This is a genomic window from Burkholderia sp. MS389 (assembly GCF_016899425.1).
GTDB classification, from domain to species: Bacteria; Pseudomonadota; Gammaproteobacteria; order Burkholderiales; family Burkholderiaceae; genus Burkholderia; species Burkholderia sola.
Map to the genome: position 1 here is coordinate 57672 of NZ_CP045994.1, position 230686 is coordinate 288357.

At 66.5% G+C, this 230686-nt stretch carries 199 protein-coding genes, 2 tRNA genes, 3 rRNA genes, 2 pseudogenes and 3 riboswitches (1 of these 209 running past the window's edge); of the genes and pseudogenes, 118 read left to right on the forward strand and 88 right to left on the reverse strand.

What is annotated here, in order from left to right:
• Positions 1-136: 136 nt before the first annotated feature.
• The 5 genes from tssI (at position 137) to GJG85_RS00275 (ending at position 6626) form a co-directional block, all read left to right on the forward strand.
• Complete coding sequence (gene tssI, locus GJG85_RS00255; RefSeq protein ID WP_204383514.1) at positions 137-2917, forward strand: type VI secretion system tip protein TssI/VgrG; 2781 nt, start codon at positions 137-139, stop codon at positions 2915-2917.
• 68 nt (positions 2918-2985) lie between these two features.
• The gene (locus tag GJG85_RS00260; protein WP_239468918.1) at positions 2986-4824 is read left to right on the forward strand and encodes a hypothetical protein; all 1839 of its coding nucleotides are present in this window, start codon (positions 2986-2988) and stop codon (positions 4822-4824) included.
• Positions 4825-4826: 2 nt separating this feature from the next.
• Positions 4827-5909 carry a T6SS immunity protein Tli4 family protein gene (locus GJG85_RS00265; protein WP_239468919.1) on the forward strand — a complete coding sequence of 361 codons (1083 nt, stop codon included), beginning with the start codon at positions 4827-4829 and terminating at the stop codon, positions 5907-5909.
• Positions 5906-6193 carry a PAAR domain-containing protein gene (locus GJG85_RS00270; protein ID WP_060312325.1) on the forward strand — a complete coding sequence of 96 codons (288 nt, stop codon included), beginning with the start codon at positions 5906-5908 and terminating at the stop codon, positions 6191-6193. The genes GJG85_RS00265 and GJG85_RS00270 overlap by 4 nt, the downstream gene beginning before the upstream one ends.
• Positions 6194-6380: 187 nt before the next feature.
• Positions 6381-6626: a SymE family type I addiction module toxin gene (locus tag GJG85_RS00275; RefSeq protein WP_081083226.1), complete on the forward strand. Its 246-nt coding sequence runs from the start codon at positions 6381-6383 to the stop codon at positions 6624-6626.
• Positions 6627-6874: 248 nt separating this feature from the next.
• Here GJG85_RS00275 and rrf read toward each other — a convergent pair.
• From rrf to GJG85_RS00300, 5 genes are all read right to left on the reverse strand, one after another.
• A 5S ribosomal RNA gene (rrf, locus tag GJG85_RS00280) occupies positions 6875-6987 on the reverse strand.
• A gap of 128 nt (positions 6988-7115) precedes the next feature.
• A 23S ribosomal RNA gene (locus GJG85_RS00285) occupies positions 7116-9997 on the reverse strand.
• A gap of 407 nt (positions 9998-10404) precedes the next feature.
• Positions 10405-11937, reverse strand: a 16S ribosomal RNA gene (locus GJG85_RS00290).
• Together the 16S, 23S and 5S rRNA genes form the textbook arrangement of a ribosomal RNA operon.
• A gap of 573 nt (positions 11938-12510) precedes the next feature.
• Positions 12511-13041 carry a cytochrome b gene (locus GJG85_RS00295; protein ID WP_172843425.1) on the reverse strand — a complete coding sequence of 177 codons (531 nt, stop codon included), beginning with the start codon at positions 13039-13041 and terminating at the stop codon, positions 12511-12513.
• Positions 13041-14126, reverse strand: a complete 1086-nt coding sequence (locus GJG85_RS00300; protein WP_089488065.1) for a catalase family peroxidase — start codon at positions 14124-14126, stop codon at positions 13041-13043. The genes GJG85_RS00295 and GJG85_RS00300 overlap by 1 nt, the downstream gene beginning before the upstream one ends.
• Before the next feature lie 158 nt (positions 14127-14284).
• On the opposite strand from GJG85_RS00300, the gene GJG85_RS00305 reads away from it, so the two are divergent.
• Both GJG85_RS00305 and GJG85_RS00310 read left to right on the forward strand, forming a co-directional pair.
• Positions 14285-14806 carry a sigma-70 family RNA polymerase sigma factor gene (locus GJG85_RS00305; RefSeq protein WP_204383515.1) on the forward strand — a complete coding sequence of 174 codons (522 nt, stop codon included), beginning with the start codon at positions 14285-14287 and terminating at the stop codon, positions 14804-14806.
• Positions 14803-15561 carry an anti-sigma factor gene (locus GJG85_RS00310; RefSeq protein ID WP_204383516.1) on the forward strand — a complete coding sequence of 253 codons (759 nt, stop codon included), beginning with the start codon at positions 14803-14805 and terminating at the stop codon, positions 15559-15561. The genes GJG85_RS00305 and GJG85_RS00310 overlap by 4 nt, the downstream gene beginning before the upstream one ends.
• Before the next feature lie 489 nt (positions 15562-16050).
• Here the strand turns inward: GJG85_RS00310 and GJG85_RS00315 are convergent, their stop codons facing one another.
• The 3 genes from GJG85_RS00315 to GJG85_RS00325 all read right to left on the reverse strand — a co-directional run bounded on the left by GJG85_RS00315 (position 16051) and on the right by GJG85_RS00325 (position 17114).
• Positions 16051-16368: a hypothetical protein gene (locus tag GJG85_RS00315; RefSeq protein ID WP_124631947.1), complete on the reverse strand. Its 318-nt coding sequence runs from the start codon at positions 16366-16368 to the stop codon at positions 16051-16053.
• A gap of 133 nt (positions 16369-16501) precedes the next feature.
• Complete coding sequence (locus GJG85_RS00320; protein ID WP_089488066.1) at positions 16502-16822, reverse strand: hypothetical protein; 321 nt, start codon at positions 16820-16822, stop codon at positions 16502-16504.
• 31 nt (positions 16823-16853) lie between these two features.
• Positions 16854-17114 (reverse strand): hypothetical protein, encoded by a 261-nt coding sequence (locus GJG85_RS00325; protein WP_124631948.1) that lies wholly within the window; start codon positions 17112-17114, stop codon positions 16854-16856.
• Positions 17115-17704: 590 nt separating this feature from the next.
• Between GJG85_RS00325 and GJG85_RS00330 the strand changes: the two genes are divergently transcribed.
• A tRNA-Val gene (locus tag GJG85_RS00330) sits at positions 17705-17781 on the forward strand.
• Between the two features lie 320 nt (positions 17782-18101).
• Entirely contained in the window at positions 18102-18617 is a 516-nt protein-coding gene (locus GJG85_RS00335; RefSeq protein ID WP_050015720.1) for a DUF2628 domain-containing protein, read from the forward strand.
• A 90-nt stretch (positions 18618-18707) separates the two neighbouring features.
• Here the strand turns inward: GJG85_RS00335 and GJG85_RS00340 are convergent, their stop codons facing one another.
• On the reverse strand, positions 18708-19589 hold the full coding sequence (locus GJG85_RS00340; protein ID WP_176016552.1) for a sigma-70 family RNA polymerase sigma factor: 882 nt from the start codon (positions 19587-19589) through the stop codon (positions 18708-18710).
• Positions 19589-20065 carry a carboxymuconolactone decarboxylase family protein gene (locus GJG85_RS00345; RefSeq protein WP_204383517.1) on the reverse strand — a complete coding sequence of 159 codons (477 nt, stop codon included), beginning with the start codon at positions 20063-20065 and terminating at the stop codon, positions 19589-19591. Before GJG85_RS00345 ends, GJG85_RS00340 begins: the two co-directional genes overlap by 1 nt.
• A gap of 579 nt (positions 20066-20644) precedes the next feature.
• On the opposite strand from GJG85_RS00345, the gene egtB reads away from it, so the two are divergent.
• From egtB to GJG85_RS00370, 5 genes are all read left to right on the forward strand, one after another.
• Positions 20645-21871, forward strand: a complete 1227-nt coding sequence (gene egtB, locus GJG85_RS00350; RefSeq protein ID WP_050015725.1) for an ergothioneine biosynthesis protein EgtB — start codon at positions 20645-20647, stop codon at positions 21869-21871.
• The gene (gene egtD, locus GJG85_RS00355; protein ID WP_204383518.1) at positions 21855-22868 is read left to right on the forward strand and encodes an L-histidine N(alpha)-methyltransferase; all 1014 of its coding nucleotides are present in this window, start codon (positions 21855-21857) and stop codon (positions 22866-22868) included. Before egtB ends, egtD begins: the two co-directional genes overlap by 17 nt.
• A 292-nt stretch (positions 22869-23160) precedes the next feature.
• Complete coding sequence (locus GJG85_RS00360) at positions 23161-23466, forward strand: hypothetical protein (protein ID WP_124631950.1); 306 nt, start codon at positions 23161-23163, stop codon at positions 23464-23466.
• 37 nt (positions 23467-23503) lie between these two features.
• On the forward strand, positions 23504-23758 hold the full coding sequence (locus tag GJG85_RS00365; RefSeq protein ID WP_050015730.1) for a hypothetical protein: 255 nt from the start codon (positions 23504-23506) through the stop codon (positions 23756-23758).
• A 233-nt stretch (positions 23759-23991) separates the two neighbouring features.
• The gene (locus GJG85_RS00370; protein ID WP_089488001.1) at positions 23992-24369 is read left to right on the forward strand and encodes a hypothetical protein; all 378 of its coding nucleotides are present in this window, start codon (positions 23992-23994) and stop codon (positions 24367-24369) included.
• A gap of 240 nt (positions 24370-24609) precedes the next feature.
• Here GJG85_RS00370 and GJG85_RS00375 read toward each other — a convergent pair whose 3' ends face one another.
• The 17 genes from GJG85_RS00375 to GJG85_RS00455 all read right to left on the reverse strand — a co-directional run bounded on the left by GJG85_RS00375 (position 24610) and on the right by GJG85_RS00455 (position 42544).
• Positions 24610-27642, reverse strand: a complete 3033-nt coding sequence (locus GJG85_RS00375) for a DEAD/DEAH box helicase family protein (protein WP_204383519.1) — start codon at positions 27640-27642, stop codon at positions 24610-24612.
• Positions 27642-29660: a site-specific DNA-methyltransferase gene (locus tag GJG85_RS00380; protein ID WP_089488003.1), complete on the reverse strand. Its 2019-nt coding sequence runs from the start codon at positions 29658-29660 to the stop codon at positions 27642-27644. Before GJG85_RS00380 ends, GJG85_RS00375 begins: the two co-directional genes overlap by 1 nt.
• Before the next feature lie 358 nt (positions 29661-30018).
• A complete protein-coding gene (locus tag GJG85_RS00385; protein WP_089488004.1) occupies positions 30019-31149 on the reverse strand; it encodes a porin in 1131 nt (376 codons plus the stop codon).
• 282 nt (positions 31150-31431) lie between these two features.
• Positions 31432-32109, reverse strand: coding sequence for a response regulator (locus GJG85_RS00390; RefSeq protein WP_089488005.1), 678 nt, complete (start codon positions 32107-32109; stop codon positions 31432-31434).
• 13 nt (positions 32110-32122) lie between these two features.
• Positions 32123-33490: a sensor histidine kinase gene (locus GJG85_RS00395; RefSeq protein WP_089488068.1), complete on the reverse strand. Its 1368-nt coding sequence runs from the start codon at positions 33488-33490 to the stop codon at positions 32123-32125.
• Positions 33491-33578: 88 nt separating this feature from the next.
• A complete protein-coding gene (locus GJG85_RS00400) occupies positions 33579-34427 on the reverse strand; it encodes an ABC transporter permease (RefSeq protein ID WP_179233118.1) in 849 nt (282 codons plus the stop codon).
• Positions 34428-34485: 58 nt separating this feature from the next.
• On the reverse strand, positions 34486-35283 hold the full coding sequence (locus GJG85_RS00405) for an ABC transporter ATP-binding protein (RefSeq protein WP_089488007.1): 798 nt from the start codon (positions 35281-35283) through the stop codon (positions 34486-34488).
• A gap of 119 nt (positions 35284-35402) precedes the next feature.
• Positions 35403-36407: an ABC transporter substrate-binding protein gene (locus GJG85_RS00410; RefSeq protein ID WP_089488008.1), complete on the reverse strand. Its 1005-nt coding sequence runs from the start codon at positions 36405-36407 to the stop codon at positions 35403-35405.
• A gap of 187 nt (positions 36408-36594) precedes the next feature.
• Positions 36595-37377 (reverse strand): flagellar biosynthetic protein FliR, encoded by a 783-nt coding sequence (fliR, locus tag GJG85_RS00415; protein WP_089488009.1) that lies wholly within the window; start codon positions 37375-37377, stop codon positions 36595-36597.
• Between the two features lie 23 nt (positions 37378-37400).
• Positions 37401-37673, reverse strand: coding sequence for a flagellar biosynthesis protein FliQ (gene fliQ, locus GJG85_RS00420; RefSeq protein WP_006401718.1), 273 nt, complete (start codon positions 37671-37673; stop codon positions 37401-37403).
• Positions 37674-37689: 16 nt separating this feature from the next.
• A complete protein-coding gene (gene fliP, locus GJG85_RS00425; RefSeq protein WP_089488010.1) occupies positions 37690-38451 on the reverse strand; it encodes a flagellar type III secretion system pore protein FliP in 762 nt (253 codons plus the stop codon).
• Positions 38452-38487: 36 nt separating this feature from the next.
• Entirely contained in the window at positions 38488-39063 is a 576-nt protein-coding gene (gene fliO / locus GJG85_RS00430) for a flagellar biosynthetic protein FliO (protein WP_089488011.1), read from the reverse strand.
• Entirely contained in the window at positions 39060-39563 is a 504-nt protein-coding gene (gene fliN, locus GJG85_RS00435; RefSeq protein ID WP_050015742.1) for a flagellar motor switch protein FliN, read from the reverse strand. The genes fliO and fliN overlap by 4 nt, the downstream gene beginning before the upstream one ends.
• The gene (gene fliM / locus GJG85_RS00440) at positions 39556-40554 is read right to left on the reverse strand and encodes a flagellar motor switch protein FliM (RefSeq protein WP_050015744.1); all 999 of its coding nucleotides are present in this window, start codon (positions 40552-40554) and stop codon (positions 39556-39558) included. The genes fliN and fliM overlap by 8 nt, the downstream gene beginning before the upstream one ends.
• Positions 40555-40576: 22 nt before the next feature.
• Complete coding sequence (fliL, locus tag GJG85_RS00445) at positions 40577-41077, reverse strand: flagellar basal body-associated protein FliL (RefSeq protein WP_179233119.1); 501 nt, start codon at positions 41075-41077, stop codon at positions 40577-40579.
• 257 nt (positions 41078-41334) lie between these two features.
• Entirely contained in the window at positions 41335-42057 is a 723-nt protein-coding gene (locus GJG85_RS00450; protein ID WP_050015748.1) for an LrgB family protein, read from the reverse strand.
• 13 nt (positions 42058-42070) lie between these two features.
• Positions 42071-42544, reverse strand: a complete 474-nt coding sequence (locus GJG85_RS00455; protein WP_050015750.1) for a CidA/LrgA family protein — start codon at positions 42542-42544, stop codon at positions 42071-42073.
• Between the two features lie 142 nt (positions 42545-42686).
• Between GJG85_RS00455 and GJG85_RS00460 the strand changes: the two genes are divergently transcribed.
• On the forward strand, positions 42687-43613 hold the full coding sequence (locus GJG85_RS00460) for a LysR family transcriptional regulator (RefSeq protein WP_089488012.1): 927 nt from the start codon (positions 42687-42689) through the stop codon (positions 43611-43613).
• Between the two features lie 18 nt (positions 43614-43631).
• On the opposite strand, the gene GJG85_RS00465 is transcribed toward GJG85_RS00460, so the two are convergent.
• From GJG85_RS00465 to GJG85_RS00480, 4 genes are all read right to left on the reverse strand, one after another.
• Complete coding sequence (locus GJG85_RS00465) at positions 43632-44018, reverse strand: type II toxin-antitoxin system VapC family toxin (RefSeq protein WP_204383520.1); 387 nt, start codon at positions 44016-44018, stop codon at positions 43632-43634.
• Positions 44015-44263: a type II toxin-antitoxin system prevent-host-death family antitoxin gene (locus GJG85_RS00470; RefSeq protein WP_050015767.1), complete on the reverse strand. Its 249-nt coding sequence runs from the start codon at positions 44261-44263 to the stop codon at positions 44015-44017. The genes GJG85_RS00465 and GJG85_RS00470 overlap by 4 nt, the downstream gene beginning before the upstream one ends.
• A 109-nt stretch (positions 44264-44372) precedes the next feature.
• Complete coding sequence (locus GJG85_RS00475) at positions 44373-45929, reverse strand: DHA2 family efflux MFS transporter permease subunit (RefSeq protein WP_050015755.1); 1557 nt, start codon at positions 45927-45929, stop codon at positions 44373-44375.
• A gap of 178 nt (positions 45930-46107) precedes the next feature.
• Entirely contained in the window at positions 46108-46596 is a 489-nt protein-coding gene (locus GJG85_RS00480) for a MarR family transcriptional regulator (RefSeq protein WP_050015756.1), read from the reverse strand.
• Between the two features lie 175 nt (positions 46597-46771).
• On the opposite strand from GJG85_RS00480, the gene GJG85_RS00485 reads away from it, so the two are divergent.
• Entirely contained in the window at positions 46772-47056 is a 285-nt protein-coding gene (locus GJG85_RS00485; RefSeq protein ID WP_089488069.1) for a multidrug ABC transporter ATPase, read from the forward strand.
• Positions 47057-47337: 281 nt separating this feature from the next.
• A complete protein-coding gene (locus GJG85_RS00490) occupies positions 47338-48903 on the forward strand; it encodes an efflux transporter outer membrane subunit (RefSeq protein WP_089488014.1) in 1566 nt (521 codons plus the stop codon).
• Between the two features lie 25 nt (positions 48904-48928).
• On the opposite strand, the gene GJG85_RS00495 is transcribed toward GJG85_RS00490, so the two are convergent.
• Genes GJG85_RS00495 through gspG form a run of 8 tightly spaced genes read right to left on the reverse strand, consistent with a single transcriptional unit; the run spans position 48929 to position 54909 of the window.
• On the reverse strand, positions 48929-49717 hold the full coding sequence (locus tag GJG85_RS00495) for a type II secretion system protein N (protein WP_089488070.1): 789 nt from the start codon (positions 49715-49717) through the stop codon (positions 48929-48931).
• A 36-nt stretch (positions 49718-49753) separates the two neighbouring features.
• Positions 49754-50260: a type II secretion system protein M gene (locus GJG85_RS00500; protein ID WP_050015768.1), complete on the reverse strand. Its 507-nt coding sequence runs from the start codon at positions 50258-50260 to the stop codon at positions 49754-49756.
• Complete coding sequence (gspL, locus tag GJG85_RS00505; RefSeq protein ID WP_204383521.1) at positions 50257-51630, reverse strand: type II secretion system protein GspL; 1374 nt, start codon at positions 51628-51630, stop codon at positions 50257-50259. The genes GJG85_RS00500 and gspL overlap by 4 nt, the downstream gene beginning before the upstream one ends.
• 26 nt (positions 51631-51656) lie before the next feature.
• Complete coding sequence (gene gspK, locus GJG85_RS00510; protein WP_089488071.1) at positions 51657-52766, reverse strand: type II secretion system minor pseudopilin GspK; 1110 nt, start codon at positions 52764-52766, stop codon at positions 51657-51659.
• A gap of 2 nt (positions 52767-52768) precedes the next feature.
• Complete coding sequence (locus GJG85_RS00515) at positions 52769-53467, reverse strand: prepilin-type N-terminal cleavage/methylation domain-containing protein (protein ID WP_089488015.1); 699 nt, start codon at positions 53465-53467, stop codon at positions 52769-52771.
• Complete coding sequence (gspI, locus tag GJG85_RS00520) at positions 53445-53846, reverse strand: type II secretion system minor pseudopilin GspI (RefSeq protein ID WP_060733874.1); 402 nt, start codon at positions 53844-53846, stop codon at positions 53445-53447. The genes GJG85_RS00515 and gspI overlap by 23 nt, the downstream gene beginning before the upstream one ends.
• Before the next feature lie 2 nt (positions 53847-53848).
• Entirely contained in the window at positions 53849-54418 is a 570-nt protein-coding gene (locus GJG85_RS00525) for a GspH/FimT family pseudopilin (RefSeq protein WP_050015773.1), read from the reverse strand.
• A gap of 38 nt (positions 54419-54456) precedes the next feature.
• On the reverse strand, positions 54457-54909 hold the full coding sequence (gene gspG, locus GJG85_RS00530; RefSeq protein WP_012492990.1) for a type II secretion system major pseudopilin GspG: 453 nt from the start codon (positions 54907-54909) through the stop codon (positions 54457-54459).
• 175 nt (positions 54910-55084) lie between these two features.
• On the opposite strand from gspG, the gene GJG85_RS00535 reads away from it, so the two are divergent.
• Entirely contained in the window at positions 55085-55495 is a 411-nt protein-coding gene (locus GJG85_RS00535) for a type II secretion system protein N (RefSeq protein ID WP_006477247.1), read from the forward strand.
• Positions 55496-55532: 37 nt separating this feature from the next.
• On the opposite strand, the gene gspF is transcribed toward GJG85_RS00535, so the two are convergent.
• Genes gspF through gspD form a run of 3 tightly spaced genes read right to left on the reverse strand, consistent with a single transcriptional unit; the run spans position 55533 to position 60596 of the window.
• A complete protein-coding gene (gene gspF, locus GJG85_RS00540; protein WP_050015775.1) occupies positions 55533-56750 on the reverse strand; it encodes a type II secretion system inner membrane protein GspF in 1218 nt (405 codons plus the stop codon).
• Positions 56751-56754: 4 nt separating this feature from the next.
• Positions 56755-58254 carry a type II secretion system ATPase GspE gene (gspE, locus tag GJG85_RS00545; RefSeq protein ID WP_204383522.1) on the reverse strand — a complete coding sequence of 500 codons (1500 nt, stop codon included), beginning with the start codon at positions 58252-58254 and terminating at the stop codon, positions 56755-56757.
• Entirely contained in the window at positions 58251-60596 is a 2346-nt protein-coding gene (gene gspD, locus GJG85_RS00550; protein ID WP_050015777.1) for a type II secretion system secretin GspD, read from the reverse strand. Before gspD ends, gspE begins: the two co-directional genes overlap by 4 nt.
• A gap of 367 nt (positions 60597-60963) precedes the next feature.
• On the opposite strand from gspD, the gene GJG85_RS00555 reads away from it, so the two are divergent.
• Both GJG85_RS00555 and GJG85_RS00560 read left to right on the forward strand, forming a co-directional pair.
• Complete coding sequence (locus GJG85_RS00555) at positions 60964-61449, forward strand: lytic transglycosylase domain-containing protein (RefSeq protein ID WP_050015778.1); 486 nt, start codon at positions 60964-60966, stop codon at positions 61447-61449.
• 153 nt (positions 61450-61602) lie between these two features.
• Complete coding sequence (locus tag GJG85_RS00560) at positions 61603-62916, forward strand: GTP-binding protein (RefSeq protein WP_050016011.1); 1314 nt, start codon at positions 61603-61605, stop codon at positions 62914-62916.
• Between the two features lie 129 nt (positions 62917-63045).
• On the opposite strand, the gene GJG85_RS00565 is transcribed toward GJG85_RS00560, so the two are convergent.
• Complete coding sequence (locus GJG85_RS00565) at positions 63046-63324, reverse strand: HU family DNA-binding protein (protein ID WP_006401505.1); 279 nt, start codon at positions 63322-63324, stop codon at positions 63046-63048.
• A gap of 388 nt (positions 63325-63712) precedes the next feature.
• Here GJG85_RS00565 and mnmC point away from each other — a divergent pair, with 388 nt between their 5' ends.
• The 7 genes from mnmC (at position 63713) to GJG85_RS00600 (ending at position 72584) form a co-directional block, all read left to right on the forward strand.
• Entirely contained in the window at positions 63713-65644 is a 1932-nt protein-coding gene (gene mnmC, locus GJG85_RS00570; RefSeq protein WP_204383525.1) for a bifunctional tRNA (5-methylaminomethyl-2-thiouridine)(34)-methyltransferase MnmD/FAD-dependent 5-carboxymethylaminomethyl-2-thiouridine(34) oxidoreductase MnmC, read from the forward strand.
• A gap of 672 nt (positions 65645-66316) precedes the next feature.
• Positions 66317-67531 carry a cation:proton antiporter gene (locus GJG85_RS00575; protein WP_050015784.1) on the forward strand — a complete coding sequence of 405 codons (1215 nt, stop codon included), beginning with the start codon at positions 66317-66319 and terminating at the stop codon, positions 67529-67531.
• Positions 67532-67545: 14 nt separating this feature from the next.
• Positions 67546-68661, forward strand: coding sequence for a YbdK family carboxylate-amine ligase (locus GJG85_RS00580; protein ID WP_006490006.1), 1116 nt, complete (start codon positions 67546-67548; stop codon positions 68659-68661).
• Positions 68662-69166: 505 nt separating this feature from the next.
• Positions 69167-69805, forward strand: a complete 639-nt coding sequence (locus tag GJG85_RS00585) for a MarR family winged helix-turn-helix transcriptional regulator (protein ID WP_050015785.1) — start codon at positions 69167-69169, stop codon at positions 69803-69805.
• A 28-nt stretch (positions 69806-69833) separates the two neighbouring features.
• Positions 69834-70544, forward strand: coding sequence for a glutamine amidotransferase (locus GJG85_RS00590; RefSeq protein ID WP_050016013.1), 711 nt, complete (start codon positions 69834-69836; stop codon positions 70542-70544).
• Between the two features lie 219 nt (positions 70545-70763).
• On the forward strand, positions 70764-71876 hold the full coding sequence (locus tag GJG85_RS00595; protein ID WP_089488016.1) for an NADH:flavin oxidoreductase/NADH oxidase: 1113 nt from the start codon (positions 70764-70766) through the stop codon (positions 71874-71876).
• A 177-nt stretch (positions 71877-72053) separates the two neighbouring features.
• On the forward strand, positions 72054-72584 hold the full coding sequence (locus tag GJG85_RS00600; protein WP_050015789.1) for an SET domain-containing protein-lysine N-methyltransferase: 531 nt from the start codon (positions 72054-72056) through the stop codon (positions 72582-72584).
• Positions 72585-72729: 145 nt separating this feature from the next.
• Here GJG85_RS00600 and GJG85_RS00605 read toward each other — a convergent pair whose 3' ends face one another.
• Both GJG85_RS00605 and GJG85_RS00610 read right to left on the reverse strand, forming a co-directional pair.
• On the reverse strand, positions 72730-74214 hold the full coding sequence (locus GJG85_RS00605; protein WP_089488017.1) for a sensor histidine kinase: 1485 nt from the start codon (positions 74212-74214) through the stop codon (positions 72730-72732).
• 120 nt (positions 74215-74334) lie between these two features.
• Positions 74335-75027, reverse strand: a complete 693-nt coding sequence (locus GJG85_RS00610) for a response regulator transcription factor (RefSeq protein ID WP_006401494.1) — start codon at positions 75025-75027, stop codon at positions 74335-74337.
• A 122-nt stretch (positions 75028-75149) separates the two neighbouring features.
• Here GJG85_RS00610 and GJG85_RS00615 point away from each other — a divergent pair, with 122 nt between their 5' ends.
• Complete coding sequence (locus GJG85_RS00615) at positions 75150-75380, forward strand: DUF3717 domain-containing protein (RefSeq protein WP_006401493.1); 231 nt, start codon at positions 75150-75152, stop codon at positions 75378-75380.
• 91 nt (positions 75381-75471) lie between these two features.
• On the opposite strand, the gene GJG85_RS00620 is transcribed toward GJG85_RS00615, so the two are convergent.
• Positions 75472-75780: a 4a-hydroxytetrahydrobiopterin dehydratase gene (locus tag GJG85_RS00620; RefSeq protein WP_050016015.1), complete on the reverse strand. Its 309-nt coding sequence runs from the start codon at positions 75778-75780 to the stop codon at positions 75472-75474.
• A gap of 130 nt (positions 75781-75910) precedes the next feature.
• Positions 75911-76810 (reverse strand): phenylalanine 4-monooxygenase, encoded by a 900-nt coding sequence (gene phhA, locus GJG85_RS00625; RefSeq protein WP_218828481.1) that lies wholly within the window; start codon positions 76808-76810, stop codon positions 75911-75913.
• Positions 76811-76947: 137 nt separating this feature from the next.
• Between phhA and GJG85_RS00630 the strand changes: the two genes are divergently transcribed.
• Positions 76948-77433, forward strand: a complete 486-nt coding sequence (locus GJG85_RS00630) for an Lrp/AsnC family transcriptional regulator (protein ID WP_050016018.1) — start codon at positions 76948-76950, stop codon at positions 77431-77433.
• A 66-nt stretch (positions 77434-77499) separates the two neighbouring features.
• On the opposite strand, the gene GJG85_RS00635 is transcribed toward GJG85_RS00630, so the two are convergent.
• Both GJG85_RS00635 and GJG85_RS00640 read right to left on the reverse strand, forming a co-directional pair.
• On the reverse strand, positions 77500-78033 hold the full coding sequence (locus tag GJG85_RS00635; protein ID WP_050015796.1) for a class IV adenylate cyclase: 534 nt from the start codon (positions 78031-78033) through the stop codon (positions 77500-77502).
• A 182-nt stretch (positions 78034-78215) separates the two neighbouring features.
• Complete coding sequence (locus GJG85_RS00640; RefSeq protein ID WP_089488019.1) at positions 78216-79115, reverse strand: LysR family transcriptional regulator; 900 nt, start codon at positions 79113-79115, stop codon at positions 78216-78218.
• Between the two features lie 182 nt (positions 79116-79297).
• Here GJG85_RS00640 and GJG85_RS00645 point away from each other — a divergent pair, with 182 nt between their 5' ends.
• The 26 genes from GJG85_RS00645 to GJG85_RS00770 all read left to right on the forward strand — a co-directional run bounded on the left by GJG85_RS00645 (position 79298) and on the right by GJG85_RS00770 (position 108374).
• The gene (locus GJG85_RS00645) at positions 79298-80983 is read left to right on the forward strand and encodes a choline dehydrogenase (RefSeq protein ID WP_124675900.1); all 1686 of its coding nucleotides are present in this window, start codon (positions 79298-79300) and stop codon (positions 80981-80983) included.
• A 397-nt stretch (positions 80984-81380) separates the two neighbouring features.
• The gene (locus GJG85_RS00650; protein WP_006477266.1) at positions 81381-82160 is read left to right on the forward strand and encodes an ABC transporter ATP-binding protein; all 780 of its coding nucleotides are present in this window, start codon (positions 81381-81383) and stop codon (positions 82158-82160) included.
• Positions 82157-82912, forward strand: a complete 756-nt coding sequence (locus GJG85_RS00655) for an ABC transporter ATP-binding protein (protein WP_050015804.1) — start codon at positions 82157-82159, stop codon at positions 82910-82912. Before GJG85_RS00650 ends, GJG85_RS00655 begins: the two co-directional genes overlap by 4 nt.
• 77 nt (positions 82913-82989) lie before the next feature.
• The gene (locus GJG85_RS00660; RefSeq protein WP_050015806.1) at positions 82990-84189 is read left to right on the forward strand and encodes an ABC transporter substrate-binding protein; all 1200 of its coding nucleotides are present in this window, start codon (positions 82990-82992) and stop codon (positions 84187-84189) included.
• A 128-nt stretch (positions 84190-84317) separates the two neighbouring features.
• On the forward strand, positions 84318-85202 hold the full coding sequence (locus GJG85_RS00665) for a branched-chain amino acid ABC transporter permease (protein WP_050015808.1): 885 nt from the start codon (positions 84318-84320) through the stop codon (positions 85200-85202).
• Positions 85202-86179, forward strand: coding sequence for a branched-chain amino acid ABC transporter permease (locus tag GJG85_RS00670; protein WP_050015810.1), 978 nt, complete (start codon positions 85202-85204; stop codon positions 86177-86179). Before GJG85_RS00665 ends, GJG85_RS00670 begins: the two co-directional genes overlap by 1 nt.
• A gap of 211 nt (positions 86180-86390) precedes the next feature.
• On the forward strand, positions 86391-87164 hold the full coding sequence (locus tag GJG85_RS00675) for a hypothetical protein (protein ID WP_179233120.1): 774 nt from the start codon (positions 86391-86393) through the stop codon (positions 87162-87164).
• Positions 87165-87240: 76 nt separating this feature from the next.
• Positions 87241-88398, forward strand: a complete 1158-nt coding sequence (locus GJG85_RS00680) for an ABC transporter substrate-binding protein (protein WP_050015812.1) — start codon at positions 87241-87243, stop codon at positions 88396-88398.
• Between the two features lie 170 nt (positions 88399-88568).
• A complete protein-coding gene (locus GJG85_RS00685; protein ID WP_089488022.1) occupies positions 88569-89624 on the forward strand; it encodes a branched-chain amino acid ABC transporter permease in 1056 nt (351 codons plus the stop codon).
• A gap of 4 nt (positions 89625-89628) precedes the next feature.
• Positions 89629-91413 (forward strand): branched-chain amino acid ABC transporter ATP-binding protein/permease, encoded by a 1785-nt coding sequence (locus GJG85_RS00690; protein ID WP_050015816.1) that lies wholly within the window; start codon positions 89629-89631, stop codon positions 91411-91413.
• On the forward strand, positions 91413-92168 hold the full coding sequence (locus GJG85_RS00695) for an ABC transporter ATP-binding protein (RefSeq protein WP_050015818.1): 756 nt from the start codon (positions 91413-91415) through the stop codon (positions 92166-92168). The genes GJG85_RS00690 and GJG85_RS00695 overlap by 1 nt, the downstream gene beginning before the upstream one ends.
• Positions 92169-92679: 511 nt before the next feature.
• On the forward strand, positions 92680-94659 hold the full coding sequence (gene mnmG, locus GJG85_RS00700) for a tRNA uridine-5-carboxymethylaminomethyl(34) synthesis enzyme MnmG (RefSeq protein WP_089488023.1): 1980 nt from the start codon (positions 92680-92682) through the stop codon (positions 94657-94659).
• On the forward strand, positions 94656-95342 hold the full coding sequence (gene rsmG, locus GJG85_RS00705) for a 16S rRNA (guanine(527)-N(7))-methyltransferase RsmG (RefSeq protein ID WP_050015822.1): 687 nt from the start codon (positions 94656-94658) through the stop codon (positions 95340-95342). The genes mnmG and rsmG overlap by 4 nt, the downstream gene beginning before the upstream one ends.
• Positions 95343-95393: 51 nt before the next feature.
• Positions 95394-96173, forward strand: a complete 780-nt coding sequence (locus tag GJG85_RS00710) for a ParA family protein (RefSeq protein ID WP_050015824.1) — start codon at positions 95394-95396, stop codon at positions 96171-96173.
• Positions 96174-96204: 31 nt separating this feature from the next.
• Positions 96205-97098 (forward strand): ParB/RepB/Spo0J family partition protein, encoded by an 894-nt coding sequence (locus GJG85_RS00715; RefSeq protein ID WP_011546803.1) that lies wholly within the window; start codon positions 96205-96207, stop codon positions 97096-97098.
• 10 nt (positions 97099-97108) lie between these two features.
• The gene (locus tag GJG85_RS00720; protein WP_050015826.1) at positions 97109-98239 is read left to right on the forward strand and encodes an SLC13 family permease; all 1131 of its coding nucleotides are present in this window, start codon (positions 97109-97111) and stop codon (positions 98237-98239) included.
• Between the two features lie 572 nt (positions 98240-98811).
• Positions 98812-99336: an ATP synthase subunit I gene (locus GJG85_RS00725; protein WP_050015828.1), complete on the forward strand. Its 525-nt coding sequence runs from the start codon at positions 98812-98814 to the stop codon at positions 99334-99336.
• Positions 99337-99446: 110 nt separating this feature from the next.
• Positions 99447-100298: a F0F1 ATP synthase subunit A gene (atpB, locus tag GJG85_RS00730; RefSeq protein ID WP_050015830.1), complete on the forward strand. Its 852-nt coding sequence runs from the start codon at positions 99447-99449 to the stop codon at positions 100296-100298.
• 75 nt (positions 100299-100373) lie between these two features.
• On the forward strand, positions 100374-100643 hold the full coding sequence (gene atpE / locus GJG85_RS00735; protein ID WP_006482730.1) for a F0F1 ATP synthase subunit C: 270 nt from the start codon (positions 100374-100376) through the stop codon (positions 100641-100643).
• A 129-nt stretch (positions 100644-100772) separates the two neighbouring features.
• A complete protein-coding gene (locus GJG85_RS00740) occupies positions 100773-101243 on the forward strand; it encodes a F0F1 ATP synthase subunit B (protein WP_006477283.1) in 471 nt (156 codons plus the stop codon).
• Between the two features lie 2 nt (positions 101244-101245).
• A complete protein-coding gene (locus GJG85_RS00745; protein ID WP_006477284.1) occupies positions 101246-101785 on the forward strand; it encodes a F0F1 ATP synthase subunit delta in 540 nt (179 codons plus the stop codon).
• A gap of 44 nt (positions 101786-101829) precedes the next feature.
• On the forward strand, positions 101830-103371 hold the full coding sequence (gene atpA, locus GJG85_RS00750) for a F0F1 ATP synthase subunit alpha (RefSeq protein ID WP_006756467.1): 1542 nt from the start codon (positions 101830-101832) through the stop codon (positions 103369-103371).
• 122 nt (positions 103372-103493) lie between these two features.
• Positions 103494-104369, forward strand: a complete 876-nt coding sequence (gene atpG / locus GJG85_RS00755; RefSeq protein WP_034209645.1) for a F0F1 ATP synthase subunit gamma — start codon at positions 103494-103496, stop codon at positions 104367-104369.
• A gap of 66 nt (positions 104370-104435) precedes the next feature.
• A complete protein-coding gene (atpD, locus tag GJG85_RS00760; RefSeq protein WP_031397079.1) occupies positions 104436-105830 on the forward strand; it encodes a F0F1 ATP synthase subunit beta in 1395 nt (464 codons plus the stop codon).
• 121 nt (positions 105831-105951) lie between these two features.
• Positions 105952-106377 (forward strand): F0F1 ATP synthase subunit epsilon, encoded by a 426-nt coding sequence (locus tag GJG85_RS00765; protein WP_006477288.1) that lies wholly within the window; start codon positions 105952-105954, stop codon positions 106375-106377.
• Between the two features lie 269 nt (positions 106378-106646).
• Positions 106647-108374 carry an AMP-binding protein gene (locus tag GJG85_RS00770; protein ID WP_176016535.1) on the forward strand — a complete coding sequence of 576 codons (1728 nt, stop codon included), beginning with the start codon at positions 106647-106649 and terminating at the stop codon, positions 108372-108374.
• A 724-nt stretch (positions 108375-109098) separates the two neighbouring features.
• Here GJG85_RS00770 and GJG85_RS00775 read toward each other — a convergent pair.
• Positions 109099-109917 carry a transporter substrate-binding domain-containing protein gene (locus GJG85_RS00775; RefSeq protein ID WP_050015836.1) on the reverse strand — a complete coding sequence of 273 codons (819 nt, stop codon included), beginning with the start codon at positions 109915-109917 and terminating at the stop codon, positions 109099-109101.
• A 148-nt stretch (positions 109918-110065) separates the two neighbouring features.
• Here GJG85_RS00775 and hemE point away from each other — a divergent pair, with 148 nt between their 5' ends.
• The 4 genes from hemE (at position 110066) to GJG85_RS00795 (ending at position 119408) form a co-directional block, all read left to right on the forward strand.
• Entirely contained in the window at positions 110066-111160 is a 1095-nt protein-coding gene (gene hemE, locus GJG85_RS00780; protein WP_290369655.1) for a uroporphyrinogen decarboxylase, read from the forward strand.
• Between the two features lie 451 nt (positions 111161-111611).
• On the forward strand, positions 111612-113873 hold the full coding sequence (locus tag GJG85_RS00785) for a primosomal protein N' (RefSeq protein ID WP_050015840.1): 2262 nt from the start codon (positions 111612-111614) through the stop codon (positions 113871-113873).
• 378 nt (positions 113874-114251) lie between these two features.
• The gene (gene putA, locus GJG85_RS00790) at positions 114252-118184 is read left to right on the forward strand and encodes a trifunctional transcriptional regulator/proline dehydrogenase/L-glutamate gamma-semialdehyde dehydrogenase (protein ID WP_204383527.1); all 3933 of its coding nucleotides are present in this window, start codon (positions 114252-114254) and stop codon (positions 118182-118184) included.
• Positions 118185-118268: 84 nt separating this feature from the next.
• A complete protein-coding gene (locus tag GJG85_RS00795) occupies positions 118269-119408 on the forward strand; it encodes a branched-chain amino acid ABC transporter substrate-binding protein (RefSeq protein ID WP_050015844.1) in 1140 nt (379 codons plus the stop codon).
• Between the two features lie 225 nt (positions 119409-119633).
• On the opposite strand, the gene GJG85_RS00800 is transcribed toward GJG85_RS00795, so the two are convergent.
• The 7 genes from GJG85_RS00800 to GJG85_RS00830 form a co-directional block, all read right to left on the reverse strand.
• Entirely contained in the window at positions 119634-120041 is a 408-nt protein-coding gene (locus GJG85_RS00800) for a hypothetical protein (protein WP_080334331.1), read from the reverse strand.
• Positions 120038-120517 (reverse strand): hypothetical protein, encoded by a 480-nt coding sequence (locus GJG85_RS00805; protein WP_204383529.1) that lies wholly within the window; start codon positions 120515-120517, stop codon positions 120038-120040. Before GJG85_RS00805 ends, GJG85_RS00800 begins: the two co-directional genes overlap by 4 nt.
• Positions 120518-120521: 4 nt before the next feature.
• Positions 120522-121247 (reverse strand): M35 family metallo-endopeptidase, encoded by a 726-nt coding sequence (locus GJG85_RS00810; protein WP_080334332.1) that lies wholly within the window; start codon positions 121245-121247, stop codon positions 120522-120524.
• A 4-nt stretch (positions 121248-121251) separates the two neighbouring features.
• Entirely contained in the window at positions 121252-121797 is a 546-nt protein-coding gene (locus GJG85_RS00815) for a hypothetical protein (RefSeq protein WP_089488025.1), read from the reverse strand.
• Positions 121798-121807: 10 nt separating this feature from the next.
• Positions 121808-122467: a PAAR domain-containing protein gene (locus GJG85_RS00820; protein ID WP_089488026.1), complete on the reverse strand. Its 660-nt coding sequence runs from the start codon at positions 122465-122467 to the stop codon at positions 121808-121810.
• A gap of 172 nt (positions 122468-122639) precedes the next feature.
• On the reverse strand, positions 122640-124148 hold the full coding sequence (locus GJG85_RS00825; protein ID WP_204383531.1) for an AMP-binding protein: 1509 nt from the start codon (positions 124146-124148) through the stop codon (positions 122640-122642).
• A 50-nt stretch (positions 124149-124198) separates the two neighbouring features.
• Positions 124199-125851 carry an acyl-CoA dehydrogenase family protein gene (locus GJG85_RS00830; RefSeq protein ID WP_050015852.1) on the reverse strand — a complete coding sequence of 551 codons (1653 nt, stop codon included), beginning with the start codon at positions 125849-125851 and terminating at the stop codon, positions 124199-124201.
• A 120-nt stretch (positions 125852-125971) separates the two neighbouring features.
• Here GJG85_RS00830 and GJG85_RS00835 point away from each other — a divergent pair, with 120 nt between their 5' ends.
• From GJG85_RS00835 to GJG85_RS00850, 4 genes are all read left to right on the forward strand, one after another.
• Positions 125972-126640, forward strand: coding sequence for a TetR/AcrR family transcriptional regulator (locus tag GJG85_RS00835; RefSeq protein WP_050015853.1), 669 nt, complete (start codon positions 125972-125974; stop codon positions 126638-126640).
• Positions 126641-126846: 206 nt separating this feature from the next.
• Complete coding sequence (locus tag GJG85_RS00840) at positions 126847-128001, forward strand: pyridoxal phosphate-dependent aminotransferase (protein WP_011694020.1); 1155 nt, start codon at positions 126847-126849, stop codon at positions 127999-128001.
• 49 nt (positions 128002-128050) lie between these two features.
• Complete coding sequence (locus tag GJG85_RS00845; protein ID WP_050016021.1) at positions 128051-128839, forward strand: ABC transporter substrate-binding protein; 789 nt, start codon at positions 128051-128053, stop codon at positions 128837-128839.
• A 15-nt stretch (positions 128840-128854) separates the two neighbouring features.
• Positions 128855-130291 (forward strand): FAD-binding oxidoreductase, encoded by a 1437-nt coding sequence (locus GJG85_RS00850; RefSeq protein ID WP_204383533.1) that lies wholly within the window; start codon positions 128855-128857, stop codon positions 130289-130291.
• 45 nt (positions 130292-130336) lie between these two features.
• Here GJG85_RS00850 and GJG85_RS00855 read toward each other — a convergent pair whose 3' ends face one another.
• Positions 130337-130909, reverse strand: coding sequence for a PadR family transcriptional regulator (locus GJG85_RS00855; protein ID WP_089488028.1), 573 nt, complete (start codon positions 130907-130909; stop codon positions 130337-130339).
• Positions 130910-130977: 68 nt separating this feature from the next.
• On the reverse strand, positions 130978-131409 hold the full coding sequence (gene cadR / locus GJG85_RS00860; RefSeq protein WP_006477300.1) for a Cd(II)/Pb(II)-responsive transcriptional regulator: 432 nt from the start codon (positions 131407-131409) through the stop codon (positions 130978-130980).
• Positions 131410-131491: 82 nt separating this feature from the next.
• Here cadR and GJG85_RS00865 point away from each other — a divergent pair, with 82 nt between their 5' ends.
• On the forward strand, positions 131492-134038 hold the full coding sequence (locus GJG85_RS00865; protein ID WP_204383535.1) for a heavy metal translocating P-type ATPase: 2547 nt from the start codon (positions 131492-131494) through the stop codon (positions 134036-134038).
• Positions 134039-134048: 10 nt separating this feature from the next.
• The gene (locus GJG85_RS00870) at positions 134049-134426 is read left to right on the forward strand and encodes a zinc ribbon domain-containing protein (RefSeq protein WP_050015863.1); all 378 of its coding nucleotides are present in this window, start codon (positions 134049-134051) and stop codon (positions 134424-134426) included.
• Between the two features lie 159 nt (positions 134427-134585).
• On the opposite strand, the gene GJG85_RS00875 is transcribed toward GJG85_RS00870, so the two are convergent.
• Complete coding sequence (locus tag GJG85_RS00875; RefSeq protein WP_050015865.1) at positions 134586-135467, reverse strand: AraC family transcriptional regulator; 882 nt, start codon at positions 135465-135467, stop codon at positions 134586-134588.
• 275 nt (positions 135468-135742) lie between these two features.
• Here GJG85_RS00875 and GJG85_RS00880 point away from each other — a divergent pair, with 275 nt between their 5' ends.
• The 9 genes from GJG85_RS00880 (at position 135743) to GJG85_RS00920 (ending at position 149021) form a co-directional block, all read left to right on the forward strand.
• The gene (locus tag GJG85_RS00880; RefSeq protein ID WP_204383537.1) at positions 135743-137206 is read left to right on the forward strand and encodes a mechanosensitive ion channel; all 1464 of its coding nucleotides are present in this window, start codon (positions 135743-135745) and stop codon (positions 137204-137206) included.
• A gap of 218 nt (positions 137207-137424) precedes the next feature.
• On the forward strand, positions 137425-138837 hold the full coding sequence (gene eat, locus GJG85_RS00885) for an ethanolamine permease (RefSeq protein ID WP_050015869.1): 1413 nt from the start codon (positions 137425-137427) through the stop codon (positions 138835-138837).
• Between the two features lie 100 nt (positions 138838-138937).
• A complete protein-coding gene (locus GJG85_RS00890) occupies positions 138938-140335 on the forward strand; it encodes an ethanolamine ammonia-lyase subunit EutB (RefSeq protein ID WP_124631503.1) in 1398 nt (465 codons plus the stop codon).
• Entirely contained in the window at positions 140332-141126 is a 795-nt protein-coding gene (gene eutC, locus GJG85_RS00895) for an ethanolamine ammonia-lyase subunit EutC (RefSeq protein WP_050015872.1), read from the forward strand. Before GJG85_RS00890 ends, eutC begins: the two co-directional genes overlap by 4 nt.
• A gap of 636 nt (positions 141127-141762) precedes the next feature.
• Positions 141763-145320 carry a type VI secretion system Vgr family protein gene (locus GJG85_RS00900; protein ID WP_204383539.1) on the forward strand — a complete coding sequence of 1186 codons (3558 nt, stop codon included), beginning with the start codon at positions 141763-141765 and terminating at the stop codon, positions 145318-145320.
• The gene (locus GJG85_RS00905) at positions 145295-146824 is read left to right on the forward strand and encodes a hypothetical protein (RefSeq protein WP_143328857.1); all 1530 of its coding nucleotides are present in this window, start codon (positions 145295-145297) and stop codon (positions 146822-146824) included. The genes GJG85_RS00900 and GJG85_RS00905 overlap by 26 nt, the downstream gene beginning before the upstream one ends.
• A gap of 1 nt (position 146825) precedes the next feature.
• On the forward strand, positions 146826-147113 hold the full coding sequence (locus tag GJG85_RS00910) for a PAAR domain-containing protein (protein WP_046547487.1): 288 nt from the start codon (positions 146826-146828) through the stop codon (positions 147111-147113).
• 21 nt (positions 147114-147134) lie between these two features.
• Positions 147135-148574 carry a hypothetical protein gene (locus GJG85_RS00915; RefSeq protein ID WP_089488031.1) on the forward strand — a complete coding sequence of 480 codons (1440 nt, stop codon included), beginning with the start codon at positions 147135-147137 and terminating at the stop codon, positions 148572-148574.
• A gap of 135 nt (positions 148575-148709) precedes the next feature.
• Positions 148710-149021 (forward strand): hypothetical protein, encoded by a 312-nt coding sequence (locus GJG85_RS00920; RefSeq protein ID WP_124631507.1) that lies wholly within the window; start codon positions 148710-148712, stop codon positions 149019-149021.
• A 42-nt stretch (positions 149022-149063) separates the two neighbouring features.
• On the opposite strand, the gene GJG85_RS00925 is transcribed toward GJG85_RS00920, so the two are convergent.
• Positions 149064-149948, reverse strand: a complete 885-nt coding sequence (locus GJG85_RS00925) for a LysR family transcriptional regulator (RefSeq protein ID WP_050015880.1) — start codon at positions 149946-149948, stop codon at positions 149064-149066.
• 155 nt (positions 149949-150103) lie between these two features.
• Here GJG85_RS00925 and GJG85_RS00930 point away from each other — a divergent pair, with 155 nt between their 5' ends.
• Positions 150104-151693, forward strand: coding sequence for an MFS transporter (locus tag GJG85_RS00930; RefSeq protein WP_050015882.1), 1590 nt, complete (start codon positions 150104-150106; stop codon positions 151691-151693).
• Positions 151694-151711: 18 nt separating this feature from the next.
• On the opposite strand, the gene GJG85_RS00935 is transcribed toward GJG85_RS00930, so the two are convergent.
• Positions 151712-152140: a pyridoxamine 5'-phosphate oxidase family protein gene (locus tag GJG85_RS00935; RefSeq protein WP_050016022.1), complete on the reverse strand. Its 429-nt coding sequence runs from the start codon at positions 152138-152140 to the stop codon at positions 151712-151714.
• 331 nt (positions 152141-152471) lie between these two features.
• On the opposite strand from GJG85_RS00935, the gene GJG85_RS00940 reads away from it, so the two are divergent.
• From GJG85_RS00940 to GJG85_RS00950, 3 genes are all read left to right on the forward strand, one after another.
• A complete protein-coding gene (locus GJG85_RS00940) occupies positions 152472-153998 on the forward strand; it encodes an aldehyde dehydrogenase family protein (protein ID WP_050015884.1) in 1527 nt (508 codons plus the stop codon).
• A gap of 178 nt (positions 153999-154176) precedes the next feature.
• Positions 154177-154725 (forward strand): hypothetical protein, encoded by a 549-nt coding sequence (locus GJG85_RS00945; RefSeq protein ID WP_204383541.1) that lies wholly within the window; start codon positions 154177-154179, stop codon positions 154723-154725.
• A gap of 224 nt (positions 154726-154949) precedes the next feature.
• On the forward strand, positions 154950-155966 hold the full coding sequence (locus tag GJG85_RS00950) for a helix-turn-helix domain-containing protein (RefSeq protein ID WP_089488032.1): 1017 nt from the start codon (positions 154950-154952) through the stop codon (positions 155964-155966).
• A 111-nt stretch (positions 155967-156077) separates the two neighbouring features.
• On the opposite strand, the gene GJG85_RS00955 is transcribed toward GJG85_RS00950, so the two are convergent.
• Both GJG85_RS00955 and GJG85_RS00960 read right to left on the reverse strand, forming a co-directional pair.
• Positions 156078-157175 carry an ADP-heptose--LPS heptosyltransferase gene (locus GJG85_RS00955; RefSeq protein ID WP_050015890.1) on the reverse strand — a complete coding sequence of 366 codons (1098 nt, stop codon included), beginning with the start codon at positions 157173-157175 and terminating at the stop codon, positions 156078-156080.
• Positions 157172-158875 (reverse strand): thiamine pyrophosphate-binding protein, encoded by a 1704-nt coding sequence (locus GJG85_RS00960; RefSeq protein ID WP_050015891.1) that lies wholly within the window; start codon positions 158873-158875, stop codon positions 157172-157174. Before GJG85_RS00960 ends, GJG85_RS00955 begins: the two co-directional genes overlap by 4 nt.
• Positions 158876-159078: 203 nt before the next feature.
• Here GJG85_RS00960 and GJG85_RS00965 point away from each other — a divergent pair.
• From GJG85_RS00965 to GJG85_RS00975, 3 genes and pseudogenes are all read left to right on the forward strand, one after another.
• Positions 159079-159348, forward strand: a pseudogene (locus GJG85_RS00965) (hypothetical protein); the annotation flags it as partial.
• Positions 159345-159629 (forward strand): type II toxin-antitoxin system mRNA interferase toxin, RelE/StbE family, encoded by a 285-nt coding sequence (locus GJG85_RS00970; protein ID WP_050015893.1) that lies wholly within the window; start codon positions 159345-159347, stop codon positions 159627-159629. The pseudogene GJG85_RS00965 and the gene GJG85_RS00970, both read left to right, overlap by 4 nt.
• A 96-nt stretch (positions 159630-159725) precedes the next feature.
• Positions 159726-159965, forward strand: a complete 240-nt coding sequence (locus GJG85_RS00975) for an AbrB family transcriptional regulator (protein WP_050015894.1) — start codon at positions 159726-159728, stop codon at positions 159963-159965.
• Between the two features lie 59 nt (positions 159966-160024).
• On the opposite strand, the gene GJG85_RS00980 is transcribed toward GJG85_RS00975, so the two are convergent.
• The 8 genes from GJG85_RS00980 to GJG85_RS01015 form a co-directional block, all read right to left on the reverse strand.
• On the reverse strand, positions 160025-161413 hold the full coding sequence (locus GJG85_RS00980; protein ID WP_050015896.1) for an L-serine ammonia-lyase: 1389 nt from the start codon (positions 161411-161413) through the stop codon (positions 160025-160027).
• A gap of 30 nt (positions 161414-161443) precedes the next feature.
• Positions 161444-162580 carry an alginate lyase family protein gene (locus GJG85_RS00985; RefSeq protein WP_050015898.1) on the reverse strand — a complete coding sequence of 379 codons (1137 nt, stop codon included), beginning with the start codon at positions 162578-162580 and terminating at the stop codon, positions 161444-161446.
• Positions 162581-162733: 153 nt separating this feature from the next.
• Positions 162734-165661 (reverse strand): aminomethyl-transferring glycine dehydrogenase, encoded by a 2928-nt coding sequence (gene gcvP, locus GJG85_RS00990; protein WP_204383543.1) that lies wholly within the window; start codon positions 165659-165661, stop codon positions 162734-162736.
• Between the two features lie 61 nt (positions 165662-165722).
• Entirely contained in the window at positions 165723-166103 is a 381-nt protein-coding gene (gene gcvH, locus GJG85_RS00995) for a glycine cleavage system protein GcvH (protein WP_124594428.1), read from the reverse strand.
• 122 nt (positions 166104-166225) lie between these two features.
• The gene (gcvT, locus tag GJG85_RS01000; protein ID WP_050015904.1) at positions 166226-167344 is read right to left on the reverse strand and encodes a glycine cleavage system aminomethyltransferase GcvT; all 1119 of its coding nucleotides are present in this window, start codon (positions 167342-167344) and stop codon (positions 166226-166228) included.
• Positions 167345-167427: 83 nt separating this feature from the next.
• Positions 167428-167561: riboswitch (glycine riboswitch) on the reverse strand.
• A 31-nt stretch (positions 167562-167592) separates the two neighbouring features.
• A riboswitch (glycine riboswitch) is annotated at positions 167593-167696 on the reverse strand.
• A 114-nt stretch (positions 167697-167810) separates the two neighbouring features.
• Entirely contained in the window at positions 167811-168176 is a 366-nt protein-coding gene (locus GJG85_RS01005) for a hypothetical protein (protein ID WP_050015906.1), read from the reverse strand.
• Between the two features lie 209 nt (positions 168177-168385).
• Positions 168386-169438: an oxidoreductase gene (locus GJG85_RS01010; RefSeq protein WP_050015908.1), complete on the reverse strand. Its 1053-nt coding sequence runs from the start codon at positions 169436-169438 to the stop codon at positions 168386-168388.
• Positions 169439-169732: 294 nt separating this feature from the next.
• The gene (locus tag GJG85_RS01015; RefSeq protein WP_050015910.1) at positions 169733-170440 is read right to left on the reverse strand and encodes an SGNH/GDSL hydrolase family protein; all 708 of its coding nucleotides are present in this window, start codon (positions 170438-170440) and stop codon (positions 169733-169735) included.
• A 309-nt stretch (positions 170441-170749) separates the two neighbouring features.
• Between GJG85_RS01015 and GJG85_RS01020 the strand changes: the two genes are divergently transcribed.
• Positions 170750-172837, forward strand: a complete 2088-nt coding sequence (locus GJG85_RS01020; protein WP_089488034.1) for a UvrD-helicase domain-containing protein — start codon at positions 170750-170752, stop codon at positions 172835-172837.
• A 110-nt stretch (positions 172838-172947) separates the two neighbouring features.
• Here the strand turns inward: GJG85_RS01020 and GJG85_RS01025 are convergent, their stop codons facing one another.
• Positions 172948-173835 (reverse strand): c-type cytochrome, encoded by an 888-nt coding sequence (locus GJG85_RS01025; protein WP_089488035.1) that lies wholly within the window; start codon positions 173833-173835, stop codon positions 172948-172950.
• 251 nt (positions 173836-174086) lie between these two features.
• Here GJG85_RS01025 and GJG85_RS01030 point away from each other — a divergent pair.
• Positions 174087-174162, forward strand: a tRNA-Arg gene (locus GJG85_RS01030).
• A gap of 54 nt (positions 174163-174216) precedes the next feature.
• On the opposite strand, the pseudogene GJG85_RS01035 reads toward GJG85_RS01030, so the two are convergent.
• Positions 174217-174450 (reverse strand): annotated as a pseudogene (locus tag GJG85_RS01035) (tyrosine-type recombinase/integrase); the annotation flags it as partial.
• Positions 174451-174886: 436 nt separating this feature from the next.
• On the opposite strand from GJG85_RS01035, the gene GJG85_RS01040 reads away from it, so the two are divergent.
• On the forward strand, positions 174887-175372 hold the full coding sequence (locus GJG85_RS01040; protein ID WP_050015937.1) for a hypothetical protein: 486 nt from the start codon (positions 174887-174889) through the stop codon (positions 175370-175372).
• A 270-nt stretch (positions 175373-175642) separates the two neighbouring features.
• Positions 175643-177151 carry a TIGR04222 domain-containing membrane protein gene (locus GJG85_RS01045; protein WP_204383545.1) on the forward strand — a complete coding sequence of 503 codons (1509 nt, stop codon included), beginning with the start codon at positions 175643-175645 and terminating at the stop codon, positions 177149-177151.
• Between the two features lie 70 nt (positions 177152-177221).
• On the opposite strand, the gene GJG85_RS01050 is transcribed toward GJG85_RS01045, so the two are convergent.
• From GJG85_RS01050 to GJG85_RS01080, 7 genes are all read right to left on the reverse strand, one after another.
• Positions 177222-180590 (reverse strand): glycosyltransferase, encoded by a 3369-nt coding sequence (locus tag GJG85_RS01050; protein WP_204383547.1) that lies wholly within the window; start codon positions 180588-180590, stop codon positions 177222-177224.
• A 2-nt stretch (positions 180591-180592) separates the two neighbouring features.
• The gene (rffA, locus tag GJG85_RS01055) at positions 180593-181750 is read right to left on the reverse strand and encodes a dTDP-4-amino-4,6-dideoxygalactose transaminase (RefSeq protein ID WP_050015942.1); all 1158 of its coding nucleotides are present in this window, start codon (positions 181748-181750) and stop codon (positions 180593-180595) included.
• A gap of 57 nt (positions 181751-181807) precedes the next feature.
• Positions 181808-182455, reverse strand: a complete 648-nt coding sequence (locus GJG85_RS01060; RefSeq protein ID WP_089488037.1) for a class I SAM-dependent methyltransferase — start codon at positions 182453-182455, stop codon at positions 181808-181810.
• Between the two features lie 10 nt (positions 182456-182465).
• Positions 182466-183188 (reverse strand): WbqC family protein, encoded by a 723-nt coding sequence (locus tag GJG85_RS01065; RefSeq protein ID WP_089488038.1) that lies wholly within the window; start codon positions 183186-183188, stop codon positions 182466-182468.
• Positions 183185-184570, reverse strand: coding sequence for an FAD-binding oxidoreductase (locus tag GJG85_RS01070; RefSeq protein WP_050015947.1), 1386 nt, complete (start codon positions 184568-184570; stop codon positions 183185-183187). Before GJG85_RS01070 ends, GJG85_RS01065 begins: the two co-directional genes overlap by 4 nt.
• Complete coding sequence (locus GJG85_RS01075; RefSeq protein WP_014722216.1) at positions 184567-185352, reverse strand: class I SAM-dependent methyltransferase; 786 nt, start codon at positions 185350-185352, stop codon at positions 184567-184569. The genes GJG85_RS01070 and GJG85_RS01075 overlap by 4 nt, the downstream gene beginning before the upstream one ends.
• A 144-nt stretch (positions 185353-185496) precedes the next feature.
• Positions 185497-185760, reverse strand: a complete 264-nt coding sequence (locus GJG85_RS01080; RefSeq protein WP_060733872.1) for a hypothetical protein — start codon at positions 185758-185760, stop codon at positions 185497-185499.
• On the opposite strand from GJG85_RS01080, the gene GJG85_RS01085 reads away from it, so the two are divergent.
• The 3 genes from GJG85_RS01085 (at position 185759) to GJG85_RS01095 (ending at position 192469) form a co-directional block, all read left to right on the forward strand.
• On the forward strand, positions 185759-187546 hold the full coding sequence (locus GJG85_RS01085) for a tetratricopeptide repeat protein (RefSeq protein ID WP_204383549.1): 1788 nt from the start codon (positions 185759-185761) through the stop codon (positions 187544-187546). The two genes, GJG85_RS01080 and GJG85_RS01085, sit on opposite strands and share 2 nt — an antisense overlap.
• Positions 187547-187787: 241 nt before the next feature.
• Positions 187788-189986 carry a tetratricopeptide repeat protein gene (locus GJG85_RS01090; RefSeq protein ID WP_050015959.1) on the forward strand — a complete coding sequence of 733 codons (2199 nt, stop codon included), beginning with the start codon at positions 187788-187790 and terminating at the stop codon, positions 189984-189986.
• Positions 189983-192469 (forward strand): tetratricopeptide repeat protein, encoded by a 2487-nt coding sequence (locus tag GJG85_RS01095; protein WP_204383551.1) that lies wholly within the window; start codon positions 189983-189985, stop codon positions 192467-192469. The genes GJG85_RS01090 and GJG85_RS01095 overlap by 4 nt, the downstream gene beginning before the upstream one ends.
• A 241-nt stretch (positions 192470-192710) precedes the next feature.
• Here the strand turns inward: GJG85_RS01095 and GJG85_RS01100 are convergent, their stop codons facing one another.
• The 3 genes from GJG85_RS01100 to GJG85_RS01110 all read right to left on the reverse strand — a co-directional run bounded on the left by GJG85_RS01100 (position 192711) and on the right by GJG85_RS01110 (position 195424).
• Positions 192711-193007: a flagellar protein FliT gene (locus tag GJG85_RS01100; protein ID WP_027783217.1), complete on the reverse strand. Its 297-nt coding sequence runs from the start codon at positions 193005-193007 to the stop codon at positions 192711-192713.
• Between the two features lie 29 nt (positions 193008-193036).
• Complete coding sequence (gene fliD / locus GJG85_RS01105) at positions 193037-194452, reverse strand: flagellar filament capping protein FliD (RefSeq protein WP_204383553.1); 1416 nt, start codon at positions 194450-194452, stop codon at positions 193037-193039.
• A 153-nt stretch (positions 194453-194605) separates the two neighbouring features.
• Positions 194606-195424, reverse strand: a complete 819-nt coding sequence (locus GJG85_RS01110) for a flagellin domain-containing protein (protein WP_027783219.1) — start codon at positions 195422-195424, stop codon at positions 194606-194608.
• 521 nt (positions 195425-195945) lie between these two features.
• Here GJG85_RS01110 and rpsU point away from each other — a divergent pair.
• The gene (gene rpsU, locus GJG85_RS01115; RefSeq protein WP_006401410.1) at positions 195946-196158 is read left to right on the forward strand and encodes a 30S ribosomal protein S21; all 213 of its coding nucleotides are present in this window, start codon (positions 195946-195948) and stop codon (positions 196156-196158) included.
• A gap of 386 nt (positions 196159-196544) precedes the next feature.
• Positions 196545-197786, forward strand: a complete 1242-nt coding sequence (locus GJG85_RS01120; protein ID WP_050015969.1) for a PepSY-associated TM helix domain-containing protein — start codon at positions 196545-196547, stop codon at positions 197784-197786.
• A 90-nt stretch (positions 197787-197876) separates the two neighbouring features.
• Here the strand turns inward: GJG85_RS01120 and GJG85_RS01125 are convergent, their stop codons facing one another.
• Positions 197877-198479: a DNA-3-methyladenine glycosylase I gene (locus GJG85_RS01125; RefSeq protein WP_050015971.1), complete on the reverse strand. Its 603-nt coding sequence runs from the start codon at positions 198477-198479 to the stop codon at positions 197877-197879.
• 142 nt (positions 198480-198621) lie between these two features.
• On the opposite strand from GJG85_RS01125, the gene GJG85_RS01130 reads away from it, so the two are divergent.
• Positions 198622-199503, forward strand: a complete 882-nt coding sequence (locus GJG85_RS01130; RefSeq protein ID WP_050015973.1) for a BadF/BadG/BcrA/BcrD ATPase family protein — start codon at positions 198622-198624, stop codon at positions 199501-199503.
• A gap of 136 nt (positions 199504-199639) precedes the next feature.
• Positions 199640-200464: a Cof-type HAD-IIB family hydrolase gene (locus GJG85_RS01135; RefSeq protein WP_050015975.1), complete on the forward strand. Its 825-nt coding sequence runs from the start codon at positions 199640-199642 to the stop codon at positions 200462-200464.
• Between the two features lie 131 nt (positions 200465-200595).
• On the opposite strand, the gene aqpZ is transcribed toward GJG85_RS01135, so the two are convergent.
• Positions 200596-201336 (reverse strand): aquaporin Z, encoded by a 741-nt coding sequence (aqpZ, locus tag GJG85_RS01140; protein ID WP_050015977.1) that lies wholly within the window; start codon positions 201334-201336, stop codon positions 200596-200598.
• A 299-nt stretch (positions 201337-201635) separates the two neighbouring features.
• Between aqpZ and GJG85_RS01145 the strand changes: the two genes are divergently transcribed.
• On the forward strand, positions 201636-201932 hold the full coding sequence (locus tag GJG85_RS01145) for an H-NS histone family protein (protein WP_006489320.1): 297 nt from the start codon (positions 201636-201638) through the stop codon (positions 201930-201932).
• Between the two features lie 102 nt (positions 201933-202034).
• On the opposite strand, the gene GJG85_RS01150 is transcribed toward GJG85_RS01145, so the two are convergent.
• Positions 202035-203099, reverse strand: coding sequence for a glycosyltransferase family 4 protein (locus tag GJG85_RS01150; protein ID WP_050015987.1), 1065 nt, complete (start codon positions 203097-203099; stop codon positions 202035-202037).
• A gap of 666 nt (positions 203100-203765) precedes the next feature.
• Between GJG85_RS01150 and flhD the strand changes: the two genes are divergently transcribed.
• The 25 genes from flhD (at position 203766) to metF (ending at position 229636) form a co-directional block, all read left to right on the forward strand.
• On the forward strand, positions 203766-204086 hold the full coding sequence (gene flhD, locus GJG85_RS01155; RefSeq protein ID WP_011350590.1) for a flagellar transcriptional regulator FlhD: 321 nt from the start codon (positions 203766-203768) through the stop codon (positions 204084-204086).
• A 92-nt stretch (positions 204087-204178) separates the two neighbouring features.
• A complete protein-coding gene (flhC, locus tag GJG85_RS01160; protein WP_050015993.1) occupies positions 204179-204733 on the forward strand; it encodes a flagellar transcriptional regulator FlhC in 555 nt (184 codons plus the stop codon).
• A 168-nt stretch (positions 204734-204901) separates the two neighbouring features.
• Positions 204902-205762 (forward strand): flagellar motor stator protein MotA, encoded by an 861-nt coding sequence (gene motA / locus GJG85_RS01165; RefSeq protein ID WP_050015994.1) that lies wholly within the window; start codon positions 204902-204904, stop codon positions 205760-205762.
• A gap of 13 nt (positions 205763-205775) precedes the next feature.
• Positions 205776-206795, forward strand: a complete 1020-nt coding sequence (gene motB / locus GJG85_RS01170; protein ID WP_050015998.1) for a flagellar motor protein MotB — start codon at positions 205776-205778, stop codon at positions 206793-206795.
• Between the two features lie 16 nt (positions 206796-206811).
• Entirely contained in the window at positions 206812-207189 is a 378-nt protein-coding gene (locus GJG85_RS01175) for a response regulator (RefSeq protein WP_050016002.1), read from the forward strand.
• A gap of 33 nt (positions 207190-207222) precedes the next feature.
• Positions 207223-209487: a chemotaxis protein CheA gene (gene cheA / locus GJG85_RS01180; RefSeq protein WP_050016003.1), complete on the forward strand. Its 2265-nt coding sequence runs from the start codon at positions 207223-207225 to the stop codon at positions 209485-209487.
• 48 nt (positions 209488-209535) lie between these two features.
• Positions 209536-210054 (forward strand): chemotaxis protein CheW, encoded by a 519-nt coding sequence (gene cheW / locus GJG85_RS01185; RefSeq protein WP_050016005.1) that lies wholly within the window; start codon positions 209536-209538, stop codon positions 210052-210054.
• A gap of 37 nt (positions 210055-210091) precedes the next feature.
• Positions 210092-212059, forward strand: a complete 1968-nt coding sequence (locus GJG85_RS01190) for a methyl-accepting chemotaxis protein (RefSeq protein WP_060733873.1) — start codon at positions 210092-210094, stop codon at positions 212057-212059.
• Between the two features lie 3 nt (positions 212060-212062).
• Positions 212063-213055, forward strand: coding sequence for a CheR family methyltransferase (locus GJG85_RS01195; RefSeq protein WP_050011815.1), 993 nt, complete (start codon positions 212063-212065; stop codon positions 213053-213055).
• Positions 213052-213789 (forward strand): chemoreceptor glutamine deamidase CheD, encoded by a 738-nt coding sequence (cheD, locus tag GJG85_RS01200; protein ID WP_050011816.1) that lies wholly within the window; start codon positions 213052-213054, stop codon positions 213787-213789. The genes GJG85_RS01195 and cheD overlap by 4 nt, the downstream gene beginning before the upstream one ends.
• A complete protein-coding gene (locus tag GJG85_RS01205) occupies positions 213786-214877 on the forward strand; it encodes a chemotaxis response regulator protein-glutamate methylesterase (protein ID WP_050011817.1) in 1092 nt (363 codons plus the stop codon). The genes cheD and GJG85_RS01205 overlap by 4 nt, the downstream gene beginning before the upstream one ends.
• Before the next feature lie 67 nt (positions 214878-214944).
• On the forward strand, positions 214945-215340 hold the full coding sequence (gene cheY, locus GJG85_RS01210; RefSeq protein WP_006754880.1) for a chemotaxis response regulator CheY: 396 nt from the start codon (positions 214945-214947) through the stop codon (positions 215338-215340).
• Between the two features lie 2 nt (positions 215341-215342).
• On the forward strand, positions 215343-216074 hold the full coding sequence (gene cheZ, locus GJG85_RS01215; RefSeq protein WP_069618698.1) for a protein phosphatase CheZ: 732 nt from the start codon (positions 215343-215345) through the stop codon (positions 216072-216074).
• A gap of 274 nt (positions 216075-216348) precedes the next feature.
• Positions 216349-216852 carry a DUF2844 domain-containing protein gene (locus tag GJG85_RS01220; RefSeq protein ID WP_050012090.1) on the forward strand — a complete coding sequence of 168 codons (504 nt, stop codon included), beginning with the start codon at positions 216349-216351 and terminating at the stop codon, positions 216850-216852.
• 16 nt (positions 216853-216868) lie between these two features.
• Positions 216869-218098, forward strand: coding sequence for a DUF3443 family protein (locus GJG85_RS01225; protein WP_089488048.1), 1230 nt, complete (start codon positions 216869-216871; stop codon positions 218096-218098).
• Positions 218099-218262: 164 nt separating this feature from the next.
• Positions 218263-218760, forward strand: a complete 498-nt coding sequence (locus GJG85_RS01230) for a VOC family protein (RefSeq protein WP_050011820.1) — start codon at positions 218263-218265, stop codon at positions 218758-218760.
• A gap of 496 nt (positions 218761-219256) precedes the next feature.
• Positions 219257-219637 carry a DUF805 domain-containing protein gene (locus GJG85_RS01235; protein WP_050011821.1) on the forward strand — a complete coding sequence of 127 codons (381 nt, stop codon included), beginning with the start codon at positions 219257-219259 and terminating at the stop codon, positions 219635-219637.
• Positions 219638-219993: 356 nt separating this feature from the next.
• A complete protein-coding gene (gene flhB, locus GJG85_RS01240) occupies positions 219994-221193 on the forward strand; it encodes a flagellar biosynthesis protein FlhB (RefSeq protein ID WP_050011822.1) in 1200 nt (399 codons plus the stop codon).
• Positions 221190-223292 (forward strand): flagellar biosynthesis protein FlhA, encoded by a 2103-nt coding sequence (flhA, locus tag GJG85_RS01245; RefSeq protein ID WP_050011823.1) that lies wholly within the window; start codon positions 221190-221192, stop codon positions 223290-223292. Before flhB ends, flhA begins: the two co-directional genes overlap by 4 nt.
• On the forward strand, positions 223289-225061 hold the full coding sequence (gene flhF / locus GJG85_RS01250; protein WP_204383554.1) for a flagellar biosynthesis protein FlhF: 1773 nt from the start codon (positions 223289-223291) through the stop codon (positions 225059-225061). The genes flhA and flhF overlap by 4 nt, the downstream gene beginning before the upstream one ends.
• Positions 225054-225872 carry a flagellar biosynthesis protein FlhG gene (locus tag GJG85_RS01255; RefSeq protein ID WP_050011825.1) on the forward strand — a complete coding sequence of 273 codons (819 nt, stop codon included), beginning with the start codon at positions 225054-225056 and terminating at the stop codon, positions 225870-225872. Before flhF ends, GJG85_RS01255 begins: the two co-directional genes overlap by 8 nt.
• Positions 225873-225894: 22 nt before the next feature.
• Positions 225895-226629, forward strand: a complete 735-nt coding sequence (locus GJG85_RS01260; protein ID WP_006484033.1) for an RNA polymerase sigma factor FliA — start codon at positions 225895-225897, stop codon at positions 226627-226629.
• Positions 226630-226741: 112 nt separating this feature from the next.
• Positions 226742-226870, forward strand: a riboswitch (S-adenosyl-L-homocysteine riboswitch).
• Between the two features lie 32 nt (positions 226871-226902).
• Entirely contained in the window at positions 226903-228321 is a 1419-nt protein-coding gene (gene ahcY, locus GJG85_RS01265; protein ID WP_050011826.1) for an adenosylhomocysteinase, read from the forward strand.
• A 96-nt stretch (positions 228322-228417) separates the two neighbouring features.
• Positions 228418-228771, forward strand: a complete 354-nt coding sequence (locus GJG85_RS01270) for a phage holin family protein (RefSeq protein WP_011882923.1) — start codon at positions 228418-228420, stop codon at positions 228769-228771.
• A 34-nt stretch (positions 228772-228805) separates the two neighbouring features.
• Positions 228806-229636 carry a methylenetetrahydrofolate reductase [NAD(P)H] gene (gene metF, locus GJG85_RS01275; protein ID WP_050011827.1) on the forward strand — a complete coding sequence of 277 codons (831 nt, stop codon included), beginning with the start codon at positions 228806-228808 and terminating at the stop codon, positions 229634-229636.
• A gap of 105 nt (positions 229637-229741) precedes the next feature.
• Here the strand turns inward: metF and GJG85_RS01280 are convergent, their stop codons facing one another.
• A protein-coding gene (locus GJG85_RS01280) for an amidase family protein (protein WP_050012091.1) crosses the window boundary here: on the reverse strand, positions 229742-230686 show its 3' portion. 534 nt of this gene lie beyond the right edge of the window; the window shows 945 of its 1479 coding nt (coding positions 535-1479); its start codon lies beyond the right edge, outside the window; its stop codon occupies positions 229742-229744.

Sequence of the window (230686 nt, forward strand, 5' to 3'; positions counted from 1 at the left end):
ATTTCGTATTCCTTAGTGCATGTCCAAAATCACGCCACATCGATTAGGACATTTCAGAAGACAAACACGCGACGACAACATGATCGTCCTCGCCTCCGCCACCGTGCGAGGAACCTGAGAGAAAGGGAGAAAAACCTTGTTGGCAAGACCACCGACACCTGGAAAATTCACATCCCGCAGCCTTGTCGACGCCTTCCGCCGAGGCCTCCTGCAGCATGAACGACTGCTGAAGCTGGATACGCCTCTCGGTACAAACAAGCTGATTCCACTCCGCGCAACGGGATGGGCAAAGATCGGCCGCGACTACCGATGGACTGTCGACGTCGCATCAACCCGCAACGACATCGCACTGCTCTCGCTGATGCACCAACCGGTCACACTCTGGATTCAGCAAGCAAGCGCACCTTTCACAAGCTCGACGTATCGTCCGATCCACGGCTTCGTGCATCGCGCCGGAACCTTGGGCGGCGACGGCGATCTCGCCGTCTACCAGATCGAGTTCGCATCGGCCCTTTTCTTCCTCGGCCACGCACGCGACGATCACTACTGGCTGGAAAAGGACGCACGCGAGATCCTGCTTGACGTGCTCAACCGGTATCCGCAGCTTCGCGGCTGCGTCCGCCTGGACATCACAAACTCTCCGCGAGTACGGTCGTATTGCCGGCAAGCAGACTCCGACTTGAACTTCGTTCACCGGATACTCGAAGACGAAGGCTGGTACTGCTATTGGGAACACATGGAAGTCCAACAGGGCGAGCGGCCGACGACGATACTGGTCATTATCGATCGCCTGTCGTCCCTGCCCGAAGCGAGCTCGGTGAAATATTGCCGCGATGACACCGGCAACGAAGCGGACGGCCTGACGCAATGGTCCACCCACCAAACTCTCCAAAGCGTTCGTTACACGTCGCGGTCGTTCGATTACAAAGGTTCGCATCACGACTTCGATTCATCGAGCGACCTTGCATCGACAACGTACGAGGTTGACGAAGGTCGCTACCGCACGACGCGTCGCATTCCGTCCGCACCGATGGAGATTTTCGAGTCGACGTCATACGGCTACGCCGATCTTGACGCCGGCAACCAGCGAGCTCGACTTCGAACAGAAGCATGGGATTCGCTGGCCCATCGCTACACAGGAACGGGCGGCCTGCGCTGGATCGATGCGGGTACGCGCTTCGTCCTGAACAATCACCCGAGGCACATCGCGATCGCACCGCACAATCGTGAATTCGTCACGATCGAAGTGCGCTGGTACATCGAGAACAACATTCCGATTGGACAACAGACCGATGCCTTTCCCAGCAGCCTGCAGCAGACGATCACCAATACGAAAGTGAAGCACGGCCCTCGCTTCGACTCTCGGCCACACTTCAGCGACGGAGAAGTCGGATTCTTCGTCGTCGAAATTGAAGCGCAACCCACGACGGTCCAGTATCGCAGCCCGTTTGAACACCCGAAACCGGCGATACACATCGAACATGCACACGTCGTTGCGCCCGAGGGCGAAGAAGCATGGTCCGACCCGCTGAACCGGATCCGCGTTCGCCATGTTTGGGATCGTCAAAGTCCGTCCGGCGCCTTCAGCACGTCACCGCTGTTGCTGTCGCTGCAAGCCGACACGGGTAATGCATATGGCGCGGTGCATGTCCCGCGCGCTGGCGAATGGGTGGCGATCGGGCATTGGGGTGGCGACTGCGATCGTCCGTTCGTGCTGGGCCGCCTCAACGGTGCGACAACGCCACCACCCTGGCATACGAACGTGCTGCTCTCGGGGTTCCAATCGAAGGGGTTCGGCAAGACAGGCGCCTACAACGCGTTGGTCCATGACGACGCAACGAATCAAGGCAGCACGCGGCTAACCACCTTCACGGGCAAGCACTACAGCCTGTTTCATCAGGGCTACCTGATTCGCCAGGACGGCAACACGCGGGGCCGCTACCTCGGCATGGGATTCGTACTGCACACCGACGACTACGGTGCAGTACGAGCGAATCGAGGCCTCCATCTCACCACGCATGCGAAATCGATCGATAGTGACCAACTCGACGTTACCGAAGCACGAGATCAGCTGACCCGCTCCGGCATGCTGCTTGAGTCGTTGTCGCACGCGAGCGCGACGGCACAGGCTGAATCTCTACAGTCGGGTCGCGACGACTTCGAAGCAATCGCACAAGCCACTCAACAACCGGAGTCCGGCCAGACCTCCGGCGGTCGAACGAATGGCGGCGGCCTGGGCAAAGCGAACGGCTTCGCATCACCGCTGATCGTCATGTCCAGCCCAGCAGGAATCGCGGCCACGACGCAGCAATCGACACAAATCGCAGCGGACAAGCACATCAATGTTGTCAGTGGCGAACATACCCACATCGCGACGGGCAAGTCGCTGATCGCAGCCGCTGTCGAGAAAATCAGCTTGTATGTCCAGAAAGCAGGCATGAAGTTGTTCGCGGCGAAGGGCCGGGTCGAGATCGAAGCGCAAAGCGACGCGATGCGGCTCTACGCGGACTTGGATCTTGCGATCACCAGCAATCGCGGCTGCATTTCCATCGAAGGCAAAAAAGAGCTGCTGCTGAAGTGCGGCGGTTCATACATTCGCATCACGGCCGACGGCATCGAAGAAGGCACGCTCGGTGCCCGAACGAGCAAGGCTGCGTCGTTCAGCCGACTCGGGCCAAGTTCGCTCGCTGAGCACATGAACGAACGACCGCATACCGCGTTCAACGATCCCTACGTTCTGCGCCACAAGATCACCGGGGAAGTCCTCAAGAACCATCCATACGAAATCGTGCGCGGCGATGGAACGGTCATTAAGGGCACGACGGACGAATCCGGGCAGACCACCGTACAGAAAAACGTCGATATCGAATCGCTACTGATTCGAGTGTTGCCGTTCCCTCGCGACGGCGCCGGATAGCGGCGCGTCCAAATTAGAACGCGAACTCGCCCTTCATCGATCGACCATCGTTTACTCCTGATAATCGCATGAGCAATCCCGCAAGCAATACCACCGACAAGAAGGCAAAAGTCGTCGTCATCCAGGCACAGCACGAACGTGGAGGCGGTTCGTCTGCACGAGTGACGCTGACACCCCACTCGAATACCTGCACGAAGCAGATCGACTGCGATCCACGGCAGCCGATCCCGGTGATCTTCATTCCCGGCGTCATGGGATCCTTGCTACTCGACCGGAACACCGGCAACGAAATATGGAGCCCACCGAATAGCATCGCCGAGTCCCTGGCTTTCGCTGCTTCCGGGTACTTCGCAAATGCTGCGGAGCGCCAGATACGTTACGACCCATATGCGGCCATGGTCTCGGCCTTCGGAGACGTCAGCACGGACGGGTGCGACGTTTCAGTAGAGGAGGCGCGGCGCCGAGGCTGGGGATCCGTGCACCGCGGAAGCTACCACTCAACCTTCGCGTGGCTCGAACGCGAACTGAATAACCCGGCCGACTCAGGCAAGCTGCTCGGGGCTTGGGCATCGGGCGACCCGAAGGGCGAGACATTCACGCTGAATCCGGTCATCGGCACCTCACCGAAGTTATACGGCGCACACGGCGCGACTGCTGACGTGATTCACGCCACGTCCGACGAGTTCAGGAAATTCTGCCAGTTTCGCTATCCCGTCTACGCAATCGGCTACAACTGGCTTCAGTCGAATCTCGATTCGGCTCGGGATGTGGTCGAAGGCATCGACTGCGTCGACAAGAAGCGCAACAAGAAGGCTCGGCTTATGGGCATCCGGGAAATCTGCGAAGAGAACAAGGTGAAGAAGGCGATCGTCATTACACATTCGATGGGCGGGCTTGTCACGCGAATGGCGTCGGTAATCGCTGGGCATGCCGACCTAATGTACGGGGTGATTCACGGCGCGCAGCCGGCTACGGGTGCACCGCTTGCAGCACGGCGATTCCGGGCCGGGGCACAAACAGAAAACACGGTCATCAATCAGGTGCTGGCGGGACGAAATGGTCTCGAGTTCACGGCCGTGACGGCGAATGCGCCCGGGCCTTTGGAGCTCTTGCCGATGCCGGATTATCGCAATGGGGAACCGTGGTGGATCGTGTGCAACCTGAAACGCGAGCCGATTCTCAGTCTCCCGAAATCGGGCGATACGCTCGCGCTATACACATCGCAGGCGTGGTACGGAGTGGTGCCTGATCAGTCGGACTCGGCTCTGGATCCGGCAGGAATTGTCCGGAAGCGGTTGGCGGATAGCAATTCAAAAAAATCTCTTCAGGAAAACCTCCTCGACACGATGAAAGAGGTCGTTTTCCGCCAAGGCCTGTTGATCAATAAATATCATCCCAACACCTACGCTTTCTACGGAAACGGCTCTCTTCAGGAGCCCTCCGAGGGTTCGCCATTAGGCACTAGCGCCCCGACAGGACCCAAGCGTCGAGAAGTTTCCGAATCTAGTGGAGGGTTGCTCACATTCGGACGGATCCTATGGCGAGGCCCCTTCCCCAAAGGCACAACCGAAGACGACCTGCTTCGTGCTCAGTTTCTGAGCGATAACCGCAGAGGCCAAATTCGCATCCGCATCAAAGATCAGACATACACGATAGAAGCTGAGTTAGCGACCCCTAACTCAGCAGCTGATCGTGGGTTGATTTTCGGCGATGGCACCGTCCCGGTCTGGTCCGGTGAATCGGTAGCTCGTGGACTGAAAGAAGGGATACCTGGCGGCAAAGCCGAAGGTGTACATATCGCATTCGATCAAAAGGGCTTTGGTCATCAAGAATGCTTCAAACATCCGTGGGCCAGATGGGCGACGCTGTACAGCATAGTCAAAATCGCAAGGCATATCGAGGCATGAACATGAGCCCGTTGGATCGAATCAGAAAAGTGCTCCTGATCCCAATAGCAACCATTTTGTTGGGATCGGCCGCTTGCATGAAGAAAAACCATTCGGAGTACGATGTGAGATCTCCCGTGATACACGATACGCGCCCGTGGTGCATCGGTCGCTTCGCGCTCGATCTTCCAAGTGATATCTCCGTGTACAACCAGCAATTCAAGTACATGGATTACACCATCGAGACTACTCAAAACGTTCAGAGAGACTCATTTCTGCAAAGGGTTGAGGCCAGAGAAAAGGAGCTGAGGACTTCGCTTCGTATGGACATGACACGCGTTCCAAATACAACAAGCAATGTCTGGCTTAAGGAGGCAATCCAACCAAGCGATGACGCCCGGCTCTTCATTTTTAGAAATGCCGACACAACGTCCATCGACCTCCCATACAAAGCTGAGGGCTACGCTTGGTCCAGCGATACTCTGTTCACGCTGAAAACCCTCATCGGCGCTCGATACGACGACTCGAATCTTCAAGTCGCGGATCAGATTCTTCGTCACATCGGCCCACGGCAGGACTGGGAGGTTCCCGCGGATGGAGCATTTTGCTTCAACGGCGGTGCAATAAGCGGTAAGCCATTTCGCGGCTTCGATGCCACGCTATCTGTCGGGCTCTTACCTGGCACCCCGTCGACCTTCGTTGTTGAGCTGCGCGAGTCGGTCGATGTCGATCAAAAGGCATCCCTGCTCGATGGTCTCCCTGCGTTCGAGATCCAGCTGAAATCTCTACTGGGACGCTACAATATCCTGAGGAAAGGCAAACGCCAGTTCGCTGGCATGGAGGCGGAAGAACTGCTGATCGCCATCAGTGAGGACGGCGTGCAGAAGTACCACTTCTATCTGCTGGCCCCAGGTGTCGAACGCGACCTCTCGAAACCTCACACGGCGATTCAGCTGCTTTTCGGTGCGGCGCCCGACTCGATCACATCAGCCGCCGAGGCAACCTCTCCTGTCAACGAAGCACAAGCGATTCAAGCATGGGACGCGGTGCTGAACAGCTTCCACTATCGCGGCCCTCGGCCGGGTGAATCGGAGGCAACCAGGTGAGGCGCTATGACATCGTGAAGGCCGATACCACGACCGCGGGCGGCTTAATTCAGGGAGGCAACGGCAACGACTTGATCGGCGCGAGCGAACAGGCTTACGAGGGCGATCCGGTCTCGTGCCCCGCGTGCAAGACGGTGGGCAAGATCGTATGTGATGGGCCTCGCATCCCCACCACCGGACCAGACGGACGGCAGGCGGCACTTAGTGACGACTTATGCGTATGCCGGTGTTCACCGTCACCGCGCCTGATTGCTTCGCAGGTCTCGTCGTTCATCGACATCTAAACCTATGCCGTAATTTCTTGCGGAGAAAACTCAAGAAGCTATGCCGTTTGGCCATCCCTCGAATTTTTCATATTTCGAGATGCCCAGTTAGGTAGACTCAAACGGCATCACCGCAAAAAGCGCGGGCCGCATGGGCTGCCACCCATACGACCCGCTGACCACAACCAACTCACCTCAGGAGTCGGAAATGGCTAAGGCCAATCATAAGTCACGCCCCGTCGTAACGGAACGCTTCGTCACCGTCCAAGAGTCAGCACGCCATCATTCCTTGTCTAGAGTTCTCCGTGCCATCCGAGCGCATCGGAAGCTGAACACGACGTACTTCCCGTGGATCAAATTGGCTGGAGTATGGCTTGAGGACGCGGGATTCGAGGCTGGAGAACGCGTCCGGATTACCGTCGAGGACAAGCGACTCATCATCACGCCGATGTGATCGGCGCATTGCCCATGGCGGGCATCGCAAGTCACTATCTGCCTGAAAGCTCGGTGGCCGATACTCAGCACCGTTAGTAACTGTGACAAGCGGGGATCGTTCTGCAATTGCAGCGGACCGGATACTCGGGTCCGCCGCCGTGGAGCGCTTTCAGCGCGAGCTGCAAGCCAAGCCCGGCGCACTGAACATTTCCATCGCCGAAATGCAAAAACCCCCGCCTTGTCGGGCGGGGGTTCTTGGCTAAGGGAGCCTGACGATTACCTACTTTCACACGGGAATCCGCACTATCATCGGCGTAGAGTCGTTTCACGGTCCTGTTCGGGATGGGAAGGGGTGGGACCGACTCGCTATGGTCATCAGGCAAAGGGGGTTGTTGCGTTGCTTCGCAGCGCAACCAATCTTGGAAGAAGCAGTAATCTTGAGTTGTGTGTATCACACACGAGAATCCAACCGTCCGACGCGCTCTGTAGCGCGAAACAGACTTGTTATAGGATCAAGCCTTACGGGCAATTAGTATCAGTTAGCTGAACGCATTACTGCGCTTACACACCTGACCTATCAACGTCCTGGTCTCGAACGACCCTTCAAGGGGATCTAGTCCCCAGGGATATCTCATCTTAAGGCGAGTTTCCCGCTTAGATGCTTTCAGCGGTTATCTCTTCCGAACATAGCTACCCGGCGATGCCACTGGCGTGACAACCGGTACACCAGAGGTTCGTCCACTCCGGTCCTCTCGTACTAGGAGCAGCCCCCTTCAAATATCCAACGCCCACGGCAGATAGGGACCAAACTGTCTCACGACGTTTTAAACCCAGCTCACGTACCTCTTTAAATGGCGAACAGCCATACCCTTGGGACCGGCTACAGCCCCAGGATGAGATGAGCCGACATCGAGGTGCCAAACACCGCCGTCGATATGAACTCTTGGGCGGTATCAGCCTGTTATCCCCAGAGTACCTTTTATCCGTTGAGCGATGGCCCTTCCATACAGAACCACCGGATCACTATGACCTGCTTTCGCACCTGCTCGACTTGTCGGTCTCGCAGTTAAGCACGCTTATGCCATTGCACTATCAGCACGATTTCCGACCGTACCTAGCGTACCTTCGTACTCCTCCGTTACGCTTTGGGAGGAGACCGCCCCAGTCAAACTGCCTACCATGCACTGTCCCCGACCCGGATCACGGGCCAAGGTTAGAACCTCAAACAAACCAGGGTGGTATTTCAAGGACGGCTCCACCGAAACTAGCGTTCCGGTTTCATAGCCTCCCACCTATCCTACACAGATCGGTTCAAAGTCCAATGCAAAGCTACAGTAAAGGTTCATGGGGTCTTTCCGTCTAGCCGCGGGTAGATTGCATCATCACAAACACTTCAACTTCGCTGAGTCTCGGGAGGAGACAGTGTGGCCATCGTTACGCCATTCGTGCAGGTCGGAACTTACCCGACAAGGAATTTCGCTACCTTAGGACCGTTATAGTTACGGCCGCCGTTTACCGGGACTTCAATCAAGAGCTTGCACCCCATCATTTAATCTTCCGGCACCGGGCAGGCGTCACACCCTATACGTCCACTTTCGTGTTTGCAGAGTGCTGTGTTTTTATTAAACAGTCGCAGCCACCAGTTTATTGCAACCCCTTCACCCTCCTGGCGCAGGCCAGTCAAGCTACAAGGGCGTACCTTATCCCGAAGTTACGGTACCAATTTGCCGAGTTCCTTCTCCCGAGTTCTCTCAAGCGCCTTAGAATACTCATCTCGCCCACCTGTGTCGGTTTGCGGTACGGTCATCGTTAGACTGAAGCTTAGAGGCTTTTCTTGGAACCACTTCCAATTGCTTCGCTCCCTAAGGAGCTCGCGCCACACCCTTGAATTGCGCGCCCGGATTTGCCTAAGCGCCTTCTCCAATGCAGCGACCGGGACTTCCAACACCCGGACAACCTTCCGCGATCCGTCCCCCCATCGCATCTAACAATGGTGCAGGAATATTGACCTGCTTCCCATCAGCTACGCATTTCTGCCTCGCCTTAGGGGCCGACTCACCCTACGCCGATGAACGTTGCGTAGGAAACCTTGGGCTTACGGCGAGGGGGCCTTTCACCCCCTTTATCGCTACTCATGTCAGCATTCGCACTTCCGATACCTCCAGCACCCTTTACAAGGCACCTTCGCAGGCTTACGGAACGCTCTCCTACCATGCGAGCAAAGCTCGCATCCGCAGCTTCGGTATATAGCTTAGCCCCGTTACATCTTCCGCGCAGGACGACTCGATCAGTGAGCTATTACGCTTTCTTTAAAGGGTGGCTGCTTCTAAGCCAACCTCCTGACTGTTTTAGCCTTCCCACTTCGTTTCCCACTTAGCTATATTTGGGGACCTTAGCTGGCGGTCTGGGTTGTTTCCCTCTTGACACCGGACGTTAGCACCCGATGTCTGTCTCCCGTGATTGCACTCTTCGGTATTCGGAGTTTGCTATGGCGGGGTAATCTGCAATAGACCCCCCAACCATGACAGTGCTCTACCCCCGAAGGTGAGACACGAGGCACTACCTAAATAGTTTTCGGAGAGAACCAGCTATTTCCAGGTTTGTTTAGCCTTTCACCCCTATCCACAGCTCATCCCCTAACTTTTCAACGTTAGTGGGTTCGGACCTCCAGTACGTGTTACCGCACCTTCATCCTGGCCATGGATAGATCACCTGGTTTCGGGTCTACGCCCAGCAACTGAACGCCCTATTCGGACTCGCTTTCGCTACGCCTGCCCTATACGGTTAAGCTTGCTACTGAACGTAAGTCGCTGACCCATTATACAAAAGGTACGCCGTCACCCCTTACGAGGCTCCGACTGTTTGTATGCATGCGGTTTCAGGATCTATTTCACTCCCCTCCCGGGGTTCTTTTCGCCTTTCCCTCACGGTACTGGTTCACTATCGGTCGATCACGAGTATTTAGCCTTGGAGGATGGTCCCCCCATCTTCAGACAGGATTTCACGTGTCCCGCCCTACTTGTCGCACACCTAGTTCTTTCATACTGTTTTCGCCTACAGGGCTATCACCTGCTATGGCCGCACTTTCCAGAGCGTTCGGCTAACAATACAAATAAAGAGTGCAAGGCTCATCCCATTTCGCTCGCCACTACTTTGGGAATCTCGGTTGATTTCTTTTCCTGCGGTTACTTAGATGTTTCAGTTCACCGCGTTCGCTTCACTGGACCTATGTATTCAGTCCAGGATGACCCAAAAGGGCCGGGTTTCCCCATTCGGACATCTACGGATCAAAGCTCGTTTGCCAGCTCCCCGTAGCTTTTCGCAGGCTACCGCGTCCTTCATCGCCTGTGATCGCCAAGGCATCCACCACATGCACTTGTTCGCTTGACCCTATAACGAGTCTGTCTCATCTTTCGACGCGACAGTCGCTACAGGTTGAGTTCTCGCGTTGTGCCGTATTCCAAAATCGAGCCGAACAATGAAGTTCGAATCATCTTGAGATACATCGATACAATCACAACCCGGATAACTTCCACGTCCATCTCAAGACGCTTCCGCTATCCAAATTACTTACTTCTTCCAGATTGTTAAAGAACGACAGCCGATATCTGTTGATATCCTCTGACTGGCTCAATCGCCAATGAGAAAAACTCGAACCAAACTTCATTCGAATGTTTGTCATTGAGGATTATCGAAAGCGGCCGGCATTATAACCGGTTAAACCGCTAACAGACAGTCTTTCTGTCTCAATCAACAGCCGATAAGCGTGAGCGCTCAACTTGTGCGAGAAGCTCTGGAAAGGAGGTGATCCAGCCGCACCTTCCGATACGGCTACCTTGTTACGACTTCACCCCAGTCATGAATCCTACCGTGGTGACCGTCCTCCTTGCGGTTAGACTAGCCACTTCTGGTAAAACCCACTCCCATGGTGTGACGGGCGGTGTGTACAAGACCCGGGAACGTATTCACCGCGGCATGCTGATCCGCGATTACTAGCGATTCCAGCTTCATGCACTCGAGTTGCAGAGTGCAATCCGGACTACGATCGGTTTTCTGGGATTAGCTCCCCCTCGCGGGTTGGCAACCCTCTGTTCCGACCATTGTATGACGTGTGAAGCCCTACCCATAAGGGCCATGAGGACTTGACGTCATCCCCACCTTCCTCCGGTTTGTCACCGGCAGTCTCCTTAGAGTGCTCTTGCGTAGCAACTAAGGACAAGGGTTGCGCTCGTTGCGGGACTTAACCCAACATCTCACGACACGAGCTGACGACAGCCATGCAGCACCTGTGCGCCGGTTCTCTTTCGAGCACTCCCGCCTCTCGGCAGGATTCCGACCATGTCAAGGGTAGGTAAGGTTTTTCGCGTTGCATCGAATTAATCCACATCATCCACCGCTTGTGCGGGTCCCCGTCAATTCCTTTGAGTTTTAATCTTGCGACCGTACTCCCCAGGCGGTCAACTTCACGCGTTAGCTACGTTACTAAGGAAATGAATCCCCAACAACTAGTTGACATCGTTTAGGGCGTGGACTACCAGGGTATCTAATCCTGTTTGCTCCCCACGCTTTCGTGCATGAGCGTCAGTATTGGCCCAGGGGGCTGCCTTCGCCATCGGTATTCCTCCACATCTCTACGCATTTCACTGCTACACGTGGAATTCTACCCCCCTCTGCCATACTCTAGCCTGCCAGTCACCAATGCAGTTCCCAGGTTGAGCCCGGGGATTTCACATCGGTCTTAGCAAACCGCCTGCGCACGCTTTACGCCCAGTAATTCCGATTAACGCTCGCACCCTACGTATTACCGCGGCTGCTGGCACGTAGTTAGCCGGTGCTTATTCTTCCGGTACCGTCATCCCCCGACTGTATTAGAGCCAAGGATTTCTTTCCGGACAAAAGTGCTTTACAACCCGAAGGCCTTCTTCACACACGCGGCATTGCTGGATCAGGCTTTCGCCCATTGTCCAAAATTCCCCACTGCTGCCTCCCGTAGGAGTCTGGGCCGTGTCTCAGTCCCAGTGTGGCTGGTCGTCCTCTCAGACCAGCTACTGATCGTCGCCTTGGTAGGCCTTTACCCCACCAACTAGCTAATCAGCCATCGGCCAACCCTATAGCGCGAGGCCCGAAGGTCCCCCGCTTTCATCCGTGGATCGTATGCGGTATTAATCCGGCTTTCGCCGGGCTATCCCCCACTACAGGACATGTTCCGATGTATTACTCACCCGTTCGCCACTCGCCACCAGGTGCAAGCACCCGTGCTGCCGTTCGACTTGCATGTGTAAGGCATGCCGCCAGCGTTCAATCTGAGCCAGGATCAAACTCTTCAGTTCAAACCTGTTACTGTTTTCGGTTCGGTTAAGAACCGGTCGCTCACTCAAAGCTGACAGGAATATGAATCACTTCATAAACCTGACTTACTTTAGTGTGAGACTCTTGATACTTTCGCTATCTGATCCGAGGATCAGCTCGCTTCCATCAAGCGCCCACACTTATCGGCTGTTAATTTTTAAAGAGCATTCTGCGAGGAACTTCGTGTTTCCCGGCAGCGCTGCGTTTTCAGCAGCAGAGAAGCGAGATTATCAACCGTTTTTTGAAACTCGTCAACAACTTTTTTAACTACTTCGTTGCGACGACTGCGGTTTAATTTCGCGTGCACTGGAATCGATAAAACCGACTTCAACAGCACCGCTCCCCTCTTCTTCCCCCGCGCTGCGTTTCCGTTAGCGCGAAAGAGGCGTGATTCTAAGCACCTGCCCCCGTCTCCGCAACCCCTTTTGTGAAATATTTTTGACGTGCTATGGCGAGGACCGCCGAGCACTTCCCAGTGCTCATATATAAGACGACACGGCAGGCGCAGGTCGCCCTTGGACAGCCCCGCCGTATCGAACGCACCCTTCCGTCGATTACCGCCCCACCATCGCCCTCACCACGCCGTCCCGCCGAATCAGCCCGTGATACAGCGCCGCCGCAAAGTGCGCGAGGAACGTCAGGAAGAAGAGATAGGCCAGCACGCGATGCGCGACCCGAAGCCACGCGAACGTCACCGGATCGGCCGACACCAGCGCCGGCAGCTGCACACCGCCGCCCAACGTCACCGGATACCCGCCCGCCGACAGCATCGCCCAGCCGATCAGCGGCATCGCGACCATCAGCGCATACAGCACGAGATGCGACCCGTGCGCGGCCACCTTCTGCCACCACGGCAGATCGTCGGGCAACGCCGGCGGCTTCGACAGCATCCGCACCACGATCCGCACGCACACCAGCACCAGCACGGCCACGCCCAGCGGCTTGTGAATCGCCACCAGGATCTCGTGCCGCCCGGAAACCGACGCCACCATCCCCACTCCGATGAACAGCATCGCGAGAATCATCGCGGCCATCACCCAGTGCAGCACCCGCGCCGGCAAACTAAACGTCGTCGAAGCCTTCATCACCGTCCCTCCCCACTCACTCGCGCCACGCCTGCCACGCCGGCCTCTTCACTCGTGCGCCGCAGATACGAATCCGCATACGCGGCCGAACGCGCCGCCAGCAACGGATCGCCCGACACCTGAATCCCCTGCGGCAGCACGGTCGGGTCGTAGTTCACGTCGCGGCACGGGCCGCTGTCCTGCGCCTCCACGCGATCGAGCACGAGCGTGCCCGCATCGATCGTCGTGCGCTGCGCGGGCCAGACCTTCGTCGCGTCGTCCACCGGGTCGCCGGGCTCCGCCAGCGTGACCAGCAACTTCCACTTTTGCGGGCCGGCCGCGATGCGCTGCGTCACGTCCTGTTGCAGCACGTTCGGATCCGCGGCCGTCGCGACGTCGCCGGCGCCCGCCGTCTGCTCCGGCACGACGCGCCACCGCACCGCCTGGCGCTTGCCGGCCGCATCGACGAAGTAGAACGCGTTCAGCCCGTAATAGCTTTCGGTGACGTAGCTCGCGCTCGGCTTCGCACCCTTCACCCATTGCAGGAACGCGCCGGCTTCCGGATGCGCGCCGAAGAACGCCTTCACCTTCGCCGGATCGGGCTTGCCCGTCTTCGGATCGGGCCGGGTCGCGAGCGTCTGCTCGTAGAACGCCTGCGGCGTCGCCACCGGAAACACCGGCATCGCGTTCATCCCGGTCCGCCATTGCTCGCCGTCCGGCGCGGTGAGCTTCAGCGCGAGGCTGCGGATCGGCACGCTGCTGTCCGGCGCATAAGGGTTCCCGCCCGGCAACGCGAAGCGCCCGACCACCGGCGTGCGCACCGCCTTGAAGAACGGCGCGACCGAATACGCGCTCGCGGCGCCGTTGCCTTCGAAATAGCCGGTCACGCACACGCCCTTCGCGTGATTGCGCCGGTAGCCGGCATGGATGCCGCTGTTGGTCTGCAGCGCGTCGACGAGCCGGTGCGGGGTCAGACGCGCCGGCGCGAGCCATCCGCCGGCATACCCGAACGCCGCGGCCACGCCGGCCACCGCGCCACCGATCACGGCCCAGCGCCACCACCCGCGCCCAGGCTCGCGCTGCGGCGAAGAAGAAGATTGCTTCATGAATGCACTCCCGATCGTCAGATCATTGTCGAACGCGTGTAGGACGCCGCCCACGCCGCTTTATTCCACGAAGAATTTTTTCGTATGCTGGAGGGAATAACCGATGCCGGCCGGCGTCCTACACGGCATCCACGACCCTTTCGGCAACCGGCCCAGCCATGCCCTCCACCGCCCTCGACGACGAAGCATTGCGCGAACTCATCCCTAGGCTGCGACGCTTCGCGCTCTGGCTGGCGCGCGACGTCCATGCAGCCGACGATCTCGTCCAGTCGACGCTCGAGCGCGCGTTGTCGCGCTGGACGAGCCGTCGCGACGACGCATCGCTGCGCAGCTGGCTCTTCACGATCCTGTACCGGCAGTTTCTCGATGGCAAACGCAGCGCGAAGCGCTACGCGTGGCTGCTCGGCCGCATCGGCAACGACGACGAAGCGCACTGGCCGTCCGCCGAACGCGAATTCGCGGCGCGCGCGACGCTCGAAGCGTTCGGCCGGCTCTCGGACGAGCAGCGCAGCCTGCTGCTGCTCGTCGCGGTCGAGGGCTTCACCTATCAGGAGGTCGCCGACCTGCTCGACGTGCCGATCGGCACCGTGATGTCGCGGCTCTCCCGCGCGCGCCAGGCGCTGCGCCAACTCAGCGACGGTGAACTTCCCGCTCCTTCCTTGCGGTTGATGAAAAAATGAACACGCCTCCGAACGAACATGACCTTCAGGCCTATGTCGACGGCCAGCTCGACGACGATGCGCGCGCCGCGGTCGAGCGCTATCTCGCGCTGCATCCGGCGCGCGCGGAACAGGTGAAGCAATGGCAACAGGACGCGCAGCGGTTGCGGGCCGCGCTGGAGAGCGTGCGAATGCCGGCCGAGAACCCTGCGCTGGATCCGGCGGCAATTCGCGGCCGACGGGCCGAGCGCGCGCGGATGCGGTTCGCGATGGCGGCTTCGTTCGTGTTCTGCGTCGGGCTCGGGACATTCGGTGGATGGCAGGCTCGCGGGTGGAACGCGGCGCCGCCCATCGCGCCGATGAGCGATGCGGTCAAGGCTTACCAGATGATGGTGGTCGATCGGACGGCCAAGGTCGATTACCGGCCGACCGGTGCGGGCGATTTGCAGGGATGGCTCACCAAAGGCGTGGGCGCATCGGCGAAGCTGCCGGATTTGAGCGCGGCGGGGTTCAGGCCGGTCGGTGGGCGGTTGTTCACGACCGATAGCGGTGCCACGGCCGCGATGGTGCTCTATGAGGACGATGCGGGGCGGACGCTGAGCTTCTATCTCCGGCCAGCCGAATCGAAACATCGGCTGCTGCCGAACGGGCAACGCGTGGATGGCGCATTGCTCGCGCGGTATGGATCGGTGAACGGACTCAACTATGCGGTGGTCGGACCGGCGGGGAGTCTTGGCGAGAAGGCAGTCGTACAGGCGCTCGATCAGCAGACTTGAAGCGGTAGGATGCGCGCCCGGCTGGCGGTTGGTCGTGGCCGTCAGCGCCTTTTGTGGGGCGGCTTGGCGGGCTTGAACGGGCGCATGCTCACCGCTCGAATGCACAGCGTTTCGACTGACTTTCCTCGGCAGTTATTCACATCGACACCGCGCCGGCGCTCTCACCTTTAAAATCACAGGGTTTCGAGTCGCCGCGGAACCGGATATCCACATATCTCCTGCTGGTCCCGCAGGTCGCCTTCGGTCGGTTCGCTCACCTTTGACGTGCACAGCGTTTCGGGTTGTTTTGGGCGTCGATATCCACAAGGCATTCGACTTCCGGACGTCGCGCGATTTGTTCGCTGCCCTCTTTCATTGTCGGCAAAGCCTTGTCAGGTCGGGCATTCAGACCGACAGGACCATCGAAACCGGAATGCTCACCGGTCCGGTGCACAGGGTTTCAACTGGATCGTGCGCCGGTTATCCACACACCGCCGCTCGCGCTTCCGGTCACTTCGTCCCGACTATCCCGAGAATCTCGCCGGTTTCCGGCGCGATGACGTAGTGGATCGACTTTCCGAGCCGGTTTGCGTTGCCCAGCCCGCGCATGCCCGGAATCAGCTTCGCCACGAACGTGATGGTGATGACATCATCGTCTGGTCCGGGATCCACCGTGGATGCCCTTTTATCCGTGATACAGATCTCGAAGCTGCGCAGGTCCTGCCCGGTCGCGGCAAAGTCTTCGTAGGCAGTTTTCAGGCCGAGCAGCGTCGCGGTGTTGAGCGTGACCGAACACCGGTCGATCGTGCCGAAATTCGATGTGCTCATCGTCTTCTCCGAATTTCACCGCCTGTCTTCCGATAACAATCGCCCGCGCAGGCGGATGTTCCATCCCGTGTCATGGTTCCTGAAGCACGGGTGTCGCCCGGGTCCTACTTCGGTTTCGTCATGTCGTTCGACGTCATCCGATGACGAATTGCGTCGGCCCGCGCCATGCAACCGAACGGTACCCGCTTCGAACGACGCCGATCTCCCGGTAATACTCGACGAGTGCCTGCGGGCTCCAGTCGCGGCCTGCGGGAAACAACGCATCGAGATCGATAAGCGCGGCGACGAGCGCCTGGCGATCGGTATCGTCTGCGATCGCGCGTTCCCACCGATCGGATTGGCGAGCGAAGCCCAACCGGATCAGCCCCTCGACCGCAGCCGCCATGTCGGTCACGACGACCGCAATGTGGCCGGCAATGTCCGTCGCCAGCATCTCGTCGACGGGCGCCTTCATCGCGCGCATCGTCCAGTGTCACCCGCTGTGATCACCTTGCCTCCTTCGTGAGCCATCCAACGATCTTCGCGACGTCCTCGCCGGACAGCATGCCGACACGATCAACAGACACCTCGTAGTCGAGATCGAACTTCACGTTGAATCGCTCGCCGTTGTAGCGGCAACACAGGACCTCGGCTTCCGGTATCGATACGCGTCGCTCCAACACGATGTCGCCCGGATGGTGCTGCATCCGGCGTACGACGGTGTCGATATCGAGCGCCTGGAGATGGGTCGACGAAGCATGGGTCATTGGCCGCGAACCCGTTCGTCGGGCGTTTGCATTCTGGATGCCGGCGATTCTACAGACATGAAGACTCGCGCACCGATCGACGCGCTTCACAGCGTTCCGTTTCGTTTGTCAGCTCGCTGCACGCAGTGCATATCCTGAGCGGATCACAGTCGACGGACTGTGCTTATCCAAAGGTGTTAACAGGGTTCGTATATATACGTAGTGATAGTTAACAAGCTCTGTGCCCCACAGTGGATAACCTCCGTAACGCACTGAATTTTCAACGCGAACCGAAATGCATAACCCTGGGTGCGCGACGTGAACAGCGTCCGGCAGCACAGAACAACTTTTCGTCGATTCACAGCCGCGCCGACATATCCTCAATCGTTCCACTGTGAATCCAGAGACTTCCCGGACAGTTATCCAGAGGGCAATGTGGATAACACCACAGCACATCGACGCGTTTTGCTGTGATGCGTGGAGACGAAGCCCGCGTCCGCAGCATCGCTGCACGACATCGATCGTCGGCACGCATGCGCGGCCCCTTTCAAAAAATTTTCACGAAGGGGCTTGTGCTGCCCCAAAACCCTCTCTATAATTCGCGGCTTCTTAGGCTCGTAGCTCAGTTGGTTAGAGCACCACCTTGACATGGTGGGGGTCGTTGGTTCGAATCCAATCGAGCCTACCAACGAACAAAATGAAGGGGTCCGGCAGCACAACTTGCCTACAGGCAACGCGGCTCGCCAACATACAAACGCCACGCGGCAACCTCGCGTGGCGTTTTTCTTTTCCGGTCCGAAACAACGCAAAACAACGCATGAAGCCCCGATGCGTTGCGCGATACACGGCCCGGCATCGCATCGTCACGAACCATCCGATCCGCCACACAACTGCCGCTGCACGGCGCGTAGAATCGTGTGCGCATCGACGCGGCGGCTTCGCCCGTCATCCGACTTCCACCACATCAAAACAACGACGCGCGATCCGCGCGACTGAGAGCACACGATCATGTCCGAGGCCACGACCGCCGCATCATCGGCAAGCAACGACGAAATCGCCGCTTACGTCGGCAAGAAGGCCGCCTGGTACGAACGAAAATGGGCGATCGCCGACTCGCGCAAGAGCCGGCAATCGTGGAACTGGGCCGCGTGCTTCCTGGGCCCGGCCTGGATGGCGTACCGATGCATGTACTGGCAGGCGGCCGCCGTGCTTGCCGCCACGCTCGGCATCACGCTGCTCGAGTTGCTGTACTTCCCGACATACTTCGAATCGAGCACGCTCGACCCGATCACCATCGGGATCGCGGTCTCGCTCGGCTGGTGCGGGAACAGCCTCTACAAGCGATACGTCGAACGCCAGATCGAAAAACTGCGCCCGCACGCGACGTCTCGCGAATCGTTTCTCGCGCTGCTCGAGGCGCAAGGCGGCACGAACTGGCTGGCGGCGGCGGGTTTCGCCGTCGCGACGCCGCTGCTCGGCGTGCTGTTGTACATGATCGGCAACGTCGGAGGCGCGACGTACTGATCGCGATATCCGGCGATTGGAAAACGCAGGGCAAAAAGAAGAGGGCGGCGCCGGCGGGCACATCGCATACGGCGCATGCTCGCGCCGCGCTCAATGCAGATGCTTCAATTTGTCAGGATTCCGCACGACATAAATCGCGACGATCTTTCCGTCGTCGATCTCGAGTGCCGTCGTCTGCAGCTCGCCGTCGGCTTCCAGCGTGACGAAACCCGGCAGCCCGTTGATGAACCCGGCCCGCACGAGCTTCGACGCATGCGTCGCGAACAGCTCGGCCAGGTATGCGTGCACCCGCATCACCCGCTCGAAGCCGAACACCGGCTTGCCGGCCGCGGGCCGCTTGCCGCCGCCGTCCGAATGCAGGCTCACGTCCTCGGCGAGCAGCGCGCCGAGCGCACGCATGTCGCCGCTGCGTGACGCCGCGAAGAACGCTTCGGCCAGTTCGATCCCGCGCTGCTTTTCGACATGAAAACGCGGTCGCGCCTCGCGCACGTGTGTGCGTGCCCGCGCGGCGAGTTGCCGGCAGGCGGCCGGGTCGCGCTGGATCGTCGTGGCCACTTCGTCGAATTCGAGGCCGAACACGTCGTGCAGCAGGAACGCCGCGCGTTCGAGCGGCGACAGCCGTTCGAGCGCGAGCAGCAGCGGCAGCGTGACGTCGTCCGGTTCGTTTTCCTCGACGACCGGCTCGGGCAGCCACGGGCCGATATAGGTCTCGCGCTGGTGCCGCGCGGACTTCAGCTGGTCGAGGCACATGCGCATCACCATGCGGCGCAGGAACGCCTCGGGCACGCGCACCTCGGTACGGTCGACGTCCATCCAGCGGATGAACGCGTCCTGCACCATGTCCTCGGCATCCGCGACGGAACCGAGCATCCGGTACGCGACGCGGATCAGCGTGCGACGCAGCGGATCGAAGCTCGCCGCCGCGTCGGCCCGTTCGTCGGCGTGGCTGCCGACCGGGTCGAGGCTCGGCATCAGGCCACCATCTTCCCGGCGGCGGCCTTCGCGTCGGCCGGGTCGACCCATAGCCCGAAACCGACGGCGAGCCGGTTCCAACCGTTGATCACGTTGATCATCACCGTGAGTTTCACCTGTTCCTCCTCGCTGAAATGGTCGTTCAGCGCCGCATAGGCGGCTTCGTGCGCCGCGTGGCCCTCCGACAGCCGCGTGAGCGCCTCGGTCCAGCCGAGCGCCGCGCGCTCGCGGTCGGTGTAGCAGGGCGCTTCGCGCCACGCGGACAGCAGGTAGATGCGCTGCTCGGTCTCGCCTTGCTCGCGCGCCTCGACGGTGTGCATGTTAAGGCAGTTCGCGCACGCGTTGATCTGCGACGCGCGGATCTTGACCAGCTCGATCAGCGTCGGCTCGAGGCTCCCGGCAGCGGCGACCGACACGGTCATCCAGCTCTTCATCAACGCGGGGGCGGCGGCAAACGGATTGAGTTTCGCAGTCATGGTTCCTTCTCCTTTCGTGTGGGTTCCGCCGATATGACGAGCGAGCACCCCGCGCGTGTGACATCGATGCAAAAATTTTTGCGGCCGAAGAAGAAAGCGACGGCAAGCAAAGGGTGGAGCCGTAGAGCCGGGCACCCGGAAGGTCGCGATATCGACTGACGAATCGGCTGCCTGACGCCGCGCCTCGGGCGCACGCGCGCCATCGACCTTTCACGCATGGCGAGCGGTTGTCACCGGACGTCAGTAGGGCGCAGCCGCGGGCACGCGCGTTGCCTCCGTCGGCCGAACCCCGTCACGACAGGCGTCGGCGGTTCGTGAAACGCGCGACGCCCACCTCACGTATGCTTTCATTTTTCTTTCGCCTTCGTTTCATCCGAAATCCGATTCGCGACGTTCACATTTCTGGACCATACTGTTCTGCACGGGCAGATGAAGTGAAGCCGCATTCGCGGCCCGGCGCGCGCGCCGGCTGCCCGACGACGCAGCAGCAAATCGCCCGTCAGCCGCGCGCATCCCAGCGCAAGGCTTTCCCTTTTCCGGCAACGCAACGCAGCGAATCGCGACGTGAACGGTAAACCGATGAGCCTTCTTGCATCACAGCTTCAGCGCCGTTACCAGGACGTGCGCGCCCACAGCGTCGCGTTGACCGCGACGCTGTCCCCTGAAGACCAGGCCGTGCAGTCGATGCCCGACGCGAGTCCGACGAAATGGCATCTCGCGCATACGACCTGGTTCTTCGAAACCGTCGTGCTGATGCGCCGCGTGCCTGGCTACGCGCCGTTCGACGACGCGTTCCAGTTCCTCTTCAATTCCTATTACGAAGCGCTCGGCCCGCGCCATCCGCGGCCGCAGCGCGGGCTGCTCACGCGTCCGTCGCTGGGCGACGTGCATGCATACCGGCAATACGTCGACGACGCGATGCTGCGCGCGCTGGCCGGCGCCGATGCGGCGCTGCTCGACGCGATCGCGCCGGAGCTCGTGCTCGGCCTGCATCACGAGCAGCAGCATCAGGAACTGATCGTCACCGACATGCTGCATGCGTTCTCGTGCAACCCGTTGAAGCCGGCGTTCCGGCCGCGTACCGGCGCCGAGGCGGAACACGCGCTCGCCGCGGGCGATGCCGGCCCGCTGCGCTGGCTGCCTCAGCCGGGCGGGCTCGTCGAGATCGGGCACGACGGCGATACGTTCTCGTTCGACAACGAACGGCCGCGCCACACCGCACTCGTGCGGCCGTACGAGATCGCGAACCGCCTGGTGACGAATGCGGAATTCGCGGCGTTCGTCGCCGACGGCGGCTATACGCGCCCCGAGTTCTGGCTGTCCGACGGCTGGGCCACGGTGCAGCGGGAAGGGTGGCAAGGGCCCGCGTACTGGATCCCGGACGACGACGATGCAGCCGCCACGCGCGTGCGGCGCACCTTCGGCCTGCACGGCGTCGAACCGCTCGCGCCCGACGCGCCAGTGTGTCACGTGAGCTTCTACGAGGCCGCCGCGTATGCAGAATGGGCCGGCGCGCGGCTGCCGACCGAATTCGAATGGGAAACCGCGTTCGCGGCCGACGGGATCCGGCAAATGCTCGGGCACGTCTGGCAGTGGACGCGTTCGTCCTACGAGCCCTATCCGGGCTTTCGGCCGCTCGCCGGGGTCGCGGCCGAATACAACGGCAAGTTCATGGTCGGCCAGCAGGTCCTGCGCGGCAGCAGCATCGCGACGCCGCCCGGGCACGAACGGCCGACGTACCGCAATTTCTTTCCGCCGGCGGCACGCTGGCAATTCACGGGGGTGCGACTTGCGCGAGACGTCTGACCTGACGGCCACGAGCGGTGGCCTGCAACCCGCCCGCGATTCGCGGCCGAGCGCGTTCGAGCGCGACCTGATCGACGGACTGTCGCGCACGCCGCGCAGCATCCCGCCGAAATACTTCTACGATGCGGCCGGCTCCGCGCTGTTCGACCGCATCTGCGAACTGCCGGAGTACTACCCGACGCGCACCGAGCTCGGCATCCTGCGCGATCGCGCGGCCGAGATCGTGCGGCGCGTCGGCCCGCATGCGGACATCGTCGAATTCGGCGCGGGTTCGCTCGAGAAGATCCGCGTGCTGCTCGACGCGTTCGCGGACAACTACGCGAACGCGCCGGCGCGCTACGTGCCGGTCGACATCTCCGCCGATTACCTGCACGGTGCGGCCGCGCGGCTGCGTGCGGCCTATCCGTGGCTCGACGTCGCGCCGCTCGCTGCCGACTACACGAAGGCCGAGCAACTGGCCAGGCTGACCGAAACGCCGCGGCGACGCATCGGCTTCTTTCCCGGCTCGACGATCGGCAACTTCTCGCCGGAAGAGGCCGACACGTTCCTGCGTGACGCCGCACGGCTGCTGCGCGGCGGCGGCCTGCTGGTGGGGGCCGACCTCGTGAAGGACGAGCGCACGCTGCATCACGCGTACAACGACGCGCAGGGCGTGACCGCGCAGTTCAACCTGAACCTGCTGGTGCGCGCAAACGCGGAGCTCGGCGCGGATTTCGACGTCGACGCGTTCTCGCATTGCGCGTTCTACGACCGCGAGCGCCAGCGCATCGAGATGCATCTGGTCAGCGACGTCGCGCAGACCGTGCACGTGCGCGGCCACGTGTTCCGCTTCGAAGCCGGCGAGCGCATCCACACGGAGAACTCGCACAAGTTCACGATCGACGGCTTCCACGCGATCGCGCGCCGCGCCGGGTTCGCACCCGATACCGTGTGGACCGATGCGGACAACCTGTTCAGCGTGCACTGGCTGCGCAGCGTCGACGATATCCGCGCGTAACGCGCGCCGTTGCGAGCCGCCCGCGCCGCGGGGTGAGGGCGGTTCGCTCCCCGTGCACACCGGCGGGTTCGATCCGATCGCCGGTTTCGTGCTGAAAATTCCCTTTTTACCGACCCAGCGCATCGCTGCAACGGTGTCCGGAACGTCGCCTTTCCCTTGCTCCATAAGGCTTTGCGGGCACCCGTAAACGTCCGTTACCTGTCTCGCATACCCGTTTCACCTGTGTCAGCGTCCGGTGCCTAGACTCCGAACCGTAGTCACATGACGCACGACACGTGCAGGGAGTCGCGAAATGAGCAAGAAACTTATTCTCGGTGCAGTTCTCGGTGTAGCGGCGCTGGCAGCTTCGGGCGTCGCGTCGGCCCACGTCGACCTGTCGGTCGGCATCGGCGTGCCGGGCGTCTACACGGCGCCGGCGCCCGTCTATGTGGCGCCGCCGCCGCCGGTGATGTACGCGCCGGTCGGCTATCGCGACTACGGTTGGCGCGGCGACGGCTGGCGTCAGCGCGAATGGCGCGAACGCGAATGGCGCCGCCATGAATGGCGCGAGCACGAGTGGCGCGAGCGCGGCGGCTGGCGTGGCGGCCGCTGGGATTAAGCGGCCCATCTGATCGTCGCAAGAGGAGGATGAAAACATGATGCCCGTGCGATACATCAGGCTGTGTGCCGCCGCCGCTGTCGTTGCGCTCGCAACGATCGGCAGCGCGCACGCGGCGGGCTGCATGAAGGGCGCGGTGGTCGGCGGGGTGGCCGGCCACTATGCGGGGCACCACGCGGTGGTCGGCGCAGTCGGCGGCTGTATCGTCGGCCATCACGTCGCGAAGCAGCACGAGCAGGAGCAGGCCGCGCAGCGCAAGGCGGCGGCGCAACGGATGCTGCCGGCGCAGTAAGCGCCGAGGCAGCATCTTCATCGACCGGCGGAACGGCACGCGCCGCTTCCGCCTTGCAACTTCCTTGTTCGGCGACGGCCGGCCGCGCATTCCGCGCACGCAGCCGGCATACGGCAAATTGATCGGACGAATGCGCGCGATGCGTGTCGTTACGATCATTTACAACGTCGAGTCGCGCGGAAACCGCGCGTTCCTAGAATGCAATCATTCAAACACGCTCCAGGGAGCAAACAATGAAAACCCAACGATATCTGTCCGTGCTGGCAGCCGCGCTGCTCGCACTGGGTGCCGTCTCCGCGAACGCGGCAGCCGGCGGCAATGGTGGCGGCGGTGGCAATGGCGGCGGTCACGGCGCAGGCGGCATGGGCGGGATGGGTGGCAACGCGGGCGGCATGTCGGCCGGTCACATGAGCGGCCAGGCGCTGAGCAACTCGAACGGCTTCAGTGCGGGCGACCGCGACAAGGGCCTCGCGCGCGCGGCCGACCGTTCCGACACGATCGCCGATCGCGCGGGCACGCAGCCGGGCCGCGGGCATACGCACAGCCATACCACGCACGGCAAGACGTCCACGCCTCACACGCACCGCAACGCGTTCGGCCGGACGCTGTAAACCGGCGCACTCTGGGCGGAGAAGGGCGCTTCGGCGCCCTTTTTCATGGCGGCGGCACAAGTGGCTGAAGCGGCTGTCGCGCCGAAACGTCGAACCGACCCGATTTGCAACCAGCCGTAACCGGGCCGCCCGGCCCGCCATCATACGAACCGCTTTCACGCGCTTGACGGACGGATTCGACGGGGGAAGAAGGACACCGCCGGCCCATGAAAAAAGGGCGGCTCGTCGCCGCCCTTCGTGTTACCGCCCGCCGCCCGCCGGTGGCGCAATCGCGGCCGGTTCGAACAGCGCATCCGCCTGCCCGACGCGCACGAAGCGCGCCGCGCCGTCACCCTCGACCAGCGCGCGGAAATGCGCTTCGCCGCACGCGAGCTTCGCGCGCTCGTGCTCGCTCGGCACGTGGCCGTCCGCATTCGGCGTATCGACGACGAAGTACAGCCGCTCGCCGCCGTCCTGTTCCGCGAGCACGGCCCAGTCCGGGTGATAGCTGCCGAGCGGCGTCTGCACGCGGAACCACGCCGGCAGCTTCGCGTACAGCTTCACGCCGTCGTGCGCTTCGAGCGCATCGGCGAACGCGCGCTCGGCGTCCGTCTCGCACACGACCGCTTCGTGGATCGACTTGCGCGCGTCCGGCCGCAGGTTGCGCAGGTAGCCGGTCAGCGCCTCGCTCTCGAACGATTCGAGCGCATGCACGTGGCGCTCGCCGAGCTTGCGGTACGCGATGCCGGCAACCAGCGCGAGCCGCTTGCAGCGGTTGATCGCGTCGGCCGCGACCGCGATGAACTGCTGCGGATTCACGCGAAAATCGTCGAGCCGGCCGCTGTCGGCAAGAATCGTCGCGAGCGACCGACGCGTGAGCTGCGTGCGGTCCTGCAACTCGGTGAGCAGGTCGGGCAGCGGCAACTCGCCTTCGTCGAGCAGCACCGTGCCGGCGCCTGCTACTTCGATCGCCTCGATGCCGGCCTTGCCGATGTCGATCTCGGCCTTGCGCCACTGCAGCCGCGCGCGCGCGATGTCCGGCGCGTCGCGCAGCGCGGCCGTGCAGTCGCGCACCAGCTTCGCGTTGTCGAACTCGACGCGGTACACGGTGCGATGGCGGATGCGGTCCCACAGCGCGCGGAAATCCTCGCCGAACACGACGGCCTTGCCCGACGCATCGCGCCGCAACGCGATCGCGCGGCGCTCGTCGGCATTGCGCACCGCGAAGCGGCCCGACAGCTTGCGCAGCGTCGCGACGATCGGCGCGCGCAGTCGCTCGAACGCGTCCGGCAGCACGAGCGCGCTCTGGCGCAGCGCATCCTTCAGCCGGTCGAGCACCTTGCCCTGCGCGTCGACGTAGCCCTGCTCGTGCAGATGGTTCCACAGCGCGCGCGACAGCTCGATGCCGAGCGCATGCGCGGGGCCGTCGTCTTCCTGCACCGGCAGCGCCGCGAACTGGTGTTCCTCGACGATCCCGAACCGGATGCCCGTATCGGCCTCGATTTCCTTCTGCAGGTTCTCCGCGAACGACTCGTAGCGCTCGGTCGCGATCACGGTGAGCGTGTTCACGCCCGCGTCGCGCACGCGTTCGCCGTCCTGGTCGACCGCGAGGCGCAGCCCGCGGCCGAGCGTCTGGCGGCGCTCACGTTCGGTCTGGATGTCGCGCAGCGTGCAGATCTGGAACACGTTCGGGTTGTCCCAGCCTTCCTTCAGCGCCGAGTGCGAGAAGATGAACTTGAGCGGCGTGTCGAACGACAGCAGCGCTTCCTTCTCGCGCATGATCAGGCCGTACGCGCGTTCCGCGTTCTCGCGGGCCGCCGCGCTGCTTTCGCTCGTGTCGGTCCAGCCGCCCTTGCGGTCGATCGAGAAGTAGCCGTTGTGCGCACGCTCGACTTCCAGCGCGACGTCGACGCCGTCGAACAGCGCACGGTAGGCCGGCACGCGCGCCGCGCGCGCATATTCCTCCTCGAAGATCAGCGCGTAGTCGCCCTTCACGGGCACGCCGTTCTCGTCGTAGCGGCGATAGCGTTCGACCGAATCGACGAAGAACAGCGACAGCACCTTCACGCCTCGTTCGGCGAGGCGCAGCTCCTTGTCGAGATGCTCGCGGATCGTGCGGCGGATCATCTCGCGCTGCACGGCGAGCGTGTCGATGTCGCCGAACGCCTCGCCGAGCGACAGGAACGCCTCGCCTTCCGGATGGCGCAGCTCGACGTATTCGGCGCCCTTGACCGCATGCACTTCGCCGATCCGCAACCCCGCGTACAGCGCGCGCTTGGTCAGGCGCTCGAGATCGTCGCCGTCGGTGGCCGACACGATCTGGCGCTTCACGCCGGCCGCGGTCGCGACGTCGAGCTCGACGCGCGCGCTGATCGCGCCGCGCCGGTTCGACACGCCGACGAGCCGCACGTACGGCTTGTTGTGCGCATCCTCGACGATCGCCGACGCGATCTCGATCTGCTTGACGAGCTTGCGCTCGTACGCGTCGACCGCATCGAGCCGGTACACCATGTGGTGGCGGTCGACGTGCGTGGCCGAATAGCGCAGCGTGCAGAGCGGCGCCATCGCGGCGAGCGCTTCGCGCCCGCGCCCTTCGAGGCCGCCGTCGACGCTTTGCGGTTCGTCGACGATCACGATCGGCCGCGTCGCGCGGATCAGGTCGATCGGCTTCTCGCCGCCGGTCTTCTCGCTGTCCTTGTAGAGGTTGTTGATCTCTTTCTTGTTGATCGCGGCGACCGTCATCACCATGATCTGGATCGCCGCGCTCGCCGCGAAGTGGCGCACCTGGCCGAGCTTCGCGGAGTCGTAAAGGAAGTAGTCGTACGGCACGCCCGCGTACAACGCACGGAAGTGATCCTCGGTGATCGACAGCGTCTTGTGCACGCCTTCCTTGATCGCGATCGACGGCACGACGATCACGAATTTCGTGAAGCCGTAGCGGCGGTTCAGCTCGAAGATCGTGCGCAGGTACACGTAGGTCTTGCCGGTGCCGGTCTCCATCTCGACGGTGAAGTCGCGCGAGCCGGGCAGGCCGGACGGCGGCAGCCCGCCGCGCAACTGCACGTCGGCGAGATTGCGTGCGAGCGCGTCGTCGGTCAGCGACAGCCGGTTACCGACGCCTTGCTCGGACACCGCGAAGCCGAGCGAGCCTTGCGCGGCGGCCGTCGTGCCGGGCGCGGCGTTCGCGAGCACGCTGAAGTCGCCGCGATACGATTCCTGCCCGCGAAACAGGTCGCAGACGGCGTCGATCGCCTCGCGCTGGTAGTCGAGATCCGCTTCGAAATGCAGCCGCATCACAGGCTCCGCACGCGCTTCACGCCGTGCTGTTCGAGCAGCGCGGCGAGATTGAGCTTCGCGACGTCGTCGACGAAGCCGCTGTCGCGGAACAGGCACGTGACGTCGCGCGACGCGCCGGTCGCATCCAGCAGGTCGACGATGCCGTCGGCGAGCGGGCCCGCGTCGTCGCGCGAAATGCGCGCATCGAAGCACGCGACGATCGCGCGGCCGATCAGGTGCACCGTCTTGCCGGCCACCTGGTGATGCTCGACCGGCGTGCACAGGTCGAGGCCGAGCTTCAGCGTCAGCTCGGCGAGCAGGTCGTCCTCGGTGCGGCCTGTCTTCACGTGTTCGACGGACGCGAACAGCGCATGGTCGAAGTCGTCGCGGCGCGGGTCCCACTCGATCACGTTGGTCGTGTCGAGCCGGTACACGCGAAAACCCAGGTCGCCATAGCTTTCCGGATAGTCGCGCGCGACCTGCTGCGCGGCGCGGCGCAGGCGTTCCTTCGTGATTTCGGCGAGCGTCAGCGGCTTCTTCAGCTTCGCGCAGAAATCGGCGGCTGCCGTCTGCGTCTTGTCGCGTCGGTCGAGCGCCTCGGGCAGCTGCACGAGGATGTAGCGGCGCGCGCCGCCGTCGGTCGCGTTCACCTGCATCACCGCGTGGCCGGTCGAGCCGGAGCCGGCGAAGCAGTCGAGCACGATGTCGTCGCCGCGCGTGCACCAGCCGATCACGGCGGCCGCGAAGTCGACCGGCTTCGGCAGGTCGAACGGGATGCCGAGCGTTTTCAACAGCGCGTCGTCGGAGCCCGCGAACGGCAGCACCGACGGCACGTTCTCGTACATGTTCTCGTCGAGGTAGTAGATCCGCTGCGGCTGCGTGGTTTCGTCCGGGCCGAATTCGATCTGGCCGCGCTCGAGCAGCGCCTGCATCGTCGCGGGCGGGTTGCGCCAGCCGCGCGCCGGCATCGCGCACGGCTTGCCGGTGACCGGGTGGATCAGCGGCGTGAAATATTCGTCCGGGGCCTTCTTCTTGTTCGGCCAGGCCATCGACACGAGGCGGTACACGCGGCCTTCCGCCGACAGCCGGTCGTACATCACCTCGCCGCCGGACAGGTTGGTCTGCGCCTTCATCCACGCGCGGTACGCCTTCTGCGCGTCCTTCGGGTTGCCGCTGCGGTACACCGCGTCGTGCGCGGCGTCGAGCATGCGCTGCGCATTGCGCTTCGGGCGCTTGAGCGGCGCCTGTTCGAGCAGCGTCTCGGCGTTGCGCGCGAACAGCACCAGCGATTCGTGCTGGTACGCGACGCCGCGCGCGTCGCCCTTCGGGTTGCGCTTGTCCCACACGGCCACGCCGAGCTCGTTTTCCTCGCCGAAGATCTCGCGCAGCATCAGCACGAGCGCATGCACTTCGTGCTCGTCGATGTGCACCGCGATCAGCCCTTCGTCGGACAGCAGCGCGTGCGCGAGCTTCAGGCGCGGATACATCATGTTCAGCCAGTCGGTGTGGAACCGGCCGTTCGCCTCGGTGTTGGTGCTGCGCTTCACGCCGGCTTCGGTCTGGCCCGTCATCGCCAGGTAGTGGCGGATGCTGTCGCTGAAGTCGTCCGGATAGACGAAATCGCTGCCGGTGTTGTACGGCGGATCGATGTAGACGAGCTTCACCTTGCCTGCGTAACTCTTGTGCAGCAGCTTCATCACGTCGAGGTTGTCGCCCTCGATCACCAGATGGCGCGTGTCGTCCCACGCGACGCTGTCGTCGGGGCAGGGCCGCAGCGTGCCCGTCGACGGCGTGAGCGCGGCCTGGCGAGCGGCGCGCTTGCCGTGCCAGTGAAAGCCGTAGCGCTCGTCGGCGTCGCCGACCGTGCGCTCGCCGACCAGCGCCTTCAGCACGTCGACGTCGACCGACGCGCCGTCCGGGCCTTCGGTCACGAGTTCGGGGAACAGCGCCTTCAGGCGCGCGACGTTGTCGGCGGTGAAATCCGTCGACATCGCCTGCGGGCTGGCCGCATCGAGTTTCTGCATCGTCTTTTCCATCGGAGCCCGGCCGCGCGCGCCAGGACGTCGGGCGCGCTCACGGCACCGGCGGCAATGGCCGCCCGGGCAAACCCGAAACGCTAGCGAGTCGGTCGGCGCAGGTCAAGCACCGATGTGCGACGAACGTGCTTGTATCGGCCGCGATCGCCCGCCGGACGGGCTGGAAGCGGGTTCGGGCCGGTTGTCGCACGGGGCGGCCGGCGGGCGCGCGGCGGACCCCGGCGACGCCGCGAAAAAGACGAACAAGGGACGAAAAAAAGGGCACGGTCGGCGCAAAGCGCCGGCGTGCCCGCATGGAGAATCCCGGATGGAGGGTGAGGCAGGGCCCGACGGGCCCCGCCCGGATGATTGCCTCAGGTCAGAAGCGCGTCCGGATGCCCGACGTCAGTTCGAGCTGGTTCTTCGCGCCGAACGTCGACGACACCGTGTAGCCGCCGTGCAGCTTCATGTAGTCGCCGGCCAGGTACACCTCGGTGCGCTTGCTCAGGTGGTAGAACACCGACCCGTAGATCGTCTCCTTGAAGCCGTTGGCGACGCCGTTGGTCAGGCTGAACGCGCCGAGGTTGGCATTCGGCGTGAAGCCGTCCGCGTTGTTCGCGGCGTTCTTGATGCGCATCTGCTGGTAGCCGAGCTCGTAGTCGAGCGCGCCCTTCGGCGCGATCTTCATCGACACCGTCCACGAATTGTCGTGACGCTGACCGAGCGCGCCCTGGTCGCCGTTGTAGCGGAAGTAGCCGGCATTCAGGCGCACGATGTCGAACGTGTAGTTGCCGCCGACCGAGAACGTCTGGTTCCGGAAGCCGCCGTGGTTCACGTGGTTGTAGAAGCCCGACACGTTGAACGGCCCGCCGTTGTAGCCGAGCGCGGCCTGGTACGCGGAGCCGGTCGCGAATTGCGTCGAGTTGCTGAACTGGTAACCGGCGCTCGCGAAGATGCCGTTGCTGAACAGCTTCTTCCACGCGACGCCGTTGTTGTAGCGCGTGCCGGTCGGGCCGGCCGCGTAGAAGATCATCTGCTTGAAGTTGTTCGAGTTGGTCCAGCCGCCTTCCTCGGTCGTCAGCTTCGAGGAACCGTACGCATCGCCGTAGATCGTGGCCGCGTCGCGCGCGATCGTGTTCTGGAAGCCGGCCGTCAGCTTGCCGAAGCGCTCGTCCTCGACGCCCACCCACGCGTCGCGGTCGAAGATCTGGCCTTCGTCTTCCATCTGGCCGTTCGCGACCACGAATTCGCTTTCGAGGCGGAAGATGATCTTCGTGCCGCCGCCGATGTCTTCAGCGCCGCGCAGGCCCCAGCGGCTGCCGCTGAACCACGGTTCGCCTTCGTTGCCCATGCCGATCACGTGTTTGCCGTTCGCGTCGGCGTGGGTCCGGTAGGTCGGAAAGCTCAGGTCCATCAGGCCGTAGAGCTGCACGCTCGACTGCGCATGCGCCTGGGTGCCGGCGCACAGGCCAGCCGCCGCGATGGAAAGGGCAAGGGTTTTTCGTTTCAAGATCGTCTCCTCCGAGCTGCCGCATTGAAATCCGGTCGTTGGCAGTACGTAATGTATGCCGACTCTTGCCGGCCACAGCGAGAGGGCCGACGCATGGCATCGTAGAGGGGGCAATCCTTCACGACGCTTTCCCGGAGGAAAGAATCGGATCGGTGAAAACACCGAACGCGCAATAATCGCGGATCGGGCAGGCCTGCGGAAGCGGTCCTGCGGGGCGTCCGGCAGGCCGCAATGATGATTCGTGCTACGAATTGATGTGTGGAAGGCGGGAAGCGCGCCGCGTCAATCGTGCGCGCTCTTCATGCGCAGGATGTAACCGAGCCCGCGCAGCGTGATGATCTCGGCCGTGCTGCTGGCGAGATGCTTGCGCAGCCGGTGGATGTAGATGTCGATCGCGTCGGCGCTGGGCTCGTCGTCGAGCGCGAACACGCTGTCCATCAGCCGCGCCTTCGAGACCGTCTTGTTCTGCTGCAGCATCAGCGTTTCGAGGATCGCGTGCTCGCGGCGCCGCAGCGCGAGCACCGCGTCGCCGCAGCGGAATTCGCGCGTGCCGAACGCGTAGACGAGATCGCCGCACACGAGCTGCGTCGTGCCGACGCCGGCCTGCCGGCGGATCAGCGCGCGGATGCGCGCCACCAGCTCGCGCGATTCGAACGGCTTCACGACGTAATCGTCGGCGCCCGCGCCGAAGCAGTCGACCTTGTCGTCGACCGAGCCGTGCGCGGTCAGCATCAGCACCGGCACGTTGTCGTTGCGGCGCCGTAGCCGCGCGAGCACTTCCTTGCCGCTGATGCCGGGCAGGCGCATGTCGAGCAGCACCGCATCGTAGCGTTCGGTCTTGAGCACCGTGTCGGCCCGTTCGCCGTCGCCGACGCAGTCGACCGCGAAATCCTCGCCGCGCAGCAGGTTCACGATCCAGTGCGCGAGCTCGGCGTTGTCTTCGACCAGCAAAAGTTTCATGACGGCGTTCTCTTCAGTCGAAAGCGGGCAACCGCACGGTCACGACGATACCGCGATTGCCGGGCCCCGGCGCGAGCGACGCGCTGCCGCCGTGCGCCTGCGCGATCTCGCGGACGATCGCGAGTCCGAGGCCCGAGCCCTCGGTATCGGCCGACACGCGGTAGAACCGCTTGAATACGTGCGGCCGCGCTTCGGCCGGGATGCCGGGGCCGTCGTCGACCACGTCGAGCACGATCGCGTCGCCGTCGCGCCGCGCGCAGACCGTCACGCAGCCGCCCGGCTGCGTGTAGCGCACCGCGTTGTCGACGAGGTTCATCACCAGCGCGGTGAGCAGGCTATCGCTGCCCGCGACGTCGAGCTGCTCGCCGAGATCGGCGCCGAGGTCGATGTCGCGCCGCTGCGCGAGCACGATCGTCTCCTCCAGCACGCTCGACACCACCGCGGCCAGGTCGACGCGGTGGGTCAGGAGCGTGGACGGCGTCGCTTCCGCATGTGCGAGCAGCAGCAGCTTGTCGGTCACGTCGGCCATCTTGCGGCTGCTGCGCTGCATGCTGTCGAGCACCGCCGCGAGTTCACGATCGTCGTTGCCGCGCTGCTGCGCGTACTGGATCTGTGTGTCGAGCACCGCGATCGGCGTGCGCAACTGGTGCGCGGCATCCGCGATGAAGCGGCGCTGCGTGGCCGTATGCGTGTTCAGGCGCGCGATGCACTGGTTGATCGCGTCGACGATCGGCCGCAGTTCGTGCTGCAGTCGCTCCGGGCGGATCGGCTCCAGTTCCATCGGCCCGCGGTCGGCCACGTCGTCCTTCAGCTTCATCAGCGGGCGCAGCTCGAAGGTGAGCCCGAGATAGACGAGCACCACCGCGAGCACCAGCATCAGCGACAGGCGCACCAACTGCGGCCGCCAGATCGTCGCGACCATCGCGCCGTACGAGCGCGTCGTCTTCGCGACGACCACGGTGACCGTCTCGACCTGCCCCTCGTCGTACAGCTGGCGGTCGTAGGCCACCGCGCGCAGCGGCACGCCGTCGAGCGACGTGTCGTACAACGTCGGTTCGATGCCGTGCCGCGCGGGCAGGTCGAGCACCGGATTGCCGGCGAGCAGGCGGTCGTGGCCGTCGATCACCTTGTAGAACACCGAGTCGCCCGACGGCGATTCGAAGATCTCCAGCGCGGCGGGCGGCACGTCGGCCGCCGGCCGGCCGTTGCGCCATTCGACGTCCTCGCCGATCGTGCGAGCGGACGCGACGAGCGCGCTGTCCTGCACGAGCCCGGCCGTGGTCCGCGCGGTGTCGTACGACATCGCGCCCGCGATCAGCACGAACACCGCGAGCGGCAGCAGCAGCCACCACAGCAGCCGCCCGCGCAGGCTGTGCGCCATCCTGTTGCGCTCCTTCTCGGAAAAGCCGAACCGCGCCGGGGTCGCCGGCGCGGTCGGATGAGTCATGTCAGGCGTCGATCGGCAGCGTTCAGAACGCCGCGGGGCGCCACTTCAGCAGCCGCTTCTCGATCCGCGTCAGCAGGTAGTCGGCGGCCAGCGCGACCACGGCCAGCACGATCATCGCCGCGAACACGCCGCTCGCGTTGAACGCGCCCTGGGCGGTGGAGATTAACAGCCCGATCCCTTGCTTGGAACCCAGGAATTCGCCGACCACCGCACCGACCAGCGCGAAGCCGAAGCTCACGTGCAGGCTCGCGAGGATCCAGCTCAACGCGGACGGGATCACGACCGACGTGGTGATCTGCCGGCGCGACGCGCCGAGGATCTGCGCGTTCGCGATCAGGTAGCGATCCGCTTCGCGCACGCCCTGGAACGCGTTGCCGAACACGACGAAGAACACCATCACGACGGCCAGCGCGATCTTCGACGCCATCCCGAGGCCGAGCGCGATCACGAACACCGAGCCGAGCACGACGCGCGGAATCGAGTTCGCGATCTGGATGTACAGGCCGAACACGTCGGCCATCAGTTTGTTGCGGCCGAGCACGATCCCGCAGATCACGCCGGCCACCGAGCCGATCAGGAAGCCGATCGCGGTTTCCTCGAGCGTGACCCACACCTGCGTGAGCAGCGGGCCCTGCGACGTGCCGTTCACGAACCAGTCCTGGATCTGCTCGAAGATCAGCGACGGCATCGAGAAGAAGAACGGATCGATCCATTTCAGCCGGGCGGCGAGTTCCCACCCGCCCAGCACGATCACGAGTACGGCGATCCGCAGCGTGACGATCAGGTTGCGCCGGCGGCGCAGCCGGCGTTGCGCGGCGCGCTCGTCGTCCTCGAGCGTGGTCGCCGGAAGGGCGGTGGTGGGAAGCGTCATGTCGGTCATGCTCCTGTCCTTGCTGTTTCTTGCCGGTGCTTGTCGTGCGGCGTATGCGTCAGCCGATCTGCACTTCTTCGCGCAGGTCGTGCCAGATGTCCTTGGAAATTTCGATGAAGCGCGGGTCGTAGCGCACTTCCGACATGACGCGCGGGCGCGGCAGGTCGATTTCGTATACGCGCTTGAGCGTCGCGGGGCGTGCGGTCAGCACGAATACGCGGTCGGCGAGCGCGATCGCTTCCTCGAGATCGTGCGTGACGAACACGACCGAGCCCTTGTTCGCGGACCACAGCTGCAGCAGCTCGTCCTGCATCAGCGTGCGGGTCTGCATGTCGAGCGCGGAAAACGGCTCGTCCATCAGCAGGATTTCCGGCTGGTTGATGAAGGTCTGCGCGAGCGCGACGCGCTTTCTCATCCCGCCGGAGAGCTGGTGCGGATAGTGCTTCGCGAACTTGTCGAGGCCGACCTTGCGGATCCATTCCTCGGCCTGCGCGTACGCGACGTCCTTCGAGCGGCCGCGAAACAGCGGGCCCGCCGCGACGTTGTCGATCACGTTGCGCCACGGGAACACGGCGTCGGCCTGGAACACGAAGCCGATGCGCGGGTCGATCCCGTCGACCGGGCGGCCCATCACGCGGACTTCGCCCGACACGGGCTTGAGCAGCCCGGTGATCAGGTTCAGCGTCGTCGACTTGCCGCAGCCGGTCGGGCCGACGATCGCGATGAATTCGCCGCGCGCGACGCTCATGCTGAAGTCGCGCAACGCGACGGTGGCCTTGCCTTCCGGCGAAATGAAGCGGCACGACACATTGCGAAACTCGATCGCCGGTGTGCTCGGGGAGACTGCCTGATTCATCGCATTGATCCTGCGGGTGAGGAGGGCGTCGCAGTGGCGGCGCCGGGCCGGTCAACCGGGCCGGAACGGGGAACGCACGGCGGCGGGATCGCCGCCGCAGGCGCCTTTGCCGGGATTGGTTACTTCGCGTTCACGAAATCGTTCGTATAGGTGCGCGCCAGGTCGATGTGCTTGCCCTTCACCGACGGGTTGAATGCCGACAGCACCTTCAGCACGGTCGCCGGGCCGTCGGCCGGCATCTTGCCGTCCGCGGTGTACATCGGCAGCGACGCCTTCAGCGCGGCCACGTACAGCGCCTTGTCCTTCTGGTAGTCGGCCGGCATCTTCGCGGCGATTTCCTCGGCGCTGTGCGTGTGGATGAACTGCATCGTCTTCGCGAACGCGTGAGCGAGCTTGGTCGCCTCCGCCTTGTGCGCATCGACCCACGCCGACTGCACGTACAGGCTCGCGGCCGGGTAGGTGCCGCCGAGCGCGGCGCGCGTGCCTTCCAGCGTGCGCAGGTCGACCAGCACCTTCGCGTCGCCCATCTTCTCGAGCGCGGACACCGTCGGCTCGGTCGTCATCCCGGCGTCGATGCGGCCCTGCTTGATCGCGGCGATGAAGCTCGCGTCCGCGCCGACCGGCAGCATCGTGTACTGCGTCGACGGCACGCCGTGCTGCAGCGCGAGATACTGGGTGAGGAAGCTCGTCGACGAGCCGAGGCCCGTGACGCCGAGCGTCTTGCCCTTCGCGTCGGCCATCGACTTGAAGGTCGGCGCGGCCTTGGTCGACACCATCTCGACCTCGCCCGGCACCTGGCCGAACACGGCGATCGCCTTCACGTCCTTGCCCTTGCTCTGCAGGTCGATGGTGTGATCGTAGAAGCCGACGACGCCCTGCACGGCGCCCGCGAGCAGCTCGTTCTCGGCGTCGACGCCGGCCGGCTGCGACAGCAGCTCGACGTCGAGCCCTTCGGCCTTGAAATTGCCAAGCTCCTGCGTGAGCCGCGCGGGCAGGTAGATCAGCTTCGCGATCCCGCCGACCATGATCGTGATCTTGCCGCCGTCGTCGGCGAAAGCGGGGTGAGCGGCGAGCGCGCAGCTCAGGCTGGCTGCCACGGCGAGGGTGCGCAGGATGGGTCGCATCGGGTCGTCTCCTTCGTTGTATTCGTATGGCGCGATGCTTGCTGCATCGTCTTAACGAGTATAGGGAGGCGAAACCTTCTGCAACCTTTCGCGGGGGGGCGGATCCTTTAGGGGTTTTCCAGAAAACAGCGGGGCGGCATGCGGGCGGCGGTCGCCGACGCAAGCCGAAAGCGACGCGGCAGCGCGCCTACCGCCACCCGATCAACACCCGCCCCATCGCATCGACCCCCATGTCGAACAGGTGCGACACGAACGGCACGAGGTTCGGGATCATCAGTTGCACGAGCAACAGCCCGACGATCAGCGTGACGGGAAAGCCGATCTGGTACATGCCGATCTGCGGCGCCGCGCGGTTCAGGATGCCAAGCGCGAGGTTCGCGATCAGCAGCGCCACGACCACCGGCAGCGACAGCAGCAGCCCCATCTCGAACACGGTCGCGCCGAACGCGGCAAGCGTGCGCCAGCCCGGCGCGTGCAGCAGCTCGCCCGACACCGGCAGCGACTGGAACGACGCGGCGAGCGCGGCGAATACCTGCAGGTGGCCGTCCACGGCGAGGAACGCGAGCATCGCGACCGCGTTCAGGAACCGCCCCATCGCGGGCGTCGCGCCGTTCGAATGCGGATCGAAGAAGGTCGCGAAGCCCAGCCCCATCGACAGCCCGATGAAGTCGCCGGCCGCTTCGACGGCCGCGAACACGAGCTGCATCGTGAAACCCATCGCGACGCCGATCAGGAATTGGTTGACGAGGATCCAGATGCCCAGCGCGGAGAACACGGTGACGTCCGGCATCGCGCCGAGCGTCGGCGCGACGACGAGCGCCATGAACGCGGCGACGCCGATCTTCACGCGCACCGGCACGGCCGCGTGGCCGACCATGGGCGCCGTCGCGACGAGCGCGAGCATCCGCACGAACGGCCACAGGAAAGCCGTCAGCCAGCCGTTGAGCTGCGCATAGGTGACCGAGAACATCGTCGCCGGGTGCTGCGCGCGGCTCAGCCGGCGCCGAGCGTCGCGACGTGCAGCAGCGTCTGCCGCAGGTAGTCGAGCATCGTCGTCAGCATCCACGGGCCGGCTATCACGAGCGTTGCGGCGACCGCGAGCAGCTTCGGGATGAACGACAGCGTCGCTTCGTTGATCTGCGTCGCGGCCTGGAACAGGCTCACGACGAGGCCGACCGCGAGCGCGACCAGCAGCAGCGGGGCCGCGAGCAGCAGGCCGACCATCATCGCCTGGTGCGCGAGCGTCATCACTTGTTCAGGCGTCATCGCGTGGATCCTCCGCTTACGTGAAGCTCTGCGCGAGCGAGCCGATCAGCAGTTGCCAGCCGTCGACGAGCACGAACAGCATCAGCTTGAACGGCAGCGACACGGTGGACGGCGACACCATCATCATCCCCATCGACATCAGCACGCTTGCGACGACCATGTCGATGATCAGGAACGGGATGAACACCGTGAAGCCGATCTGGAAGCCGGTTTTCAGTTCGCTCGTGACGAACGCGGGCACCAGCAGCGACAGCGGCACGTCCTCGGGACCCTGCATCGGCGCGGCCTTCGAGATCTTCGCGAACAGCGCGAGATCGGTCTCGCGGGTCTGCTTCAGCATGAAGGTCTTGAACGGCGCAACGCCGCGCTGCACGGCCTGCTCCATCGGCATCGAGCCGTCGGAGAACGGCTTGTAGCCGTCGTTGTACGCGCGGTCGAGCACCGGCGACATCACGAAGAAGGTCAGGAACATCGCGAGGCCGACGAGCACCTGGTTCGGCGGCGTCGTCGCGGTGCCGAGCGCCTGGCGCAGCAGCGACAGCACGATGATGATGCGCGTGAAGCTCGTCATCATCAGCAGCATCGCCGGCAGGAACGACAGCATCGTGAGCAGCAGCATCGTCTGCACGCTCAGCGAATAGGTGGTGCCGCCGTGCGGGCCCGGGCTCGCATTGAACGCGGGCAGGCCGTTCGCCTGCGCGCACGCAAGCGCGGGCGCGAGACAGAGGATCAGCACGGGCGCGACACGCGCCGCGTGATGCAGGAATGCGTGTTTCATCGGAGTGCGGAGACGGAAAGAGGGCGCGGCGCCATGTCAGCGGTCCTTGCCGCGACCGAGGCGTTTCGCGGCTTCGCCCGCGAGCGCGTCGCGAAACCGCGCGCCGAACGTGCCGGGCAGGGTGCCGTCGGACGGATTGCCGCCGGCGGCTGCGTCGGTCGAGGGCGACCCCGCCGTGGCGGCGGCCGCCACCGAACCGGCCGGCAGCGTATGCAGCAGGCGCACGTTGCCCGGCGCGACGCCGAGCACGAGCCAGGTGTCGCCGATCTCGACGATCGTCGCGCTTTCCTTCGCGCCGAGCCCGACGCTCGACACGACCTTCAGCGGGCCGCCGCGTCGCGCGGGCTGGAAGCCGAAGCGGCGCGCGAGCCATGCGCACGCGAATACGAGGCCGATCACGACCGCGAGCCCGACGAGCGTCTGCAGCACCGCGCCGATGCCGAGCGACGGCACGGCCGAGCCGACCGTCACGCTCGACGCGATCGAACCGGCGTGGTTGACCGCGTTCATGTCGGCGGCGCCGGCCGGCGCGCACGCGAGCGACGCGGCGGCGGCCAGCGCCGCCGCTGCGATCGCGCGGCACACGCGCCAGCCGGGCTTCACGACGTTCATCGATTCAGCTTCCGGATGCGTTCGGCGGGCGTGATGATGTCGGTGAGGCGAATACCGAACTTGTCGTTGACGACCACGACTTCGCCCTGTGCGATCAGGCAGCCGTTCACGAGCACGTCCATCGGCTCGCCGGCCATGCCGTCGAGCTCGACGACCGAGCCCTGCGCGAGCTGCAGCAGGTTGCGGATCGCGATCTTCGTGCGGCCGAGCTCCACCGTCATCTTGACCGGGATGTCGAGGATCATCTCGATGTCGTTGTGCGTCGAGCTCGCCGCGGCCTTCGACAGCGGCTGGAACACGCCGGCGCCCGTGGCGCCCACCTGCACCGGCTGCTCGTTCTGCTCGGCGAGCGCGGCCGCCCAGTCGTCGAGGCCCTGCTCTTCGTCGGCCGCGGCCGGCGCCTTCGCGTCGGCGGCCGATGCCGCGGCGGCCGACGCCGCGAGGGCCGCATCGGCCATCGCCTGCATGTCGTCGTCGGGCGTCTGGTTCAGCTCACTCATATCCACCTTCCTTCATCGAATCGCTCGCGCCGATCATCTTCTGCACGCGCAACGCATATTGACCATTGAAAATTCCGTAGCCGCATTCCATCACCGGCACGCCGTCGACCTTCGCGGTGATCGTGTCCTCGATCTCCAGCGGCAGCACGTCGCCCGCGCGCAGGTTCAGGATCTTCTCGAACGTCGCCGAGATCTCGGCGAGATTCGCGGTCAGCTCGACCTCGGCGGCCTGCACCTGCTGCGACAGCACGCGCACCCAGCGGCGGTCGACTTCGAGCGCCTCGCCCTGGATCGGCGAGCTGAGCACGTCGCGGATCGGCTCGACCATCGAGTACGGCATGCAGATGTGCAGCGTGCCGCCCGTCGGCCCGAACTCGATCGAGAACTGCGTGACGATCACGATCTCGTTCGGCGTCGCGACGTTCGCGAACTGCGTGTGCATCTCCGAGCGCACGAATTCGAACTGCAGCGGCCGCACGCTCTTCCACGCGGTCGTGTAGTGCTCGAACACGAGGTTCAGCAGCTTGCCGATGATCCGCTGCTCGGTGGCCGTGAAATCGCGGCCCTCGACGCGCGTGTGGAAGCGCCCGTCGCCGCCGAACAGGTTGTCGACGACGAAGAACACGAGGTTCGGGTCGAACACGAACAGCGACGTGCCGCGCAGCGGCTTCACGTGCACCAGGTTCAGGTTCGTCGGGATCGGCAGGTTGCGGGTGAATTCGCTGTACTTCTGCACCTTCACCTGGCTGACGGAGATTTCCGCCGTGCGCCGCATGAAGTTGAAGATGCCGATCCGCAGCAGGCGCGCGAAGCGGTCGTTGATGATCTCGAGGCCGGGCATCCGGCCGCGGACGATCCGCTCCTGCGTCGCGATGTTGTAGGGGCGGACGCCCGATGTGTCGCGCTGCTCGTCGACCGAATCGGTTTCGCCCGTGACGCCCTTGAGGAGGGCATCGACCTCCTCCTGGGACATGAACTCCTGGTGACCCATACGCGCTCCTTTTGCGGCCGCGTTACTGGACGACGAACTCGGTGAACAGCACGTCGTCGACCTTCGCGCGCTGGTTGCCCGGCTGGGTCGGCTGCTCGATCAGCTCCCGCAGCTCCTTCGCGAGCGAACGTTTGCCGTCCGGCGTCGCGAGCTCCTCGGGATGCTTGTTCGACAGCGCGAGCAGGATCCGGCTGCGGATTTCCGGCATCCGCGCGGTCAGTTGCTCCTGCGCCTTCGGGTCGGTGAGCTTCAGCGACAGGCCGACGCGCAGGTAGTGCTGCGCGCCGTCGTCGGACTGCAGGTTCACGGTCAGCGGGTCGAGCGCGAAGAACACCGGCGCGGCAAGCGGCGCCGGCTCGGCGGGCGCGCTCGGATGGCCGACGCCTGCCTTGCCCAGGAACACGTACATGCCGCCGGCGGCGGCGGCAGCCGCGCCCAGCGCGATGACGGCGATGAGCGCGATGCGCTTGAACTTGCCGGAGGAAGCCGGCTTGTCGGCGGTCGGGGTTGCAGTCGTGGCCATGTGAATGCGTGCGTGATGTCTCGTAGCATGCATTGTTCGGCATCCGGGCCGAGGCCGATGGGCGGAAAAGAGGGGGGAATTGCGGCTATCTCAGCCGATTGTCGGCCGGGCGTCGGCCGGATGTCGGCGCGATGCGGGGCAGGAACGGCGGGGGGAAACGATCGGGCGGGAGCGGGACGGCGTGCGCCCGGCGGGAACCGGGCCGGCGGGCAAGGAGTGCGGCCGGCGGGCAGCGGTGCCCGCCCGCGCGTCCATCGTCAGATCGGCAGCAGCGACAGCAGCGGCGCGATCAGCACCATCGCGACACCCGCGATCATCATCGTCAGGCTCGACACGACGCCTTCCTCGCTGCCGATCTCGCGCGCCTTCGCGGTGCCCACGCCGTGAGCGGCCGCGCCGAACAGCGCGCCGCGCGCGAGCCGCGTGCGCATCGGCACGAGCGCGAGCACCAGTTCGCCGAGCAGCATCCCGCAGATGCCGGTCGCGATCACGAACAGGGCCGTGAGGTCCTTCGGCGCGTGGATCTTGTCCGACACGGCGAGCGCGAACGGCGTCGACACCGAGCGCGTCATCAGCGAGCGTTGCAGCTCGGGCGACAGGTGCAGCAGCTTCGCGAGCAGCAGCGATCCGCACACGCCCGCGCCGATCCCGACCGCGACGCCGACCGACAGCGACAGCCAGTGGCGGCGGATCAGGTCGCGATAGTCGTAGATCGGCACCGCGAACGCGATCGTCGCCGGGCCGAGCAGCCACATCAGCCAGCGCGTGTCGCGGAAATAGACCGAATACGGGATGCCGGTCAGCAGCACGAGCAGCACCAGCACGCCCGGCACGAACACGAGCGGCGAGAACAGCAGCGTCTTCTTGTACGCATAGAGGCGCTTCGACGCGAAATACAGCACGATCGTCAGCACGAAGCAGCCGACGGAGATGGCGGTATTCACCCGGTCGGCGGGCAGGTTCGATAGCGCGGCGAGCATGGAAGGCTCCGGCTCAGTGCGCGATGGCGCTCAGGCGCGCGCGGCGGCGTTCGGCGAACACGCGCTGCACGGCGAGCCGGCGTTCGAGCTTCGCGGCGAGATCGACGGCGACGGCCACCGCGACCATCACGAACGCGGTGCCGGCGAGCATCACCAGCGCGATGCGCCAGCCGTCCTCGCGGAACAGCCCGCCGTACTGCACGGCCGCGACGGCGGCCGGCACGAAGAACAGCAGCATGTCGGACAGCAGCCAGTTCGCGCCGTCCTTCACCCACGCCGGTGCGACGCGGCCCGAGAACAGCAGCACGAGCAGCACCGCGAGGCCGATCACGCCGGACGGAATCGGCAGCCCGACCTTGCGCACGGCCCAGTCGACCGCCATCCACAACACGCCGAGCGCGGTGGCCTGCAGCACGATCCGGCCCGTGTGCGCGAGGCTGCCCGAAGCGGCGGGGCGGGCGGCGGCAGTGGCGGTCGGCTTGTTCATGGCGGGCTCCCTACAGATGTTTCTGTCAATGGAGCAAGTATAGGGTTTCCCCTAACCATAAATAAAATGACTTGTCTCTATCCTTGTCATTCCAATTCGGAATTCGCTTTGAATTCAGCTGCACCAATCTGGGGAGTGATCGATGGAATTGCGCGCGCTGCGGTACTTCGTCGAGGTGGTTCGCCAGCAGAGCTTCACCGCGGCGGCCGACAAGCTGTTCGTCACGCAGCCGACCATCAGCAAGATGGTGAAGGCGCTGGAAGACGAGATCGGTTCGCCGCTGCTGCTGCGCGACGGCCGGCAGATGGTGCTGACCGACGCCGGGCGGATCGTGTTCCAGCGCGGCCAGGATGTGCTCGCCGCGCAGGCGCAGCTGCAGTCGGAACTGAACGATCTCGGCACGCTCGGACGCGGCGAGCTGACGATCGGCATCCCGCCGCTCGGCGGTTCGCTGTTCACGCCGATCATCGCCGCGTACAAGCAGCGCTACCCGAACATCGAGCTGAAGCTGTTCGAGCAGGGCGCGCGGATGATCGAGGCGGCGCTGATGTCGGGCGAGCTGGAACTCGGCGGGCTGCTGGAGCCGGTCGATCCCGGCACGTTCGAGCGACTGCCGATGGTGCGCGCGCCGCTGTGGCTCGTCGCGCCCCGCGAGTCGCGCTGGGAGGACCACGCGGCCGTGCCGCTCGCCGATCTCGCGCGGGAATCGTTCGTGTTCTATGCGGAAAGCCTCGCGCTGCACGACGCGGTGCTGGATGCGTGCCGGCAAGCCGGTTTCACGCCGTCGATCGTGAGCCGCAGCGGCCACTGGGATTTCATGGCCGCGCTCGTGCATGCGGGCGTCGGCATCGCGCTGCTGCCCGAGCCGTATTGCCGGCGGCTCGACGCGAGCCAGTTCACGTGCCGGCCGATCGTCGAGCCGGAAATCACGTGGGCGATCGCGCTCGGCTGGCTGAAGAAGGGCTACCTGTCGCACGCGGCGCGCGCGTGGCTCGACGTCGCGCGGGCGACGCTGCCGCTCGCGCCGGCCGACGATCTGGCGTTTGGAGGATTGCGGGCGCGGGAGTGAGGCCGATGCCCGACGCAATCAGACGTGTGTGATCGGGCCCGGATAGCGCGCGACGGTTTGGTCGTGCGTGAGCAGCGTGACGCCCTCCGAGATCGCCTGGGCGACCAGAAGACGGTCAAACGGATCGCGATGGATCGACGGCAGTTGTCCGACCGCGAGTGCATGCGCGCTCGTGATCGGCAATTCCACGTAGCCGGCATCAAGAAGATTGCGGCGGAGCACGTTTGGGTCCACCTGGAAATCGTCGCGATCCAATCCACGCTTGATGACGATCTCCCAGAGGCTCGCAACGCTGAAAAGCGGTGTATAGGCGGGATCGTTGATCAGTGTGCTGGCGCGGGCGGGCAGCTCGGCTGCACCGGCTGCCGCCCACAGAAGCAAGTGTGTGTCGAGCAGCAACTTCATGCGTCACCCTCGAACAGCTTGCCGATTTCGTCGCCGCCCATTGTGTCGAAATCGTCCGGGACGCGGATCTGCCCCTTCATGAAACCGATCCGGCTCGGCCGGACCGGGTCCGGCGCATTGATCGGAACCACCTTGACGAGCGGCTTGCCGGCTTTTGCGATTACGAACGGTTCGCCGGCATGCACGGCTTCGTCGATCAGACGCGACAGATTCGTTTTTGCGTCATGCATGTTATAGGTATGCATCACGTCCCCCAATTGAACTAAGTTCACTGAAATTATTAGCTTAGTTCAATCCGACAATCCACGCAAGGCGAGCACGTAGCCCGAAAGTACCGTCTCCAGTCCTGCGCCCTCAATGCCCCATCGCCGGCCCCGCGCCCTTCTTCGGCTTCGTGATCCACACGAGCGCCGCGAGCGCGATGAACATCACCGCCGACAGGTGGAAGAAGTCGTTGGTCGCCATCATGAAGCCCTGCTGCGTGACGAGCTGGTTCAGCTGCGCATTGGCCGTCTGCCCGACGATGCCGAGCTGTGCGAGCGCGCCCTGGTAGTCGGTCGTGTTCTGCGCGTAGACGCTCACCGATTCCGACAGCCGCGCATGATGGTAGATCGCGTCGTTCTCCCAGAACGTCGAGCTGGCCGCGGTGCCGATCGCGCCGGACAGCGTGCGCAGGAAGTTCGACAGCCCCGACGCGCTCGCGAGCCGCTCGTCGGAGATGCTCGACAGCGTGATCGTCGTCATCGGCACGAAGAAGCACGCGACGCCGATGCCCTGCACGAGCCGCGGCAGGATCACGTGGTTGAACGGCACGTCGAGCGTAAACGTCGCGTTCCACAGCGACACGCCCGCGAACACGATGAACGCGAAGCTCGCGACCATCCGCAGGTCAAGCCGGTGCATGTTGCGCCCGATCAACGGCGACAGCACGAGCGCGAGCAGCCCGACCGGCGCGGTCGCGAGGCCGGCCTTGCCGGCCGTGTAGCCCATCACCGTCTGCAGCCACAGCGGGAAGATCACGACCGAGCCGAAAAACGCCATGAAGCCGAACGAGATGATCAGCGCGCCGAGCGCGAAGTTGCGGTCCTTGAAGAGCGTGAGGTCGACCACCGGCTCCTTCTCGGTCGCCTCCCACACGAGCATGAACGCGAGCGACACGACCGCGATCAGCGCGAGCGCGACGATGAACGACGAGTTGAACCAGTCGCGGTCCTTGCCGAGGTCGAGCATCATCTGCAGGCACGACACGCCGATCACGAGCAGCGCGAGGCCGATCGCGTCGATCCGCTGCTTCGACGTCTTCGTCTCGCGGCCGCGCAGCAGGAAGTACGCGCAGGTCGCCGAGAACACGCCGATCGGCAGGTTGATGTAGAAGATCCACGGCCACGTGTAGTTGTCGCTGATCCAGCCGCCCAGCAACGGGCCGAAGATCGGCGCGACGATCACCGTCATCGCCCATAGCCCGAGCGCGAGCCCGCGTTTCGCGGGCGGGTAGCTGCGCATCAGGATCGTTTGCGACAGCGGCACCATCGGCCCCGACACGAGGCCCTGCAGCAGCCGGAACGCGATCAGCGTCTCGAAGTTGGTCGCGAGGCCGCACAGCGCGGACGCAATCGTGAACGCGAGCACCGACAGCGTGAACAGCCGCACCTCGCCGACCCGCCGCGCGAGCCAGCCGGTCAGCGGCACCGCGATCGCGGATGCGACCGAGTACGACGAAATCACCCACGTGCCTTCGCTCGTCGCGACGCCGAGGCTGCCCGAGATGGTCGGCACCGCGACGTTCGCGATCGACGTGTCGAGCACTTCCATGAAGGTGCCGAGCGCGAGCCCGACGGTCAGCAGCGCGAGCGCGCCGCCGGTCAGCGGCGCCGGTTCGGCGGCGGGGGCGGATGCCGTGGTGGCGGACATCGGGATCTCCTAGACGCGGCGCGCGCAACGCGCCGGCGCAACGCACGGGCGCGCGACGCAGCGCGGCCCGGCCGGGTGGAATGAAAAAGGGGAAAAGCGGAGCGCGTGCCTCGTCATCTTCTGCCCAGACAGAGAAATAAGCGACTGTTTAAACCTGGACATGGGGTCTCCGCACGCATCAGCAGTCAGGTTCGTCGGGCGTCGGGCAGCCGGTCGAACCGGGCCCGTTGGCGATGAAGCGTTGCAGCAGGCCGATGAGCGTCGCGAGTTCGTCGGCCGAGAAGCCTTCGAGCTGCGCGTTCAGCACGGTCGCGACCAGCGACGGCAGCGCGCGGGCGGCTTCGATGCCGCGCTCGGTCAGCGTCAGCTCGATCATCCGGCGGTCCTGCTCGCTGCGCGCACGCGCGATCAGCCCCTTGCGTTCGAGCCGATCGAGCATGCGCGTCATCGACCCGCTGTCGTACGACATCTTGCGCGACAGCTCGAACGGCGTACGCGCGTAGCCGCGCGACAGCAGCAGGATCACGCCGATCTGCTGCGCGGTGAGGTCGAGCGGCTCGAGCGCGCGATCCATCCGCTCGACGAGCGCCTGCTTCGCCTTCGACAGGTAATAGCCGAGGCTCGTTTCCAGCGCGATGTTCTCGGGATCGTAGAGGCCGCCGGTCATACGATTGCGCGCGCAGCAATAGTGCGTTTCGGGTTTGAACGCGCCCAGTATCTTGAAAAATGATTGCTTAGTCAATATTATTTGAGTCAACCAGTTACGACGTGCATGTTGCACTGCCGGAGACGATGTTCTGACCGATTGGCCCGCGCTGCCGGGCACCCCGAGGATGTTCGCGATGCTGTTCCTGAAAAATGCCGCCGGCGCGCTGCGCCGCAACCTGACCGATACCGCTCATCATGTGTTCTCCGGGCCGCACCGCGGCTGGAAGATCGCGCTGTACGTGACGATGCTGGTCGTGCCTGGCGGCTCGCTCGCGGCGCTCGGGTTCGCATGGTTCGATCATCGCCGGCAGCGCAACGCGAAGGGCGGCGCCCGCCGCACGAGCCAGCCGGCCGCAACCGAGCCGTCGACATGGCGGGCCGCCGCCGAGCCCGTCCCGGTGCCCGCGCGCTGCCACTGACGTCGCAGCGCTCTCACGCTCCACACCATCCCGCCTGATCGCCGGCCGCGTCACGCGTGACCGGCGTCGTATGCCCGGTCGCACGTCCGTTTTCCCGCAAGCGAGCCGTAATGGCCGGTAAACCGGCCGGCCGCGCCGGTAACACATCCGGGCCGCCGTGCACCGTACCCTTAGGGCTGCGCAGCTTTCCCGCCGTCAGTTACCATTTGTCCGCCAGCGGCACGACGACCGCATCGCGCGACGCCGCTCGCCGGCCGTCACGCCCAGACAGGAAAACCACCATGCCGTACGCCCCCCTCCCGCGCGCCGTTCGCCCGCTGAGCGCCGCCGTCGCCATTGCGACGGCCGTGCTGCTCGCCGGCTGCGCCGTCGGGCCCGACTATCACCGGCCCGACACGTCGATCCCCGCCGCCTTCAAGGAAGCGCCGGCCGGCTGGAAAGTCGCGCAGCCCGCCGATCGTGCCGACCGCGGCGCCTGGTGGACGGTCTACAACGATCGGCAGCTCGATGCGCTGATCGGCAAGCTCAACGCGTCGAACCAGACCATCGCGCAATCGGCGGCCGCCTACCGGCAGGCGCGCGCGCTCGTCACCGAGGCGCGCGCCGCGTATTTCCCGACCGTCGGGCTGACTGCATCGGGCTCGCGCGCGCGGTCGCCGCGCACGTCGCTGTCGTCGGGTTCGTCGTCGAATTTCGGCAGCGGGTCGACCGGGTCGATCAACAACAGCTACAGCGTCGGCCTCGACGCCAGTTGGGAACCCGACCTGTGGGGCAAGGTGAGCCGCACCGTCAGCGCGCAGCGCGCCGGCGAAGCGGCCGCCGCGGCCGATCTCGCGAACGCGCGGCTGTCGCAGCAGGCGCTGCTCGCGCAGACCTATTTCCAGTTGCGCACGTCCGATGCGCTGCAACAGCTGCTCGACGACACCGTGAAGTCGTACGAACGCTCGCTGCAGCTCACGCAGAACCAGTACGCGCAGGGCGTCGCCGCGCGCGCGGACGTGATCCAGGCGCAGACGCAACTGCAGAGCGCGCAGGCCGCGCAGATCGACAACGGCGTCGCCCGCGCGCAGTACGAGCATGCGATCGCGACGCTGATCGGCGAGCCCGCGTCGACCTTCTCGCTGCCGCCGACCCCGCTCGCGGCCGAGCCGCCGATCACGCCGGTCGACGTGCCGTCCACGATCCTCGAGCGCCGGCCCGACGTCGCGGCGGCCGAGCGCCGCGCGGCGGCCGCGAACGAGCAGATCGGCGTCGCGATCGCCGCGTTCTTCCCCACGCTGACGCTGTCGGCCACCGGCGGCTTCCAGAGCTCGGTGTGGTCGCAGCTGTTCACGCTGCCGGCGCGCTTCTGGACGGTCGGCCCGCAGCTCGCGGCCACGCTGTTCGACGCGGGGCTGCGCGCCGCGCAGACCGACGCCGCGCGCGCGACCTACGACCAGGACGTCGCCGCCTATCGCCTCGCGGTGCTGACCGCGTTTCAGGACGTCGAGGACAACCTTGCGTCGCAACGGATCCTCGCGCAGGAAATCGACGTGCAGCGGCAGGCCGTCGACAGCGCCGAGCACGCGCTCGCGATCGTCACGAACCAGTACAAGGCGGGCACGGTCGCGTATCTGAACGTACTGAACGCGCAAACCACCGCGTTCACCGCGCAGCAGAAGCTCGCGACGATCGCCGGGCAGCGGATGGTGTCGTCGGTCGGGCTCGTGAAGGCGCTCGGCGGCGGCTGGGACGTGTCGGAACTGGCGCGCGAGAACGGCGACATGGCGGCGCCGGTGCCGGCGTCCGGTGCGGCCGCGCCCGCGGCTACCGCACCGTCGGTCGCCGCGCCGCTCGCGCAGAAGTAGGCAGGGAAGCGGGCGACGCGCGCAATCAGCGCTGCGCGTCGCCGAAGATCAGCGAAACCTGGTTGTTGCCGATCGGGTGGCCGAGCAGATTCAGCAGCCCGGCGAGGTTCGCCTGCTGCTCGGGCGCCGCATGCGCGGTCCCGCGAAACGATCCCTGGCCGGGGCCGAAGCTGCCGTGCCCGTCGAGAAACAGCGGGCCCTGCGTCGTCGACAGGTCGAGATCGGCGCCCGCGCCCTTCGCCTGCAATACCGCGCGGTACGAACCGAGCGGCTTCACGCGCGACACGCGCGAACTCATCGAATCGATCGTCACCGTCAACTGGCCGAACGCGTTGTTGCCGATGAGCCGCCAGTCGCTCCAGCCGAGCCGCACGTCGCCCTGCAGGTCGAGCGTGTTGAACGGCGTGCCGAGCCCCGCGAGCAGCGACGCGGGCACCGCCATCGTGCCCGACGACAGCACCGCGCCGCGCCACGTCGCATCGAGCGTGACCGCATCGGGCATCGCTTCCGTCTGCCGCAGGCGCATCTGCACGCGCCCGGTCAGCAGCGGCCAGAAGCGCGTGGTCCATTCGACCCGTCCCGGCAGCAGCGTCGCCGCGCTCTGGTCGGCGCCCGGCGCGAGCATCAGCGTGCCCGAGCCGTGCCACAGCGACCCGTCCGGATCGACGAGATTCACGTGACCGCCGGTCGCCCGCGCGAACTGCGGCGCGATCCACGCGGCCGGCGCGAGCGCGACGAGCGTCACCGCCGTCGCCACGCCGCCCGCCAGCACCCATGGCAACACGGCGACGAGCCGTCTCACCCACGGCCGCATCGGCCGGCCTTCGTTTGCGTCATCCACTGCGGTCATCTATTTCTGGACGGAAGGCTGCATCACGGCCGTCAGGTCCACCTGGCCGTCTTCCTTCAGCGCCGTGGCATGCGCTTCGCCGACCTGCACCTTGAACTGCCGGCGCGCATCGTCGAGCCACTGGGTCCATGCCGGGAACGACACGTTCTTCATCTGGATCTGCACGCCATTGCCGACGATCTGCACCTGCGCGCCCTGCAGCCCGTGATCGGACAGCGACGCGGTCAGCGCATCCTTGAGCGCGAGGCCGGTCGGCGCGACGCCCTGCGCGGCAGCCGACAGCGATTTCGCCTCGTTCGCCTGCGCGGTCATCTGCGCGAGTTCGTGACGCATCGTCGGCAGCGCGCGCTGGATTCGCGCACGGCCTTCCTGCGCGGGCGACCACAGCACCGAATACGCGATCGCGACGGCCAGCACGGCGCCGCCCCAGCCGAGCAGCATCTTCTCGCGCGGCGAGCGCTCGCCCCAGAACTGGGCCAGCGTCTGGTTCAGTTGTTCGGTTTTCATGAGCGGCTCCGGATCGTCCATTTGCCCGTGTTGCTGTCGACTTCGCCGGACAGTCCGTTACGCGCGAGGCGCTGCGTGAAATCGGGATCGACCTTGACCTCCGGCTTGAAGCCGACGTCGAGCCGCCGGTCGTGATAGTCGAGCGACGCGATGCCATTCAGCGGCAGCGCACCCATCGAGCGCGCCAGGCCGCTCGACAGCGCGAGGAAATCATTCGGCGACAGCTCGCCGGCAGCCAGCCGAAGCTGGTCGAGCTGGCGTTGCATCTGCGCGGGCGGGTCGAGCACGGTGGTCGTCTTCGGAAAGGCAGACAGCAGCGTCTCGGTGATCTGCGCGGACAGCGCATCGCGCTCGCGCGACAGCTTCCACCAGTGCACGTTCATCCCGATCACCGCGACGCCGAGCGTCGCCGCGGCGAGCGCGATCGGCACGCGCAGGCGCTTGAGCGTCGCGCGGTCGAAGCGCCACGGCTGCGATTCGAACTCGAATTGGCACAGATCGAATTTCTCGGTCAGCGCCCGGCGCGCGAACGTATCGAACGACAGCGGCGCGGCGCCCGGCAGCAGCGGCGCGTCCGTGCGGCCGACCGACGCGAGCCGCGGCTCCGCGCCCGGCTCACCGAGTTCGTACAGCTCGATGTCGCCGCCGCCCGCGAGCGCGGCCAGCGTGCCGGCGGCGCGCGACGCGGGCGCCGCGAAGCCTTCGCCGAGCGCACCGCGCGCGACCGCCAGCTCGAGGCGCGGCGCACCGGCCTCGGCCGGCAGCGCGCCGGCTTCGACGAGCACCGGCTCGACCGCCGTCGCGAGCCCGAGCACCGCGGCGACCGTCGCCGGGCGGGCAGCCGGCTCGGCGACGTCCGCGACGAGGGCGGCGGCGTCGGCGGGCTCGCCGTCGGCCGGCACGGCGGATGCGGCGTCGGCCGACGCGCGCGGCGCCGGCAGGCAGCGGGTCGCGGGCACCGCGCTCAGGTGCCGGTGGCCGGCCGCGGTAAACGCGTCGCAGATCGTGCGGAACCACGCGCGATCGACGACGGCCAGCACGCGGCGCCCGTCGGGCAGCGGGGCCGGATCGAGCGCGATATGGCAGCCGAGCGGATCCTGGATCAGCTGATCCTCGACGATGTTGGGCAGCGCCTGGCGCAGCTTCGGCCCCTTCAGCGGCGGCACGGTCGCGGCCAGCAGCAGCACGTCGCGCGCGGCGACGATCAGCACCGTCGCGTTCGCGCGCGGCAGCAGCGCGAGCGCGGCGCGGCCCGCGCGCTGCACGTGGCCGGCCTTGTCGACGAGCGTGAACGGCAGCTCGGGCCACTGCCATTCCTGCAACGGCACGGCAGGCTCGCGCGGCGGCAAAGAAACAATCAACGTGCTCACAAGAGCTCCTCTCCCGATTGGCGTCGTTATAGCTGGTCGCGGATGCGCACGACCCGCGTCGAGTGCGTGGTCGGATCACGATACACGAGCGAGGTGCGATCGACCTCCGCGCGTTCGTGCTGGATCCGGCCATGCACGATGAAATAGCTCGAATTGACGTCGACGAGGCTCGAGTCGATCGTCACGTTCGGCGGCGCGCCGGCGCCGCGCAGCGCGAGCTGCACGTCGCCGACGTTGCGGAAAAACACCGTCTCGCGGCGCGCCACGAGCGCCTGCGCGGACGACACGCTCATCCCAGGTATCAGCGCGGCGATCACTTCGGCCGGCGCGGTGTTCATGTTCACGGGCGTCGTGGTCGGCAGCACGGTGACGAACGGGCGCAGCCGCGCGACCATCTCCGGCGTCACGCCGTCGACGTCGAGCAGGCTCTCGACGCGCGTCATCATCAGCGGCGCGGGCCCGCGGTCGCCGCCGGCCATCCCCGGATCGTCGGTGAAGCCGCTGCCCTGCATGTCGCCGCTCGTCACCGGTGCGGTCGCGGCGGTCGCGGCGGTCCCGCCGCCGCCGGGCAGGTTCGGCATCTGGAACCGCGTGGCCGAATGCAGCAGCCCCGCACGCACCTGCAGCGCGATGCGCTTCGCGAATGCGCTGTCGTAGCCGAGCGTCGTCAGCAGGCGCTGGAACGCCTGCATCTGCGTGACGTTCAGCTGCAGCACGCCGGGCGCCGGCGACGACACGAGGTTGCGCAGATTGAACTTCGCCTGCGCATCCTCGATCGAGCCGGACAGATAGGTGTCTTCGGCGTCCGTGTCGTTGGGCGCGCCGATGCGGCCGAGGAAATCCGACAGCTTCGTCTTCGCGATCGGCACGCCCCAGATCCCGCCGAGATACGTGATGCCGGGCGCCGTATCGCCTTCGGAGCGCAGGATCATCCGCGTCCAGTCGAGCGCGCCGCGCGCGACCCACTGTGCCTGCGCGATTACCCGCTGGTTCTCGATGCGGCGAATCTGCACCTGCTGGCGCCACAGCATCCCCGACACGAGGATCGCCGACAGCGCGACCACGAGCAGCGCGGTGATGATCGCGGCGCCGCGCTGGCGGCGGGCCCGGATTCGACGGGAAGGGCGCGCACGCATCGTCATTCCCCGACGAGGAAGATGCGCGTGACCGGCACGCGCAGCGACGTCGCGCCGATGCTGACCTGCAGCCCGGTCACCGCGCGCGCCGGCGGCGCGTTGCCGATCTGCGGCACCTTCAGCGCGTCGTTGTTCTGTGCGAGCGCTTCGTCGGCCGTCTGCAGGTTGGTGGTCCAGCCCACGCGCGGCACGTACAGCTTCGCGTCGATCGCGCCGACGCCGCCCATCAGCGCGACCCAGCTCCAACCGTCGACGCTGCTGTCCTTCAGCAGGGTGCGCAGCCGGTTCGTGTCGTCGATCGGCGGCGATGCATAGCGCACGACGCGCCCGCCGGCGATCCGGTAGCGGACCACCTGCAGCCGCGGCGCGACGCCCGGCACGTCGAGTTCGCGCACGATCTGCAGCGTATTGCCGGCGACGCCGATCGCCGGCTGGCCGGCCTCGTCGTCGGTCGCGGCGAGCCGCGCGTCGATGCGCATCTGGTCGAACATCTGCGCGAACACGCGCTCGTCTTCCATCGCGGCCGCGACCTTGTCGCGACCGCGCATGATCTGGTCGAGCCCGCGCCATGCGAGGATCGCGACCACCGCGAGAATCGCGATCGCGATCATCAGCTCGATCAGCGTGAAGCCGCGGGCGAGGCGGGCGGCACGGGTGGACGGGCGTCGCATCGGCGCGTCAGAGCGGACGGCTGGTTTCATTCGCGACCACCGTCACCATCTGCGCGAGCACGCCGGCACGGCCGGGCGTACTCACCGAAATCCGCACGCGCCGGAACACCGGGTTCGGCGTGGTGCTCACGCGCTGCGTGCAGACGAGCTGCACGTTGCCTTGCGAGCAGTCAAAGCTCTGCTCCCCGACTTCCGGCCACGCATGCGTGAGCCGCAGCTGCGCAAGCGCGTTGTCGGCGCTCCAGCCGGCGAGCAGCCGGCGATGCAGGTCGGACGCGTTGCTCGCCATCGTGCCGACCGCGCGGATCGACGCGGCGAGCGCGACCGCGATGATCGCGAGCGCGACCAGCACCTCGATCATCGTGAAGCCGCGGGCGGAGGAAACGGGGAAGGGCAGGCGACGACGCATCGTCATTGCACCTCGTAGCGACCGTTGCCGGTGCCGACGATCGTCGCGCTGCCGGCGGCCGAATGCAGCGTCACGCGCACCGGCGTGTCGATGCTCTCGGTGCCGAACACGACGCGGTTCGCGCGCGTGTCCGACCCCGGGTAATCGATGTCCGCGCCGGTGACGCCGCCGTCCCAGTCGCGCGGGCGCAGCAGGTCGTCGCGCAGCGTGCGCCAGCCGTCGGGCGAGCTCACGTCGAACTGGAAACCGTGCGCGGTTGGTTGCCACGCGATCGGCCGCGCGCGCACCTGCGCTTCGTCGCCGGCCGTCTCGAACAGCAGCGCGATCCGCTGCGCTTCCTCGCGCAGGTCGGTGCGCGGATTGCGCGTCAACGACAGCGACGCGAGCGACACGAGCAACCCGGCGATCACGAGCACGACCAGCATTTCGAGCAGCGTGAAGCCGCGCCCGCGACGGCGCGCCGCGCGGGGCTTCATCAAGCCGCCATCGGCACCTGCCGGTACGGACGGCACCGCACCGCGACGCACGCGGCAATCGCGGCCGCAGCGGGAGGTCGTGCGAATGGCGAGCATGAAGAACGGAATGAAACGTCGGGCCGATCAGCGCCGGCTTACTGCCACGAGCCGATGTCGGAGTCGTTGCTTTCGCCGCCTTCCTTGCCGTCGGCGCCGTAGCTGAACACGTCGATCTCGCCGTGCACGCCCGGGTTCAGGTACTTGTACCCGTTGCCCCACGGATCGTTCGGCAGGCGCTCGAGATAGCCGCCGTCCTTCCAGTTGTTCGGGATCGGATCGTTGGTCGGCTTCTGGATCAGCGCGTTCAGGCCCTGCTCCTGGGTCGGATAGCGGCCGTTGTCCAGGCGGTACAGCTTGAGCGCCTGCATGATCGTGCCGATGTCCTGCTTCGCGGCGATGCGGCGCGCCTCGTCGGGGCGGCTCATGATCTTCGGCACGATCAGCGCCGCCAGGATCCCGAGGATCGCGACCACCACCATGATCTCGATCAGCGTGAAACCGCGCTGACGACGCACGGCCGCGTTGCGGCGAGTGATCCACGTTTGCATGACTGACTACCTCTTTCCAAAAAATGTCGTCGATTGAGTGACGCACCCGGCGCACCGGACGATTGCCTGACAGCAACCTTCCGGACCGGCGGGCGCGGAGCACGCATTGTAAGGCGCGCATCGCCGAGGGCTTTCACCCAACGCAAATTTCATATACATCCGTACAATAGCGCGCATGAACGCGCTCTCGATCCGGATCCTTTCCCTCGCCCTCTTCGCGGGTTTGTGCGCGACGGCCACCTACTGGGTCGTCACGCTGTCGGCCCGCGAAGCGCCGCTGCCCGCCGCCGCCGCGCGGCTGCCGATCCGCACCGAGGACGCCGCGGCGCTCTTCGGCGGCCAGCTCGACAAGAATCCCGTCCAGGACATCCACCTGTTCGGCATTCTCGCGCTCGATCATGGCGGCGCCGCGATCGTCGGCGTCGGCGGCGAACCGCCGCGCGCCGTGTCGCTCGGCGCGGAGGTCACGTCCGGCGCGAAGCTCGCCGAAGTCCGGCCGCGCTCGATCATCGTCGACCGCAACGGCGCCCGCGCCGAAATCCAGCTCCCGGCGAACACGCCGTCCCCCGCGATCTACATGCGCTGAACGGTAGCGGCCCATCCGTCGGAATCGGGCCGCACCGTCACTGCACCATGTTGTTCAGCTCGATGATCGGCAGCATCACGGCCAGCACGATCACGAGCACGATGCCGCCCATCGCGAGGATCAGCAGCGGCTCCAGCAGGCTCGTCAGGAACATCGTGCGGCGCTCGAGTTCGCGCGCTTCGCCTTCGGCCGCGCGATCCAGCATCGTCGTCACGTCGCCCGTCGCCTCGCCCGAACGAATCAGGTGCACGAGCACCGGCGGAAACGTCTTCACGTTGTTCAGCGCGCGCGACAGCGCGGAGCCTTCGCGCACGCGCACGATCGCATCGTCGATGTTCGCGCGCATCGCGCGGTTCGACAGCGTCTCGCCGGCCGCCTGCAGCGCGCGCAGGATCGGCACGCCGGCCGCGGTGAGAATCCCGAGCGTGCTCGCGAAGCGCACCGTGTTGTAGCCGCGCACGAGCTTGCCGGCGAGCGGCGCGGTCAGCACCCAGCGATCGAACGCGAGCCTGGGCCCGGCGCGCGACAGCGTCGCCTTCACGAACCACACGACGAGCGCGACCGCGATCAGGATCGCCCACCACCAGTGCCGCACGAATTCCGACAGCGCCATCATCACGACCGTGAGGATCGGCAACTGCTGCTTCGTGCTCGCGAACACGTTGACGACCTGCGGCACGACGTAGCTCAGCAGGAACGTGACGATGCCGAACGCGATCAGCGTGACGATGCCCGGATACGTGAACGCCAGCAGGATCTTCTGCTTCAGCGCATTGCTTTGCTCGATGTAGTCGGCGAGGCGCGACAGCACGATGCCGAGCTTGCCGGTGTGCTCGCCCGCGGCAACGAGTGCGCGGTAGATTTCCGGAAAATCGCGCGGATGCTGGCCCAGCGCATTCGCGAGCGAATGGCCGCCGAGCACTTCCGCGCGGATCGCGGCCATCAGTTCGCGGATGTAGTCGCGTTCGGCCTGCTCGGTCAGCACGCCGAGCGCCTCGTCGAGCGGCAGCCCCGCGATCAGCAGGCTCGCAAGCTGGCGCGTGAGGATCGCCTGCTCGCGCTGCGACAGCTTGCGGCCGAACGCGAGCCGCTGCGAACGCGCGCCGCGCGTCGCGCTGGCGGCCGGCTCGACGACGAGCGGCGTCAGCCCCTGCGTGCGCAGCTGGCCGCGCGCGGCTCGCGCGCTGTCGGCATCGATCACGCCTTTCTGCGCGCGCCCCGCCGAATCGATTGCTTCGAAACGGAATGCCGGCATCGCGCTATGCGCCTCCCGTCACGCGCAGCACTTCCTCGAGCGACGTTGCGCCGGACGCGAGCCAGCGCTCCGCGTCGTCGCGCAATGTGCGCATCCCTTCCGCGCGGCCGGCGGCCAGGATCTCGGCATCGGCCGCGTTGCGGTGGATCAGCGTGCGGATCGACTCGTCGACGAGCAGCAGTTCGTACACGCCGCGCCGGCCCGCATAGCCCGAATGCCCGCACTTGTCGCAGCCGCTGGGATGCCACACGGTGCGGCCGTCCTCGTGCCGCTCTTCCTTGCAGACGGGGCAGAGCTGGCGCACGAGGCGCTGCGCGAGCACGCCGAGCAGCGACGACGCGAGCAGGTACGGCTCGACACCCATGTCGGTCAGACGGGTGACGGCGGACGCCGCATCGTTCGTGTGCAGCGTCGCGAGCACGAGGTGGCCCGTCAGCGACGCCTGCACCGCGATCTGCGCGGTTTCGAGGTCGCGGATTTCGCCGATCATGATCACGTCCGGGTCCTGGCGCAGGATCGAGCGCAGCGCGCGGGCGAAGGTCATCCCGATCCGCTCGTTCACCTGCGTCTGGCCGATGCCGGACAGGTCGTATTCGATCGGATCCTCGACGGTCATGATATTGGTCGTCGCAGTTTCGAGCCGCGACATCGACGCGTACAGCGTGGTCGTCTTGCCGGAACCGGTCGGGCCGGTGACGAGCACGATGCCGTGCGGACGGGCGATCAGCTTGTCGAACTGGACGAGCGTGTCGCGACCCATCCCGAGCGCTTCGAGGTTCAGCCGCTGCGCGTCCTTTTCCAGGAGACGCAGCACCGCGCGCTCGCCATGCCCGGTCGGCAGCGTCGACACCCGCACGTCGACCGGCCGGCCGCCGACGCGCAGCGTGATGCGGCCGTCCTGCGGCAGCCGTTTCTCGGCGATGTCGAGCTGCGCCATGATCTTGATCCGCGAGATCAGCGCGCCGTGCAGCGCCTTCTTCGGGCGCACGACGTCGCGCAGCGTGCCGTCGACGCGAAAGCGCACGACCGACGCATTCTCGAACGGCTCGATGTGGATGTCCGACGCCTGTTCGCGCGCCGCTTGCGTGAGCAGCGCGTTGATCATCCGGATGATCGGCGCGTCGTCTTCCGATTCGAGCAGATCCTCGACTTCGGGGATGTCCTGCATCAGCCGCGACAGGTCGACTTCGCCTTCGACCTCGCCGACCACCTGCGCGGCGCTGCCGTCCTGGCGTGCGTAGGCCTGGTTGATCGCCTGCGCGAGCTCGTCGGCCGGCACGCGATGCACGGAAATCGAACCGAAGTTGCGCGCGATTTCCGCGAGCGCGGCGTCGCTCGTGCGTTCGCTGATCCACACCTCGAGCGTGTCGTCGAGCTGATGCGCGATCAGCACCTGGCCGCTCTTCGCGAAACCGTACGGCAGCAGGCGAGCGGCGAGCGGCGACGGCGGCTGGCGCTCGCCCGGCGCGCCGTCGTGGGCGGATGACGCGAGCACGTCGCTCACTGCGACGCTCCCGGCGCGGTGGTCAGCGGCTGTTGCGGCACCGCCTGCTGCGGCACGCTCTGCGGCTGCGCGGGCGTTGCTTCCGGCAGCGGCTGGGCCGGTACCGGCGCGACCTGGCGCTGCAACTGCTGGCGGCGCATCTTGTCGAGATCGAACAGGTTGCCGGCCGGCGTGCCGCCCTGGCTCGGACCCAGCGGCATCGGCGGGACGACCGGGTCGTCCTTGTCGCGGATCACGTTGTTGTCCGACTTGTAGGCGCCCGTCACGCCCTGGATGTAGTCGTAGCGGTTCGCGGTGACTTCCTGCGCGGTGCTGCGATCGGAAATGATCACCGGACGCAGGAACACCATCAGGTTGGTTTTCGCGCGCTGCTTCGATTCCGAACGGAACAGCTGGCCGATCCACGGGATGTCGCCGAGCAGCGGCACCTTGCTGTTCGACACCTGGTAGTTGTCCTGCATCAGGCCGCCGAGCACGATGATCTCGCCGTTGTCGGCCAGGATCGTCGACTGGATCGAGCGTTTCGTGAAGGTCGGGCCGGTCTGCGCGTTCGTGGTCCCGCTGACGACCGCCGAATCCTCCGTGTAGAGCTGCAGCTTCAGGATCCCGCCGTCGGTGATCTGCGGCTTCACGTGCAGCGTCAGGCCGACGTCGCGGCGATCGTAGGTATTGAACGCATTGCTCGTCGTGCCGCTCGTCAGGTTCGAGTATGAACCGGTCGCGATCGGCACGTTCTGGCCGACGACGATCTTCGCTTCCTCGTTGTCGAGCGTGATCAGGTTCGGCGTCGACAGCACGTTCGCGTCGCTCACGCCCGAGAAATACTGCAGCAACGCGCCGAGCCCCTGCACGCCGAACATGTTATGCAGCCAGCCGATGTTGAGGCCCTGGGACAACTGCCCGAGATTGGACGCCAGCCCGCCGCCGGTGACCCCGCCGGCCGCGTTGGTCAAGCCGCCCGCCGTCAGGTTGATGATGCTGTTGCCGAGCCCCAGCCCGGGGTTCAGGTTCGTGCCGCCGAGAAACTGGCCGCTCGCGACCTGCCACTGGATGCCCAGGTTGCCCTGCGTCGTCGAGTTCAGCTCGACGATCAGCGCTTCGATATAGACCTGCGCGCGCCGCGCGTCGAGCTGGTCGATCACCGAGCGCAGGTTCCGGTAAACCGGATCGGACGCGGTGATGATCAGCGAGTTGGTCGCCGAGTCGGCCTGGATCATCCCGCCCGGCTGGTTGTCGTCACCGCTCTTGTCCTTGTCGCCGCCGAGCAGGCCGCCCGTACCGAGGCCACCGCCGGACGAGCCGCCGCCATACCCGGACGAGGACGACGAACCGCCGAGGCCGCCCGACGGCAGCGGCGGGGTGCCCGACGTGCCGGTCGAGAAGTTGCCGCTCGCCGACGAACCGCCGTTCTGGTTGAAGCTGTTCGCATCGTTGGACGACGCCGACGCGCCGCTGTCATTGCCGCCGCCCTTGCCGAGCATCCCGCGCAGCGTCTTCGCGAGCTTCACCGCATCGGCGTTGCGCAGCGGCACGACGTGCATGTTGCCGGGCACCGCGCTCGGCGCGTCGAGCTGCAGCGCGAGGCGTTTCGCGGCCGCGAGGCGCGAGCCGTTCGATGCGCGCAGCAGCAGCGAGTTGGTGCGCGGGTCGGCCGTGACCGACACCTTCAACGTCGCGTCGCTGTTGCCGATCGCACCCGGGTCGAGCATCTTCTGCATCTGCGCGGCGAGGTCGATCGCGTTCGCGTTGCGCAGCGTCACGACCTGCACCTGCGCGCCCGCGGCGCTGTCGATACCGGAGATGATCTGCGCGATGCGGCGCACGTTGTCCGCATAGTCGGTCACGACGATCGTGTTGTTCGCCGGGTAGGCCGTCACCGTGTTGTTCGGCGAGATCAGCGGCCGCAGCACGGGCAGCAGGTTGTTCGCCGATTCGTTGTGCAGCTCGAACACCTGCGTGATCACCTGGTCGCCGCGCGCCTGCGGCGCATTGCCGACGTAGGTCGGCACGCCCTGCAGCTTCGCGTCGGCTTCCGGCACGACCTTCAGCACGCCGTGATCCTGCACGAGCGCGAAGCCCTGCATGCGCAGCGCGGACTGCAGCGTCTTCAACGCCTGGTCTTCCGGCACCGGCCGTTCGGCGACGAGATTGAGCTGCCCCTTCACGCGGGGGTCGACGATGATGGTCTTGCCGGTCGCGGCGCCGATCGCTTTCGCGACCTGGTCGATGTCCGCATTCACGAAGTTGAGCGTGACCTGAGCGTAGGCAGCCTGCGAGACGATGATGCCGGCCACGAGCAGGGTCGTGGCGATACGCCGCATAACGAAGCGATTTCTTGTCATGGATGAATGGGTCGATGCCGGCTCAGGCCACTTCCGGCGGTAGTGCTGGGATCCAAGTCCGAAAGAGGCGACATTAGCAGTTTTTCATGTCCGAAATATCACATTGATCCGAAGACTGTCTCACATACGACATGTGTCCGGCGAATCGTATGCGATATGTAAGGATCGGCGTCACCCTCCGCATGCCGGCCGTCGCCCCGATCTCGAGATGAATCGACACGGAAATGCGGTATAACCGGGCTGCCGTATTCCTGCCTGTCGCAATTGGACGGTCTGCCGGTATGATACGGGCGGCGCGTTTCTCGTCGCATTAATAACAGGCACGGGTTTTCCCGAGCTTCGCGCAATTCCTTTCCGTTTCCGCACGATGAACAGACGGTTCGCTTCGATCGCGTTGATCGCCGCCGGCGCGTGGTTCGCCAGCGGCAACGCACGCGCGGATTGTTTCGACGAAGCGGCCAAATATCAGCAGGTCAATCCGCTGATCCTGCGCGCGATCGCATGGCAGGAATCGCGCAACCGGCCCGGTGCGCTGAACAAGAATACGAACGGCTCGGTCGACTACGGCCTGATGCAGATCAATTCGATCCACCTGCCCACGCTGTCGCGTTACGGGATCGGCCGCGACACGCTGATGGAGCCGTGCAAGAACGTGTACATCGCCGCGTGGCATCTCAAACAGAAGATGAACCGCTACGGCAACACGTGGCAGGCGGTCGGCGCCTATCATTCGGAAACGCCGTCGCTGCGCGACAAGTACGCGCGGCAGATCGCCGGCATCCTGACGCAATGGAAGCTGCTGCCGTCCGCGCAGACTGCCCAGGCCGCGCAGCCAGCGCAGCCCGCTCAGTGATTCGGCGCCGCGTCGCCGGTTGACGCAGGGCCGGCCGCGCGCGTTTGATGCACAATGCGGGCTGACGCCGCCGTTTCGCCCGCGTGCGGGCCGATCGCGCCCCGGCAGGGCGCCGCGGCCGCTTTTTCATCTTTTCCGTTGGTGCATATCATCATGAATCCGGCAATGAAACAGCCGTTGCCCGTCACCGTGCTGTCCGGTTTCCTCGGCGCCGGCAAGACCACGCTGCTCAACCACGTGCTCGCGAACCGCGCGGGCCTGAAAGTCGCGGTGATCGTCAACGATCTCGCGGCGGTCAACATCGACGCGTCGCTCGTGCGCGACGCGCAGGCGCTGTCGCACGTCGAGGAACGCCTCGTCGAGATGTCGAACGGCTGCATCTGCTGCACGCTGCGCGACGATCTGCTCGTCGAAATCCGCAACCTCGCGTCCGAAGGCCGCTTCGACGCGATCATGATCGAATCGACCGGTATCGCGGAGCCGATGCCGATCGCCGAAACGTTCACGTTCGTCGACGACGACGGCGCGTCGCTGTCGTCGATCGCGCGGCTCGACACGCTCGTCACCGTGGTCGACGCGTACAACTTCCTGCGCGACTACGGCTCCGACGATGCGCTCGCGACGCGCGGCATCGCCGCGTCGGAAGACGACGACCGCACGCTCGTCGAGCTGCTGATCGAGCAGATCGAATTCTGCGACGTGCTGGTGATCAACAAGGCCGATCTGGTCGGCGCGGACGATCTCGCACGCCTGCAGCACATCCTCGCGCGTCTCAATCCGCGCGCGCATCAGGTCGTATCGACGTTCGGCAACGTGCCGCTCGACGAAGTGCTGAACACCGGCCGCTTCGATTTCGACGAAGCCGCGAACGCACCGGGCTGGCTCGCATCGCTCGACCACGATCACACGCATTGCGACGACCCCGACTGCCATGACGACCATCATGCGCACGTGCACGGCGAAGCCGACGAATTCGGGATCGGCAATTTCGTTTACCGCGCGCGCCGGCCGTTTCACCCGGCACGGCTGTGGGCGCTGCTGCATCAGGAGTGGCCGGGCGTGCTGCGCAGCAAGGGTTTCTTCTGGCTCGCGACGCGCAACGACATCGCGGGCTCGCTGTCGCAGGCGGGCGGCGTATGCCGGCACGGGCCGGCGGGTTTGTGGTGGGCGGCGCAGGATCGCGCTGAATGGCCCGACGACGACGAGCTGCTCGCTGAAATCCGCACCGAATGGCTCGGCGATCTCGACGATCGCACGGTCGGAGATCGCCGGCAGGAACTCGTGCTGATCGGCATCGCGCTCGACGCCGATGCGTGGCGCACGAAACTCGACGCGTGTCTGCTGACGGATGCGGAGTTCGCACTCGGCGCGGCGGGATGGGCCGCGTTCGACGATCCGTTCCCGGCGTGGGACGTCGATTCGCACGACGACGACGATCACGGCGACACGCAGATCGTGCACGCGTGATCGCGTGGTAACGGCTTGTAAAAACAACCGTTAACTTTTGCAAGGGCGGCGCGAACTGTGGCGAAAATGCCGCGCGCGCCCAACAAAAAACCCGCCGAGAGGCGGGTTTTTTCTGGAACAGGCGCGGGTTTAACGCTTGTTGACGGCATCCTTGAACGCCTTGCCAGCCGTGAACTTGACCGTCTTGGCTGCCGGGATCTTGATGGTTTCGCCCGTCTTCGGGTTGCGGCCCGTACGTGCTGCGCGCTTGCCCGAACCGAAGCTGCCGAAGCCGATCAGCTGAACCGCATCACCCTTCGACACGGCCTTCTTGATGACTTCGAGCAGCGTGTCCAGCGTTTCGCCGGTTTGAGCCTTGCTGGCGCCCGTTTGGGCGGCGACGGCGTCGATCAGTTCCTGTTTGTTCATTAAGGTTCCTTTATCAGGTTAGGTTGACACGAACAGCGCGAACGCGCCGATTATACGTGCGCGAACCGTGCCGTCGAGAGTCAGACTCCGACGACACAGCGCCGAATCCTGGCCCGCGCGACGCGCCCTCCGGCTTGCCGGCGGCCACCCCGCGGTACGGCGTTGCTATGATAGCGCAGCGCAAACCCAATAACGACAAGGGTTTCAAAGATTTTCATCGGTATTTCGCCGAATGAATCGTCGATTGCCCGTTTTTTGACCTGCGCCAACCGGACAGGATACGCAGCGTGGTCCGCCCGCCCGTCGCCCCGTTGCCCTTTTCCAACGGCCGATCGGACGGCCTGCCGCAATCCCTTGCCAGGCTTGGCTGCCACGTTTTTTGTTTCGCATGCCCGACCGACTTGTTTACGCCTCGCTCGCGCTTCGCGACGACGGCACGCTCGTCTCGCCCGAGTTCGGCGAGCTTCATCGCGGCGCATCCGGCACGCTCGCGCACGCACATCGCGCGTTCGTCTCCGGCAACGGGCTGCCCACGCGCTGGCAGCGCCGCCGGACGTTTACGATCGTCGCGACCGAATTCGGCGCGGGCGCCGGCTTCCTCGCGGCGTGGGCCGCGTGGCGCGACGATCCCGCGCGCTGCGAACGGTTGCATGTCGTTGCAGTCGAGTCGCATCCGTTCTCGCGCGACGACCTGCGCCGCGCGGTTTCGCATATGGTTGCGGACACAACCATATCGGCAGACACCGATGCATTGATCGACGCATGGCAGATGCTCGTGCCGGGCGTGCACCGGCTCGAATTCGACGAAGGACGCGTCGTGCTCACGCTCGCGTTCGGCGATCCGATCGACCTGCTGAAGAAGCTCGTCGCGCGCGCCGATGCGTTTTTTCTCGACGGCGCCGCGGCGTCGAGCGACGGGATCCGCGCACTCGCGAAACTCGCCGGCGAACACGCGACGTTTGCGACCCATGCAAAGTCCGACGACGTGAAGTACGCGCTCGGCGAAACAGGTTTCACGTTCCGCGAAGTCGACGATCGTCTCGTCGGCGACTATGCGCCGCGCTGGCGCGCGCGCCGGCACGAGCCGCCGCGTGCGCTGCCCGTTGCAGCACGCCGTGCGATCGTGATCGGCGCGGGCCTCGCCGGCTGCGCGGTCGTCGAACGTCTGGCCGTGCGCGGCTGGGACGTCACGCTGATCGAGCGGCACGAACGGATCGCGAGCGAAGCGTCGGGCAATCCGGCCGGGGTGTTCCACCCGTTGATGACGCGCGACGACAACGTCGCGAGCCGCCTCACGCGCGGCGGCTTCCTGCACGCGCTCGCACGCTGGCGTGCGCTCGAACACGCAGGGCATGCATTCGCACGCAGCACGCACGGGATGATCCATCTTGCCGAATCGGCCGACGATTTCGCGCGGATGCGCGACGCCTTCGATGCGTTCGGCGCGCCGTCCGACTACGTGACGCTGCTCGATGCCGATGCCGCACGCGCACATCTGAATCTGCCGGTCGCGCACGGCGGCCTGCTGTTCCCGCACGGCGGCGCCGTCTGGCCGGCCGGGCTGTGCGCCGCGCAATATGCGGCGGCCGGCGAGCGCGTGCGCCTGCTCGCGTCCACCGGCGTCGCACGGCTCGAACGGCGGGGCGACGCGTGGCATGCGCTCGACGATACGGGCGCCACGCTCGCCGATGCACCTGTCGTCGTGCTCGCGAACGCGGGCGACGCCGCGCGTCTTGCCGGGCTCAAGCATGTCGCGCTGCAACCGGTACGCGGCCAGCTCACGCTGCTGCCGCCGGGCACGACGGCGCCGCTGCCGTGCCCGGCGATCGGCGACGGTTACGCGGTGCCGCTCGACGACGGCACGCTGCTGATCGGCGCCACGTTCGAACCCGACGACACCGATCCCGCGATGCGCGCGGCCGGCCACGCCGAAAACCTCGACCGCGTGCGGCGCCTGCTGCCGGGCCTGATCGGCGAACTGCCAGATCCGGCCACGCTGCACGGCCGCGTGGCGTTCCGCTGGGTCGTCGGCGACCGTCTGCCGCTCGTCGGCCCGCTCGCCGACGAGGCGCAGGCCACCGCGAACGCACGCGCGCTGGGCGGTGCGCAGGCGCGCGACCTGCCGCGCACGCCGGGCCTCTACGGCGCATTCGGCTTCGGTTCGCGCGGCCTCGTATGGGCTGCGCTCGGCGCCGAACTGATCGCGTCGCAAGTCGAAGGCGAGCCGTGGCCGCTCGAGCGCGAACTCGCCGACGCGATCGATCCCGCCCGCTTCCTGATCCGCGCACTGCGCGCCCGCCGCGTCGGTTCGGCCGGCTGACTGGCCGCCCGCAGCCGTCACAGTTTCCCGATTTTTCCGCGCAAGGTTATCCACGCGACGCTGTGGATAACCGCGCGGAATCCGCGTGCACTCCGTGTGCAATCACAGTGGACGTAAACTGGGCAACTCGGCACAGCTGTGATGCGACCCGAAAGTTGCTCAACTCAAACTGCTGTGCGCGAACAGCCTGTGCAACCGGTTATGGTTTCGCCAACACCTTGATCTGTCAGCGTAAACCGGAGTTATCCACAGAACTGTGCGTCCTTTGTTAACTTCTACTACGTATATATACAAGTAAACCTTTGAAACCAAAGACCTGCGGCGGCGCACAGCCCCGCGCGTCGATTCAATCGGTTCCGGAGCGAAAAACCTGTGGCACAATCGGTTTCCTTCGCGTTCGTTCGGCCAAGCGCCGGACATGCTTCAATGGAACGGTCGGCACGATTTCGAATCTGAATCTTCGAGACTGCGCAGTCCGTTCACACACCAGGCCGACAATCCAGATCGGCAACCTGAACGACGTTCCGCCTTGTGGCGGAACAGGCGGACCCCATGTACCGCCATCGTCGAGCACAACAATCACATTCGGGGCAATACCCAGCCGGCGCGCATCCATTCCTGTCGCTTGACCCCGCGTCGCTGGCGGTTGCTTCCAAAGGAGAAGTCACCACGATGAAGTCGGCGTTCTCATTCCTGCCCAACTGGCCGCTCGCGCCGGATGCCGTGTTCTGGGCCGGGCTCGCGCTGTTCGCAGCCGGCCTGTGCGGCGAGCTGTGCTATCGCGCGTGGCGCCTGCCGCGCATCACCGGCTATGCCGTGATCGGCCTGATCGCCGGTTCGTTCGGATTCGGCGTGATCGACACCAGCACCGACGAAACCTCGCGGCTCCTGATGGACGTCGCGCTCGGCCTGCTGCTGTTCGAACTCGGCAGCCGCCTCGACCTGCGCTGGATCCGGCGCAATCCGTGGCTCGTCGCGTCGAGTCTCGCGGAGGCCACGCTCACGTTCGTGCTCGTGCTGTTCGTGATGCTCGCGCTCGGCGTATCGGGGATGGTCGCGCTGGTGCTGTCGGCGATCGCGATCGCGACGTCGCCGTCGATGGTGATCCAGCTCAAGACCGAACTGCGTGCGGAAGGGCAGGTGTCGCAACGCCTGATCACGCTCACCGCGCTCAACAGCGTGTACGCGATCGTGCTGACCAAGCTCGTGACGAGCTGGCTGCACCAGGAAGCGTACGGCAACGTTTTCGCGACGATCCTGCAACCGCTCTACCTGCTAGCCGGTTCGTTCATCGTCGCGTATCTCGTCGCGCGTTCGTGCAACTACCTGTTCCGTCACATGACCGCGACGATGCGCGACGAGCATTCGTTCGTCGCGCTGTTCGGGCTCGTGATGCTCGCGATCGCCGTCGCGCAGGCGTTGAAGCTGTCGACGCTGCTCACGCTGCTGCTCGCCGGCATCATCGTGAAGAACCTCGAAGCGCGGCCGCAGCTGTGGCCCGAGCACTTCGGCACGGCCGGCTGGCTGCTGACGGTGGTGCTGTTCGTGCTGACGCTCACGTCGTTCACGTGGGGCGACATCGCGCTCGGCGGGCTGCTCGCGATCGTGCTGATCGTCACGCGGCTCGCCGCGAAGCTGGCCGGCGTCGTCGCGTTCGCGAAGCCGAGCGGCCTCGGGATGAAGCAGGGCATCGCGCTCGGCATCGCGCTCACGCCGATGTCCGCGCTGTCGTACCTGCTCGTCGACGATACCTACCAGCTTTATCCCAATTTCGACCCGCACCTGCGCGCGATCGTGATGTGCTCGATCGTGATCCTGCAGCTCGTCAGTCCGTTCGTCGTCTATCGCTGCCTGTCGGCGGTCGGCGAACGCAGCGACGGCAACTGATTCCGGAACCTGCCATGGCACTCGAAACCTTCGTCAATTCCGAACCGTTCACGTTCGGCGTCGAACTGGAGATCCAGGTCGTCAACACGCACAACTACGACCTGACCAAAGCGGCGTCCGACCTGATGCGCCTGATCCAGGGCGAGACCTTTCCCGGCAACATCACGCCGGAAATCACCGAAAGCATGATCGAGCTGTCGACCGGCATCTGCCATTCGCACGAGCAGGCCGTCAGCGAGCTGCATGCGATCCGCGACGTGCTCGTGAAGGCGGCCGACCAGCTCAACGTCGGGCTGGCCGGCGGCGGCACGCATGCGTTCCAGCAATGGAGCGACCGGCAGATCTACGATGCGCCGCGCTTCCAGTACATCTCCGAGCTGTACGGCTATCTCGCGAAGCAGTTCACCGTGTTCGGCCAGCACGTGCACATCGGCTGCCCCGATCCCGACAGCGCGCTGTTCCTGCTGCACTCGATGTCGCGCTTCATTCCGCACTTCATCGCGCTGTCCGCGTCGTCGCCGTTCGTGCAGAACGTCGACACGGGCTTCCATTCGGCACGCCTGAATTCGGTATTCGCGTTCCCGCTGTCGGGCCGCGCGCCGTTCGTGCTGACCTGGGACTCGTTCGAGGAGTACTTCACGAAGATGGTGAACACGGGCGTCGTCAACTCGATGAAGGACTTCTACTGGGACATCCGGCCGAAGCCCGGCTACGGCACGATCGAAGTGCGCGTGATGGACACGCCGCTGTCGGTCGACCGCGCGGCGGCGATCGCCTGCTACATCCAGACGCTCGCACGCTACCTGCTGACCGACCGGCCGCTGAAGCTGTCGGAGGACGATTACCTGGTCTACACGTTCAATCGTTTCGAAGCGTGCCGCTTCGGGCTCGAGGGCACCTGCGTGAATCCTCAGACGGGCGAGCGCCGCACGATCGCGGAAGACATCCTCGACACGCTCGACCGGATCGCGCCGCATGCGGCCGCGCTCGGTTCGCGCGCGGCGCTCGACGAGATCGGTGCGCTCGCAAAGGCGCGCGTGAACGATGCATCGTGGTTGAGAACCGTTTTCAAACAGGAAAAATCGCTGAACGAGACGGTCCGGCAGCAGTGCTTACGTTGGCGCGAGTGAAAATATGTTTTGCAGATTGCAGAATCGACCGCGCCGCGATTCGCTGAACGGTTATCGGCGCCCTGTCGCGCCGAAATCGTCGACGGGCACCGTCGCAATCTGTGGATAACCCGATATTCCGCTGCAAAGTCAATGCTCTGTGGGTGGGATAACCCGGTGGATCATGACCGCGCGGCCGATGGCCGATCCGAACAGGAAAATGCCGGCGCGCCCCGTTTCGCGGGCGCGCGACATCGCGCGCACAACGAAAAAATCCGGTTATCCAGCGATTTTCCACAGCATGCAGGGGATAACTTAGCTGTGCGATTTTCCGCTCTCGCTTAGAATGTCGGCTTTGCGGACACCGGAACGATGCGTGTCTCTCCGGTCGCCGCGAACGCGACCGCCGCGTGTGCCTCGCGACGGCCGTGCTGACGCACTCGAGAGAGGGCGTCTGTTTTGAGATGGATTCGATCTCCACACTACGGCCGCTCGGCCATCCGGGCGGCGGCAAAGCGAAAAGACTATGAGCGAAGGCGTTTACGGGAACCAGGCTGCGGGACGTGTGACCCACAGCCTGCTGCGGTTGAGCACGGCCATGCGGAGCGAGGCATGGGATTGGGCGGAAGGCGCTGGCCTGACGCCGACGCAAGGCGAGATTCTCGTGCTGCTGCTGCAGCGCAAGGGCCCGATGCGGCTCGGCGAGATCGCGCGCGAGACGCAGCTGACCGCGGCCACCACGAGCGATGCGGTCAGCACGCTCGAGACGAAGGGGCTCGTCGAGAAGCGTCGTGCGCTGGACGACGGCCGGGCATTGGCCGTACGCCTGTCGGCGCGTGGCCGCACGGCCGCGAAGAAGGCGCTGCAATGGCCTGAATTCCTGACGAAAGCAGTCGGCAAGCTCGGCGCGGACGAGCAGGGCACGTTGTACCGCGCGCTGCTGAAGACGCTGCGCGAGCTGCAGGTGGCCGGTGCGACGCCGCCGCAGCGCATGTGCCTCACGTGCACGTATTTTCAGCCGGGCAAACCGTCGAAGAAGACGGTGCATCACTGCGCGACGCTCGACCTCGACATGTCCGACAGCGATCTGCGTCTCGACTGCTCGGTGCAGGAAGAAGCCGACGCGGCGACGCAGAAGAAGACCTGGAAGATTTTCGCAGGCTGACGTCCGTCGATCGACCGGGAGGCCGATGATGAACGCTGAAGTCGTGGCGATCCGCCACGTGCATTTCGAGGATCTCGGGAGCTTCGAGCAGGTGCTCGGCGAACGCGGTCGACGGGTGCGCTATGTCGATGTCGGATCGTCGCGGGTCGAGGTGCTCGACGTGCTCGAGCCGTCGCTGCTCGTCGTGCTCGGCGGGCCGCTCAGCGTGTACGACGACGCGCAGTATCCGACGATCGCGCCGCTGCTGGCGCTCGTGCGCCAGCGCATCGACGCGGGGCTGCCGATCCTCGGCATCTGCCTCGGCGCGCAGTTCATCGCGCGGGCGCTCGGGGCGCGCGTCTATCCGGCCGCGCAGCACGAGCTCGGCTGGGCGCCGCTGACGCTCACCGATGCCGGCCGCGCGTCGCCGCTGCGCCATCTCGACGGCGCGACGACATCGATGCTGCACTGGCATGGCGATACGTTCGACCTGCCGGGCGGTGCGATCCATCTCGCGTCGACGCCGGCCTGCCACCACCAGGCATTCGCATGGGGGCAGCACGTGCTGGCGCTGCAATGTCATCCCGAGATCCGTACCGATCGCTTCGAACCGTGGCTGATCGCGAACGCCGGCGAAATCGCCGCGACGCCCGGCATCGACGCGCGTCAGTTGCGCGCCGATACCGCGCAGCACGGCCCCGCGCTCGAGACGGCCGCACGGCATATGTTCGCGGAGTGGCTCGGTAGCGTCGGGCTCTGACGTCGCGGGCGGTCCCGTCCGCCGGAAAGGATTGGCCCGGCCTGCATCCGTTGAGGGCCGGCGCATCGCCTTACATCGCCTATTCCGTTTGTTCCACGCCCCGCCGGCGTCCGGCCGGCCATACCTGACCATCCGCTTACTGCGGAGCGCGCTGTCTGCACGCTTCAGGCGTGCGTGCTACGCTCGTCCGCTCTTTCCCTTTCCTGGCGAGCGGCTTCCATGACTGCGCTGTTTTCTCCGTTCACGCTGCGCGGCGTGACCCTTCCGAACCGGATCGTGATCTCCCCGATGTGCCAGTACTCGGCCGAACGCGGCGAAGCGACCGACTGGCACATGATTCACCTCGGCCATCTCGCGCTGTCGGGCGCCGGGCTGCTGTGCATCGAAGCGACCGCGGTGGAACCCGACGGACGCATCACCCATGGCGACCTCGGCCTGTGGGACGACGTGACCGAAGCCGCGCTGAAGCCGGTGCTGGCCGCGATCCGCAAGCATTCGCCGATCCGCATCGCGATGCAGTTGTCGCATGCGGGGCGCAAGGCGTCGAGTGCGGCGCCGTGGGAGGGGGGCCAGCTCGTGCCGGTCGCCGACGGCGGCTGGCTGCCGCATGGCCCGTCGGCCGTTCCGCACAAGGACGGCGAGACGCCGCCGCTCGCGCTCGATGCGGCGGGCCTGAACCGCATCCGCGAAGCGTTCGCGGCGTCGGCCCGGCGGGCCGCGCGGCTCGGCATCGATGCGATCGAAGTGCACGCGGCGCACGGCTACCTGCTGCATCAGTTCCTGTCGCCGCTCGCGAACCGGCGCACCGACGAATACGGCGGCTCGCGCGAAAACCGGATGCGGTTTCCGCTCGAGATCTTCGAGATCGTGCGCGCCGCGTTTCCGGACGATCGGCCGGTCGGCGTGCGCGTGTCCGCGACCGACTGGGTCGAAGGCGGCTGGGAACTCGACGATACGATCGCGTTCGCGCACGAACTGCAGCGCCGCGGCTGCGACTGGATCGACGTGTCGTCCGGCGGCGTGTCGCCGCTGCAGAAGATTCCGCTGTCGCCCGGCTATCAGGTGCCGTTCGCGCAGGCCGTGAAGCGGGCGGTCGGCATGCCGACGATCGCGGTCGGCCTGATCAACGAACCCGAGCATGCGAACCGGCTGATCGAGGCCGGCGATGCCGATTTCGTCGCGATGGCGCGCGCGATGCTGTACGACCCGCGCTGGCCGTGGCATGCGGCGGCCGAGCTCGGCGCGCAGGTGACGGCGCCGCCGCAGTACTGGCGCTCGCAGCCGCGCGAGCACAAGGCGCTGTTCGGCGACGTCGCGTTCGGCCAGCGCTGAGCGCATCGCGCAATATTGCGCGCGATGTTGAACGAAGCAATATCGAACGTGTAGGATGCGGATGATTCGCCGCATGCCCCGACGCGGCACCGACCGGTGCCGCGTTTTCGTTTGGCGCGGCGCCCGGCCGCGATCGCGGTCGCTTCCGTTCAAGTCGTCTTCACAAGGATTGGTTCGATGAGTTCACGCAGGATCGCGGTGCGCCGCTCGGGAGTACACGGCAAGGGCGTGTTCGCCGTGGCGCCGATCAAGGCCGGCGAACGCGTAGTGGAATACAAGGGCGAGCGAATCTCGTGGAAGGAAGCGCTGCGCCGTCATCCGCACGACCCGAGCGAGCCGAATCATACGTTCTACTTCGCACTCGACGAAGGCGGCGTGATCGACGGCAAGGTCGACGGCAACAGCGCGCGCTGGATCAATCATTCGTGCGCGCCGAACTGCGAAGCCGAGGAAGTCAAAGGCCGCGTGTATATCCACGCGCTGCGCGATATCGGCCCGGAAGAGGAGCTGTTCTACGACTACGGCCTCGTGATCGACGCGAAGCTGACGAAGAAGCTCAAGCGCGAATACGCGTGCCACTGCGGTGCGGAATCGTGCCGCGGCACGTTGCTCGCGACGTCCGACGAAGGCGGGAAGAAGAAAAAGAAGAAGGACAAGAAGGACGGCAAGCCTGCGTCCGGTTCGAAGGACAAGAAGAACAGGAAGTGATGCAGGCGGCAGCGCATCGCGCGCTGCCGCGGTCGTTTCAGCCCGCGGCTGCCGCGTCGTGGCGGCCCGGCGTTCGCTTTCCTTTTCCGGCGGGCCGCCCGGTCGACGGGCCAGCGGTTGCCCGCCGCGACTCGCTGGTGATCGCTCAGTGCGTCGGCGCCGCGGCCGGCGTTTCGCTGGCCGGTTTTTCCGTCCGCGTCGCGAGCGGCACCCGCACCACGAAGCGCGAGCCGCCTTCCGATGCATCCTCGTACGACACGGTGCCGCCGTGCATCGCGATGATGTCGTGCACGATCGCGAGCCCGAGCCCGGCGCCGGTTTCGACACCGTTGCCGCTTTGCGCGTCGCCGCGGAAGAAGCGCTTGAACAGGTCGGCCTGCTGGTTCGCGGGCACGCCGGGGCCGTTGTCCTCGACGACGATCTCGGCGGCCGGCTGGCTGTCCTCGAGCGCGGCGCGCGCGACGTTCACCGTGATCCGCGCGCCGTCCGGCCGCGCGAGCGGCACGTACTTCAGTGCATTGTCGAGCAGGTTCGCGATCACCTCGCGCAGCAGCACCGGGTTGCCGCGCACGATCAGCTTCTCGTCGTCGCCCGGCTCGTCGCTGCGCTGGAAGCCGAGGTCGACGTGCGACGCGAGCGCGCGCGGCACCCATTCGGCGCCGGTCTCGAACGCCATCGCCGCGAGATCGACGTCGACGAAGCGCGCGGCCTGTTCGCCCGGCTCGGCCCGCGCGAGCGACAGCAACTGATTGGACAGCCGTACCGCGCGGTCGGCGGCCGCGCGCAGCTCGCGCACCGCGGCGAAGGTCTGGTGCGGGTCGCGCGCGACGGCCGCCTGCTCGGCATGCAGCTTCACCGCGGTGAGCGGCGTGCGCAACTGGTGGGCAGCATCGGCGATGAACTTGCGCTGCGCGTCGAGCGCGGTCTTCAGGCGGCCGAGCAGCGCGTTCATCGCGCTGGTCAGCGGCCGGATCTCCAGCGGCACGTCGGTTTCGTCGACCGGTTCCAGCGACGTATGGGTTTGCCGGTTCAGCGAATCGGCGAGATGCGTGAGCGGGCCCAACTGCTGGTTCACGACGCGCCATACGATGCCCCAGCCCGCGAGCAGCAGCAACAGCAGCGGCATCATGATCGCGACGAGGAATTCGGCCGCGATCCGGTAGCGGTGCCGCACCGGCTGCGCGACTTCGACGACCATCGGCCGGCCGCCCTCGACGTTGTCGACGCGCACCTGCGCGACCCGGACCGCGCGATTGTCGTATTCGGCCTCGAACACGTACGCGTGATGCATGCGGCGCACGTTGATGCCCTGCAGCGGCAGCTTCGGATCGCCGGCGAGTTCCTCCTCGCCGTCGCTGATCCGGTAGATCAGCGCTTCGGCTGGATCGGAGAACATCGCCTGCGCGAGCGGCGGCACCGTGAACGGCGCGTCGGGGCCGGCGATCTGGATCTGCTTGGAGATCGCGGTCGCGAGATCGGCGAGCGAGCGGTCGATCACGTGCTGCGTGTATTGCCACGCGAGCCAGTAGGCGATCAGGCCGCTCATCAGCGCGAGCATCGACAGCGGGGCGGCGAGGCGCCGGAGCAGCGAGCGGCGCAGGCTGGTGGTCACAGCCGGATCAGAAGACATTTCGACGGGCAAAAGGATAAGCGCCGCTCACGGGGAGCGGCGCGGTCGTGCGCCGGGAACGGCGACGCAGAGCAGCACGCGTGCGCCGGCGGCACGCGGCCGGCCGGCGCGCGGCGTCGCTCAGACACTCGCCGTCTGGCGGATTTCCTGCAGCAGGTAGCCGAAGCCGCGCACCGTGACGATTTCGACCCGGCACTGCTCGAGTTTCTTGCGGACGCGGTGCACGTAGACTTCGATCGCGGTGTCGCCGAGATCGCCGCCGAAGTGCGTGAGGTGATCCTGCAACTGCGCCTTGCTGACGACGCGGCCGTGCCGCAGCAGCAGCATTTCCAGTACCGCGAATTCGCGCGGCGACAGTTCGAGCGGCTTGTCGTCGTTGAAGATGCGGCGGTCGACGCCCGACAGGCGGACGCCGCCGAGCGACACTTCGGGACGCGGCATGTCGCTGTGCGGGCCGCTGCGGCGCATCACCGCGCGGATACGCGCTTCGAGCTCGGCCGGCTCGAACGGCTTGAGCATGTAATCGTCGGCGCCGGAGTTCAGGCCCTGGATCCGGTCGTTCAGCTCGTCGCGGGCGGTCAGCACGATCACCGGCGTGTGGCGGTTGGTCTGGCGAAAGCGCGTGAGCAGCGTCATGCCGTCGATGCCCGGCAGGCCGAGGTCGAGGATCACGAGTTCGTGGCGGTTCTGTGCCAGCGCCTGTTCGGCAAAGATGCCGTCATGCACCATGTCGACGGTGAAGCCAGCCTGCTCGAGGCTGCTCTGGATACCGCGTGCGATGGGGCGGTCGTCTTCGATCAGAAGGAGTCGCATGAAGTTCGCTCAAGTACAATGGGTTGGCGGTTCAGGCACGCGGACAGCACGAAGCCGTTTCCACAGGAACGCCGCATCGCCTGACATCAAGCATGGCGGCCAGCGAACGATTAAATCCAATCATGTCCGATATTTCGATCCACGACCTCGAAGCCGCGATCAATTTCTGGCGCGCCCGCTCGCCGTCGAGCGGCGACGAACTCAAACTCTGCGAAGAGGCCAGCGCGCTCTCCAAGCCGTATGCGCTGCTGATTGTACAGCGCGAAAGCGCGCTGCAACTGGAAGGTTTGGACCCCAAGGCGCGGAAAGCGTACGAGACTTACGTGCGCCTTAAGGATGGCTTGGAAAGCTGAAGGCTTTCGCTGAGTACATCCTAGAAAACGTTCAGCGAAATGAAAAGTTGACGCGCCGCGCACGGAAAGCGCGCGGCGGCGGAGACGGGATTCAGGCGCCCGGTTGCGCGTGCGCGGCGGCGCCGTCGATGAACCGCGCGAGTTCGATGTCGCGTTCGGTCAGGCCGTCGGCGTCGTGGGTCGACAGCGTGACGTCGACGCGGTTGTACACGTTGAACCATTCCGGATGGTGGTTCATTTCCTGCGCCTTGATCGCGACGCGCGTCATGAAGCCGAATGCCTCGTTGAAATCGGCGAAGCGCAGGCGGCGCTGGATCGCGTCGCGGCCCGGCACGGCCGTCCACTGCGGCAGGCCTTCGAGCCGGGTCTTGCGTTCTTCGGATGTGAGCTTGTGGATCATCTTGCACCTCTCGTTCGGTAACGGCGCCCGCGCGCGGCTGCGCCGCGCGGCGAAGCCGGCATCGTTCATTGTTCCATAGTTGCGGAAAGGACGACGGGCGGCCGGCAACCGGCAGCCGACGGCCGGCGCGTCACGCGTCGGCGTCGGCGTCGTCGGGCCAGCCTTCGCCCGTGCCGCGATGCAGTACGCGATCGGTGTCGAGCACCGCGCCGGCCGCGAATTCGGGCAGCCCCGCGAGCCGGTCGGCCAGCGCGCGGCCATCGACGTCGGCGAGCGCGAACAGCTGCGCGAAATCGTCGATTACGAAGTAGGTCTTCTGGAACGTGTCGATCCGGTACTTCGTGCGCATCACGCGCTCGAGGTCGAACCCGAGCCGGTTCGGCGCCGCGCTTTCGAGGCTGTACAGGCTTTCGCCCTTGCTCGACACGATCCCGGCGCCGTAGATCGACAGCCCGTTCGTGCCGCGCGGATCGCGGATCAGCCCGAATTCCACCGTATACCAATAGAGGCGCGCGAGCCGCGCCAGCGCCGCTTCGTCGTCGGCGACCGCGAGCGCGGTGCGGCCGTACGCCTGCATGTAGTCGGCGAACACCGGGTCGATCAGCAGCGGCACGTGGCCGAACAGGTCGTGGAAGCAGTCGGGTTCCTGCAGGTAGTCGAGCTGGTCGGGACGGCGCATCCACCAGGTGACCGGGAAACGCCGGTTCGCGAGATGCGCGAAGAACACGCGGTCGGGCACGAGGCCGGGCACCGCGACGATTTCCCAGCCGGTCGCGGGCTTCAGCTGACGGTTCACGTCGGCGAACGACGGCACGCGATCGGCCGGCAGCGCGATCTTGCCGAGCCCGGCGACGAACGGGTCGCACGCGCGGCCGCGCAGCAGCGCCGACTGGCGCGCATAGAGCTGCTTCCACACCGCGTGGTCTACCTGGCCGTAGCGCTGCAGCGGCTGGTCGATGGTGAAATCGGCGCGGGTTTCGAGACCCGCATCGAACTGCTCCTGCAGTTTCGCGGTGACGACGGTGGACATGATCAGGCTCTGCACGCTGGGTTGGGACCATGCAAGTGTAGAGCGGGCGACGCGCGGATTGGGCGCATAGTTGGCGTCAATTCGCTTAGTGATGCGATAATTGCGCATCAAATAACGAATCAATGCGGAGAATGCTCATGCTGGAACTCGATCACTTCGATCTCGCGTTGCTGGACGTGCTGCAGCGCTTCGGTCGCGCGACGCATCAGCAGCTGGGCGAGCAGGTGCCGCTGTCGCCGTCGCAGATCGGCCGGCGGCTGCAGCGGCTGGAGGCGGCCGGCGTGATCGAAGGCTACCGCGTGATGCTGCGACCCGAAAAGCTCGGGCTCGGCGTGACCGCGTTCACGAGCCTGAAGCTCAAGCATCACGGCGATTCGATCATCGAGCAGTTCCAGCAGCAGATCGACGTGCTGCCCGAAGTGCTCGAATGTCATGCGGTGGTGGGCGATGCCGACTACCTGCTGCGGATCGTCGCGCCGGATCTCAACGCGCTGTCGCAGTTCGTGATGAAGAAGCTGATGCGGGTGCCGGGCGTCGACAGCGTGCGCTCGAACATCGTGCTGACGACCTTCAAGCGCAACGGTGCATTGCCGCTCGCGCATCTCGCGCCGGGCGCCGCGTGACGGGGACGCGGCCGCGGCATCGGCGCTGAAGGCGGCACGCGCCGTACCGCCTTCGCTGGGGCCGGATCAGGCCGTTTCGGGCTGGGTGTCGGCGTTCAGCAGATCGACGTACGCGACCGCGACGAGATCGTCCTGCGCGACGCCGAGTTTCGCGAACACCTCGTGCGCTTCGGCTTCGCCGCCCGCTTCGTCGTCGTCGGGGCCCAGCACGACTTCGAGCTCGATGAAATCGCCGAGGCCGTCGACGCGGTCGAGGTGGATGCGCGTGCGGCCGGCGAGGTACACGTGCCGCTCCTTCGTCACGATCCCGCGCGTGGTCAGCGCGGTCGCGAGCAGCGAATGCATCGCGTCGGGATTCGTCACCGGGCTGCGCGTATAGTACGACGCCTTCGGGCCGTCGCGATCGTCGCGCTGGTAGAAGATCAGCTCGGCCGGCGTGCCATCCTCGAAGCGGCGCAGCTTGAGCCGGCCGCGCGGCACGTCATAGAAGAAATCCTGCTGGCGGTAGAAGAGCGGCGCTTCGGTCGCGAGCTGGGCCGCCCGTTCGCGCAGCCGGTCGAATTCGCGGGCGCGGGCTTTGATCTCGATGTTGCGGGCCATGCGGGTCTCCTTCAATCGGGGTCTCGCGGTGTGCGAACGCACAATCTAGCAAAAAGCCTGCGATGGTGGCGTGACGCGCGGACCGGCCGCGGCGACACGACGCGGGGCACGCGATTCGATCCACGGCATGCGTCAGGCGCCGAAACTCGATGCGTAACGGGCCGCGTCGATATCAGCCGCGCTCATGTCGCCCACTGCGCGTCGATCAACCGCAGCGCAGCCGCGATCGCCGGCTCGTCGCGCCGCTCGGCGAGCGTCACGAACGTCAGCTCGGTCGGCACCGTCATGCGTTCGACGATCGTCAGCGCATGCGCGTGCGCCTCGGCCAGCGCGATCGAATCGCGCGCGAGCGTCAACCCGATCCCCGATTTGACGAGATCGAGCATCGATTGCTCCTGGTCGACCTCGGCGACCTTCACCGGCTGCGCGCCGGCCGCCGCGAAGAGGCGCGACAGCAGCCGGTGATGCGCGGACGCGGGCGGCGTCCAGATCCACGGCAGCGCGGCCAGCGCACGCCAGTCGTGCGCGCGCTGCACGCGCTCCTTCCAGCCGGCCGGCGCGAGCACGCGGTATTCGAAGCGCGTGAGCGTGACGGTGTGGAACAGCGCGCCGTCGCGCGGCGCGTCCTCTTCGGGCCGGCCGATGGTGTAGCCGACGTCGAGCGCCTGCGCGCGCACCTGTTCGATCACCCAGCCCGACATCCCGTGCCGCAGCGCCGTTTCGATCTGCGGATGGGTCTCGACCAGCGCGCGCAGGAAGCCACCGAGCCGCAGGAACCCCGGATCGAGGATCGTGCCGATTCGCAGCCGGCCGCGCACCTCGTGCCGCAGCGCGGCAGCGGCGCGCTGCACGTCGGCGGCGGCGGCGAGCGCGCGCTCCGCGTGCGGCAGCAGCGTCTGCCCGTCGCGCGTGAGCGCGAGCCCGCGCGACGTGCGCGTGAACAGCACGACCCCGAGCGTTTCCTGCAGATGCTTGATCTGCAGGCTGACGGCGGGCTGCGTCAAATGTAGCTGCACGGCGGCGCGCGTCAGGTTGCCTTCGCGGGCGACCGTCGCGAACGCGCGAAGCAGGGTGAGATCCATCGTTGTGATATGAGCGTGGCTTATAACGCAGTTCAGCATAACTCATTGGATCGGCGGCCGGGCGCGGGAGTACGCTTCATCGGATCGTGGCGCGGGGCCGCAGGCGCGGCGCGACGCACTATGCTGAACATGCGCGCGGCATCGCGCCGCGCGGTACACAACAAGCAGGAAGGAGACACGCCGTGAGTACTCAACGCACGCTCGAGGGCGAATTCGACTACGTGATCGTCGGCGCGGGCACCGCGGGTTGCGTGCTCGCGAACCGCCTGACCGAGGATCCCGACATCAGCGTGCTGCTGCTCGAGGCGGGCGGCAAGGACGACTATCACTGGATCCATATCCCGGTCGGCTATCTGTACTGCATCGGCAACCCGCGCACCGACTGGCTGTACAAGACGCAGCCCGAAGCGGCGCTGAACGGCCGCGCGCTGTCGTATCCGCGCGGCCGCGTGCTCGGCGGCTGCTCGTCGATCAACGGGATGATCTACATGCGCGGCCAGCGCGAGGATTACGACAACTGGGCGCAGGAAACCGGCGACGCCGGCTGGTCGTGGGACAGCGTGCTGCCGATCTTCAAGCGCAGCGAGGATCACCATGCGGGCACGAGCGATGCGCACGGCGCGGGTGGCTACTGGCGCGTCGAGAAACAGCGGCTGCGCTGGGAGATCCTCGAATCGTTCGCGCAGGCCGCGCAGCAGACGGGCATTCCCGCCACCGACGATTTCAACCGCGGCGACAATGCCGGGGTCGGCTATTTCGAAGTGAACCAGAAGCGCGGCGTGCGCTGGAATACGTCGAAGGCGTTCCTGCGGCCCGCGATGGCGCGCCCGAACCTGACCGTGATCACCGGCGCGCATGCGCAGCGCGTGATCTTCGACGGTCGGCGCGCGGTCGGCGTCGAATATCACGGCGGCGGCACCGACTACGTCGCGCGGGCGCGCGCGGAAGTGCTGCTGACGTCGGGTGCGGTGAATTCGCCGCAACTGCTCGAACTGTCGGGTGTCGGCGATGGCCGGCGGCTGCAGGCGCTCGGCATTGACGTCGTGCAGGATCTGCCGGGCGTCGGCGAAAACCTGCAGGATCATCTGCAATTGCGGATGGCGTTTCGCGTCGACGGCGTGCGCACGCTCAACACGCTGTCCGCGCATTGGTGGGGCAAGCTGATGATCGGCGCCGAATATGCGCTGCTGCAGCGCGGGCCGATGTCGATGGCGCCGTCGCAGCTCGGCGCGTTCGCGAAATCGGATCCGGACGATCCCGCGCTCACGCGTCCCGATCTCCAATACCACGTGCAGCCGCTGTCGCTCGAACGCTTCGGCGAGCCGCTGCACGGCTTCAACGCGTTTACGGCGTCGGTCTGCCATTTGCGGCCGACCTCGCGCGGCAGCGTGCACGTCACGAGCGCCGATCCGGGCAGCGCACCGACGATCGCGCCGAACTATCTGTCGACCGATCACGATCGTCACGTCGCCGCGAACGCGCTGCGCCTCACGCGCCGGATCGCGTCCGCGCCGGCGCTCGCGCGCTATCGCCCCGAGGAAATCCTGCCGGGCCCGCGGTACCAGACCGAGGCCGAACTGATCGACGCGGCCGGCGTCGTCGGCACGACGATCTTCCATCCGGTCGGCACGTGCCGGATGGGGCGTGCGGACGACGCGCGCGCGGTGGTCGACAGCCGGCTGCGCGTGCGCGGCATCGCGGGGTTGCGGATCGTCGACGCGTCGGTGATGCCGTTCATCACGTCGGGCAACACCAATTCGCCGACGCTGATGATCGCCGAGCGCGCGAGCGACATGATTCGTGCCGACCGCCGTGCGGCGCGCGAAACGACGTCGGTGCGCACCGAGGCCGCGGTGACGGCGGCATGAACGCCCGCTGATTCGCTATGCGAAACAAGCTGCCGGCGCGTCCGCTCTAACGGCAAGATCCGTGCAAGCCGCGCCGTCGCGCGGTTTTTTATCGGGCGCGCGTGTGCCAGATCCTGCGGCAGGTCAACGCGTGATGATGCACGTGTCAAAAAAGCGTGGTGAATAACCGTGCGCCGTCGCATCCGATATGGCGGCCACCCCTATAAGTGCAAATCCCGATGATTGCACTGCACCAACGGCGCGACAATGTTCTGTAATGTGCATACGCGTCGGCGCGGGAGACCAACCCTCGAGGCGTACCACGGCGCCCGGGGGCAGCCCGCTGATCCGCTGACCTGTTCGCGGCCGCTTGCGCCAGGCTTCCCGGTGCTTCGCCTGACTTCGTACGGAAGGGAACATGATTCTCGGCGACACGATTCTGGAAACACGCGGACTGACGAAGGAATTCAGGGGCTTCACCGCCGTGAACGGCGTCAACCTGCGTGTGCGCCGCGGCGCGATCCACGCATTGATCGGGCCGAACGGCGCGGGCAAGACCACCTGTTTCAACCTCCTCACCAAATTTCTGACGCCGACGGCCGGCCAGATCGTCTTCAACGGCATCGACATCACCGACGAGCGGCCCGCGCAGGTCGCGCGGCGCGGCATCATCCGCTCGTTCCAGATATCGGCCGTGTTCCCGCACCTGACCGCGCTGCAGAACGTGCGCATCGGCCTGCAACGCGCGCTCGGCACCGAATTCCATTTCTGGCGCAGCGAACGCACGCTGAAGCGGCTCGACGATCGCGCGATGGACCTGCTCACGCAGGTCGGCCTCACCGATTTCGCGCACGTGCCGACCGTCGAGCTGGCCTACGGCCGCAAGCGCGCGCTCGAGATCGCGACGACGCTCGCGATGGAGCCCGAACTGATGCTGCTCGACGAGCCCACGCAGGGGATGGGCCACGAGGACGTCGACCGCGTGACCGCGCTGATCAAGAAGGTCGCGAGCGGCCGCACGATCCTGATGGTCGAGCACAACATGAACGTGATCGCGGGGATCTCCGACACGATCACCGTCCTGCAACGCGGCGAGGTGCTGGCCGAAGGCTCGTACGCGGAAGTGTCGAAGAATCCGCTCGTCATCGAAGCCTACATGGGCAGCGCCGACGCGGCGCTCGCGGGGGCGCACGCATGAAGCACAGCGAACGGGAGGAACGCGAATTGAGCGGCGTCGAGAGCGGTACGCCTGCGCTGGAAATCACGGGCCTGGAGGCCTGGTACGGGGAATCCCACATATTGCACGGCGTCGACCTGACCGTGCATCGCGGCGAGGTCGTCACGCTGCTCGGCCGCAACGGCGCGGGCCGCACGACGACGCTGCGCGCGATCATGGGCCTCACGGGCCGCCGCAGCGGGTCGATCAAGGTCGCCGGCCACGAGACGATCGGCCTCGCGACGCATCGCATCGCGCATTACGGCATCGGCTATTGCCCGGAGGAGCGCGGGATCTTCTCGAGCCTGTCGTGCGAGGAGAACCTGATGCTGCCGCCGCTGATCGGGCCGCGCGAGCATTCGATGTCGCTCGACGAGATCTACGCGATGTTCCCGAACCTCGCGTCGCGCCGGCAGAGCCAGGGCACGCGGCTGTCCGGCGGCGAGCAGCAGATGCTCGCGGTCGCGCGAATTTTGCGCACCGGCGCGAACCTGCTGCTGCTCGACGAGATCTCCGAAGGCCTCGCGCCGGTGATCGTCCAGGCGCTCGCGCGGATGATCGTCGCGCTGAAGGCGCGCGGCTACACGATCGTGATGGTCGAACAGAATTTCCGCTTCGCCGCGCCGCTCGCCGACCGCTTCTACGTGATGGAGCACGGCAGCATCGTCGAGCATTTCCGCGCGTCCGAACTGGAAGGCAAGATGCCGACCCTGCACGACCTGCTCGGAGTATGACGCCGCCTCGTTTCCGTTGCCGCTAGCCGTGGCGGCCCTCGAATAACCACAACGCATCAGAACAACAGGAGACGTCAATGAAAATGAAGACCCTCGCACAGGCCTGTCTCGCGCTCGCGACCGCCGCACTCACCGCCGGCGCCGCGCATGCCGCGGATAGCGTGAAGATCGGTTTCGTCACCGACATGTCGGGGCTGTATGCGGACATCGACGGCCAGGGCGGTCTCGAGGCGATCCGCATGGCGGTCGCCGACTTCGGCGGCAAGGTGCTCGGCAAGCCGATCGAGGTCGTGTACGCGGATCACCAGAACAAGGCGGACATCGCCGCGTCGAAGGCGCGCGAATGGATCGACCGCGGCGGGCTCGACCTGCTCGTCGGCGGCACGAATTCGGGGACGGCGCTGGCGATGGCCAAGCTGGCCGCGGAGAAGAAGAAGGTCTACATCAACATCGGCGCGGGCGCGGACACGCTGACGAACGAGGAGTGCACGCCGTACACGGTGCACTATGCGTACGACACGATGGCGCTCGCGAAAGGCACCGGCTCGGCGGTGGTGAAGCAGGGCGGCAAGACGTGGTTCTTCCTGACCGCCGACTACGCGTTCGGCAAGGCGCTCGAGAAGAACACGTCGGACGTCGTGAAGGCGAGCGGCGGACAGGTGCTGGGGGCGGTGCGGCATCCGCTGTCCGCGTCGGATTTCTCGTCGTTCCTGCTGCAGGCGCAATCGTCGAAGGCGCAGATCCTCGGTCTCGCGAACGCGGGCGGCGACACGATCAACTCGATCAAGGCCGCGAAGGAATTCGGCATCACGAAGACGATGAAGCTCGCCGGGCTGCTGATGTTCATCAACGACGTGCACAGCCTCGGCCTCGAGACGACGCAGGGCCTTGTGCTGACCGACAGCTGGTACTGGAACCGCGACGCGGCGTCGCGCCAGTGGGCGCAGCGCTACTTCGGCAAGATGAAGAAGATGCCGTCGAGCCTGCAGGCGGCCGACTACTCGTCGGTGACGACCTACCTGAAGGCCGTGCAGGCCGCCGGGACGACCGATTCCGACAAGGTGATGGCCGAGCTGAAGAAGATCAAGATCAGCGACTTCTACGCGAAGGGCTACATCCGTCAGGACGGCAGCATGATCCACGACATGTACCTGATGGAAGTGAAGAAGCCGTCGGAATCGAAGGAGCCGTGGGACTACTACAAGGTGCTCGCGACGATTCCGGGCGAACAGGCGTTCGGCACCAAGCAGGAAACGCGCTGCGCGCTGTGGAAGTAAGCATCGGATAGCGGCGCGCACGGGCGCGCCGCACGGTGGCGGTGGCAGCGACGTGCCCGCTGCGCCGCCCGCGTGCGCGCGGCTGCAAAGTTGCGTACGCAACGAAACTCATTCTGACGGCTAAGTCGATGGAAATCTTTGGCATTCCGTTGCCGGCGATGCTGAGCCAGTTGCTGCTCGGGCTCGTCAACGGCTCGTTCTATGCGATCCTGAGCCTCGGGCTCGCAGTGATCTTCGGGCTGCTCAACGTGATCAACTTCGCGCACGGCGCGCTGTTCATGCTGGGCGCGATGCTCGCGTGGATGGGGCTGTCGTATTTCGCGCTGCCGTACTGGGCGATGCTCGTGCTGGCGCCATTGATCGTCGGCGCGTTCGGGATCGCGATCGAACGCTCGATGCTGCGCTGGCTGTACAAGCTCGATCACCTGTACGGGCTGCTGCTCACGTTCGGCCTCACGCTCGTCGTCGAAGGCGTGTTCCGCTCGATCTACGGCGCATCCGGCCAACCGTACGACGTGCCGTCGCAGCTGTCCGGCGCGACCAACCTCGGCTTCATGTTCCTGCCGAACTATCGCGCGTGGGTCGTCGTCGCGTCGCTCGCGGTGTGCCTGGCGACGTGGTTCGTGATCGAGAAGACGCGCCTCGGCGCGTACCTGCGCGCGGGCACCGAGAACCCGAAGCTCGTCGAGGCGTTCGGCGTGAACGTGCCGATGATGATCACGCTCACCTACGGCTTCGGCGTCGCGCTCGCCGCGTTCGCGGGCGTGCTGGCCGCGCCGGTGATCCAGGTGTCGCCGCTGATGGGCCAGCCGATGATCATCACCGTGTTCGCGGTGGTCGTGATCGGCGGGATGGGCTCGATCCTCGGCTCGATCGTCACGGGCCTGCTGCTCGGCGTGATCGAGGGCTTCACGCGCGTGTTCTATCCCGAAGCGTCGGCCACCGTCGTGTTCGTGATCATGGCGATCGTGCTGCTGTTCCGCCCGGCGGGCCTCTTCGGCAAGGAAAAATGATGCAGAGAAAAGTGCTCTACGGCGTGCTGCTCGCCGCACTGCTCGCCGCGCCGTTCATCGGCGCGTATCCGGTGTTCGTGATGAAGGTGCTCGCGTTCGCGCTGTTCGCGGCCGCGTTCAACCTGCTGATCGGCTATACGGGGCTGCTGTCGTTCGGCCATGCGATGTTCCTCGCGACGGCCGGCTATGCGACCGGCTATTCGATGCAGACGCTCGGTTTCACGCCGGAGCTCGGCGTGCTGACCGGCACCGTCGCCGCGACGCTGCTCGGGCTCGTCGTCGGGCTGTTCGCGATCCGCCGGCAAGGCATCTACTTCGCGATGATCACGCTCGCGTTCGCGCAGATGGTCTACTTCATCTATCTGCAGGCGCCGTTCACGCACGGCGAGGACGGCCTGCAGGGCGTGCCGCGCGGCCATCTGTTCGGGCTGCTCGACCTGTCGAACGACGTCACGCTGTACTACGTCGTGCTGGCGGCGGTCGTGGCCGCGTGCGCGTTCATCGTGCGGGTCGTCCATTCGCCGTTCGGCCAGGTGCTCGTCGCGATCAAGGAGAACGAAGCGCGCGCGATCTCGCTCGGCTACGACACCGATCGCTTCAAGCTGCTCGCGTTCATCCTGTCGGCCGCGCTCGCGGGGCTGGCCGGCTCGCTGAAGGTGCTCGTGCTCGGCTTCGAGACGCTGTCGGATGCGTACTGGACGATGTCGGGCCTCGTCGTGCTGATGACGCTCGTCGGCGGGATGGGCACGCTGTTCGGGCCGCTGCTCGGCGCCGCGCTGATCGTCGCGCTGGAAGACCGGCTCGGCGACATCGGCGAATGGCTCGCGTCGACGACGGGCGTCGCGTGGTTCCATTCGCTCGGCGAATCGACGACGATCGTCACTGGGCTGATCTTCATCGCATGCGTGCTGGCGTTCCGGCGCGGCATCGTCGGTGAGATGGTCGCGCGTATCAAGCCGCTCAGGGCGTCGTCGTGAGCATGCGGCGCGCGTCGCCCGCGTTGATGCGAAGCACCATCCGGCTCGGCCGGGAAGGGCGTCACCGCGGGCTCGGGCCGTCGCCGCGCGGCCGGCTGGTGCCCCATTTTCGTGCGGCAATGCACCATAGGGGTAAATGCTAAGTTGTCGTGGTGCTTAAGCCTCTTTAAGATTCACTTCAGTTCTGATGCACCGCGAAACGAATTTGCAGGTGGAGAACGAGGAGACAATCGAGGCACAAAGTGCCCGGACCCCAAAGCGCTGTTGGACGGAATCCAACAGCGCTTTTTCATTTGCGTGCACGAATTCCCTCGATGGTGCATCGGCCCGCATGCCAGCCGATGGCGCCGCTTTCCGCGTTTGCGTTCGCACCGCGTCTTTTCCGCGCTTTGCCGCGTTGCCCGTTTTTCCGTTTCCCGCGATCCGTTCGCCGACGATGCGCAATCCTGCACAGGCGCTTCGGGCTTACCCGGTTGGCGGGCGCGAAAGGCGTCCGTTACACTCGGCTTTCGCCGACCGTGCGGTCGGGAAAATCGGTCGGCAGTTCTCCTACAAGCACAATGCAGAACAGGGAGTACGGTTGGATGAGCAGCGCAGCACGGTGGTTCGGGGCAGGAGACGCGGCGGACGCCGTTCGTTCGTCATGGGGTGCCCGATGGGTCATCGGGGCATTTCCGAGCCGTTCCGCGGCCTGTATGCGCGTCCCGGCGCCGGCGCGGGTCGTTGCGCTCGCATCCGTCTCTGCATCCGTATGCGCAATCGCATGAGCGGCGGGCTTTCCGAGGTTTCATCGCTTGCCGTGCGTGCCGACCATCGATGCGCGCGCAACGAGCTTGCGCACGCTCCCGCATTTCTTCGCTTTCTTCATCCTGACGACACCGCTGCTGCGCATCGTGACGGTCGGACGGCCGTTTCAATCGGCGCGCGGCGCGTGGCGGCGTGTCGCGGGAAAACGAGCATGGGCGCGGACGGGTGGGATAATTAAGATATTAACTTGTTTGGGGACCGGGAGCCGCCCGAGCAACCGTGGTTTTTTCGAGCAGCGTTTGGAGACAACGTAAATGAAGATGAATCGATGGATGGAGGCCCTGCTTGCCGCGGGCCTCGTGTGTGCGGCGGCCACGGCGTCGGCGCAGGTGAAGATCGGCGTGACGCTGTCGGCCACCGGGCCCGCCGCGTCGCTCGGGATTCCGGAAAAGAACACGATCGCGCTGCTGCCGAAGGAGATCGCGGGCAAGAGCGTGCAGTACATCGTGCTGGACGACGCGTCCGACACGAGCCGTGCGGTGCAGAACGTGCGCAAGCTGATCGACGAGGACCACGTCGACGCGATCATCGGCTCGTCCGTCACGCCGAACTCGCTCGCGATGCTCGATCCGGTGTCGCAGGGCAAGACGCCGACGATCTCGCTCGCGGCGAGCGCGCAGATCATCGCGCCGATGGACGCGAAGCGCGCGTGGATGTTCAAGGTGCCGCAGAACGACCAGTTGATGGCCGACGCGATCGCCGGCTACATGGCGAAGCATGGCGTGAAGACGGTCGGCTTCATCGGCTTCGCCGACGCGTACGGCGACAGCTGGTACAAGACGTTCGACGCGGCGGCCGCGAAGAACGGGCTGAAGCTCGTGTCGAGCGAACGCTATAACCGGACCGACGCGTCGGTGATGGGGCAGGTGCTGAAGCTGCTGGGCTCGAACCCGGATGCGGTGCTGATCGCCGGCTCCGGCACGCCGGCGGCGCTGCCGGCCAAGACGCTGAAGGAGCGCGGCTACAAGGGCAAGGTCTACCAGACGCACGGCGTCGCGAATAACGATTTCCTGCGCGTGTGCGGCAAGGATTGCGAAGGCGAGATCCTGCCGGCCGGCCCGGTGCTCGTGACCGACCAGCTGCCCGATTCGAATCCGGTGAAGAAGCCGGCGCTCGGCTACAAGGCCGCGTACGAGAAGGCTTACGGCGCGGGTTCGCTGTCGACTTTCGGCGGCCATGCGTGGGATGCGGGCCTGCTGCTGCAGCGCGCGATCCCGGACGCGCTGAAGAAGGGCCAGCCGGGCACCGAGGCGTTCCGCGAAGCGCTGCGCGCGTCGCTCGAAAGCGTGAAGGACCTGCCCGTCTCGCACGGCGTGATCAACATGACGGCGACGGATCACAACGGCTTCGACACACGTGCGCGCGTGATGGTGCAGATCGTCGACGGCAAGTGGAAGTTGCAGGCCGAGTAAGCGTCACGTGAAACCGGCGTGCGCGGCGCGAACGGCGCCGCGCACGCCGTCGGCAGGGCGGCGCGCGTCACGGCCGCATCCGTGCCGCCTGGAACGGCCGGGGCCCGCCGTGCGCCCCGGCCGTTTCCGCCTTTCGTTTCTCCGCAGCATTCTCTCGATACACGAAACGTATGGATCTCTCGATTGCGGCGATCCTCGCGCAAGACGGCATCACGACCGGCGCCATTTATGCATTGTTGTCGCTGGCGCTCGTGCTGGTGTTTTCCGTCACGCGGGTGATCTTCATTCCCCAGGGCGAATTCGTCGCCTACGGTGCGCTGACGCTGGCCGCGTTGCAGGCGCAGAAATTTCCCGCCACCTGCTGGCTGCTGTTCGTGATGGGCGTCGCATGCTTCCTGCTCGAAGCCGGCGGCCTGATCCGGCATCGCGAACGCCGCCATCAGCTCGGCCGCACGCTCGCGACGCTCGGCAGCCGCTACATCCTGCTGCCGCTCGCGGTGTTCGCAATCACGCGCAGCTTCGCCGCGCAGCCGATGCCGATGCTCGCGCAGATCGCGCTGACGCTCGCGATCGTCGTGCCGATGGGGCCGTTCGTCTACCGGCTCGTGTACCAGCCGATCGCCGAAGGCACGACGCTGCTGCTGCTGATCGTGTCGGTCGCCGTCCATTTCGCGATGGTCGGCCTCGGCCTCGTGATGTTCGGCGCGGAAGGCTCGCGTACCAACGGGTTCTCGGACGCGTCGCTCGCGATCGGCAGCATGACGGTGTCGGTGCAGAGCATCCTGGTCGTCGTCACGGCGCTCGTGCTGATCGGCGCGCTGTATGTGTACTTCGGGCGCACGATCGCCGGCAAGGCGCTGCGCGCGACGTCGGTGAACCGGCTCGGTGCGCGGCTCGTCGGCATCGGCACGACCGAAGCCGGGCGGCTCGCGTTCACGTTCGCGGCGGGGCTCGGCGTGTTGTCCGGGATCCTCGTCGGCCCGCTGACGACGATCTACTACGACTCGGGCTTCCTGATCGGGCTGAAGGGCTTCGTCGGCGCGATCATCGGCGGGCTCGTCAGCTATCCGCTCGCGGCCGCCGGCTCGCTGCTCGTCGGCGTGCTCGAATCGTATTCGTCGTTCTGGGCGAGCGCCTACAAGGAGGTGATCGTGTTCACGCTGATCATTCCGGTGCTGCTGTGGCGGAGCTTCGCGACGCCGCATGCGGAAGAGGAAGAGGAGTGACGCGATGAAGACGATGGTACGCAACAAGACCTTCTGGCTGTTTCTCGTGGTGCTGTTCGCGCTGCCGGTGCTGCCCGGCGCGCTGCAGGTGCCCGAATACTGGATCACGCTGCTGAACTACATCGGCCTGTATGCGATCGTCGCGATCGGGCTCGTGCTGCTGACGGGCGTCGGCGGGATGACGAGCTTCGGACAGGCCGCGTTCGTCGGCATCGGCGCGTATGCGACCGCGTTCCTGACGACGCGCTACGGCGTATCGCCGTGGCTCGCGCTGATCGTCGGCGTTGTGCTGACGGCGCTCGTCGCGCTCGTGCTCGGCGCGGTGACGATGCGGCTGTCCGGGCACTTCCTGCCGCTCGGCACGATCGCGTGGGGCCTCGCGCTGTTCTACCTGTTCGGCAACCTCGAACTGCTCGGCAAGTACGACGGGATCAACGGGATTCCGGCGCTGAACCTGTTCGGCATCGTGCTCGACAGCGGCCGCAGCCTGTACTTCCTGATCTGGGCCGTGGTGCTGGCCGCGATCGTGTCGGTGCAGAACCTGCTCAACAGCCGGCCCGGCCGCGCGATCCGCGCGCTGCGCGGCGGCGGCGTGATGGCCGAGGCGATGGGCGTGAACACCGCGTGGATGCGCGTCGTGATCTTCGTCTACGCGGCCGTGCTCGCGGCGGTATCGGGCTTCCTGTACGCACACCTGCAGCGCGCGGTGAACCCGACGCCGTTCGGTCTGAACCACGGGATCGAATTCCTGTTCATGGCTGTGGTGGGCGGCGTGTCGCACGTATGGGGCGCGGTGCTCGGCGCGGCGATCCTGACCGTGCTGCAGGACTATCTGCAGACGCTGCTGCCGAAACTGCTCGGCTCGGAAGGCAACTTCGAGATCATCGTGTTCGGCGTGCTGATGGTGCTGCTGCTGCAGTACGCGCGCCAGGGCGTATGGCCGTTCGTCGCGAGACTGTTCCCGCGCGGGCCCCGTGCGCACGTGCCCGAGCAGGCCGATCCGCTGCCGCAGCGCGCGAAGCCCGTGGCCGGCGAGCCGCTGCTCGTCGTCGACACCGCACGCAAGCAGTTCGGCGGGCTCGTGGCCGTGAACGACGTCAGCTTCGACGTGAAAGCGGGGCAGATCATCGGGTTGATCGGCCCGAACGGCGCGGGCAAGTCGACCACGTTCAACCTCGTGACCGGCGTGCTGAAGCCGACCGGCGGCGCGATCACGTTCCGCGGCGAGCGCATCGACGGGCTGACGTCGCGCCAGATCGTCCGCCGCGGCATCGGTCGCACGTTCCAGCACGTGAAGCTGCTGCCGACGATGACGGTGCTCGAGAACGTCGCGATCGGCGCGCATCTGCGCGGTCATACCGGCGTGTGGCGCAGCATTGCGCGGCTCAATGCGCACGAGGAAGCGCAGTTGCTGGCCGAAGCCGCGCGCCAGATCCGGCGTGTCGGGCTCGAAGCGCACATGTACGACGACGCGGGGAGCCTCGCGCTTGGTCAGCAGCGGATTCTCGAAATCGCGCGGGCGCTGTGCTGCGATCCGACGCTGCTGTTGCTCGACGAGCCGGCGGCGGGGCTGCGTTACCAGGAGAAGCAGCAACTCGCCGACCTGCTGCGGCGGCTGAAGGCGGAAGGAATGAGCGTGTTGCTCGTGGAACATGACATGGATTTCGTGATGAACCTCACCGACCGGTTGGTGGTGATGGAATTCGGCACGCGGATCGCGGAAGGGCTGCCGCAGGACGTGCAGCAGGACCCGGCCGTGCTCGAAGCGTATCTGGGCGGGGTGGAGTGATGACGGACACGACGATGCCGATTCTCGACGTACGCGGGCTGGCGGTGCGGTACGGGAAGGTGGAGGCGCTGCACGGTGCGGCAATCAAGGTGGGGGCGGGGCAGATCGTCAGCGTGATTGGCCCGAACGGCGCCGGTAAATCGACGCTGCTGAACGCGATCATGGGGGCGCTCCCGGTAACGGGGCACGCGTCGGGCGCGGTCGTGTATCGCGGCACCGACGTCAGCGTGTTGCCGGTCGAGCAGCGCGTCGCGCGCGGAATGTGCCTCGTACCGGAAAAGCGCGAGCTGTTCAGCACAATGACGGTCGAGGACAACCTCGTGCTCGGCGCGTATCGGCGCAAGCAGGCGGGGGAATCGAACTTCCTCGATCAGCTCGATCACGTGTTCGCGCTATTTCCGCGGCTGAAGGAGCGGCGCCGGCAGGCGGCCGGCACGCTGTCCGGCGGCGAGCGGCAGATGCTGGCAGTCGGCCGCGCGCTGATGGGCAAGCCCGACCTGCTGATGCTCGACGAACCGAGCCTCGGGCTGGCACCGCTGATCGTGAAGGAGATCTTTCATATCATCAGCGCGTTGCGCGGCACCGGCGTGGCGACGCTGCTGATCGAGCAGAATGCACGGGCGGCGCTGCAGATCTCCGACTATGGCTATGTGCTGGAGACGGGCGAGTTTGCGCTGGAAGGGCCGGCGGCCGAGCTTGCGCAGAATCCGCGTGTGATCGAGACGTATCTTGGGTTGGCGAAGAAGACGGCTTGATTGCCGGTGCGGTGGACGGGAAACGGGCGGCGTGTTTCACGTGAAACACGCCGTTTTTGTTTGTGAGCAGGGTGCAGTTTTCGCGTCCACGGTTCAAGGCCGGGGATAAGTCGTGCGGGAACAGTGGGAAGCGCTGTGCGGTGCCGCGCAGGCTGGTTCCACAGGTCGACCATGCTGCACTTCAGTGGACAAGTGCCGGGACAACCGGCGGAAATGCTGTGTGGCGGAGGGCGCACGGCCACGGGTTCGAAGTGTTGCGCTGGCCACAGACATCGGGGAGTTCGGGGTTCCGTACATGCTTTGCACAGGCCCGAAGATGTGCGTTGAATCGCTCACCGACAACGCCGAGACAGCCCCGGCGCGGCAAATTTGCGTGTTCCCGACTAAAAAATCGCCGAAATGCACAGACCCTACCATTCGGACGGCCTTCGGGCGAAAAGCGAACCCGCTATAATTCGGCCCATACATTTCTCAGATAGGTTCGTACGCAGTTCCGCGTACGGAATCCACCATGCTTTTTCCCACAGAATTTGACGTCGTCGTCGTCGGTGGCGGCCATGCCGGCACGGAAGCCGCGCTGGCGTCCGCCCGTATGGGCGCAAAGACACTGCTGCTGACCCACAACATCGAAACGCTTGGGCAGATGAGCTGCAATCCGTCGATCGGCGGCATTGGCAAGGGCCATCTGGTCAAGGAAGTCGACGCGTTGGGCGGCGCAATGGCCGCCGCGACGGACGAAAGCGGTATTCAGTTCCGGATCCTCAATTCGTCGAAGGGGCCGGCTGTGCGCGCGACGCGTGCGCAGGCCGATCGCATCCTGTACAAGGCCGCGATCCGCCACCGGCTCGAAAATCAGCCGAACCTGTGGCTGTTCCAGCAGGCCGTCGACGATCTGATGGTCGAAGGCGACCGCGTGGTCGGCGCCGTCACGCAGATCGGCATCCGCTTCCGCGCTCGCGCGGTCGTGCTGACGGCCGGTACGTTCCTCGACGGCAAGATCCACGTCGGCCTGAACAACTACACGGGCGGTCGCGCGGGCGATCCGGCGGCCGTGTCGCTGTCGTCGCGCCTGAAGGAGCTGAAGCTGCCGCAGGGCCGGCTGAAGACCGGTACGCCACCGCGTATCGACGGCCGCACGATCGACTTCTCGAAGCTCGACGAGCAACCGGGCGACCTCGATCCGATTCCCGTGTTCTCGTTCCTGGGCCGCGCGGAGCAGCATCCGCAGCAGCTGCCGTGCTGGGTCACGCACACGAACGAACGCACGCACGACATCATTCGCGGCGGTCTCGACCGTTCGCCTATGTATACAGGCGTGATCGAAGGCGTCGGGCCGCGCTATTGCCCGTCGATCGAGGACAAGATCCACCGGTTCGCATCGAAGGAATCGCACCAGATCTTCCTCGAGCCGGAAGGGCTGACGACTAACGAGTTCTACCCGAACGGGATCTCGACGAGCCTGCCGTTCGACGTGCAGCTCGAGCTGGTGCATTCGATGCGCGGCCTCGAGAATGCGCACATCCTGCGCCCCGGTTACGCGATCGAGTACGACTATTTCGACCCGCGTGCGTTGAAAGCGTCGCTCGAGACGAAGGCGATCAACGGACTGTTCTTTGCGGGTCAGATCAACGGGACGACCGGCTACGAAGAAGCGGCTGCACAGGGTCTGCTGGCTGGTCTCAATGCGGGCCGCTACGTGCAGGAAAAGGATGCGTGGTGCCCGCGTCGCGACCAGGCATATCTGGGCGTGCTGGTCGACGATCTCGTCACGCGCGGCGTGGCGGAGCCGTACCGGATGTTCACGAGCCGGGCCGAGTATCGCCTGAGCCTGCGCGAAGACAACGCCGACATGCGCCTGACCGAGATCGGCCGCGAGCTTGGACTGGTGGACGATGCACGTTGGGATGCCTTCAGCCGGAAGCGCGACGCTGTTTCACGTGAAACCGAACGCCTGAAGTCGACGTGGGTTACGCCGAAGACGCTGCCTGCCGAAGAGGCGACCGCGCTGCTCGGCAAGGCGATCGACCACGAATACAGCCTCGCCGAGCTGCTGCGCCGCCCCGGCGTGAGCTACGACGGCGTGTGCGGGCTGAAGGGCGGCGAGTGCGGCCCCGCGGAGCCGTTGACCGACGATCCGGTGCTGCTCGAGCAGATCAAGGAGCAGGTCGAGATCGGTATCAAGTATCAGGGCTATATCGAGCGCCAGGCGTCGGAGATCGAGCGCAACGACGCGAACGAAAACACGCGCCTGCCGGACGGTATCGATTACCGCGAGGTTCGCGGCCTGTCGTTCGAGGTGAGCCAGAAGCTCAACGAGTTCCGGCCGGAAACGATCGGGCAGGCGTCCCGCATCTCGGGCGTCACGCCGGCGGCAATCTCGCTGCTGATGGTGCATCTGAAGCGTCGCGGCCTGGGCCGCCGTAATGGTACGGCCGCAGAGGCCGCCGCGGCCGCGGAGCAGGGGGACGGCACTGTCCCGACGCAACAATGACGGCGCGTCGCGCGCCGGCGGTTAATCGGGACGTACTGGAGGGGATGCTCGTCGAAGGCACGGCGGCGCTCGACCTCACGCTGACGGATACGCAGCGCAACCAGCTGCTGGACTACGTCGCGCTACTCGGCAAGTGGAATGCGGTCTACAACCTGACCGCGATCCGCGACCCGAAGCAGATGCTGATCCAGCACATCCTCGATTCGCTTTCGATCGTCCCGCATCTGCGCGGCCGTACGTCGGCGCGCGTGCTCGACGTCGGCTCGGGCGGCGGGCTGCCCGGTATCGTGCTGGCGATCGTCGAGCCGGGCTGGCAGGTCACGCTGAACGACATCGTGCAGAAGAAATCGGCGTTCCAGACGCAGATGCGCGCGGAACTGAAGCTCGCGAACCTGTCGGTCGTGACCGGCCGGGTCGAATCGCTGCAGCCGGGTGTCGAAGTCCCGGAAAAATTCGACATGATCGTATCCCGCGCTTTCGCGGACCTGTCCGACTTCGTTAAACTTGCTCGACATCTGGTTGCGCCGGGCGGATCGATCTGGGCGATGAAGGGCGTTCATCCGGACGACGAGATTGCGCGGTTGCCGGAAGGCAGCCGCGTGAAGCAGACGATCCGGCTGGCGGTGCCGATGCTCGATGCGGAGCGGCATCTGTTCGAAGTGGCCGTCGACGACGCGAATTGAAGGCGCGCGGTAGCGCGCCGTTTGTTTGAAGGTAAAGGGAACACACCAACGATGGCAAAGATCTTCTGCGTTGCGAACCAGAAGGGGGGCGTCGGCAAGACGACGACATCGGTCAATCTCGCCGCAAGCCTTGCAGCGCAGGAGCAACGAGTCCTGTTGATCGATCTCGACCCGCAGGGCAACGCGACGATGGGCAGCGGGATCGACAAGGCCGCCTGCGAAGCGACCGTGTACGAAGTGCTGGTCGACGGCGTGTCGGTCACCGACGCGCGCGTGCGTCCGGAAGGCGTCACCTACGACGTGCTTCCCGCGAACCGCGAGCTGTCCGGCGCCGAGATCGAACTGATCAGCATCGACAACCGCGAGCGTCGCCTGAAGGCCGCGCTCGAGCACGTGGCCGACGACTACGATTTCGTGCTGATCGATTGCCCGCCGACGCTGTCGCTGCTGACGCTGAACGGCCTGTGCGCGGCGCATGGCGTCGTGATTCCGATGCAGTGCGAGTACTTTGCGCTGGAAGGGTTGTCGGACCTCGTCAACACGATCAAGCAGGTTCACGCGAACATGAACCGCGACCTGAAGATCATCGGCTTGCTGCGCGTGATGTTCGATCCGCGCATCACGCTGCAGCAGCAAGTCTCCGATCAACTGAAAGCGCACTTCGGCGACAAGGTGTTCGACGCGGTGATTCCGCGCAACGTGCGCCTCGCCGAAGCGCCGAGTTACGGGTTGCCGGGCGTCGTGTTCGATCGCAGCTCGCGTGGTGCGCAGGCGTATATCCAGTTCGGTGCCGAGATGATCGAGCGCGTGCGCGCGTTCGAGGTGTCGTGATCCGGACATGAGCGAAGCGAGGAAGAAAGACATGAACGCGGTACCAAAGAAGAAGGGCTTGGGACGTGGCCTCGAAGCGCTGCTCGGCGGCAGCGCCGATATCACCGAAGCGGTGAAGATCGAAGGCGCACCGAACACGCTCGCGCTCGGCAAGCTGCAAGCCGGCAAGTACCAGCCGCGCACGCGGATGGACGAGGGCAGCCTGCAGGAACTCGCGGCAAGCATTCGCGCGCAGGGCGTGATGCAGCCGATCCTGGTACGGCCCATTTCGTCAGACAAATACGAGATCATCGCGGGCGAGCGGCGGTTCCGCGCGGCGCGCCTGGCCGGCCTCGATGAAGTGCCGGTGCTCGTGAAGGACGTATCCGATCAGGCCGCCGCCGCGATGGCGCTGATCGAGAACATCCAGCGCGAGGACCTGAATCCGCTCGAAGAGGCGCACGGCATCCAGCGTCTGCTCGACGAGTTCGGTTTCACGCACGAACAGGCGGCCGAATCGGTCGGCCGTTCGCGCAGCGCGGTGTCGAACCTGTTGCGCCTGCTGAACCTCGCGTCGCCGGTGCAGACGATGCTGCTGGCCGGCGATCTCGACATGGGGCACGCACGGGCGCTGCTCGCGGTCGATGCGGCCACGCAGATCACGCTCGCGCATCAGGTGGTCAACAAGCGCATGTCGGTGCGCGAGACCGAGAAGCTCGTCTCGCACACGACGAAGGAAGCCCCCGCCGTGAAGGCGCGTGCGAAGGACGATGGCGGTCGCGATACGCGTCGCCTCGAAGAGGAGTTGTCGGACCTGCTCGCGTCGACGGTGAAGATCAAGCTCGGCCGCCGCGGGCGAGGGCAGGTGCTGATCGACTTCGGCAACCTCGATGCACTCGAGGGCATTCTCGCGCGACTGCGCGGCAACGTCGCAACAGAAGAATAACGGGGCAGGTATGCAGGAAACGGGCGCACCGCCGCCGCGCCGGTGGCTCGGCTGGCTTGCGCAGGAACCGGTACTATCGGTGCTCGCGCTGGGGCTGATCGTGCTGCAATGGGTGCGTCCGCAACCATTTTCGGTACTCGCCGATCGCGTCGACTGGCAGACGGTCGCGACGCTCGCGGGCCTGCTGATGTTGACGAAGGCGCTCGAGCTGTCCGGCTGCCTGATGTGGCTCGCGCATCGCATCGTGCATCACGTGCATTCCGAGCGCGGGCTCGCGATGCTGCTCGTCGGCTTCGCCGCGGTATTGTCGATGTGGCTCACCAACGACGTCGCGCTGTTCGTCGTCGTGCCGTTGATGGTGTCGCTGCGCGCGCTGACGCCGCTGCCGTTCCGGCGGCTCGTGATCGTCGTCGCGCTGGCGGTCAATGCGGGGTCCGTCGCGACGCCGCTCGGCAATCCGCAGAATCTTTTCCTGTGGCAATTGAGCGGCGTGTCGTTCGGCCGCTTCGTGGTCACGCTCGGGCCGCTCGCCGTCGCGCTAATGGCGCTGCTGCTCGTGCTGACCGCGTTGATGTTCCGCGCGAAGCCGCTCGACCTGTCCGGCGACGCCGCGGCCTTTCCCGTACAACGCATGCACGCGCTGATCGCGGCGGTGCTGTTCGCCGCATTCGTGCTGCTCGCCGATGCGCACCATCCGCTGCCGGGCCTCGTCGGGGTCGCGATCGTGCTGCTCGCCGTCAAACGCGACGCAGTCCTGAAGATCGACTGGCTGCTGCTGCTGATCTTCGTGCTGATGTTCGTCGTGCTGCGCAGCGCGGCCGCGCTGCCCGTCGTGCACGACGCGATCGCGCACGCGCAACTCGATTCGCCGCTGCGCGTCTATGCCGCTGGCGCCGTGCTGTCGCAGGTGATCAGCAACGTGCCGGCCGCGATCCTGCTCTCGGAGTTCACGCGCGACTGGCGCGCGCTTGCCTTCGGCGTATCGGTCGGTGGCTTCGGTTTCGCGATCGGTTCGCTCGCGAACCTGATCGCGGTGCGTCTCGCGAAGGAGCCGCGCATGTGGCTGCCGTTCCACGTCGTGTCGATTCCGTTCGCGCTGGTGAGCGCGGCGCTCGGCGCGTGGCTGCTCATGCACGGTTGAGCGAGGCCGGTGCGTGCGGCGCAGGTGTGCCGTTCGGGTCGGGGGGGGCAGGGCGCACAGCGTCCATCGTGATCGAGCATTGTGGATAAGTGTTGCAATCCACAGTCGAACATCTGTGGCGGCGCGACAACTGACTGGATGAATCGATGCGCGAACATCCGGTCGAATTTCTCGCGTCGCGCGCGCTGTTCGGTTCTCGCGCGTGGCTGATTCGGGCGCGTCGCGCCGAGTCGTTTCCAATGGCTGCATTGCAGCGAATTCCGTGCGGCGATCGCACCGCTTCCGCCTGACCCGCCCCGCGCATCGTTTCCCCGCCATTTACCCCCGTCACCGGAGTTTTTTGCGCACGAAATACCGGTGCAGGAAACCGACCTTACAACTGTCATCGTACGTCGTCGAATCGGGCGTTTTTTCACATCATGAGGCGTCGTTTTATGCAGGTTTTTGTCGCGTCTAAAGCCTTGAATCACTTGCAACTATCGCTTACAATCGCCCGGATTTGTTAGCTAGGCACCCCTGAAAGCTTTCAGAAAGCTTGGGGTCGGGTTCAAGGATTTCAGCGGAAGATTGCGATGGCGGGTCAGGCGCCGGACGACAGGCACGATGATCAGCGCACGCAACGCACCGCTTCGGCGGCCGGCGAGCGGCGTGAATCCGACGACGACTGGGATGTCGAGCAGCAAGATAACAACATCGTTCCGCTGACGCGGGCCGAGGCCGAAAGGCTGTTTGGCCCGAACGTGAGCAAGCCCTCGCGCGTGACCCCCTACAAGGTGGTGTTCGCGCAAGTGGTCCTGTCCCTGGTTGCAACGCTGGCGTGGTGGCTGTTTTCGAAGTCGCCGGGCGCCGCTGCGCAATCCGCGTTTCTGGGCGGAGCGATCGGCTGGGTGCCCAGTGCGGTATTCGTGGCACGACTGAAGGCAGGTGGCTCGGCCACCGTGATGAGCTGGGTGATGGGCGAAGCCCTGAAACTCGCTCTGACGATCGGGATGTTCACCGCGGTGGCGTTCGGCTGGGCCGGCGTGCACTGGGTGCCGTTCCTCGTCACGTACCTCGTCGTGCTGAAGACGTACTGGATCGCGCTGGCCTGGCGGTAAGGAACAAGCAGCGTGCGGTTTCGACAACGAACCGCACCGGCCCGTTCCCGCAATAGCGTGTTGCGGAACGGGGCAAAACGATTTTCGACAATTTGGGTGGCATTAACGATATGGCAGCTAGCGAAGGCACGCGCGGTCCGGATCCGTCCGAGTACATTGCGCACCACTTGCAGAATTTCTCCACCTCGCATCAGACGTCGATTTTCGATATTCACGTCTGGAATATCGACACGCTGTTCTGGTCGATCGTATGCGGCATCGTGACGATCCTCCTGCTGCGTCTGGCCGCCCGCAAGGCGACGTCGGGCGTGCCGGGCCGTTTCCAGTGCGCGATCGAGATGCTCGTCGAAATGGTCGAAGACCAGTCGAAGGCCATCGTCCACGGCAATCGCACCTTCATCGCGCCGCTCGCCCTCACGGTGTTCGTGTGGGTCGCGCTGATGAACTCCCTCGACTTCCTCCCGGTCGACCTGCCGGGCCGCGTGATCGGCCTGCTCGGTCTGTCGGACGTGATTTCCCACCATCGCATCGTCCCGACGGCCGACCTGAACGGCACGCTCGGCATCGCGCTCGGCGTGTTCGTCCTGATGATCTACTACAGCATCAAGATCAAGGGCGCGGGCGGCTTTGTGCATGAGCTGCTGTCGGCGCCGTTCGGCGCCCACCCGCTGCTGTGGATTCCGAACCTCGCGTTGAACATCGTCGAATACCTCGCAAAGACCGTCTCCCTCGGCATGCGGCTGTTCGGCAACATGTACGCGGGTGAGCTGTTGTTCCTGTTGATCGCCCTGCTCGGCAGTATGTGGAGCTTCGGTGGCGACGCAACGTTCCTCGGCTTCGTTGGTCATGTGATCGCGGGTAGCGTCTGGGCAATCTTCCACATCCTGATTGTTCTGTTGCAGGCATTCATTTTCATGATGCTGACGCTGGTGTATCTCGGCCAGGCGCACGACACGCACTAAGCGCGGCGTGCAACAAAGAGTCTTCGTTTTAGTTTTTTAAATCTCAGTTCCAAGTCTTTTCACAAAGGAGTGATCATGCAAGCTTACATCGCCAACATCCAGGGTCTGACCGCCATCGGTATCGGCATCATCATCGGCCTGGGTGCAATCGGCGCCTGTATCGGTATCGCGCTGATGGGTGGCAAGTACATCGAAGCCTGCGCACGTCAGCCGGAACTCATCAACCCGCTGCAAACGAAGATGTTCCTGCTGGCTGGTCTGATCGACGCTGCATTCCTGATCGGCGTTGGTGTCGCAATGCTGTTCGCGTTCGCGAACCCGCTCCTGTCGAAGCTCGCAGGCTAAGGTTCCTCGGAAATATGCGTCCGGCGCGAGCCGGCGCAGGGCGGAACGGAGACTTGGGGCGCTGATCGAATGCAACTCGATGAGCGCCTTACCGTTTCATTTTTCCGGAATAGCAGATAAGGAAACACCGTGAATCTCAACGCAACTCTGTTTGCGCAAATGGTCGTGTTCCTGGTCCTCGCGTGGTTCACGATGAAATTCGTGTGGCCGCCGTTGATCAACGCCCTCGACGAACGTTCGAAGAAGATCGCCGACGGCCTCGCCGCCGCGGAGAAGGGCAAGGCGGAACTCGACGCAGCGCACAAGCGCGTGGACCAGGAACTCGCGCAGGCCCGCAACGACGGCCAGCAGCGCATCGCCGACGCTGAAAAGCGTGCGCAGGCGGTCGCCGAGGAAATCAAGGCCAACGCCCAGGCTGAAGCCGCCCGCATCGTCGCCCAGGCGAAGGCGGAAGCAGAACAGCAAATCGTGAAGGCGCGCGAAGCGCTGCGTGGCGAAGTCGCCGCGCTGGCCGTGAAGGGCGCCGAGCAGATCCTGAAGCGCGAAGTCGATCAAACGGCCCACGCCCAACTGCTGAATCAACTGAAAGCCGAGCTCTGATCATGGCCGAACTTGCAACCATCGCCCGCCCTTACGCAGAAGCGCTGTTCCGCGTGGCCGAGGGCGGTGACATCGCCGCCTGGTCCACGCTCGTGCAAGAGCTGGCCCAGGTTGCGCGTCTGCCGGAAGTGCTGTCGGTCGCGTCGAGCCCGAAGGTGACGCGCACGCAAGTAGCCGAGCTGCTGCTTGCTGCGGTGAAGTCGCCCGTCGCGGCCGGCGCCGAAGCGAAGAACTTCGTGCAGATGCTGGTCGACAATCATCGCATCGCGCTGCTGCCGGAAATTGCCGAGCAGTTCGAGGCGCTCAAGAACGAACGTGAAGGTGCAGCCGACGCCGAGATCGTGAGCGCGTTCCCGCTGAACGGCGCGGATCTCGACAGTCTCGTCTCGGGCCTCGAACGCAAGTTCAAGCGCAAGCTGAAACCGACGGTCGAAGTCGATTCGTCGCTGATCGGCGGCGTGCGCGTGACGGTCGGCGACGAAGTGCTCGACACCTCGGTTCGCGCGCGTCTCGCATCGATGCAGGCTGCCTTGACCGCCTGAGCGCCACGCCGGCACGCAACAGAATTGACTATCAGGAGCGAATAATGCAACTCAATCCCTCTGAGATCAGCGAGCTGATCAAGAGCCGGATCCAGGGCCTTGAAGCGAGCGCAGACGTTCGCAACCAGGGCACCGTGATCTCCGTGACCGACGGTATCGTGCGTATCCACGGCCTGTCGGACGTGATGCAGGGCGAAATGCTCGAGTTTCCGGGCAACACGTTCGGTCTCGCGCTGAACCTCGAGCGCGACTCGGTCGGCGCGGTGATTCTCGGCGAATACGAACACATCTCGGAAGGCGACATCGTCAAGACGACGGGCCGCATTCTCGAAGTCCCGGTTGGTCCGGAACTCGTCGGCCGCGTGGTCGACGCGCTCGGCAACCCGATCGACGGCAAGGGCCCGGTCAACGCGAAGCTGACCGACGCGATCGAAAAGATCGCCCCGGGCGTGATCTGGCGTAAGTCGGTGTCGCAGCCGGTGCAGACGGGCATCAAGTCGATCGACGCGATGGTGCCGATCGGCCGTGGCCAGCGCGAGCTGATCATCGGCGACCGTCAGTGCGGCAAGACCGCGGTGGCGCTCGACGCGATCATCAACCAGAAGGGCAAGGACCTGATCTGTATCTACGTCGCGATCGGCCAGAAGGCTTCGTCGATCATGAACGTGGTTCGCAAGCTCGAAGAAACGGGCGCGATGGAATACACGATCGTCGTCGCCGCTTCGGCATCGGATTCGGCTGCGATGCAGTACCTGGCGCCGTACGCCGGCTGCACGATGGGCGAATACTTCCGCGACCGCGGCCAAGACGCGCTGATCATCTATGACGACTTGACCAAGCAGGCTTGGGCATACCGTCAGATCTCGCTGCTGCTGCGCCGCCCGCCGGGCCGTGAAGCGTACCCGGGCGACGTGTTCTATCTGCACTCGCGTCTGCTCGAGCGTGCGGCTCGCGTGTCGGAAGAGTACGTCGAGAAGTTCACGAACGGCGAAGTGAAGGGCAAGAGCGGCTCGCTGACGGCACTGCCGGTCATCGAAACGCAGGCTGGCGACGTGACCGCGTTCGTTCCGACGAACGTGATCTCGATTACCGACGGCCAGATCTTCCTGGAAACCGACCTGTTCAACGCAGGTATCCGCCCGGCAATCAACGCCGGCGTGTCGGTGTCGCGCGTCGGTGGCGCCGCTCAGACGAAGGTCGTGAAGAAGCTGTCGGGCGGTATCCGTACCGACCTCGCGCAGTACCGTGAACTGGCCGCATTCGCGCAGTTCGCATCGGACCTCGACGAAGCGACCCGCAAGCAGCTCGAGCGCGGCCGCCGCGTGACGGAACTGCTGAAGCAACCGCAGTACCAGCCGCTGCAGGTCTGGGAACTGGCCGTGTCGCTGTACGCCGCGAACAACGGCTACCTCGACGATCTCGACGTCAAGCAAGTGCTGTCGTTCGAGAAGGGCCTGCGCGACAACCTGAAGACCAGCCACGCTGACCTCATCAAGCGCATCGAAGACACCAAGGATCTCTCGAAGGACGACGAAGGCGCGCTGCGCGCGGCGATCGAATCCTTCAAGAAGTCCGGTGCCTATTGATCCGCGAGTGACACACCGAGGCCGCGCGGGCGCGCATGATGCGCCCGCGCCGCTTCGGTGAGCGAGGCATGAGCCCCGAGTAAAGCGCTCAAGCGCTAACTCGGGGCGCAAAGGAGCAAGCTATGGCTGGAATGAAGGAAATTCGCGGCAAGATCAAGAGCGTGCAGAACACGCGCAAGATCACGAAGGCGATGGAGATGGTGGCTGCATCGAAGATGCGTCGCGCGCAGGAACGCATGCGCGCTGCTCGTCCGTATGCAGACAAGGTCCGTGCCATCGCCGCGCACATGAGCCGTGCGAACCCCGAGTACCGCCACCCGTTCATGGTGGCGAACGACGGCGCGCAGACGGCCGGCATCATCCTCGTCACGACGGACAAGGGTCTGTGCGGTGGTCTGAACACCAACGTGCTGCGTGCGACGGTGCAGAAGTTCAAGGAGCTGGAAGAGAAGGGCCAGAAGGTCGAAGCCACCGCGATCGGCGGCAAGGGCCTCGGGTTCCTGAACCGCTTCGGCGCGAAGGTGATGTCGCAGGTCGTGCACCTCGGCGACACCCCGCACCTGGACAAGCTGATCGGCGCCGTGAAGACGCAGCTCGATCTGTACTCGGAAGGCAAGCTGTCGGCGGTTTATATCGCTTACACGCGCTTCGTCAACACGATGAAGCAGGAAGCCGTGATCGAGCAGCTGCTGCCGCTGTCGTCGGAACACTTCGAAGCCGATGACGGTACGCCGGCGACGTCGTGGGACTACATCTACGAGCCGGACGCGCAGGCAGTCGTCGACGAACTGCTCGTGCGTTACGTCGAGGCGCTGGTGTACCAGGCCGTCGCGGAAAACATGGCGTCCGAGCAATCGGCGCGCATGGTCGCGATGAAGGCCGCGTCCGACAACGCGAAGACGGTGATCAGCGAACTGCAGCTCGTATACAACAAGAGCCGTCAGGCCGCGATCACGAAAGAACTGTCGGAGATCGTCGGCGGCGCAGCCGCTGTTTAAGCGCGCGCCCGGGACGACAACTGCGCCTTTGCGCGAGTAAAGAATCAGGTATTTAAAGGAAAAGCGATGAGTACTGCTGCTTTGGTAGAAGGCAAGATCGTACAGTGCATCGGCGCCGTTATCGACGTGGAATTCCCGCGCGACAGCATGCCGAAGATCTACGACGCGCTCATTCTCGATGGCTCGGAACTGACGCTCGAAGTCCAGCAGCAGCTGGGCGACGGCGTGGTCCGTACCATTTGTCTGGGTGCATCCGACGGCCTGCGCCGCGGCCTGACCGTGAAGAACACGGCGAAGCCGATCTCGGTGCCGGTCGGCAAGCCGACCCTCGGCCGTATCATGGACGTGCTCGGCCGTCCGATCGACGAAGCCGGCCCGATCGAAAGCGAAACGACGCGTTCGATCCACCAGAAGGCACCGGCGTTCGACGAACTGTCGCCGTCGACCGAACTGCTCGAAACGGGTATCAAGGTCATCGACCTGATCTGCCCGTTCGCGAAGGGCGGCAAGGTTGGCCTGTTCGGCGGTGCTGGCGTGGGCAAGACCGTCAACATGATGGAGCTCATCAACAACATCGCGAAGGAACACGGCGGTTACTCCGTGTTCGCGGGCGTGGGCGAGCGTACCCGTGAAGGGAACGACTTCTACCACGAAATGAAGGACTCGAACGTTCTCGACAAGGTCGCGCTGGTGTACGGCCAGATGAACGAGCCGCCGGGCAACCGTCTGCGCGTCGCGCTGACCGGCCTGACGATGGCCGAGCACTTCCGTGACGAAGGCCTCGACGTGCTGTTCTTCGTCGACAACATCTACCGTTTCACGCTGGCCGGTACCGAAGTGTCGGCACTGCTCGGCCGTATGCCGTCGGCAGTGGGCTATCAGCCGACGCTGGCTGAAGAAATGGGCAAGCTGCAAGAGCGCATCACGTCGACCAAGAAGGGCTCGATTACGTCGGTTCAGGCCGTGTACGTCCCTGCGGACGACTTGACCGACCCGTCGCCGGCGACCACCTTCGGCCACCTGGACGCAACCGTGGTTCTGTCGCGTGACATCGCTTCGCTGGGCATCTACCCGGCGGTCGACCCGCTCGACTCGACGTCGCGCCAGATCGACCCGAACGTGATCGGTGAAGAGCACTACTCGATCACCCGTCGCGTTCAGCAGACGCTGCAGCGCTACAAGGAACTGCGCGACATCATCGCGATTCTGGGCATGGACGAACTGTCGCCGGAAGACAAGCTGTCGGTCGCACGTGCACGTAAGATCCAGCGTTTCCTGTCGCAGCCGTTCCACGTCGCTGAAGTGTTCACGGGCTCGCCGGGCAAGTACGTACCGCTGAAGGAAACGATCCGTGGCTTCAAGATGATCGTCGACGGCGAGTGCGACCACCTGCCGGAACAGGCGTTCTACATGGTCGGCACGATCGACGAAGCCTTCGAAAAGGCCAAGAAGATCCAGTAAGGGCTTGAGTGGGGCGCAAGCCGGCGTGTGCCGGCCGGAGCAATGAGTCAGCGATGACTTGTATGCCGGCCGCCCGCGTCGGCCGCAATACGCTCAACCTGTGGATGAGATTGGAGTCGATATGGCAACCATCAAAGTAGACGTCGTCAGCGCGGAAGAGCAGATCTTCTCGGGCGAGGCGAAATTCGTCGCGCTGCCGGGCGAAACGGGTGAGCTGGGTATTCTGCCGGGTCACACGCCGCTGATCACGCGGATTCGTCCGGGTGCGGTGCGCATCGAGGTCGAGGGCGGCAACGACGAATTCGTGTTCGTCGCGGGCGGCATTCTCGAAGTGCAGCCGGGCGCCGTGACGGTGCTCGCCGATACCGCGATCCGCGGCAAGGACCTCGACGCGGCGAAAGCCGAGGAAGCGCGCAAGCGCGCCGAGGAAACGCTGCAGAACGCGAAGTCGGATCTCGACCTCGCGAAAGCGCAATCCGAGCTCGCGACCGCGATGGCGCAGCTCGAGGCGATCCAGCGTCTGGCGAAGATCCGCAGCCGGCACTGAGCCGCGCCGCGTATCCCGCGAAAGAAAGCAGCCTTCGGGCTGCTTTTTTTCGCCCGGCTTTTTCGTCTGTCTTTTTGCGGGCCGGATCGTATCGTCCGGTCGTGCTATTTCACCCGCCCGCCGCGATTCGATGTCAGAGTGTCGTCAGCGGAGCGCGGCATCATCCGCGCTGAGGCCGTCCGTCGCGATCGTCGCGGCGGAGGCGCGCGCGCAGCAGGCAGGCGCAGCACGCGCGCGGGCCGATCAGACAAAAACGGACGGAGACATCGATGGCAGCAGACCTTGGCAAGGGGGCGCTGATCGCGCCCGAAAACGGACTGTCCTACGTGCGCGGCGCGACCGACGTGCCGCTATCCGACGCGACGATCAGCCGGTTCCTGCTCGACACGGCCGGCCGCTTTCCCGACCGTCCGGCCGTCGTGTTCCGCGAGCAGCAGGTGCGCTGGACCTGGCGCGAATTCGCACACGAGGTCGACGTGCTGGCCGCGGGGCTCGCCGCGCTCGGGATCGTGAAGGGCGACTGCGTCGGCATCTGGTCGCCGAACCGCAGCGAATGGCTGCTCACGCAGTTCGCGACCGCGCGGATTGGCGCGGTGCTCGTCAACATCAATCCGGCCTACCGGCTGTCGGAGCTCGAATACGCGCTGAACAAGGTCGGCTGCAAGGCCGTGATCGCGGCCGAGCGCTTCAAGAGTTCCGCGTACGTCGAGATGCTGCAGACCATCGCGCCGGAGCTCGCGACCGCGACGCCGGGCGACCTGCATGCGGCGCGCGTGCCGAGCCTGCGCACGATCGTGTCGATGGGCGAGGTGGCGCCCGCCGGCATGTTCCGCTTCGCGGACGTGATGGCGCGCGGCCGCCGGGCCGTCGATCCGGCGCTGCTCGATGCGATCGGCGCGACGCTCGCGGCCAACGATCCGATCAACATCCAGTTCACGAGCGGCACGACCGGCAGCCCGAAGGGCGCGACGCTCACGCACCGCAACGTCGTCAACAACGCGCGCTCGATCGCGATGGCGATGCGTTTCACCGAACAGGATTCGCTCTGCATCCCGGTGCCGCTCTATCACTGCTTCGGGATGGTGCTGGCCGTGCTCGCCTGCGTGTCGACGGGCGCCGCGATGGTGTTTCCCGGCGAAGCGTTCGATCCGGTCGCGACGCTCGCGGCAGTGGCCGAAGAACGCTGCACCGCGCTGCATGGCGTGCCGACGATGTTCATCGCGGAGCTCGATCATCCGGAATTCGCGAGATTCGACTTGTCGACGCTGCGCACCGGGATCATGGCCGGCTCGCCGTGCCCGATCGAGACGATGAAGCGCGTGGTGGCGCAGATGCATCTGTCGGAGATCACGATCGCGTACGGGATGACGGAGACGAGCCCCGTGTCGTTCCAGAGCTCGACCGACGATCCGCTGGAAAAGCGCACGACGACGGTCGGCCGCATCCAGCCGCATCTCGAAGTGAAGATCGTCGATCCGAGCGGCAACATCGTGCCGGTCGGCGCGACGGGCGAGCTGTGCACGAAGGGCTATTCGGTGATGCTCGGCTACTGGGATGACGACGCGAAGACGCGCGAGGTGCTGGTCGACGGCTGGATGCATACGGGCGACCTCGCGACGCTCGACGAGGACGGCTATTGCAACATCGTCGGCCGCCTGAAGGACATGGTGATTCGCGGCGGCGAGAACGTCTATCCGCGTGAGATCGAGGAATTCCTGTTCCGCCATCCGAAGATCCAGAGCGCGCAGGTATTCGGCGTGCCCGATGCGAAGTACGGCGAGGAGCTGTGCGCGTGGATCGTGCTGCGCGCGGACGAGCAGATGACCGAGGACGACGTGCGCGCGTTCTGCAACGGGCAGATCGCGCACTACAAGATTCCGCGCTATATCCGCTTCGTCGACGAACTGCCGATGACGGTGACGGGCAAGGTGCAGAAGTTCGTGATGCGCGAGCGGATGATCGACGAACTGAAGCTCGACGTGCAGAAGACTGCTTGAAGGGAGACGGTGCGAAAAAACGTGGCGGCCTGTAGGTCGCTACGTTTTCGATGGACGAAAAAAAGCGGGCTTATTAGCCCGCTAAAAACCACACGCTACGGGGTTAGCGCGAGGAGACCAAAGATGAAACCGGATCCGGCGGGGGCCGGAAACGACTCCAACAGGGATGCCCCTCGGAAGGGCTTCGGTACGTGACCGACTGGCTCGCAGCGCTTCGCGTCCGCTCACACTTGGCACACGAGACCGCATCCGTGTTGAAACCGTTGAGGCCCATTGTGGGCGAATTAATGACCCGTGGCGGTAACAAAGTGTTTCAGGTTGTAACGCCCGCCAGATAAGGCTTTCCGGGATTTTTTGCTGTTTTCGGGGTCCTGAAAAAGGTCATATTTACCCGTCTTTTCCGCAGAGTTTTCATCGTATGCGCATCACGCGTTTTTCCTGCGTTTTCGCGTCAGTGAATTGCCCATTTGCACGCGTGAATGTGCATCGCGCGATAGATACCGCGCATGAGGATTCATTCGTCAGAAAGATTTTGAAACGTGATCGGCGCACGTGGTAGTCGGCCATTCGGCCAATTTTCGCGGTTTTACGCCGGTCGGCGTCACCGCAATCTGTAACGGCGGGGCGCCGGCCCGGCTGCAGAACACACCGCTTTCAGTCTTCGTCGGCGGCAACAACGGGGACGATTTCCATTATTGGCCGCCGAGGCCGCACGCGCTCGCGACTACTTCAGCCACTTGTCCGCAATTGCCTGGTATTCACCGGTGGACAGCGCGAGATGCAGCCACTGGTCGACGTATTGCTGGAACACGACGTCGCCGCGCGGCACCATATACGCCTTCTCGCCGAACTGGAACGGTTTGTCCGGATGCACCGAGCAGAGGCCCGGATTCAGCTTTTGCTGCAGCAGCGTCTCGGACGCATCCGTCACCATCACGTCAGCCTTGCCCGCGAGGATCTGCTTGAAGATCGTCACGTTGTCCGGATAGACGCTCAGGTTCGCATGCGCGAAGAACTGCTTCGCGAAGCGCTCGTTGGTCCCGCCCGGATTCACGATCACGCGCGTATCGGGCCGGTCGATCTGCGCGACGGTCTGGTACTTGTCGGCATCCGCGCAGCGCACGATCGGCGTCTTGCCGTCGACCACGTACGGCTGCGTGAAGAACACGCGCTTCTGGCGCTCGAGCGTCGTCGACACGCCGCCCACCGCGATGTCGCACTTCGCGACGAAGTCGTGGGTGAGGTTCGGCCAGCTCGTCTTCACGTAGTCCGCCTTCACGCCGAGCGATTTCGCGAGCGACTCCGCCATATCGATGTCGATGCCCTCGAAGCGGCCGTCCGCGCGGTAGTACGAATACGGCTTGTAATCGCCCGTCGTGCACACGCGCAGCGTGCCGCGCGCGAGCACGTCGTCGAGCCGCGAGCCGGCGGTCGCAGCGCCCGCGGGCGCGGCCGTGGCCGTGGCCGCTCCCTGCGCGTGCGCGGCAGCGCAGCAAAACGCGGTGGCAGTGGCGAGCGCGGCAAGCGTGGCGAGTGTCTTCATCGTCTCCTCCTTCGTTTCGTTCGATATGAGCGTCCGATCATAACGGAGCCATCGCGCGCGTCATATGGCCGCCATCGCATCGGCATGCGCAGCCCGATCGCGGCTGTCCGGTAAAATGCCGCTTTGCCTTCGCTTCGTCGCTCCTACCGTGGCCCATAACCTGCTCAACGACACCTTCCTGCGTGCGCTTCTGCGCGAGCCGACCGACTACACGCCGATCTGGCTGATGCGCCAGGCCGGCCGCTACCTGCCCGAATACAACGCGACGCGCGCGCGCGCCGGCAGCTTCCTCGGTCTCGCGAAGCATCCCGACTACGCGACAGAAGTGACGTTGCAGCCGCTCGAGCGCTTTCCGCTCGACGCCGCGATCCTGTTCTCGGACATCCTGACGATTCCCGACGCGATGGGGCTCGGCCTCGACTTCCAGGTCGGCGAAGGGCCGAAGTTCGCGCATCCGGTGCGCACCGAGGCCGACGTCGCGAGGCTCGCGGTGCCGGACATCGAGGAGACGCTCGGCTACGTGACGGGCGCCGTGCGCGAGATCCGCCGCGCGCTCACCGACGGCCAGGGCCGGCAGCGCGTGCCGCTGATCGGCTTCTCGGGCAGCCCGTGGACGCTCGCGTGCTACATGGTCGAAGGCGGCGGCTCGGACGATTTCCGTACGGTGAAGTCGATGGCGTATTCGCGCCCGGACCTGATGCACCGGATCCTCGACGTGAACGCGCAGGCGGTGGCCGCGTACCTGAACGCACAGATCGAAGCGGGCGCGCAGGCCGTGATGATCTTCGATACGTGGGGCGGCGCGCTGGCCGACGGCGCGTACCAGCGCTTCTCGCTCGACTATATCCGTCGCGTGGTGTCGCAGCTCAAGCGCGAGCATGACGGCGAGCGCGTGCCGGTGATCACGTTCACGAAGGGCGGCGGGCTGTGGCTCGAGGAGATCGCGGCGACCGGCGTCGACGCGGTCGGGCTCGACTGGACGGTCAACCTCGGCGCCGCGCGCGAGCGCGTCGCGGGGCGCGTCGCCCTGCAGGGCAACCTCGACCCGACGATCCTGTTTGCGCCGCCGGCCGCGGTGCGCGAACAGGCGCGCGCGGTGCTCGACAGCTACGGCAACCATCCGGGCCACGTGTTCAACCTCGGGCACGGCATTTCGCAATTCACGTCGCCCGATCACGTCGCCGAACTCGTCGACGAAGTCCATACCCACAGCCGCGCGATCCGTAGCGGAGCGGCGGGCTGAACGCAAGCGCCGTCATGCTGCGCTGCGGGATGACGATGTTTCGTTTTTGAAACTAAACAGGACGCAACCCCGCTCCCGTTGCCGATTCGGTGCTTGTCAAGACTTGACTTATACACATTTTCCACGTTGCAGCGCGGTAGAGCCCCGTATCGGTCAATTTGTCTCGCTATGGTTGGGTAATTTGAATAGCAGCCTTATGGAATAAGGCTTCGCGGGGCACCGCCGGAAGCGGCGAAAAACAGCGGAAAGCACGGCCCGGCGCGCGTTGCGGCCATTGAGCGGCGAGTTCTCAACAAAGTTATCCACAGGCTGGGCAGGGTATACGGCGATTCCTAATGCGAATCCAAAACTTAGCGCCGAATCTGACGTTTTACTTTAAGTTCGCCGCCGCGATGCGGACGCGGATGCCGGCCGTCCGTATGCTGCGTACCGCCGCTGCCGGAGCGCGCGGATGAGCGGCACCTACCTGCGCGTGGCGCTCGACCATCCGCTCGCGACCCTGTTCGACTACCGCTGCGACGCGCAGCCGGTGCCCGTGCCCGGCACGCTCGTGCAGGTGCCGTTCGGCAAGCGGCAGGCCGTCGGGCTCGTCTGCGAAGTCACCACTCACACCGAGGTACCGCCGACGCGGCTGCGCGCGGTCGATGCGATCTGCACGGAGCTGCCGCCGCTGTCGGCGGACTGGCTCGCGCTCGTATCGTTCGCCGCCGACTACTATCAGCGCGGGCGCGGCGAAGTCGCGTTACCGGCGCTGCCGCAGGCGCTGCGCGACGCCGGGCGCTGGGGGCGGTTGCTCGCGCCCGAAGTGCGCTACCGGCCGACCGAAGCCGGCCGCGCGGCGCTGCCCGACGCATTGCCCGCGCGCGGCGCCGCGCTGCGCCGGCTCGCGCAGGCGCTGGCCGATACCGGTTCGTTGACGCTGCCCGACGCGCGTGCGCTGCATCCGAAGGCTGTCGCGACGCTCGACGACTGGGCGGCACGCGGCTGGGTCGACGTCGAAGAGATCGGCTGGGCCGATGCGCCTGTGGCCAACCCTGTGGATAACCTGTCGACAAGCAGTGGACGCGCTGTGCCGCCGGCGTTGACCGACCAGCAGGCCGAGGCGCTCGACGCGATCCGCGCGGCGCAGGGCTTCGCGCCGTTCCTGCTGCACGGCGTGACGGGCAGCGGCAAGACCGAGGTCTATCTGCATGCGCTCGCGTCGCTGCTCGACGCGCGGCCGGACGCGCAGGCGCTCGTGCTCGTGCCGGAAATCAACCTGACGCCGCAGTTCGAGGCCGCGTTTCGCGCGCGCTTCGCGGGCGCGCTCGCCGACGATGCGATCGTCACGCTGCACAGCGGGCTTGCCGAAGGCGAGCGAGCGCGCAACTGGCTCGCCGCGCACACGGGCCGCGCGCGGATCGTGCTCGGCACGCGGCTCGCGGTGCTCGCGTCGATGCCGACGCTTGCGCTGATCGTCGTCGACGAGGAGCACGAGCCCGCGTACAAGCAGCAGGAAGGATTGCGCTATTCGGCGCGTGACCTGGCGGTGTGGCGCGCGAAGCAGCTCGGCATCACTATCGTGCTCGGCTCGGCCACGCCGTCGCTCGAAAGCTGGTGGCAGGCCGAGCAGGGGCGCTACACGCGGCTCACGCTGTCGCGCCGCGCGGTGGCCGACGCGACGCTGCCGACCGTGCGGCTGATCGATCTCGAAGAGGAACGGCGGCGCGGGCGCGCATCGATGGGCGGGCTGTCGGGGCCGCTCGTCGCGGCGCTGAAGGCGCGGCTCGAACGCGGCGAACAGAGCCTCGTGTTCCTGAACCGGCGCGGTTATGCGCCGCAGCTCGCGTGCGACGCATGCGGCTGGGTGGCCGGTTGCCCGCGCTGCAGCGCGTACGTCGTGCTGCACAAGCCCGAGCATGCGCTGCGCTGCCATCACTGCGGCTGGGAAGCGCGGATTCCGCGGTCGTGTCCCGAGTGCGGGAACGTCGACATCGCGCCGCTCGGGCGCGGCACGCAGCGCATCGAGGAGGCGCTCGCCGAGACCGTGCCGGGCGCGCGGATCCTGCGGATCGACGCGGACAGCACGCGCCGCAAGGGCAGCGCGCAGGCGCTTTTTTCCGACGTGCACGCGGGCGAGGTCGACATCCTGGTCGGCACGCAGATGATCGCGAAGGGGCACGACTTCCAGCGCGTGTCGCTCGTCGGCGTGCTCAATGCCGATACCGCGCTGTTTTCGCACGACTTCCGCGCGAGCGAGCGGCTGTTCGCGCAGCTGATGCAGGTGAGCGGCCGCGCGGGGCGGGCCGGGCTGCCGGGCGAGGTGATGGTGCAGACGCGCTACCCGCGTCACGCGCTGTACCACGCGCTCGGCCGGCAGGATTACGTCGGCTTCGCGAATTCGCAGCTCGGCGAGCGTCGCGACGCGCACCTGCCGCCGTTCGTCTACCAGGCGCTGCTGCGCGCCGAAGGGCGTACGCTCGACGCGGCGCTCGCGTTCCTGCTGCAGGCCGCGGCCGCGTTGCCGGGGCTGCCGGGCGCCGAACGCGTGACCGTGTACGACGCGGTGCCGATGACGATCGTGAAGGTCGCCAACGTTCACCGCGCGCAGTTGCTCCTCGAAAGCGCATCGCGGGCGGCGCTGCAGCATGCGCTGCGCGCATGGTTGCCGGAGTTGCGCGCGCTGAAGGGCGTGCTGCGGTGGAGCGTCGAGGTCGATCCGCTGGATATCTGAGCGACGCCCGCGCGGCTGTCGCGCGAGGCGTTGCCTGATACGGGAAGCCGGGGCCGCCGCGCGCCCGAATCGTCTCCCGTCTCGCGCCCGGCGCCCGCACCCCACCGCGTCATACCGCCCAGTGCAACCCGTTTTCGACTGCTTCCGCGCATGCCGAAGGTTGCACACGCGTACCGAATCGCCCCGATCAGGGAAAACACCGAGCCCCCGACCACGGGCAACCCCTAGGTTGCAACCTCATAAGTGGCTGATTATATTGACTAACTTATGGGTGCAACCCCTCTCTCAATTTGGTTGCACCTTTTTATTGCGTGCCGTAGGATTTCGCGCATCCTCTCACACCATACTGCCGGGCTCGCACCGGCGCACGAACCCACCATGGCAAGCACGACTCTCGGCGTCAAAGTCGACGACCTTCTCCGCTCGCGCCTGAAAGACGCGGCAGCGCGTCTCGAGCGCACTCCCCACTGGCTGATCAAGCAGGCGATCTTCGCGTATCTCGAGCGGATCGAGCACGGCCAGTTGCCGCCCGAGCTGTCGGGCCACAGCGGCGTGACGGAGCTCGCCGACGGTCAGGCCGCGGACGGCGACGACGACAACTCGCCGCATCCGTTCCTCGAGTTCGCGCAGAACGTGCAGCCGCAATCGGTGCTGCGCGCGGCGATCACGGCCGCGTACCGCCGGCCGGAACCGGAGTGCGTGCCGTTCCTGCTCGGCCAGGCGCGCCTGCCCGCGAACCTGCAGGCGGACGTGCAGGCGCTCGCGACGAAGCTGGTCGAGGCGCTGCGCGAGAAGAGCTCGGGCGGCGGCGTCGAAGGGCTGATCCACGAGTTCTCGCTGTCGAGCCAGGAAGGCGTCGCGCTGATGTGCCTCGCCGAAGCGCTGCTGCGCATTCCCGATCGCGCGACGCGCGACGCGCTGATCCGCGACAAGATCAGCAAGGGCGACTGGCGCTCGCACGTCGGCCACGCGCCGTCGCTGTTCGTGAACGCGGCGACCTGGGGGCTGATGATCACCGGCAAGCTCGTGACGACCAACAGCGAAGCGGGCCTGTCGTCGGCGCTCACGCGCCTGATCGGCCGCGGCGGCGAGCCGCTGATCCGCAAGGGCGTCGACATGGCGATGCGCCTGATGGGCGAGCAGTTCGTCACCGGCGAAACGATTTCCGAAGCGCTCGCGAACAGCCGCAAGTACGAAGCGCGCGGCTTCCGCTACTCGTACGACATGCTCGGCGAAGCGGCGACGACCGAAGAGGACGCGCAGCGCTACTACGCGTCGTACGAACAGGCGATCCACGCGATCGGCAAGGCGGCCGGCGGCCGCGGCATCTACGAAGGCCCGGGCATCTCGATCAAGCTGTCGGCGCTGCATGCGCGCTACTCGCGCTCGCAGCAGGACCGCACGATGAGCGAGCTGCTGCCGCGCGTGCGCGCGCTGGCGCTGCTCGCGCGTCGCTACGACATCGGCCTGAACATCGACGCGGAAGAAGCCGACCGTCTCGAACTGTCGCTCGACCTGCTCGAGGCGCTGTGCTTCGATCCGGAGCTTGCCGGCTGGAACGGCATCGGCTTCGTCGTGCAGGGCTACCAGAAGCGCTGCCCGTTCGTGATCGACTACCTGATCGATCTCGCGCGCCGCAGCCGTCACCGCCTGATGATCCGCCTCGTGAAGGGCGCGTACTGGGACAGCGAAATTAAGCGTGCGCAGGTCGACGGCCTCGAAGGCTATCCGGTCTACACGCGCAAGATCTACACCGACGTGTCGTATCTCGCATGCGCGAAGAAGCTGCTCGCGGCGCCGGACGCCGTGTATCCGCAGTTCGCGACGCACAACGCGTACACGCTGGCTGCGATCTACCAGCTCGCGGGCCAGAACTACTACCCGGGCCAGTACGAATTCCAGTGTCTGCACGGGATGGGCGAGCCGCTGTACGAGGAAGTCACGGGCCGCGACAAGCTGAATCGTCCGTGCCGCGTGTATGCACCGGTCGGCACGCACGAGACGCTGCTCGCCTACCTCGTGCGCCGTCTGCTGGAAAACGGCGCGAACACGTCGTTCGTGAACCGCATCGCCGATAAAACCGTGTCGGTGAAGGAGCTGGTCGCCGATCCGGTCGACGAAGCGTCGAAGATCGTGCCGCTCGGCGCGCCGCACGCGAAGATCCCGCTGCCGCGCCACCTGTACGGCGACGAGCGTCCCAACTCGATGGGCCTCGACCTGTCGAACGAACACCGTCTCGCGTCGCTGTCGTCCGCGCTGCTCGCGAGCGCGCACCACCCGTGGCGCGCGGCGCCGATGCTCGCCGACGACGCGCTCGCCGACGCGCCGGCGCGCGAGGTGCGCAACCCGGCCGACCAGCGCGACCTGGTCGGCACGGTCAGCGAAGCGACGTCCGAACACGTGAGCGCGGCGCTCGCGCACGCGGTGGCCGCCGCGCCGATCTGGCAGGCCACGCCGGTCGATGCGCGCGCCGATTGCCTGGTGCGCGCGGCCGACCTGCTCGAAGCGCAGATGCATACGCTGATGGGCCTGATCGTGCGCGAAGCCGGCAAGTCGCTGCCGAACGCGATCGCCGAGATCCGCGAAGCGGTCGACTTCCTGCGCTACTACGCGGCGCAGATCCGCGACGAATTCTCGAACGACACGCACCGTCCGCTCGGCCCCGTCGTCTGTATCAGCCCGTGGAACTTCCCGCTCGCGATCTTCATGGGCCAGGTCGCCGCGGCGCTCGCCGCCGGCAACACGGTGCTCGCGAAGCCGGCCGAGCAGACGCCGCTGATCGCCGCGCAAGCCGTGCGCCTGTTGCGCGAGGCCGGCGTGCCGGCCGGCGCGGTGCAACTGCTGCCGGGCACCGGCGAGACCGTCGGCGCGGCGCTGGTCGCCGATCCGCGCACGCGTGCGGTGATGTTCACGGGCTCGACCGAAGTCGCGCGCCTGATCAACAAGACGCTCGCCGCGCGCCTCGATCCGGACGGCAAGCCGATTCCGCTGATCGCCGAAACGGGCGGCCAGAACGCGATGATCGTCGATTCGTCGGCGCTCGCGGAGCAGGTCGTCGCCGACGTGATGCAGTCGTCGTTCGACTCGGCCGGTCAACGGTGTTCGGCGCTGCGCGTTCTGTGTCTGCAGGACGACGTCGCGGACCGCACGCTGACGATGCTCAAGGGCGCGATGCACGAGCTCGCGCTCGGCAACCCGGACCGGCTGTCGACCGACGTCGGCCCGGTGATCGACGGCGAAGCGAAGCAGACGATCGACACGCACGTCGCGGCGATGAAGGACAAGGGCCATGCGGTCACGCAGCTGCCGATGCCGGACGCGTGCGCGCACGGCACGTTCGTGCCGCCGACGCTGATCGAGATCGGCAGTATCGACGAGCTGAAGCGTGAAGTGTTCGGCCCCGTGCTGCACGTGGTGCGCTACCGCCGCAGCCAGCTCGACAAGCTGCTCGAGCAGATCCGCGCGACCGGCTACGGGCTGACGCTCGGCATCCACACGCGGATCGACGAGACGATCGCGCACGTGATCTCGAATGCGCACGTGGGCAACATCTACGTGAACCGCAACGTGATCGGCGCGGTGGTCGGCGTGCAGCCGTTCGGCGGCGAAGGGCTGTCGGGTACGGGGCCGAAGGCCGGCGGCGCGCTGTACCTGCAGCGCCTGCTCGCGACGCGTCCGTCGGGGCTGCCGCGTGCGCTCGCGGAGTCGCTGATCGCGGACGGCGCGGCCGATGGCGACGCGCGCGGTAATCCGGCGGCAGCGCTCACCGCACTGCGCGACTGGCTGATCGAGCAGCGCGAGCCGGCGCTCGCCGCACGCTGCGACGGTTACCTCGCACAGGTGCCAGCCGGCGCAACCGCGGTGCTGACCGGCCCGACGGGCGAGCGAAACACGTATACACTCGGCCCGCGCGGCACGGTGCTGTGTGTCGCGGCCACGCCGGGCGGCGCGCGTGCGCAGTTCGCGGCGGTGCTGGCGACGGGCAACCGCGCGCTGTTCGCCGGCGCGGCGGGCGAGGCGCTGGTCGCCGCGCTGCCGGCGTCGCTGAAGGCGCACGCGGCCGTGCGCAAGCAGGCCGACGCGCCGTTCGACGCGGTGCTGTTCGAAGGCGACAGCGACGAGCTGCAGACGCTCGTGAAGGACGTCGCGCAGCGCCCCGGCCCGATCGTGTCGGTGCAGGGCGTGTCGGCGGGCGCGTTCGAGAACGGCGACGCGGAAGACTACGCGCTCGAGCGGTTGCTGACGGAACGCTCGGTGAGCGTGAACACGGCCGCGGCGGGCGGCAATGCGAATTTGATGACGATCGGCTGATCATCCTTGCCGTTCGGATCAAACAAAGGAAGCGGCCAGGCGATCCCGAAGCCGCTCCATTTACCCTGGTACCAAGGAGATGCTATGCAACACACGATGAAAAAAGTGGCAGGCGCGACGTTCGTCGCGGTCATGTCGCTGGCGGGGACGGCCCATGCGGACGACGTGAAGATTGGTTACGCAGGGCCGATGACGGGCGCGCAGGCGCACTACGGCAAGGATATGCAGAACGGGATCGTGCTCGCGCTGGAAGACTTCAACGCGACGAACCCGAAGATCGGCGGCAAGGCCGTGAAGTTCGTGCTCGACACGCAGGACGACCAGGCCGACCCGCGCACGGGTACGACGGTCGCCCAGAAGCTGGTCGACGACGGCATCAAGGGCATGCTCGGTCACTTCAACTCGGGCACGACGATTCCGGCTTCGCGCATCTACGCGAACGCGGGCATTCCGGAAATCGCGATGGCGACGGCGCCGGAATACACGCAGCAGGGTTACAAGACGACCTTCCGCATGATGACGTCCGACACGCAGCAGGGCTCGGTGGCCGGCACGTTCGCGTCGAAGGATCTCGGCATGAAGAAGATCGCGATCGTCGACGACCGCACGGCCTACGGCCAGGGTCTCGCCGACCAGTTCGAGAAGGCCGCGAAGGCCGGCGGCGCGACGATCGTCGACCGTGAATTCACGAACGACAAGGCTGTCGACTTCAAGGCGATTCTGACGAAGCTGAAGGCGGCGAAGCCGGACCTCGTCTACTACGGCGGCGCGGATTCGCAGGCTGCGCCGATGGTCAAGCAGATGAAGGCGCTCGGCATCACCGCCCCGCTGATGAGCGGCGAAATGGTGAAGACGCCGACGTTCCTGAAGATCGCGGGCAACGCGGCCGAAGGCACGATCGCGTCGCTGGCCGGCCTTCCGCTGGAAGAAATGCCGGGCGGCAAGGCTTACGCCGACAAGTACAAGAAGCGCTTCGGCGAAGACGTGCAGACGTACTCGCCGTACGCGTACGACGGCGCGATGGCGATGCTGAACGCGATGAAGAAGGCCGATTCGACCGATCCGGCGAAGTACCTGCCGGTGCTCGCGAAGACCGACATGGCCGGCGTCACGTCGACGCACGTCGCGTACGACGCGAAGGGGGACCTCAAGAACGGCGGCATCACGATGTACAAGGTCGAGAAGGGCGACTGGAAGCCGCTGAAGAGCATCGGCGGGAAGTAAGCAGCCTTTGATGTGACGCGCGGCCGGCGGCGCATGTCGCTGTCCGGCCGGTCGTGTGAAAAAGCCACCGGGCCGTCGGGCCGGGTGGCTTTTTCTTTGGCGGTGCACGGCCAGGTAGTACATACGGCTCTTGCCGGCGATGATTCAACGGGTTGGGTATGTTCCGACGGGGGCGCCGCGTGTGTACGTCAATGTCTCATCGATGCGACTGGCGGCAGTGCGAGGTTACTTATCTTCACAGCACTTGTTGGGGCAATCGGGCAGGAAGGAAATTTCCACACGCCGCCCATTATCTACGTCCCCATGCGAGTAGACGCGGGCGCTCGTCTTAATGGTTCCACGTAGAAAACCGAATTGCTTCAGCAGCGCATACGCGGTTTGCATTCGCGATTGTGCAAGGGGCAGTGCGCTCTGTTCACTTTCCTCGGCATGGCCGCTAATCAGCGTTGTTTCCTTGGTTACGTGACGTGCGTAGGCGATTTTCTGGTCTGCTGTCCAGTTTGCAGTGCGGACGATTTCAGAATTCGATATATATGAACTGTTTTTCGGAAAATGGATATCGAAATTTTCGCTTGCGACACATGCAGATGCATGACTGGACGCGACGACGCATAGGCCGGCAATTAATTTCATAGTTTATTATTTGGTGAGTTTTGTTGTCGACGAGACGCCGGAGCGTCGCATAAATTTCCACATCCATTTTTGCAGAAAGGCAGAAGACTCACGCCGAGCTGCAAGTATCCTCCATGGCCCGTGCTATCGATTGGGTATGTAATTCGATTGACGTGCGTGTCAACATGGATATATTGAGGCTTGATGCCAAGCTGTATCAGGAAGTCTTTCAGCTGGTCACCTCTCGACTTTGCCAGACTCAAGGAGTTGCGTTCGCCGACATATGCGCTGGCGATGATTTGCGCCTGCACTTCAACATCGGGCCATTGCCGCGCAGCCAAAACCATATCCACTATCTTTATTCGATATGCATTTGGAATGCCGGGATAATTCAGAGGCACGCTTTCGAGCATGTGTTCCGATATCGTACAAGCGCTTGCATGTTGAATAAAAGCGGCACCAGCAAGCGCAGCAACGGGGATCAGAAGTTTTATCATTCAATCACCAAATATTCTTTTTTAAGAATTCACTTATTTCATCAAAGTGCGCGATGTAGCATGCAATGCTGTCTGCATTTCTATCTGCACCTTCTGGATTGGCTTGTGCCCAATATCCGATTCCTCGAGCAAACCCATAGTTGACGTCGTCCGCATCGAATGTGTCAATGTAATGGGAACATTCGTGAATGAGAATTTTCAATTTGCAGTTTCCAGCAACGTAAACATCCTCGACAGTGCAGAAATGCGGGTAGATCGCGATTATGCGACGTGCCGAATCGGGCTTGCATACAGCCGCGTCATTTGCGCCAGTATCAGGGGCCACTGAGCATGTAAGTTGCCGCTGGCTTTGTTCGTCCCATCTGATGATCTTCTCGGGCTGTAGTTCGCACATAGCCGCAGCGAGCTTGGGGAGGCCGAAACTTAGTTTTTGACGTATCGCTTCGTCGCTTCGGCCAAACCAGAATTGCACTCTATCTCGGGCAGTTTTATCCCATCGCGCCAGATCCGATATGCGCTCCTCAATTAAGATCACCGCGGTGTCCCGTAGTCGCATTATTAGGGATCTGAATGCCTTGTTGCTCATGTTGGGGCAAATTGGCATCGTGTTGATGGACACATAGATCATCGACCCCGGATTGGTATTGGTGACGGCCCCCGAATGGACGAGGACCCATTCTTCGTTTTCCTGATCTTCGAAGTCGTATTTATTTCCCGAAAAACCGCTCATCGCGTCAATGCCCCTTCGTATAGATTTTCAGAGATGCTGCGGCGTCGGTGGCAATTCGATGTGTTTGCCCGGCCGCGTCCGTGATGCCTGCGAAGATCTGCCCGGTGTCGGTGACGATTCGATAGCGAACGTTGACGAGCGGGCGGTGCGCATCATCGAGCAAGGTAAATTGCTCGTCATGTACGGCATCCGATGAGGCAAACGGCAGATGGGCTGCACCAGGTTTGCGCCCATTCAGCGCCGCAATTTCGCCCGCAGTGAAAGTCATCCGCATGCCGCGCTCAGCGTAGAAGATCGGCGGTGGGTTGCATCCGCAGACATTGATATCCCCGCTCAATGCCCACTGTTTGCCGTTCGGGCCGGTACCGGGCCAGCGCGGCCCTTGCGGTGCGATGTATCCTTCGCGCTTGCAGGCCGAACAGTAGGTCTTCATATCGAGCGTGGCGATATGAACCGTCGGCGGCGGATTGGAACAGGTCACGGTATCGAGGCCCTCGACAATCACCGCTTCCCCGGCGCGGTCGCCTTTGGCAAGAAAGTAGCGGATCATGAGCGCTACCTCAGCGGGGCATGGACGAGCGGGTGACGATGCCAAATACAACGGACGACGCCACGCCTCGTCGCTCGGGGCTATCAGTGATCGTGTCGCCGTTATCGAGTTCGCTTCCAACGAATGCGAGCGGCGCGAAGTCGGGCCTGTCTGCCAAACCCAGACCGCTCGTCACGTGCGCGGTTGAACCGTCCGGATAGTGGATCAGGTCGCCCACCGTGGCAGGCTTTCCCAGGTGCGACGCTACTTCCCACGTGCCGGACGGCTCGCGCAATGCATCGCCGCGCGCTGTTGTCGCGCCACGTACCGCCAGTCTATAGGCAGGCGGTGCGGGTGGCGGCACATAGGTGGGATCGAACAGGCCCGCAATGCTTTGCCCCTCCCGCACGTGAATGCCCCATGAGGTGCGCGGCGTTTCGGTAATTCGGTCACCGTTGCTCAACCGGCTGCCGACCAGCGCGAACGGCTTGCCTCCGCTATGGTTGTTTCCCGCGCCGTCGATAATCGCGGCCTCGCTGCCGTCGTCATAGGTCACTACGTCGCCGACGCAGGCGACTTCTAATCCTGCCAGGTTCAGGCCGCTGGTTGCGGTGGTGACGCGTCCACCGCGTTCCGTGAGTGCGCCAACGGTGGCGAAAAGATGGGTCGGTGCTTTGTGTTCGTTTTTCATCCGGCTTCCCTGTCTCAGTAAATGGAATGGCTGCCTAGAGACGCTATTCCAGATAAGAAACGTCGATCAATCGGACGAATATGATTCAGCGCTGGTAACTTCTATTACTTGTTCCGTTCCGCCTGTTGCATTGACCGCGCGTGCGCGAATGCGCTAGCTCAATCGCGGATACTCAGTCCCTGCGCACGCGCAGCAGAAACTTCTGCAACTTGCCGGTCGGCGTGCGCGGCAGCGCCTGCACGAACGCGAACTCGCGCGGGATCTTGTACGCGGCGAGCCGCTCGCCGCAGAACGCGCGCAGCGCGTCCGCATCGGCCGCCGCGTTCGCCCGCGTCACGACGTGCGCGACGACCGTCTCGCCCCAGTCCGGATGCGCGACGCCGACGACGGCCGCCTCGGCGATGTCCGGGTGCGCACCGAGCACGTCCTCCACCTCCTTCGAATAGACGTTCTCGCCGCCGGTGACGATCATGTCCTTCAGCCGGTCGACGATGAACAGATAGTCCTCCTGATCGATCCGTGCGAGGTCGCCGGTGCGATACCAGCCGCCCGGCGCGAACGCGGCACGCGTCGCGGCCGCGTCGTCGAGATAGCCGAGCATCATGCTGTCGGCCTTCAACCAGATCTCGCCGGTCTCGCCCGGCCGCGCATCGACACCGTCCATCCGCACGACCCTCAGGTCGACGCCCGGGCCACCGTGGCGGCCGATCGAGCCGGCCTTCGCGATCTGCTCGTCCGGATACAGCGTCGTGCCGGCCGGCCCCGCTTCCGTCATTCCGTACACCTGAAAGAACGCGTGACTGCGATACGCACGGGCGAGCCGTTCGGCCTGCGCGGCGCCGATCGGGCCGCCGCCGTACAGCCACGCGCGCACGCTCGACAGATCGAACGCCGCGAAGCCGTCGACCGTGTCGAGCGGCAGCGTGTACGACACCGGCGCGCCGAAATACAGCGTCACGCGCTCGCGCTCGACGGTCTGCAGGAAGCGCAGCGGATGGTATTCGCGCAGCAGCACGACGGTGCCGCCCGCGACCAGCGTGCCGCCGAACCAGTTGTTCAGCGGCGACGAATGCCAGATCGGCATCGCCATCAGCGTGCGTTCGTTGCAGCCGATGCCGATGGCGAGCGCCGCTTGCATCGCGGCGAGCGTCACCGTGCGATGACTGTGCACGCAACCCTTCGGGCGGCCGGTCGTGCCGGACGTGTAGAGGATCTGCGCGACGTCGTCGTCGGCCGGCTCGATGCCCGCGAGGCCGTCTATCGTCGCGCACATCGTGTCGAAGTTCGGCACGCCGTCGAGTTCGCCTTCGGTCACGAGCCGCCGCGCCGGATGCACGATGCGCTCGACCACCGGCGCGAGCGCGACGTCGAACAGCAGCACGGTGCTGCCGCTGTGTTCGAGCACGTAGTCGACTTCCGGCGCCTGCAGTTTGTGGTTGATCGGCACGAACGCCGCGCCGAGGCGCCATGCGCCGAACATCAGGTCGACGAAGGCCGGCGTGTTGAAGCACATCGCGGCGACGCGGTCGCCGGCCGCGACGCCGAGCGCGCTCAGCACGGCCGCCGCGCGGTGCGAACGCTCGCGTGCGGCCGCATACGTGATCGTCGCGGATTCGCTGACGAGGAACGGCTTGTCGGGCGTCGCACGGGCGGCGCGGTCGAGGGCGGCGACGAGGTTCATCGGGGCTCCGGGCGGGCGAACGAACGCGAATTCGGTTGAGCGGGCCGGCGTCAGGCCGGGTACGCGCGCTGCAGCAGCGCGGCGACGTCGATCGCGCGCGGATCGAAGCCGCCCGCGATACGGCCCCAGTCGGGCGCGGCGAGCCGCGTCGCGACGAACGCGTCGGCGACGGCCGCCGGTGCATCGCGGCGCAGCAGGCACGCCTGCGCGACGAGCGCGAGCCGCTGCGCGAACACGCGGCCCGACGCTTCGAGCGTGTCGGCCGGGGCGGCGAGCATCGCGCGCAACGCGTCGAGCGCCGCGCGGATGCGCGGTTCGCCCGCGCCGAGGTCGGCGAGTTCGTCGAACAGCGCGGCGGCGGCATCGGGCTCGCGCGACACCGCGCGCAGCACGTCGAGGCACATCACGTTGCCCGAGCCTTCCCAGATCGAGTTGACGGGCGCCTCGCGGAACAGGCGCGCGATCGGGCCGTCGTCGACGTAGCCGTTGCCGCCGAACACTTCCATCACCTCGCCGGTCAGCTCGACCGCGCGCTTGCAGACCCAGAATTTCGCGGCGGGCGTGACGATCCGCTTCCACGCGCGTTCGCGGGGCGAGTCGTCGCGTTCGAACGCATCGGCGAGCCGCATCGCGAGCGACAGCGCCGCCTCGCTTTCGAGCGCGAGATCGGCGAGCACGGTGCGCATCAGCGGCTGCTCGGCGAGCGCGCGGCCGAACGCGTGACGCTGGCGCGTGTACGCGATCGCCTGCACGACGCCCTGGCGCAGCATCGCCGCGCTGCCGAGCACGCAGTTCAGCCGCGTGTAGGTGGCCATCTCGATGATGGTCGGAATGCCGCGGCCTTCATCGCCGAGCATGATCCCCCACGCATCGTTCAGCTCGATTTCGCTGCTCGCGTTGCTGCGGTTGCCGACCTTGTTCTTCAGCCGCTGGATCTCGACCGCGTTTTTCGTGCCGTCCGGCCGCCAGCGCGGCACGTAGAAGCACGACGGGCCGCCGGCTTCGGTGCGCGCGACGACGAGGTGCGCGTCGCACATCGGCGCGGAAAAGAACCACTTGTGGCCGCGCAGCCGGTATTCGCCGCCGCGGCCGCCCGCGCCGACCGGCGTGGCGAGCGTCGTGTTTGCGCGCACGTCGGAGCCGCCCTGTTTCTCGGTCATGCCCATGCCGAACCAGATCGCGCGCTTGTCGGCGACCGGCACGTCGCGCGCATCGTAGTCGTCGCTGTAGAGCTTGTCGCGCAGCAGGTCCCACAGCGCCGGCTCTTTCTGCAGCACGGGAATCGCGGCTTGCGTCATCGTCGCCGGGCACAGCGTGCCGGCCTCGATCTGGCCGTGCAGGTAGAAGCCGGCGGCCGTCGCGGCCCAGCGGCCGCGGCGCGACTCGCGGAACGCGAGCGACACGAAGCCTTCGTGACGATACTGGCCGAGCAGCGCGTGCCAGGCGGGATGGAAGTCGACGCGGTCGATGCGCCGGCCGCGCCGGTCGAACGCGTTCAGTTCGGGCGTGTGGCGGTTCGCTTCGTCGGCGAGTTGCGCGGTGTCGGCGCTGCCGAGCCGCGCGCCGTATGCGTCGAGCTGCGGTACGGCCCAGTCGGCGCCGGCCCGGACGAGCGCGTCGCGCAGCGCGAGATCCGTCGCGAAGAGGTTATAGTCGACGAGTTCGTCGAACTGGTTCGTGACGGCGTGGGTCGAGTCGGTCATCGCGGTCGTCTCCGGTCTTATGCTTCACGGTCAGCCGGCGTCGTGCCGCGCGCAACGCGCTTCGGCGCGGGTTCCGGCTGCCGGTAAAACGTATTCCCTGCTGAATTCAGAGTAGCAAATATGCCGCCGCGACATGTTCAGGTTCCGGCGCCGCCCGGCTCGCCGACGGCGCAACCCGCGCCCGCGTTGCGTCGCCGGCCGCGCCAGTCGCGCGCGCAGGCGAGCTCCGACGCGCTGCAACAGGCGTTCGTTCAGCTTTTGCTCGAACGCGGCTACGCGAAGGCGACGATCCGCGAGATCGCGGCCGTCGCGGGTGTCAGCATCGGCACCTTCTACGAATATTTCGGCGACAAGCAGAGCCTCGCGGCGCTCTGTATTCATCGCCGCGTGCTGGCGCTGGCCGACCGGCTGCGCGACGCGGTGCAGCGGCTGCGCGGTGCGCCGCGGGCCGAGCTCGCCGTCGCGCTGGTCGATCTCCAGGTCGATACGATCGCCGCCGACGCGGCGCTGTGGGGCGCGCTGTTCGCGCTGGAGCGGCAGGTGTCGCCGCTGACCGCCTATCGCCGGCATTACGACGCCTATGTCGCGCTGTGGCGCGACGCGCTGGCCCACGCGGCCGATCCGCCGCCCGCCGCGCGGCTCGACGGGCTCGCGCGGATGGCCCATACGATCTGCTACGGCGGCCTGTCGCAGGCGCTGCTGACGCTCGGGCCCGCGCTCGATTTCGCCGCGCAGCGCCGCGAACTGCGAGCCGTGCTGCTCGCGTATCTCGCGGCCGCGGACGCGTAGCCTTCCCGGGGGAAATGCCTGATTCGCATATCAGGCGCGCAGACCCGCCTTGCCGCCAAGCTCTTCTCCCGGCGAACCATGAGAAAAATGCATGGCCTCCATGACGAACTTTCGATTGTCCGCCGATATTGGTTCGGGCTAAATCATGCGGCAGATGCAGGTCGCGCACGGCGCGGCCCGCCCGAAGGACATCAGGAGGAGGAGTCATGCGAAGCGCCACCGCGCCCCGTTCGAAACTGCCCGACGTCGGGACGACGATCTTCACGGTGATCGGCCAACTGGCTGCTCAACACGACGCATTGAACCTGTCGCAGGGCGCGCCGAATTTCGCGCCCGATCCGGCGCTCGTCGAAGGCGTCGCGCGCGCGATGCGCGACGGTCACAACCAGTATGCGCCGATGGCCGGCGTGATCGCGCTGCGCGAGCGGCTCGCCGAGAAGACCGAGGCGCTGTACGGCGCGCGCTACGATCCGGCGACCGAGATCACGGTGATCGCGAGCGCGAGCGAGGGGCTGTACGCGGCGATCAGCGCGCTCGTGCATCCGGGCGACGAGGTGATCTATTTCGAGCCGTCGTTCGACAGCTATGCGCCGATCGTGCGGCTGCAAGGCGCGACGCCGGTCGCGATCAAGCTGTCGCCCGAGCATTTCCGCGTGAACTGGGACGAGGTGGCCGCGGCCATCACGCCGCGCACGCGGATGATCATCGTCAACACGCCGCACAACCCGACCGCGACGGTGTTCTCCGCCGACGATCTCGAGCGGCTCGCGCAGCTCACGCGCGACACGGGGATCGTGGTGCTGTCCGACGAAGTCTACGAGCACGTCGTGTTCGACGGCGCGCAGCACCAGAGCGTCGCGCGCCACCGCGAGCTGGCCGAGCGCAGCGTGATCGTGTCGTCGTTCGGCAAGTCGTTCCACGTGACCGGCTGGCGGGTCGGCCATTGCCTCGCGCCGGCCGAACTGATGGACGAGATCCGCAAGGTGCACCAGTTCATGGTGTTCTCGGCCGATACGCCGATGCAGGTCGCGTTCGCGGAGATCCTCGCGCGGCCGGACAGCTATCTCGGCCTCTCGGCGTTCTACCAGGCCAAGCGCGACCTGCTCGCGCGCGAGCTGGCCGATTCGCGTTTCGAGCTGCTGCCGAGCGAAGGCTCGTTCTTCATGCTCGCGCGCTTTCGCCACTTCTCGGATGAAAGCGACAGCGATTTCGTGCTGCGCCTGATCCGCGACGCGCGCGTCGCGACGATTCCGCTGTCGGCGTTCTATACCGACGGCACCGACGCCGGCGTGATCCGGCTCAGTTTTTCGAAGGACGACGCGACGCTCGTCGAAGGCGCGCGGCGGCTGCGTTCGCTGTAGGACAACCGGCGGCGGAGACGTCGCATCGACCGGACACTTGGAGATCACGATGAAGCACACGGCAACCCTGAAACTCGCATTCGCACTCGCGTGCGCCATCGGCTCCGGCACGGCGCTCGCCGATGCGCCGACGCTGCGCTTCGGCCTCGAAGCGCAATACCCGCCGTTCGAATCGAAGGCGCCGAACGGCGACCTGCAGGGCTTCGACATCGACGTCGGCAATGCCGTCTGCCAGACGGCGAAGCTGTCGTGCAAATGGGTCGAGACCTCGTTCGACGGGCTGATTCCGGCGCTGAAGGGCCGCAAGTTCGACGCGATCAACTCGGCGATGAACGCGACCGAGCAGCGGCGCCAGGCGATCGACTTCACGACGATCATCTATCGCGTGCCGACCCAGCTGATCGCGCGCACCGGCAGCGGGCTGCTGCCGACGCCCGAATCGCTGAAGGGCAAGCGCGTGGGCGTGCTGCAGGCGTCGATCCAGGAAACCTTCGCGAAGGCGCACTGGGAGCCGGCCGGCGTCGCGGTCGTCGCGTACCAGGACCAGAACCAGGCGTATGCGGATCTGGTCGCCGGCCGCCTCGACGCGACGCTCGTGCTCGCGCCGTCCGGCCAGCGCGGTTTCCTGTCGCGCCCGGACGGCAAGGGCTTCTCGTTCGTCGGGCAGCCGGTGCACGACGACAAGATTCTCGGCAGCGGCATCGCGTTCGGCCTGCGCAAGGGCGACGACGCGCTGAAGGCGAAGCTCGACGCGGCGATCGACAAGCTGAAGGCGGACGGCACGGTGAAGTCGCTCGGCCTGAAGTATTTCGGCGATATCGACATCTCGACGAAGTAAGCGGGGGCGCGCGCGATGCCGACTCCGAACCCGAGCGCCGCGGGCAGCGAACCGGGCGGCACGCCGCTGCCGCTGCCGGACGATGCCGTCGCTGCCGTGCTCGCCGACGAACTGGGCGATGCGCTCGTCACGCGTGCGGCCGACATCGAGCCGCGTTACTTCACCGCGTACAACGAGCCGGCCGGCGTGCGGCCGCGCGCGCTGGTGCGCCCGCGTAGCGTCGACGACGTGTCGAGGACGCTCGCGTTATGCACGCGGCTCGGCCAGCCGGTCGTGCCGCAAGGCGGGCTGACGGGGCTCGCGCGCGGCGCGGTCGCGCTGGGCGGCGAGGTCGTGCTGTCGATGGAGCGCTTCGCGGGCATCGACGCGCTCGACGCGGCGGCCAGCACGATCACCGTGCGCGCGGGCACGCCGCTGCAGACGGTGCAGGACGCCGCGCACGCGGCGGGCTTCACGTTCGGCGTCGATCTCGGCGCGCGCGGCTCGTGCCAGATCGGCGGCATGCTCGCGACCAATGCGGGCGGCACGCGCGCGATCCGCTACGGGATGATGCGCGAGCAGGTGCTCGGGCTCGAGGCGGTGCTCGCGGATGGCACGGTCGTGTCGTCGATGAACCGGATGCTGAAGAACAACGCGGGCTACGACCTGAAGCAGCTCTTCATCGGCAGCGAAGGGACGCTCGGCGTCGTCACGCGCGCGGTGCTGCGGCTGCATCCGTTGCTGGCGGCGCCGGCCACGGCGCTCTGCCGCGTGCGCGACTACGAGGCGGTGGTCGCGCTGTGGAACCGCGTGCGCACGCTGCCGGAAGTCGTCAGTTTCGAGGCGATGTGGCCGGCGTTCTACGACTACGTCGCGCGCCATACGCCCGGTGTGTCGGCGCCATTCGTCGGCGACGGCGGTTTCGTGGTGTTGATCGAATGCGCGACGAGCGCGCCGGGCGGCGATGCGCACCATGCGCTCGAAACGGGGCTGGCTGCGGGGCTCGATGCAGGGCTCATCGACGATGCGGTGCTCGCGACTTCCGAGCGGCAGGCGCGCGACCTGTGGACGCTGCGCGAAGGGCTTGCGATCGATGCGCTGCCCCATCTCGTCAACTTCGACGTGAGTCTGCCGACGGGCGAACTCGGCGCGTTCGCCGAACGCTGCGGGGCGGCGTTGCGGGCGCGCTGGCCGGCGCTCACGTGCCTGTTCTTCGGCCATGTCGGCGACGGCAACGTGCATATCGGCGTGTCGCTGGCCGAGATGACCGACACGGATGCCGATGCGCTCGATTGCTGCGTGTATGCGGTGGTGCGCGACATGGGCGGCTCGGTGTCGGCCGAGCACGGGATTGGCGTGCTCAAACGTCCTTATCTGGCGCACACACGCAGCGACGCGGAAATCGGATTGATGCGACGCCTGAAGGCCGCGCTGGACCCGCTTGGGATCCTGAATCCCGGCAAGGTGCTTTGACGCTGCCGACGCCCGTTCCTCACGGAAAACGGCCGGCGCGACGCATCAGCCGTCCACCCAGCGCAGCGCGCCGATCTTCAGGTGTTCGACGACGCTGCGCGCCCACTCGAGCTCCGCATTGAGCAGCACGAGCGCATATTCGTTCTGCAACAGGAACAGGCGCGGCACCTGGTCGGCCTGCGCGGTGGCGCGCAGCGCCTCCAGCCGCTCGCGTTCGGCGTCGAGACGCGCGATGCGCAGCTCGAGCTGGTGGCGCGCATCTTCCGCATCGAGCAGCGGCAGGAACGCGAGGCCGGCGCCGAACGCCGGAAATTCACGCGCGGGCTCCGCGAGCAGCGCATGCAGCCACGCCTGCCCGGCCGTGTGCCCGGCTTCGGTCAGCGCATACAGCGTGCGCTCCGGAAACGCGCCGTCACGCTCGGTGTCGTGCACGACGATCAGCCCGTCGCGCAGCAGCCGGTCGATCGTCTGGTACAGGCTCGTGCGCTGCCGCACGTTGACGACTTCGTCGTAGCCGCGGGCCTTCAGTTGCTGCAGCATCCCGTACGGATGCATCGGCGTTTCGGTGAGCGTCGCGAGGACGGCCAGCGCGAGCGGGGACGGACGAATCATAGATATGAATAGTAAATATATATCTAGTTATAATATAACTATTCTCTACCAGACTATCTTGTTTGACAAGGGTTTCAGCCGAGATGCGAGCGCTTCGCGGCCGGCGCGACGGTTTCCATCGTCGCGAGACCGTGCACGATGCCGCAATCCTCGACTGAGTGCTCGCCGACGCACTGGCGGCGCAGTTCGGTGAGCTGGTCGCGCAGATGCGTGAGTTCCGCGAGGCGCGCGTCGACGTGTCCGATGTGATCGTCGAGCAGCGAATTGATCGAATCGCAGCGGTCGGCCGGCGTGTCGGTGAGCCGCAGCAGCGCGCGGATTTCGTCGTGCGCCATGTCGAGCGCGCGGCAGTTGCGGATGAAGCGCAGCCGTTCGACGTGCACGTCGGTGTAGTTGCGGTAGTTCGAATCGGTGCGCTCCGCATCTGGCATCAGCCCCTCTTTCTCGTAGAAACGGATCGTCTCGGGCGTGCAGCGGGCCGCTTTGGCCAGTTCGCCAATCTTCATGCCTTTCTCCCGTGTAAGGGTTGACCTTGTAGTGGCTTCAGGGTGTTAACTCTACACCGTCAAGCCACGAAAGGAGGTTGTCATGACCGACGCCCAGCGTCCCCACGACCCACGACACCGTCATGCCGGCGGCGCCGATACGTGTTGCGCCGATGCGCGCGACACGCAGACGGCGACCGTTGCCGATGCGGCGCCGGCGGCCGGCGAGCGCGCGCACGGCCATGACCACGATCACGGCCACGGCCACGCCGCGCATGGCGATGCGGGCCATGACCACGATCACGACGAGGCTCACACGGATACGCATCGGCATGGCGCGTCGTGCTCGCACGACCACGCCGCGCATGACCATGCCGGTCGCGACCACGACCACGACCACGACCACGACCACGACCACGACCACGACCACGACCACGCGGCCGGCGACTGCTGCGCGCCTGCCGCGCTGACGCTCGCGCCGCTGCCGGTCGCGCAGGCGACCGCGTCGGGTCACGTGCGCTCCGCGTTCCGGATCATGCAGATGGACTGCCCGACCGAGGAAACGCTGATCCGCAAAAAGCTCGGCGGCATGCAGCAGGTATCGGCGCTCGAATTCAACCTGATGCAGCGGATGCTGACCGTCGAGCACGTGCCCGGCGCGCAACCGGCGCTCGAAAGCGCGATCCGCTCGCTCGGGATGACGCCGGAAGCCGCGTCGGCCGATGCACCGGCAGCGCCCACCGCGCCGCCGCCCGCCAAACCGTGGTGGCCGCTCGCGCTCGCCGGCGTCGCCGCGATCGCATCCGAAGGCGCGACCTGGGCCGGGCTGCCGGTGTGGCTGTCGGCGGCGCTCGCGCTCGCCGCGGTGCTCGCGTGCGGGCTCACCACGTACAAGAAAGGCTGGATCGCGATCCGCAACGGCAACCTGAACATCAACGCGCTGATGAGCATCGCGGTGACGGGCGCGATGGCGATCGGCCAGTGGCCGGAAGCCGCGATGGTGATGGTGCTGTTCACGATCGCCGAGCTGATCGAGGCGAAGTCGCTCGACCGCGCGCGCAATGCGATCCAGGGGCTGATGCAGCTCGCGCCGGACACCGCGACCGTGCAGCAGGCCGACGGCGCGTGGCGCACGATCGAAGCCGCACAGGTCGCGCTGGGCGCGGTCGTGCGCGTGAAGCCGGGCGAGCGGATCGGGCTGGACGGCGAGGTCGTCGCCGGCCGCTCGACGGTCAACCAGGCGCCGATCACCGGCGAGAGCCTGCCTGTCGAAAAGGCGAGCGGCGACGCCGTGTACGCGGGCACGATCAACGAATCGGGTTCGTTCGACTACCGCGTGACGGCCGTCGCGGCCAACTCGACGCTCGCGCGGATCATCCACGCGGTCGAGGAAGCGCAGGGCGCGAAGGCGCCGACCCAGCGCTTCGTCGACCAGTTCGCGCGCGTCTACACGCCGATCGTGTTCGCGGTCGCGCTGCTGGTCGCGGTGGCGCCGCCGCTCGTGATGGGCGGCGCGTGGCACGACTGGATCTACCGCGCGCTCGTGCTGCTCGTGATCGCGTGCCCGTGCGCGCTGGTGATCTCGACGCCGGTGACGATCGTGTCGGGGCTCGCGGCCGCGGCGCGGCGCGGGATTCTCGTGAAGGGCGGCGTCTATCTGGAAGAAGGGCGCAAGCTCGCGTGGCTCGCACTCGACAAGACCGGCACGATCACGCACGGCAAGCCGGTGCAGACCGACTTCGACGTGCATGCGGACGGTGCCGATGCGGCGCGCGTGCGGCATCTCGGCGCGAGCCTCGCGGCGCGCTCCGATCACCCGGTGTCGCAGGCGATTGCGGCCGCGGCCCGCGACGCCGGCACGACCGCATTCGCCGACGTGCAGGACTTCGAAGCGATCGTCGGGCGCGGCGTGTGCGGCACGATCGACGGCACGCGCTACTGGCTCGGCAATCACCGGCTCGTCGAGGAACGGGAGCGCTGCTCGGCGGCGCTCGAGGCGAAGCTCGACGCGCTGGAGCGGCAGGGCAAGAGCGTCGTCGTGCTGGTCGACGCCACGCGCGTGCTCGGCATCTTCGCGGTGGCCGACACGATCAAGGACACGAGCCGCGATGCGATCGCCGATCTGCATGCGCTCGGCATCCGCACCGCGATGCTGACGGGCGACAACCCGCATACCGCGCAGGCGATCGCGGGGCAGGCCGGCATCGACGATGCGCGCGGCAACCAGTTGCCGGAAGACAAGCTCGCGGCGGTCGAGGAACTGTCGGCGGGCGGCGCGGGCGCGGTCGGGATGGTCGGCGACGGGATCAACGATGCGCCGGCGCTCGCGCGCGCCGACATCGGCTTCGCGATGGGCGCGATGGGTACCGACACGGCGATCGAGACGGCCGACGTCGCGCTGATGGACGACGACCTGCGCAAGATTCCCGCGTTCGTGCGGCTGTCGCGCGCGACGCACCGCGTGCTGGTGCAGAACATCGGCTTCGCGCTCGGCGTGAAGGTCGTGTTCCTCGGCCTCACGGTCGCGGGGCTCGGCACGATGTGGATGGCGGTCTTCGCCGACGCGGGCGCGAGCCTGATCGTCGTGGCCAACGGTTTGCGGCTGCTGTCGTCGTCCGGGGCGTTCGGCGACGTCCCGGCCAAGCGTTGAGGAGCGGGCGATGAGCTTCCTGAAACGGATTCTCGGCGGCCACGGCGGTGGTCATGGCAGCGGGCACAGCAATAGCGGAAACGGGGGCCACGGCGGCGGGCGTCACGGTGGCCTGCGCCAGGGCGGGCACGGCGGCCACGATGCGCGCGGCCGCGATCGCCACGGCTGGGGCTGGCAGGCGCCGGCCGACGCGGGCGGCGGTGGCCAGGGCGGCAATCTGCCGCTGAGCCAGCTCGCGTGCGCGGGCTGCGGCGCACTCAACGCAGCCGATGCACGCTTCTGCACGCAGTGCGGCGCGGCGCAACGCGGCAAGGCCTGCAGCCGCTGCCACGCGGCGCTGGCGGCCGACGCGCGGTTCTGTCCCGGCTGCGGAACGCAGGCGGCTTGACGCTATCCGCACCTTCGCGCCGGCCACGCATAAGCACAGGCCGGCACGCTTCGTTCGACGGCCGGCGCACCGACATGCCCGATGTCATCCCCGGCGTGCTCGCACCGGCAATATCGTCGCGGTCCGTCCGGATACACGGCTCCGGGACGCGCCCTTTACTCAGCGCAGCGGCAGGTGAATTTCGGTGCGCAGGTCGGCCGGAGCCGTATCCATCGGCGTATTGAGGTATAGCTCGAACGGCGGCGCGTCGGCGGCTTCGCGGCCCGAGTGACGCAGCCAGTCGCCGTAGAGCCACTGGTAGGCCGTCTTCAGGTCCGCATACGGCCCGGTATGCAGCAGCACCGCGTATTCGCCGCCCGCGATCGTCGCGCGCTCGACCGGCGGCACGGGCGCGACGTCCGGCGCGCCGTCGGCCGGCATCCAGCACGCTTTCGCGCGCAGTTGCGCTTCGGGTGTCGTGTCCGGATCGTCGTAGAAAATCCCGATCATCTTCGCGCCCGGGCCGATCAGCCCGCGCTGCCCAGCCCACGCGCCGATGCGCCCGAACGCGTCGCCCACTTTCATATACGCACCGGTGTGCGCCACCGCGTAGCCGCGCAGTTCCGGCAGCCGCCGGATCTCGACCTCGTGCTTGAACATGTCTTCCTCTCCTCGCTGTAGTGGATAAATCGGCCGGTGGATGCCGGTGCGCCGGTGCTGCGCGGGCAACACGCCGTACGCGTCGCGAAATGCCCGCGCGAACGCGTGCGTCGAACCGTAGCCCGCGCGCCGCGCGATCTCGTCGAGCGGCCGCGCGGTGCAGACCAGATCCTCGGACGCCCGCACGATCCGCATCCGCCGCACCGTCAGCACGATCGACTCGCCGTACAGCGCGCGGTAGACGCGCTGCCAGTGATACGGCGACAGGCACGCGACTTCGGCGAGCCGGTTCAGGTCGAGCGGGCCGTCGAGATGCGCGCTGATGTACGCGTGAACGCGCGCCACGCTCGCCGCGTAGCGCACCCACGCGGGCGGGTCGGGTTTCGTTTCGGCTGGGGTCATCGGCGTGTCCGGGCTGGAACCGACGCCACGGTAGCACGGGCCGAATGGACAAATCTTGCGGAAATGCCGGACACCCAACGATCAGCCCCTTTTTGATTTCAGCGAAATGGGGTCTTGCCCCTCCGAAATCTATGTCTAAAGTTAAAGACGGTGAAATCGGGTGAACGCGTCATTTTTCTCGGGTAAGTTGCTTGGACGGGGCAGCACGCATTTCGAATTACGCAGGTCGTTCGTCGATGTTCAATCGCCACACCACGTTTTCGGGAGAAGAAGAAATGGATGCTTCCAGCTTCATCACGTCGCTGCAGGCCACACTAGGCGGATACCTGCCCAAGATCGCCGGCGCGATCGGCATCCTGGTGATCGGCTGGCTGATCGCCGTCGCGGTGCGGGCCGGCGCGCTCCGGCTGCTCAGCGCGCTGAAGGTCGATCAGCGGATCACCGACAGCACGGGCCAGGGCGCGTGCGTCGAACGCATCATCGCCGGCGGCCTGTTCTGGCTCGTGCTGCTCGTCACCGCGGTGGGCATCTTCAACGTGCTCAACCTGTACGCGGTCTCCAATCCGTTCTCGCTGCTCGTCACGCACATCGTCAACTACCTGCCGAACCTGATCGGCGGCGCGGCGCTGACGCTGATCGCGTGGCTGATCGCGTCGCTGCTGCGCAGCCTCGCGAACCGGGCGCTGAAGGCGAGCAAGGTCGACGCCACGCTGTCCGAAAGCGCCGGCATGCAGCCGATGAGCGGCTATCTCGGCGACGTGCTGTTCTGGCTCGTGATCCTGATGTTCCTGCCGGCGATCCTCGCGTCGTTCGCGCTGTCGGGCCTGCTGTCGCCGGTGCAGGGGATGGTCGACAAGCTGCTCGCGATCGTGCCGAACATTTTCGCGGCCGCCGTGATCGGCTTCGTCGGCTGGATCGTCGCGCGCGTGCTGCGCGGCCTCGTGACGAACCTGCTGGTCGCCGCCGGCGCCGACCGCCTCACGCAAGGCATCGACAGCCCGACGCCGGTGCGCGTGTCGAGTCTGGTCGGCACGATCGTCTACGTGTTCGTGTTCGTGCCGACGCTGATCTCCGCGCTCGACGCACTGAAGATCGACGCGATCTCGATCCCCGCGACCAACATGCTGAACCAGTTCCTCGGCGCGGTGCCGGACATCGTCGCGGCGATCGTGATCGTGCTCGTCACGTTCTACTTCGCGCGCTTCGTCGCGTCGCTCGCGCAGAAGCTGCTGGAAGCGGCCGGCGTCGACGGGCTGCCGGCCGTGCTCGGCGTCGAGCGCGTGTTCTCGGGCATCCTGCAGCCGTCGGTGCTGGTCGCGCGGCTGATCGTGTTCTTCGCGATGCTGTTCGCGTCGGTCGAGGCCGCGAACCGGCTCGGCTTCACGCAGGTGCGCGACGTCGTCACGCTGTTCATCGAATTCGGCGGCCACGTGCTGACGGGCGGCGTGATCCTCGTGATCGGCGTGTGGCTCGCGGGCCTCGCGCGCCGCGTGATCGAGCAGGCCGACCGCGAGCACAGCGTGCTGTTCGCGCGGATCGCGCAATTCGCGATCCTCGGCCTCGTGTTCGCGATGGGGCTGCGCGCGATGGGCATCGCGAACGAAATCGTCCAGCTCGCGTTCGGCCTCGTGCTCGGCGCGATCGCGGTGGCCGTCGCGCTGTCGTTCGGCCTCGGCGGCCGGGAAGCGGCCGGCAAGCTGCTCGACCGCTGGTTCAATCAGCGCGGCGGCGGCCAGTAACGCCGGCCGGCACGGCCGCTCCGGCCCGCATCGCGCGGGCCGGAGCGGCGTGGCAACGCGGGCGGCCGGCGTTGCCGCGAGCGTTTTCGAAAGCGTTTCCGCAAGCGAAATGTCAGCCGCGATCTTTGCCGAATTTCGATAACACGTCGTTTAATGACTCTCTAGCATCGATTCTCAGTCGCGCGGGCCCGCAGGCCGGCGCCTTTGAGGAGAGTCCGATGAAAGCAGAGTCGAATGGCCGGCCCGCCGCCGGCGCCAAGTCCTCCGGCCAGCCCGCGCTGCAGCAGACGCTCGGGACCTGGCAACTGTGGGGCATCGCGGTCGGCCTCGTGATTTCCGGCGAATACTTCGGCTGGAGCTACGGCTGGGCGAGCGCGGGCACGCTGGGTTTCGTGATCACCGCGCTGTTCGTCGCGGCGATGTACACCACCTTCATCTTCAGTTTCACCGAGCTGACGACGTCGATCCCGCATGCGGGCGGCCCGTTCGCGTATGCGCGGCGCGCGTTCGGCCCGACCGGCGGCTATCTGGCCGGCGCGGCGACGCTGGTCGAATTCGTGTTCGCGCCGCCCGCGATCGCGCTCGCGATCGGCGCGTACCTGCACGTGCAGTTTCCGGGGCTCGAACCGAAACACGCGGCGATGGGCGCGTATCTCGTGTTCATGGCGCTGAACATCGTCGGCGTGCAGATCGCGGCGACCTTCGAGCTCGTCGTCACGCTGCTCGCGATCTTCGAGCTGCTGGTGTTCATGGGCGTCGTGTCGCCGGGCTTCACGTGGAGCAATTTCACGAAGGGCGGCTGGTCGGGCGCCGATCACTTCAGCGTGGGCGCGTTCCACGGGATGTTCGCGGCGATTCCGTTCGCGATCTGGTTCTTCCTCGCGATCGAAGGCGTCGCGATGGCCGCCGAGGAAGCGAAGAACCCGAAGCGCTCGATTCCGATCGCGTACGTGGCCGGGATCCTGACCCTCGTGGCGCTCGCGATCGGCGTGATGGTGTTCGCCGGCGGCGCGGGCGACTGGACCAAGCTCGCGAACATCAACGATCCGCTGCCGCAGGCGATGAAGTACATCGTCGGCGCGAACAGCGGCTGGATGCACATGCTCGTGTGGCTCGGGCTGTTCGGGCTCGTCGCGTCGTTCCACGGGATCATCCTCGGCTATTCGCGCCAGATCTTCGCGCTGGCCCGCGAAGGCTACCTGCCCGAATGGCTCGGCAAGGTGCATCCGCGCTTCAAGACCCCGCATCGCGCGATTCTCGCGGGCGGCGTGGTCGGGATTGCCGCGATCTACAGCGACGAGCTGATCCAGTTCGGCGGGCAGACGCTCACCGCGAATATCGTGACGATGTCGGTGTTCGGTGCGATCGTGATGTATATCGTCAGCATGGCGTCGCTGTTCAAGCTGCGCCGCTCGCAGCCGAACCTGGCGCGGCCGTTCCGCGCGCCGCTGTACCCGATCTTCCCGGCCTTTGCGATCCTGGCGGCGCTCGTCTGCCTCGCGACGATGGTGGTTTTCAACGGGCTGGTCGCGCTGGTGTTCGTCGGCTTCCTCGCGGTCGGTTACGCGTACTTCCTCGCGACCCGTTCGCAGCGCGCGAGCGCACCCGGCGACGCGCTGCTGGAGGAGTGAGCACGGTGACGACGGTGAACGTGAAAGGCCGTTCCTGACGGCATCCGGCGCGCCCCGTCGAACGGGCGCGCCGTCGGCTTTTGGCAAGGAGATTCGAACGATGTCCTATACGGAGACGATCGGTCCGCGCACGTACCGCTTCGCGGACCTGAAGACGCTGCTCGCGAAGGCGAGCCCGCTGCGTTCCGGCGACCAGCTCGCCGGCGTCGCGGCGGCGAGCGAGGAGGAGCGCGTCGCCGCGAAGATCGCGCTCGCGGGCGTACCGCTGAAGGCGTTCCTGAACGAAGCGGTGATCCCGTATGAAGACGACGAGGTCACGCGCCTGATCATCGACGATCACGACGCGCACGCGTTCGCCGAGATCTCGCACCTCACCGTCGGCGATTTCCGCAACTGGCTGCTGTCGCCCGCGGCCGACGGCGCGGCGCTCGAACGGATCGCGCCCGGCCTCACGCCCGAGATGGTCGCGGCCGTGTCGAAGCTGATGCGCAACCAGGACCTGATCGCGGCCGCGAGAAAGCGCCGCGTCGTCACGCGCTTTCGCAACACGGTCGGGCTGGCCGGCCGGATGTCGGTGCGGCTGCAGCCGAACCACCCGACCGACGACGTGAAGGGCATCGCCGCGTCGATGCTCGACGGGCTGATGTACGGCTGCGGCGACGCGATGATCGGCATCAACCCGGCCACCGACAGCCTCGCGGCGATCGTGAAGCTGCTCGCGATGATCGACGGCTTCCGCGAGCGCTACGGCGTGCCGACGCAGTCGTGCGTGCTTACCCACGTGACCAACACGATCGCGGCGATCGAGAAGGGCGCGCCGGTCGATCTCGTGTTCCAGTCGATCGCGGGCACCGAGAAGGCGAACGCGAGCTTCGGGATCTCGCTCGCGCTGCTCGGCGAGGCGCGCGAGGCCGCGTTGGCGCTCAAGCGCGGCACGGTCGGCAACAACCTGATGTATTTCGAGACGGGCCAGGGCAGCGCGCTGTCGGCGAACGCGCACTTCGGCGTCGATCAGCAGACCTGCGAAGTACGCGCGTATGCGGTCGCGCGCAAGTTCGAGCCGTTCCTCGTGAACACGGTGGTCGGCTTCATCGGGCCCGAATACCTGTACGACGGCAAGCAGATCATCCGCGCGGGGCTCGAGGATCACTTCTGCGGCAAGCTGCTCGGCGTACCGATGGGCTGCGACATCTGCTACACGAACCACGCGGAAGCCGACCAGGACGACATGGACACGCTGCTGACGCTGCTGGGGGCGGCCGGCATCAACTTCATCATGGGGATTCCGGGCGCGGACGACGTGATGCTCAACTATCAGAGCACGTCGTTCCATGACCAGCTCTACGTACGCGAGGTGCTCGGCCTGCGCCGCGCGCCGGAATTCGAGGAATGGCTGGAGACGATGGAGATCGCCGACGCGCACGGCGCGCTGCGCGCGGCAAACGCCCGCGTGCCGCTGCTCGCGGGTGCGACCGACTGGATGGGGATTTCCGCATGAGCGACGCCGTCGAGAAGAATCCGTGGGCGCAGCTGAAGTCGTTCACGAACGCGCGGATCGCGCTCGGCCGCGCGGGCAACAGCCTGCCGACCGCGCCGCTGTTGGCCTTCAACCTGTCGCATGCGCAAGCGCGCGACGCGGTGCACCAGCCGCTTGACGCGGATGCGCTGCGGCGCGAGATCGAGGCGGCCGGCATGCTGCCGACGCTGCGCGTCCAGAGCGCCGCGCCCGACCGCGACCACTACCTGCGCCGGCCCGATCTCGGCCGCAAGCTGTCGGACGACAGCCGCGGGCTGCTGGCCGGCTACGGGGCGGCGCTCGACGACGCGCCGGATGTCGTGTTCGTGGTCGGCGACGGGCTGTCGGCATTCGCGGCCGCGAAGCAGGCGCTGCCGCTGTTGCAGGCCGTGCGGCCGCGGCTCGACGCGGACGGCTGGCGGATCGGCCCGGTGGTGGTCGCGACGCAGGCGCGCGTCGCGCTCGGCGACGAGATCGGCGAGCTGCTGCGCGCGAAGGTGGTCGCGATGCTGATCGGCGAACGGCCGGGGCTCAGCTCGCCGGACAGCCTCGGCGTGTACCTGACGTGGGCGCCGAAGGTCGGCTGTCACGACGCGCTGCGCAACTGCATCTCGAACGTGCGGCCCGAAGGGCTGCCGCACGCGGCCGCCGCGCACAAGCTGCATTACCTGATGACGCACGCGCGCCGCCTCGGGCTGACGGGCGTCGGGCTGAAGGACGACAGCGACGCGTTGGCGCCGCCGGCTCATGCGGAGCGGATCGGGGCTGCTTGAATAGCCACTCGCATCGAAAGTCCATCAACACCCGCAGCTTCGGCGACAACTGCCGGCTCGGCGCAACACGTTGATTGCTTGCCGCACGCGGGGACGGCGCGAGCGTTGCAAGTGCCGCGCATCTTGGCATTGCCGCGCTCCGTCTCGATCGGTCCGTCGATTGGGTTTCGCGCACCTGGCAAACCACTACCTCGATCCTTTGCACGGCTTCCGGGCTCATCGGCCCTGAACGCGCGCGACTACTGGCGCATTTGACGCCGGTCAGCGCTCTTGAAAATTCGCATTGCGAATTTCGAATTCGTCTGATTGATTCATCTTTCTCATTCGCGCAAATTTCGTGTGGCGCAACCATCACCGATTTGTCGAGAAAGGAGACCCGATGAGTGACGAGTCGAACGTACCGCCCCATCTTTCCTTCACCAGCAGCTCACTTGCTGCACGCGTGACCAAGGCCAGCAGCACCATCCGGCTGATGCCAAGGCGAAAGCGACTGTTGGATTGACGCACGATTGAATCGGATTGGTTGATTCGGTTGGCCTCATTTCATTTGTTGCAGATTTTCCGCAATGGTTTGTCCATGGATAGCGGCCGCGTTTCGATGTGATATGGCTGGCGCCCGATATAACGAGGATAAGAATGGCGGAATTCGATCGCGTGACAAGTTATTTGACGGGGCGGCAATCCGCGCATCTGACGCTGATGCGGCGCAAGTCGAAGCGCGATCCGGAGACGGGCGAACTGCCTCCCATGCCCACGGTGTCGGTCGTATCGTGGGTCGTGCGCGAGGCGATCTGCGAGCCGTACAGCGTCAAGGCGGTCGTTGCCGCACCGGTTGCGATTCCGAGAAAGACGGTGCTCGGGCAACTCGCGAAATTTTCGGTTCGACCCGAGGACGGACGCGCCAAGCGCGAATTTGCCGGCTTCGTGACGCAGTTCGACTCCGTATCGGAATCTCGTGATGGTTACACCTACCGTATTGTGATGCGCCAGCATCTGGCCGTCATGGACGGCCCGAGCAATTGCGCCACGTACCAGGGAATGGCCTCGTGGGAAATCATCAAGGAGATTTTGGCGCGTTACGACCTCCGCTTCTGGATACAGGTCGAATTCAATCTACGCCGCGAGCATCCCAGGCACCCATTGCGCTTCCAGTACAACATCGGCGACTGGGACTACATCAAGCTCGAGATGGAGCAAGCGGGCCTGTATTGCTACACAAGGACCGGCGAGCACGGCGACGTGCTGGTGATCGCGGACGACGTTGACGGCTATATGCGCCCCGCGATACCTGTACTGGATCGTCCTACTGCCGGGCTGGCGACCTTCGAGGAATCGATTTTTTCCTTCAAGGTCCGCTCGCGCGTCGTGCCGGAATCCTATGTGGTTGCCGACTACAACCCCGAGCAGGCGTGGGAGCGCTTCCGTGCCGAGGACCGCGCCGTATCGGACGACGAGAGCATGATCGGCAAGCCCTATGTCTGGGGCACGCATCACGACGACGCCAAAGGGGCCAAACGCGACGCACAGTTGCGCCATGAAGCGGCACGCGCCAGCCAGATTCGTTACTCGGTGGAGTCGACCGTGCTGGCGATCCGGCCTGGCAGCATCGTGCAGTCTGATCGGGCGCTCGAGGATGCCGGCGCGGCAATGTTCGTGACAGCGGTCGTGCATCGCGGCGCGCGGAACGCGAGCTATGTGAACAGCTTCACGGCGATTCCGGCCGATCGCCCGTACCGGCGGGAAATTGACGAGCGTCGGTGGCCGAAAATTCCCGGCACGCTAGGCGCGACTATTACGTCGCCTGACAAGTACAAATTCGCCTACCTGACCGACAAAGGCGAGTACGTTGCGCGGTTTCACTGCGACTTCGGCAACTGGCCCAAGGGTGGGGAAAGCGTTCCGTTACGGCTCGCCAAGCCGTTCGCAGGCAGGAACCATACGGGCATGCACATGCCCGCGTTGGACGGCGACGAAGCACTGATCGGCTTTCGCGAAGGCAATCCGAACAAGCCCTTTATTGCGGCCTTTATCCACAATAGCGAGTGCCCCGACCTGATTAATTCGTCACGACGGCGCATGTCGCGTAACGAGATCCGAACGCAATCCGGCAATACGTTCTGGATGGACGATTGGGACAATCAGGAAGGCATCGAACTCGGTACGCAGCACTCTGGCCGCTCGCAACTCCATCTCGGCCATATGGTGGACCGCGCACTGAACCAGCGAGGCGCGGGTGCCGAACTGCGGACTTCAGGGCATGCGGTTGCGCGAGGCGGCGCAGGTGTGATGGTGACGGCCTACGACCGGCCGGGCGGCGCGGGCAAGCAGCTTGATATGGCCGAGACGATCGCGCAACTCAAGGAAATGTTGGCGCTAGCTGAATCGCTGGCGAAGTCGGCCGAGGCGTCGAAGGCATCGCCTGCGGATACCCAGGCCCAAAAGGCGATCAGCGACGGGCTGGACGAATTGAAAAGGCCGGGTGCGGTCGTGACTGCGCCGGGACCGGTTGGCGTGGTCTCGGGCGACGGCGTGCAACTCGCCGCCGATGGTTCGATCATCGGGACCGCGAAGAAAGGAGTCCACTTCAGCGCGCTCAAGAGGATCACCGCCGCTGCGGGCGGTCGGTTGTCACTGTTCGCGCGGAAGGGCATGAGCCTGATCGCGTCGGCCGGCGAGGTCATTGTGCAGGCCCAGCGAGGCCGCATGCAGCTTGCGGCGCAGGAAGACATGACGGTCGAAACGGTCAATGGCGTTTTGCACGTGAAGTCGCCGAAGGAAGTCCTGCTCAGCGTCGGCGGCTCGTATATCCGCGTGAATCCGGAAGGGATCGAGATGGGCTCGCGCGGCCGTGTGCACTTCAGGACAAGTGGCTTGAAGAAGACCGGGCCGGCTCAACTGGACCTGAGCGGCGCGGCGTTCGCGCCGGCTTTCGTGCCGTTCAAGACGGAGTGTGAGGTCTGGCGTACCAATCCGAATTTTGTACAAGCGCCGGCCTTGGCACTTGAGCCGAACCCGGCGCAATGGGAGTCACAGGGTAATAGAGGGGGCGTGCCGCCGGTCCGTGCGTCAGATACCGGCGCAACAGTGCCGCCATCATCCCTGGGGGACATCTTCGGTGGGAAATCAAGTGCGAACGCAGGAGTGTCAAGCGATCGCGGCCTGACAGTTAACGATCCGGACAATGAGCAACAAAAGTGCATCAGGCCTGATCCGATTCAGCTATTAAGTCCCGCTCCGTGTAATTGGCAACTGGCTGATTTTAGTGAGTCAGTCAGCATGATGCGGGAGACGCCGACGTATCAGAAATACGGTTGGACGAGAAATGAGAGACTTAAAAATGGTGACGATCCGGTTATGTGTGCCGGAACAGCGCTCACCACATGCCAGTTCAACTACGATTCGAGTAATAAAACGCTGACGGCGAAGGTCGTTACCGCATTGGTGCCGCGACTGCTGGTGAAAATGAATCGGGTAACAGGAGAGCCGTTGCGCGACGAAAATAACCGGTACATTGTAGTGCAATATGAAACGTTCAGGAATGGAGCCAATTCCGGAAAATCGTTTGACGAGCATGGCTTGATGCAGGTCGAACGTGACCCGAAGGAAGTTGACGCTTCAACCTACAAGAACCAGATTGAAAGGACATTGAATCAGGGTAATTACAAGCTGATTCTTGATGGCTGTCAGAAGGGCGGCGCCTGCGGTTGCCGGATCGCCGTCAAATTCTGTGCTGATGTGCATGTGGTAAGGGCGGCTGACGCGCCAGTGCTCAACCCGAACATCACCATTAACCTGTATCCGACGACTGAGCGGGCAGATGCTATGAATTGGCCGGAAAAAGAGTATCAGAAGCAGGTGACAACAGGGCGATATGCGGAAAGATTTACGCAAACAAAAGCGCATGAAATCGGGCATCTCTTTAATTTTCCTGACGAATACTGGCAGCAAGGGGGATTTGTGCACTCGATTTATGTCAGGGATGGCGTGAATATCGATTTTGCGCTTGCCGATGCAAATAAAGATAAGAATACGTTCTGGATTATTGAAACTGAAACCAATCTGATGGGCGGTGGATGTCTTCAGCCGACGGCGACGATCTCCCCGTATTACCTCGAATACATCCGTAGGTGGTTCTCCGCGCATACCAACAAGTTGTGGAGGGTCGGCTATGACGCGCCAGTCAAGAAAGCATGAACAGATAACGAAAGGTGAGCCCAAAATATGGGGGGCACTCTTGTTGGACAGGAGTGATTTGCAGTTTTCTAACGTAGTTCGAAAGCTGGCGCTGTTGATAATTCTTGTATGGATGGGAGATGGATTCGTTATGGCGAATGATTTCAGCAACAGTGTCATGAAGCCGGGTGCGTTTTCCCTTTCGTGGTCTGGTGGCCTTGAATATGGCTCGAGAGAAATGACTTTTGATGGTGAAGGAAGGTTTTATTTTGCCAAAGGGGATACTATCAACGACGAAGCACAAACTGGTGTGGGTGTTTTTGTTCTCAGTCTGCAGAATAAAGATGCGCAGCAACTGAAAGACGTAGCTCACACTTTGTGTGACAAGGATATTCAGTCTGGCGGACCAGAAACCCATGATCCTGCCGCAACGTTCAGCGTTATCTGCCAAGACGAAGGCAAAGCCGTACGGAGATCAGGTTCATTGCGTCTGATTCCAGAGCGCTTCAGGCGTCAGGTTTTTGACGCACCTCTCAGGCTATCCGAGCAAGCACGCTCGGGTGGTCGGAAGATCATCAAGTTGGATTTCGAGACCGTGAGTATCGAGCATAAAGGCGATCATTACATCGTGTCGGTCAGATTTATCAATTCCGGCGATCGATGGATTAAATTTAAAACTCCGGATCTATTGCCTGGTAATACTCGGGGTGGAGGGCTTTCCATTGCGCCGTTTAGTGAGCTTGGGAGGATGCAGCCTCGCGATGATTGGGGTTTTAATTTGGCGGGTAAAACACTGATAAATAAAAATGAATTTCGGGATGGATTTGTCATGCTCAATCCTGGTGAAGGCAGGGTTTTGAGGGTCGAGGCTGTTCCGGATAATAAAATTTCAAAAGGTGTGTACGAGCTTTCCGGTGTGACTTTTATGAAAATAGAATACGAGGGTTATGGCTGGGGACTGTCAACGCATGTCGATTTTAGTCCGATTAAAAGCCAAATAACTTTCGATCGGGACTATCCTTCAACACCACAGGAGCGCGAGCAGTGGGAGACCACGCATCGCGCAAACATGTCATATCACGCGGTGAAGCCCGGTGATACGTTCGCTGAGGACGGCCTGTATCGCGCAGTGCGTCTGAATGCCGGCGGCAGCTACCGCAGCTTGCAAGTGATGCCGTTCAAGGCCGGCGACATCGCCACGACCGACAGCGTGAGGATGCCGATGGAGTCCGGAGACGGCGTCCATCTCAACGGACTGGTGCAATGGGTATGGGAAGGCAGTGCCCCGACCCCCACGAAGCCATTCTCGTCCGCCTACGTCGAAGGCACGGAGCAGTTCAGCTTGCCCGGCGCGGCGTGTCCGCGTGGCGGCCGTTGGGTGGCGCGCGTGCGCACGAATGCGGACTACTCGACGCCGGAATACCGCTATGACCTGTCCCGCATCGTCACGATGCGGCGCGGTCAGCCGATGCCGTCGATTTCGAACGACGCCGGCAACGCTGAATGGGAATGGGTGGGGGGCTGAAATGCGAGAACGTGCGCTGATCTATCAGCATGACCGGACGACGGCGAACGGCGTCGTGCTTGACGGCCTTGATGACGTTGAACTCGACGATCGCAAGTTGAGCCATGTGGGCGCGCGGGTCCAATGTCCTGCGTGCAACACCATTGGCCGGATCGAGCCGGTCGGTGAGCGCTCGGACCATGAACTGAGCGACAAACAGCCCGCGCTCGAAGACGACCTTTGCCGGTGCGCGTGTCATCCGTCGCCGCGGCTGATTGCATCGCAGCGCCACTCGATGATCGAAGCGTGACGCGATATTCACGGAGACGCGATGAAATTTCGCTGGGATCAACGCGTGCCGCCCGAGTGGCAGCACCCCAAACCGCCACCCGTATGGGTCTACCTCGTCTTGTTCCTCGTGATCGCGGGCGTGTGCCTGGCCTATACGGTGATAACGTGGCCGGCGGGCAAACCAGTTGGCTCGCCGGAATTCACGCGCTCCGCGCTGGCGGTCCCGTTTACTTTTTGGCTCACGATCTGCGCCGCGCTTTATTCGTCGTTTTACGACGGCTTGGCGTTTGAGGCAGCGGTCAGGAATGCGGCGCGCTGGCATTTGCTGGTCCGATGGCAGCGACTCAGCCGCGCAGGCATGGCCGTGCTCGACAGTGTCATTCTCACGCCCGAAGCCGACCTGGCCGAACGCATGCTGAAACTGGAAGGCAGTCCACCGGAGAATCCGGGGAAGGTCATGTTGCTTGGAGGCCTCGACGCAACCCACGTCGCGTCACGCGTCAGCAGCCTGCTGGAAACCCTTCTGACGCCACTGGCGGCGCGGCTGGCTGAGGCGTCGCGCAGCAACTCATTCGAAATCGTGATGCAGTGCGACCGGCAGGAATGGTCGACGGACGTCAAGGCTGTGTGGGAGCGCCTGAAGTTGCCAGGGCGGCCCTGTGTTCGATGGATCGACAACGACCGCAACGTGAACTTTGCGGAGAACTGGTTCACGGACAAAAGCGACTCGCCGTTTGCCTCTAGCCACTATGCAGTGGACGGAACTCCGAAGTATCGCCTCGTTGTCGCATGGCATTTGAATGATGACGCCCCCGGCATTGCGCCGGCGACATCGGAAGCCGCGGTTGCGCTTCTGCTCGGTTCGCGCGCGCTCGTACAGGAAAAACCTGAGCTAAAGCGGCAGGCTTGGCTACTTCGTCAGGTCGTCGGGGAAGCCGATCAGGTCGATAGGTCGCTGGCGTTGCTGCTCAACGCGGCGCAGGCGCCACGCGAGCGTATCCGTCACTTCTGGCATAGCCGGCTCAAGGGGCTCGCGCAACATGCGACGCTGGGCGCGGTCAGGGATGCCGATCTGAAGATTGACGCGCATGCGCTAGATCCGGCGATTGGTCCGCAGGCTCCGGTCGCGCGCTGGGTCCTTCAGGCGCTGGCCGGCAAGATGGCGTTATATGGTCAGGGGGCGCAGCTTGTCGCACTGCCTCACGAGGACGGCGTCGCGCTCAATCTTGTCGTCAAGGAGCTGCCGAGCGTGGACGCGCCGTGGAAGACGGACTACGAGTACAACCTGTTCCCAGCCGTCGAACTCGTCGCGTGTGTGGCGATGTGGGTATTCGGGATGCTGCTGTCCCCCGACAAGGCGTGGGGCACGTTCGAAACGGTGTTCACCAGTGTCATGGTTGTCGTCGTGATCTTGTGTGGTGGCTGGCGCATCCTCGCACAGCGGCTCTATGCCGACGACGTGTGGCGCCAATACGGGTAAGCAGCGATGAAGGCATTTCGGCAATTCGGCATTTCCCGGTTCGTGGCGTTGTGGTGGCTCTCGCTGCTGGCGTGTGCCGTCTGGATGACTGCGAGTTAGGGGTATGCGTCGGCAGTACTGGGTACGGCAACCCCTTTGCAATACGCGTTGATCTTTCTGGGCTTCACGGTGGGGCTGATCGCAGACGAACTGTGCGATCGATGGCGATGGCATCTCGCATGCATCTTTCATATAGAGGATGTCGTCGACGGCGTGTGTCCTGACCGGGAACACGAGATTGCGCAGGCGGCGGTGTGGCGCTGGTATGAGCATCGAGGCAAGCCGTGGTGGATCAGTTCACATCGGGAACGGCCCCATGTGCGCACAGCGGATGCGTGGCAGCGTTTTGAGGCGTATGACCGTGCGATGAAGCGGCAGATACGCGCGGCCCGAAACGGCGACGTATGACGTCGCATCGGCGTTCCTGATTCACTGGCGCCGGACTGAACGCTACCTGAACAGCCGCTCGCACAGGAAATCGACGAACACGCGCAGCTTCGGCGACAACTGCCGGCTCGACGGCCACACGATCGAGAACTGCCCGGGCGCGATCCGGTAGTCGTCGAGCACGGTGACGAGCGCGCCGTGTTCGAGCGCGTCGCGCGCGAGGAAGTCGGGCATGTAGCCGATGCCGAGCCCCGCGAGCACGGCGCCGCGCAGCGCTTCCATGTTGTTGCAGGTCATCGCGGTGCGCAGCGTGAGCGGCGTGCCGTCGTCGGCCGCGAGCGCCCAGTCCTGCAGCTTGCCGGTGGTCGGGAAGCAGTAGCGTACGCAGTCGTGCGCGTCGAGCTCGCGCGGCGTGCGCGGCGTGCCGGCCTGCGCGAGATACGCGGGCGTCGCGCACAGCACGAACGCGAACGGGCCGAGCCGCCGCGACATCAGGCTCGAATCCGACAGCGGGCCGCTGCGGATCACCGCGTCGAAGCCGCCTTCGACGACGTCGACCATCCGGTCGTTGAAATCGAGATCGAGCTCGACGTCCGGATAGCGCTGCCGGAATTCGGGCAGCACCGGCAGCAGGAAGCGGTAGCCGATCACCGGCAGGCTCACGCGCAGCTTGCCGCGCGGGCGCTGCGCGGACGCCGTCACGGTCGCCTCCGCGTCGCGGAAATCCTCGAGGATCCGCTGGCAGCGCTCGTAGAAATGCCGCCCCTCGTCGGTGAGCGTCACGCGCCGCGTCGTGCGGTTGAACAGGCGCACGCCGAGCGACTGCTCGAGTTTCGCGATCGTCTTGCCGACCGCCGACGCCGAAATGCCGAGCGCGCGGCCGGCCGCGACGAAGCTCAGCGCTTCGGCGGCGCGGACGAACGCGACGATGCCGGTGAGGTTTTCCATCGAATCGAACGGTGTGCGGACGACGCACGCTAGCGGGGCAATTGCGGAATTGTAGTCCGTTATATGCGGAGCTTCGCGTGGTTTTTCGCGGATTGAATCCGATTTATCTTTTGTCGCTCTGATGGCGCATCCGCGCCGGCTTTTGAGGAGCGATGATGGATCACCCTGTTTCAACTGCTGCAGTCCTGGCCGCGCGCCGGCGCACATGGGTGCTGGCCGCCGTCTGCATGGCCGCCGTCGCGCTGCCGCTGTCGTTTTCGGGCGGCGCGGTCGCGACGCCGGCGATCGGCCGCGACCTGCACGGCAGCCCCGTCGCGATGAACTGGATCACCAACGCGTTCATGCTCGCGTTCGGCAGCTTCCTGATGGCGTCGGGCGCGCTGGCCGACCAGTTCGGCCGCAAGCGCCTGTTCGCGATCGGCGTCGGCGGCTTCACGCTGATGTCGGTCGCGCTCGCGTTCGCGCCGTCGATCCTCGCGGTCGATTTGCTGCGCGCCGCGCAAGGGCTCGCGGCGGCCGCGGCGCTGGCCGGCGGCACGGCCGCGCTCGCGCAGGAATTCGACGGCGCGGCGCGCACGCGTGCGTTCAGCCTGCTCGGCACGACGTTCGGGATCGGGCTCGCGTTCGGGCCGGTGCTCGCCGGCGGGCTGATCGGGCATTACGGCTGGCGCGCGATCTTCGTGACGGGCGCGGTGGCCGGCGTGCTGTCGCTCGCGTTCGGACTGCCGCGCATGCACGAGTCGCGCGATCCGCACGCGACGGGGCTCGACTGGCCCGGCACGATCGCGTTCACGGCCGCGCTGACGCTGTTCACGTTCGGCGTGATCGAGGCGCCCGCGCGCGGCGGGTCGAGCCCGCTCGTGATCGCGCTGCTGGCCGGCGCGGCGCTCGGCGCGTGCGCGTTCGTGACGATCGAGACGCGCGTCGCGCGGCCGATGCTCGACCTGTCGCTGTTTCGCATCGCGCGCTTCGTCGGCGTGCAGGTGCTGCCGGTGTCGACCTGCTGCTGCTACATCGTGCTGCTCGTCGTGCTGCCGCTGCGCTTCATCGGCATCGACGGCTTCAGCGAGATCGACGCCGGCTGGCTGATGCTCGCGATCTCCGCGCCGATGCTGGTCGTGCCGCTCGTCGCGGCGACGCTCACGCGCTGGCTGTCGGCCGGCGTGATTTCCGGGCTCGGGCTGCTGGTCGCTGCGGCGGGGCTCGTGTGGCTCGGCATCGCGCTGCGCGGCGGCGCGGGGCCGGCGGCGATCGCGCCGATGCTCGCGATCGGCATCGGCGCCGGCATGCCGTGGGGGCTGATGGACGGGCTGTCGGTGAGCGTCGTGCCGAAGGAGCGCGCGGGGATGGCGACGGGCATTTTCAGCACGACGCGCGTGGCCGGCGAGGGGATCGCGCTGGCGATCGTCGGCGCGGTGCTGGCCGCGCTCGCGCAAGCGGGGCTTGCGCAGGCGGCAGGGGCCGCCGGCACGCCGGACGCGACGCTGCGGGCCGCCGCGCGGCTCGCGACCGGCGATCTCGCGGGCGCGGCTGCCGCGTTGCCGGGCGTCGGTCGTGCGGCGTTGGTCGCGAGCTACGCGCACGCATTCGACCGGCTGTTGATCGCGCTGGCCGTCGTCACGGTGCTGTGCGCGGTGGTGGTGTTCGGGTTTCTCGGCGGGCGGCCGGCTGTCGACGAAGCGGGCGATGAAGTAGACGGCCCCGCGCAGGCCGACGCCGCCGTGCCCGCATCGTCCGCTCGTTAAAGCCTCACCCGCCGCGCGTCACGCCAGCACGAGCGGCGGCAGCCCTGCCTCCGCGCGAGCTTGCGCGCATTCCACATCGATCACGAGATAGCGCAACGCATCCGGCCACAGATGCGCGCGCGCTTGCGCATCCTCGTCGAGCGTCGCGCGGCCCTGCACGAGCCAGGTCGTCTGACGCACGAAATCGACGAACAGCAGCGCGATGGCCGGATTCACGAGCAGGTTGCCGATCGTGTTGAGCAGGTTGTTGCCCGCGAAGTCGGGCAGCACCAGCGTGCGGCGGTCCGGGATATCGACGAGCGGCGCGAACGAGCCGTCGGCGCGCGGCTGGCGGCCGCGGTACGAACAGTCGGCGTTGCCGGCCGCATCGGCGGTCGCGACGATCAGGAAAGCCTGCTCGCGGATGAATGCGATGGCGTCGTCGGTCAGCGGACCGCGATCGTTCATGGTGTCGGTCGGCGTGTGCGCCGTGGCGTGTGAATCCGCGACAAGCACGCAAGCGACATGCCACGCGGCGCGGCGCGCGCTGGCGGGCAGCGCGCCGCCGCGCACTGTGGAAATTCCGAACACCGGCCCCATCGTTGCGCAATCGCGGTGTTCAGAATCGGTACACCGGCCGTGTTGCGGACGTGAACACCGCACGGTGCGAACCCGCGCCGGCCGCGATCGACGTGCGCCCGCTCCCGCCCGTTCCGTTTGGCACGCATGTTGCATGAACGGGATCAGCGCATTCCAACCGGCGCTCTACTCACACAAGCACGATGAACAGGAGACATGTATGAACCCGTTTGACCTGAAACAACTGGGCCTCGACGTCGAATACCCGTACCGTCAGCAATACGACAACTACATCGGCGGCAAGTGGGTTCCGCCGGTGAAGGGCGAGTATTTCGAGAACGTGTCGCCGATCAACGGCCAGCCGTTCTGCCGCATCCCGCGCTCCGGCGCCGACGATATCGAACTGGCGCTCGACGCCGCGCATGCCGCGCGCCGCAAGTGGGGCAAGACGTCCGTGGCCGAGCGCTCGAACCTGCTGCTCGCCGCCGCCGACCGGATGGAAAAGAACCTGAAGCTGCTGGCCGTGGCCGAGACGATCGACAACGGCAAGCCGCTGCGCGAGACGATGGCGGCCGACCTGCCGCTCGCGGTCGACCACTTCCGCTACTTCGCGGGCTGCATCCGCGCACAGGAAGGCGGCATCTCCGAGATCGACGACAACACCGTCGCGTACCACTTCCACGAGCCGCTCGGCGTGGTCGGCCAGATCATCCCGTGGAACTTCCCGCTGCTGATGGCCGCGTGGAAGCTCGCGCCGGCGCTCGCAGCCGGCTGCTGCGTGGTGATGAAGCCGGCCGAGCAGACGCCCGCGTCGGTGCTCGTGCTGATGGAGCTGATCGGCGACCTGTTCCCGGCCGGCACGATCAACATCGTGAACGGCTTCGGCAAGGAAGCGGGCGAAGCGCTCGCGACCAGCAAGCGGATCGCGAAGATCGCGTTCACGGGCTCGACGCCGGTCGGCAAGCACGTGCTGCGCGCCGCGGCCGAAAGCCTGATCCCGTCGACGGTCGAACTGGGCGGCAAGAGCCCGAACATCTTCTTCGCCGACGTGCTCGACCAGGACGACGCGTACCTCGACAAGGCGCTCGAAGGGCTCGCGATGTTCGCGCTGAACCAGGGCGAAGTGTGCACGTGCCCGTCGCGGATCCTGATCCAGGAATCGATCTACGACCGCTTCATCGAGAAGGCCGTCGCGCGCGTCGAGCGCATCAAGTCCGGCCACCCGCTCGACCTGCAGACGATGATCGGCGCGCAGGCGTCGCAGCAGCAGCTCGACAAGATCCTGTCGTACATCGACATCGGCCGCGGCGAAGGCGCGCAATGCCTGACGGGCGGCGAGCGTACGGCGCCGGCCGCCGACCTCGGCACGGGCTACTACGTGAAGCCGACGATGCTGCTCGGCAACAACAAGATGCGCGTGTTCCAGGAAGAGATCTTCGGGCCGGTCGCGTCGGTGATGACGTTCAAGGACGAGCAGGAAGCGATCGAACTCGCGAACGACACGTTCTACGGGCTCGGCGCGGGCGTGTGGACGCGCAGCGGCACGCGCGCGTACCGGATGGGCCGCGAGATCGAGGCCGGCCGCGTGTGGACCAACTGCTACCACCTGTACCCCGCGCACGCGGCGTTCGGCGGCTACAAGCAGTCGGGCATCGGCCGCGAGACGCACAAGATGGCGCTGTCGAACTATCAGCAGACGAAGTGCCTGCTGGTCAGCTACCAGGCCGAGGCGCTCGGGTTCTTCTGATCGCCGTAGTCCGTGGCGAAGTGTCGGGGCCGGTTGGGCCCGGCACTTCGCGCGGTTCGATTCCTTGTTCGGCAGTCGGCGTCGGTCGCGCTTTGCCGCGCAGCCGGCGCCGCTAACGATTCCGGTCGTCGCGGGCTCGCGGCGGCCCGGTGCGCCCACGCGTGCGACGACAACCAGCATGGCAGACCTGCCCCGATCCTTTCCACGTCACCCGGTATTCCATCCGGGCGAACTCGACGCGCAACACCGCTTCGGCGTCGCCGACGAAGCCGAGCGGATGAGCGACGTCGTGACCACGCGGCTGAGCGTCGGCGTACGGCAGTTCGTCGAATCGCAGCCGTTCATGTTCGTCGGCATGGCCTCCGGCGTCGGCGAATCGATGACCTGCGACATCGTGCAGAGCCGGCGCGACGCGAACGGCGACCTGCTGCCGGTGGTGCGCGTGATCGATACCAAGACGCTGCGGTTCGCGTTGCCGGCCGCGCCTGACGGCGATGGCGGCCGGATCGACGCGGCCGCCTGCGACGGCCGGGGCGTCGGATTGCTGTTCGTCGATGTCGTGCGCGGCCTGCGCTACCGGATCAACGGTCGCGCCACGCTGCGCGCCGATTTGCCGGAAGCGGACGCGGCGCCGTGGGCGGCGGACAGCGCGATCGTCGAACTGGCGATCGCGCAGGCATACGGCAATTGCGGCACACGGGTCGTGCGGCTGAAGCCGGCCCGGTAGCCGGTAGCCGGTGGCCGGGCGCGGGCGCGGGCGCGGGCGGCGGCGCGCATGCGCGGTCGCCGCGCGGATCGCACCGGCGGCGTGCGCGGCATGCCGCCTTCGGGTGCGCCCGCATGGCGAGCATCGGCCGGACAGCGTGGAATGGCGGCTTGCTCGCCGGGCCGTGCGGTTCGGCACGGGACTTGCGTGATACGCAGGGTTCCGCGCAGGTGAGGGAGGACACGATGGACCAACACGTGGCGTATACGGAAGAACCGACCGCCGAGGACACGCGGCGCAGCGCGCAAGGCGACGACGCGTTCGCCGGGCAGGCCGTCGTCAGCGTCGCGCACGATGCGGACGAGCAGGCGCGCAACCTGATCGGCTGGCGGCAAACCTACGACCAGCTCGCGGCCGGCCGCTTCGTCGGCACGCTGACCGAGCTGCCGCTCGACACGATGAAGCTGTTTCGCGAATCGACCAGCCACCTGCTGCGCCAGGCGTGCGAAGTGCGCGGCGACGCGTACTGGTTCGGCATCCCGCTCGTGTGCGACGGCTCGGCGCGCGTCGATGCATGCCGCATCGGCCCGGGCGCGCTCGCGTTCCGGCCCGGCAACGTCGAATTCGAACTCGTGACGCCCGCGCAGTTCTCGATCTACGGCGTCGTCGTGCGCGGCGACGTGCTGCGCCGCTACGCGGAGGAAGTCGAGCACCGCGCGCTCGACGAGCGGTTGTTCACGCAGCGCGTGATGCAGGTCGGCGACGCGCGGCTCGCGCGGCTGTGCGCGCTGCTCGGGCGCCGGCTCGACGGCGCGGTGGCGATGGCCGGCCCGCTGCCCGATGCGCAGCGCGACGACCTGCAGGCCGAAGTGCTGGCCGCGCTGTTCGATGCGTGCGCGCAACCGGCCGACGACGGCAGCGGCGCCGCGCCGTCGACGCGCCGCTGGATCGTCGACCAGGCGCGCGACTACGTGCTCGCGCATCGCACGCGGCCGGTCGGCGTGCCCGAGCTGTGCGAGCAGTTGCACGTGAGTCGGCGCACGCTGCAGTACTGCTTCCAGGACGTGCTGGGAATGGCGCCCGCGACCTACCTGCGCACGCTGCGGCTGAACGGCGCGCGGCGCGACCTGTGCGGGCGCGCGGCCGGCTCGGTGCAGGACGTCGCGGAGGCGTGGGGCTTCTGGCATCTGAGCCAGTTCGCGACCGATTACCGACGCCTGTTCGGCAAGCGGCCGTCGGAGACGCTGCGCGATCGCGCGTGAACGTGCCGGTATGGTGAGCCGGGCGGCCGGCGGCGCGCTCACGGCGGTGCTGGCGCCGGGCGCGCGCTGCGGCCGGTTCGCCCCTTCCGCTCGCCGCCGCGCCGGCTTCGCTCAGATGGCCGACGCTGTCCCGTCGCGCGGGGCGGGCCACGCCAGCGCGTCCCAGTCGATCGCGCGGTACGCGGCTTCGACCGACGCCAGATCGTCCGGCCGCTCGCTGCGATGCAGCCCGTGCAATTCGGCCGGTACGTCGAGCATGACCGGTACGCAATACGGATAGTCGCGCACGCGCAGCACCGGCCCGATCGTCGTGAAGCACGCGATCGTCGGCACGTCGAAACCGTCGGCGAGATGCACGGCCGCCGTGTCCGGCGCGAACAGCAGGCTTGCGCCCTTGACCCACGCGATGAAGCGCGCGGTGTCGGTCGCGTCGCGGCTCACATCCACGTAAGCGGGATGCGCGATCGGGCCGAATCCCACCACCGGCAGCCCGTAACGCTGCGCGAGCCGTTCCACGAACGCGACGCGCAGCGCGGGCGGCACGCTGCGCACCGCGGTGCTCGCATTCGGGCAGAACAGCACGTACGGCCGCAGCCATTCGGCCGGCAGCGCGGGCAGCGATAGCCGCGCGAGCCAGCGGTTGCGCTTTGCGGCAGCCGGCACGGCAGCCGGATCGACGCCGAGCGCGTCGAGGAAGAAATCGATCATCGGCAGCCGCGCGAACGCGGGCCAATACAGGTGATTGCCGACATCGATGCAGTGCGCGTCGGCGGGCAGCGCTTCGGCCGGGCACGGCAATGCGCGCGACGGCGCGACGACGTCGGCCGCGAGCGCATACAGCGCATCGACGTAGCGCGGCGCGCGCGCCGGCCGGTACAGCGTGAAGCGCAGGCCCGCATGGGCCGCACGCAGCGCGGCGACGGCCGTCAGCCCGATCACCGAATCGCCGAGCGCGACACCCATCCCGTTGATCACGTGCACGTGCCGCGTAGCGCCGTAATCGAGCCGGAACGGCCGGTGCGCGGCGTGCAGCAGGCCGAGCGCCGGCGCGGCCGCCACGTAGCCTTCGGCGCGCACGTCGCCGTATTCGAGGTCGTACGGCGCGACGAGCGTGCGGTCGGGCGCGAGCAGCGTGCCGGGGCAGGCCAGCGCGTCGTCGTGCGACAGCGCGGCGACGGGCGGCGCGGCGTGCATGTTCACCGTCGTCATGCGCCGCGCGCGCGGCGGCCCTGCTCCCGGATCTGCTCGAGCGTCGCGGCCGGCGTGCTGGCGTCCTGCGGGATGCGGATCTCGATCACCGCGGGCAGCCCGCAGGTCAGCGCGCGTTCGAGCGCGGGCGCGAAATCGGCGGTGCGCTCGACCGTCTCGCCGTGCGCGCCGAACGCACGCGCATAGGCGGCGAAATCCGGATTCGTGAGCCCCGTGCCGTGCACGCGACCCGGGTAGTTGCGCTCCTGATGCATGCGGATCGTGCCGAAATGGCCGTTGTTGACGACGATCGCGACGATGTTCAGCCCGTACTGCATCGCGGTCGCGAGCTCGTTGCCGGCCATCATGAAGCAGCCGTCGCCGGCGAGCGCGACGACGGCGCGCTGCGGATACAGCGACTTCGCGGCGAGCGCGGCCGGCAGCCCGTAGCCCATCGCGCCGCTCGTCGGCGCGAGCTGCGAACGGAAGTGCCGGTACGCGAAGTGGCGATGCAGCCAGATCGCATAGTTGCCTGCGCCGTTGGTCAGGATCGCGTCGTGCGGCAGGCGTTCGCGCAACTGCACCATCACGTCGCCGAGCTGCACGTCGCCGGGCATCGGCAGCGGCGCATGCCATTCGCGGTACGCGCGGTGCGCATCGGCGGCCGCGCCGGCCCAGGCAGGCCGCTCGGGCGGTTCGAGCGCGGCCAGCGGCGCGGCGATCTCGGGCATGCCCGACACGATCGGCAGGTCGGCGGCGTATACGCGGCCGAGCTCGTCCGCGCCCTGATGCACGTGGATCAGCGTCTGGCGCGTTTTCGGGATGTCGAGCAGCGTGTAGCCACCGGTCGTCGCTTCGCCGAGGCGCGGCCCGATCACGAGCAGCAGGTCGGCGTCGCGGATGCGTTTCGCGAGCGCGGGGTTGATCCCGAGCCCGACGTCGCCCGCGTAGTTCGGGTGCGCGTTGTCGATCGTGTCCTGGAAGCGGAACGCGCACGCGACCGGCAATTGCCAGCGTTCGACGAAGGTGCGCAGGTTCGCGCACGCGTCGGGCGTCCAGCCGCTGCCGCCGACGATCGCGAATGGCCGTTCCGCGCGCGCGAGCCGCTCGCGCAACTCGTCGATCTGCGCGACCGACGGCGCGGCCGCGACGCGTTTCGCGGCCGGCACGACGGGCTGCGGCGCGCACGCGTCGGACAGCACGTCCTCCGGCAGCGCGAGCACGACCGGGCCGGGCCGGCCGGACGTCGCGACGTGGAACGCATGGCTCAGGTATTCGGGGATGCGGCGCGGATCGTCGATCTGCGCGACCCATTTGGCCATCTGGCCGAACATCCGGCGGTAGTCGATTTCCTGGAACGCTTCGCGGTCGAGGTGTTCGCGTGCGCACTGGCCGACGAACAGGATCATCGGCGTCGAATCCTGGAACGCGGTGTGCACGCCGATCGACGCATGGGTCGCGCCGGGCCCGCGCGTGACGAACGCGATGCCGGGGCGGCCGGTCAGCTTGCCGACCGCTTCGGCCATGTTCGCGGCGGCCGCCTCGTGGCGGCAGACGACCGTCTGGATGCGGGCGGTGTCGTCCGCGAGCGCATCGAGCACGGCGAGGAAGCTCTCGCCCGGCACGCAGAACACGCGTTCGACGTGATTGGCGAGCAACGCATCGACGAGCAGTCGTGCACCGGTGGTGGCGCGCGACTCGAGGTCCTTGGAATGCGACATGGGCTGCCGTCTCCCTGGGTAGCGGGACGTACAGCTTACGCCGGTTGGCTGCGGGCCGGTACGACGGCCGCTGAAAAGTGTCGGAACGCGGGGCTGGTCGGGGGTTGCGTGCGGGCTTCGGTTGGCCATCCGGCCAGCTTGTGCGCGCTCGGGTGACGGCGGAAAGTGAGCGCTATGGATGGCGGGCTGACGCTTGTCTCGATCTGCGCGACATTGGCATCAGCCGGTTCGATGTGGACGCGTCGGCATTCGATCCGGATGCGGTCGGGCGGGCGACCCGACCCGATCGTGCGGCGGCGTTGAAGGCGGCACACCAGGCGGTGGCTCACGATCGCTGGTTTCGCGAGCAGGTGCAGCAGGCGCTGGATGACCCGCGTGCGTCGATTCCGGACGCCGAAGTCAGCGCCGACTTCGCATCGCGCCGTGCGGCGCTGCGTGAGCGGCTTGCAGGCAAGCGCGGGGATGCTGCTTGACCCTCGCGTTGCAGTGGCATCCGAAGGCGTACGAGGATCGCGCCGCGATCATGGAATACATCGGTGAAGACGATCCGCTGGCCGCGCTCGAACTCGACGAACTGCTGGAAGAAAGGGCGGCGGCGTTACCGGCCTATGCGGAGTTGTATCGGCAAGGGCGGGTGGCCGGCACGCGCGACCTGGTGATCGCGCCGAACTATGTGCTCGTCTATCGCATCCGGCCGGCCGAGGGCATCGTGGAGATTCTTCGCGTGCTGCATGCGCGGCGGCAGTGGTCGTGACGCGATATTTGCACCGGCTGATTCACCGGGTGCGGCGGGCCAAGTCCGGAACGGAAAAGACGGCCGGGGCGGCGGGTGTTTTCGAATCGATGTCGGATGGATGACCATGCGCACGACTGGGCGTACATCAACGCGCAGGCCGTGCAAATTCCTGCCGACCTCGCCTATGAACGCAGCGATATCGCGCTGGAAATCAAGCGCGTCGGCGATGAGATCCGTATTCGGCCGGCGCGACGGCCCTTGACCCACGTGCTCGAGAAGTTCGCGAAATTCGGGCCGAATTTCATGGCCGAAGGGCATGGCAACCAGGAGCAGGCCGAACGCAAGGATGGGTGATTGTGCACCCGACGGTCATGCGAGACGCGGAGCGTCCTCCATGACCGCCGGGTCGGACATCAGCACTCGACGATATTCACCGCCAGCCCGCCGCGCGACGTTTCCTTGTACTTGGTCTTCATGTCGGCGCCCGTCTCGCGCATCGTCTTGATCACGGAGTCGAGCGACACGTAGTGCGAGCCGTCGCCGCGCAGCGCCATGCGCGCCGCGTTGACGGCCTTTACCGACGCCATCGCGTTGCGCTCGATGCACGGGATCTGCACCATCCCGCCGACCGGGTCGCAGGTCAGGCCGAGGTTGTGTTCCATCCCGATCTCGGCCGCGTTCTCGACCTGCTGCGGCGTGCCGCCGAGCACGGCCGCGAGCGCGCCGGCCGCCATCGAGCAGGCCACCCCGACTTCACCCTGGCAGCCCACTTCCGCGCCCGAAATCGATGCGTTGAGCTTGTAGAGGATGCCGATCGCGGCGGCCGTCAGCAGGAAGTCGATTACGCCCTGTTCGTTCGCGCCGGGCGTGAAGCGCGTGTAGTAGTGCAGCACGGCGGGGATGATGCCGGCCGCGCCGTTGGTCGGCGCGGTGACGACGCGGCCGCCGGCCGCGTTTTCCTCGTTGACCGCGATCGCGTACAGGTTGATCCAGTCGATCATCGACAGCGGGTCCTGGAGCGCGCGCTCCGGGCTGCCCGTCAGCGTGCGGTACAGCTGCGGCGCGCGGCGCTTGACCTGGAACGGGCCGGGCAGGTTGCCGTCGGCGTCGGGATTGCCGATCCCGCAGCCTCGCGACACGCACGACTGCATCACGGCCCAGATCTTCAGCAGCCCGTCGCGCGTTTCTTCGTCGGTGTGCCACGCGCGCTCGTTTTCCCACATCAGCTGCGCGATCGACTTGCCGGTCGACGCGGTCAGCGCGAGCAGCTCCGCGCCGGTGCGGAACGGGTGCGTCATCTGCTCGGCCGCGCTCAGCACCTTGGTGTTCGGTGCGCCGGCCGTCACGACGAAGCCGCCGCCGACCGACAGATAGGTACGCTCGACCAGCACCGCGCCGTTCGCGTCGCTCGCGCGCAGCTTCATCCCGTTCGGATGTTCGGGCAGCGCCTGGCGGTAGAACGCGATGTTCTCCTTCAGCACGAACGGCACCGGGTGCGTGCCGAGCAGCGCGAGTTGCTTCGTCTTGCGGACGTCTTCGAGCCGCGCGTCGATCGTGTCGGGATCGACGGTGTCGGGCGCGTCGCCGAGCAGGCCGAGCATCACGCCGCGGTCGGTGCCGTGGCCCTTGCCGGTGGCGCCCAGCGAGCCGTACAGCTCGACCTTCACATGGGCCGTCGCGGCGAGCAGCCCGTCACGCTCGAGGCCCTGGACGAACATCAGCGCCGCGCGCATCGGTCCGACCGTGTGCGAACTGGACGGGCCGATGCCGATCTTGAAGAGGTCAAACACGCTGACTGCCATTTCGATACCTGCCTTGCTGTAAGAATGGTGCTAGCGCGCCTGCAATGGCAGGCACGCGGCGAGCCATGCGGGCGGCGTTGGGGAAAGCTGCTGCGCGACGCGGGCATAGCGCCCGTCGAGCCGCGCGGCCAGATGAAAGAGTTCGGTGGCGTTTTTCGGGTCCCACTGCCCCGTGTAACCCGGCAAGCCGGCCTCGCGGCGCTTCGCGTCGAACGGCACCGGCGAATTCACGAATTCCTCGTGGGTTTTCTCGCCGAGCGCGTACGGCACGAGCCAGTCGAGCGCGGCCGCGAGCGTCGCGCCGTTCGCGCCGCGCTCGCGCAGCCAGTTGCGGTTGAAGCGTCGCGCGGCGAGCGCGGCCGTCACCAGCGGCTGTAGATCGTAGACCGCGTAATGCAGCGCATCGCGTTCCTCGAAATCCCAGGTCTTGCCGTCCGGGCCGATGTTGTCGGCGAGATGCTCGACGAACAGCCGCTGCGCGGCGTTCATCATCTTGCGGTCGCCGAGCGTGAACGCGGACAGCGCGATCAGCTTGATCCGGTGGCTCTGCCAGTTGTTGCGCCAGGTGCCGGTGAGCGGGCGCTTCTGTGCGTCGACCTGCGCGACGTAGCCGGCGCCGAGCTTCGCGATGAACGCGGCGGTCGCGTTGCGCGTCTTCACCGGCAGCGCGCTCGCGGTCATGTCGTACGCGACGATCAGGCTGTCGAAGCGCGTCTCGTCGATCGGGTTGAAGCTCGGCTGGTAAGTCGACACCCACGCGGACAGGAAGCGGTCGACGAGTTGCAGGTAGCGCGGCGCGTTCGTCACGCGCCACGCGAGCGCCGCATCGCGCATCAGGTCCATGTCCTTGAGCGCGGCTTCGCTCTGGTCGTAGATGCCTTCATGCGGCAGCGTGCCCTCGGTGTGCACGCGCGCCATGGCCTTCGGCTGCTCGCCGATGCGCGCGTCGACGCTGCGAATCAGCGCCTGCACGCCCGGCTCGGCGTGCGTCGTCTCGCTCGACTGCAGCGCCGGCGCCGCGCAGAAATTCATCGCGGCGAGCGCATTGCCGGACACGCCGAGGCCGGCGGCGGCAAGCGACAGCGATGCGACGAGCATCGGCACGTTGCGGCCTGCGCGCGGCCGCCGCGCCGTTGCACCCTGGCCCGGAAACATCGGACGCACCATGCGGAACTCCTTCATTGGCTGGATCGCGTGTGATGTTAGCCGGATTGGCGGGTAAGCGTGAAACGGTTGGTCGGGCGGCGAACGTAAAACCGCACGCAACCGGTGGCTGCGTGCGGTGGGGTCACGGTCGGACGCTCCGGCGCGAGGCGGGCGTTATGCGTAATCCGACATCGGCACGCACGAGCAGAACAGGTTGCGGTCGCCGTACGCGTTGTCCGCGCGGCCGACCGGCGGCCAGTACTTGTTCGTGCCGAGCGACGCGACCGGGTACGCGGCCTGCTCGCGCGAGTACGCGTGCGGCCATTCGTTCGCGGTGACGACGGCCGCCGTGTGCGGCGCGTGGCGCAGCGGGTTGTCCTCGCGATCGGCGCGGCCTTCCTCGACCGCGCGGATTTCTTCGCGGATCGCGATCATCGCGGCGATGAAGCGGTCGAGTTCTTCCTGCGATTCCGATTCGGTCGGCTCGACCATCAGCGTGCCCGGCACCGGGAAGCTCATCGTCGGCGCGTGGAAGCCGTAGTCCATCAGGCGTTTCGCGACGTCGTCGACGCTGATGCCGCTCGTTTCCTTGATCGGACGCAGGTCGAGAATGCACTCGTGCGCGACCAGCCCGCCCGGGCCCGAATACAGCACCGGATAGTGCGGCGCGAGGCGCTTCGCGATGTAGTTCGCGTTGAGGATCGCGGTTTCGGTCGCGGCGGTCAGGTTCTTCGCGCCCATCATCGCGATGTACATCCACGAGATCGGCAGGATCGACGCCGAGCCGTACGGCGCGGCCGACACCGCGCCGATGCCGTCTTCCGCGCGGGCGTAGCCGGTCGAGCGCTGGTTCGGCAGGAACTGCGCGAGGTGCGCGCCGACCGCGACCGGGCCGACGCCCGGGCCGCCGCCGCCGTGCGGGATGCAGAAGGTCTTGTGCAGGTTCAGGTGCGACACGTCGCCGCCGAACTGGCCGGGCGCGGTCAGGCCGACCATCGCGTTCATGTTCGCGCCGTCGACGTACACCTGGCCGCCGTGCGCGTGGACGATCTCGCAGATCTCGCGGACGTTCTGCTCGAACACGCCGTGCGTCGACGGATACGTGATCATGATCGCCGCGAGGTTCGCCGAATGCTGCTCGGCCTTCGCCTTCAGGTCGGCGATGTCGACGTTGCCCTGCGCGTCGCACGCGACGACCACGACCTTCATGCCGGCCATGTGCGCGGACGCCGGGTTCGTGCCGTGCGCGGATGCCGGGATCAGGCACACGTCGCGATGGCCTTCGCCGCGCGATGCGTGGTACGCGTGGATGATCAACAGGCCCGCGTACTCGCCCTGCGAGCCTGCGTTCGGTTGCAGCGACACGGCCGCGTAGCCGGTGGCCGCGACGAGCATCTGTTCGAGCTGGTCGATCATCTCGCGGTAGCCGACGGTCTGCTCGGCCGGCGCGAACGGATGGATGCCGCCGAACTCGGGCCACGTGACGGGCAGCATTTCCGACGTCGCGTTCAGCTTCATCGTGCACGAGCCGAGCGGGATCATCGAGCGGTCGAGCGCGAGATCCTTGTCCGACAGGCTGCGCAGGTAGCGCAGCATTTCGGTTTCGGAATGGTGGCGGTTGAACACGGGGTGCGTCAGGTACGCGCTCGTGCGCTCGAGGCCGGCCGGCAGCGCGGCGACGCCGCCGAGGCCCGCGTCCAGCGCATCGACGGCCGGCGCGGTGCCGCCCGCGGCCTGCGCGAACACGTCGAGGAGATCGGCGAGGTCGTCGCGCGTCGTCGTTTCGTCGACCGATACGCCGACTTGCGTGTCGCTCACGCGGCGCAGGTTGATGCGCTTCGCGTTCGCGAATGCGTGAATCTGCGCGGTGCGCGCGCCGGTGTCGATCGTCACTGTGTCGAAGAACGTGTCGTTGACGGTCGCGAAGCCGAGCTGCTTCACGCCGGCGGCGAACAGCGCCGCGATGCGGTTCACGCGCAGCGCGATCGTCTTCAGGCCGTGCGGGCCGTGGTAGACCGCGTACATGCTGGCCATGATCGCGAGCAGCGCCTGCGCGGTACACACGTTCGACGTCGCCTTCTCGCGGCGGATGTGCTGTTCGCGCGTCTGCAGCGCGAGGCGCAGCGCGGGCTTGCCCTGCGCGTCGACCGTCACGCCGACGAGGCGGCCCGGCATCTGGCGCTTGAATTCGTCGCGCACGGCCATGTAGGCGGCGTGCGGACCGCCGAAGCCCATCGGCACGCCGAAGCGCTGCGTGTTGCCGATCGCGACGTCCGCGCCCCATTCGCCGGGCGGCGTCAGCACGGTCAGCGCGAGCAGGTCGGCCGCGACGACCACGTGGCCGCCGGCCGCGTGGATCGCTTCGGTGAGCGCGCGGTAGTCGCGCACGTCGCCGTTCATGCCCGGGTACTGCAGCAGCACGCCGAATGCGTTCGCTTGAGCTGCTTCGGCGGCCGGGCCCGTCTTCACGTCGATGCCGATCGGCAGCGCGCGCGTGCGGATCACTTCGACGGTTTGCGGCAGCACGTCGTCGGCGACGTAGAACACGTTCGACTTCGGCTTGCCGGTGCGCTGCAGCAGCGTCATCGCTTCGGCCGCGGCGGTGGCTTCGTCGAGCAGCGATGCGTTCGAGATCGCGAGACCCGTCAGGTCGGCGACCATCTGCTGGAAGTTCAGGAGCGCCTCGAGGCGGCCCTGGGAAATTTCGGGCTGGTACGGCGTGTAGGCCGTGTACCACGCCGGGTTTTCGAGCACGTTGCGCAGGATCACGGCCGGCGTATGCGTGTCGTGGTAGCCCTGGCCGATATACGAGCGGAACACCTGGTTCTTGTCCGCGAGCGCACGCAGCGCGGCGAGCGCTTCGGCCTCGCTCTTCGGCTGCGCGAACGGGCCGAGCGGCAGCGTTTCGGCGCGACGGATCGAGGCCGGGATCACGGCGTCGATCAGCGCGGCGCGCGACGCGAAGCCGAGCGTGTCGAGCATGGCCTGCTGGCTGGCGGCGTCGGGGCCGATGTGGCGTTCGGCGAACGCGTCGTGCGTTTCGAGCGCGGCGAGCGAGAGGGGCGTGCGGTTCATCAGGCGGTCCGGGTGTTCGAGCTTCATGGCGTGACTCTGGTCCCGCGCGGGCCGGCTGCCCGGCCGCACGCGGTTCGGGTAAGGAAAATTAGTCGATCAGCTTGCTGTACGCGTCGGCGTCGATCAGCTTGTCGGTCGATGCGCCGTCCGCGAGCTTGATCTTGAACAGCCACACGCCGTATGCGTCGCCGTTCACTTCTTCCGGCGCATCGGTGGCGGCTTCGTTGACGGCGACGATCTCGCCGGACACCGGCGAGTAGATGTCGGATGCCGCCTTCACCGATTCGACGACGCCGACGGCGTCGCCCGCGCTCACCGACTTGCCGACTTCGGGCAGCTCGAGGAAGACGATGTCGCCGAGCGTGCTCTGCGCGTGATCGGTGATGCCGACCGTCAGCGTGCCGTCCGCCTCGGTGCGGATCCACTCGTGTTCGTCGGTGTACTTCAGATCGGCCGGGACGTTGCTCATCGGATGCTCCTGGATAAAAGGTGTGTTCGTTTTGCTGGCGCGCCGCCATGGTGCGCCGGATGGGGTTGCGCCGGGCGCCATCTCCCGGCTGGCCGGGAGGCGGCCCGGCCGCCTCCCGGTCGTTACGCAGCGAGGACCTTGCCGTTGCGCACGAACGGCAGTTTTACCACGCGCGCGGGAAGATTCTTGTCTCGAATTTGCACCTGGACGATGTCGCCGATCTGGACGGCCGTCGGCACGCGCGCGAACGCGATCGATTCCTGCATCGACGGCGAGAACGTGCCGCTCGTGATCTCGCCTTCGCCGTGCGGCGTGACGACCTTCTGGTGCGCGCGCAGCACGCCGCCCGCCTTGCCGTTTTCCTTTTGCAGGATCAGGCCGACGAACGCGGCGCGCGTGCCGTTGGCTTCCAGGGCGGCGCGGCCGACGAAGTCGCGCGGCGCGGTGAGGTCGACCGTCCACGCGAGGCCCGCGTCGAGCGGGGAGACGGTGTCGTCCATGTCCTGGCCGTACAGGTTCATGCCGGCCTCGAGGCGCAGCGTGTCGCGCGCGCCGAGCCCGCACGGCCGCACGCCGTTTTGCTGCAGCGCATCCCACAGCGCGACGACGTGCACGGCCGGGACGATCACTTCGAAGCCGTCTTCGCCGGTGTAGCCGGTGCGCGCGACGGTGAGATCGCCGAACGGCGTGCCGGCGACCTGCGCGGCGTTGAACGGCTTGAGCTCGCTGGTGGCGGCGCGCGCGGCGGGCACTGTCGCCCAGACCTTTTCGCGGGCGTTCGGACCCTGCACGGCGACGATCGCGAAATCGCGGCGCGGCGCGATCGTCAGGCCGTAGCCGCCTTGCTCGTTCAGCTGGTTGAACCACGCGATGTCTTTCTCGGCGGTGCCGGCGTTGACGACCACGCGGAAGAATTCTTCGGTGAAGTAGTAGACGATCAGGTCGTCGATGACGCCGCCCTGCGGGTTGAGCAGGCACGAGTAGAGCGCCTTGCCGGGCGTCTTGAGCTTGCCGACGTGGTTCGCGATCGCGTGCTCGAAGAATGCGCGCACGCGGCTGCCGGTGAAATCGACGACGCACATGTGCGACACGTCGAACATGCCGGCGTCGGTGCGCACGGCCGCGTGTTCTTCGATCTGCGAGCCGTAGTTGACGGGCATGTCCCAGCCGCCGAAGTCGACCATGCGGGCATTGAGCGCGCGGTGCGCGGCGTTGAGCGGGGTGTGATTCAGTGCAGTCATCGAGGCCTCAGGCAAGGCGCTTGCGCGCGGATCAGAACGGCCATGTGCCGATCGCCGCGGCCGATGGCCTCGAGCGATCCGGTACATGCCCCTCTGTCCTCGATACCTGAGAGATTGCGCTGCGGGCCAAGCCCGGCGAACGCGCGCCCCTTCGGTGGGCAGCTTGCCCGCGCAGCCAATGCGCTGCGGGCTACTGCCGCTCTCCAGAGTGCGGGGAGTGTCGTGCGCGCAGTGCGCGGACGCGGTTCCCCGACGCGGTCGGTCCTTTTGCCTGAGAGTTTGCGGGTGTGCCCCTTCGGCGGCGCAACCGGTGTCGGAACGACCCGGTCACACGCTCTCCCGACGCGTGCGGGCGACTGTACGCGAGCGGGTCGGCATTGTCAATTTGAGCAAAAGAATGTCGCTTCGCGACAAGCGGCGGCGGCCGGCGCCGCCGCTTTTCTCCGCTCCGGCGGGCGCCGGCGCGTCACTCGCCGATCGCGCGTGCGGCCGTGTCGAGTTCCTGGTTCAGCACCCGCTGCTCGTCGCCGGACAGGCCGCCGTTGTGCTGGGCCGACATGTCGTTCGCTTCCTGGCGGATCACGTCGAGGCGGTGGTGCAACTGCGCGCCGTACGGCGGCGGGTAGTAGCCGCCGTTCACGCGCGCGTCGATCCGGCGATGCAGATTGTCGATCCGGCCCTGGACCTCCTGCATGCGGTCGTTCGCGACGACCTGCGGATTCGGTCGCGGCGGCGGAGGCGCCTGCCGGACCGGCCGCTGCGGTTGCACGACACACGCCGCGAGCGAGGAAACCAGGACGCAGCATGCCGCTGCGCGAATCAACCGTTGCATCACATTCTCCTGACGGATAAGTGTCGAATCGACATTTTGAGAAACGCGTCAGACCGGACGACCGCTGACTTTCGTTCCCGCACCATTTGTAACGGAATGTTGGGGGCCGGGCCGACGGGGCGGTGTGGCGGCAGACGCAGCGCCGACGCCGACGCGTGGCGGCGTGGCGCGGTGGGCGGCCGGGCCGGCACCGACCCGGCCGGCGGCCATCAGACGGTACGGCGCACGAACGGCACCCGGCGGCCGTCGTGTTCGCTCTGCGCGGCGAGCTCGATGATCGTCATCACGTCGACCGCGTCCTGCGCTGTGACCGGGAACGGCGCGCCGTCGCGGATCGACGCGGCGAGCGCGCGGTAGAACTCCGCGTACTGGCCGTCGAGCGTCGGCACCGGACGTTCGACTTCGAGGTCGCCGTCGAGCACGCGCAGCAGGCCGGGCGGGTTGCCGCCGCCGAATTCGACGTCGTCGGCGGTGAGGCCGGCCTTGAGCTGGTCTTCCTGCGTGTCGAGCCCGAATTTCTGATAGCTGCCGCGCGTGCCGTGCAGCGTGAAGCGCGCGGGTTCGATCGCCGACAGCGCGCTTGCATGCAGCGCGACGTCCTTGTCCGGATAGCCGAGCAGCAGGTGCACGAAATCGGGCGCCGTGCCGTTGTCGCGGCGCGTCTTGACGGTGGCGCTCACCGTTTCCGGCGTGCCGAACAGCGCGAGCGCCTGATCGATCAGGTGCGGGCCGAGGTCGAGCAGCAGGCCGCCGCCGCGGGTCGGCTCCTCGCGCCAGCGCGGGCGCGGCGTCGGCCGGAAGCGGTCGAAGTGCGACGCGAAGTAGGTGAGGCGGCCCAACTCGCCCGATTCGACGACGCGACGCACGGTGAGGAAATCGCCGTCCCAGCGGCGGTTGTGGAACGGCGCGAACAGCCGGCTGCGCGCGTTCGCGAGCCGTGCGAGCGCGAGCGCCTCGTCGGCGGTGAGCGTGACCGGCTTGTCGACGACGACGTGGCGGCCCGCTTCGAGCACCTGGCGTGCGAGCGTGAAGTGCGTGTCGTTCGGCGTGGCGATCACCACGCATTCGATATCGTCGAGGCCGAGCAGCGTGTCGAGGTCGGGGACGATGCGCGCGCCCGGATACGCGGCGTGCGCGCGATCGGACTGACCCGTCGCGATCGCGGCGACTTCAGTGCGGCCGCTCGTGGCGATCACGGGCGCGTGGAACGTCGCGCCGGCGAAACCGAAACCCATCAAACCAATCCTGAGCAATGACGACATGGCAATTCCTGGCTGCGAAGGAAACTAAAGGATGGCGCGCCGGAGCGGTGGCGCGGAGACGACCGGCTATTTTGGCATGGCGCCGCCGCCTGCATAGGCGCGTCGGGCGAAACGCGCGATGTGATGCGGCAACTGCGCAAGGAATGCCGGCATTTTGCGCGAGATCGGGTGCCGGGCAGCGCGACTGCCCGGCTTTCGGCTCGGCTCTGCTCGGTTCGCGGCTCTCGGCGTGGCGTGACATGGCGCGCGCCGCGCGGCGAGCCGTGGCGGCCAACCTGCCCGTAGCGTGCCGCGTCATGCGCCCACCCGCTGCCGCACGGCGGCCGCGACCTGCGCGGCCCATACCGCGCACGCCGATGCGCCGGGATGGAAGCCGTCGGCGGCCATCAGGTGACGTTCGAGCGGCAAATCGACCCGGAGGAACGTGCAGTCCGGCTGCGTGCCGGCCCAGCCTGCGAGCACCGCGTTGAGCCGCCTCGCGCGCAGGCCGAGATACCACGCGAGCGGTTGCGGCAGCGCCGGGAAGCGCTCCATCGGCGGCACCGCCGACAGGATCGCGTGCCCGACCTGGAAGCGCGTGGCGAGCAGCCGGACCAGCTCGGCCTGCTGCGCGAGCCAGCGTGCGGGCGGCACGCCGCCCGTCACGTCGTTGACGCCCAGCGACGTGACGGCCACGTCGAACGGCTCGGCCGGCTCGGCGGCGAGCCAGTCGACCAGCTCCCGCGTGGTCAGGCCGGTGCGCGCGAGCAGTTTCCAGCGCACGCGGTGCGTGGCCGCCAGCGCGTTCGCCAGTTGCCCTGCGAGCGCATCGTGCTGCGTCGCGACGCCGACGCCCGCGGCTGCCGAATCGCCGACCACCAGCACGCGCAGCGGCGGGCCGTCGCCGGCCACGCCGTCGCGCGGGCCGGCCGCCTCGGGCAGCCGCGGCGTGACGCGGCGCACGTAGCGCCCCTGCACGAACAGCAGCGGGCCGAGGGCGGCGGTGGCGAACGGGTATCCCATGAGTCGATCCGGTGACGGTTCAGGCAAATTGAAGCGGGCCGGCGCGGACGGCGCCGGGGAGTACATATTGTGTCCGATCCCGGCGCGGACGGGGCCAGATTGGCCGAGCGGACAGGCACGACCCCGCCGGACGGACAGGGGGCGCCCGCCCGGCAAGCCTGCCCGCGCCCGTCCGGCCGCGCGCCCGAAATACGTGCCGCCGACGTGTTAACATGCGCGTCCTGCCTGCGTGTCCGCCTGCTTCCCCAGCCTGTCGCGCACGGCATCCTCCCGGCCCTCCGCCGTCAACCAGCAACACCATCCGCCATCATGTCCGCAGGCCTGAATCCCGCTCAGAATGAAGCGGTGCGCTATCTCGACGGTCCCTGTCTCGTGCTCGCCGGCGCGGGCAGCGGCAAGACTCGCGTGATCACGCAGAAGATCGCGCACCTGATCGAAGCGAAAGGCTTCGAGCCGCGCCATATCGCCGCCGTCACGTTCACGAACAAGGCGGCCGCCGAAATGCGCGAGCGCGTGTCGAAGCTGCTGGAAGGCAAGACGCTCACCACGCCCGGCAAGGAAGGCCGCAAGGTGCCCGTCAACCAGCTCACCGTCTGCACGTTCCACTCGCTGGGCGTGCAGATCCTGCGCCAGGAGGCCGAGCACGTCGGGCTGAAGCCGCAGTTCTCGATCATGGATTCGGACGACTGCTTCGGGATGATCCAGGAGCAGCTCGGCACGACCGACAAGGGGCTGATCCGCAAGATCCAGAGCATCATCTCGCTGTGGAAGAACGGCCTGATCATGCCCGACGAGGCGATGGCGACCGCGGCCAACGAGGACGAGCACCAGGCCGCGCTGGTCTACCGCAACTACGTGGCGACGCTGCACGCGTACCAGGCGGTCGACTTCGACGACCTGATCCGCCTGCCGGCCGAGCTGTTCGCGAAGAACGAGCCGGTGCGCGACCGCTGGCAGAACAAGCTGCGCTATCTGCTGATCGACGAGTACCAGGACACCAATGCGTGCCAGTACGAGCTGCTGAAGCAGCTCGCGGGCCCGCGCGCCGCGTTCACGGCGGTCGGCGACGACGACCAGGCGATCTACGGCTGGCGCGGCGCGACGCTCGAGAACCTCGCGCAGCTCGGCAAGGATTTCCCGAAGCTGCACGTGATCAAGCTCGAGCAGAACTACCGGTCGACGGTGCGGATCCTGACCGCCGCGAACAACGTGATCGCGAACAACCCGAAGCTGTTCGAGAAGAAGCTGTGGTCCGAGCACGGGATGGGCGACTCGATCACCGTCACGGCGTGCAACGACGAGGAGCACGAGGCCGAATCGGTCGTGTTCCGGCTGTCCGCGCACAAGTTCGAGCGGCGCGCGCAGTTCCGCGACTACGCGATCCTGTATCGCGGCAACTTCCAGGCACGCATCTTCGAACAGGTGCTGCGGCGCGAGCGGATCCCGTACGTGCTGTCGGGCGGCCAGTCGTTCTTCGACAAGGCCGAGATCAAGGATCTGTGCGCGTACCTGCGGCTGATCGCGAACGCCGACGACGATCCCGCGTTCATCCGCGCCGTCACCACGCCGCGCCGCGGCATCGGCAACACGACGCTCGAGGCGCTCGGCTCGTTCGCGGGGCAGGCGAAGGTGTCGCTGTTCGAGGCCGTGTACATGGGCGGGATCGAGGCGCGGCTGTCGGCGCGCCAGGTCGAGCCGCTGCGGATGTTCTGCGACTTCATCCAGCGCCTGACCGAGCGCGCGGACAAGGAGCCCGCGACCGTCGTGCTCGACGACATGATGGAGGCGATCCACTACGAGGCGTACCTGTACGACGCGTTCGACGAGCGGCAGGCGCAGTCGAAGTGGCAGAACGTGCTCGAATTCCTCGAATGGCTGAAGCGCAAGGGCACCAAGCCCGAGACGGAGGCCGTCGACGGCGAGGCCGAAGGTTTCCACAACGCGGACGGCCTCGCCGATACGGGCAAGAACCTGCTCGGCCTGATCCAGACCGTCGCGCTGATGTCGATGCTCGAAGGCAAGGATGAAGACCCGGACGCCGTGCGGCTGTCGACCGTCCATGCGTCGAAGGGGCTCGAGTATCCGCACGTGTTCCTGGTCGGCGTCGAGGAAGGCATCATGCCGCACCGAGGCGGCAGCGACGACGACGGCCCGATCGACAACGAACGGATCGAGGAGGAGCGCCGGCTGATGTACGTCGCGATCACCCGCGCGCAGCGCAGCCTGCACCTGAACTGGTGCAAGAAGCGCAAGCGGGCGCGCGAGACGGTCGTGTGCGAACCGTCGCGCTTCATCCCGGAGATGGGGCTCGACGAAGCGCCGCCGCCGACGCCGGAAGAAGCGCCGATGTCGCCGAAGGACCGGCTTGCGAGCCTGAAGGCGTTGCTGCAGAAGTGATGGGTGCGGCGCTGCCTTAGTCACGGCGCGATGAACCGGCGACACCAAAACGAAACCCCCGCGATGCAAAGGCGTCGCGGGGGTTTTTTACGGATGGCCGTACGGGCGCGTTACTTCGCCGCGTTGACCATGTAGTCGACGGCCGCCTTCACGTCGGCATCCGACGCGTTCGACCCGCCCTTCGGCGGCATCGCGCCCTTGCCGTGCAGCGCGTAGTTGTAGACCGTATCCATCGATTCCTTCAGGCGCGGCGCCCAGTCTGCCTTGTTGCCGAACTTCGGTGCGCCGAGCACGCCGGCTGCATGGCAGGCCTGGCAGGTCGACGCGTACAGCGCCTTGCCGGCCATTGCTGCATCGGCGCCCGCCGGGGCGGCCGCGGGCTTTTCGCCGGCCTTCGGGATCGCGGCGATCGCGGCCATGGCCGCGGCGGCCTGCGCGTTCGATGCGTCGGCGCCCGACGCGGGGGCGCCGCTGGCGGGCTGCGCGGCGTTGGCGGCCGGCGCGGCCGGTTCGGGGAAGTTCGCGCCGTCGTTGTTGGCCATGTAGACGATCGCGCGGGCGATTTCATAGTCGCTGACGTCGTCGGGGCTCGTGCCGCCGCGCGCCGGCATCGCGCCCTTGCCCGCGAGGGCCGTCTTCAGCAGCGTGTCGAAGCCTTGCGAGATGCGCGGCGCCCAGTCGTCCTTGTTGCCGAACTTCGGCGCGCCGGCGGCGCCGGTGCCGTGGCAGGTCACGCAGACGGCCTTGTAGACTTCCTCGCCGGTCTTGTACGTGCGGGGCGCGTTGGCGTCCTTCACGTCGACCTTCGCGATCGGCGCGATACGGGCGGCGACCTGCTGGTCGGATAGCGCGTCGGTGCCGGCGCCGGAGCGGAATGCATGGTTCGCGTAATTGGCGAACAGGACGATCAGGACGATCGGAATCGCGAACGACGCGATGATGACGGCAATCAGCTGCCCGGGGGTTTTGACGGGAGATTCGTGGGGTGCTTCGCTCATGCTTGCCTCGTCTCCATGAATAGGAATTGTGAGCGCGGTGCAACGGCAAAATGGCAGTCCAATGAAGCACGGACGATTATAGACGGAACGTTTACATCACGGCGAGCGGCGCGATGGCGCGTGTTTACCCGCACGCAGGGCCGTCCGGCGGCGATTCGGCGGGCGAGGTGGACGCGTCTTGGGAAACCGGGTATCCTTGCCGTCTTGCCAATCGTGGGCGGCCTGTATATGGGGTCGCTTCACTGTCTCACGCGCCCGTAGCTCAATGGATAGAGTACTGCCCTCCGAAGGCAGGGGTTGCTGGTTCGATCCCAGCCGGGCGCGCCAAGCCTAGTCAGGCTCTCAGCGGTTTCCTTCCTTCGTCGTGCAGTACCGTTGCAGCTAGATTGCAGCCGGAATCGGCGCGGGCTCGGCCGTGAGCGGCGCGACGCTGTGCGCCAGATGATCGGCTGACAGGTGGGCGTACCGCTGCACCATTTCCATCGTCTCCCATCCGCCCGGTCCCTTCAGCACTTGCAGCGGCGTGCCGCGTCGCACGTGCCAGCTTGCCCAGGTGCCGCGCAGGTTGTGCCGGCGGAAGTCACTGATACGTGCACGCTTCGACGTCTTTCGCCAGGTTTCGGTCGCGTCTGCGCCGCGATCGCGTCGAGCGAACGCGCGAGCGTGCCCTTCGTGCCGGCGCGGCCGATTGCGGCCTGCACGTCAGTGATGAGGAACGGACGGTTCTCGCCGGCCGACCGACTGCGGCGAGCGTGCGTCCTGCGGCGGGCAGCAGACGGGCATTTGCTGAAGAACAACAGGCAAGTCACCGGTCGCAACATGTAGTCCAAACTCGTCGGCATCGAATATTCAATCGATCTCGATTTTCGTCCATGTGTAATCAAGTGTAATTGAGCTCGAGAGGCCATTTGTCTATTTTATATCCAGGTGAGAACCGATAAGGGTAGCTTGCCGATACCTTTGGATCGCGGGGCGCTCTGGCCTTGCAATTCAAGGGGATTTTAAGAAGGACGAGGCCGATTATTTTCTCAATTATCTTAAGGAAAATATCATGAGTGACGTGATCATTGAATTCGCCGCGGATCGGAGCCGCTGCATCGGCGTTGTGCCCGATTCTGGCCAGGGCGGCTTTGTAGGTCCCAACTCGCCGTTGGCACTACGCTATCTGACCGAACAGGATGTACTAAACGTGTGGCATTTTCGTGCCAGCCCAGGGTTCTTCATTCTCGATTTCACCAGTCCTGACTCTCCAGCGGAGCAATTGGCGATCGATTTTAAGGACGGAAAGGTTGCTGCCGAGACACCGCTCGTCGTGCGTAAATTTACCGGTGCGGTATCTCAGCGGTGGAGCCTGACTATGCGCCCGGGATATATCACGTCGGTGGCAAATCCGAATCTCGTGATCGACGACCACTTCGACAGTTTGCAAGGCAACAACGTCATTTGGGCGTTTGCCTATAACGGGACTCAGGCGCAGCACTGGAGAGTCACCAAGGTGCTGGATGCGTTAGCCGCCAAAGCGCCCCAATACGCGTAATTGATTTTTCGGGCCGCGGTCGTCGCCGTTCCGGCCGACATTGCCATCGCATCACATCGAAGGGGCTCTTGGGCCCCTTCGATGTGAGTGAATCCAGGCGTCGAATTCCCCGATCCGTTTTCCTGAAGTCGTCCAGGCATAGCGTCACCGCACGGTATCGCGCCGTCATTTCCCCCGCTATTCCTCCGCCTTTCCATTGTGCGAGAATCGCCCGCAACGACAACTCCAAGCGTCGATCGCGGCGGCCGTCCGCGCATCGCGCCGACTCCGATGGCTGCCATTCCGTCCACCTCGACCGCAGTCGCTGCCTGCGCGCTGACCGATGCGCAGCAGGCGCTGCTCGCGCGTCTGAACACCTATTCTCCCGACGATCCGCACGCGCCGCTGCCATACAGCCGCCGCCTTGCCGAAGCCGAAGGCTGGTCGCATGCGCACGCGCTGGCCGTGATCGAGGAGTACAAGCGTTTCGCGTTTCTCGCGCAGGCGGCCGGGCACCCGGTCACGCCGTCGGTCGCGGTCGATGCCGCGTGGCATTTCCACCTGCAGTACACGCTCGAATACTGGGACGTCTTCTGCGCCGGCGTGCTGCGTGCGCGACTGCATCACATGCCCGCCACGGGCGCGCCGGACGAGGGCGCGGTGTACGCGCAGCGCTATCGCGACACGCTCGACAGCTACCGCCGGCTGTTCGGCTATGAGCCGCCGGAATCGATCTGGCCGCGCCCCGTTGACCGGCCGGCCGAAGCGGTGCCGCCGCAGGCAGACGAGCCGGCCCTCGCGCCGACGCGGAGCACGTGGCGCAACCGGCTGCCGAAACTCGCGTGGCCGGCGGCCGCCGCGAGCGTCGCCGCGACCTGCGCATCGGCGCAAGACTTCGACGTGCTGAACTACACGGGGCCGCAGTTTCTCGCGTTCTACATCCCGGCCTGCGTGGCCGCGCTGCTGTTGATCGGGCTTGCGCAACAGATCGAATACCGGTGCCGGCGCAGGCGCGCATTCTCGTCGGACCTGACGGTCGAGCAGGCCGCGTACCTCGCCGGCGACGAGTCGCGGGTCGTGCAGGTCGCGACGCTGTCGCTCGTTCACGCCGGCGCGATCGAGCTGGCGATGGCCGGGCGACTGGGCGGGCGCGTGCGGCTCGTCGATGCGACACGGGCGGGCGAATACGGGGACGAATGTGAATGGCTGGCCGGGCAGCCTGAGGGGGAGGCCAGCTTCGGCGCGTTCCGTCAGTTGCTGGCGCGTCGCGCTGCCGAGCAGGCGAAATCGTTGCGCGCGCGTGGCTGTTTCTGGGCGCCGGGCGACATGCGGACGGCGCGCATGGCCCGCGCGATCGCGCTGGGGGTGCTCGGCACGGGCGCGGCGAAACTGGTGGTCGGGCTGAGTCGCGGACGGCCGGTCTTGTTACTCGTGATCTGCATGGCGGCGTTCGCGATTGCATACCGCATCGTCGTGGGGCGGCTGACCGGGTTCGGGCGGCCCGGCCTGACGGTCGGCGGGCAGGCGTCGCTCGTCGCCCGACGGATTGTGCGCAGCGACGAACACGACCGGCCGGACGCGTTGCTGTGGACCGCCGCGCTGTTCGGCGCGGGCGCGCTGACCGGCACCGCATGGGCCGCGTATTCGATGGTGCTGATGGAGCCGCCGCCGTTGACGCCGACCGCCGCGCGGGCGGGCGGATCGACCGGTTCGTCCTACAGTTCGAGTGACTCGTCGTCGAGCTGCAGTTCGTCGAGCTCATGCAGCTCAAGCAGTTGCGGCGGCTGTTCAAGCAGCTGAGCACAGGGCGCGCTGCCGGAACAGCGCGCCGGGTCGCCAGCGTCAGGCAAGCGGCACGGCGCGCGTCGAACTACGCGATCGCGGCATCCGCAGGCGTTCGTGCCTGCGCAGCGCGCCCGTCCCCCGCCTCGACGATCAGCGTCCAGTCGAACGCCGGCAGTGCGCAGACTTGCTCGACGGTGGCCGTGTACTCGTGCGCGGGCGCGTGCAGATAGCGCACCTTGTCGGTCCATTCGGGCAGCGGCGCCTGCGACGAGGTCACCACGACCGCCAGCAGATCCTGTTCCGGCCGCCTTGCGATTTCCTGCAGGCTCAGCCGGACCTTGTCGAGGTCGCCTTCGGCGTCCAGGATCAGCGCGCCGGCGATCGGCGCATCCGGCCGGCCGGGCGGGTTGCCGACCGCGCCTTTGTCGATGCACTGCTGATACACATGGCGATAGCGCGGCAGCGCCTGCTGCAGCGCGTGATGCTTGCGGACCTTCGCCTGCGCCGTGCGCGCGAGCCCGCGGCGCAGCGCCGGGTTCGCGATCAGCCGATCGAGCGCGTCGACCCAGGCCTGCGGTTCGTCCGGGACCAGCAGGCCGTCGCAGCCGTCGTGCAGCGCGAGGCGATAGGCTGGCCGGTCGCTGACGATCGACGCGATGCCGGCCGCCGCGTATTCCTGCCACTGGATCGTGCTCGTGCCGGCGTTGTAGTCGTGGTCGGCGAGCGGCAGCAGCGCGACGTCCCAGCGCCGTTCCGGCAGGCGTCGTGCGTGCGCGTCGTAGTCGTGAAGCTCGGGCTCGCACCCGGCGGCCGGGTGGCCGGCCCAGCCTGGCGGGACGTCCGCGCCGACGAAACTCACCTTGACCTTGCCGGGATGGCGTGCGCAGATCGCGTGCAGCGCCGCGTCGACCAGCGCGAAGTTGTCGGCGCGCAGCGACGCGCCGGCGATGCCGATCGTCACGCAGTCGTCGCCGCGCGCCGTCACGGGGCGGTAGAACCGGTCGAAGTCCACGCTGTCGGGCAGCACGTGAACGCGCGGGTGCGACAGCCGGTAGCGGCTGGCGATGAACGGCGTGGATACGATCACGGCGTCCGCGTTGCGCAGCACGAGCTCGATCCCCGCGCGGGCCATCCCGCCTTGCGTGGCGAGCGGATGCGCGGCCGGCAGGTCGGTCAGCAGGTCGTCGGTCTCGTAGATCACCGGCTTTTCATGCTTGAAGATCGTGTACAGGTCGTTGCCCGTCAGCATGCCGGGCGTCAGCCGGTGCAGCAGGATGGCGTCGGCCGTGGCCAGCACGCTGCTGTCGATCTGGCCGTCCCGGATGCCCGGGACGAGTTCCCATTCGTCGTTCAGCAGACCGAACGGCAGCGTGAGGCGAATTCGCGATGACGCGCACGCGTCCGGATCGATCGAGTACACGATCAGGCGCTTGCGGCGCGGTGCGGCGTCCGCCGTCGCGGCGACGGGCGCCAGCGTCCGGTTCTCCGCGAGCAGCCGCGCGTACAGCACGCCGTGGCGCGCGGCGTTGCGGCCGATGTCGTGCTGCGCACGGATCGCATCCTGCGCGGCCGCGGCGAGTTGCGCGCGGGTTTGCGGATGCTCGATCAGGTGCGCGATCGCGTCGACCCACGCGTCGGCGGTGTCGGCGACGAGCCAGCCCGTGCGGCCGTGGACAACCGGGCAGCCTTCCGCCGGCGTGGCGACGAGCACCGTGGCCGCGCCGGCCGCCGAGCATTCGAGCCATGCGCGCGGCGGCGCGTCGTCGTGCAATTTGACCGGCGCCGCGACCAGCGCGATGTCGAGGTCCGCGCGCTTCAGCGCGTCGGCGTAGCTGTCGTAAGGGGCAGGCTCCGCGATCAGCGTGACGTCCGGTTCGCGGTCCCAGCCGGCCGGCAGCGCCGCACCGACGAACGATACCCGGAGCTTCCCCGGAAACCGGCGGCGGAGCTCGACCAGCGCCTGGCGGACCTGCTCGAGACGCACGTCGTCGAGACCGGTGCCGGAAACCGCGAGGTTCACGTGGTCGCGCACGCCGGGCGCCGCGCGGTGCAGACGCTCGAGATCGACGCCGGTCGGCAGCACGTGGACCGATGCGTTGACATGACGGTACTGCCGCGCCAGCGCTTCCGACGGCACGACGAGCGCATGCGCGCGCTGCACGGCGCTGCGGATGCCCGCCTTGCGGCGCGCGTTGTCGGCCGCGCCGGGGATGTCGGCGAGCAGCGTGTCGAGCGGCGTGTCGATCTCGAGGACGACCGGCTTGCCGAGCGAAAACAGGTGTTCCAGCGTGGCGGGAGACAGCAGGCCCGGCGTGTCGCCCTGCAGCACGATCAGGTCAGCGCGCTGCAGCGCGTCGGGATCGATGCCGGCTGGCGTGACAGGGAACGTCAGCGCCCATTCGCGGTCCAGCCGCGCGAACGGCTGCGCGAAGCGCATGCTGGTGCGCGCGTGGTCGGCCGGCTCGGCGGTGACGACCGCGATGCACGAGCGCGGCGCGGACGCGGGCCGTCCCTGGGCGGCGGCGCCCGTCGCGAAGGCCTGCGCATCCAGCGTGTCCGCGTGGGCCTGGGTCCGCTCGACGAAGTTCTGCAACTGCTGCCAGAACGCCTCCTCTTCCTTCAGGTAGACGCTGCGCGCTTCGTGAACGGTGGCCTTCGCGTGGGCGATCTCGTGTTCGTCGAGCCCCCACGCGATGCCCTTGCCGTCCATCACCCACCGGGTCGGCTCCGACAGCGACGCGTCATTCATGATGCACACGACCGGGCAGCCGCACAGCAGCGCTTCGAACACGGCGGTGGACCATTCGTACATGTACACGCACTCGACCTGTCGGAACAGCGCCGCGAGTTCGTGCGCCGAACGTTCCGGCACGCGGGTCGAGATTTCGATCGACTCGGCGGTGACCGGATGCAGCGTGCCGCCGCGCCGCAGGTGGCGATTGATGAAGACGGCCGTGCCGTTGCGGCGGGCGTCGTCGACACCGTCGCTGTTGAAGATGCGCGTGTCGACCAGCGGCATGCGCAGCAGGTCCGCCTGCCATTCTTCGGGCACCAGCGACGGCCCGAACGTGAAGATGAGGTCGTTCGGCTGCAGGGTGATCGGTTCGCCGTTGATGCGGCCGGGCTCGGCCAGCAGGTAGCGTACGACGCAGCGCGCGTTGAACGGATTGCCGGTGACGACGTCCGGGTAGACGACGATCGGGCTGCGATTCGCGCGGGCGTGCGCTTGCACGATGTCGTCGGTCAGCGGCGGCGTGCGCAGGTCAGGATGCACGACCGGCGTGCAGACGTACGCTTCGTGGCCGAGCAGGTTCAGCACGTGGCACAGGTAGTGCATCGCGCGGATCCCGCCGGAGGTTTGCCGGAAATTCGGCGCGAGGATGTAGTACGGGTGGCCGAGTCGCGTAAAAATGCGCGAACCGCCGTGCGCCAGGCCAAGTTTGGGAGTCGTCATCGTTATCGGGTGCGGTAGAAATCGAAGACCACGTCGAGGATGCGATCCTGTTCGGCTTCGGTCATGTCGTGGTAAAGCGGCAGCCGGACGAGCCGGTCGGCGACGAGGTCCGTCACCGCCATGCCGGACCCGCAGCGCCCGTAGCGCTGGCCGGCCGGCGAACTGTGCAGCGGCACGTAGTGGAACACCGCGTTCACGCCCACCGCGCGGATCTGCTGCAGCAACTCGGTGCGTTCGGCGAGGGTGCGTGCGAGGAAATAGAACATGTGGCCGTTGCCGCGCTCGGCGAGCGAAATCGCGGGCAGCTCGATCAGCCCGTCCGCGTGCAGCGGCCGCAGCGCGTCCTGGTAGCGCTGCACGGTCGCGCGCCGCTGCGCGGTGATCACGTCGGCGTGCTCGAACTGCGCGTACAGGAACGCCGCGATCAGCTCGCCCGGCAGGAACGACGAGCCGACGTCGACCCATGTGTACTTGTCCACCTGCCCGCGGAAGAACTGACTGCGGTTGGTGCCCTTCTCGCGGATGATTTCCGCGCGCTCGACGAGGCGTGGGTCGTTGACCAGCAGCGCGCCGCCTTCGCCCGAGATCACGTTCTTGGTCTCGTGGAAGCTGAGGCACGCGAGGTGGCCGAGGCTGCCGAGCGGCTTGCCGTTCCACGACGACTGCAGCGCCTGAGCGGCGTCCTCGATCACCCACAGGTCGTGGTCCGCCGCGAGCTGCCCGATCACGTCCATGTCGCATGCGACGCCCGCGTAGTGCACCGGCACGATCGCGCGCGTGCGCTGGGTGATCGCGGCGGCGATCTGCGTCTCGTCAAGGTTCAGCGTGTCGCGGCGGATGTCGACGAACACCGGCGTCGCGCCGCGCAGCACGAACGCGTTGGCGGTCGACACGAACGTGTAGGACGGCATGATCACTTCGTCGCCGGGCTGCACGTCGGCGAGGATCGCGGCCATCTCGAGCGCGGCCGTGCACGAGTGCGTGAGCAGCGCGCGCTGGCAGCCGATGCGCGCTTCCAGCCAGCGGTGGCAGAGCTTCGTGAACGCCTGGTCGCCGGCGAGGCCGCCCTGCTCGACCGCTTTCGCGATGTAGTAGAGCTCCTTGCCGACCACGAACGGGCGGCCGAACGGAATGACGTCGAGATTGGGTGGGCCGAACATGGTCAGGCTCCGCAGTAAGGGGGGACGTTCGGCCGCGCGACTCGCGCGCGGCGCCGCTCAGATGTCCTTGCGGACGAGAATCGTGAATTCGTACAGGCCGTAGTCGTGCAGCAGCGCGACGTGGCGCGAATAGCGGCGCTTGCAGCGATCGAACAGCGCGCACGGGTCCGCGTAGTACAGCAGGTCCGGGCGCATGAACGGCGGATCGGAATACGACGTCAGGCAGTTGAACGCGAAGCCCAGGCGGCTCGTCGCGTGCAGCGTGTCGAGCGTCGCGTGGATGTAGTCGAGCCACGCGTCGTCGTCGTGACCGCGCCTGACGTTGAAGATGCCGGATGCGATCCCGTAGTCCGACGCGGCCTGCGGCACCGCGCCGACATGAAACGCGACGTTCGCGTCGTCGCGATAGCGCTGCCGCGCGGCGTCGACCATGTCGGACGAGATGTCGTAGCCCGCATACGCGAAGCCGTCCGGCAGCGCACGCGCCTTCAGGAAATCGACCAGCGCGCCGTAGCCGCAGCCGATATCGTTCACCGAGTGGCCGCCGGACTCGGGCAGGATCTTCGTCAGTTGTTCGAAGCGCAGGAACTGGCCGGTTTCGCCGTTCCAGTCGACGCCGCGCGCGGTCGCGCCGTGCTCGGCCAGCCGCGCGCTGTAGTACGCGGCCACTTCTTCCAGCAGGCTCGCATGCCGGGATTCGCTCATGGACATCGCCTCAGTCTTTCGAGGTCAGCGCGTACCGACGCGCGTCGGGACCGCAGTTGAACAGCACGTCGAGCACGGTCACGCCGTGGACGAAGTCGCCCCACTGCTGCGGATACTCGGGATAGCTCGGATAGTCGAACCAGCGCACCGCGACGCCGGCATCGGCGAACAGGTTCTCGTCGAGGTAGCTGCGCGCGGCCGGGCCGGACAGGTACTCGGACGCGCCCGCCTGCACGCACAGGTTCAGCAGCTTCTCGGTGCGGTCGCCGTGGAGCGCATAGTCCGACGTCGACGACACGCGCGTGCCGATTTCCAGTTGCCGCAGGACCCACGTCAGCATCGCGGCATTCAGCTCGCTCAGCATCCCGTAGGTGCGACCGGTGTAGAGCGCTTCGAGCTCGTCCGCATAGCGCGCGAAGTGCGGCGCGCGCGCGTAGTTCTGCTGCAGGGCCTTCCAGTGCAGCGGCGCCCAGTCGGCGCCGTCGATCTCGGTTTCGCGGATCGACTGGTGATACTTGCCCTTCACCTTCACCGGCACGCTCAGCCATTGCACGCCCTGCGGCGTCTTGATCTGGTTGCGGTTGCGCCAGTCGCGGCGCGTGTACTGCGCGTCATCGTAGAGGATGAACTCGTCGCTGGCGGCGATCAGGTCGAAGTAGCCCTTCCACGGAATGTAGTTGGACTGGACGATCGCCACCCGCTTCGCGTCGCGGTTCATGGTCGCACCGCTCATGCCGGAATGTGGCCGTACCGGTACATGTCGACGAGCTCGGGCGGAATGCCCCAGTCCGTTGCGCCCAGCTTGTCGTGCAGCGCCTCCAGGTCCGCGCGCATCGCGTTCCGGAGCTGTTCGACCATGCGGTTGCGCGCCGGCACGAAGTCGTGCTGGTACGCGGCATTGATCTGATGGCGTACCGTCTTCGCGATCGCCGCCTCGCGCGTCATGTTGCGGATCAGCGGGCGTTCGGGCGCGAGTTCCGCGTAGCGCGGATCGATCGGTTCGCCGCGCATCGCCGCGACGAGATCGCGGCACAGCACCGGCGACAGGTGGAAGCCGTCGCGCTTGGTGCCGCCGAGAATCCACAGGTCGCGCACGCTGGTTTCGCCGAACAGCGGATACAGGTCGGACGTCGTCGGTCGCCAGCCGACGTTGACGTTGACCAGGTTCGCGCGCGAGAAGCGGGTGTTGATCTGGTCCATCGCGGACTTGAGCAGCGTGTACGCGCTGCCGGCGTGGCCGTGCTCGTGCGGCACCGGGCTGATGTAGTTGCTGGCGCCGACGAGGGTCCGGTCGGGCCCGTACGGCGCCGAATACACACCGCACGCGAGGCCGCGGTTGGTCGTGCGCACGCAGTGCGTGTGCACGTTCTCCGTGCTCTGCAGTTCGATCGACATGCCGATGCCGTAGAACATCCGCTGCACCGGCAGCTCGGGCAGGCTCGCCTGCAGCACGCGCGTCACGTTGGCGCCGTTGCAGAGGATGAAGCGGTCCGCGCCGAGCACGCTGCCATCGGACAGGCGCGCCCCGGTGACGCGTCCGGCCGCGGTGTCGAGCCGCTCGACCTCGGCGTCGATGAAGCGCACGTTGCCGGCTTGCGCGACCGACGCGGTCAGCGCGTCGAGAAACTGTTTGGGATTGACCCAGCCTTCGCGCTTCAGGAAGACCGCCTTCAGCGCGCGATAGCGCGGGTCCGGATGATAGTTCGGGATGCCTGACGGATCGACCGCCTCGCAGGGCTCCTCGAATTCGCGGCAGAACCGCTGCATGGCCGCGAAGTTCTCGTCGTCGAGCGCGTCGGTCGCCGCGTTGTTCAGCACGAAGGTGCCGAAGCCGTGCGCGACCGCGCGCGCCGGCGTGCAGATTTCAGCGAATACGGCGGGCCAGGCCGCCGTCGCGCCGCGGCTCAGCTCGAACTTGAAGCGGTCGATCGGCGTGCCGAGCGAATCGCCTTCCAGCTCGGTGAACGAATTGAGCATCGCCGCCGCAGCGCGCGTGGCCGAGCCGGGCCGATGCGCGTGGCCGACGATCACGAGTTCGACGCCCGCGTCGGCCTGCTGCCATGCTCGGGCCGTCATCAGGCCGAGAATGCCGTTGCCGAGGATTGCGATTTTCATTTGCGTGTGCCCCCACCTTCGGGGAATGACAGGTAGCAGAGCGACGGATAGGCCGCAGCCTTGTGGATCTGGTGCGGACGGTTGCCGAGCAGGTCGCGCAGGTAATGGACGCCTTCCGCGGGCAGCTGGCCGCCGCGGGTGAGCTGCCAGAACGCGACGACGCCGCCGGGCACCAGCCGCTCCATCACCGCGTCGAACGCGTGCCGGGTCGGCTCGATCACGTTCAGGTCGAACCACGCGAGCGCGACCATCTCGCCGGGATGCGCTTCGTCGAACGCCGCCAGCGTATCGCGGCAGTCGCCTTCCCACACGTGGTGCTTGTCATGCACGTGTCCCATCGCGTTGCTGCGCTCGTGCAGGTTCAGCAGCTTGCGCAGCAGGTCGGCGTACTCGCCGGACAGCGAGTACGTGCCGTCGGAGAACAGCTTGCGGTCGCGGGTGTCGTGCTCGGCGAAGCCCGTGTAGCCCGTGAACGTATCGAATGCGTGGATCCGGCGCTGGAAGTTCAGCGGCTCGAGAATCGCGCGGAAGTTCTCGCACAGCACGGCGGTCTGCCCGCGCCACGTGCCGAGATCGAGGATCGCGCCCGGCAGCGGCACGATTTTTTGATAAATCTCGAAGGTCGCGAGAATGCGTGCGAGGAGCGAGCCGCGCACGAACAGGCCGAGCGACCGTTCCAGTTCCTCGCGCGTCGCGGGGTAGGTCTGCATCAGGTCGAACAGTTCGCGGCGCGCCGCGAGCTGATCGCCATCTGCGTTGGTGATGATCGCTGATTCGTGCATACACAGGGCTCCAGGCGCAAAGGGTGTGACCGGACGAGCGCGTGTCGGCACGGTGGCATCGGAATGCGCAACCGTCCGAGCGTCGCAGGTCGGACATCTTTCTACGATCAAGTCTAGCGAGCGCCGCCAGGATCGAATGTCGGATTAGCGGGTGGTTTCACCCCGCATTTCGATGGATGCGCGCGTGTCCGGCGCGAATTCGGGGCGCCCGAGGGGGCGGCGTGCAGTCGCGGGAATAGCGACCAATTCCAGCACCTGCTCGCCAAATTGGAACGCGGCGAGCGCGTGGAGAATTCGGACACGTCGGAGACCGTCGGTGCGTGCGTCCGCGGGCGAAGGCGTGTGCCGACGCAGCGGCGCCGGCCGCGATTCGAATCCCGTATTGGCTACCAGGACGACAAAGCTCATGATGCCCACCTCCCCCGCCGCCGCCACGATCGAACAGGCGCTGGCGCACCATCAGGCCGACCGGCTGGAAGAGGCCGAGACGCTGTACCGGCAGATCCTCGACACCGATCCCCGGCACGCGGACGCGCTTCACCTCCTCGGCCTGATCGGCCATCAGTACGGGCGCTATCAGGAGGCATCCGACCTGATCATGGCGGCGATCGAGATCCGGCCGGACGCGATGTACTACTACAACCTCGGCAACGTGATGCAGGCGGACAACCGTCACGCCGCCGCCGCCGAGTGCTTCCGTCTCGCAATCGAGCTGCGACCCGACTACGTCGATGCGTACAACAACCTCGGCAACGCGCTGCGGCTCGCCGGCGACGCGCGCGCGGCCGTCGATGCGTTCTGCCAGGCCATTGCGCTGAAGCCGGACAACGGCCAGGCCTACAACAACGTTGGGAATGCGCTGTTCGACCTGAACGAGATTCCGGCCGCGCTCGAGGCTTACCGGCACGCGGTCGCGCTGCGCCCCGAACTGCCGGAGCCGCGCAGCAACCTGCTGTTCGCGAGCCACTTCAGCGAAGCGTTCGACCACGACGCCTATCTCGCCGAGGCCGCGCGCTACGACGAACTCGTCACGCGGTGCGCGACGCCGTGGACGGACTGGCTCGTCGACCTGGCTCCCCGGGTCGGGCGGCCGCTGAAGGTCGGCATCGTGTCGGGCGACCTGAAGTCGCATCCGGTCGGCTATTTCATCGAGAGCATGCTGAAGCATCTCGACGCGAACCGGATCGAGATGCATGCGTACCCGACGCGCGACGTCGAGGACGACGTGACCGCCCGCATCAAGCTGGCCTTCTCGACATGGACCAGCATCGCCGGCCTGAGCGACGAAGCGGCGGCTGCGCGTGTTCGCGCGGACCGCATCGACGTGCTGCTCGACGCGGCGGGCCACACGGTCTACAACCGCCTGCCGCTGTTCGCGTGGAAGCCGGCGCCGCTGCAGGCGAGCTGGCCCGGTTATTTCGCGAGCACCGGCGTGGGCGCGATCGACTACGTGATCGGCGACCGTCACGTGCTGCCGCCCGCCGAGGCCGCGCATTTCACCGAGCGGCCGTGGCACCTGCCGGACAGCTATCTGTGCTTCACGCCGCCGGCCGAGCCTGTCGACGTCGGCGCGCTGCCGATGCTCGCGAACGGCCATCCGACCTTCGGCTATTTCGGCAAGCTCGCGAAGATTACCGATCATGTCGTCGCGGTCTGGTCGCGCGTGCTGCAATCGGTCGCGGGCGCGAAGCTGTTCGTGAAGGCCGAGCATCTCGACGATCCGCGCGAGCAGCAGGCGCTTGCCGCGCGCTTCGCGGCGCACGGCATCGGCGCGCAGCGCCTGATCCTCGAAGGCCGCTCGCCGCGCGCCGAATACCTGGCCGCGTACCGGCGTGTCGACCTGATGCTGAGCCCGTTCCCGTATCCGGGCGGCACGACGACCGCCGAAGCGCTGTGGATGGGCGTGCCCGTGCTGTGCCGGCGCGGCGAGCGCTTCCTGTCGCACATCGCCGAGAGCCTGCTGCATTCGGCGCGGCTGCCCGAGTGGATCGCGGACGACGACGCCGCGTATGTCGCGAAGGCCGTCGCGCAGGTTGGCCAGCCGGCCGAGCTGGCGGCGCTGCGCACGACGCTGCGCGCGCAGGTGCTCGCGTCGCCGCTGTGCGATGCGCCCCGCTTCGCGCGCCACTTCGAGGACGCACTGCACGGCATGTGGGCGCAGCACGTCGAAGCCGCGCCGGTCGCATCCGTGTGAGGCCGCCTACGACTTGACGTGCGTGGGCATTTCCATGGTGGCGGCAAGCGGAACATGGCGGCCCTCGCGCCGAACACCGCGCCGGCCGACGTGATCGTCATTCCGACCGGTGGCGCGTGCGCGACACCGTCGTCGGGATGGCACGCGATGGGATGGCGGCGTCGGCCGTGATGATCGGACACGGCGGCAGGCGGATCGGCTTCGGACGCGATCCGCATTCCTAATGAGCAAAGCAGACGAGATGGACGGAACAGGACAGGCATTGCAGGCGGCGCTCGCGCATCATCAGGCGGGGCGTCTCGCGGAAGCGAAGACGCTGTACGACGCGATCCTCACCGCGCAGCCGGGCCAGCCGGATGCGCTGCATTTCCTCGGGCTGCTCGCGTGCCAGCTGAAGCAGTACGACGCGGGGCTCGCGCTGATGGAGCAATCGCTCGTCGAGCGGCCGGACGCGTCTTACTTCAACAACCTGGGCAACATGCTGCGCGAAAGCGGCCGGCTCGACGACGCGATTGCGCACTATCGGCGCGCGGTGGCGCTGCGGCCGGACTATCCGGAGGCGCACAACAACCTCGGCAACGCATTGCGCGACGCACGCGAGCCGGCGGCCGCGATGCAGAGCTGCGCGCGCGCGATCGAGCTGCGCCCCGGTTATGCGCAGGCGTACAACAACCTCGGCAATGCGCTGCAGGATCTGGGCGACCTCGATGGCGCCGCCACGCATTACGGCCGCGCGATCGAGCTGGATGCGTCGATGGCGATGGCCCACGCGAACCTGAGCGCCGTGCGTCACAAGCAACTGCGCTGCGCGGAAGCGCTCGCGCATGCGCAGGACGCGATCCGGCTCGCGCCGAACCTCGCTGAAGCACATAACCACGCGGGCAACGCGTATCACGGACTGAACCGGCTCGAGGATGCGCAAGCGTGCCATCGCACGGCCGTCACGCTCAATCCGGCGGACGCCGGCGCGTGCCACAACCTGTCCGTCGTGCTGTTGAAGCTGCAGCGGCTCGACGAGGCGCTCGTGTATTGCCGGCAGGCGTTGCAGGCCGGTCCGCCGGCCGTGTTGATGCACGTCAATCTCGGCGACATCCTGCGCGCGCAGGGCAACGTCGATGCCGCGGTCCAGGCCTATCGCGACGCGCTCGCGCTGGTGCGCGACGACGCCGACGACGTGGCGGCGACCGTGCTGAACCGGCTGCTGTTCAGCGCGGCGGCGTCCGCTTGCGTGAACCCCGCCGACTACCTGGCCGACGCGCGGCGCTACGGCCGGCACCTGGCCGCGCGTTCGACGCGCCATGCGCACGATCCGCGCGAGCGGGCCGCGCGCGCGCAGGGGCGGCCACTGCGCGTCGGCTTCGTGTCCGGCGACCTGCGCCTGCACCCGGTCGGGATCTTCCTGGAAAGCGTGCTCGCGCACCTCGAGCGCACGCGCATCGACCTGCGCGTGTACGTGACCACGGACGAGGAGGACGCGATCACCGCGAAACTGAAGCCGCACGCGAACGGCTGGCGCTCGATCGCCGCGCTGGGTCCTGACCTGGCCGCGCGGATGATTCACGACGACGAAATCGACGTCCTCGTCGACCTCGCGGGCCATACGCAATCGAGCGGACTCCCCGTGTTCGGCTGGAAACCCGCGCCGGTGCAGGCGAGCTGGCTCGGTTTCTTCGCGTCGACCGGCTGCGACGCGATCGACTACTTCATCGGCGACCGCTACACGCTGCCGGACGCCGAAGCGCATCACTTCGTCGAGAAGCCGTGGCGGCTGCCGGACAGCTTCCTGTGCTTCACGCCGCCGGCCTGCGACGTCGACGTCGGCCCGCTGCCGATGGCGGCGAGCGGCCATCCGACGTTAGGTTGCTTCGGCCAGCTCGTGAAGATCGGCGACGACGTCGTGCGCGCGTGGTCGCGCATCCTGCATGCGCTGCCGAACGCGCGGCTGCTGCTCAAGGCGCACGAACTCGGTCGCGAGGGCGTGCGCGACGCGACCGCCGCGCGCTTCGCGCGGCATGGCATCGACGCGGACCGGCTGATCCTCGAGGGCGGTTCGCCGCGCGCGGAATACTTCGGCGCATATAACCGCATCGACGTCGCGCTGAGCCCGTTCCCGTACCCGGGCGGCACGACCACGGCCGAAGCGCTGTGGATGGGTGTGCCGGTGCTCGGCATGAAGGGCGGGCGCTTTGTCACGCACATCTGCGAAAGCGTGCTGCACGCGGCGGGCATGGGCGAATGGGTCGCTGACGGCGAGGACAGCTATGTCGCGAAGGCGATCGCGGCGGTGCACGATCGCGAGCGCCTCGCGGCGCTGCGCGCGAGCCTGCGTGCGCAGCTGCTCGCGTCGCCGTTGTGCGACGCGCGCCGGTTCGCGGCGCATCTCGAAGCGGCGTTCCTCGCCATGTGGCAACGCTATACGAACTCGGAGCAGGAAGCATGAACGATATCCACGACACGCTGCAGTCCGCGCTGGCGCATCATCAGGCGGGGCGTCTCGCGGAAGCGAAGACACTGTACGACGCGATCCTCACTGCGCAGCCGGGCCAGCCGGATGCACTGCATTTCCTCGGGCTGCTCGCGTGCCAGCTGAAGCAGTACGACGCGGGGCTCGCGCTGATGGAGCAATCGCTCGTCGAGCGGCCGGATGCGTCGTACTTCAACAACCTGGGCAACATGCTGCGCGAAAGCGGCCGGCTCGACGACGCGATCGTGCACTACCGGCGCGCGGTGGGGCTGCGACCGGACTATCCGGAGGCGCACAACAACCTCGGCAACGCGTTGCGCGACGCACGCGAGCCGGCGGCCGCGATGCAGAGCTGCGCGCGCGCGATCGAGCTGCGCCCCGGTTATGCGCAGGCGTACAACAATCTCGGCAACGCGCTGCAGGACCTGGGCGAGCACGAAGCGGCGGCCGCGAGCTACGCCAAGGCCGTCGCGCACCAGCCGCAGTACGCGGATGCGTACTGCAATCTCGGCAACGCGCTGCATGCGCAGGAGAAATTCGACGCTGCCGCGGATGCCTATCGTCGCGCCATCGCGCTGCAACCGGGCTTCCGTGTCGCGCACCGGGGGCTGAGCGCGACGCTGCGCGCGGCCGGCGATCTGCACGGCGCGATCGACCATGCGCGCGAGGGGCTCGATCCGGGCGACGCAGACGCGCACTGCGTGCTGGCAAGGTTGCTGCAGCGCATCGGCGATTTCGACAAGGCGCTCGAACTGCTCGAGCAGGCGGTCGCGATCGACCCCGCGCATGCACAGGCATGGGCGTGGCTCGGCGATTTGCGCAACCAGCAGGGCGAATACGGGCAGGCGGTGCAGGTGTGCCGGCGTGCGATCGAGCTCGATCCCGAACTGGCCGACGCATACAACTTCCTGGGCTTCGCGTATCACAACCTCAACTTGCTGGCCGCCGCGGAGTTGAGCCACCGGCATGCGATCGACCTGAACCCGGACGATGCCGACGCGCATCACAACCTCGCCGCCGCGCTGTTTCGGCTCGAGAAGCTCGACGAGGCGATGAAGCACACCGAGATCGCGAGGGCGCTCGGCATCGATCCGCTGAAGGTCCAGATGACGCTCGGCGACATCCTGTGGGCGAAAGGGGATCTCGCCGGCGCGCTGGATGCGTTCCGCTCGGCGATCCGGCACGACCTGCATCGCGCGTACTCGCGGATGCTGTTCAACATGTCGAGCTCACCCGCGTTCGAGCCGCAGGAGTGGGTCGCTGAAGCGCGTCGCTACGGCGAGCATCTCGAGCGCGACGCGCACCCGTTCGAGCACGACCGCGCGCAGCGCGTCGCGCAGGCGCAGGGGCGGCCGCTGCGCGTCGGCTTCGTGTCGGGCGACCTGCGGCAGCACCCGGTCGGCATCTTCCTTGAAAGCGTGCTCGCGCGGATCGACCGGTCGCGCATCGAGCCGCATGCCTATGTGACCTTCGTCGGCGAGGACGACGTGACCGCGCGGCTCAGGCCGAACTTCGCGAGCTGGAAGAAGGTGGTCAGCCTGGGCCGCGAGGAGGCCGCGCAACTGATTCGCGACGACGGCATCGACATCCTGATCGATATGGCAGGCCACACCAACTGGAGCGGCCTGCCGATCTTCGGGCACAAGCCCGCGCCGGTGCAGGCGAGCTGGCTCGGTTTCTTCGCGACGACCGGTTGCCGCGCGATCGACTATTTCATCGGCGATGCGCATACGCTGCCGGCCGACGAGGCGCATCACTTCACCGAGCGGCCGTGGCGGCTGCCGGACAGCTACCTGTGCTTCACGCCGCCGCCGTACGATGTCGCGGTCGGCCCGCTGCCGATGGCGGCTCATGGCGGCGTCACGTTCGGCTGCTTCGGCAAGCTGATCAAGATCAGCGACGAGGTCGTCGCGCTGTGGTCGCGCATCCTGCACGCCCTGCCGGACGCACGCCTGCTGCTGAAGGCCCATGAGCTCGGCGCCGGCGACGTGAACCGGGCGACGCTCGACCGCTTCGCGCGGCACGGCATCGGCGCGGATCGGCTGATTCTCGAAGGCGGTTCGCCGCGTGCGGAGTACTTCGCCGCGTATAACCGCATCGACATCGCGCTGAGCCCGTTCCCGTACCCGGGCGGCACGACCACGGCCGAAGCGCTGTGGATGGGCGTGCCGGTGCTCGGGATGAAGGGCAGCCGGTTCGTCACGCATATTTGCGAGAGCCTGCTGCACGCGGCGGGCATGGGCGAATGGATCGCGGAAGACGAGGATGCGTATCTCGCGAAGGCCGTCGCGTTCGCGCGCGACCGCGACGGGCTGGCGACGCTGCGTGCAACGCTGCGCGAGCGGGCGCTGGCGTCGCCGCTGTGCGATGCGTCGCGCTTTGCACGCAACCTCGAGGACGCACTGCATGGCATGTGGACCCGCTACGCGGCCGGCGAGACGGCGCCCCGGGACGCGTGACGAACGGGATCGCGCCACGGCAGGAAGCCGCGCTCGCGCATCGTCGGGCCGGCCGCCCGAGATGATCGACGCGGCCGTCGAGCGGGCGACGCGGGCGTAGCCGGTGCGATCAGGCTCGCGTTCCCGCCTGCAGGCGAAAAAAAAGCCGCATTGAAGCGGCTCGACGGTACGGCGACAACGGACCGCTCGACTGGCGGCGTCTTTTAATTCGACGTGCGCGGCGGGCGAGACGCCCGGCCGGTCACAGCATGCCGGCCTTCTGGTACTGGCTCGCGGCCTTGATCCGCTCCCGGGACTGTGCAAATTCCGCAGCCAGGCGGTCTCGGTCCGTCTGCGCATGCTCGGTGATCGACGCGTCGATCGCCATGATCTGCCGCACCTGGTCCAGCACGTCCGGGGTCTGCTCGCCGGACAGGTTCATCAGCAGCGGCGAGCGTTCGTCGGCGAGGGCCGCGACGCGCACCCAGTCGCGCGCATCGGCCGCCGACTGCATGGCACGGGTCAGGTCGAAGGCGCGGGACAGGGTGTCGTTCGTCATGGTTCTGCTCCGAAGGGGGCGGCCGAGGCTTACTTGTTGTTGGCCATCGCGCCGGCGCTGTTCTGGCCGCCGAACAGCTGGGTCAGGTAGCGGGTGTTGTTCGCCATCGTCGCCATCAGCGTGTTCAGCGCGGTGAACTGCGCATTGTATTGCTTGGTCAACTGGTCCGAGTAGCTCTGCAGCTGCGTCGCCTGACCCTGCACACTCTTCAGATCGGCGTTGATCGCGTTGGTGCGCTGGTCGATCAGGCCGGACGTCTGCGTGTACGAGTTGATGTTCGCATTGAGCGCCTGGGCGATGCCGTTCGTCTGGTTGAAGATCGCCGTCACCGCGGAGCCGTTCGACTTGAGCGCGGTGGTCAGCGCGGCGGTGTCGACCGACATCGCGCCGGTCGAGTCCACGTTGATGCCGATGCTGCCGAGCGCATAGGTCGTGCCGCCCGTCGTGACGCCGCTGCTGAGCGTCGTCGCGAGCGTGTTCCTGATCGTGTTCAGCATCGCGTCGCCGAGCAGCGGGCCGGCGGTCTTCGCGGTCGCGTCGTAGCTCGACAGCGATTTCGCGGTATTCACGAAGTTGGTATACGCGGTCGCGAAATTGTTGATCGCGGTCGTCGCCGCGGCCGTGTCCTGCGACAGCGTGACGGTTTGCGTCGTGCCGACCGCGGCTTGCGACAGCGCCAGCGTGACGCCCGTCAGCGCGCCCGACACGTTGTTCGACGCGCTCGACACCGGCGTGCCGTCGATCGTCAGCTTCGCGTCGGCGGCCGGCGTGACCGTCGTGTACCCCGACGTCAGTTTCGAATTGACGCCGGTGCCCGTGATCGAGATCGTGTTGGCCGCGCCGGTGGCGTTCGACTGCATCACGAGATGCTGGCCGTCCGAACCTGTGATGACCGACGCGGTGACGCCGGCATTGCCGGACGCGGAGTTGATCGACGACGCGATGTCGGACAGCGACGCGCCGGCCGCCACGTTGACGTTGAACGCGGGATTGCTGCCGAACGTGATGCTCAGCGAGCCGGCCGAGATCGTGTCCGCCGACGTCACGCCGGCCGACGACAGTTTGTTGGCGGTCGCGAGCTGCGTGACATTGACCGAATACGAACCGGCCACCGCGCCGCTGCCGCTCTTGATCGTCGTCGCGATGCCCGTGCCGCTCGCCGTCGCGGCCAGGCTGCCGAGCGCGGTGCCGTCCGAGAGGCCGGTGAGCGCGGTCTGCAGAGCGGACAGCGCGCCCTTCAGCTGGCCGATCGCGGACAGCTGCGTATTGTCGTTCGTCTGTCGGGTCTGCAGGGCCTGCAATTGCCCGGCCGTCTTCGCGTTCACCAGCGTCGTGACGAGCGTATTGACGTCGAGCGTCGAATTGGTCGCGCCGCTGATGATCGATTGACCTGCATTCGCCAGGATGGTGCTGATGTCCGTGCTGCTGACGGGGGTGGTGGCCATGCCGTTGCTCCGGTCGTCCGCGCAATCAACGTGCGCGATGCGGCGGGGCGCCGCGGTTCAATGCAAAGAGGGAGGCGTGCCTCCCTGGAGAATTCCGGTCCGGGCGGTGCCCGGAGGCGGGCGGGCACGTGGCCCGCCGCGGGTGCTGCTCGATTAGCCGAGGAGCTTCAGGACTTGCTGCGGCAGCGAGTTCGCTTGCGCCAGAACCGAGATACCAGCTTGCTGCAGCACTTGCGCCTTGCTCAGGTTCGCCGTTTCCGTCGCGAAGTCCGCGTCGGTGATCTGCGAGCGAGCGGCGGTCATGTTGGTTGCCTGGGTTTGCGTCGTCGAGATCGCAGCCTGGAACGTGTTCTGTGCTGCGCCCAGCGTTGCCTGGAACGTGTTGACTTGCTTCAGTGCCGCGTCGATCGCCGTGATCGCCGATTGCGCGCCCGACTGGGTGGCGACGCTCAGGCTGTTCACGCTCATGCCCGTGCTGTTCCAGTTCGCCGTGCCGAAGTCGACGGTAACGACCTGGTTCGCTGCTGCGCCGATCTGGAACGTGACGCTGCCGGCGCCGCCCAGGATGGTCTGGCTGTTGAACGTCGTTTGCGATGCGACACGGTCGATTTCGCTGAGACGCGTCGTCACTTCAGCTTGCAGGTTCGCGCGGGCGCTCGAATCCAGCGAGCCGTCGCCCGCTTGTTGCGCCAGCGTACGGATACGCTGCAGGTTGTCGACCGTCGATTGCAGCGCGCCGTTGGCGGTCTGGATCATCGAGATGCCGTTGTTCGCGTTTGCAACACCTTGCGTCAGCGCATTGATTGCCGCCGTTTGCGACGTCGAGATCGCCAGGCCTGCTGCATCGTCAGCAGCGGTGTTGATGCGCTTGCCCGACGACAGGCGGTTGATTGCTTGCGACAGTGCGCTTTGCGAGCCCGACAGATTCGTCTGCGTCGTCAGCGAAAGGATGTTGGTGTTGATGTTCAGCATTTGCTTCCTCGTTTTGGAAAATGCCTGAGATACAGACAGGTTCTGATTTCGGCGTGGCGCTTTTTTGCGTCTGGCGCTGCCCGCCTTTCCTGGTTGACGGCGGCACCCGGCGAAAACTTTAGCGGGATGTTTGAGGAAATTCGGGACCGAAGGATCGGTTTCGCCGGGAAGGCGCACGGGGCATGGCGGGCGGCGTGGCGGCCGTGGCGCGAGAATCGCGCGGTTGGGCGGAACGTTTGCCCGCGACCGACAAAAGGGTGGTTTTGTCTGTGATTCCCTGCTATCATGGCGGGCAGAATTGAGATTTTCTGTCACGCCTTTGCCGGTTTCGGCATGTCTGCTGGCAGTCAAACGCGGCGCTGCACGCGGTTGTGAAGCGTACTCGCGGTGCTTTCCGCCTCTCTTTTCCGGCCTCCGAGGCCGTATTTCCGCTCGTTTCGCCTGTTGTGGGGACGCTCGGATGGCCGGTGCGTGGCGCTTGGCCGCTACGTTTTTGACCGTTTAAGCAATTTAGGAACGACATGACGACGATTCTTCTGAAAGAAAACGAGCCGTTCGAAGTGGCGATTCGCCGCTTTCGTCGCGCTATCGAAAAAAATGGCCTGATCGCTGAACTGCGTGAGCGCCAGTCTTACGAAAAGCCGACCGCAGTCCGCAAGCGCAAGAAGGCAGCAGCCGTCAAGCGCCTGCACAAGCGCCTGCGCAGCCAGATGCTGCCGAAGAAGCTCCACTAAGAGCATCTGACGGTTCGCCGCGAAACGGCGGAGTGTGCCTCGAAAGAGGCCGCTCCGCCGTTTTGCTTTTGCGGGCCGGGAAACCTCGGGATCGTTGCCGTGGGTCGGTTTCCGCCGACTGTCCGGCAGCCGGCTGTCGCGCTCCCGCACACGTGCCCGTGCTTGCGTAAAAACGCAAGTAAGAATCATTCTCATTGGTATAGAATGTCGCGGATCGTATCAACACCCGCCGACCGCGCAACAATTCCATGCCGCGTACAACGGCATCCGGCCTCGCCTGATCGGGCCGGACGATCGCCGCGCGGCGCCCGACATCCAATGGACTGCATCCCGTCGAATCGGGGCCGCCGCGCGTGCCGGCCCGCTTTACTTTCGCTGCGCACGCGATGAATGCGTTCCTGCGACCGTTTCTCGTGCGCCTGCACCGCTGGTTCGGGCTCGCCATCGCGCTGTTCCTGTTCGTCGCGGGGCTCACCGGCGCGCTGATTGCGTGGGACCATGAGCTCGACGCGGCGCTGAACCCGGATTTCTATACCGCGCGCAGCGGCGCGGCGCCGCTTGCGCCGCTCGAACTCGCGGCGCGCATCGAGGCCGCCGATCCGCGCGTGCAGGTGACCTATCTGCCGCTCGCGGTCGAACCGGGACACACGCTGCAGGCGGGCGTGATGCCGCGTACCGATCCGGCGACCGGCCGGCCGTACCCACTCGGTTTCAGCCAGATCGCCGTCGATCCTGCGACCGGCGCGGTGCAGGGCCGCCGCGAATGGGGCGCACTGTCGCTCGCACGGCTCGACCTGATGCCGTTCATCTACCGGCTGCACTACTCGCTGTTCCTGCCCGTGTACGGCGGGATCAATTTCGGGTTCTGGGTGATGGGCGTCGTCGGCATCGTGTGGGCGATCGACAGCCTGATCGCGCTCGTGCTCGCGTTTCCGAACCTGAAAAGCTGGCGCAAGTCGTTCGCGTTCCGCGTGCGGCGCGGCGGCTACCCGCTCGTGTTCGACCTGCACCGCTCGGGCGGCGTGTGGGTGTGGGGGCTGCTGCTCGTCGTCGCGGTCACGTCGATCTCGATGAACCTCGCCGTTCCGGTCGTACGCCCGCTGGTGTCGCTGGTTTCGCCGCTCGCCGAAACGCCGTATACGAATCCCGAACATTTCCCGCCGGCCCGGCCGGGCAGCCAGGCGCTGCCGCGCGAACGGATCGTCGAGATCGCACGCTCGGCCGGCCGCGACGCGGGTTTCGCCGCGCCGCCGGGCGCGCTGCTGTTCGCGCCGGCGATGAATGCCTATGCGGTCGGGTTCTTCACGCCGGGCAACGACCATGGCGACGTCGGGCTCGGCAATGCGTGGCTGTACTGGAATGCGGTGACCGGCAAGCCCGTCGCGGCGCAGGTGCCGGGCCGCGGTTCGGCCGGCGACCTGTTCATGCAGGCGCAGTTTCCGCTGCACTCGGGGCGGATCGCCGGGGTCGCCGGACGGGCGGTCGTGAGCGTGCTCGGCATCGTGATCGCGATGCTGAGCGTGACGGGCGTCTGCATCTGGGTGAAGAAGCGCAGCGCACGCGCGCGGGCCGCGCGGAGCGCGCGGCCGGTCGTGCCGGCGACGTCGTCGTCGCGCGCCGCGCGGTAAGGGTTAGGCGGCAAGCGGCAACCAGCAAGCAGCACGCGGACGGCGCAACCGCCGCGGGGCAGCGTCGGCGCCACGTTTGCGCCTGCGCCGTCAGCTCGCCTTGCGCCGACGTGCCGGCTGCTTGCCGCCGAGCGCCGCGCACTGCGCGTGGCACGGGCAGCCGGCTTCGTGATCGTTGACCATGCCGGTTGCCTGCATCAGCGCATAGCAGATCGTCGAGCCGACGAACTTGCAGCCGTACGCCTTCAACGCCTTGCTGAGCGCGTCGGACTGCCCGGTCGATGCGGGCGCGTCGCGGTACGACTGCCACGCATTCTGGATCGGCGTGTCGCCGACGAACGACCACAGGAACGCGGCGAGCGACCCATGCTCTTCGCGAATGCGCTGCACCGCGCGCGCGTTGGTCACCGCCGATTCGACCTTCGCGCGGTTGCGCACGATGCCCGGGTTCTCCAGCAATTTCTCGATGCGCTTGGGCGTGAAGCGCGCGACGGCATCGACGTCGAAATCGGCGAACGCTTCGCGATAGCCCGCGCGCTTGTTCAGGATCGTCGACCACGACAGCCCGGCCTGCGCGCCTTCCAGGATCAGCATTTCGAACAGGTGGCGATCGTCGTGCGACGGCACGCCCCACTCGGTATCGTGGTAGTGAGCGTCCGCTTCCGTCTTCACCCAGTTGCACCGCTGCGACATCGTCTGCCTCGTTTTCAGTATCGATTCGATCGCGCCAGCATAGCGGAAGCCCTTTTGGCGGGATAGCCGGCCGAACGGCAGATGGGCGCGCGGCGCCGATCCGGTTAAGCTTGGCGCCTGTTCGAATCAGCGGGATGAAGGCATGGCGGCATTACTTTTTGCGATCGGCATCGACGGCGGCGGCACGGGCACGCGCGCGGTGCTGGCCGACCGGCACGGGCGCGAGCTCGCGCAGGGGCGCGGCGGCCCGTCGGGGCTCGGTCTCGGCATCGAGCGCGCATGGGCGTCGATCGGCGCGGCGTGCGCGGACGCGTTCACGCACGCCGGTCTCGCGTTCGACTGGTCGCAGTGCGCGCTTGGCTGCGGGCTCGCGGGCGTCAACAACGCGGCGTGGCTCGCCGCATTCCGCGCGCAGGCGCCGCTCGGCGCGCTCGCGGTCGAGAGCGACGCGTATACGACTGTCGTCGGCGCGCATGGCGGCGCGCCGGGGCTCATCGTCGCGCTCGGCACCGGCAGCATCGCGGCGGCGCTCGATGCGGGCGGCGCGTGCCGGATCGCGGGCGGTTTCGGCTTTCCGTCCGGCGACGAGGCGAGCGGCGCGTGGCTCGGCGTGCGCGCGCTCGCCTATGCGCAACAGGCGCTCGACGGCCGCGTGCCGCGCGACGCGTTCGCCACGGCCCTGCTCGCGGAAACGGGCGCGCAGGATCGCGACGCGCTCGTCCAGTGGTCGTGCGACGCGAACCAGACGATCTACGCGCGTCTCGCGCCGATCGTGTTCGCGCACCGCACGCATCCGGTCGCGAGCGCGCTGATCGCGCAGGCCGGCGACGAGATCGGCAAGATGATCGACGCGCTCGATCCTCGGCAGGCGCTGCCGGTCGCGCTGTGCGGCGGGCTGGCGGACGCGCTCGCGCCGGCCGTGCCGGCGCGGCACGCCGCCCGGCTGCGCGCGCCGCTCGACGATTCGGCGCATGGCGCGCTGCGGCTCGCGCTGCAGGCGTTACGGGCGACGGAGGGCGGCTGAGCGGAGCGCGAGCGGGATGGATGCCGCGCCGCAGCGGCACCCCGGGCGGCGCGTGGCCGGCAACCGCCCGGCGCGCCGCCGGGCACGACGTTAGAATGACGCTTCCTCCGTGCCGCGCGCGCCGCTCTCCCGTCCCATGTACAAAGTCATCGCCACCGATCTCGACGGTACGCTGCTGAACAGCGACCACCAGCTGGACCCGTACACGATCGACACCGTTCGCCGGCTCGACCGCGACGGCGTGCAGTTCGTGATCGCCACGGGGCGCCACTATGCGGACGTCGCCGGCATTCGCGACGTGCTCGGCATCCGGCCGTACCTGATCACGTCGAACGGCGCGCGCGTGCATGCGCCGGACGACACGAGGATCCACGCGCAGGACGTCGACGCAGCGATCGTGCGCCGCCTCGTGCAGCCGGAAGTTGTCGGCGCGCACGGCCGCGTGATCGTCAACCTGTTCACCAACGACGGCTGGCTGATCGACCGCGACGCGCCGCACCTGCTCGAATTCCACCAGGATTCGGGCTTCCGGTACGACGTGACCGACATGGCCGCGCACGACGGCGCGGATATCGCGAAGGTGCTGTATATCGGCGAACCGGCCGATCTGGCGGTCGTCGCCGAGCAGATGCGCGTGCAGTTCGGCGATAAGCTGTACGTCACGTACTCGCTGCCCGACTGCCTCGAAGTGATGACCGCGAACGTGTCGAAGGGGCGCGCGCTGCGCACGGTGCTCGCGCGGCTCGGCATCGATACCGGCCACTGCATCGCGTTCGGCGACAACATGAACGACATCGACCTGCTCGAAACCGCCGGTCACGCGTTCATGATGAACAACGCGAACCCCGACCTGGTGGCGCGGCTGCCGCACATCCCGCGGATCGGCAACAACTTCGACGCGGGCGTCGCCCGCCACCTGCGCACGCTGTTCTCGCTCGAAGACGACGTCGTCGCGTCCTGAGCATCCGCCCCGGCGCCGTTTCCGTGCGCGGAAATGAAAAACGGGCGCCAGGGGCGCCCGTCGAAATTGCCTGCCTCGTGTTCTTCGACAGCGTGAGGCTCGCTGCTCTGCTCGCTTGACCCCGTAGTGTTTTATTCGCTTGTGCGAGCGGATGCGGGCAGCAGGCCGACGGCGTCGTCACGCCCGGCGACCAGCGGATAGATGATCCCGGCGAGTGCCGCGCCGATCAGCGGCGCGATCCAGAACAGCCAGAGCTGGCCGATCGCGTCGCCGCCGACGAACAGCGCCGGGCCGGTCGAGCGCGCCGGGTTCACCGACGTGTTGGTGACCGGAATCGAGATCAGGTGAATCAGCGTCAGGCACAGCCCGATTGCGATCGGCGCGAAGCCGGCCGGCGCGCGCTTGTCGGTCGCGCCGAGGATCACGAACAGGAAGAAGCCCGTCATCACGACCTCGCAGATGAACGCCGCGGCGAGCGAGTAGTGGCCGGGCGAGCGATCGCCGAAGCCGTTCGTCGCAAAGCCGCTGCCGACCACGTCGAAACCCGGCTTGCCGGTTGCGATCAGGTACAGGACGAACGCGCCGAGCGTCGCGCCGACGACCTGCGCGACGATGTACGGCGCGAGATCGCGTGCCGGGAAGCGGCCGGCGACCGTCAGGCCGACGCTGACCGCCGGATTCAGGTGGCAACCCGAGATGTGGCCGATTGCGAATGCCATCGTCAGCACGGTCAGGCCGAAGGCGAGTGCGACGCCGGCAAAGCCGATGCCGAGGCCCGGAAAGGCGGCGGCCAGCACGGCGCTTCCGCACCCGCCGAGCACCAGCCAGAACGTGCCGAATACCTCTGCAGCGAGACGCTGAGAAAGATTCATGTAAGGACCTCGTCCAGGTGGGTTGAAGACCCGGGGCGACGCAACGGATTTATTGCGCTACCGGGAATTGGTCTGGATTATAGGAAATGAATCGGGCCCGGGAGGGTAAACGATTGTTAAATTTGAATGGCTGGCGAATGCCTTTTATTAGAATAAGTCCGCATTCTCGATATAGGCGATTCGGTTAAAGATGGCAGCATTAATTTCGAAGGGCAGGGCGGCAGTGCGGATGACGTAACGGATGTTGGTGTCCCGGCTGGATTCGCCGGGGCCGCATCATCGAAAAGGGGAGTCGAAAAATGTCTCAATACGCGAAACTCAAGGCGCAGATCGCCGATCTGCAAGCCCAGGCGGACGACGTGCGGCGCCAGGAAGTGGCGGCGGTGATCGCCGATGTCCAGCGCATGATTGCCGAATATGGCCTGACGGCCCAGGATCTGGGCTTCGCGGAGCGAGCGCGGCGCGGGCGTCCGCCGAAGAAGGCGCCGCTGCCGCCGAAATACCGCGATCCGAAGTCGGGTGCAACCTGGAGCGGGCGCGGCAAGCCGCCGAATTGGATCGTTGGCAAAAACCGCGATCGTTTCCTGATCGAGTGACGGAAAGCCAAATGGAAAGAGCCGCATCGACGATGCGGCTCTTTGTTTTTGCGCGCCGATTTCCGCGCGGATTTACCGCCGATTTCCGCGCGGATTTCCGTGTCAGGCGCCCGCGACCCGGCGCAATGCCGGTTGCTTGGTGGCCGCGCAAAGCGATTCGTAGGTCTCGACGTAGCGCTGCGCCATCGCCTTCGAGCTGAAGCGCGTGTCGAAACGCGCGCGGATCGCGGTGCGCGACAGGCTGTCGATCCGGTGCAGCGCGCCGACCGCGCCCTGCACGTCCTCGACGATGAAGCCGGTCACGCCGTCCTCGATCACTTCCGGCACCGAGCCGCGGTTGAACGCGACGACCGGCGTGCCGCAGGCCATCGCCTCGATCATCACCAGGCCGAACGGCTCCGGCCAGTCGATCGGGAACAGCAGCGCCTTCGCGCCGGACAGGAACGCGGGCTTTTGCGCTTCGTTGATCTCGCCGATGAATTCGACATGCGCCTGGCCGAGCAGCGGCTCGATCACTTCCTTGAAGTAGTCGGCGTCGGCCTTGTCGACCTTCGCGGCGATCTTCAGCGGCAGCCCGCTTTGCGCGGCGATCCGGATCGCGGTGTCGACACGCTTTTCGGGACAGATCCGGCCGAGGAACGCGAGGTATTCGGGCTTCACGTCCGGCTGCGGCGTGAGCAGCGTGTCGGGCAGCCCGTGGTACACGGTGCCGGCCCACGCGGCCTGCGGCAGCGGCTTGCGCTGGTTGTTCGAGATCGACACGACCGGCGAATCCGGGAACGCGTCGAACACCGGCTGCAGCTCCGGCAGGTCGAGACGGCCGTGCAGCGTCGTCACGTAGGGCGTGTCGAGGCGCGACATCAGCGGGAACGGCAGGTAGTCGAGGTGAAAGTGCAGCACGTCGAATTCGTGCGCGACCCGCGCGACCTGCTCGAGGAGCCGCATGTGGGGCGCCATCGAATCGCGGACCGACGGGTCGAGCCGCAGCGCGCGCGGCCACGCCGCCTCGAGACGGGCCGACGTGACGGAGTCGCCGCTGGCGAACAGCGTCACGTCGTGGCCGAGTTCGACGAGCGCCTCGGTGAGGTAGGACACGACTCGCTCGGTGCCGCCGTAGAGTTTCGGCGGAACGGCTTCGTAAAGCGGCGCGATCTGGGCAATTCGCATGGGGGTTTCTCCTGTGTCGATCCGAGCGCGCGACGGCGCTGATGCGGATCCCTTACAAGGTTGCGGAACTTGCCGACGCACGCGGTTCGCGATACGTGGCCGGGCCCTGGGCGGGGTGCGCGGAGCGCCGGACGGCAAGCTGCGGGGCGGGCCGGCACGGCTCGCGCCGCCGCCCATTGAAGTCCATTATCGATATCGCCCTGAGGGGTTCGAGTGTTTTTTCAAACACTTAAGGCTTGTTACACGATGAAATACGCGAAAACCCCGACAAAAAGGGCACGGAATCGCGAATCGCGACAGCCATAACTATTGTTGCGCTATCGTGAAAAACCACTATAATTTTTACCGATCCGATTGCCGGCGCCCTGCCGGCAAGCCTTACGCCACCGGCGCGACGGCGATCGGACCCTTTCGCAACCGAATCCGCGTTGCAACCCGTTTTCCCGATGGCTCCTTTCAATTCGCCTTGTCGGAAAAATTCCTACACGGTTTACAGACAAATCCTGCATGGCATACGCCACTTCGCTGATACCGACATAAATCCCGTTTGGCCAAAATTCGCCCTGTAAGACTATAAACGAGCCGACTGAGCGCCCAGTGCGCGCTGATCGAGCAAACGTTTTCATAACATGAATGGCCAAAGCACAGCTTTTTAACGGGGGAATCATGAGCGCTACCAGTGAAATGCTCAGTGAGATCAAAGAGGTCAACCTGTCGTACCTCCTCCTCGCGCAGCGACTGCTGCGGGAAGACAAGGCGATGGGCATGTTTCGCATGGGCATTTCCCAGGAACTCGCCGACGTGCTCGCCAACCTCACGCTCGCCCAGACCGTGAAGCTGGCCGCGTCGAACCAGATGCTGTGCCGCTTCCGCTTCGATGATCACGCGCTGCTGTCGTCGCTCGCCGACAAGGGCCGCAGCGATGTCGTCGCGCACGCCCACTCGGCCATCCTGATGGCCGGGCAGCAGGTCGAAGGCGTCCGCTGATCCATCCCGCCTTGCGTGTGTCCCGGCGTGCCGCGCCGGCCGGCAGCGTATTGGCCATTCATTCGCATAACGTCAAGCGGACGGTTATCACCATGGCAAGCAAAAGCGTCGTGATCGAGGTGAAGGAAATCACCCTCGCCATCGAACTCATCGAACTGGGCGCCCGGCTGCAGCTGCTGGAGGCGGAGACGAGCCTGTCGCGGGACCGTCTGATCAAGCTGTACAAGGAACTGAAGGGCGTATCGCCGCCGAAGGGGATGCTGCCGTTCTCGACCGACTGGTTCATGACGTGGCAGCCGAACATCCACTCGTCGCTGTTCTACAACATGTATCGGTTCATGCAGGACCACGGCCGCTGCGACCCGATCCAGTCGATCGTGAAGGCGTACCGGCTGTATCTGGAGCACGTGAACCTGTCCGGCGACGAGGCCGCGCTGAGCCTCACGCGGGCGTGGACGCTGGTGCGCTTCTTCGATTCGGGGATGCTGCAGATGACGCCGTGCACGCGCTGCGGCGGCCACTTCGTCGCCCATGCGCATGATCCGCATCAAGGTTTCGTGTGCGGCCTGTGCCAGCCGCCGTCGCGCGCCGGCAAGACCCGCAAGGCCGCCGCCGCGCGCGCCGAACTGGCCGCCGCCGTGGCCTGAGCTCGGCCGGGCGGGCCGCGAGCGACGTCCGCGCGCCGCGCGAATCGTCCACGCATTGCTGGTAAACACCGTCGGGCTGCCGCCGGGCGGCCGCGAAAGTTTTCCTGCCGACTGCCGTAAACCTGTTTAACGGCGGTCTTCCCGCCGGTCTTTCGTGAGGGACAGGCAGTGCTGATTATCGTGGGAACACTCGTGACGCTGTTGTCCGTCTTCGGCGGTTATGCGCTGGCAGGCGGGCATCTGGGCGCGCTGATCCAGCCCATCGAGATCCTGATGATCGTGGGCGCCGGCGTCGGCGCGTTCATCCTCGGCAACGGCGGCAAGACCATCAAGGCCACGCTGCGCGTGCTGCCGACGCTCTTCAAGGGCTCGAAATACACGAAGGACGTGTATATGGAGCTGATGGCGCTTCTTTACGTGCTGCTCGCGAAGGCACGCAAGGAGGGCACGCTGACGCTCGAGGCCGACATCGACGATCCGGAAAAGAGCCCGATCTTCACGCAATACCCGAAGATCCTCGCCGATCACCACATCGTCGAATTCCTGACCGACTACCTGCGCCTGATGGTGGGCGGCAACATGAACGCGTTCGAGATCGAAAGCCTGATGGACGAGGAGATCGAGACGCACCACACGGAAGGCGAAGGCCCCGCGCACGCGCTGATGCGCGTCGGCGACGCGATGCCGGCGTTCGGGATCGTCGCGGCCGTGATGGGCGTCGTGCACACGATGGCGTCGGCCGACAAGCCGCCCGCGGTGCTCGGCGCGATGATCGCGCAGGCGCTGGTCGGCACGTTCCTCGGGATCCTGCTGTCGTACGGGCTGATCGGGCCGCTCGCGAGCCTCGCGGAGCAGCGGGTGGCCGAGTCGACCAAGATGTTCCAGTGCATCAAGGTGACGATCCTCGCGACGCTGAACGGCTATGCGCCGGCGATCGCGGTCGAGTTCGGCCGCAAGGTGCTGTTCTCGACCGAGCGTCCGTCGTTCTCCGAGCTCGAAGAGCACGTGCGCCGCGTGAAGGCCAAGTGAGGCGGAGCGAACGATGAGCAAGAGCAAGGATCGCGCGATCGTCGTCAAGCGGGTGGCCCCGGCGAAGAAGGGCCACCACGGCGGCGCATGGAAGCTCGCGTACGCGGACTTCATGACCGCGATGATGGCGTTCTTCCTGCTGATGTGGCTGCTGAGCTCGGTCACGCCGGTGCAACTGAAGGGGATCGCCGAATATTTCAACATGCCGCTGAAGGCCGCGATTCTCGGCAGCGGCGACCGCAGCTCGCAGGATTCCAGCATCATCAACGGCGGCGGCCGCGACCTGTCGAGCACGGATGCCGGCACGCTGCGCCGCACCGACGGCACGACGTCGCTCGCCGAGCGCCTCGCGAAGGCGGGCGACGAGCATTCGCGGTCGCAGGCGGAGGGCGCGCAGGACCGGCTCGAGCAGACGCGCCTGCACGACCTGCAGATCAAGCTGATGGCCGCGATCGAGGCCAATCCGACGCTGCGCCAGTTCAAGCAGCAGATCCGCATCGATTCGACGCTGATGGGACTGCGCATCGAGATCGTCGATTCGCAGAAGCGGCCGATGTTCGCGATGTCGAGCGACCACGTCGAGCCGTACATGCGCGACATCCTGCGCGAGATCGGCAAGACGCTGAACGACGTGCCGAACCGGATCATCGTCCAGGGCCACACCGACGCCGTGCCGTACGCGGGCGGCGAGGGCGGCTACAGCAACTGGGAGCTGTCGGCCGATCGCGCGAACGCATCGCGCCGCGAGCTGATCTCCGGCGGCATGGACGAGGCGAAAGTGCTGCGCGTGCTGGGCCTCGCGTCGACGCAGAACCTGAACAAGGCCGATCCGCTCGATCCGGAAAACCGCCGGATCAGCGTGATCGTGCTGAATCGCAAATCCGAAGAAGCGCTGATGCGCGACGACGCGACGACGACGACGCTGTCCGCCGACGCGGCCGGCTCGAAGCTGCTCGCGCAGCAGCTCGGCGGCCCGACGCCGGCGGCGCGCCCGGTCGTGGCGAGCGCCGTCGCCGTGGCGCCGAAACCCTGACGTTTCCGAGACAGACATGATCCGAACCATTCTCGCCATCGACGACTCCGCGACCATGCGTGCGCTGCTGCAGGCCACGCTGGCGCAGGCCGGCTACGACGTGACGGTGGCGCCGGACGGCGAAGCCGGCTTCGACATGGCGGCGACGACGCCGTACGACCTGGTCCTGACCGACCAGAACATGCCGCGCAAGAGCGGGCTCGAGGTGATCGCCGCGCTGCGCAAGCTGACCGCGTACGCGGACACGCCGATCCTCATCCTGACGACCGAAGGCAGCGACGCGTTCAAGGACGCCGCACGCGACGCGGGTGCGACCGGCTGGATCGAAAAGCCGATCGACCCGGGCGTGCTGGTCGACCTGGTCGCCACGCTGTCCGAGCCGGCTGCCTCCTGACATGAACGCGACGATTTCAACCGGTGACCGGGCATGACTCTCGACATCACTCAGTTCTACCAGACCTTTTTCGACGAAGCGGACGAGCTGCTCGCGCAGATGGAGCAGCTGCTGCTGAACCTCGACGTCGATGCGCCCGATCCCGAGGATCTGGCGGCGATCTTCCGCGCCGCGCATTCGATCAAGGGCGGCGCGGCGACGTTCGGCTTTTCCGCGCTGACCGATACGACGCACATCCTCGAATCGCTGCTCGACCGTGCGCGCAACCATGAGCTGACGCTGACCAAGGAGATGGTCGACGCGTTCCTGGAAACCAAGGACGTGCTGTCCGACCAGCTCGTCGACTACCGCGCGAGCGCCGAGCCGGACGCGGCCGCCGCCGCGGCGATCTGCGCGAAGCTCGAACGGCTGAAGGCCGAAAGCGGTGCGGGCGCGCCTGCGCCGGCCGCGCCTACGCCGGCCGCGCCGGTTGCCGCCGCCGTCGCGCCGGCTGCCGCGCCCGCCGTCGGCGACGACCGGGCGCCCGACCATGTGGTCGAGCAGGCCGTCGCGGCCGCGCATCCGGCGGCCGACGCCGATGCCGGCGCCGACGGCCCGCACCTGAAGATCACGCTGGTCGGCGTCGACGCGAAGGACCAGGCGCTGCTCACCGAAGAACTCGGCAACCTCGGCCGGATCGTCGGCCGCGAGGAAGTGGGCGCGGACCTGACGCTGTGGGTCGAATCGGACGTGCCGTCCGACGACATCGTCGCGGTGTGCTGCTTCGTGATCGACGAAAGCCAGATCCGCGTCGGGCGCGGCACGGCGCCGGCTGCCCAGGCGGCGCCGGCCGTCGCGCCGGCCGCCGCGGCCGTGGCTGCTGAAGCTGCCGAACCGGCCGCCGCCGCGCAGCCCGCGCGCGTCGAGGTGTTCGCGCCGCAGGCCGCCGCGCCGCAACCGGCTGCCGCGGCGCCCGCTACGGCTCCGGCCGCCGCAGTGCAGCCGCAGTCGCAACCCCCCGCTCAACCGCAGCCGGCCGATCACGCGGCGCCGGCCGCCGCCGCGCATCACGACGACAAGCGCGCGCGCCCGGCCGCCGCGGCGGCAGGCGGCGCCGAAGGCAGCTCGATCCGCGTCGGCGTCGAGAAGGTCGACCAGTTGATCAACCTCGTCGGCGAACTGGTGATCACGCAGGCGATGCTGGCCGAGACGGCCAGCGCGTTCGATCCGGCGCTGCACGACCGCCTGTTCAACGGGATGGCGCAGCTCGAGCGCAACGCGCGCGACCTGCAGGAAGCGGTGATGTCGATCCGCATGATGCCGATGGACTACGTGTTCAGCCGCTTCCCGCGGCTCGTGCGCGACCTCGCCGGCAAGCTCGGCAAGCAGGTCGAACTGGTCACGTTCGGCCAGGCGACCGAGCTCGACAAGAGCCTGATCGAACGGATCATCGATCCGCTCACGCACCTGGTGCGCAACAGCCTCGACCACGGGATCGAAACCGTCGACAAGCGCGTCGCCGCCGGCAAGGATGCGGTCGGCCAGCTCGTGCTGTCGGCCGCGCATCACGGCGGCAACATCGTGATCGAGGTGAGCGACGACGGCGCGGGCCTGAACCGCGAGCGGATTCTCGCGAAGGCCGCGAAGCAGGGCATGCAGATCTCCGAGAACATCAGCGACGACGAAGTGTGGCAGCTGATCTTCGCGCCGGGCTTTTCGACCGCCGAGACGGTGACCGACGTGTCGGGCCGCGGCGTCGGGATGGACGTCGTGAAGCGCAACATCCAGTCGATGGGCGGCCACGTCGAGATCTCGTCGCAGGCGGGCCGCGGCACGACCACGCGGATCGTGCTGCCGCTCACGCTCGCGATCCTCGACGGGATGTCGGTCAAGGTGGGCAGCGAGATCTTCATCCTGCCGCTGAACTTCGTGATGGAGTCGCTGCAGCCGTCGAACGACGACATCTACACGGTCGGCAACGGCGAACGCGTGGTGCGCGTGCGCGGCGAATACCTGCCGCTCGTCGCGCTGCACGAGGTGTTCTCGGTCGACGACGCGCGCACCGACCCGACGCAGGGGATCGTCACGATCATGGAAACCGAGGGGCGTCGTTTCGCGATGCTGATCGACGAACTGGTCGGCCAGCAGCAGGTGGTCGTGAAGAACCTCGAAACCAACTACCGCAAGGTGCACGGCATCTCGGCGGCGACCATCCTCGGCGACGGCAGCGTCGCGCTGATCGTCGACGTCGCGGCGCTGAACCGCGAAACCCGTGCGATGCACGGCGCCCGAGCCGGCGCCGAGCTCGCCGTCTTCTGACTCTCGCCATTCAACCGATTGGGGGCAAACGTGTCTGCTGAAGTCCAAATGATCAATACGGCCGCGGCGAATGCGGCGGCGACCAGCCGCCGCGACGCCGAACACGGCGATGCGACGGGCCAGGAATTTCTCGTCTTCACGCTCGGCGACGAGGAATACGGGATCGACATCCTGAAAGTGCAGGAAATCCGCGGCTACGACAGCGTCACGCGGATCGCGAACGCGCCCGAGTTCATCAAGGGCGTGATCAACCTGCGCGGGATCATCGTGCCGATCGTCGACATGCGGATCAAGTTCCACCTCGGCCGCGTCGAGTACGACCACCAGACCGTCGTGATCATCCTGAACGTGTCGAACCGCGTGGTCGGGATGGTGGTCGACGGCGTGTCGGACGTGCTGACGCTGCAGACCGACCAGATCATGCCGGCGCCGGAATTCGGCGCGACGCTGACGACCGAGTACCTGACGGGCCTCGGCACGGTCGACGGCCGGATGCTGATCCTGATGGACATCGAGAAGCTGATGTCGAGCCGGGAAATGGCGCTGATCGAGACGCTCGGCGGGTAAGCGCGCCGCGCGCGCAGCAATTTCGGGAGAATCTGCAATGTTGCATAACTGGTCGATCCGCACGACGCTCACGGCGGTCGGACTCATCCTCGTGTGCCTGACCGCCGCGGTCGGCGGGCTCGGCCTCTACGCGCTCGATCACGCGAGCCGCTCGCTCGACGAGATCGCGCACGTCGACCTGCCGGCGATCCACACGCTCGACGACACGGCCGCGCAGCTGCTGCGCTCGCGCGTCGCGCTCGATCGCTTTCGTACGCTGACCGAAGGCGGCAATGCGGCCGACGCGGCGAAGGTGCTCGACCGCGCGCAGGAGCTGTATGCGAAGTCGAACCAGAACTGGCAGGCGTTCCAGTCGACGCCGAAGCTCGGGGTCGATCAGGCGCTGCTCGACGAGCTCGCCGCACGCTACACGACGATCGTGAAGGAAGGCGTCGAGCCCGAGTTCGCCGCGGCGCGCGCGGGCGACATGGCCGCGTACCACGCGGTCGCGGACACGAAGATCAGCCCGATGTTCGTCGCGTTCGACCAGACGGCGGCGGCCGTGATCGCCGCGCTGCAGAAGCGCGCGCAAGACCGTCAGACCGAGACGCAGTCGCAGATCTCGATGATGATCGCGCTGATCGCGGCCGGCATCGCGATCGCGTTCGTCGTCGTGATCGCGATCCGCTTCGTGCTGCGCGGGCTGATCGTCCAGCCGATCGAGGACGCGATCGCGCATTTCGAGCGCATTGCCGGCGGCGACCTCACGCAGCCGGTGAACGCCTCCAGCACGAACGAGATCGGCCGCCTGTTCGGCGGCATCAAGCGGATGCAGGACGCCGTCACGACGATGGTGCAGGCCGTGCATCGCGGCACCGAATCGATCGACGTCGGCGCGCGCGAGATCGCGACCGGCAACATCGACCTGTCGCAGCGCACCGAGGAGCAGGCCGCGTCGCTGCAGGAAACCGCGTCGAGCATGGAGCAACTGACGGGCACCGTGCGGCAGAACGCGGAGAACGCGCGGCAGGCGAGCCAGCTCGCGGTGAACGCGTCGGACATCGCGACCCAGGGCGGCGACGTGGTCGGCCAGGTCGTATCGACGATGCAGGACATCGCGGCGAGCTCGGGCAAGGTCGTCGACATCATCGGCACGATCGAAGGGATCGCGTTCCAGACCAACATCCTCGCGTTGAACGCGGCCGTCGAAGCGGCGCGGGCCGGCGAGCAGGGCCGCGGCTTCGCGGTGGTCGCGGGCGAGGTGCGCTCGCTCGCGCAGCGCAGCGCGAGCGCCGCGAAGGAAATCAAGCAGCTGATCGGCGATTCGGCCGAGAAGGTCGACAGCGGGTCGGCGCTCGTCGCGCGCGCCGGCTCGACGATGGAAGAGATCGTGCAGGCCGTGCGCCGCGTGACCGACATCATGGGCGAGATCAGCGCCGCGTCCGACGAGCAGTCGACCGGCATCGAGCAGGTCAATCGCGCGGTCGGCCAGATGGATGCGGTCACGCAGCAGAACGCGGCGCTCGTCGAGCAGGCGGCGGCCGCGGCCGCGTCGCTCGAGGAGCAGACGCGCCAGATGAAGGCGATCGTGTCGGGCTGGCGCGTCGCGGGCGGCATCGCGCTCGCGCCGGCGCGCAGCGTCGCGCGGCCGGTCGCGCACGAACCGGCGGCGCTGCCGTCGGCGCCGCGCCACGATGCGCCGGTCGCCGCGCTGCCGGCGCCGCAGGCTGCGGCCCAACCGGCGGCACGGCGCGCCGCGCCGGCGTCGCGTGCGGCTGCGTCGGGCGCCGCGGCCGCCGCGTCCGAACCGACGCGTGCGGCCGAGGCCGCCGCGCGGACGCAAAAGGATGCACCGGCCGCCCGTGGCGCCGCCGCCGCGGGCGGCTACGGCCCGCGTCTCGCGAAGACGGCCGCGCCGGCGGACAAGCCGGCCGCGAAGCCCGCGCTCGTGCGCCCGGCGCTGAACGGCGAGAAGCCGGCGCTGGCGTCAGCCGGCGCGTCCGACGACGACTGGGAGACCTTCTAAGCCATGCAGCACGCGCGCGCGCCGTTTCGACCCGATGCACCGGATGCCTCGCCTCGCGCGGGCGAGCCGGGGCGCGACTTCGCGTTCACCGGTGCGGATTTCGCACGCATCCGCGCGCTGATCCATCAACGCGCGGGCATCTCGCTGTCCGAGCACAAGCGCGACATGGCCTATAGCCGGCTCGCGCGACGGCTGCGGGCGCGCGGCCTCGACACGTTCCGCGACTACCTCGACCTGCTCGAGCAGGAAGACGATCCGCTCGAATGGGAAGCGTTCACCAACGCGCTGACCACCAACCTGACCGCGTTTTTCCGCGAGTCGCACCATTTCCCGATCCTGGCGGAATTCGTGAAATCGCGGCCGGCGCCGGTCTCGGTCTGGTGCTCGGCGGCGTCGACCGGCGAGGAGCCGTACTCGATCGCGATCACGCTGATCGAGGCGCTCGGCGACGCGGCCGCGCGCAGCGCGACGATCCTCGCGACCGATCTCGACACGCAGGTGCTCGCGAAGGCCGAAGCCGGCATCTACACGTACGACCAGGTCAAGCACCTGTCGCCGGAGCGGCTCAAGCGCTTCTTCCTGAAGGGCACGGGCGCGCAGGCCGGCCGCGTGAAGGTGCGCCCCGAGCTGCGCGCGATGATCCGCTTCGAGCAGCTGAACCTGACCGATGCGGACTACGGGATCGCGAAGCCGTTCGACGCGATCTTCTGCCGCAACGTGATGATCTATTTCGACAAGCCGACGCAGGGGCAGGTGCTGTCGCGCTTCGAGCCGCTCGTGAAGCCGGGCGGGCTGCTGTTCGCCGGCCATTCGGAGAACTTCACGTACGTGACGCAGGCGTTCCGGCTGCGCGGGCAGACGGTGTACGAACTGACGCGCGACGCCGAGCAGGGTGCGCGCTCGCGCGGCGCGCAGGCGAGCGCGGCGGCCGCGATGCCGTCGCCCGCGCGCGCGCGGGCCGCAGGCGGCGCGCCGGCTCTTGGAGAGCGCGGATGAGCGCACTGCCGATCGCGACCAATCGCTACTTCGACAACCACTTCGAGCGCCCCGGCGTGAAGCTGTTGCCGAACGAGTTCTACACGACCGCCGAGGACATGGTGCTGATGACCGTGCTCGGCTCGTGCGTCGCCGCGTGCCTGCACGACCCGTACGCGGGCATCGGCGGGATGAACCATTTCATGCTGCCGGACGACGGCGCCGATCCGGGCGCGGCCGCGTCGGAATCGATGCGCTACGGCGCGTATGCGATGGAAGTGCTGATCAACGAGCTGATCAAGGCCGGCGGGCGCCGCGAGCGCTTCGAGGCGAAGGTGTTCGGCGGCGCGGCCGTGCTGGCCGGGATGACGACGATCAACATCGGCGATCGCAACGCGGATTTCGTGCGCCGCTATCTGGCGCTCGAGCGCATCCGCATCACCGCGGAAGACCTGCAGGGCGTGCATCCGCGCAAGGTCGCGTTCATGCCGCACAGCGGGCGCGCGATGGTGAAGAAACTGCGGCTGCAGGTGCCGGGCGTGACCGAGCGCGAAGCCGCGCTCGCGCGCGAGGCCGAGCGCGCCCGTCGCGCGCACGTCGAGCTGTTTGCCGCGAAGCGGCCTGCCGCGCCGCAGCCGGCGCGTCCGCGCATCGAGCTGTTCGGCGGGCGCGGCGCCGCGCCGGCCGGCGGCGGTAGCGCGGCCGCAGCCGCCGCCGCGCGGACGGCGACCCTATCAAGAAAGCAGGAGGCATGACCGCAGTGCAGAAGATCAAAGTGTTGTGCGTCGACGATTCGGCGCTGATCCGCAGCCTGATGACCGAGATCATCAACAGCCAGCCCGACATGACGGTGGTCGCGACCGCGCCCGATCCGCTCGTCGCGCGCGAGCTCATCAAGCAGCACAACCCCGACGTGCTCACGCTCGACGTCGAAATGCCGCGCATGGACGGGCTCGACTTCCTCGAGAAGCTGATGCGCCTGCGGCCGATGCCGGTCGTGATGGTGTCGTCGCTGACCGAGCGCGGCTCGGAAATCACGCTGCGCGCGCTCGAACTCGGCGCGGTGGATTTCGTCACGAAGCCGCGCGTCGGGATTCGCGACGGGATGCTCGACTACGCGGAAAAGCTCGCGGACAAGATCCGCGCGGCGTCGCGCGCGCGCGTGCGCCAGGCGCCGCAGCCGCAGGCCGTTGCCCGCACGGCGGACAGCGCCGCGGCCGCGCCGATGATCAACAACCCGCTCGTCAGTACCGAGAAGCTGATCATCATCGGCGCGTCGACGGGCGGCACCGAGGCGATCCGCGAAGTGCTGACGCCGCTGCCGCCGGACGCGCCGGCCGTGCTGATCGCGCAGCACATGCCGCCGGGCTTCACGAAATCGTTCGCGCAGCGGCTGAACGGCCTGTGCCGGATCGCGGTGAAGGAAGCCGAGCACGGCGAACGCGTGCTGCCGGGCCATGCGTACATCGCGCCGGGCCATGCGCACCTGTTGCTCGCGAGAAGCGGCGCGAACTATATTGCGCAACTGTCGGACGAGCCGCCGGTGAACCGGCACCGCCCGTCGGTCGACGTGCTGTTCCGCTCGGCGGCGACGCATGCGGGCAAGAACGCGATCGGCGTGATCCTCACCGGGATGGGCCGCGACGGCGCGGCCGGCCTGCTGGAAATGAAACGCGCGGGCGCTTACACGTTCGCGCAGGACGAGGCGAGCTGCATCGTGTTCGGGATGCCGCGCGAGGCAATCGCGCTCGGCGGGGCGGACGAGGTCGCGCCGCTCGCCGACATGAGCCGCCGCGTGATGGCCCGCCTGGCGACGATGGGCGACCGCGTGCAGCGCGTGTGAATGGACTGTCACGGGGCGCGTGCCACGATACGCGTCCCGACGGAAACGAATCTGGAAAGGAACGACGATGGACAAGAGCATGAAAATCCTGGTGGTGGACGATTTCCCGACGATGCGCCGGATCGTCCGCAACCTGCTCAAGGAACTGGGCTACACGAACGTGGATGAGGCCGAGGACGGCGCGGCCGGCCTCGCGCGGCTGCGCGGCGGCGGCTTCGACTTCGTGATCTCGGACTGGAACATGCCGAACCTCGACGGTCTCGCGATGCTCAAGGAGATCCGCGCGGACGCGACGCTCACGCATCTGCCGGTGCTGATGGTCACGGCCGAGTCGAAGAAGGAGAACATCATCGCGGCCGCGCAGGCCGGCGCGAGCGGCTACGTCGTGAAACCGTTCACGGCCGCGACGCTCGACGAGAAGCTGAACAAGATCATCGACAAGATGGCCAAGGCCGGGAGCTGAACGTGAACGAGCCGATCCATGCGGCGCTTGCCGGCGCGGCGGTCAATGCCGACGGCCATGCCGAAGGCGCCGATTACGCGAGCGACCGGATCCTCGCGCGCATCGGCCACGTCACGCGCACGCTGCGCGATTCGATGCGCGAGCTCGGGCTCGACAAGCATGTCGAGCGCGCGGCGGAAGCCGTGCCCGATGCGCGCGACCGGCTGCGCTACGTCGCGACGATGACCGAACAGGCCGCGGTGCGCGTGCTGAATGCGATCGAGATCGCGAAGCCGATGCAGGAGCGCGTGCAGAACGAGGCCGAGGCGCTTGACGCACGCTGGGCGCAGTGGTACGCCGCGCCGATCGAGCACGCGGAAGTGCGCGAGCTGATGGACGACACGCGCGCGTTCCTGCGCACGCTGCCCGAATCGACGGCGGCGACCCGCGCGCAACTGCTCGAGATCATGCTTGCGCAGGATTTCCAGGATCTGACGGGGCAGGTGATCAAGAAGATCATGGACATGGTCTACCTGATCGAGCAGCAGCTCCTCACCGTGCTCGTCGAGAACATCGCGCCGGAGCGGCGCGAGCAGTTCGCGGCCACCGCGGCGGCATTCGCGGCCGAAGCGATGAGCGCGACCGGCAGCCCCGAATCGCTGCTGAACGGCCCGCAGATCGCGCCGGAAGGCAAATCCGACGTCGTTCAGGACCAGGGGCAGGTCGACGACCTGCTCGCGAGCCTCGGCTTCTGATCCTGCCGGTGCGCATCGCGCGTCCCATTGCCGGGCGCCCCGTTCCGCGGCGCCGGCCGACGCGCGCATGCTCCGTTCCCGCCTCGTTTTCCCCTCGCCCGGCGCCGCTGCGCGGCGCCGCGTGATCCTGCGTCGAATTGACACTTCGACACACTCCGCAGGCATACTACGCGTCAGCAGCAACGTAGCGTCATTCGTACGATTCATCAGTGGGCAGACGGCGCGGGCCGATGGCGGCGCCGTCGGCACCGAAGCCAGTCCCTTGGGGGGGAACGTGAAGCTGAAACGCTTGGGCTGGACCGTCGCGCACGCGACGGCTGCAATGGGTGTGCTGTGGGCCGTCCACGCACACGCGGAACTGGGCGGCGCGCCGATGTCGCCGCCGGCGGACGATCAGGCCGCCACCGTGCGCGCGCTGCAGCGCGCGATGCGCTCGGCGGACGGCGTGCAGACGAGCACGGCCGCCTATACCGTCCGCGAGATCACGCTCGGATCGGGCACCGTCATCCATGAATACACGTCGGCCGCCGGCAGCGTGTTCGGCCTCGCGTGGCGCGGGCCGACGATGCCGGATCTCGCGTCGCTGCTCGGCAGCTATTTCCCGCAGTACACCGCCGGCGTCCAGGCGGCGCACCGGGCGCGCGGCTGGCGTGCGCCGGTGGCCGTCGAGACGAGCGGCCTCGTGATCCGGACGGGCGGCCACATGGGCGCCTTCTCCGGCCAGGCATGGCTGCCGTCGGCGCTGCCGACCGGCGTGGCCGGCACCGATATCCAGTGACAGCGGGAGAGCGATCTTGAGCATGACTCGTACATTCAAGCGCTGGTTCGGCGTGCTGGGCCTCCTGGCCGCGACGGCCGTGCTCGTGACGGCCTGCGGCGGCGGCGATGACGGCGGCGGCAGTTCGGGCAACAACAGCAATACCGGCAACAGCGGCTCCGACGGCAACAGCGGCAACACGGCCGTCGTCACGGTCGCCGCCGGCGCCGCGAACGTGATCAACATCCCGACCATCAGCGTGAAGGTTTGCGTGCCGGGCACGTCGAACTGCCAGATCGTCAACAACGTGCTCGTCGATACCGCGTCCTACGGGCTGCGGCTCGTCGGCAGCGCGGTGGCCGGCGTGCACGACAGCCTGCCGCAGGTGAAGAGCGGCGGCGCGCCGGTCGCCGAATGCGGCAAGTTCGTGTCGAGCTACACGTGGGGCTCGGTGCGCACCGTCGACCTGTCGATCGGCACCGAGCAGGCCGCGTCGCTGCCCGTGCAGATCATCGGCGACCTCGGCACGACGAACGTGCCGAGCTCGTGCACGAACGGCGGCGCGTCGGCCAACTCGACGAGCGCGCTCGGCGCGAACGGGATCCTCGGCATCGGGCCGGCGCCGTACGACTGCGGCACGACCTGCGCGACGTCGACGTCGACGAGCAACAACTACTACGCGTGCCCGAACGGCGACAACGCGAGCTGCGCCGTCACGCTCGTGCCGCTCGCGCAGCAGGTAGCCAACCCGGTGCATCGGTTCGCGAACAACGACGGCGTGAGCGTGCAGATGCCGGCCATCTCGAACAACGGGCAGGCGAGCGCGACCGGCACGCTGACGTTCGGCCTGCCGAACCTGAGCGGCAAGACGGTGCTGACGTCGACCACGACCGGCGACGTCAGCGCGACGTTCCAGGGGCGCAACGTGACCGCGTTCTTCGATACGGGCTCGAACGCGTATTTCTTCAACGATTCGGCGCAGACGGTCTGTTCGAGGAATACGGAGTTCTACTGCCCGTCGGCGACGACGACCTATTCGGCCACGCTGAGCGGCCAGAACGGCGCGTCGGGCACCGTGTCGATGCCGGTCGCGAACGCGGATTCGCTGTTCTCGAACGCGTCGACGTTCGCGTTCAACGACATCGCGGGGCCGTTCGGCTCGTCCAACTGGCTCGACATCGGCATGCCGCACTTCTACGGCAAGACGATCTACTTCGGGATGGACAAGACCGCGAGCGGCGGCGCGCAGCCGTTCGTCGCATTCTGACGCGGCGTCGCCGGACGCAGGAACAAGGGGGCGAGCGATCGCCCCCTTTTTTTATTCCGGCGCGCCGTGCGTGCACTACGGACCGGATCGCTGCCACGCGCCGGCATAGCGCCTACGATGTAAGACCGGCACCGGTGCCGGCACGACATCGAAGGAGACAGCGCATGAACCCGCGTATCCAGCGCATCACGCCGTTCCTGTGGTTCGACCGCGACGCCGAGGCGGCGGCCGGTTTCTACGTATCGGTGTTCGACAACGCGCGCATCGTGCACGTCGCGCGCTACGGCAAGACCGGCGCGCATGCGTCCGGCAACGCCGAGGGCGCGGTGATGACCGTGGCGTTCGAGCTCGACGGGCAGGCGTTCGTCGCGCTGAACGGCGGCCCCGTGTTCCAGATGACGCCGGCCGTGTCGTTCGTCGTCAACTGTCGCGACCAGGACGAGATCGACCATTACTGGGCGCGCCTGTCCGAAGGTGGCGACGCGCGCGCGCAGCAATGCGGCTGGCTGCGCGACCGCTTCGGCGTGTCGTGGCAGGTCGTGCCCGTGCAGATGGCCGAACTGATGACGGGCGACCCGGCCCGCGCCGAGCGCGTGATGGCGCAGGTGATGACGATGAAGAAGCTCGATCTCGGCGCGTTGCAGCGGGCGGCGGCCGGCTAGGGCGTGTTCCCCTGTTTGGAAAAATTCATTCGCGGGGCCAGCGCAAAGCCGTTATTAGCGTGAACACGCCCTAGGTCGCTTCGGTCGATCACGCCGTTCGGGCCGGCGATGGTCGGCCGTCCCGTCCCGACGCCGCAGGCTGCGATTCGGGCGGAACCGGCGATGCCGAAAGGCGCCGCGACCGGCGCGACTGCGTATCGCCGGCCGGTCGGTTAATCGAATGCCGGACACTCGAGTCGATTATCGATTCGTGCGATTTCATTCGGGTGTAATCAAAGCCGGATTATTCGCGGCTGCCATTTCTGTCAGATCTTCACGATTATTAAAATGACGCGGCATGCAAGCCGGACACGCCGAAATCCGCTCATGCAGCCTTTCCTGCGCCATATGGGCGCGTATTGCCCCATATGCGAAAAGAGATGGAATCCGCCGAACTTCGATCTTATAATTCCGGCGTTGTTTCCGGGGTGCCAATATAAAACAGGAGGGTAATAAAATGAATTTTTCCGAAGCCGTTCGTACCGTACTGAATAAATACGCAACATTCGAAGGCCGTGCGCGTCGTGCCGAATACTGGTATTTCGCGCTGCTGACCTCCGTGCTGTCGGTCGCCGGTCAGATCATCGGCGCGGCCGGCCGCGATGCGGGCCTGATCACGCTGCTGCTGCTCGGCGTGATCTTCCTGGTGTCGCTCGCGCTGATCATTCCGGGCATCGCGGTCAGCGTGCGCCGCCTGCACGATACGGGCCGCTCGGGCTGGTTCTTGCTGCTCGCGCTGATTCCGATCGTCGGCGGCATCCTGCTGCTCGTGTGGATGTGCTCGCGCGGCACCGAAGGCCCGAACCGTTTCGGCGCGGACCCGATCCCGGCCGTCTGACCGACGCCTGCCCCGACCGACGCGCGACGCCGTTGCGTCGGGGCCTGCTTGCCCCGCTTCTCGCGCTTCTCCCGCTTCTCTCCCGTCTTTCCCGTCCGTCGTTTCACCGTTCCCCGCGCGTGAAGCCGCTGCCGTTCCGCTTGCGGCCGCCGCCTCGCCAATGCGCCGGCCGGTCCCGTTTTTCCGCCGCGCCGCGCGTCGCTCCGCCCCCGTTCCGGCCGCGTTCGCGGCCGCTCGCCCGATTCCCCGAAATACCCCCCTTTCCCGGCTTTGCTCGACCGATCGGCGTTTGACGCGTCCATGAATAATCGGTGTCACTGGAAAGCGGCATTCCGCCGTACCCGACTGGAGGCCCCGTGGCAGACGAGAGCGATCTCGACAAGACCGAAGCCGCCACTCCCAGGCGCCGCGAGAAGGCGCGCGAGGAGGGGCAGGTCGCGCGTTCGCGCGAGCTGGCTTCGTTCGCACTGCTCGCGGCGGGGTTCTACGGCGCGTGGCTGCTCGCGGGCCCGTCGGGCGGGCATCTGCAGGCGATGCTGCGCGGCGCGTTCACGTTCGATCGCGCGACCGCGTTCGACACCCACCGGATGTTGTCGGCGGCCGGCAGCGCGAGCCGCGAAGGCTTCGCCGCGCTGCTGCCGCTGCTCGCGCTCACCGGCGTCGCCGCGCTGCTCGCGCCGATGGCGCTCGGCGGCTGGCTGATTTCGCAGAAGACGTTCGAGCTGAAGTTCGACCGCCTGAACCCGATCTCGGGCCTCGGCCGGATCTTCTCGATCCAGGGGCCGATCCAGCTCGGGATGTCGATCGCGAAGACGCTGGTCGTCGGCGGGATCGGCGGCATCGCGATCTGGCGCAGCAAGGACGAGCTGCTCAGCCTCGCGACGCAGCCGCTCGGCGCCGCGCTGCCCGATGCGCTGCATCTGGTCGCCGTGTGCTGCGGCACGACGGTCGCCGGGATGCTGGTGGTCGCCGGGCTCGACGTGCCTTACCAACTCTGGCAGTACAACAAGAAGTTGCGCATGACGAAGGAAGAAGTGAAGCGCGAGCATCGCGAGAACGAAGGCGATCCGCACGTGAAGGGGCGGATCCGCCAGCAGCAGCGCGCGATTGCGCGGCGCCGGATGATGGCGGCCGTGCCGAAGGCCGACGTGGTCGTCACGAACCCGACGCACTTCGCGGTCGCGCTGCAATACACGGACGGCGAGATGCGCGCGCCGAAGGTGGTCGCGAAGGGCGTGAACCTCGTCGCCGCGCGCATCCGCGAACTCGCGGCCGAACACAACGTGCCGCTGCTCGAAGCGCCGCCGCTCGCGCGTGCGCTGTATCACAACGTCGAACTCGAGCGCGAGATCCCCGGTTCGCTGTACTCGGCCGTGGCCGAAGTGCTCGCATGGGTTTACCAGCTCAAGCGCTTCCGCTCGGAAGGCGGCGCGTTCCCGGCGATGCCGGTCGATCTCGACGTGCCGGCCGAACTCGACAAGGGCACGTCGGTCGCCGCCGACGACGAACGTGAAGAAGCCGAGGACGCCCTCGGCCAGCAAGGGAACGCGGCATGAGCACCCCGACCACCGGCCTGTTCGGCAAGCGCGCGAACCCGTTCGCGGGCACCAACCTGCGCGCGCTCGCGGGCCCGATCCTCATCTGCATGATCCTGGGGATGATGATCCTGCCGCTGCCGCCGATGCTGCTGGATCTGCTGTTCACGTTCAACATCGCGCTGTCCGTGATGGTGCTGCTCGTCAGCATGTACACGATGAAGCCGCTCGACTTCGCGGCGTTCCCGAGCGTGCTGCTGTTCTCGACGCTGCTGCGCCTGTCGCTGAACGTCGCGTCGACCCGCGTCGTGCTGCTCGAAGGCCATACCGGGCCCGACGCGGCCGGCCAGGTGATCGAAGCATTCGGCCACTTCCTCGTCGGCGGCAACTTCGCGGTCGGCATCGTCGTGTTCGTGATCCTGATGATCATCAACTTCATGGTGATCACGAAGGGTGCGGGGCGGATCGCCGAAGTGTCCGCGCGCTTCACGCTCGATGCGATGCCCGGCAAGCAGATGGCGATCGACGCCGATCTGAACGCGGGCCTCATCAACGAGGAACAGGCGCGCAAGCGGCGCCTGGCCGTCTCGCAGGAAGCCGAGTTCTACGGGTCGATGGACGGCGCGTCGAAGTTCGTGCGCGGCGATGCGATCGCCGGCCTGATCATCATGGCGATCAACGTGATCGGCGGGCTGATCGTCGGGATGGTCCAGCACGACATGAGCTTCGCCGCGGCCGGCACCAACTACACGCTGCTGACGATCGGCGATGGCCTCGTCGCGCAGATCCCGTCGCTCGTGATCTCGACCGCGGCCGGCGTGATCGTGTCGCGCGTCGCCACCGACGAGGACATCGGCACGCAGATCACCGGCCAGCTGTTCACGAACCCGCGCGTGCTGAACATCACCGGCGCGATCATCGTGCTGATGGGGCTGATCCCGGGCATGCCGCACTTCGCGTTCCTCGCGCTCGGCGGCGGCGCGATCTGGCTGGCGCGCACGCAGACCAAGCGCGCGGCGGCCCGCAAGGCGGCCGGCGACGTGACCGACATCGCGCCACCCGCCGTGCTGCCGGCCGACAGCCACGAAGCGACCTGGGACGACGTGCAGCTGATCGACCCGCTCGGCCTCGAAGTCGGCTACCGGCTGATTCCGCTCGTCGACAAGAACAGCGACGGCGAGCTGCTCAAGCGCATCAAGAGCATCCGCAAGAAATTCGCGCAGGAAATCGGCTTCCTGCCGCCGGTGATCCATATCCGCGACAACCTCGAACTGCGGCCGAACGCGTACCGGATCGCGCTGAAGGGCGTCGAGATCGGCTTCGGCGAAGTGTTCCCGGGCCAGTGGCTCGCGATCAACCCGGGCCAGGTGACGGCCGCGCTGCCGGGCGCCGTCACGCAGGATCCGGCGTTCGGGCTGCCGGCCGTGTGGATCGACGTCGCGCTGCGCGAGCAGGCGCAGGTGTACGGCTACACGGTGGTCGACGCAAGCACGGTCGTCGCGACGCACCTGAACCATCTCGTCGTCCAGCACGCGGCCGAGCTGCTCGGCCGCCAGGAAGTGCAGGCGCTCGTCGAGCGCACCGGCAAGGACGCGCCGTCGCTCGTCGAGGACCTGGTGCCGAAGACGATCTCGCTCACCACGCTGCAGAAGGTGCTGCAGAACCTGCTCGAGGAAGGCGTGCCGATTCGCGACATGCGCACGATCCTCGAGGCGGTGTCCGAGCATGCGGGCCGCGGCGACGCGTTCGAGATCACGGCCGCGGTGCGGCTCTCGCTCGGCCGCGCGATCACGCAGCAGTGGTATCCGGGCAACGGCGAAATGCAGGTGATGGGCCTCGACGCGAACCTGGAGCGCGTGCTGTCGCAGGCGCTCGCCACCGGCGCGAACCCGGGCCTCGAACCCGGCCTCGCGCACAACCTTCTGACCGGCACGCAGCAAGCGATGCTGCGTCAACAGAATCTCGGGCTGCCGCCCGTGCTGCTCGTGCAGCACGCGCTGCGCGCGATGCTCGCGCGTTTCCTGCGCCGCAGCCTGCCGCAACTGAAAGTGCTGTCGTACGCCGAAGTGCCGGACACACGCACGATCAAAGTCGTTAACGTCATCGGGGGTTCCGCTTGAACATTCGCAAATTCACCGGCGCAACGAGCCGCGACGCACTTCGTCTCGTGCGCGAGGCGCTCGGCGCCGACGCGGTCGTGCTGTCGAACCGCACGCTCGATGACGGCAGCGTCGAAATCGTTGCACTCGCCGATTCGGATCTCGCCGCGGTGGCGCCGCCGGCCGCGCGTGGGCGCCTCGCCACGTCGCGCGTGCCGGACTCCGTGCCGGCCGCCGCCGTGCCGGGCATCGTGTCGCGCCCGGGGATCGCCCCGCGCCCGGCCGCCAATCCGTATGCGGCCGGCGAAGGCGGGCTGCCGGACGTGTTCTCGTCCGTGTTCGGCGCGAGCGCCGACGCGCAAGACGCGGATGCGCACCCCGCGTCGATCGATGCAGGCGTGCCCGCGGCGGCAGCGCCGTCGAGCGCTGCATCGGCCGCGGTCGGATCGCCGGCCGCCGGATCGCCGGCCGCCACTTCCGAACCCGCACCGTGGCTGGTCGAGCACGCGAAGCGCCTGACGCAGCAGCGCGACGCGCTGATCGCCCGTGCGCAGGCGCCCGCCGAGCCGCAGGCGAGCGCGCCCGCGCCGCAAGCCGCCGCCCGCGCGACGCCGCCCGACTGGGCGCGCGACATCGTGCGCGACGCCGAGCGCCGGATGCCGGCCGCCGGAGCGCCGGCCGCCGCCAAGCGCGCAGCCGACACCGGCGCCGCGTACGGCGCCAAGCAGACCGACCGCACGCGCCTGTCCGCCGACGCGGCCGCCGTGGTGGCCGATGCGGTGAAGTCGCGCATCGAGCGGATCGTCAACGACACGGTGATGCAGGAGCTGGGCGAGCTGCGCGGGATGATGGAAGAGCAGTTCGACAGCCTGATGTGGCACGACCGCCAGCGTCGCAGCTCCGTGCACGGCGCGCTGACGAAGCACCTGTTCGCGGCCGGCTTTTCCGCGCAGCTCGTGCGGATGCTGGTCGACAACCTGCCGTCCGGCGACGGCGCGCAGACCTTCGAGCAGGCCGCCGAATGGGCGCAGTCGGTGCTCGCATCGAACCTGCCGGTGCTCGACAGCGAGGACGCGCTGATGGAGCGCGGTGGCGTGTTCGCGCTGATGGGGCCGACCGGCGTCGGCAAGACGACCACCACCGCGAAGCTGGCCGCGCGCTGCGTGATGCGCTTCGGCGCGAGCAAGGTCGCGCTGCTGACCACCGACAGCTACCGGATCGGCGGCCACGAGCAACTGCGGATCTTCGGCAAGATCCTCGGCGTGCCGGTTCACGCGGTGAAGGATGCGGGCGACCTCGCGCTCGCGCTGTCCGAGCTGCGCAACAAGCACATCGTGCTGATCGACACGATCGGTATGAGCCAGCGCGACCGCGCGGTGTCCGACCAGATCGCGATGCTGCACGGCGCGAACGCGCCGGTGCAGCGCCTGCTGCTGCTGAACGCGACGAGCCATGGCGATACGCTGAACGAAGTCGTGCAGGCGTACCGCAGCGCGGGCGAGCACCCTGACCTGGCCGGCTGCATCCTCACGAAGCTCGACGAGGCGACCCACCTCGGCAGCGTGCTCGACACGGTAATCCGCTACAAGCTGCCGGTCCACTACGTGTCGACCGGCCAGAAGGTGCCGGAGAACCTGTACGTCGCGTCGACCAAATTCCTGCTGAAGAGCGCGTTCTGTGTGCCGCGCGACGGCTCGCCCTTCGTGCCGCAAGACGAGGACATGCCGACGCTGCTTTCCGCACTGACCGCACGTTCCACCGCCGAGCTGCACGAGGTGCGATTTGGATAAACGGATCATCGACCAGGCCGAAGGGCTGCGGCGCCTGCTGGCCGGGCGCGCGTCGCGCATCGTCGCGGTGACGGGCGGGCCGGCGGGCGTCGGCTGCACGTCCACCGTGGTGAACCTCGCGGCGGCGCTCGCGTCGCTCGGCAAGGACGTGCTGGTCGTCGACGAGCGCGCCGACGTGCATTCGGCCAGCGCGACGCTCGCCGGCGCGTGGCTGCGCGACGGCGAACGCACGCGGGTGGCGGCCGGCTTCGGCCTGTGCGGCGCCGCCCAGCTCGCGCGCGCCGGCTACAGCGACGCGCAGCTGAGCGACTTCATCGACGGCCCGGCCGACATCGTCCTCGTCGACGCGCAGCTCGGCGCCGACGGATCGCTGTCGGCGCTCGCGCGCGAAGCGCACGACGTGCTGATCGTCACGCGGGTTGCCGTGCAGGCGATCACCGAGGCGTATGCGTGCATGAAGCGGCTGCATTTCGCGCACGCGTTCGCGCAGTTCCGCGTGCTGACCAATCAGGTCGCCAGCCACGCGGACGCGAAGACGGCCTTCGACAACCTCGCGGGCGTTGCGAGCCGCTACCTGACCGTGTCGATCGCCGATGCGGGCTGCGTGAGCGCCGATCCGCTCGTCGAGCACGCCCGCGAACTGATGCATGCGGTAGTCGACGCGTTCCCGTCGTCGGCTGCCGCGCGCGATTACCGGCAGATTGCCGCCGACCTGTTGTACTGGCCGATGCGCCCCGGTTCGGGCGCGGGCCGCGCGGTCCACGCCGGCGGCAAGCCGTCGTATGAGGCGGGCGCGGCACACGCCGCGTGAGCGCCACCCGAAGGAGGGAGCCATGATGTACAACGCTCAAGGAAAGATGTCCCAGGCCGACGTGCTCGCGCAATATGCGCCGCTCGTGCGCCGCCTCGGACTGCAACTCGTCGCGAAGATGCCGGCGAGCGTCGATCTCGACGATCTGATCCAGGCCGGCATGATCGGCCTGATGGACGCGGCCGGCCGCTACAAGGAAGACCAGGGCGCGCAGTTCGAGACGTACGCGACGCAGCGCATCCGCGGCGCGATGCTCGACGAGCTGCGCAGCAACGACTGGCTGCCGCGCAGCCTGCGCAAGACGTCGCGCGAGGTCGAGCATGCGGTGCACCAGGTCGAGCAGCACCTCGGCCGCTCGGCGAGCGAGACCGAGATCGCGCAGCACCTCAACATGCCGCTCGACGAATACCAGGGGATGCTGCAGGACCTGCACGGCAGCCAGCTCATCTACTACGAGGATTTCGATCGCGCGGCCGACGACGAGCCGTTCCTCGACCGCTATCGCGTCGATCATGCCGATCCGTTGTCGGCGCTGCTCGACGAGCATCTGCGCGAGGCGCTCGTCGAGGCGATCGAGCGGCTGCCGGAGCGCGAGAAGCTGCTGATGTCGCTGTACTACGAACGGGGTCTGAATCTGCGCGAAATCGGCGCGGTGCTCGAGGTGAGCGAATCGCGCGTATGCCAGCTCCACAGCCAGGCCGTCGCGCGCCTGCGCGCACGGCTGCGCGAACAGGCGTGGGTCGGCGCGGAGTCCTGACCCCGAAGTCCTGCCCTTTCGGCCACGGCCGCGCGTGCCCGCGCCGCGCGCGTCTCGTGCCGACGCGTCGTCGTTGCGCATTTCGCGCGCCGATTTGCTACAATCCCCTCCGTTTTCCGAGGAGCGTTGCGACGGACCATCAGCGTCCGCCAGGCTCGGAAGGCTTCACCAAGCAGCCGTGCGGCGATCGTTTCGAGCGACCGTCGCGCCGGCCCCGCTTCCTGAACGGCGCTCACGTCACCAATCTAGAAACTTTTTAGAAAGGAGGGCGTGATGAACGCCATTATCGATTCCAAGGCTTCCCACGATTACGTCGTCGCCGACATGGCGCTGGCCGGCTGGGGCCGCAAGGAACTGAACATCGCCGAGACCGAAATGCCGGGCCTCGTGCAGATCCGCGACGAATACAAGGCGCAGCAGCCGCTGAAGGGCGCGCGCATCGCCGGTTCCCTGCACATGACGATCCAGACGGGCGTGCTGATCGAGACGCTGAAGGCGCTCGGCGCGGACGTCCGCTGGGCGTCGTGCAACATCTTCTCGACGCAGGATCACGCGGCGGCCGCGATCGTCGAAGCCGGCACGCCGGTGTTCGCGTTCAAGGGCGAGTCGCTCGACGAATACTGGGAGTTCTCGCACCGCATCTTCGAATGGCCGAACGGCGAATTCGCGAACATGATCCTGGACGACGGCGGCGACGCCACGCTGCTGCTGATCCTCGGCGCGAAGGCCGAGAAGGACCGTTCGGTGATCGCGAAGCCGACCAACGAGGAAGAAGTCGCGCTGTACAAGTCGATCGCGGCGCACCTCGACGTCGACGCGAACTGGTACTCGAAGCGCCTCGCGCACATCAAGGGCGTGACCGAAGAAACCACGACCGGCGTGCACCGTCTCTACCAGATGGAAAAGGACGGCCGCCTGCCGTTCCCGGCGTTCAACGTGAACGATTCGGTCACGAAGTCGAAGTTCGACAACCTGTACGGCTGCCGTGAATCGCTCGTCGACGGCATCAAGCGCGCGACCGACGTGATGATCGCGGGCAAGGTCGCGGTCGTCGCGGGCTACGGCGACGTGGGCAAGGGCTGCGCGCAGTCGCTGCGCGGCCTGGGCGCGACCGTGTGGGTCACCGAAATCGATCCGATCTGCGCGCTGCAGGCGGCGATGGAAGGCTACCGCGTCGTGACGATGGAATACGCGGCGGACAAGGCCGACATCTTCGTGACGGCGACCGGCAACTACCACGTGATCAACCACGATCACATGAAGGCGATGCGTCACAACGCGATCGTCTGCAACATCGGTCACTTCGACTCGGAAATCGACGTCGCGTCGACGCGCCAGTACCAGTGGGAAAACATCAAGCCGCAGGTCGACCACATCATCTTCCCGGACGGCAAGCGCGTGATCCTGCTGGCCGAAGGCCGCCTCGTGAACCTCGGCTGCGCGACCGGCCACCCGTCGTTCGTGATGTCGAACTCGTTCGCGAACCAGACGCTCGCGCAGATCGAGCTGTTCGTGCGCGGCAACGAGTACGAGAACAAGGTATACGTGCTGCCGAAGCATCTCGATGAAAAGGTCGCGCGCCTGCACCTCGCGCGCATCGGCGCGAACCTGTCGGTGCTGTCGGACGAGCAGGCTGCGTACATCGGCGTGCAGAAGGACGGCCCGTTCAAGCCGAACCACTATCGCTATTGATGCGCGGCGGCCGCCGCACCGTGCGCGCCCGTGGCGGACGCACGGCGCGGCGGCGCTCACCGATCGTACCGATCGACAACCGAACCGGAGCCCTCCATGAGCGTCATCCTCACCTGGGTCATCAACGCGCTCGCGCTGCTGATCATCACGTACCTCGTGCCGTCGATCCACATCAAGAGCTTCGGCACCGCGCTGATCGTCGCGGTCGTGCTCGGGCTGATCAACACGGTGATCCGGCCGGTGTTGATCCTGCTGACGCTGCCCGTCACGATCGTCACGCTCGGGGTGTTCATCCTCGTCGTGAACGCGCTGTGCTTCTGGTTCGCGTCGTCGCTGCTGAAGGGCTTCGAGGTGTCGGGGTTCTGGTCCGCGTTCTTCGGTTCGATCCTGTACAGCATCGTGTCGTGGCTGCTGTCCGCCCTGATCTTCGGCCAGCGCGACATCGGCTGACGGCGAGCGGGCGCAGGCTCAACCCCATCGAATCATGAAACCGATCGAACTCTCGTTTGAATTCTTCCCGCCGAAGACGGCGGACGGCGTCGAGAAGCTGCGCGCCACGCGCGCGCAGCTGCTGCCGCTGAAGCCGAAATTCGTCTCCGTGACGTTCGGCGCCGGCGGCTCGACGCAGCAGGGCACGCTCGATACCGTGCTCGACATGCAGAAGGACGGCCTCGAGGCCGCGCCGCACCTGTCGTGCATCGGCTCGTCGCGCGACAGCCTGCGCGCGATCCTCGACCAGTACCGCTCGCACGGCATCCGGCACATCGTCGCGCTGCGCGGCGACCTGCCGTCGGGGATGGGCGAGGTCGGCGAGCTGCGCTATGCGTCCGAGCTCGTCAGCTTCATCCGCGCCGAGCATGGCGACTGGTTCCACATCGAGGTCGCCGGCTATCCGGAGTACCACCCGCAATCGCGTTCGCCGAAGGCCGATCTCGAGAATTTCGCGCGCAAGGTGAAAGCCGGCGCGAATTCCGCGATCACGCAGTACTTCTTCAACGCGGATGCGTATTTCCGCTTCGTCGACGACACGCGCAAGCTCGGCGTGGACGTGCCGATCGTGCCGGGCATCATGCCGATCACGAACTTCTCGCAGCTGATGCGCTTCTCCGAGATGTGCGGCGCCGAAGTGCCGCGCTGGGTCGCGCGCCGGCTCGAGAGCTTCGGCGACGATCGCGAGTCGATCCGCGCGTTCGGCGCGGACGTCGTCACGAGCCTGTGCCAGCGCCTGATCGATGCGGGCGTGCCGGGGCTGCACTTCTATACGCTGAACGCAGCGGTCGCGACGAGGACGATCTGCGAACGGCTCGCGGTGTAACGAGCGCCGTCACGCGGTTGCCTGCGTGAAAGCCCCGCCGGTTTGCGCCGGCGGGGCTTTTTTATCGTGACGCGCCGCGCATGCCGCGTGGCGCAAGCCGCCGAATCAGCGCTGCGCCTGCATCAGCGGCGGACGGCGGTCGAACCACGGCCGCGCGTGTTCGAGCTGCCGCGCGAGCCGGAGCAGCAGCGCGTCGTCGGCGTGGCGCGCGGCGAACTGCACGCCGATCGGCAGCCCACGCGCATTCCAGTACAGCGGCACCGACATCGCCGGCTGCCCGGTCAGGTTGAACAGCTCGGTGCAGCCGGCCCACGCGAACGCCTTCTCCGACGATTTCGCGAGCATTTCCTTCAGCAGCGGCTTCACCGGCAGCGCGGCGAGCAGCTTCATCTGCGCGGATTCGAACGGCGTCGGCTGCAATTCACCGATCTTCACCGGCGGCCCCGCGAGCGATGCGCACAGGATCGCGTCGTAACGCGACACGAGACCGGCGACCTGCACGGTGAGCTGGCGCTGCCATTCGAGCACGTCCGGCAGGCGCGTGCGCGCGAGCCGTCGGCCGACCACCGCCATCGCCCACGTCGCGGCCTCGAATTCGCCGCGCCGGGGCGTGCGGCCGGTCAGCGCGCGCGCGCCGAGCACCATGTCCTCGGCGATCGTCGCCCACAGCGTCAGGAAGGTTTCGGCCGCGCGCGCGTAGTCGATCGGCAGCGTCGCCGGCTCGACGCGGTGGCCGAGCGATTCGAGCAGCGCGGCCGCGTCGTCGAGCGCCGCGCGCGTGTCGTCGGCGAGTGCCGGCGCGAGCATCGGATCGACGACGAGGCCGATCCGCAGCGGGCCGGGCGGCGTATCGAGCGCGCCGAGGAAGGTGCCGGGCGCGCCGGGCGGCAGCGTCTGGCCGGTCGTCACGTCGAGCAGCAGCGCACTGTCGCGCACGCTGCGCGACACCGCGTGCTGGACGACGAGTTCGCCGTTCGACGGCAGGTCGACGAGCACCGGGTTGCGGCTCGGCTTCAGCCCGAACAGCCCGCAGCACGACGCCGGAATGCG

Coding starts and splice junctions, on each gene's coding strand:
- mnmG (WP_089488023.1), top strand. CDS start 92,680: ATGCTTTTTCCCACAGAATTTGACGTCGTCGTCGTCGGTGGCGGCCAT.
- GJG85_RS00640 (WP_089488019.1), bottom strand. CDS start 79,115: ATGGATCTCACCCTGCTTCGCGCGTTCGCGACGGTCGCCCGCGAAGGC.
- GJG85_RS00960 (WP_050015891.1), bottom strand. CDS start 158,875: ATGTCGCATTCCAAGGACCTCGAGTCGCGCGCCACCACCGGTGCACGA.
- motB (WP_050015998.1), top strand. CDS start 205,776: ATGAGCAAGAGCAAGGATCGCGCGATCGTCGTCAAGCGGGTGGCCCCG.
- GJG85_RS00695 (WP_050015818.1), top strand. CDS start 91,413: ATGACGGACACGACGATGCCGATTCTCGACGTACGCGGGCTGGCGGTG.
- GJG85_RS01230 (WP_050011820.1), top strand. CDS start 218,263: ATGAACCCGCGTATCCAGCGCATCACGCCGTTCCTGTGGTTCGACCGC.
- GJG85_RS01040 (WP_050015937.1), top strand. CDS start 174,887: ATGAGTGACGTGATCATTGAATTCGCCGCGGATCGGAGCCGCTGCATC.
- GJG85_RS01090 (WP_050015959.1), top strand. CDS start 187,788: ATGGACGGAACAGGACAGGCATTGCAGGCGGCGCTCGCGCATCATCAG.
- GJG85_RS00590 (WP_050016013.1), top strand. CDS start 69,834: ATGAACGCTGAAGTCGTGGCGATCCGCCACGTGCATTTCGAGGATCTC.
- GJG85_RS01020 (WP_089488034.1), top strand. CDS start 170,750: ATGTCCGCAGGCCTGAATCCCGCTCAGAATGAAGCGGTGCGCTATCTC.
- GJG85_RS00825 (WP_204383531.1), bottom strand. CDS start 124,148: ATGAACCTCGTCGCCGCCCTCGACCGCGCCGCCCGTGCGACGCCCGAC.
- GJG85_RS00900 (WP_204383539.1), top strand. CDS start 141,763: ATGGCGGAATTCGATCGCGTGACAAGTTATTTGACGGGGCGGCAATCC.
- flhA (WP_050011823.1), top strand. CDS start 221,190: ATGAGCACCCCGACCACCGGCCTGTTCGGCAAGCGCGCGAACCCGTTC.
- GJG85_RS00980 (WP_050015896.1), bottom strand. CDS start 161,413: ATGGCAGTCAGCGTGTTTGACCTCTTCAAGATCGGCATCGGCCCGTCC.
- GJG85_RS00850 (WP_204383533.1), top strand. CDS start 128,855: ATGCCGACTCCGAACCCGAGCGCCGCGGGCAGCGAACCGGGCGGCACG.
- fliQ (WP_006401718.1), bottom strand. CDS start 37,673: ATGACGCCTGAACAAGTGATGACGCTCGCGCACCAGGCGATGATGGTC.
- GJG85_RS00925 (WP_050015880.1), bottom strand. CDS start 149,948: ATGGAAAACCTCACCGGCATCGTCGCGTTCGTCCGCGCCGCCGAAGCG.
- GJG85_RS00890 (WP_124631503.1), top strand. CDS start 138,938: ATGTCCTATACGGAGACGATCGGTCCGCGCACGTACCGCTTCGCGGAC.
- GJG85_RS00455 (WP_050015750.1), bottom strand. CDS start 42,544: ATGAACAAGCCGACCGCCACTGCCGCCGCCCGCCCCGCCGCTTCGGGC.
- GJG85_RS00495 (WP_089488070.1), bottom strand. CDS start 49,717: ATGCGGCCGTGGGTGAGACGGCTCGTCGCCGTGTTGCCATGGGTGCTG.
- GJG85_RS00910 (WP_046547487.1), top strand. CDS start 146,826: ATGCGAGAACGTGCGCTGATCTATCAGCATGACCGGACGACGGCGAAC.
- GJG85_RS01045 (WP_204383545.1), top strand. CDS start 175,643: ATGGCTGCCATTCCGTCCACCTCGACCGCAGTCGCTGCCTGCGCGCTG.
- GJG85_RS00295 (WP_172843425.1), bottom strand. CDS start 13,041: ATGAAGGCTTCGACGACGTTTAGTTTGCCGGCGCGGGTGCTGCACTGG.
- GJG85_RS01145 (WP_006489320.1), top strand. CDS start 201,636: ATGTCTCAATACGCGAAACTCAAGGCGCAGATCGCCGATCTGCAAGCC.
- GJG85_RS00365 (WP_050015730.1), top strand. CDS start 23,504: ATGATGCCCGTGCGATACATCAGGCTGTGTGCCGCCGCCGCTGTCGTT.
- GJG85_RS00635 (WP_050015796.1), bottom strand. CDS start 78,033: ATGGCCCGCAACATCGAGATCAAAGCCCGCGCCCGCGAATTCGACCGG.
- eutC (WP_050015872.1), top strand. CDS start 140,332: ATGAGCGACGCCGTCGAGAAGAATCCGTGGGCGCAGCTGAAGTCGTTC.
- GJG85_RS01010 (WP_050015908.1), bottom strand. CDS start 169,438: ATGTCGTCATTGCTCAGGATTGGTTTGATGGGTTTCGGTTTCGCCGGC.
- GJG85_RS00325 (WP_124631948.1), bottom strand. CDS start 17,114: ATGACCCATGCTTCGTCGACCCATCTCCAGGCGCTCGATATCGACACC.
- GJG85_RS00905 (WP_143328857.1), top strand. CDS start 145,295: ATGACGCGCCAGTCAAGAAAGCATGAACAGATAACGAAAGGTGAGCCC.
- GJG85_RS00620 (WP_050016015.1), bottom strand. CDS start 75,780: ATGATCCACAAGCTCACATCCGAAGAACGCAAGACCCGGCTCGAAGGC.
- GJG85_RS00770 (WP_176016535.1), top strand. CDS start 106,647: ATGGCAGCAGACCTTGGCAAGGGGGCGCTGATCGCGCCCGAAAACGGA.
- rpsU (WP_006401410.1), top strand. CDS start 195,946: ATGACGACGATTCTTCTGAAAGAAAACGAGCCGTTCGAAGTGGCGATT.
- GJG85_RS00865 (WP_204383535.1), top strand. CDS start 131,492: ATGACCGACGCCCAGCGTCCCCACGACCCACGACACCGTCATGCCGGC.
- GJG85_RS01260 (WP_006484033.1), top strand. CDS start 225,895: ATGATGTACAACGCTCAAGGAAAGATGTCCCAGGCCGACGTGCTCGCG.
- GJG85_RS00300 (WP_089488065.1), bottom strand. CDS start 14,126: ATGAAGCAATCTTCTTCTTCGCCGCAGCGCGAGCCTGGGCGCGGGTGG.
- GJG85_RS00915 (WP_089488031.1), top strand. CDS start 147,135: ATGAAATTTCGCTGGGATCAACGCGTGCCGCCCGAGTGGCAGCACCCC.
- GJG85_RS00465 (WP_204383520.1), bottom strand. CDS start 44,018: ATGAAGTTGCTGCTCGACACACACTTGCTTCTGTGGGCGGCAGCCGGT.
- GJG85_RS01205 (WP_050011817.1), top strand. CDS start 213,786: ATGACCGCAGTGCAGAAGATCAAAGTGTTGTGCGTCGACGATTCGGCG.
- fliM (WP_050015744.1), bottom strand. CDS start 40,554: ATGGGTCACCAGGAGTTCATGTCCCAGGAGGAGGTCGATGCCCTCCTC.
- GJG85_RS00335 (WP_050015720.1), top strand. CDS start 18,102: ATGTCCGAGGCCACGACCGCCGCATCATCGGCAAGCAACGACGAAATC.
- GJG85_RS00655 (WP_050015804.1), top strand. CDS start 82,157: ATGAAGCACAGCGAACGGGAGGAACGCGAATTGAGCGGCGTCGAGAGC.
- ahcY (WP_050011826.1), top strand. CDS start 226,903: ATGAACGCCATTATCGATTCCAAGGCTTCCCACGATTACGTCGTCGCC.
- GJG85_RS00595 (WP_089488016.1), top strand. CDS start 70,764: ATGACTGCGCTGTTTTCTCCGTTCACGCTGCGCGGCGTGACCCTTCCG.
- GJG85_RS01120 (WP_050015969.1), top strand. CDS start 196,545: ATGAATGCGTTCCTGCGACCGTTTCTCGTGCGCCTGCACCGCTGGTTC.
- cheW (WP_050016005.1), top strand. CDS start 209,536: ATGATCAATACGGCCGCGGCGAATGCGGCGGCGACCAGCCGCCGCGAC.
- GJG85_RS00835 (WP_050015853.1), top strand. CDS start 125,972: ATGCCGCCGCGACATGTTCAGGTTCCGGCGCCGCCCGGCTCGCCGACG.
- GJG85_RS00690 (WP_050015816.1), top strand. CDS start 89,629: ATGAAGACGATGGTACGCAACAAGACCTTCTGGCTGTTTCTCGTGGTG.
- gcvT (WP_050015904.1), bottom strand. CDS start 167,344: ATGACTGCACTGAATCACACCCCGCTCAACGCCGCGCACCGCGCGCTC.
- GJG85_RS00475 (WP_050015755.1), bottom strand. CDS start 45,929: ATGTCCGCCACCACGGCATCCGCCCCCGCCGCCGAACCGGCGCCGCTG.
- mnmC (WP_204383525.1), top strand. CDS start 63,713: ATGCCCGACCGACTTGTTTACGCCTCGCTCGCGCTTCGCGACGACGGC.
- gspF (WP_050015775.1), bottom strand. CDS start 56,750: ATGCCGGCATTCCGTTTCGAAGCAATCGATTCGGCGGGGCGCGCGCAG.
- fliP (WP_089488010.1), bottom strand. CDS start 38,451: ATGAAACACGCATTCCTGCATCACGCGGCGCGTGTCGCGCCCGTGCTG.
- gspI (WP_060733874.1), bottom strand. CDS start 53,846: ATGCGTCGTCGCCTGCCCTTCCCCGTTTCCTCCGCCCGCGGCTTCACG.
- GJG85_RS00260 (WP_239468918.1), top strand. CDS start 2,986: ATGAGCAATCCCGCAAGCAATACCACCGACAAGAAGGCAAAAGTCGTC.
- GJG85_RS01070 (WP_050015947.1), bottom strand. CDS start 184,570: ATGAAAATCGCAATCCTCGGCAACGGCATTCTCGGCCTGATGACGGCC.
- GJG85_RS01175 (WP_050016002.1), top strand. CDS start 206,812: ATGATCCGAACCATTCTCGCCATCGACGACTCCGCGACCATGCGTGCG.
- GJG85_RS00575 (WP_050015784.1), top strand. CDS start 66,317: ATGAAGTCGGCGTTCTCATTCCTGCCCAACTGGCCGCTCGCGCCGGAT.
- GJG85_RS01095 (WP_204383551.1), top strand. CDS start 189,983: ATGAACGATATCCACGACACGCTGCAGTCCGCGCTGGCGCATCATCAG.
- gspK (WP_089488071.1), bottom strand. CDS start 52,766: ATGCGTGCGCGCCCTTCCCGTCGAATCCGGGCCCGCCGCCAGCGCGGC.
- egtB (WP_050015725.1), top strand. CDS start 20,645: ATGAGCCTTCTTGCATCACAGCTTCAGCGCCGTTACCAGGACGTGCGC.
- GJG85_RS00490 (WP_089488014.1), top strand. CDS start 47,338: ATGCCGTACGCCCCCCTCCCGCGCGCCGTTCGCCCGCTGAGCGCCGCC.
- GJG85_RS01125 (WP_050015971.1), bottom strand. CDS start 198,479: ATGTCGCAGCGGTGCAACTGGGTGAAGACGGAAGCGGACGCTCACTAC.
- GJG85_RS01235 (WP_050011821.1), top strand. CDS start 219,257: ATGAATTTTTCCGAAGCCGTTCGTACCGTACTGAATAAATACGCAACA.
- GJG85_RS00480 (WP_050015756.1), bottom strand. CDS start 46,596: ATGACCGGCGGCCTCTACGATCCCGAGAACATCGCGCTGGAAACGAGC.
- GJG85_RS00680 (WP_050015812.1), top strand. CDS start 87,241: ATGAAGATGAATCGATGGATGGAGGCCCTGCTTGCCGCGGGCCTCGTG.
- GJG85_RS00615 (WP_006401493.1), top strand. CDS start 75,150: ATGTCCGATATTTCGATCCACGACCTCGAAGCCGCGATCAATTTCTGG.
- GJG85_RS00670 (WP_050015810.1), top strand. CDS start 85,202: ATGCAGAGAAAAGTGCTCTACGGCGTGCTGCTCGCCGCACTGCTCGCC.
- GJG85_RS00585 (WP_050015785.1), top strand. CDS start 69,167: ATGAGCGAAGGCGTTTACGGGAACCAGGCTGCGGGACGTGTGACCCAC.
- cheD (WP_050011816.1), top strand. CDS start 213,052: ATGAGCGCACTGCCGATCGCGACCAATCGCTACTTCGACAACCACTTC.
- GJG85_RS00840 (WP_011694020.1), top strand. CDS start 126,847: ATGCGAAGCGCCACCGCGCCCCGTTCGAAACTGCCCGACGTCGGGACG.
- atpA (WP_006756467.1), top strand. CDS start 101,830: ATGCAACTCAATCCCTCTGAGATCAGCGAGCTGATCAAGAGCCGGATC.
- GJG85_RS01065 (WP_089488038.1), bottom strand. CDS start 183,188: ATGAGCGGTGCGACCATGAACCGCGACGCGAAGCGGGTGGCGATCGTC.
- GJG85_RS01015 (WP_050015910.1), bottom strand. CDS start 170,440: ATGGGATACCCGTTCGCCACCGCCGCCCTCGGCCCGCTGCTGTTCGTG.
- GJG85_RS00360 (WP_124631950.1), top strand. CDS start 23,161: ATGAGCAAGAAACTTATTCTCGGTGCAGTTCTCGGTGTAGCGGCGCTG.
- GJG85_RS00315 (WP_124631947.1), bottom strand. CDS start 16,368: ATGAGCACATCGAATTTCGGCACGATCGACCGGTGTTCGGTCACGCTC.
- metF (WP_050011827.1), top strand. CDS start 228,806: ATGAAACCGATCGAACTCTCGTTTGAATTCTTCCCGCCGAAGACGGCG.
- GJG85_RS00320 (WP_089488066.1), bottom strand. CDS start 16,822: ATGAAGGCGCCCGTCGACGAGATGCTGGCGACGGACATTGCCGGCCAC.
- GJG85_RS00880 (WP_204383537.1), top strand. CDS start 135,743: ATGGATGCTTCCAGCTTCATCACGTCGCTGCAGGCCACACTAGGCGGA.
- GJG85_RS00745 (WP_006477284.1), top strand. CDS start 101,246: ATGGCCGAACTTGCAACCATCGCCCGCCCTTACGCAGAAGCGCTGTTC.
- GJG85_RS00345 (WP_204383517.1), bottom strand. CDS start 20,065: ATGACTGCGAAACTCAATCCGTTTGCCGCCGCCCCCGCGTTGATGAAG.
- GJG85_RS00805 (WP_204383529.1), bottom strand. CDS start 120,517: ATGATAAAACTTCTGATCCCCGTTGCTGCGCTTGCTGGTGCCGCTTTT.
- fliN (WP_050015742.1), bottom strand. CDS start 39,563: ATGAGTGAGCTGAACCAGACGCCCGACGACGACATGCAGGCGATGGCC.
- GJG85_RS00485 (WP_089488069.1), top strand. CDS start 46,772: ATGCTGTTCCTGAAAAATGCCGCCGGCGCGCTGCGCCGCAACCTGACC.
- GJG85_RS00375 (WP_204383519.1), bottom strand. CDS start 27,642: ATGCGGCTGCATTTCGAAGCGGATCTCGACTACCAGCGCGAGGCGATC.
- GJG85_RS00535 (WP_006477247.1), top strand. CDS start 55,085: ATGAACGCGCTCTCGATCCGGATCCTTTCCCTCGCCCTCTTCGCGGGT.
- rffA (WP_050015942.1), bottom strand. CDS start 181,750: ATGTTCGGCCCACCCAATCTCGACGTCATTCCGTTCGGCCGCCCGTTC.
- GJG85_RS01130 (WP_050015973.1), top strand. CDS start 198,622: ATGGCGGCATTACTTTTTGCGATCGGCATCGACGGCGGCGGCACGGGC.
- GJG85_RS00470 (WP_050015767.1), bottom strand. CDS start 44,263: ATGCATACCTATAACATGCATGACGCAAAAACGAATCTGTCGCGTCTG.
- GJG85_RS00410 (WP_089488008.1), bottom strand. CDS start 36,407: ATGCGACCCATCCTGCGCACCCTCGCCGTGGCAGCCAGCCTGAGCTGC.
- fliR (WP_089488009.1), bottom strand. CDS start 37,377: ATGTTCTCGGTCACCTATGCGCAGCTCAACGGCTGGCTGACGGCTTTC.
- GJG85_RS00720 (WP_050015826.1), top strand. CDS start 97,109: ATGCAGGAAACGGGCGCACCGCCGCCGCGCCGGTGGCTCGGCTGGCTT.
- GJG85_RS00560 (WP_050016011.1), top strand. CDS start 61,603: ATGAATCCGGCAATGAAACAGCCGTTGCCCGTCACCGTGCTGTCCGGT.
- GJG85_RS00940 (WP_050015884.1), top strand. CDS start 152,472: ATGAACCCGTTTGACCTGAAACAACTGGGCCTCGACGTCGAATACCCG.
- GJG85_RS00765 (WP_006477288.1), top strand. CDS start 105,952: ATGGCAACCATCAAAGTAGACGTCGTCAGCGCGGAAGAGCAGATCTTC.
- GJG85_RS00665 (WP_050015808.1), top strand. CDS start 84,318: ATGGAAATCTTTGGCATTCCGTTGCCGGCGATGCTGAGCCAGTTGCTG.
- GJG85_RS00555 (WP_050015778.1), top strand. CDS start 60,964: ATGAACAGACGGTTCGCTTCGATCGCGTTGATCGCCGCCGGCGCGTGG.
- GJG85_RS00400 (WP_179233118.1), bottom strand. CDS start 34,427: ATGACGCTTCCCACCACCGCCCTTCCGGCGACCACGCTCGAGGACGAC.
- GJG85_RS01060 (WP_089488037.1), bottom strand. CDS start 182,455: ATGAGCGAATCCCGGCATGCGAGCCTGCTGGAAGAAGTGGCCGCGTAC.
- GJG85_RS00725 (WP_050015828.1), top strand. CDS start 98,812: ATGGCGGGTCAGGCGCCGGACGACAGGCACGATGATCAGCGCACGCAA.
- GJG85_RS00955 (WP_050015890.1), bottom strand. CDS start 157,175: ATGACGACGGTGAACATGCACGCCGCGCCGCCCGTCGCCGCGCTGTCG.
- rsmG (WP_050015822.1), top strand. CDS start 94,656: ATGACGGCGCGTCGCGCGCCGGCGGTTAATCGGGACGTACTGGAGGGG.
- cheA (WP_050016003.1), top strand. CDS start 207,223: ATGACTCTCGACATCACTCAGTTCTACCAGACCTTTTTCGACGAAGCG.
- GJG85_RS01195 (WP_050011815.1), top strand. CDS start 212,063: ATGCAGCACGCGCGCGCGCCGTTTCGACCCGATGCACCGGATGCCTCG.
- GJG85_RS00605 (WP_089488017.1), bottom strand. CDS start 74,214: ATGTCTTCTGATCCGGCTGTGACCACCAGCCTGCGCCGCTCGCTGCTC.
- GJG85_RS00405 (WP_089488007.1), bottom strand. CDS start 35,283: ATGAATCAGGCAGTCTCCCCGAGCACACCGGCGATCGAGTTTCGCAAT.
- GJG85_RS00870 (WP_050015863.1), top strand. CDS start 134,049: ATGAGCTTCCTGAAACGGATTCTCGGCGGCCACGGCGGTGGTCATGGC.
- GJG85_RS00650 (WP_006477266.1), top strand. CDS start 81,381: ATGATTCTCGGCGACACGATTCTGGAAACACGCGGACTGACGAAGGAA.
- GJG85_RS00820 (WP_089488026.1), bottom strand. CDS start 122,467: ATGAAAAACGAACACAAAGCACCGACCCATCTTTTCGCCACCGTTGGC.
- GJG85_RS00630 (WP_050016018.1), top strand. CDS start 76,948: ATGCTGGAACTCGATCACTTCGATCTCGCGTTGCTGGACGTGCTGCAG.
- GJG85_RS01190 (WP_060733873.1), top strand. CDS start 210,092: ATGTTGCATAACTGGTCGATCCGCACGACGCTCACGGCGGTCGGACTC.
- putA (WP_204383527.1), top strand. CDS start 114,252: ATGGCAAGCACGACTCTCGGCGTCAAAGTCGACGACCTTCTCCGCTCG.
- GJG85_RS00305 (WP_204383515.1), top strand. CDS start 14,285: ATGCCCTCCACCGCCCTCGACGACGAAGCATTGCGCGAACTCATCCCT.
- GJG85_RS00340 (WP_176016552.1), bottom strand. CDS start 19,589: ATGCCGAGCCTCGACCCGGTCGGCAGCCACGCCGACGAACGGGCCGAC.
- GJG85_RS00500 (WP_050015768.1), bottom strand. CDS start 50,260: ATGAAAACCGAACAACTGAACCAGACGCTGGCCCAGTTCTGGGGCGAG.
- cadR (WP_006477300.1), bottom strand. CDS start 131,409: ATGAAGATTGGCGAACTGGCCAAAGCGGCCCGCTGCACGCCCGAGACG.
- GJG85_RS00370 (WP_089488001.1), top strand. CDS start 23,992: ATGAAAACCCAACGATATCTGTCCGTGCTGGCAGCCGCGCTGCTCGCA.
- gcvH (WP_124594428.1), bottom strand. CDS start 166,103: ATGAGCAACGTCCCGGCCGATCTGAAGTACACCGACGAACACGAGTGG.
- GJG85_RS00810 (WP_080334332.1), bottom strand. CDS start 121,247: ATGAGCGGTTTTTCGGGAAATAAATACGACTTCGAAGATCAGGAAAAC.
- GJG85_RS00935 (WP_050016022.1), bottom strand. CDS start 152,140: ATGAACGATCGCGGTCCGCTGACCGACGACGCCATCGCATTCATCCGC.
- GJG85_RS00950 (WP_089488032.1), top strand. CDS start 154,950: ATGGACCAACACGTGGCGTATACGGAAGAACCGACCGCCGAGGACACG.
- GJG85_RS00815 (WP_089488025.1), bottom strand. CDS start 121,797: ATGATCCGCTACTTTCTTGCCAAAGGCGACCGCGCCGGGGAAGCGGTG.
- GJG85_RS00265 (WP_239468919.1), top strand. CDS start 4,827: ATGAGCCCGTTGGATCGAATCAGAAAAGTGCTCCTGATCCCAATAGCA.
- GJG85_RS00275 (WP_081083226.1), top strand. CDS start 6,381: ATGGCTAAGGCCAATCATAAGTCACGCCCCGTCGTAACGGAACGCTTC.
- GJG85_RS01005 (WP_050015906.1), bottom strand. CDS start 168,176: ATGCAACGGTTGATTCGCGCAGCGGCATGCTGCGTCCTGGTTTCCTCG.
- atpD (WP_031397079.1), top strand. CDS start 104,436: ATGAGTACTGCTGCTTTGGTAGAAGGCAAGATCGTACAGTGCATCGGC.
- GJG85_RS00830 (WP_050015852.1), bottom strand. CDS start 125,851: ATGACCGACTCGACCCACGCCGTCACGAACCAGTTCGACGAACTCGTC.
- GJG85_RS00710 (WP_050015824.1), top strand. CDS start 95,394: ATGGCAAAGATCTTCTGCGTTGCGAACCAGAAGGGGGGCGTCGGCAAG.
- GJG85_RS00685 (WP_089488022.1), top strand. CDS start 88,569: ATGGATCTCTCGATTGCGGCGATCCTCGCGCAAGACGGCATCACGACC.
- GJG85_RS01080 (WP_060733872.1), bottom strand. CDS start 185,760: ATGAGCTTTGTCGTCCTGGTAGCCAATACGGGATTCGAATCGCGGCCG.
- GJG85_RS01150 (WP_050015987.1), bottom strand. CDS start 203,099: ATGCGAATTGCCCAGATCGCGCCGCTTTACGAAGCCGTTCCGCCGAAA.
- GJG85_RS00395 (WP_089488068.1), bottom strand. CDS start 33,490: ATGGCGCACAGCCTGCGCGGGCGGCTGCTGTGGTGGCTGCTGCTGCCG.
- GJG85_RS00975 (WP_050015894.1), top strand. CDS start 159,726: ATGGATGACCATGCGCACGACTGGGCGTACATCAACGCGCAGGCCGTG.
- GJG85_RS01075 (WP_014722216.1), bottom strand. CDS start 185,352: ATGCACGAATCAGCGATCATCACCAACGCAGATGGCGATCAGCTCGCG.
- GJG85_RS00930 (WP_050015882.1), top strand. CDS start 150,104: ATGGATCACCCTGTTTCAACTGCTGCAGTCCTGGCCGCGCGCCGGCGC.
- flhC (WP_050015993.1), top strand. CDS start 204,179: ATGGCAAGCAAAAGCGTCGTGATCGAGGTGAAGGAAATCACCCTCGCC.
- cheY (WP_006754880.1), top strand. CDS start 214,945: ATGGACAAGAGCATGAAAATCCTGGTGGTGGACGATTTCCCGACGATG.
- GJG85_RS01025 (WP_089488035.1), bottom strand. CDS start 173,835: ATGAGCGAAGCACCCCACGAATCTCCCGTCAAAACCCCCGGGCAGCTG.
- GJG85_RS00945 (WP_204383541.1), top strand. CDS start 154,177: ATGGCAGACCTGCCCCGATCCTTTCCACGTCACCCGGTATTCCATCCG.
- fliD (WP_204383553.1), bottom strand. CDS start 194,452: ATGGCCACCACCCCCGTCAGCAGCACGGACATCAGCACCATCCTGGCG.
- flhD (WP_011350590.1), top strand. CDS start 203,766: ATGAGCGCTACCAGTGAAATGCTCAGTGAGATCAAAGAGGTCAACCTG.
- GJG85_RS00565 (WP_006401505.1), bottom strand. CDS start 63,324: ATGAACAAACAGGAACTGATCGACGCCGTCGCCGCCCAAACGGGCGCC.
- GJG85_RS00600 (WP_050015789.1), top strand. CDS start 72,054: ATGAGTTCACGCAGGATCGCGGTGCGCCGCTCGGGAGTACACGGCAAG.
- gcvP (WP_204383543.1), bottom strand. CDS start 165,661: ATGAAGCTCGAACACCCGGACCGCCTGATGAACCGCACGCCCCTCTCG.
- GJG85_RS00845 (WP_050016021.1), top strand. CDS start 128,051: ATGAAGCACACGGCAACCCTGAAACTCGCATTCGCACTCGCGTGCGCC.
- GJG85_RS00515 (WP_089488015.1), bottom strand. CDS start 53,467: ATGAAACCAGCCGTCCGCTCTGACGCGCCGATGCGACGCCCGTCCACC.
- GJG85_RS00310 (WP_204383516.1), top strand. CDS start 14,803: ATGAACACGCCTCCGAACGAACATGACCTTCAGGCCTATGTCGACGGC.
- GJG85_RS01110 (WP_027783219.1), bottom strand. CDS start 195,424: ATGCTGAACATCAACACCAACATCCTTTCGCTGACGACGCAGACGAAT.
- GJG85_RS00785 (WP_050015840.1), top strand. CDS start 111,612: ATGAGCGGCACCTACCTGCGCGTGGCGCTCGACCATCCGCTCGCGACC.
- fliO (WP_089488011.1), bottom strand. CDS start 39,063: ATGAACGTCGTGAAGCCCGGCTGGCGCGTGTGCCGCGCGATCGCAGCG.
- gspD (WP_050015777.1), bottom strand. CDS start 60,596: ATGACAAGAAATCGCTTCGTTATGCGGCGTATCGCCACGACCCTGCTC.
- eat (WP_050015869.1), top strand. CDS start 137,425: ATGAAAGCAGAGTCGAATGGCCGGCCCGCCGCCGGCGCCAAGTCCTCC.
- GJG85_RS00775 (WP_050015836.1), bottom strand. CDS start 109,917: ATGAAGACACTCGCCACGCTTGCCGCGCTCGCCACTGCCACCGCGTTT.
- GJG85_RS01100 (WP_027783217.1), bottom strand. CDS start 193,007: ATGACGAACGACACCCTGTCCCGCGCCTTCGACCTGACCCGTGCCATG.
- aqpZ (WP_050015977.1), bottom strand. CDS start 201,336: ATGAATCTTTCTCAGCGTCTCGCTGCAGAGGTATTCGGCACGTTCTGG.
- GJG85_RS00390 (WP_089488005.1), bottom strand. CDS start 32,109: ATGAAACTTTTGCTGGTCGAAGACAACGCCGAGCTCGCGCACTGGATC.
- GJG85_RS00450 (WP_050015748.1), bottom strand. CDS start 42,057: ATGCTCGCCGCGCTATCGAACCTGCCCGCCGACCGGGTGAATACCGCC.
- GJG85_RS01270 (WP_011882923.1), top strand. CDS start 228,418: ATGAGCGTCATCCTCACCTGGGTCATCAACGCGCTCGCGCTGCTGATC.
- atpE (WP_006482730.1), top strand. CDS start 100,374: ATGCAAGCTTACATCGCCAACATCCAGGGTCTGACCGCCATCGGTATC.
- GJG85_RS00580 (WP_006490006.1), top strand. CDS start 67,546: ATGGCACTCGAAACCTTCGTCAATTCCGAACCGTTCACGTTCGGCGTC.
- GJG85_RS01050 (WP_204383547.1), bottom strand. CDS start 180,590: ATGACGACTCCCAAACTTGGCCTGGCGCACGGCGGTTCGCGCATTTTT.
- GJG85_RS00875 (WP_050015865.1), bottom strand. CDS start 135,467: ATGACCCCAGCCGAAACGAAACCCGACCCGCCCGCGTGGGTGCGCTAC.
- GJG85_RS00660 (WP_050015806.1), top strand. CDS start 82,990: ATGAAAATGAAGACCCTCGCACAGGCCTGTCTCGCGCTCGCGACCGCC.
- GJG85_RS00985 (WP_050015898.1), bottom strand. CDS start 162,580: ATGGTGCGTCCGATGTTTCCGGGCCAGGGTGCAACGGCGCGGCGGCCG.
- phhA (WP_218828481.1), bottom strand. CDS start 76,810: ATGTCCACCGTCGTCACCGCGAAACTGCAGGAGCAGTTCGATGCGGGT.
- GJG85_RS00800 (WP_080334331.1), bottom strand. CDS start 120,041: ATGAAATTAATTGCCGGCCTATGCGTCGTCGCGTCCAGTCATGCATCT.
- GJG85_RS00460 (WP_089488012.1), top strand. CDS start 42,687: ATGGAATTGCGCGCGCTGCGGTACTTCGTCGAGGTGGTTCGCCAGCAG.
- GJG85_RS00610 (WP_006401494.1), bottom strand. CDS start 75,027: ATGCGACTCCTTCTGATCGAAGACGACCGCCCCATCGCACGCGGTATC.
- GJG85_RS00380 (WP_089488003.1), bottom strand. CDS start 29,660: ATGGAAAAGACGATGCAGAAACTCGATGCGGCCAGCCCGCAGGCGATG.
- GJG85_RS00525 (WP_050015773.1), bottom strand. CDS start 54,418: ATGCTCGCCATTCGCACGACCTCCCGCTGCGGCCGCGATTGCCGCGTG.
- GJG85_RS01085 (WP_204383549.1), top strand. CDS start 185,759: ATGATGCCCACCTCCCCCGCCGCCGCCACGATCGAACAGGCGCTGGCG.
- gspG (WP_012492990.1), bottom strand. CDS start 54,909: ATGCAAACGTGGATCACTCGCCGCAACGCGGCCGTGCGTCGTCAGCGC.
- fliL (WP_179233119.1), bottom strand. CDS start 41,077: ATGGCCACGACTGCAACCCCGACCGCCGACAAGCCGGCTTCCTCCGGC.
- atpG (WP_034209645.1), top strand. CDS start 103,494: ATGGCTGGAATGAAGGAAATTCGCGGCAAGATCAAGAGCGTGCAGAAC.
- atpB (WP_050015830.1), top strand. CDS start 99,447: ATGGCAGCTAGCGAAGGCACGCGCGGTCCGGATCCGTCCGAGTACATT.
- GJG85_RS00795 (WP_050015844.1), top strand. CDS start 118,269: ATGCAACACACGATGAAAAAAGTGGCAGGCGCGACGTTCGTCGCGGTC.
- GJG85_RS01135 (WP_050015975.1), top strand. CDS start 199,640: ATGTACAAAGTCATCGCCACCGATCTCGACGGTACGCTGCTGAACAGC.
- GJG85_RS00715 (WP_011546803.1), top strand. CDS start 96,205: ATGAACGCGGTACCAAAGAAGAAGGGCTTGGGACGTGGCCTCGAAGCG.